Raw genomic sequence first — 230,686 nt, 5'->3', positions numbered from 1 at the left:
AGCAGGCAATACTGATGCAGCCCAAGTCACCCGCATCGGTTTTGATCATGGCCTCGATGCACGAGCTTGAAACCCTGCGGCGATTACTCGAATCCGCGCTGACGCAAATACAGCAAACAGCCAATCCTCAACCGATGCATTGATTCGCATACCGAGCGGAAAAACTGTGGAAGCCCGGCTTACCGGTGCATTAGCACAACCAGGGAAACTGAACAATGACAACCGAAGACACCCAATGCACAGTCGGTAAAACCATCTTCTTTCAAGGTGAAAACCAGACCCACCCACTGTTCCGCATCGAAGCCGGCATTCCTTGCCAGAACGCCCGCGAACAGGCCTCGGAACTGATGGGCTACGCACGGGACCTGACCATCGACGGGCTGATGGAAGACAAGCCCAAGCTGATCTGGGCGGCGCACTACCTCTGTGCTTTGGGCAAAGCGCTACTGGATGATGCCGAACTCGGCATGATGCGTTGAATCACGTACCTCGAGGCTTCAAGGGGTCAGCGTCAGCCGCTTGACCCCTGTTACTCCAATCGATCAACGCCGAGGGATGCGGTCTTCCTCCGCAACCGTCGCATTGATGCGCCGCAACATTGCCATCAACCCACTATGCAACCCGGTGCGCATCGGCTTACGTCCCGCCAGTTGCTGCTCGATGAGCGCTCCCGGTCCGTTGTAGATCTCTTCGAATGTACCGTCACGGTTCATGCGAATGCCCAGGTAATAGTCAGGCACATGGTGTACCGGGAAAGTCAGGCTCGTGCCAAACGTGGTCTTGATCTGGACATTACGCCCCTCGTTGCAGACCGCATCGTGGTGCTTCGTCAGCCCGTCGTTCAGCGTCAGCTTGTAAGCCAAGCTTGCAAACACTTCCCCGATATTCACCGACTAAACGGCCGTCCAAGGTGAATGGTTTGCCAGAGTAGGCAGACTGTAGCTGGGAGACGGCTGCGAACAGCCCATCCCAAGCGCTCTGGATTTTCGACTCAATCTTTGGGTCCATGTAATCCCTTGATGCTTACCGAACCTTTGCTCCATGCCGAACAGATCGGCGCAGGCTCTCGGTTTGAAATTCCAGCTACTCAAACGATAACAAATTGATGTCCAGAGGCCTATTTACGAAGCCGATGCCACTAATACTTCTGAAGAGATAGTCGCGGATAGGTTTGCGGATATTCCTCTCATGGCAAGCGTCGATGTGACCAGCAACAGCGCTGTAGATGATGGTGCCGCAGACCAGGGAATGGACTGCACCTGACTGACAGTCAGGCATGCCCCGGTCATAGCATTGCTGCTTGCTTGTGGCTCAGGATCTCGCGGCGCTGGTCTCGTCAGCCAGTGCAGCCTCCACCCGCCCACCGGTAACGGTGTTCAGGAGGCCAGTTCATGAGATGCCCTTGCTCCTGGTCGTAAGGAGCCGCCAGTCCCGCGTCAGTGGACACCCTCACAGGTCGCAGGGGCCTTGATCCCTGATAACACTCAGCATTCTTGGCGGGATGACGTGAGGGAGAGATCGGTAATTTATGGAGGAAGGCTATGCAACTGCGCGAAGTACAAGGGCCACCACGCCCCTTGTTGGAACAGCAGGTTACGCCCCTACCCTACCCGGTCGCGGCGCTGGGCGATCTATTGGCGCCTGCCGTGGAACGCATGGCCGATGTGATCGGCGTGCCCCGCGCCATGGCCGCGCAATCCGTTCTGGCCACGGCAGCTTTGGCGAGCCAGGCGCACGCCAATGTTCACCTCGACGGCCGAATTTATCCATTGTCGCTGTACTTGCTGACAGTGGCTTGCTCGGGTGATCGCAAAAGCGCGGTGGACCATATTGCGCTGCAGGCCGTACGCGACTGGGAAAGACAGCAGTGAATCGCCTATGGCGAACAGCTCAAGGCGCACCGAGCTGCAATGAGCCTCACCGCGAAGTCACCGACCTCGAAAAAGTCAGCACAGCTAGCCCTGGACGCCCAACCTGAACCCGTCCAACCGAGACTCCTCAGTGCTGAGCCGACCATTGAGGGCCTGGTCAAAAGCCTGTGCCACGGCTTGCCCAGCATGGGTCTGCTCAGCGATGAAGGCGGCCAGTTCTTGGGCGGCAGCACCATGAGCAAGGACAACATGATCAAGGCGATCACTCACTTGTCGACGCTGTGGGACGGCAGCCCGATTGATCGGTCCCGCGCGATGGCAGGGGAAAGTCTGCGTGCCTATGACCGCCGTCTCAGCATGCATTTGATGCTTCAACCCCGCCTGGCCGACCGCTTACTTCAGGACGCGGATATCAAAGACCAACGCATCCTGGGGCGCTGCCTGATCAGTTGGCCGGAGCGTCTGGTTGGACAACGGCTGTACAAAGCCATCGATCTGACCCGAGATCCAACGGTGCACCGGTACCAACAGCGCATTGCCGCGCTGATGCAGAAGCCTTGGTCACGGCATACTGATGGTGGCCTCACACCTGCGGTCATAGAGTTGAGCCCCCACGCCCGTGAAGCATGGATTGCCATTCACGACACCATTGAATGCGAGTCAGGGGAGTTCGGCGAGCTGGTCAACGTCCAAGCTGCAGCGAGCAAAGCCGCCGCGAACGTACTACGCATGGCTGGTGTGATGGCGGTGGTTGAGGAATCGACTGTATTGGAAGACATGCAAATTCAGCGCGCCTCCACGCTGATGGATTACTACCTGGCCGAGAACCAACGACTGACTGAACAGGAACCACTGAATAAGCTCCGCGCAGAGGCTGATTGCCTGCTGCGCTGGTTGATAAAGAAGAACTGGCCACCGTTTCGCCTCCGCGATCTAACGCGGAACGGCCCTCGCTTTGCCCGTAAAAGCACGCGGCACACCTTCGAGTTATTGCTGCAACTGGTTGCCCATAACTGGCTGGACAATGACGGGGACACATTCGAGGCGCGCCATGTTCCGACTCAATGACGCCGTGCGCCGCTATCGAGCGCAACATCGCTCGCCGACCGAGTTACAGTGTGTCGCCGCCACTGCCACCACTTTGTCGCCACGTACCAATCCAGATGCAGCGGGGGTTGTCGCCAGTGTCGCCGCTGTCGCCGCTCCAACCTCTGAGTCAACCGACCCCGCTCGGCTTATCGAGCAGTTGCAAGAAGAAGGGGCTTTGCTGCAACGCAGCGAAAATGCCCTCCTCATCCGCCCAGCGCACTGGGGACAGTTGGACACCATCGGCCCGCACTGGAAAGCCCTGTTGCTGCTCCTACAGACCAACGATCAAGGTGAAGACAATGGCGCTGGTCGGCCGGCGTGATGGTCGCAATTTTGGCTACGGTCGCCAACTGAGCTACGCCGGTCGGCAGGCCCTGGAAGATCTGTTTGCCGGCGGCCACTTCGCCACCGTCAAAGCACACAGCGATCGCTGGCAAGCCTTCGTGCGCTGGTGCCGATCGGAGGACGGCCCCGGTTACAACGATGCACGTCAGATTGATCGACAGACGCTGGAGGATTACGTCGCATACCTGCGCCAGCAGATCCAGCAAGGCGAACTGTGCATCGCCACCGCGCAAAACCGCCTGAGCAGCGTTAACCGCACCCTCGCCGCGTTGCGCGGTGATCAGGACGTGAGAGTTATCAGCCCGAGCCTGGCGTTGGGGCTGCAGCGCTCCAACGTACGCTTCCGAGCTCCAGATGGCCAAGAGCATGAACAGGTGCAGCGAGTAGTGCAGATATTGCTCGAACAACAGTACGAGCGAGTGGCCGCGATTGTCAGTTTGAGCCGAGCAACCGGTATGCGCCTGCGCGAAGCGATCCTGGCGGACCTGTCACGCTTGCACCGTGAGGCCAAAAAGCTGGGCCGTATCAACATCCAGGATGGCACCAAGGGCGGCCGATCAGGGGCATCAGCATCGCGTTGGATCATCGCCACTAAACAGGTTAACGCTGCGCTCCAGCTGGCGCGTGATGCGTCGCCCTCCCATAGCAGAAACCTGCTGGCCCGCGACGAAAGCTATGGTGAATTCCTGCAACAGACCGTACTTCCCGCCCGCGAAATGCTACATGAATACGGACTGAAGGGATTCCATGAGCTACGAGCAGCTTTCGCCTGCGAACGTTATGAGCATCTCACACACCATAAAGCACCAGTCAACGGTGGCCAATGCTATCGCGCTGACTGCAGCCTCGATCAACTGGCGCGCAGACAGATCAGCTATGAGCTGGGTCATAACCGAATCGATGTAGTTTCATCTTATATCGGAGGTTGGACATGACCAATCCATACGACATCGCGCTGTTGCTGAGTGGCGTACTGACTGGGTCACAAGCCACGCGCCAACGGCACTTACGACAAGCTCGAATCATGCAAGCGGCTATTCAACAGCGCTGGCATCGTGCTAATCCCTGGACATGGCAGATTAAACATGTCCGCTGGTTTCTCACACAACACTTGAAAGGCCACTCTGATGCAAGCAGATATTACTATCACCTAACGGCCTCATTGATCTGGAAGCGAGTGAGACCCAACGGTGTCTGTAAGCAAGCTCCAAGACTGATAAGCATGAGTACGAATAGGTAGAACAGATTCATCTCCATCCTGACGCCTTCCTGACCAGGAACGTGAAATCCGGCACTCTGCCGGTTGCGGGCGATCTCGAAATGCCAGTATCCTATATCGGTTTACGTGTTCAGTGCGGAGATCCGGTCCCTCGCTTGGCACAGCCACAATTCATGAGAAGTAAATCAGGCTTACCAGGAAGGTCTCGCCTATGCAGGCTAAAACAGTAGACAAGGAAAGAGCTTTTCTCTATAGCTCACTGCACAATGCTTTTCATTCAAAACCATTGATTATTTATATGATAATTCTTCACGCCAAAAATATTGGTATTTAGAGCCAATACCAAACAGCGGCAGACACAAAGAAGCTGAGATCCACTGCGATGCTTGACAACAAAGCCAAAACCAGCAATACATTTAGTTTTTATGAGTTTTTCGCTGGCGGCGGCATGGCGAGAGCTGGCCTCGGTACTCAGTGGCAATGCCTTTTCGCCAACGACATGGACAAAGTGAAGGCCTCAACCTATGTCAACAACTGGGGAGGCGATCACTTTGACAGTCGTGACATACGAGAGGTAAGGATAACAGACTTAAATGGAAATGGTGATTTGGCTTGGGCATCATTCCCATGCCAAGACCTATCTGTTGCTGGTAATGGCTTGGGAATTGGAAGCTCTAGCACCGAAGAGTTTACGAGATCTGGCGCGCTCTGGCCATTTTTAGATTTAATCGAGGACCTGCGTCAAGATTCACGTCAACCGCCCATTATAGTATTAGAAAACGTAATTGGACTGCTAACGCTTGAACAAGGGCGTGACTTTTCTGCAATTTGTCTCAAGCTTGGAGAATTAGGCTATCGCTACGGCGCGGTTATTATTGACACCAAGCATTTCCTACCCCAATCTAGACCACGTGTATTCATTATAGCCATTCAACGCGAAGTTGAAATTCCAAGCGAACTATTGCACGGCATGGCAACAGCGTCTTGGCACACGCCAACGCTACTTCGCGCATATAAGTCGATACCAAATCTAGCGCATGATGACTGGTTATGGTGGAACCTGGGCTCTGCCCCTATCTTAAGGGAGCATGCCCTAGAAAGCTTCATTGATCCCGAGGGTGGCGATTGGCACTCTCCCGAGGAGACCGCTCGCCTCATCAACATGATGGCACCCGCGCACCTTGCTCGTCTAGAACAAGCGAAATCTGAAAAAAATATAGCCGTTGGCAGCCTGTATTTGCGTATGCGTCGAGAGAAAGGAATCAACAGACAACGTGCGGAGATTACTTTTTCCCCTATATTAGGGTGCCTGAGAACACCAAAAGGAGGTGCGTCTCGCTCAAGAATTATTGTTGTAAAAGACGGTAATGTCAGAACTCGATTTCTATCCATTCGAGAGGCGGCGGCTCTGATGGGTTTGGAGGAAACTTACAAACTTCCTGAGATTTACCATCACGCATTCAAAGTGATAGGAGATGGAGTTGCAGTTCCGCCCGTACGTTTCCTCGCCGATCGCTTACTTGAGCCGCTAGCCATAGCGGCTAGGGAAAAGTTAGCCTTCAAAATCCAGAGGGTATGCATGAGATGACTTGGGAACCACCAAAAACAATTAACGCTTGGGAGAAACTTTTAGTACGATATTTTATCTGCATCGGCCCGGACGGAGATGCCAGTGACATTCAATCATTTGAAGTCACGCCAACCACCCTTGCCTTAGCATGCGGAGCAGAAAGTAACCAGGAAGCGACCGTAGAAGAAGCTTTTAGAAGCTTCATGTCTCAGATACCTGATCTATCGCAACGGCTGAGTGGAGGCATGCAGGCAGCGTCAACGCAAGAGTGGCCTAACTTTTTCGTATACTTGGCCATGACACTGCTCATAGACAGTCAACTAGATACGCATGACGAAAGCAATGAGTTTCGCAGCAAATTACGTAAATGGCTTGGCGTAACCAATGGATTCCAACAGCTCCCCGGCGTCAACCAAATGTGGGAAACGTTGGCGCAGTGGCTTGATCTGCGTATTAGAAACGGCCAACCCTTCAGGCGCCTTATTCTTCCAGCGATACCCAAAAGCTGGCGACATATAGGCTATACACTTCGACTAACTTTCCCGAACAAAACTGACCTACGCCTCATGGAGGACTTTCTCACTAAGCATCCGCAGGCTCACACAGATCCGAGATTGTTAATAAAAAAATTCCCAATCATCCTGCTCGATGAAAGAGCCTCCGACTCACTTAAGTTAGCCTTTACAGAGTTCCGCGAAGCCTACTTGCTAGGACGACGCGCTCTAGCAGATCTGCGCTTCTGGCGTTTACTCCATCGTGCTCTTACTCGCACTAGCCAATCCATGCGAAGCAGTGTGACAGTTGAAATGATATTCGACGCCGATGGAAGTCGCGGCTATCAGTCTCATTTTGAGCAGGTTCTGGAAGCAGAATTTCATTCTAGTTTGTTTATGGCATTAGCCTGCGTATCAGCACATACGAGTCTGAATTTGAGTGTGGGAATATCCTCAGGCCTTTTATTCTTTCGCCAGATCGGAATAGGCAGTTGGCGTGCAGAAACAAGCCCGACCAGTGCACCACAAGGCCTTCATGTTGCTCTCGCCAGACGAAATGAGCGATACGTTAGCAATCGATTGGGTAAGCTTATAGATGACGGTGAATGGCTTCTAACGAGTAATCCACTTAGTTATCAGGCAGTCTGCGATGCCCTTCTCCCTACGAAGCTGCTACCTCCCTTATTCAGCGAACAGATTGTGCGCCCACGGCTGTCCGGTGGGATACGCATGCCTCACGGGTGGCTGGCACGGCCTAGTTTCTTGCCCCATATCGAGTCTGATACAACGGACTATGTGATCCATCCAGTTGCCGCGAATCCTAGCAATGTACCTTTTGCAATTGAGTACGGACAGCTGACTGCACCGGACCAATTTGAAGGTTCCTTTCTGGTAGAACCAGCGCGAGAAATCGGCGAAAAAAAATCGCCCTGGAGGCTCCATGTTCAGTTTTTCCAAAATGCTTTGCCCCACCACGAGCTCGGTGGGAGCGCACGATACCGGTTGGAACCACTTAGTGACTGGTATCACTTGTCGCCCACCCGCGTGACCTTCGAAGGGCACGACACTCTGACCTGGGAGACGGACTCAGTCGATTGCGAGCACCTACTTGAAGCGCTGTACGCGAGCGGAGCTTACGGGTGGGAGGAAGCCGAGCTCGTAACGATTTTGCGGCGCACGAATGCTAGCCCGTGGACCTTGCTCCGATGTCTTCGAGACGCTGGCATCGTTGAGCCCCGCCTGCGGAGCGGCTGGAAAGGACGCTCATGGACACTGGTCGAACCAAGATTGATTCGCATCGCACATTCCGGACGGGATCTCGTAGTGCTCGAAGGCGCACTATGTAATCAGCTAGTGAAGGACTTTCGTAAAGCTGTTGAAGGGCTAGGCGGCCAATGTTTCAGGCGCCTGGGAGTAAGCCCTTGGTCTCCCCCATTGATTGGCGCAAAACTCGTAGCAGTCGATGCACTGGCCAAAATACTAGGCTGGCCGCTCATTACAGAACCACTCATGCCAGACGAATTACCTATGGCACTTGCCAGAACCGAGAGGATGGAAACTCTGCATGAAATTGTTTCAACTTGGGACTGGAGCTGTGGCGGGTTCAGGGATAGCCCAGCGAGGCATAATGCCATTACACTAACCCGTCGTGTTCATCCAGGAGGACGGGATCATGATCTGTACTGCCTCACCACCCGCCACAGCACGACTAACTGGCATTCACGCACTGCGGCCATTGTCGCTGCACATGCTCAAAATCGCACTCCGCTGTTTGAGCAACGCGAAAGCGGACAGCTAATGTGTCTTACTCGTGACGGGGGGCTCCCTGATGCGTTAGCCATCGGACTGAAACGCAGAATGCTGCGAAATGGGGGCCCTGTAGGAACCGAGTACGTTTATCCGGTAGATACACTATCCCTAAAATGGCTTAAATCGCTGCTACCTAAATATCTATTCGGACCGGTGCGAGCCAACAATCTCTCTCTTAACGGGATTATTTCTGAGGCGCGCCGCTCCGGAGGTCAACAACGATTGCAGTGGCGAAATGGACAATTGACGCTGATGCGTCATGACTAAGGAACAATTGTGTTATGGCTGCAATCACTCCATGGTACGCTGGTCGATGCGTTAGACGAAATGACAAAGTCGCCCATATCGAAGTACTGGCGAGTAAAACAGACGATGAGTGGTCGCCAGTAGAAAATCCGCGCAGACTATTCCCTAAAATGGGAGAAGTTGAAATGAGAGGCTTAGACAGCCTACCGCTTCGACTTGGCGAATGGATCGCATTTCAGGTAGTGCCAGGTGATCGCAAAGGTCACTGGAGAGCAACCCGCTCTAATCGACTATATAATTATTACGATCTACACGATACCGAATCAGTGGAGGAAATACGTAAAAAGCTAACCTTAGAAGGACTACCTGAACACTGCACGCAGGGCACCTGGATGATTCGCACAAACGAAGAGAACATCATTCAGGTAGAGCTGATAGAATCAAACGAAAACACGCTGGTCATTTCCAAAGTTGGTGCGATACCTGCTTACGAGTTTGAGCTAGATGGCATTGTATTTATGCCGACCGGCGTAGCTAATGAAGTATTTTATGAATTAAAGGCTGACAGCAAACCCTCGCACATCTATGACTGGACACCCGACAAGGGTTACATAGAGCGAGTTGCCCGCTGGATTTCCGGAAGTAACTCGGCAGAAATGACGCAGATCACGTCTTGGCTGCAACAACACGCTGATGAAAAAACTAGCAGCCTCACAATTAACCCTAATGATTTATTGGCAATCCAACATGCATTACGGTCCGGAGAACTCGCTAAGCGGCTACATGCTGACCAAACAACCCTTCGTAAACTCACAGAAGCCCTAGCGACCGACTCCAAAGTAGCCGGCCTTGTCGAGCAAGAGATGAAGTTTATCTTTGAGGAGGAGCGTAACTCCATCCGAAGGCAGTTAGAGTCTCAGCTAATTGAAGAAACAAAAAATGAAAAAAACATCCGCAAAGCAGAAATTGAGTCCGAGCTAAAAAATTATGCAGAATTAATGCGAGCTGAGCTAGCGCAAACAATTGAACAAAAAAAACAACAGAGCGAAGCAGCCCTAGCAGAACATGAGTCAAAACAAAAATCCGAAATCGAGCGGACACTTGCTGCACAACTGAAATGCTCGGAGGAGAAAAAAGCGGCTCACGAGCAAACTTTATCAAAGCTTTTACAGCATCGAAATTCACTAACTATCGAACTGGAGGAACTTGAGGAAAGCGCTGTAAACATCAAGGTATTTATCAAGGATCTAGAGGAGCAAAAGGCACAGAGAATAACTGAGCTCGAGGAACTAAAGGCTACCACTGCGTCCCAAAGGCGTGGAATCACATCAGCAGGCGTCGTGCCATTTGCTCGTCCAGAAAACGCCCTTGTATGGGTTTGCTCGGAAGCAGGACAGATCATTAAAGATTGTCCCCTGCTGACAGGTGAAGGCAAGAAATTGATGGAGCAATTTTTAGCGCTAACCCTAGCAGGTGAAACCCCATTGCTCATCGGCCCCGACGTTTCAGACTTTTTATTGATCGCAGAATCACTCATAGCGTCAGGAAGATCCGCACGTTTAGAAGCCGACCCTACGGTTCTCACATTCGAAGATCTTTGGGTACGAGCAGGGACAGGATTGCCCACTTCACTTTCACAAGGGCTGGAGCTGGCCAGCGGCCCTAGCCCCTGCTCTATCCTCGCAGTGATTGAGAGAGTAGAGCGTTCTGGGGCTCGGTACTGGCTGCCTGCGCTGAATGATCGTGCTCGCCGAGGCGATTTGCCCCGACGCTTTTTCCTTTGCGCGACGGTTGAGGATGCTGACTGTGAGGAAGCGGAAGCGCTGAGGGCACGCCAAATCTGGCTACCGGTCAAAGATGCCATCGCCAAAGATACGGCAGCAGTTGCCCCCCTGTGGTTGTCTTCTCGGCACCTCCGCGAACTTGACCCAGGTGATTATCCTACCGAAAACATCGAGAGTGGACTGCATGTCGCCCAACAACTGGCTAATCGCCTCGGCCTCGTCAATACGCTACGGACAGTGCGCGCAGCGACGGAAGTCGCTGCATTCCACACGGGCAAGAGTGCTACGGAAGCCATGGCTCGCCTGGTAACTCTGTTTCTTGATACTGCCGTAAGAAAAGAATCCACAGGTTCATCTCACTAAGGAAGGCAAATGATGCTGGACCCTATCGGTGGTTTCCGCCGCATCCAAGATTTTTTCATCTCTTACGTCGAAACTAGCTTTCGCATTTCTAATCCCTCCGCAGCAGATGCTCGGCGCAGGCTACTGAACACTAGTGGCGTGCTGGCCACGGAACCCTATATTGAGCCAGTACTTCGCTACGAGTCCTCTGAAAAATTACTAGAGGATATGGTCGGTGACGATGACGGGCCGCTTGCCCCCCTGTCTTTGAAAGGTCAGGAAGCGTTCGTGGAATTATCCCTGTCTGGCCTGTTTGATGGTAAACCCAGCGACGGCCCCCTGGCTCGAAAATCTGCGTATGCCCCATATCGCCACCAAGTTTCAATGCTAGAGCGGGGCATACGTTCAGGCCAACCAGGTATCGTCACATCCGGCACCGGTTCTGGCAAAACTGAAAGTTTCATGCTGCCAGTACTAGCAGCACTTGCGAACGAGGCCGTTACCTGGCCATCACCAAGCTTAAACTACCTGAAAGAGCATTGGTGGACAGTCCCAAGATCCAAGTGGTCCCCCCGGCGTGCGGGCGAATTAAGGCCCAGCGCGGTAAGAGCCTTAGTGCTCTACCCTATGAACGCATTGGTAGAGGACCAAATGGTGCGTCTGCGAAAAACTCTGGACTCCGATGACGCGCACTCAGTAATGGATAAGCGGTTCGCAGGGAACCGCTTATTTTTCGGACAGTATACAAGTGCGACGCCGGTAACTGGATACGAACAGCACCCACGCCTTGCAGGTGAAAAGCAGGAAGCGAAACGCCGCGCTAGACGCATTGCCGAGTTACGTAAAGCAATGCGTGACATTCAAAGCGATCAAGATGCAGCACGTGAGTTTGATTCAAACTCCAAGCTCGTAGATGGGGCCTCTCCCGATAGAACTCGCTACATATTCCCTTCTATAGACGGAGGCGAAATGGTGTCGCGCTGGGACATGCATGCAAACCCGCCAGACATCTTAGTTACCAACGCCTCCATGCTGGGAGCAATGTTGTCGCGTGAAGTCGAAGATACAATTTTCGAGACCACTCGAAAGTGGCTCATGGAAAACGATGATGGATATTTCTATCTTATATTTGACGAGCTTCATCTGATTCGCGGTTCGGCGGGCACCGAAGTTGCTTTTCTTATAAAATCCCTTATAAATCGCCTCGGGCTGGACCAGCCAGAGCATCGCTATAAATTGCGATTATTAGCCTCATCTGCCTCCCTGCCAATGGAAGGAGACGGTGGCATACAATCCCGGACATATTTACGCGACCTCTTTTCCCCCTTTGGAACTAGTTCTGGACCAGATGACCAAGGCTCCATCTGCCCGGAATTCTGGAAAAACTGTGTCGTTCAAGGCACCGCATATATCCCCCAGAAACAGCAAAACCTAATTTCGCCCGAGCCATTTATCCAATTGATGCAAGTTGCGCTTGAGGGGAAAGACGGTTTTGTCGGGAAGCTGGCTATATCACCAGCGCTAGACACCGCTATTCTCGAAGCGGCTAAGGCACTAGCCATAAAAGAGAAACAACACGACAAGCTCGTAATCCAACTCGCCGAAGCTGCCGCCAGCCTACTAACACATGCATGTGCTGATGGCGCAAATGTCCGAGCGGCAACACCAAAGTCGATTTCAGCGCAGATCTTTGCGCGTGGATCAGGCAACATAGAGTTAGCACTTCGCGGACTAATGTTGTTGCGAGCATTGCCAGAGTTCATCAATTCACCTTTAAAAATCGGTGCAACTACACCCGCCTTTAGAATACATACCTTCATCCGTAATATTGAAGGCCTATTCGCCAGCGCTACTCGAAGTGATCACGGGGTGATATTCGACGACTTTTCTGTGGAGCGCGGCACCTCCCACGCATCTCCCGCACTCGGGGAGAAACGTGGGCGCCGACTTTTTGAACTTCTTTATTGCGAGGCTTGTGGTGACCTTTTGATAGGTGGGCAGCGGGGTCAAAGTAGTGGTTCAATGAGCGCAACTGAGTTACTGCCATCCGCTTCAAATCTGGAAAATCTGCCGGAGCGCCCCGGTGCCGAATACTACGATGATATGACGTTGGATGAATTCGCAGTTTTCTGGCCACAGCGCGGCGACTGGACCGGATCAGAAAAAGGATATGATAAATGGCAAGCGGCACACCTAAACCCTGATACCGGTGTCGTGGAGATTGGCCATGAGACACCTAAATCCAACATCGCCGGATATCTTTACTATCAAGATCAGAGTGCAATTAAAACAGAGAAAGGTAAGCCGCCTCAAAAGCCCTCTGCCCAGCCTTTCTGCTGCCCAAAGTGCGGTACTGACTACTCCAACAGACCGAGTACGAACCGATCGCGCTCTCCGATTCGTGCTTTCCGCACTGGCGTAACCAAATCCTCACAACTGGTTGCAACAGAGCTATTTGAGTTGTTGCATGCTATCGGTGCCGAACCCAAGGGTATTGTTTTCTCGGACAGTAGGCAGGATGCCGCCTCCCTTGCCATGGAAATCGAGCGACTCCATCTGCGTGACCTACGCCGAGAAGTGCTCGTTACAGCAGCACGCGCTTATGTAAGTAATTCTTCCCGAGCGGCCATGACACCCGCCGAGATAATTACCGAATTAACTAAAGCCCAGTCAGCTGGAGAGCATGAGGAAGTCAAAAGGTTATCGGCGCTCCTAGTAAAAGTGGCCCATGACGATACAGAAAATGGAAGAGTTCAGCTTGACAAACTGCTGCAGCTCGGCAAAGACGAATCCATTGGCAGAATTACTTCTGAACTTGTACGCCTCGGAATTTCTCCTTACAAAAATCCCGACCCTAGCATCAATAAAGACCGCCACTGGCATCAAGAATTCACAAAAAACGAAAACATAATCACCTATGACCACACCCTCTCATATGCTCAAATAAACGAGCTAAACAAAGACATCATTGAAGACCAATACGAACTTATTGACGACGTCATTTTCTCCAACACTTTTTTTGCCATGGAGGAGACTGGACTCGCATATACTTGCATTTCGAAAGCCGACACCGATCAAGCGTTAGACTCTTGGCTACGCGTTTTTGCTAGCGCCTATCGGGTAAAGGACAACAAATATTTCGACAAGAACAAGGTCAGACTTTGGCAAAAAGGGTCCGACATTACAAACGAGCGCATCAAGAAAATCGCACGCGCACTTCATGGTGAAGCTCGGTCTACCGAAGAACTTACAAAAGTTTTGTTAAGGTTTGAGGAGCTAGGACACCCAGGCGGTCTATTTAACATTGGTAAGCTTTCCCTGAAGGTAGCCGAACCAGCGGATAATTTCTGGCGCTGTCACAACTGCGAGCGTGTACACCTACATAAAGGCCTTGGAATTTGCACCCGCTGTGCAGCAGTCTTGGGTGATCCAAGCGGAAAAGTCGAAGAACTCTGGGAGAGTAACTTCCTCGGACGACGCATTGTACGAAGCGAGCGAGATGGTGTCGGACGCTTCCGCTTGCGCGTGGAGGAATTGACAGGCCAGACTGACGATTTCTCTGATCGCCTGCGCAAATTCAAAGGTATTTTTGTAAATAAAACAAGTGATCTGGAGAAACTCGCGTCCGAAATTGATATGCTGGCCGTTACAACAACAATGGAAGTCGGTATCGACATTGGCGCCCTACAAACTGTATACCAGGCAAACATGCCTCCACAGCGATTCAATTATCAGCAGCGTGTGGGCCGTGCGGGTCGTCGGGGACAAGCATTTTCTTTTGTAGTTACTTTCTGCCGCGGTCGCAGTCACGATGCGTACTACTTCGCACATCCGCAATCCATCACTGGTGACGCCCCTCCCCCACCGTTCTTGGCGATAAGTCATGACGCAATACCCTTGCGCCTTCTACGTAAAACTTGGCTGCGCGCCGCATTCAAGCAGCTACGTGACCAGTGTTCGAATGAAGGAATTTTATTCCCCGGAGACCTACTCATGCCCCCAGATGTGCACGGGGAGTATGTCACGACGGAAGACTATTACTTTGATCAAAAAAATAATTGGCCTTCCCGCCTTCGCACAGCTCTAAAACAGACTGAACAGGTGCGCGACCAATTCATTGAGACAGCAGCCTTTGATCCAGATCAGCGCCAGCGTCTGCGAGATCAGGCGGACATTAATAAGCTATTGAAAGAGATAGAAGATCAACGCGAGCATGCCCCTCGCGATGAGTTTGGTCTCGCTCGATTCCTAGCTGAACGAGGCCTACTGCCCATGTACGGGATGCCTACACGCGTTCGTAATCTCTATCTGGGCCTTCGTGAGACCAAAGTAAACGAAAATCAGACAGAGTATGAATGGTCCACGATGGATCGTGATCTCGACCTAGCAGTATTTGAGTATGCGCCGGGCGCAGTTTTGGTCAAAGACAAAAAGAAGCACCGAATTGTTGGATTCACTGGAAACTTAACTGATCCACAGAAGCAGGGGCACAAAATTACAGGACTGCGGACAGTCACTGACTGGTGCGAGTCAAAAAAATATGTGGCAATTTGCCCTAATTGTGGATCGGCACAGCAGAGTAAAGAGGCAACTGAAGTTCCTTTGGACTGTGATGATTGCCACGTCCCGATTCCACCGGAGGCCTTTTTGTTCTACGTTACCCCTGCAGCGTTCCGGACAGATTTCATACCGAAAGATGAGCTCGATGAGTTTGAGCGAATGTCCCTACGTACGATGGCAACCGTGCTGCACGAGGGCGATCGAGTCACGTGTGACGCACTAACTGTTCGTCGTGGAGCAGGCGTGACCATTTTGCAACTGAATGATGGACCAATCGATGGCGATAACGACGGTCAGCGCTTCACTGTGGACCTAGTGCAGGATCAAAAAGTACCACTTCCACTTTCATCCCAGAAAGCGGTGATTGAGGGCATTCAAGCTGTCGAAGCAGCCTGGCGGCGATCACATATTGCTCTACACGGAAGCCAACCGCTTGGTCAACAACAATTTGGTCTAATATCCACAAAGGAGACTGACTCAGTTCACCTGGAGCTAACGAACTTTGATCAACGCCTTAATTTAGACATGGTGGCTCGAAAAGGGGAGTTCATGCATTTGCCAACGCGTGCAGCCGCCATCAGCGCGACGCAAATTTTGGTGCAGAAGGCCGCGCTCGCACTCGACGTCGCCCCCGATGAATTTGAGGCACTGGAGCCTCGACTCCGCGCTGGCCAACCAATGCTGCAAATAGCAGACGCGCTGATCAACGGTTCAGGTCTCTGCCGACGCTTAGGTGAGCCGGCTGCTGGGGGCCCTAAACCACTAATAGTCGACCTCTTGCATGAAATTCTAGAAGAAACTGATAAATGGCCTCTCCAAGACTTTCTCAGGAACAGTGTGGAAGGTCCTCATGCAGCTCAATGTCAGACATCTTGCTACCGCTGTATTCAACGCTATGGCAATCGGAGATATCACGGTTTATTGGACTGGCGACTCGGGCTAGCCTACCTTCGCGCAATGACCACCTCAAATTATGCCTGTGGTCTGAACTCCAGCGATGAAAAATATCCGGAGATGCAGGGATGGCGAGACAGGGCGTATCAGCTGGCAGAGGATGTCGAAGCTATGCGTCCGAGTACAATTAGTAGAGGACATTTCTCCTATTCCGGACTCCCTTATCTATTTGAGCGGAGAGATGGCGTCGAATTGTGGCGCGCCGTTGTCATTCACCCGTTATGGAGACACTCTGACTCCAGTGTAATGCGCGATCTGCTGGGGCCAGACTGGCTACCTTCGCTACGAACCTTGGATACGTTCGAATTGGAACGGCGCCCATTGCGTGCTTTGACTGATCTCAGACAAAAGCTTTCATAGCGTTGCATCTCCCCCCGGGCAAAGCCCCGGGGGGCACCTTGCTACACCACTCATAATTGCTCCGCAGAAATCACTCACGTATTCCATATAGCATTCCACAAGAAAAATTAGTTAGCCAATTTATATATAATTCAGATGGTTATCCGCCGCTTTCAACTTCCCCCGGCACCTGCAGTCCGAACACGCCGACCTGCTAGGCATCAAAGACTCTTCCAACGTAACCGCTGCGCTTAGCGTTTTCTTGCACGGCCGCCATTAGCAAAGTGTGTAACTATCCCTCCCGCACCCCAAACGCATCGTACGCTGCTACCGGCAAGCTGATCCCCTCACGAACCGCACGAGCATAAGCTTGCTCTTTACCCTTCCCCGGCAAGTAAACGCCCAAGCCTTCAAGCCGAGCCATCTGCTCGCCCAACCTTAAAGCAAAGCACTCATCCAGCAACCTGGGCGCAATACCAATCACCAGCATCCCAGCCCCAGGGGATTCGCTACCAGCACGGAAATCCGCTGCATCCAACGACCAATTGGCCCCCGTCACCCCCGCCGCAAGCACCTCAACCATCAACGCAATATTAGCCCCACGACCGCCCCCAAACGCCAGCAACGTCCCATGCAGTGCCTCCCGCGCGCTGCGCGTTTCATTGCCTTGTGCATCAACCGCCCAGCCTGCCGGTATCGCCTCCCCCGCTTCAGCGGCCCGCAGCAGGTTTACGTAAGCAGTGGCGCTGCTGGCTTGGTCAATCGCCAGTAACCGCCCAGTGTCACTGGCGGCGGCAAATGCGATGGGATTGGTGGAGTACAGCGGTCGGCTTTGGCCGGCCACGGTGAGCAGCGGTGAGCCATTGGTGAACGCCAACGCAACCAGGCCCTCGCGCGCCAGGCGACGGGTGTAATAGCCCAACTCGCCGCAGGTGAAGGCGTTGAACTGCGCAAACAGGGCGATACCCAGTTGATGCGCATTGCTGCACAGCGCTGGGAAGGCGCGATCGAACCCCAGTTGCGCGATGCCTCGGGCCGCGTCGCAGCGAATCATGGCCGGCGCGACCTGGGTCACGATGGGCTCGGCCGCCTTGGCAATTCGGCCGCTGGCAAAACCGCTGAGGTAGTCAGGCAAATGGCCGAAACCGAGTTCGTGTTGGCCATGGGCCTGGGCTGATACCGTGGCGGCGGCAAGCGCCGAGGCCACGGCGTGGCTGGCGCCGTGGGCCAGGCAGAGCTGTCGGGCGAAGGTGGTGGCATCGGTCAGGGACAGGCGCTTTTCGGGGTTTTCGTCGTCCATGGTTTCAGTGTTCCCGGATAGTAGGTGTGCCGCAGGCTGAAAACCTGCAGGGGCGGGCTTGCCTGCGAACACCGGCACAGCCGGTGCCAACCACCGCGTTGGATTCTTCGCGGGCACGCCCGCTCCCACAGGGTATGCGGCGCGCTCACGGGCCTTGTTCTCTGCGCGACAGCGCTGCCCGGAGGGCTGGGTAATCTCCCACAGGATTTGGGTCGTTCAGTTAGTCATCTTTACTGAATCATCCTCGGCTCACCCACTTTTGCAGCCTCGCGGTCCAGGCCAAACGAGGCGAGGATTTCTGCGATTTCGCCTGAGGCATGCAAGGCCTGGATGTTCTTGCCCAGCGCCTCGCCCAGGGCGGCGTTGGCCTTGGTGTACGGGAAGGCGCTCTGCCCGGGCTCAAGCGTGGCCTTGACCCGTTGATCAGGCTCGGACACCTTGATGCTCTTGCCGGGGTAGCCGCCCTTCTGCTGCGAAGACACGGCCACCGCGAAGCTGTCCGCGCCAACCTGGATGCGCCTGGACGCCAGGTCCTGGGCCATGGCCACGGGGTTCGGGTAGAGCACCAGGTTATCGCCAAAGGCTTTCTTCAAATCGTCCACCCACAGGTAGCCTTGCACGGTGCCGATACGCTTGCCATCCAGTTCAGAAATCTTCGTGTAACCCTCATCCGAAATGATGCCCATCACGTCCAGGTACAAGGGTGCCGACAAGCCCAACGCCTTGCTGCGCTCTGCCGTGCGATACCAATCGCCGATGCCGACATCGGCGCGCTTTGCCACCACTGCCTGGACGACGGCTGCCGTGTCCACCACCATGGTTTTGACTTTGAGGCATTCGCGCTCGGCGATGCGCTTGATGATCTCGCCGTCCACGCCGCTCAACTGGTTGTTCGGCCCCGGTATCGAGTAAGGCGGGAACACATACGCCGCCACGGTCAGCACACCCGGGGTGATGGTTTCAAACTGGTTCGCGGGGGTGCATTCGGCCAAGGCGTACGGGGCGCCGGCCAAGGTCGAGCACAAGAACATCCAACGGGTAAAACGCTTGAATGAGCGAGTCATGACGTCACCTTTGCAATAAGAGAGCAGCAGCCGAAATCGGCGCGAGTGGATTTGTTGTTATGGCTGGCTGGGGGCCAGTCTTTTTTCCAGCGCTGCCACACCCAGGGTCGCCGGGGCGCAGACAGCGGCATACATCAAACCGGCCAGTATCAGCACCGGCATGTACTCGAACGTGGAAGAGCCAATGGAGGACGCCCGGCTGACAATTTCTGGCAGGGCGATGGTGAAACACAGCGACGAGGCCTGGAACATCATGATCGAGAACCCCAACAGCGATGGCAGCGCCACCCGCAAGGCCTGAGGCAGGATCACAAAGCGCAGCGCGTCGAACCGGTTGAGGCCGATCACTTCGGCGGCCTCGGTTTGCCCTGCGGCCACCGACTCGATGCCACCGCGAATGATTTCACTGGTGTAGGCCGCCGTGCAGTAAGCCATGGCCAGCGCAGCAGCCCAGAACGAGGTCAGGGTGAGGTTGACGCTGGGCAGGCCAAAGTAGAAATACTGCAGCAGGATCAACGCCGGTGCGCCACGCCCCAGTTCCACCACCACCAGGGAGGGGTAACGCAACCAGCGGCTCGGCGACGAAACGCCCAGTGCCAGCAACAGCCCCAGCACAACGCCCAGGCCCAGGCTCACGGCCGTGACCTGCATGGACAACACAAAGCCCTTCCACAACTCCGGCAACCATTGCATCCACATCGTCAGCAGTTCGCTCATCGGGCAATCCTCTGTTTCAACGTGGCCGACAGCCAACGAGAGAACAAGGCCACTGGCACGCTGAGCACCAGGTACACCACCGCCGCCGCGCTGTAGACGCTCAGGCCCTGAAAGGTTTGCTGTGAAACCTGGTAAGCCTGAAAGCTGATTTCACCAACGCCAATCGTCGAGGCCACGGCCGAATCCTTGAGCAGGCCAATGGCGTAGGTGGCTGAGGTGGGAATGGCGATACGCACCAACTGCGGCAATACCACATCGAAAAACCGTTGCGGCGCCGACAGGTTAAGCACATAGGCGGCTTCGAACTGGCCGGCGGGAATGGCCGCGAACGCACCGCGGTACACCTCGGACATATGCGCCGCCGTGATCAACCCCAGGCCAACCACCGCTGCGGTAAACGGCGACAGGCTGATATAGCCGCCACCGATGCCGAAGAAGATGAAAAACAGCCAGACAATCGGGGGGATTGAGCGCAGGGTCAGCACCAGCATGGCAGCCAGAATGCTCAGCACCTTGAACCTGGACATGCGCAGGGCACAGATGGGAAACCCCAGCACTACGCCGACGCAGAATGCGAGCACGGTAACGGCAATGGTCCAGGGTATGCCGTTCAACAGCATCATCAGGATGTCTTTCATCAGCGATTCCTCACTGCCTGGAGGAACTGGATCACCCGTTCATGCTCGGGCTCGCGCATCACTCGCTGGCTCGGCCCGTGCTCGATGATGCGCCCGTCGGCCATAACCACCACCCGGTCGGACACGGTTTCGGCGAAGTGCATCTCGTGAGTCACGACAATCATCGACATGCCTTCGCCGGCCAGCTCTTTCATCACCGCCAGCACCTCCAGGCCCAACTCGGGGTCCAGCGCCGAGGTCGGCTCATCGAACAGCATCAGCTCAGGGTCCAGTGCCAGGGCGCGGGCGATGGCGATCCGTTGCTGCTGACCACCAGAGCAGCGGGCCGGATAATGCTGGGCCTTGTCAGCCAGCCCAACGCGTTCAAGCAGTTGCAAGGAGCGTGCGTCGGCTTCTTTGGCGCTGCGGCCCAAGGTGCGGATTTGCGCCAGGCTGACGTTGCGCAGCACCGTCAGGTGCGGGAACAGGTTGAACGACTGGAACACCATACCAATGCGCCGGCGCAACTTCAGCAGCTCTGTACGGGGCAACGCCTTGCCAGCTTCGATGTGCACGCCATCCATGCTGACCCGCCCCTTGGTCGGCGGCTCCAGTTGGTTGATGCAGCGCAGCAAGGTACTTTTGCCCGACCCACTGGGGCCGATAATGGCCACAACCTCGCCCTTGTTCATTTCAAAACACACGTCGTGCAAGACGGGGTAAGGGCCAAACTGTTTATGAATGCCTTCCAGGCGCAAGAACGGTTCGGCGCTGGCCACCGGGCGCGGCGCCAAGGTGGGTGCGGTTTCGATCACAGTCATGCTGCTCATGGTTTTGCTCCAGCTATCGATCGCCGTCGACCAAGGGTGTGCGCGAGAGTTTGATCGGCCCGTTGGCGCTGATCAGCACCTGCTCTTCGAGCTTCACCCCTTCCCCACCCCCTTGCTCACCGATGTAACTTTCCACCGACACCACCATGTTTTCCTCGAACAGGCCGTCGTACCCCCACTCGGCGAAATCCACCGCGTAGGCGACGCTGGGGTACTCGTCCACCAGCCCGACGCCGTGCAGCATCATCATGTAGCGGTTGTGCTCAAAGCGCTGGGGCACCGGCCAGCAGCGCTCGGCGAACTCGCGAAAGGACAGGCCCGGGCGCAGCAATTCGACGTTGTGGTTGATCTGCTGCGAGGCGATGTCCAGCAAGTCGCGTTGGGCCATGGTCGGTGCCTTGCCGGGGCAGATGAAGCTGCGCGAGATGTCTGAAAGGTAACCGCCGGGCCCGACCATGTCGGTGTCGAAACAGACCATCTCACCGGCCTTGATGACCTTGTCGGTGGCGTCCTGAAACCACGGATTGGTGCGCGGCCCGGAGCTGAGCAGGCGGCTTTCGGCCCACTCTCCGCCGTGCGCGACGTTGGTGCCGTGCATGATGCTCCACAGCTGGTTTTCAGTAACCCCCGGCACCAGGCTTGTGCGCATCCGGGCAATGGCCAGGTCGCAAACGCCCATGGACACCCGGTGGCTGGCCACTTCTTCAGCCGATTTGATCAAGCGTGCCTGCTCCATCAATGGCTGCGCATCGAACAGCTCAATGCCTTGGTGTGTCAGGCGCTGCGCGCCCCAAGGGTCGCAGCGGTCGACCGCCAAGCGGCGATTGCCGCCACCGTGACGGGCCATCAGGTCCGCCACCTCCTGTGCCCAGCGCTCGGCTTTTTCCTGCACGCGGGGGCCGGCGAGGAAATACAGCCAGGGAATCGCCGGGCGAATTTCATCGATGGTTTCAACGTGCTCGCTGTTGTGCCGGCTGCTGGTGAACTCGAACAGCACCACCGGGCCGTCGGTGGCCACGAACACATAGCGGCTGGGCGAGTGCATCACCCACAAACCAAGGTTATTGGTGTCGGTGGCATAGCGAATATTGATCGGATCGGCCAACAGAATGCCGGCGTAATCCTGGGCGCGCAGTTGCTCGCGAATGCGCTCCAGGCGGTAATGGCGCAAGGCTTTGCGATCGATGGCGGCATACGCATCGAGTAACGCCGTGTCGACCGGCGCGATGGCATGTTCAGTGACCTTGGCATCGCTGCGAAAGCGCAGGTCGCGTTCGGTTAACGCCGTGAGCAGCTCAATGGAATCAGAACCCGTTTGCATGTAACAACCTCCGCTGAGTCAGACCAAACTTCGGGGCAGTAACTAAAAGGTTTCTAAATCTGGTGACGGCTGTCTTTATTGTTGTGGGCGACGCAGGGCGGCTAGAGGTCCTTGACCAGCCGCAGGGCATCGTAGATGGCCGCATGGGTATTGCGCGACGCCACTGCATCACCAATGCGGAACAGCTGGAAGCGCCCTTCGGGGTTGCTGACAACGGTTTGCGGCTTGCCGACAATCAGGTCCATGTACTCCAAAGCACCTTCGTTGCTGGCCAGGGGTTTGAGGTCGAAATACAGCTCGTCCAGCGGCCGGGTGCCGTGGTTGACCACCACCTGATCCACCAGGCGCGTTTTGGTCAGGTCGCTGTAATCGGTGCCGATCGTGGCCAGCAATTGGTCGCCTTGTTTCTCCACGGCCTTGAGCCGGTAGGTGACGGTAAAGGTGGTGTCCAGGTGCTGTAACGCGCGCATGTAGGGCACCAGGTTCATGCCCATGACTTCTGGCGCGAACGAGCGGTCGGGGGTCATGATTTCCGTCTTGGCGCCACTGCGGGCTATGAATTCGGCGGCTTGCAGGCCGGCGTGGTCGCCCGCATCGTCGTACACCAGCACATTGCGCCCAGGCTTCACGTCGCCAGAAATGATGTCCCAGCTTGAAACCAGAAACTGATTGCCGTGCTCCAGCACTTCGGTGTGCGGCATGCCCCCAGTCGCCACGATCACCACGTCGGCATTTTCATCGAGCACAATCGCGGTGTCTGCCCAGGTGTTGAAGTGGAACCTCACGCCAAGGCGCTCGCATTGCGCCATGCGCCAGTCGATGATGCTGATCATTTCCTTGCGCCGCTCGGACTGTGCGGTCAGGCGAATCTGCCCGCCGGGTTTGTCCGCCAGCTCGTACACCACCACCTCGTGGCCGCGCTCGCCTGCCACACGTGCCGCCTCCAGGCCACCAGGGCCGGCGCCGATAATCACCACTTTGCGCTTTTGCACAGCCTTGGGTATTTCATGAGGCATGGTGGTTTCACGCCCGGTCGCGGCATTGTGGATGCAGTAGGCCGCGCCTGCGTTGTAAATGCGGTCCAGGCAATAGTTGGCGCCTACGCAAGGGCGGATATCGTCTTCACGGCCTTCAATGATCTTGCGCACGATGTGCGGGTCGGTCATGTGCGCGCGGGTCATGCCGACCATGTCCACCAACCCCGATGCAATGGCATGACGCGCCGTGGCCACGTCGGGAATTTTTGCTGCATGGAAGGTCGGGAAGCCGGTCAGCGTCTTGATTTCACCGGCAAAGTCCAGGTGCGGGGCATTGCGCATGCCCTGGATCGGGATGATGTCGGTCAGCCCGGCGTCGGTGGCGATGTTGCCGCGAATCACATTGAGGAAGTCGATCATGCCACTGTCTTTCAACAGTTGAGAGATCTGCAAGCCCTCCTCTTTTTGCAGGCCACCGGCGAGCACTTCGTCCCCGGTGTAGCGAATGCCGACAATAAACTCCGGGCCCACGCGCTTGCGAATGGCCGTGAGCACATCGAAGGTGAAGCGCAGACGGTTTTGCAGCGAGCCGCCGTACGGCCCTTCCAGTTCGTTGGTCAATGGCGACCAGAACTGGTCCATCAAGTGGCCGTAGGCTTGCAGCTCGATGCCATCCAGGCCGGCGGCCTTCATGCGTTCGGCGGCATCGGCATAGTCGCGAATGATGCGGTCGATGTCCCACTGTTCAAGCTGCTTGGGGAAGGCGCGGTGTGCGGGTTCTTGATTGTGGGAGGGCGACACCACCGGTAGCCAGTCGCCTTTGTCCCAGCGGGTACGCCGGCCCAGGTGAGTGAGCTGGATCATCACCGCTGCACCATGTTCGTGGCACTCGTCGGTCAGCTCTTTCATCCAGCCGACCACTTCGTCCTTGTAGGCCAGAATGTTGTTGAACACGGGTGGGCTGTCACGGGAGATCGCGGCGGAGCCTGCGGTCATGGTCATGGCTACGCCGGCTTTGGCACGTTCAACGTGGTAGGCACGGTAGAGCTTTTTCGGCATCCCGTCTTCCGGGTAGGCCGGTTCGTGGGACGTGGTGATGATGCGGTTGCGCAGGGTCAAATGCTTGAGGCGATAAGGCTGAAGTAGCGGATCGTTTTTCATATCGGTCTCGCAAACAGGTCATCAGGCACGCCGACAATATGCCCCTGTGTACACAGGTGTCAATACTCTTGACGATGGTGTACAGTTGCCACGAAGCGCACATTGAAAAGGGAAGAAATGCCCATGAAAGAAACCACCTCAAAGGCGGAAGCAGCAGGCCGAGGCTCACTGGAAGGCTGGCTTAATGCGGCCTATGAAAGCCTGACCGAGTCAGGTGTTGATGCCGTGCGAGTGATGCCGCTGGCCAAAAAGCTGAATTTGTCGCGCACCAGCTTCTACTGGTTTTTCGAAGACCGCGATGCCTTGCTCGTGGCCTTGATCGAGCAATGGAAAAACAAGAACACCTTCAACCTGGTGACCAAATCCCAGGCCTATGCCGAGTCCATCACCGAGGCAATTCTCAACGTCTTCGACTGCTGGCTGAACAGCGAATTGTTCGACTCGCAATTCGAGTTCGCCATGCGCAGTTGGGCGCTGCAGTCGCCGGAGGTGGCGCAGGAAATCGGCCAGGCAGACGCGCAACGCGTCGAGGCATTGCGGCAGATGTTCGACCGTTTCGGCTTTGAACACGATGCTGCGATTACCCGCGCCCGCTCCATCTACCTGACGCAAATCGGCTACATCAGCATGAAAACCCGGGAGCCCCTGGCCCAGCGCATGCGCTACATCCCCGAGTACCTGAAGATATTCACCGGCAGGGAACCGGAAGCCCGTGAGCTGGAGCGCTTTTATCAGCGCAACGGTTTTAGCGGCGCCGATTTGAAGGTCTAAAAACACCGGCTCAAAAGTGAGTCTCTTTGAAGATACGGGGGTTCATTGCAAGCTTCAGGATCTTGCGCACCTGTGGGCACGGGTTTACCCGCGAACAGGGGCGCAACCCGTGCCATCCCCTGGCCGCCTTACCAGCTATAACTCACCTTCGCCGTCACCTCCCGCCCCGGGTTGTAGTAATTCGCCGTCCCCGACCCCACCACATGCTGCTCGTCAAACAGGTTGCTCACATTCAGCGCCAGGTCGGTCCCTTTGGCGATCTTGTAGTTCAGCGCCGCATCAAACAACGTGGTCCCATCGCTCTTCTTGGTATTGGCAGCATCCATGTAGTACGCCCCCACATACCGCGCGCCCAGGCCGACGCTCACGTCAGTGCCCGGTATGTCGTAGTAGCTCCACAGCGATGCGGTGTGTTTGGGCGCCGTGGTGAACTCATTGCCCTTCAAGGAAGAGCCGTCATACAGCGACCCGCGCAGCACCTCGGACTCCATGTAGGAGTAAGCACCAATCACGCTGATGTCTTGCGTGACTTGTGCCTTGGCTTCCAGGTCAAGGCCACGCACGCGTGACTCGCCCACCGTCTGCTGCTCGATGATGCCGCTTGGCAACACCACGGCAATGGTGACGTTCTCCTGGGTCAGGTCATAAACAGCGGCGGAGAAGAGTGCGTCCATGCCCATGGGCGAATACTTGATGCCCACTTCGTATTGCTTGCCGGTCTGCGGGGTAACGCCCACTTGCGGGGGCGAGACGGACTCCACCATGCTCACGTAGGTCGACACTTCATCGTTGACGATATAGGTCAGTGCCGCGCGGTAGGAGGTTTCGGAGAAGTTGTCCTTTTCCGTCTGCTCGCCACCGATGTATTCCTTGCTCGACAGGTCCATCGAGTCGTTACGCACGCCTGCGGTCGCGATGACGCGGTCAAAGAACGACAGGTTCTGCTGCAGGAAAACCGCCTTGGTGGTGGCGTCATTCTTTTTGCGGGTATAGGGCGTGATGCCGCCAGGCACGCCGGTGAATACCGGGTTGGCGATGTCGATGGAGGGCGCCAGGCCGTAGACCGAGCTCTGTTTAGTCGTCGAGTCGAGGTACTCGACGCCCACCAGCGTGCTGCTGTCGATGTGCTCGAACTGGGCATCGTACTGCAGCATCAAGTTGCCATTGAGCTGGTCGGCATCGCTGTCGGTGCCGAAGACGTAGCGTGGAATGGTGGTGCCAACACGCGAGGCGTTGTCGCTCAGGTAGACATAGCCGAAGTCATCGGTCAGCTCGCTGTAGCGCAGGTTGCTGCGCAGGGTGAAGCCGTTGTCGAAGTCGTGGGTAATGTTGCCGCTCAGGCTGGTGCGCTCGACATCGTGGAAGTTGTAGCCGGGCTCGCCGTAGAAGTCGCTGCGGTCGTACTCCTTGTCCAGCGGGTAGCCACCGCTGTTCGGCGAGCTGTTGGTCTTCAGGTAATCCAGCACCACCGTGGCCGAGGTGAAGTCGGTCGGCGCCCAGGTCAGGCCGCCCATGACGAAGCGGTTATCGTCCTGCGAATGGTCGTACTCGCGGTCGCTGTTCTGCATCTTGGCCGTGAAGCGGCCGGCCAGGGTTTGTTCGTCGTTCAGCGCATCGCCTACATCGATCCCGGTTTCGGCATGGTCGTAGGAGCCGTAGGTCACGTAGCCTTGGCCAAACTTCTCGAAGCGTGGTTGCTTGGTCACGAAGTTGACCGAGCCACCCGGGTCTGCCGGGCCGAACAGGGTGGAGTTGGCACCCCGCAGAATTTCGATACGCTCGTAGGCGTAAGGGTCTTCGCGCACACCGCGCATCGAGCTGAGGGTCAGGCCGTCTCGGTAGGTGGTGGCCTGGAAGCCGCGGATCAGGAAGTAGTCGTTGCGGTCGTCCGAACCGTAGTAGTCGCTGACCACGCCAGGGGTGTACTGCAGCGCCTCTTCGGTGGTGCTGACGCTGCGCTGCTGCATTTCCTTGTTGGTCACCACCGACACGGACGCGGGCGTGTTGAGGATGCTGGTCGCCACCTTGCCGCCAACCCACAGCTCCTTGGCAACCACCGAGTTGGCGTCATCGTCGGCGCTGGCCTTGACCTTGGCATTGATGATGACTGGCGCCAGGCGGTAGTCCTCGGTCGCGCCCAGTTCCAGCGGGCCGGCAGGCTTAAGCTGCGGTATTACCAGGTACGCATTGGGGCCCTGCGGCTCAAACTGCAACTCGGTTCCGCGCAGCAGCGACGACAGTGCCGACCGCGTATCCAGCGCGCCCTGCACCCCGTTGGTATTGCGGTTGGCCACGTTCTGCGCATCGAACGAAAGGCTGATGCCCGCCTCGCGCGCAAAGCGGTCCAGTGCCGGCGCCAGCGGGCCCGAAGGAATGCTCCACTGCTTGAGCGGGTTGTTGTGATCAGCGCTCAAAGGCTGTGCAAGCGACGGCAGTGCGTAGGTGCTGACTGCCAGGCCCAACAGTGCAGCATGCAGGGCACGACTCAAGGGGTGGCGCTGTGGAACCGGGGTAAAACTCATTCTCTCGCTCCGTGTCGGGGGTCGGCGGGCTGGCCTGTAATCCGGCCTTCTCTACATGCCGAACGAGAATGAGAAAACACCTCATTTATTTTTACACTGGGCATCTTGCGCGAACCACCCGCCTACCCCGATACGAAACCGCGTGGTGGATGGCCTTGCGTTGACCCAATCGTTGCAGGGAATGGACGGCACACGGGCTGCGAAGCGAGCTTACCCCGATCGACCCGCTTGACCTCAGGGCGCATGGCGTTCTTGGCCATTTCGCCAAGTCGTCCCGCAACGCCCAGCGCTACGAGAGGCAGCAATACCCCGCCCAGGTGTGCGCGGCCTGGGTCTGTATGCCTGTCGAGGCCCTGGCTGCTGGCGCCACGAGTCCCCCAACTGCCTCCGACAGCCCCGCCAGCGGAACAGCCAGCACCCTGGCCCCTGAGGGCTGATCAATTACATCTGGCGCAATCCCTGTAGCGGCCTTGTGTCGCGCATGTCATTCATGGCGCCGGGGCAGATTCGTCACCATCCTGTTCGGGAGCAGCCGACTGCAGCATGTCCATGATGAACCGCTGCGTTTCCGGCAGCTGCTTGCCGAACACCTCATCCAGTTCAGGGGCGACCTGGATTTCGCCTGCACGCAAATCCCTTGCAACCTGGTCCTGGTAACGCTTCACAAAGCGTTGCCGGATGTCCCGCGCTTCGGGGTTATCGCCGCGAACCAGTTCTTCCAGTAGCCCTTGCACCGCCCGCATGAAGACCAGGCTGCGCTTGTATTGCAGCTGCCTCAGCCTGGACTGCTCGAGCGCAGCTGCATAATGCATGTCCATCACCTCGAGCCTTGCCTGCAGCAACTCATTACTGCTCTGCAAGGCTGCAAATGCTTCGGACTCGCTAGCCGTCGGTTTAGCCTCAGCGCGCTTGGCCGCGCCGGCGACCTGGGACAATTGCTGGTACATCAGGTCGATGATGGTTTTCTGGCGCTGCACAACAGCCCGAAGCTGCACCGCCTCCTCGAAGTACTGCCTCACGTACCCCCTGAGCGGCTCCAGTTTCTGGTTAGCACATGCCACCCCTGCGTCCCAGCCTTGCGCATAGCCTTGAGAGCGCCCCTCGTCGAAGCCCTCTTTACGACCTTGCTGGCGCCCCTGACTGCGCCCGACATGCAGGTTGGAGATTGCATGATCGAGCGACCCGGTATATCCACCATCCAGGCCGCCGCCCGCTCTACCCGTACCCCAGTTATTGTCCATTTCGCCATCTCCCTGGTTCGACGCGTCCCTAAAAAATGCGCCGCTAGATTCTGGTCAATGCCAAACCCGATACTGTCGACCGGGTTCAACGCATGATCTTTACCTCGCTCCCAACTGCTTGCTGGGCCTCGGCCTGAGGCAAGGCAAAATTGCCCAGCCGAGTGCCACGCAGTAACGCCACGCAAACCTGTATGCGCTGAAAGGCGTCACGCCATGAGCTTCAGGACACTGGCTGCAAGTTTCTGAAAACGGTCAAGGACGCCCTGGGTATCCCTGCCCGTTTACGCCAGGTCATCGCCGCCGCCCCCAAGCTACGCATGCAGGTGCATAACACCGCCCGTCATCGCCTCATCACCCATGGTGCGCTGGCAGGTGTGGTCGCAGCGTATCGGTTTCGACCAGGGCAGCGAGCGCAACGGTGAGGTCAGGGACGGGCGTGGTAGTGACGGACACTACGAGGGTGAACATCGGCAGATCATCAGCCCTGATTCAACTTCAGAATATGCGTCTTTATGGCCTGCCCGGCGGCATCGACAAGGCTCATATAGAACGCCTTGCCCAGGCCGAGCAACGGTGATCCCTTCAATGATTCAGCCGTTGCCTTCAGCGTGATGACGCCGAATTGCTCTGCGATGGTCTCAATACTGCGCTGGCGCTTCCCAGGCTGGTCGTACGGCTTTTGATACCACGTGGCAATCTGGTACTGGGCGTCCTCTCTTTCGAATGCCGCGTACAAGTGCTGGGCCAGCGCAGTAACCGTTTCACGAATCAGCCCAGGGTCGGTATCGTGATTATTCAGCAATGCCTCGAAAGGGGCATTGGCTACCGCCAGAAGATCTCCGATGGTGTAGCCCACCATCGGTGGAAACACACCAGGCGGCAACTCGACGGCTGCGCCATTCGCTATAGTTGAACTGCCTTCGTCGTGCATAAAAAGCTCCTTTCTCTTAGCGCGAAGCGCTCTTGTATCCGTGCAAAGCATCCCTGCACGAGAGTGACGAAACGGTGAAGCGAACCACATACTGCATAAAGTCACCAGGCGCAATATTGGCCGGGCGCGCGCCTCTGTCGACAGCCGAACCGTGGGTAAGTACGGCATCACAACTCTCCACGGCGGCCAGCACGGGCAGGATGAGTTTACACGTGGTCATGCCAGTTTCCTTACTTGAAAAGTCTGCTGGAGCACACCAGGAGAACCGCCCCATGTCTTGCTGCTGAACCTTCGTCTGGCCCAAAAAAACAAAGGGCACCCATCCTCGGGTGCCCTTTGCCTTACAGCCAGGTGAACTGAATCACCCCATCGATCGCGCTGCCACCGGTTGCGCATGGCCCCTCGACGTCACGATCCCCAGGAAGGAAATCACGATCGCCAGGCCCAATGTCGAGCTCACTTCCGCCCGATGCTCAGGCGTGTACATCATCACCGCCAGCGCCCCGGCAATGAAAATGATCACCGCCCAGGTCAGGTACGGGAACAGCCACATGCGGAACTTCAGTTCGGTGTTCTCGCGCTCCAGTCGGCGGCGCATGCGCAGCTGCGAGATGGCGATAACCATGTACACCAACAGGGCGATGGCGCCGGAGCTGGCCAGCAGGAACTCGAAAACGCCCTTCGGCGCGAAGTAGTTGAGGACTGCGATGGCCGCACCGATCAGGGTGCTGCCGAACACCGCAGCACGCGGTACACCGACCTTGGAGGTCTTGTTGAGGAAGGCCGGGGCGTCACCGCGCTTGGCCAGCGAAAACATCATCCGCGAAGCGATGTAGATGGACGAGTTCATGCAGCTGGTAACGGCTACCAGCACCACCAGGTCGACCATGAACGCGGCGTTGGGGATGTTCATGATTTCCAGCGCACGCTGGTACGAACCCACCACCGCCAGCTGCGGGTCGTTCCACGGCACCACCGAAATGATCACGAAGATCGACAGGATGTAGAAGGTGCTGATACGCCAGATCACCGAGCGGGTGGCCTTGGCGATGTTGCGCGACGGGTCGCTGGACTCGGACGCGGCAATGGTCACTGCCTCTGTACCGATGAAGCTGAACATCACAGTGATGAACGCGCCGACCACCGCCGACCAGCCCTTCGGTGCAAAGCCGCCGTATTCGGCCATCAGCCCGCTCAGCCCACTGACCTCGCGGTTGGGCAGCCAGCCCATCAGCGCGGCGAAGCCCAGGCCGATGAAGCCCAGGATGGCGGTGACCTTGAGGATGGCAAACCAGAACTCGAACTCGCCGTACTTGGCCACGCTGAACAGGTTGGTACCGGCCAGCAGCAACACCGAAGCCAGGGCGAAGATCCAGCTGTCCACCTGCGGGAACCAGGCGTTCAGCACATGCCCGGCGGCCAATGCTTCGATAGGAATCACCAACACCCAGAACCACCAGTACAACCAGCCGATGGTATAGCCGGCCCAGCGGCCAATGGCCTGGTCGGCATAGGTGGAAAACGATCCGGTGTCGGGGTGTGCCACGGCCATTTCGCCGAGCATGCGCATGACCAGTACCACCAAGGTCCCGGCCACGAAATAGGAAATTATGGTTGCTGGGCCAGCTGCCGCGATGGCATGGCCAGAGCCGACGAAAAGTCCGGCGCCGATGATGCCGGCGATGGACAGCATCGTTACGTGACGTGGCTTGAAACCTTGTGCAAGGTTGCCATCAGATCCCACGGTGTTCATTGATGTTGTTCTCTTTTTGCTGACACAAGGAAGGACGGGCAGGCGTAGGCGAAAAATATCTCCTTTGAAATCAATAAGTCGACACGTTGTTCGCGCGCTGTTGTTGATATTTGGCACGCGTCACAGAGCAAGGTGTCAGTGCGGTTCGGGGTTCATTTAATCCCCGCATGGCTGTGGGGAATTACACGAGAACGCCACGGAACTGTTCGATCACGACAGGGCATTTCCATCAACGCCAGATGTCGCGAATGGCATATCCGATCGCGCCACAGGCCCAAATGGAGCTTTTGTTTTTCATTTGAATGTGTGTTGCCTGTGCCGGCCCTTTCGCGGGTGAACCCGCTCCTACGATGGTGCGTGGCGACGTTACCGATTGGTGGATGCGGTGGCGGGTGCGGCGGTGAATGACTGGGGGGATTGGGCGGCAGGTCCGGCCTATTCGCGGGTGAACCCGCTCCTACAACGGTACGGGGTGACGGTACCGATTGGTGGATGCGGTGGCGGGTGCGATGGTGAATGACTGGGGGTATTGGGCGGCAGGTCCGGCCTATTCGCGGGTGAACCCGCTCCTACAACGGTACGCGGCGATGGTACCGATTGAGGAATGCGGTGGCGGGTGCGGCGGTGAATGACTGGGGTTATTGGTCGGCAGGTCGGGCCTATTCGCGGGTGAACCCGCTCCTACGATGGTGCGTGGCGACATCGCCGATTGATGAATGCGGTGGCGGGTGCGGCGGTGAATGACTGGGGTATTGGGCGGCAGGGTCGGCCTATTCGCGGGTGAACCCGCCCTACGACGGTGCGGGGCGACACCACCGGTTGATGTAGGAGCGGGCTTGCCCGCGAAGAGGCCAGCAGCCTCAACGCACCAGGCAGGGCCGTTTGTTATCGAAGCTCCAACCCGGAATCAGGAACTGCATCGCCACGCTGTCATCCCGCGCACCCAGCCCCATGTTGCGGTAGCACTCATGGGCCTTCGCCAGCTGGTCTTCATCCAGTTCCACGCCCAGGCCCGGTCGCGCCGGCACTCGCACATGCCCGTCGACAATGCGCAGCGGCTCACGGGTCAGGCGCTGGCCATCCTGCCAGATCCAGTGGGTGTCGATCGCCGTGATTTCACCCGGCGCCGCAGCCGCCACCTGGGTGAACATCGCCAGCGAAATATCGAAGTGGTTATTGGAATGAGACCCCCAGGTCAGCCCCCAGTCGTTGCACATCTGCGCCACCCGTACCGAACCCTGCAAGGTCCAGAAGTGAGGGTCGGCCAGCGGAATGTCCACCGACTGTAACTGAATGGCATGGCCCATCTGTCGCCAGTCGGTAGCGATCATGTTGGTCGCAGTGGGCAGCCCGGTGGCCCGGCGAAACTCGGCCATCACCTCACGGCCCGAGTAACCGTTCTCGGCACCGCAGGGGTCTTCGGCGTAGGCCAGTACATCGTGCTTGTCACGGCACAGGGCGATGGCTTCCTTGAGTGACCACGCGCCATTGGGGTCGAGCGTGATGCGCGCTTCGGGGAAGCGTTCGGCCAGGGCGGTTACCGCTTCCATTTCTTCCTCACCCCGCAGTACGCCGCCCTTGAGCTTGAAGTCGCTGAAGCCATAGCGCTGCTTCGCCGCTTCGGCCAGGCGCACGACCGCCTCAGGGGTCAGGGCCTTTTCGTGGCGCAGGCGAAACCAATCGTCATCGCTATCGGCTTCGTGACGGTAAGCCAGGTCGGTCTGCTGGCGGTCGCCGATGTAGAACAGATAACCGAGCATCTTCACCGCATCGCGTTGCTGGCCCTCGCCCAGCAGCGCCGCCATCGGCACATTCAGGTGCTGGCCGAGCAGGTCGAGCAATGCCGACTCGATGGCCGTCACCGCATGCACGGTAATGCGCAGGTCGAAGGTCTGCAGGCCGCGGCCCGCCGAGTCGCGGTTGGCGAAGGTATGGCGCATGGCGTTGAGCACACGCTGGTAATGGCCGATCGGCTGGCCGACCACCAGGCTGCGGGCGTCCTCTAGGGTCTGGCGAATCTTCTCGCCACCGGGCACTTCACCCAGGCCAGTATTGCCGGCGCTGTCGCGCAGCACCACCACGTTGCGGGTGAAGTACGGGCCATGGGCGCCACTGAGGTTGAGCAGCATGCTGTCATGGCCGGCCACGGGGACCACGCGCAGGTCGGTGACCACCGGGGTGCTGGCATGTACGGCGGGATTGGTCTGCATATTCATGGTTGTTGTCTCGCAGTCATCAGTGGGTCTGGCCCAGGGCCGAAGGGGCCTTGAGGTCATCGGAAGGGACGCCCTTGGGGCGAGTGCGTACGAAGAAGATGGCAATCGCCGCCAACACCGAGGTCACCGCCAGGCCGTACAGCCCGCCCTGGATCGAGCCAGTCTGCTGCTCCAGCAAGCCGAAGGTGGTGGGGGCAACGAAGCCGCCGAGGTTGCCGACCGAGTTGATCAGGGCAATCACCGCCGCAGCGATGCGGGCGTCCAGGTAGCCTTGGGGGATTGGCCAGAACAGTGACGACGCTGACTTGAAGCCGATCGCGGCGAAGCACACGGCGACGAAGGCGAACACCGGCCCACCCGTGGTGGACATGAACATGCCCGTGGCAGCGACCAGCAGGGCGCCTGCCACCCAGGCCTGCTGGAACTTCCAGCGAGCGGAACCGGCAGCGAAGGCGTACATGGCCAGGATCGAGATCAGCCAAGGGATCGAGTTGAAGAAACCGACCTGCATGTCACTGAGGTCGCCCATGCGCTTGATGATGCTGGGCAGCCAGAAGGTGGCGGCATAGATGGTCAGCTGGATACAGAAGTAGATCAGGCAGAACAGCACGATCTGGCGGTCCTTGAGCAGGCTCCAGGCCGACGGCCTGACCGCGCCGATGGCCTCACGCGCTTGCTGCTCGCGGTCGATGGTGGCGACCAGCGCGTCCTGCTCGGCCTTGCTCAGCCACTTGGCGTCCTGCGGCTTCGAGTCGAGCCAGAAGAACACAAAGAAGCACAGCGCCACCGAGGCCATGCCCTCAATGAACAGCATCCACTGCCAACCATGCAGGCCCAGGCCCTGGATCTGCATCAACGCCCCGGCCAGCGGCCCGGAAATCAACGAAGCCAGCGCCGAGCCACTGAGGAAGATGGCAATGGCCTTGCCGCGCTCTGCCGCCGGCAGCCAGCGGGTGAAGTAGTAGATCACGCCAGGAAAGAAGCCTGCTTCGGCCACCCCGAGCAGAAAACGCAACACGTAGAACTGGGTTTCGTTCTGCACGAAGGCCATGGCCGTGGCCACCAGCCCCCAGGTGAACATGATACGGGTCAGCCACAGCCGGGCACCGACCTTTTGCAGCAGCATGTTCGAAGGGACTTCGAACAGCGCGTAACCGATGAAGAACAGCCCGGCACCAAAGCCAAAGGCCGCAGCGCTGATGCCCAGGTCGCTTTCCAGGTGCGGACGGACGAAGCCGATGTTGACGCGGTCGAGGTAGTTAACGATGAACATGATGACGAACAGCGGCAGGACGTGGCGCTTGACCTTGGCCACGGCGCTGGCCAACGCGTCGCCTTCATGCCGGGCAGACGGAGCGAGGGTGTCGTTCACTTGCGGATCTCCCACTAATTGTTTTTGTGCGGGTCGGGTTGTCTGACATGGCAGTGGGGAGGAGCTTATGCGCAGCGAGGTTGTACGACAAGATCACAAACGTCGGCAAAACAGCAAAATACAAGCTGTCACAATGCAAATTTGATCAGAACATGCAAAAACACATCAACTACATGCTGAATTGGATGCGCGAAAAATCGGCAAAAAATATTTCTATCGATTAACTTGTCGTACAAGCTAATCAAGAAGCGGATCACACATGGAACCGGAACACGCTCGCAAACGCGGCCATAGCCGCGCCCATGACCTGGTTTCCAGCCTGACCCAGCAGATTCTGCTGGGCACCTTCAAACCAGGCGACAAACTGCCTTCGGAAAACACCTTGGTGCGCGAGCACGGGGTCAGCCGCACGGTGGTTCGCGAAGCCTTGTCGAAGCTGCAGGCCTCTGGGCTGGTGGAGCCGCGCCACGGGATCGGTACGTTCGTAATGGAGCGCCAGGCCCAGGCCGGCCTGCGCGTTGCAGCGGAGAGCGCGGCGAATGTGCGCGATCTGCTGGAGCTGCGTATTGGCCTTGAGGGCCAGGCTGCCGCGCTGGCCGCACTGCGTCGTGACGAGGGGCATCTGGCGCGCATGCGCCAAGCGCTGGATGACTATCAGGACCTGGCCGCTGCCGGCGACAGCTGCATCGAAGCCGACCGGCGCTTTCACCTGCTGATTGCCGAGGCCACCGGCAATCTGTATTTCACCGAGATGCTGCTGCAACTGGGTAACGGCCTGATACCGCGCAACCGCATGGCCCTGGCCGAGCGCGCGGGGGCCAAGCTGGCGCGGCAAGCGTACCTGGCCAACCTGGAGCATGAGGCGATCCTCAATGCCATCCGCCGACAAGACCCGGATGCCGCACGGGCGGCAGTGTGCCTGCACCTGTCCAACAGCCGCGACCGGCTATTGCCGGACTGACTGTGAGGCAGTGCAAGGCCTCGGGCTTGATGCTACGAACAGCATGCAGGGTGGCCGTTACAGCCAGCTACCCTGCCCTCACTTCACCAGGTCAGGCAGATCTTGCCGAAATGCCGGTTGCTCTCCTGGTACCGGAACGCCTCGACGATCTGTTCCAGCTCGAAATGCTTGTCCACCACCGGCCGCAGGCCGTTGGCGTCGATCGCCCGCACCATCGCCTGCTGCTGCGCTCGGCTGCCAACCAGCACCCCTTGCAGCCGAATCTGCCGCACCAGCGCCTGCACCAACGGCAACTGCCCGGCCACCCCGGTAAGGATGCCGATCAGCGAAACATGCCCGCCAATGCGCGCAGCTATCATCGACTGCTCCAGCGTCGCCGGGCCGCCCACTTCAATCACATGATCGACACCACGGTTGCCAGTCAGCTCGCGCACCTTCTCACCCCAGGCCGGGGTGCTCTTGTAGTTGATCAGGTGGTCGGCACCCAGGGCCTTCAGGCGCTCCAGCTTGGCATCGCTGGACGAGGTGGCGATCACGGTCGCGCCCGCCAGCTTGGCGAACTGCAGGGCGAAAATCGACACACCGCCGGTACCCTGCACCAGCACCGTGTCGCCGGGCTTGAGGTGATCATCGCTCATCAACGCGCGCCAGGCGGTAAGGCCGGCGGTGGTCAGGGTGGCAGCCTCGGCATGGCTGAAACCCTGGGGCGCCAGGGTGAAGGCGGTGGCGCGGGCAGTCACCTGCTCACGGGCGTAGCCATCGATGCCGTCGCCGGGCACCCGGGCAAAGCCCTCGACATTGGCCTGGCCATCGAGCCAGTCGGGGAAGAAGGTGCTGACCACATTGTCGCCGACCTGGAACTCAGTGACGCCAGCCCCTACCGCAACCACCTCGCCGGCGCCATCGGCCATGGGGATGCGTCGCTCGCTTGGGCCCCACATGCCGCTGACCACGGCGAAATCGTGGTAGTTGAGGGAACTGGCGTGCAGGCGCACGGTAATCTCGCCGGCCTGGGGGGCCTGGGCCTCGCAGGTGCCGACCTGGACCTTGTCGTAACCGCCGCCGGGTTGTACGTAGATGGCCTTGCTGCTCATGGGTGGGTCTCCGTATCAGAGCAAAGAATGGGGTTCAGCATAGACAGATCCGGCCCTTTCGCGGGCACGCCCACCCCCACAGAGGCACCACAGGCCCCGAGACGTGCGCAATACCTGTGGGAGCGGGCATGCCCGCGAAGAGGCCCGCATTGCCAACAAAAGCGTCAGCCCAGCATCACCTTCAACGCTCGGCAATCCGCCGCATGCCAATCCACCAGTTCCGGCCAGGGATTGTCCGGCAGGTTCACCAGCACCGTGCGCGCCCCCGCCGCCCGCCCACAGTCCAGGTCAAAGCGGTAATCCCCCACCATCACCAGTTCGCTCGGCGTCACGCCCCAGGCGCTGGCAATCTTCAGCAGCCCATCCGGGCTCGGCTTCGGCGCAGCCTCGTCACGCCCGAGAATGTGTTCCACCGGGAAGCAGTCCGCCAGGCCGATGGCCTCCAGCGTTACATGCGCCAGCTCACGCGCATTGCGGGTCAGAATACCCAGCCGGCACCCGCGCCCGGCCAACTCGCGCACCAGTTCCACCGCCCCGGTGGCCGCCGTGGAGGCCGTTGCCAGGTCCCTTTCGTGCTCCAGCAACCAGGCATGCTTGGCCGCCGCTTCCGCCGCCGGCAAGGCCGCCAGGTGGGTGAGGATGTCGTGTTCGGCCGGGATGTCCAGCGCCACCCGAATGGCGGCGAAGTCGTGCACGGCCACGGTCAGGGTGCCGTCCATGTCGAACACCCAGTTGCGCACCTCGCCCAGGCTCATGCCCAGTCCTTGCGATGGCGAATCAGGCCTTCCTGGCTCGACGATGCCACCAGTTGCCCGGCCTGGTTGAAAATGCTGCCGCGGCAGAAGCCACGGGAATTGCCGGCCCAGGGGCTATCGGTGGCGTACAGGAGCCACTCGTCGGCGCGCAGGTTGCCGTGAAACCACAGCGAATGGTCGAGGCTGGCGATCTGCATGTCGCGCTGCCACACCGATTTGCCATGGGGCAGCAACGCCGTGGTCAGCAGGCCGAAGTCCGAGGCGTAGGCCAGCATGTACTTGTGCAGGGCAGGCACGTCCGGCAGGTTGCCGTCGGCGCGGAACCAGGCGTATTTCACCGGGTCGCCCGGCTTGGGGTTGAACGGGTCGCGCTCGGTGACCGGGCGGATCTCGATCGGCTTGGCACACAGCACCTTGTCGCGAATGCGCTCGGGCAACTGGTCGGCCATGGCACGGGCCAGTTCGACTTCGGTAGGCAGGTTTTCCGGGCCGACCACGTCAGGCATCTGCGCCTGGTGCTCGAAGCCTTCCTCGTCGTACTGGAACGACGCGCTGCAGGTGAAGATGGTCTGGCCCTTCTGGATCGCCGTCACCCGCCGTGTACTGAAGCTGCCGCCATCGCGTACGCGGTCTACCGAGTACACCACTGGAAGGCTGGCATCGCCCGGGCGCAGGAAGTAGCCGTGCAACGAATGCACATGGCGCGCGTCCTCGACTGTCTGGCTGGCAGCCGACAACGACTGGCCCAGCACTTGGCCACCGTAAAGCTGGCGGAAGCCCAGGTCCTGGCTACGTCCACGGAACAGGTTCTCCTCGATGGATTCGAGGCTCAACAGGTCGACCAGGTCGTCCAACACATGACTCATCGGCGGTTCTCCGTAGGAGCGAGCCTAGCTCGCGATGCGCCGCCCGAGCGGCGCTCGATTTCACAGGCGCTGAACGTGTTACGGGCAAGCGCCTTCCAAGTAGGCAAATGATACAGCGTTTGTCATTCGCGCCGGGCATGGCAGTGCATTCAGGCGCGCAGGGTGCGCTCCCAGTGCGCGCGATCGATCCGGTACAGCACATGCGGGCGCAGCGGGTGGCCGATGGGCAGGCGGGGGTGTTCGAAGCTGCCGTGCAGGTCCTGCTGCATGCCGATGGCTTGCATCACCTTTTGCGACGGCAGGTTGCATTCGCTGGTGAACGACACGACCTCCTCCAGGCGCAACTGGGCGAAAGCACAACGCAGGCAGGTCCACGCCGCTTCGCTGGCAAAGCCCAGGCCCCAGTGACGGCGTGCCAGACGCCAGCCGATCTCCACCGCCGGGGCAAAAGGCGCGTCGAAGTTGACATTGAGCAACCCGGTCATGCCGATGAACGCGCCACTGTCCTTGCGCTCCAGGGCCCACAAACCAAAACCGTATTCATTGAAATGCCCACGCACGCGGCCGATCAACGCAGCCGCCTCAACGCGCGTCAGCGGCGCCGGAAAGTAGCGCATTACCTGTGGGTCGGCGCACAGTGCGGCGAACTCGCGCAAGTCATCGTCATGCCATTGGCGCAGCACCAGCCGTGCGCTTTCCAGTTCGAGGATGGGGGTCATCGGGCCTGCTCCGGTTTACCGCCTTGCAGTTTACAGCGTAGGCGCGGGCGCGGGTTTCACCCAGCCGGCAGCCGCCAAATGCAATTTTCACACGCCCTTCACCGGCCCCCGACAGGCCGCTTGGCAGGATGCCGCCATCCACCACCGCGCCAGCCGCGGCACTGCCAACGGAGCAACGCATGCTATCGAGCAACACCCTGGGGCACCCCGCCATTCATGCCCGGCGCAAGCGACGCCTGACTCGCAAAGCCGTCGGAGCCGCCCTGGGCCTGTGCATGGTCGTGGCGGCGTTGACCACCTGGCTGGCGACGAGGACGCATATCGTGGACCTTGGCAACGAGCAACAACTGACTGACAGTGGCCTGCTGCAGGACTGGGCCGACGGTGCGGTGATCGTGATGATCCGCCACGCCGAACGCTGCGACAGCGCCCCCGGCCCCTGCCTGGATGACCCCACGGGGATCACCCTGAGCGGCAGCCAGGCCGCTGCCCGCGTTGGCCAAGGGCTGCACCAGCTGGGCCTGAACAAAGCCGACCTGCTCAGCAGCCCGAAACTGCGCACCCGGCAAACCGCACACTTCATACTGGGTCAGGCGGTGGCCAGCGAGGACTGGCTCGAAAGCTGCGACAGCCAGTTCGCCAACGAAGCGCTTGCACACAAACGCGCGGGCCACAACCTGGTGCTGGTGACTCACAACGGCTGCATCGACCACTTTGCCCGCCAGCAGCACGTTGCTGGCGGCGAACGTCAAAGCAACTATGCCAGCGCCCTGTTCGTATCGGTGGATGGCAATGGCAAAGCACGTATCCTGGGGCGCTTGAACGAACCGGACTGGCAACGCGTATTGGCCAGCACAGGAAAATAGCCTCTGTGGGAGCAACTGTCTTGCTCAATTTCTGAAAGCTGGCGCGATCCGTGTGGGAGCGGCCTTGCGTCGCGAAAGGGCTGCACAGCAGCCCCGGGGTTTCAGCGTCGATGCAAATAATGCCGGGGCCGCTTCGCGGCCCTTTCGCGACGCAAGGCCGCTCCCACAGGCCGGTGTTCAGCCTCAGCCCAGCGCAGTGTAGAGAAACATCATCACCGCAAACCCGCCCATCAACCCTGGGTAATGGAGCTGGGTGCAGCGCTGGGCATCAAGGTCGAGCCGGCGCTGGAAGCCCTGAAAGTCGCCGTACACATCTAAAGCCCGGCGCAGTCCTTGTGTGGCCTTGTGTCGCGATTGGGCTGCGCAGCAGCCCCAAAATTTCAGCGCAGATGCACACATTGCTGGGGCTGCTGCGCAGCCCAATCGCGACACAAGGCCGCTCCCACAAAGGGCCGGTACCGGCGCAAGAAATAGGTACTCCCATTGCAGTCACCCGTCATGGCAAGATCAGCACTGGCCCAGATTGCGACCCCATCCATGCCGTTGCCGTTGATCTACCACGAAGATTACAGCCCGGAGTTCCCCGCTGAACACCGCTTCCCGATGGACAAGTTCCGCCTGCTGCACGACCACCTGGTCGGCAGCGGGCTGACCACCGACCAAGCCCTGCTGCGCCCGGACATCTGCCCCAACGACATCCTCGCCCTGGCCCATGACCGCAGCTACATCGCGCGCTACATGAACGGCGAGTTGTCGCGCGAGGACCAGCGCCGCCTCGGCCTGCCCTGGAGCGAGGCCCTGGCCCGGCGGACCGTGCGCGCTGTCGGGGGCTCACTGCTGACTGCCGAGATGGCGCTGCAGCACGGCATCGCCTGCCACCTCGCCGGTGGCACCCACCACGCCCATTACGACCACCCCGCCGGCTTCTGCATTTTCAACGACCTGGCGGTCATCAGCCGCTACCTGCTGGAAGCAGGCCGGGTACACCGGGTGCTGATCTTCGACTGCGACGTGCACCAGGGTGACGGCACCGCGCGCATCCTGCACGACACGCCCGAGGCCATCACCGTGTCGCTGCACTGCGAGCAGAACTTCCCCGCCCGCAAGGCACAAAGCGACTGGGACATCCCCCTGCCCCGAGGCATGGGCGACGCGGCCTACCTGAAGGTGGTGGACGACGCCCTCAACTACCTGTTGCCGCTTTATCAACCCGACCTGGTGCTGTATGACGCCGGTGTCGATGTGCACAAGGACGATGCCCTGGGCTACCTGCAGCTGACCGACGCAGGCGTTGCCGCCCGTGACGAAGCCGTGCTGCGCCACTGCCTGGGCCGCGACATCCCGGTGATGGGCGTGATCGGCGGAGGCTACAGCAAGGACCGCACAGCCTTGGCCAGACGCCACGGCATCCTTCACCACAGCGCGGCACGTGTCATAGGTTGTTCACAATGACTGTGGAACCGCTTGTGGATAACCTGCGCGAAAGGCGCTGTAGCCCTTTACTGGCAAGGCCTGCATAACACTGGCTATTTTTTGATCAGTGCTTCCATGGGCAGCGCTGCGGTAGAATGCGCCTCTTTTCCACAGCCTGCTGCCCACCATGCCCGATCTGACCCCCGCATCCCCTCCCCCCGCTGTCGTCATCGGTGGCGGCCCCGCCGGCCTGATGGCTGCCGAAGCACTGGCCAATGCAGGCCTGACGGTCGAGGTGTTCGATGCCATGCCTTCAGTGGGCCGCAAGTTCCTGCTGGCAGGTGTCGGCGGCATGAACATCACCCATTCCGAGCCCTACCCGGCGTTCGTAGCACGCTATGCCGAACGCCAAGGCGAAATCGAGGCCCTGCTACGAGACTTCGATGCTGACGCGTTGCGCCAGTGGATTCATGGTTTGGGCATCGAAACCTTCGTCGGCACCTCGGGCCGGGTGTTCCCCACCGACATGAAAGCCGCACCGTTGCTGCGTGCCTGGCTCAAGCGCCTGCGCGACAACGGGGTAGTTATCCACACCCGCCATCGCTGGTTGGGCTGGAACACCGATGGCAGCTTGCGAATTGCTTATCCACAGGGCGAACGTCAGGTGAAAGCCTCGGTCGTGGTGCTGGCGCTGGGTGGCGCCAGCTGGGCGCGCCTGGGTTCTGACGGCAGCTGGCAACCGCTGCTGGCAGAACGGGCTGTGGATATCTCGCCTTTGCAGCCGAGCAACTGCGGTTTTGAAGTAGAGGGCTGGAGCGCGCTGCTCAAGGACAAGTTCGCGGGCGCACCGCTGAAGAACATCGCCCTCAGCGTTCCGGGCAGCGCACCGCGCAAGGGCGAGTTCATCCTCACCGCTCAAGGCGTGGAAGGCAGCCTGGTGTACGCCTGGTCGGCACCGGTACGCGAGGCCATCCACCGTGAAGGCCGCGGGGTATTGTTGCTCGACCTGCTGCCGGACAAGCCTGTGGACAAGATTGCCCAGGCATTGGCCAAACCACGCGGTTCACGCTCCATGGCCAAGCACCTGCACAGCCAGCTGGGGATTGATGGGGTCAAGGCCGCACTGCTGCGCGAACTGACCGATCAGGCGACCTTTGCCGACGTTGATGCTTTGGCCCGGGCCATCAAGGCATTGCCTATCACCCTGGTACGCACGCGGCCGCTGGATGAAGCGATCAGCAGTGCCGGCGGGGTCCGCTTCGAGGGGCTGGATGAGGGGTTGATGGTCAAGGCCGTGCCGGGGGTGTTCTGTGCCGGCGAGATGCTGGACTGGGAGGCGCCGACCGGGGGTTATCTGCTCACGGCGTGCTTTGCCAGCGGCTTGCGCGCCGGGCGGGCAGCGGCGGACTGGGTGCGGGCTTCCTGACAGCTTGCCGGGGCGGCTTCCACAAGTACTGCGTCAATCCAGATTGCGCAGCCCATGTGGGAGCAACTGTCTTGCTCAATTTCTGAAAGCTGGCGCGATCCGTGTGGGAGCGGCCTTGCGTCGCGAATGGGCTGCACAGCAGCCCCGGGGTTTCAGCGTCGATGCAAATAATGCCGGGGCCGCTTCGCGGCCCTTTCGCGACACAAGGCCCCTCCCACAGGCCGGTGTTCAGCCTCAGCCCAGCGCAGTGTCGAGAAACATCATCACCGCAAACCCGCCCATCAACCCTGGGTAATGGAGCTGGGTGCAGCGCTGGGCATCAAGGTCGAGCCGGCGCTGGAAGCCCTGAAAGTCGCCGTACACATCTAAAGCCTGGCGCAGTCCTTGTGGGAGCGGCCTTGCGTCGCGAATGGGCCGCAAAGCGGCCCCAAAGCCTCAAGGCTTGCGCTTGCGCGGCCCACCATTGAAGCTCGGCACCTTGCGTACAGCCTTCACCGCCGGTTCCGCACTGCCAGCTTCACTACTGTCCATCCAGCGCCCCAGCCCGCGCTTGGCGCTGTTTTCTTTCGGCTTCTTGGGTTTCTTCGGTTTCTTGATAACCTGCCCACTGGCATCGGTCATCGGCACCCGGTGCTCGGGGATGAAATCCGGCTCTTCATGACGCGGCAGGGTTTGCCGGGTCAGCACCTCGATAGCCGCCAGCAGTTGCACTTCATCCGCACACACCAGCGAAATCGCCTCGCCCTTATTGCCCGCCCGCCCGGTACGCCCGATGCGGTGCACGTAGTCTTCGGCAACGATCGGCAGGTCAAGGTTGACGACCAGCGGCAAGTCATCGATATCCAGGCCACGGGCCGCCACATCGGTCGCCACCAGCACTTGCACCTCACGGGCCTTGAAGCTGTCCAGCGCACGCTGGCGGGTCGCCTGTGGGCGATCACCGTGGATGCCGTCGGCATTCACGCCTTCGGCCAGCAAGCGCTCCACCAGCTGATCGACGCCATTGCGGGTCTTGGCGAACACCAGCACCTGCTTCCAGCGCTGCTTGCGTAGCAGGTGGCAGAACAGGTCGGCCTTGCGCTTCTTGTCCACAGGCACCAGCCACTGCTTGACGCTGGCGGCCGTGGCGTTGCGCGGGCTCACTTCGATACTGAGCGGGTCATTCAGCGCCAGCCCCGCCAGCATGCGAATCTGATCGGAAAAGGTGGCGGAAAACAGCAGCGTCTGGCGCTTGCGCGGCAGTGCCGCATACACCGACTGCAGCTCTTCGGCAAAGCCCAGGTCAAGCATGCGGTCGGCTTCATCCAGCACCAGGGTCTGCACCTGGTTGAACTTCACGGCGTTCTGCCGGAACAGGTCGAGCAAGCGGCCAGGGGTAGCCACCAGCAGGTCGACACCCCGGCGCAGGCGCATCATCTGTGGGTTGATACTGACCCCGCCATACACCGCGTAAGTACTCAGCGGCAGGTTCTCGGCGTATTCGCGCACGTTGTTGTGCACCTGCTCGGCCAGCTCGCGAGTGGGTACCAGCACCAAGGCGCGGATCGAGTTGCTGGCCACCTTCTCGCCCTCCAGCGCCAGGCGCTGCAGCACAGGCAGGGCAAAGCCTGCGGTCTTGCCGGTACCGGTCTGGGCTGCGGCCATCAGGTCGCGGCCGGCCAGCACGGCGGGGATGGCTTTGGCCTGCACCGGGGTCGGGGTGGTGTAGTCCAGTTTCTGCAGCGTGCGCAGCAGCGGTTCGATCAGGCCGAGTTTGGCGAAATTCATGGCAATACCGTCAGGGGGTTCAGCGAAGGCGGCAAGTTTACCGCATCGCCCCTGCCTACTTGCAGATTTCACCTTTCAACGGTTGCACAGGTTCAGGCGCCTTGCGCCACTGCGGCAGGCCGATCAGCACCACCGCACCGATGATCACTGCCATCGCCACACACTCTTCAGCGCCAATCTGCTCACCGGCAAAGACGATCCCCAGCAGCACCGCCACCGCCGGGTTGACGTAGGCGTAGCTGGTGGCCGCTGCCGGACGCACGTGCTTGAGCAGGTACATGTAGGCACTGAACGCCAGGATCGAACCGAAGAACACCAGGTAGGCCAGCGCCCCCCAGCCAGCGGCGGTCGGCAGCTGTGTCATGCGTTCGCCCGATAGCACACTGCCCAGCAACAGCACCGCACCCCCGACCAGCATTTCCGCTGCGCTGGCCATCGGCCCCTGGGGCAGCGGCAAGGTCTTGCTCCACACCGAGCCGAACGCCCAGGACGCCGCCGCGAAGATGATCAGCGCCGCACCTATCGGGCTTGCCTGCAGGTTGGAGCCCAGGTTCAGCAGGCCGATGCCCACCAGCCCAAGGGCTATCCCCGCCCATTCCAGCTTCGAATTGCGGTGCCCGAACAACAGGCCGAACAGCAAGGTGAACAGCGGCACCGTCGCCACCGCCAAAGCCGCCACGCCCGAAGCCACGCCGGCATGCTCGGCCACGGTCACCCCGCCGTTGCCACAGCTGAGCAACAAGAAACCGATCGCCCCTGCCGCCCGCCATTGTGGCCAGGTAGGGGCCGGCACGCCGCGCCATCGCAGGAAGCCGTACAGCAGGCCACCGGCGATCAGGAAGCGCACACCGGCCATGAGCATCGGAGGCCAGCTCTCGACGCCGATGCGAATGAACAGGTAAGTGGAACCCCAGACCAGATAAAGGGCCAGGAAGGCGCCAATCAGCAGCAGCGGGAAACGACGGGAGGCAGGCATGGGGAAAACTCGAAATCCGTTTACGGGTGCCTCAGTTTAACGGCCTGCCTGGGTGAAGGGACGTTACAGAACGGGTTCAAATGAGCGGCACAATTCTGGTGCATTCGACGTAGGCGACACTCCCCCAGACGTTCACTGGCTAATCCCTGCAGTACTTGGCCAGCGCTTCGTGCAGCTTCGCAGCCGGGGTTTTCTGCAGCCGGCAAAGCAGCTCGTGCGACAGTTGCTGAACCCCGTGGTCCTGGCGCAACACACCCGCCAGATGCTGCAGCAGGTTGGCGGCCATTTCGGCATCGGCCATGGCCCGGTGCGCAGTCCCCGTGTCCGGCAACCCAGCCCAGCGTGTCAAAGTGCCCAGCTTGTGGTTCGGCGCGGCGGGCAGCAGGCGCCGTGACAGCAACAGGGAACACGCGAAGGGCTGGCTGCGGCTGCGGCCAATACGGCTTAGCTCGTAGTCCCAGAACTTCTGGTCGAAAGCAGCGTTGTGCGCCAACAATGGGGTGCCACCGACGAACTCGGCCACCTCGTTCATCACTTTCTCCACCGGCGGCGCACTGCGCAGCATGGCGGTGGTGATGCCGGTCAGCCCTGCGACGAAGGCCGGCACCGGCACACCAGCGTTCATCAGGCTCTGGTAGCGCTCGACAATGCGCCCACCCTCGAGCATTACCACCGCCACCTCGGTGGCACGGCAGCCGGTACCGGGGGAAATGCCGGTGGTTTCAAAGTCGATGACAGCGATACGTTCCATGAAAAGACCTTAGTGTTTGAGCAACAGCGCGCCTTCGATGGGCACGTAGCGGGTGGCAGCACGGATCAGTGACAACGCCGTCAGCCCCGGCACGCCATACACCACCGCTTCGGTGCCATGGCGCTGGATTACCCGCTCCAGCAGCAGGTCGAAGTCACCGTCACCGGAGGCCAGCACCACCTGGTCGACCCGGCTGGCCGCGTCGATCACATCCAGGGTAATGCCCACATCCCAGTCACCTTTGGCCGAGCCATCGCTGCGCTGGATGAACGGTTTGAGGCGCACCTCGAAACCGAGGTTGCGCAAGATCTGCTGGAACTGCTGTTGTTTGCTGTCGCCACGGTCGATGGCATAGGCCACCGCCTCGACGATCTGGCCTTCGCGGCTGACATCGGCCCACAGGGCGGTGTAGTTGAAATGGCAGCCGTGGGCCTGGCGCACGGTGTAGTAGAGGTTCTGCACATCGGCGAACAGCGCGATCTTTTTCACCTGGGAACCTCATTTTTGGCCTGGAGTGCTAGGGGGGCTGCTGCGCAGACCTTCGCGGACACGCCCGCTCCCACAGGTATCGCGCGTACGCCTGTGGGAGCGGGCGTGCCCGCGAAGGGGCGCAAAGCGCCCCCGGAAATGCCAGCAGTATGCCAGACCTGTCAGACGTAAGAATCGTCGTCCGAGAAGAACCCACCGTCATCGCTGCCAAAACCACCGTCGGCGTATCCGCCCTGGTCACTGCCCCAGCCACCGTTGTCAGCCACTTGCTGCTGCCCGCCCTGGTCGTTCCAGCCGCCACTGTCGCTGGCTGGCGCCGGCTCTTCCTTGATGACCTCGACCACTTCTTCCGGTTGCGAGTTGTGGTTGAACAGGCTGCTGATACCCTGCGCCAGCAGCACACCACCGGCCACACCGGCGGCGGTCTGCATAGCCCCGCCAAGGAAGCTGCTGGCCCCGCTGCGCGCAGGCGCGGCGCCATAGCCAGGCTGCGGCGCCTGAGGTTGGCCAAAACCAGGGGCCGACGGCTCGCGCCAGCCACCACCGGACGCTACAGGGGGCGCCGAAGGGCGCTGTGGCTGCACCGCCGGCGCTGCGTTGCGCCCACCCGAACCAAAGATGCTGGACAAGAAACCACCCCCGCCATTGCTCGGCGCACTGCTGGTGGCTTGTGCCGCCTGAGCCTGGGCACGGGCCTGCTGCAGCTCGGCTTCCAGTTGCTTGTTCTGTTCGTCGAGGCGCTTGATTGCGGCCTCCTGCACCAAAATCGCCTGGGCCATGTAGTAAGGCGCCGCCGGTTGCTGACGCACGTGCTGCTCGATGCACGCCTGGGCTTGCGCGTCACGCGGCTGGCTCGGGTCTTCGGCTTGCTTGAGGCGGCCGAACAGGCCGTCAATCAGGGTTTGTTCTTCAGTGTTCATGGGGCGACCTCGTGGGGTAGCGGGACATCGGACAGCGTCAAAGATGGGGCGTACAGGCGCGGGATTCAATCACTGCTGCGGTGAAACTTTTTTCAGCAAGTGACAGCCCCAGGCCTGCTTTGGGCTAAAGTTAGGCCCCTGTTTTTACTGCCATGCGATGTTGACTGATGAATCCGCTGAGCGTTTTGCGCGACTCCTTGTACTTCTTCCGCCGTCACCTGCCAAACATCCTGCAGCTGTGCCTGCCGCTGGTGGTGGTGGAAGCCCTGGTTACCCAATTGCTGTACCGGCAGCTGGGCGACCAGGCATCACCGGCCTACGGCATGCTGGTCAGCCTGTTGTTCTACCCGCTGTACAGCGCAGCCCTGATCCTGTACCTGGACACGCGCAGCAACGGCCAGGAAATCGCCAAGCGCGACCTGTTCGCCCGCGCCCTGCAGCTGTGGCCGCAACTGGCCCTGCTGATCCTGATCAGCTCGCTACTGATCATGGCCGGCCTTGCGCTGTTCATCTTCCCGGGGGTGTGGATCATGATCAACCTGGTGTTCGCCGAGTACCTGCTGGTGCTGCGCGGCCGGCCGGTGGTACAGGCGATGCGCGACAGCGCAAGCATGACCACCGGGCATTTCATGCGCATCATGGTCTGCGTGGTAGGCGTGCTAGCACCGATCTGGCTGATCGACGGGCTGCTGCTGATGGCCTTCCCCGAGCCATCACCCGGGATGGAACTGGCCATGGACAGCCTCAGCGGCTTCCTGCAACTGTTCAGCACCGTGGTGCTGTATCGCCTGTTCATGTTGCTGGAAGGCGAAGCCAGCACCTGAGGCCACCGGGGAATGTTTTCGGCCTGCCGGGCTGCCCAGCCTTGGCGCCAGAGTGCACATCCTCAATGCTGTTCTAGGAGTGCACCATGAACGAAACCATTCAGGCCAGGTACGCCAGGTCTTTTCGCGGCAAGCTGTACATGCGCGCCGTCGACCGGGACATCCCACTACGCCTCAGCCGCAGTTCAGACAAGTTCAGCTGGGGCATTACCCCAGAGGATGACTGGTTGCAGGCGGGGGGAAGGCAGGACTCGCCGGTGATGGACTTTCATTACCACTCGCGGACCAACGATCGCCTGCACTACCGCATCAGCATGCCTGGGCGCCCGGAGACCAAGAAACTAGGGGTCAGCCGCAATGGTTATCTGGGCTTTTACTGGCATGCAGACGTTAGCGAATACTGGAAAATCGAGCCGCTGGCGCTGACAGATGAAGGCCTTGTCTGCCATCTGCGCGACCAGCGGGGCTACAGGGTCGGCGCCCTCACGGATACGCCGCACAGGAGTGGGGAGTGGGTAGCCTTGCTCAACGTCGAGGAAGGCGAAGTGATCACTTTCCTATTGAGGCAAGCAGATCAAGCTTCTCTGGCGGGTGCAATACGATGAATGGCACGACCACTGACACGTCGTGCCCAGCACATGATTTTTTCGGCCTGCCGCACTCGGTGCTGTGCATCAGCGCCCTCTCGGCTTGGCCCGCGCCGTAGCCTCGGCCACCAGAGGGTCGTCCGGCCAGTAATGCTTCGGATAGCGCCCTTTCAGGTCTTTCTTCACCTCGGCATAGGTCGTGCGCCAGAAGCTGGCCAGGTCCTGGGTCACCTGCACCGGCCGACGTGCCGGTGACAGCAGGTGCAGCTTGACCTGCTGCCGGCCGTTGGCGATGCGCGGGGTATCGGCAAGGCCGAACAGTTCTTGCAGACGCACGGCGAGAATCGGCGGGGTTTCGCTGTAATCCAGGCGGATGTTCGAGCCGGACGGCACGGCCAGATGCGCCGGGGCCTGTTCTTCCAGGCGTTGCGGCAGCGGCCAGGGCAGCAGGTTGCGCAGCATCGACGGCAAGTCCAGCGCGGCAAAGTGGCTGAGGCGCGATACTTTGCTCAGGTAAGGCTGCAACCAGTCTTCCAGGCTGGCCAGCAGGGCTTCGTCCCCCAGGTCAGGCCATTCGCTGTGGCCATCCTTCTGCAGGTCGAGCTGACGCAACAGCGCCACACGTGCCTGCCATTGCCGCAGTTCCGGCGTCCAGGTCAGCAGGTTCAAACCTTTGCGCCGGACCAGGCCAAGCAGCGCTCGGGCCCTGGCTTCATCATCCAGCCCGGGCAGCGGCTCGCGGCTGAGGACCAGTTCGCCAACCTTCACCTGGCGCTCGGCGCGCAACACCTGCTCGCGCTCGTCCCAATCAAGGATATCGACCCGCTCGACCTGTTCGGCCAGCACACCCTCGAGCAACGCCGGATCGAATTCGGCGGCCAGATAGATCCGCTCCTCACGCTGCCCCTGGCGGCTACCCAGGTCGGCGATCACCAGCCATGGGCACTTCATCAATGCATCGACTTCGCCAAACAGGGCCGCACGGCCGTTGGCGAGCCGATACTCCGCCCCGCCCGCCCGGCGCTGCTGGGCGACCCGGTCAGGGTAGGCCAGCGCCAACAGGGCGCCCAGCCAGCGTGGGTGGTCCGGGTCGGCAACCGGTGCACCGACCTTGCCACGCAACAGGCCACGGTATTGCCGGGCCAGCTGACGAGCACGCTGCACACCCCCCTGGCCGCCACGCGCAGCCTTGCTCTCACCGCTGACCAGCGCAAGCCGGCTGTGCAAGTCGGCACCACCGCCACGCTGGATGTCCCGCTCCCCCAGCAGTGCAGCCACATCGCAGGCCATCTGTGCCAGGCCCAGGTCCTGACCCCGCAGCAACAAGTGCGCGATGCGTGGGTGAGCCGGCAGTTCGGCCATGGCCTGGCCATGTTCGCTGAGGGTGTCGCGGCTGCCCGGCCGGAAGGCGCTGAGTCGCGCCAACAGGTCCTGTGCCTGGGCGAACGCTGCAGCTGGCGGCTGGTCGAGCCAGCGCAACTGCTCGGGGGTTACACCCCAGCGCGCCAGCTGCAGGGCCAGCCCGGCCAGGTCGGCCTGGAGAATCTCGGCACTGCCATGGGCGGCCAGCTGGTCATGCTGGGCCTCGGACCAAAGGCGGTAGCACACGCCGGGCTCCAGGCGGCCGGCACGCCCAGCGCGCTGGGTGGCACTGGCGCGGGAAATGCGCTGGGTGTCCAGGCGGGTCATGCCGCTGCCGGGGTCGAAGCGCGGCACCCGGGCCAGGCCTGCGTCGATCACCACGCGCACGCCATCGATGGTCAGGCTGGTCTCAGCGATGTTGGTGGCCAGCACCACCTTGCGCAACCCCTTGGCCGGCGGATCGATAGCGGCACGCTGGGCATTGAGGTCGAGTTCGCCATGCAGCGGGCACAGCAGAATCTCGGGTCGCGCCCCCAGGGCGTCCTGAAGGCTTTGGTGAACCCGGCGGATCTCGGCTTGCCCAGGCAGGAACACCAGCACGCTGCCGGTCTGGTCAGCCAGCGCATGCAACACGCTGTCCACCACCCGTGGCTCGATGAACTCGCCTGGCTGGAACGGCCGCCCCCAGCGGATATCCACCGGATGCATGCGCCCTTCGCTGCTGACCACCGGGGCGTCGTCCAACAGCCGCGACAGGCGCTCACCTTCCAGCGTCGCCGACATCAGCAGAATCTTCAGGGGCGGGTCGTCACGCAGCAACTCGCGGCCGTTAAGGCTCAGCGCAAGCGCGAGATCGGCATCCAGGCTGCGTTCGTGATATTCGTCGAAAATCAGCAGGCCCACCCCTTCCAGCGCCGGGTCGGCTTGCAGGCGGCGTGTGAGGATGCCTTCGGTCACCACTTCAATACGGGTTTTCGGGCCGACCTTGCTGTCCAGACGGATGCGGTAACCCACCGTTTCCCCAACCTGCTCGCCCAGCTCACTGGCCAGCCGTTCGGCCGCTGCCCGCGCAGCCAGGCGCCGTGGCTCGAGCATGAGGATGCTCTGCCCGGCCAGCCACGGTTCGTGCAGCAGCGCCAGTGGCACGCGGGTGGTCTTGCCAGCGCCAGGCGGCGCTTCAAGCACCACTTCGTCACGGTTTTCCAGAGCCTGGCGCAGGGCGGGCAAGGCAGCATCAATGGGTAATGAAATCATGGTGGTCCTCGAACAGTCTCGCGAGTATAACGGCGAACCCAGCCTGCTCTATCATGGTCTTAGCATCAGGCGCAGGCGCTTCGCTTGCCCTGCTGAATACTTTTCGGAGATTTACATGCGTATCTCGACCCGCGTCATCGGTGGCGCCCTCATCGCCACCCTGCTGACCCAACTGACGGCCTGCGGCACCATTTTCTACCCGGACCGGCGCGGCCAGATCGGCGGCAAGATCGACCCTGTGGTTGCCGCCATGGATGCCATTGGCATCCTGTTCTATGTAATCCCGGGGCTGATTGCCTTCGGTATCGACTTTGCCACCGGCGCCATCTACTACCCAGGTGGCCGCACTGCCCAGGTTGACCCGGCCAAACTGCAAGAAGCCGTCAGCCCGGATGGCAAGGTCGACAACCTGAAGCTGCAAGCCATTCTGGAAAGCGAACTGGGCCAGCGCCTGCCGCTGAACGACCCACGGCTGATCCAGCACCGCGGCAGCATCGAACAACTGGCCAGTATGGGCCTGGTTCCGGCAGCCTGAGCCACACGGACACTGACCACGGATGATCACTACTCCGGCTGAACACCAGCGCCTGCTCCGCCTGGCCACGCGCGCGTCATTGGCGGTGGCCAGCATCTTGGTGCTGAGCAAGGCGCTGGCCTGGTGGCTGAGCGGTTCGGTGAGCCTGCTGGCCGGGCTGACTGACTCGGCACTGGACGCAGTGGCCTCGTTCCTCAACCTGCTGGCGGTGCACTACGCCCTGCGCCCGGCAGACGACGATCACCGGTTCGGCCATGGCAAGGCCGAGGCCTTGGCCGGTATGGCTCAGGCGCTGTTCATCGGTGGCAGTGCGGTGCTGATCGGGGTGCAGGCGGTCGAGCGCCTGTCCACCCCGCAACCGCTGGGTGATACCTCAATCGGAATCGCGGTGATGCTGCTGTCGCTGGTGCTGACGGTCGCCCTGCTGGCACTGCAGTACAAGGTCATCCGGCTCACCGGCTCTACTGCGGTACGGGCAGATTCCCTGCACTACCGTTCTGACTTGTTGCTCAACGGCAGCATTCTGCTGGCCCTGTTGCTGGCGCGTTTTGGCTGGCCGCAGCTGGATGCGCTGTTCGGCCTTGGCATCGCCTTTTACATCCTTTGGAGCGCGCTGCAAATTGCCCGCGAAAGTACGGCGATCCTGATGGACAAAGCGTTACCCGGCGACGTTGGCGAGGACATGGCCGCGCTGGTGCTGGCCGTTGCAGGCGTGAAAGGCGTGCATGACCTGCGCACGCGCGTGTCGGGCAACCAGTGGTTTGTGCAACTGCACCTGGAACTGCCGGGGCAACTGCCGCTGCATGAGGCGCACAGCTTGTGCGTGGAGGCCTCGCGGGTGATCCGCCAGCGTTACCCACAGGCAGACGTGATGGTGCACGCCGACCCGGTATGAGGTAATTAATCCCTACCCCTGCAGGGTTCAGTTGATGCTGTAACCCCGACCACTGAAACAGGCCCCCAGCGCCCGCTGGTAGTGGCTGAGCACAGTGGCCGCCGGTGCGTACGTCGCCGTCGCCGGGTCGAAGCCTGACTGGCTCACCGCCCAGCGATGGCACTGGTAGCGGTCCTGCTCCTGCTGCTCCTGACCCTGGCCATACATCGGATAGGCCACCACGTCATACCCACCATTTGCCGGGGCCACCGGCACGGGCGACGGCACGCCGACCGGCGGATTGACCACCACATATTCCTGGCTGTCTGCCAGGTACTGGTAATAGGTATCGGCCACCAGAAAGAACAGCGCACCACCCAACCACACTTCCCGCGCATAAGGCGGCAGGTAATTGACCCGCACGCCGTACGGCGGGGTCACCACGATGTAACTGCCCCCGTGCGGGCGGTACCAGTAACCCCCCGAGTAGAAATAATCAGCCCCCCGGTAGGGTACTTTCCAGTAGCGGTCAGAAAAATGGTCCACCGTGTGCCCGGGGCGATACTGCGGCCCAGGCCCCCAGCCATTGCCGTGGCCATCCGGGCGCCCGTGCCAGTCGCCACCGGGCCGTTGCCCCGGGCCACCGGCTTGCCAGTGGTGATCATCACCGTGGCGGCGGGGAATGTCCTGGTAATACCCCTGGCGCGGCGGTTGGGTCTGGCGCACTTCGTCGCGCGAGTTGAGCGAGCGTCCCGGCCCACCCTCACCTTGCACCTGCTGACCACGTTCACCGGGCCCTTCGCCGGGCCCTTCAGCCAAGGCCCCAAGGCTGATGCTCAAACCCAGCAAACCAACACCTGCCAACTGCCAGATGCGCGACGTCATGGTGTTCCTCTCGGTAGAAAAAACTGCAACCAACGCCAGTCTACCGCGCCCACCACACAGGCCAATTAAAATTCCCGACATGAAAAAAGGGAGGCCACAGGGCCTCCCTTCAGGAATTGTCGTCCGTGCTCGGCACTTGTGGCGCCGGCTCACCTCACACCGTCTTCTGGAAGGTGTGTAGCCCGGGGGCCTGCAGATCCTGTTGGATGGCTGGCCGCAACCGCCCGCCTAGGGCGCGTCGCCGTGGACTGATGTCCGGGCAGTGATTCTGGTGATAAAGATACCGGACGGGTTGCGACAGAGGATTGCGAAGATTGCTCAGATAAATAGCACTTGCGCAATTTTTCACCCTGGATTGATAATTCGCAGCAATCCGAACAGAAAAGGCAAATGCCATGAGCAAACTTGACCGCTACGACCTGAGCATCCTCGCCGAATTGCAGCGCGATGCGCGCATTTCCAACCAGGAATTGGCCGAACGCATCGGCCTGTCGCCATCGCCATGCTCGCGTCGGGTCAAGCAACTGGAGGACGACGGCTACATTTCGCGCCAGGTGGCCCTGCTCGACCGCAAGAAGCTGGGCCTGAGCCTGACCGCCTATGTATTGATAGGCATGGACCGCCACACCCCGGAACGCTTTGAAACATTCGAGGCCGCCATCCGCAACCTGCCACAGGTGCTCGAATGCAGCCTGGTCACCGGCATGGATGCGGACTATCAGTTGAAAGTGGTGGTGCCGGACATGGACCACTACCAGAAACTGCTTCTAGGCAGCCTGACGCGTATCGAAGGCGTCACCAGCGTGCGTTCGAGCTTCGTGCTCAACCAGGTGTTGGCCAGCACCGAGCTGCCATTGACCCACCTGCGTTAAATGCTCACGCCAGCCGGCGTATAATCGGACGTTCAACCCGCCTGGAGAACATCGATGGATCCCGCCGTATTCGAAGAATGGATGATGATCATCCTGGTCACCGTGTTGATCGGGTTCATGGGCTTCATCGTCTGGGACCTGGCAAAAAAGTCCAAGGCGGGTAAGTTCGGGACGCTGATCCTGTTCTTCGTGCTGGGCCTGGGAGTGCTGGCCTTCATCATCAAAAGCGTGGTGGTGGGGTTTCTGGAAGGCGTATAAAACATTTCAGGGCCATTCGCGGGCGTGCCCGCGAACAGGCCCCTGACCTGAACTAAAGCTTGGCAGGGACCTCCCGCCAGCAACCCTGCTCCAGCCCATCCAGCGCCCAGTCACCAATGCGCACGCGCACCAGGCGCAAGGTCGGCAGCCCCACCGCCGCCGTCATGCGCCGCACCTGGCGGTTACGCCCTTCGCGAATCACCAGCTCCAGCCAGCTGGTTGGCACGCTCTTGCGAAAGCGTACCGGCGGGTTGCGCGGCCACAGCTCGGGTTCTTCCAGGTGCCGCGCCTCAGCCGGCAAGGTCGGCCCATCATTCAGCGCCACACCATCGCGCAAACGCTGCAACTGCTCGTCACTCGGTTCGCCTTCTACCTGGACCCAGTAGGTCTTGGCCAGCTTGTGCTTCGGGTCGGCAATCCGCGCCTGCAACCCGCCATCGTTGGTCAGCAACAGCAAGCCTTCACTGTCACGGTCCAGCCGCCCGGCCGGGTATACGCCCGGGATGTCGATGAAGTCCTTGAGCGTCGCGCGCCCTTCACCGTCGCTGAACTGGGTCAGCACGTCGAACGGTTTGTTGAACAGGATCAGGCGAGGCTCGGCAGGTGGCGCCTTGGCCTGGCGACGCGGGCCGGCGGCAGGCCGCGCCTGGGGGCGGCGCGGCTTGTTACGGGGTGGCAGTGACATGGATCCTCAGCGGAACGGCGGCTCATCGAAGCTGCGCAGTTTACGCGAGTGCAGCGAGTTCAGCTCGGTGCGCAGCAGGTCGAGGGCAGCAATGCCGATCTTCAGGTGCTGGCTGACCGCTCGGTTGTAGAAGGCGTTGGCCGAACCTGGCAGTTTGATCTCGCTGTGCAGCGGCTTGTCGGACACACACAGCAAGGTGCCGTAAGGCACGCGCAAACGGTAGCCCTGGGCAGCAATGGTGCCGCTTTCCATGTCCACCGCCACGGCACGCGACAGGTTGATCAGCGGGCGTTCCTGGGCCCAGCGCAACTCCCAGTTGCGGTCGTCGTAGGTCAGCACGGTGCCGGTGCGCAGGCGCTTTTTCAACTGCTCGCCACGCTCGCCAGTGACCTGTGCGGCAGCCTCCTGCAAGGCCATCTGCACTTCGGCCAGGGCCGGGATCGGGATATTCGGCGGCACGACCCGGTCGAGAATGCCGTCACGGCGCATGTAGGCGTGTGCCAGCACGTAGTCGCCGATGGTCTGCGACTGCCGCAGGCCGCCGCAGTGGCCGATCATCAGCCAGCAATGCGGGCGCAGCACGGCCAGGTGATCGGTGATGTTCTTGGCGTTGGACGGGCCGACACCAATGTTGACCAAGGTAACGCCATTGCCGTCGGCGGCGATCAGGTGGTAGGCCGGCATCTGGAAGCGGTGCCAGACCACGCTGGCCACCAGAGCCTGGGTTTCGCCATGGTCCATGCCCTTTTCGATCACGACGTTGCCCGGCAGCACCATACGCACGAAGCGCGAGTCGTCACGCAGCTGTTCCAGGCCATGGCTGATGAACTGGTCGACATAGCGGTGGTAGTTGGTCAGCAGGATCCACGGCTGTACATGGCGCCAGTCGCTGCCGGTGTAGTGCACCAGGCGGCGCAGCGAGAAGTCGACCCGCGCGGCATCGAACAATGCCAGTGGCATGATTTCAGCATGGTCCCAGTCGTACAGGCCATCAGCGATGTTGTCGGTGGCCGCCGACAGGTCGGTGCTGGGGAACACCCGCGCCAACTGCGCAGCAGTAATGCCGCTGCCAGCCAATTCGTCGCCCTGGTCGACCACATAGGGGTAAGGGATGTTCTGCTCGCTGACGCCGACTTCTACCGTAACGGTGTAGTCATGCATCAGCGGGCGCAGTTGCTCCAGCAGGTAGCCACGGAACGCAGCGGGCTGAGTGACGGTGACGCTGTAGGTGCCGGCAACCTGGACCTTGGCATAAGCGCGGGTGGTGGCGGCGACTTCGCCATGGCTGTAGTAGGTCAGGCGCAGTGCCGGGTAGCGGAACAGGTCGCGCTCATCGGTATCGGGCTCGGTACGGTCCTTCAGGTAACGCTTCAGGGCCTGACTCAGGGCACCTGTGGCCTGTTCATGCAAGGCCGCCAGACGGTCGACGGCCTGTTCGGGGGTATCAACGACTACAAAAGCGTGGCTCACACTGTGCTTCCTGTCTGGACATGCATGTGATCCATCTTGCCTGCCTTCTTGGTTAAATACACCCCCATTGATCGGTGTTGGGTGCATTCGCGGGCAAGCCCGCTGCTACAGCGGCCAGACAGGCGTAGCCCTGGTTACCAATGCCATCACATCCACACCTCGCGGCAGCGCCCCGTACACCCGGCCACCACCGGCCAAGCGGCTGCCGATAAACGCATCACTGACCTCCGTATTCCCCGCCTCCAGCAGCAGCTTGGCCTGCAACGCCAGGGCAATATCCTCGGTCAGTTGCCGCGCGCGGTACTGCATGTCACCGGTGTCGGCAAATGCCCCCTTGAGGTTGCCGATATGCGCTGCCAGGCGCGGGTCGCCATGCCCGTCACCCAGCTCGACAAACAGTGCATCGAGTACGCCCGGCTCCTTGGACAAGGCCCGCAGCACATCCAGGCACTGCACGTTGCCCGAGCCCTCCCAGGTCGAGTTGACCGGTGCCTCGCGGTACAGCCGTGGCAGAATGCTGTCTTCCACATAACCCGCGCCACCCAGGCATTCGGCGGCCTCGTTGATCATGGCCGGCGCACGTTTGCAGATCCAGTACTTGCCCACCGCCGTGACCAGCCGGGCGAAATGCGCCTGCTGCGGGTCGTCCAGTTGCTCCAGCGCCTGGCCCATGCGCAAGCTCAGGGCAAGCGCAGCCTCGCTTTCCAGGGCCAGGTCGGCCAGCACGTTCTGCATCAGAGGTTGCTCATTGAGCACCCGCCCGCCGACCTTGCGATGCGCGCAATGGTGGGCCGCCTGCGTCAACGCCTGGCGCATCAGTGCGCTGGAGCCGACCATGCAGTCGAACCGGGTCATGGCGACCATCTCGATGATGGTCGGCACGCCGCGTCCCTCTTCGCCAATCATCCATGCCAGCGCACCGCGGAACTCCACCTCGCTGGAGGCGTTGGAGCTGTTGCCCAGCTTGTTCTTCAGGCGCTGGATATAGAACTGGTTGCGGTTGTCATCGGGGCGGTGGCGCGGCAGTAGGAAGCAGCTCAGGCCTTTTTCGGTTTGCGCCAAGGTCAGAAAAGCGTCGCACATCGGCGCCGAGCAGAACCACTTGTGGCCAACCAGCTCATAAGCCTGCCCCGGGCCTGGCGCACCGACCGGATAGGCCCGGGTAGTGTTGGCGCGCACATCGGTGCCGCCCTGCTTTTCGGTCATGGCCATGCCCAGGGTGACCCCGGCCTTGTGCCGGTCGCCAATGTTGCGCGGGTCATATTCGCAGGCAAGGATTTTCGGCAGCCAGTATTCAGCCAGCTCAGGCTGCAGGCGCAATGCCGGCACGGCGGCAAACGTCATGGTCAGCGGGCAGCCGGTGCCGGCCTCGGCCTGGCTGTGCAGGTAGGTCATCGAAGCCCGTGCAACATGGGCGCCAGCACGGGGTTCGGCCCATGGCAAAGAAGGCAGGCCATGTTCGACGGCGGTACGCATCAGCTCATGGTAGGCCGGGTGGAACTCGACCAGGTCGATGCGATGGCCATAGCGGTCGTGGCTGCTGAACTCGGGTTTGTGCGCGTTGGCCAGGAAGCCTGCTTGCATCAGCGGGCCGCCGGCCAGGGCACCATAGGCGTCGATCCGCGACTCGGCCCAGCCCGCGCCAAAACGCCTTGACCATTCTTGCAATGGCAGGTCGAGGCGGTACAGGTTGGCACCGTCGAGCGGCGGCGGCTGGTTGGTGACTTCGTGGGTTTCAGCGTACTGGTGCAGGCTCATCGGGGGGCTCCTGGATCCGGGTAGGCTTGAGAGACCCAGTGAAGCACTGCTTGCGGGGTAGTCAAAGGGGTATTAATGACTAAACGTGTGGTTGCAGGCGTGCGCGCGCGCGTAGGAGCGGGTTTACCCGCGAATACGGTGGCGGCGGCAACGGTGAACGGCGGCTGGATATCGGCCAGCAGACCCGGCCCTTTCGCGGGTGAACCCGCTCCTACAGCGAGCGCCTCACCTGCAGCAGGTTCGGGCTCATCTGCACCTGCGAAATCGCTACATTCAAACTCAACTCGAAGCGGCTGCCCAACCCGCGCGTCGACTCATGCGCCAATCTGGCCCCCAGCAACTCTCCCATCTGCCGGCAAATCGACAACCCAATCCCCAAACCGCCATACCGCCGGGTCATCGAACCGTCGACCTGGAAGAACCGCTGGTACAGGGTCGACTGCTCCAGATCATCGAAACCGATACCGCTGTCGCTGACGGTAAAGGTCAACGCCAGATCATCCGGCCCCACCCGGCGGCCGCGCACTTGGATCATCACACCGCCCTGATGGGTGAACTTCAAACCGTTGTCCACCAGGCAACCCAGGCAGTGCGCCAGCTTCTGCCCGTCACCGAGCAACCCGTCCGGCAGGTCGGCCGGAATATCCAGGCTCAGGTACAAGCCTTTGCCCAGCGCCTGCCCGGCATAACCGGCGCGCAAGCCCTGCAACAGGGCGCGCAGGCTGAACGGTGCCGGCTGCGCCCGCAGGCGGCCGGCCTGCAGTTCGGACAGGGTAAGAATGGCATTGACCATATCCATCATGCCTTGGGCAGACCCCACTGCCGTGTGATGGTACTGAGCCATTTCGGTATCCATCGGCAGGGTGTGCATCAGCTCGAGCGAGCCAATCACTCCGTTCATCGGGGTACGCAGCTCATGAGTCACGCTGGCGAGGAACTCGTCCTTCAGGCGATTGCTCCTGGCCAGTTGCAGGTTCAGTTGCTCCAGCGTACGCCCAGTGTCGCGCAAGGTCTGCGCCTGCTGCTCGCGCAGGCTGTTGATGCGGTCGGCCAACGCCAGCGACAGCAAAGCCACTTCCAAGGCCGAACCCAGCTGGCTGGCATACATGGTGATGAACACGTTCGGCAGGTAGCCCAGCACCATCAAGGTGTTGACCAGGCCGCCAAGCAGGAACGCCGTCCAGGCGATGATGAACCAGCGCGCCACTCGCAAGCCGCGCCACCAGGCATACAGGCCGGCGCTGAAGACGCTTATGGTGAACAGCAGCGCCAGCAGCGTGGCCATGCGCAGCGCAATGCCGTAGGGCATGCTCACCGCCAGTACCATGACCAGCGCGCCACCCAGCATCAGCAGTTGCAACAGGCGATCGAAACCACGGTTGATGCTGCCCAATTGCAGGAAGTGGCGGGCGAACTGGCAACCGAACAGGCCGGCAGCACCGATGAACAATGGCGTGGAGGCATTCGCCCACCAAGGGCTGTCTGGCCAGAAATAAGCTACACCGGCGCCGTTCACCGAGACCTGGTAAAGGCCGAACGAAGCGATGTAAAGGATGTAATAGAGGTAGCTGACGTCACGCACGCTGAGGTAGATGAACAGGTTGTACACCAGCATCACCAGTAAAACGCCGTAGATCATCCCCAGCACATACAGGCGCGTGGGCTGCTCTTCCAGATAGGCTTCAGGGGACCACAGCGCCAGCGGCGCTTGCACCGAACCCTGGCTTTGCAGCCGCAGGTACGCAGTGGTCACCTTGCCAGGTGGCAGTTGCAGTTCGAACAAGTAGTTGTTCTGCCGGATCTGCCGGCTGTCGTAGGGCAAGGCATCGCCCGTGCGCTGCGCCAGGCGGTACAAGCCGCTGCTGTCAGGCAAATACAGTTCGAGGTGATCCAGTGGCGGATAGGCCAGCTCCAGCAGCCATTGCCGCGGGGCAGCGCTGGGCGCGGCAACGGGGCGCAGCTCGACCTTGAGCCAGAACACCGAGGTGGAGTAACCGGCGTTCAGCACATCCTCATGGTGGGGCTGAAAGTATTTGGCAAACCCGGGGGCACTGACCTGAGCGATGCTGGCATTGCCATCGGGGTCTTCATAAACCTGCATGGCCTTGCCCAGTGGGAGATGCCGGGTAGCGTCGTCGAAATCGACCGCTCCGGCCAGCACGGGCAGCAAACCCATAAGCACAATCAGCAAATAGCGCATACAGCCCCAGCATGGCCTGCCCGGTCGCGTCGCGGTAGCCTCCCATCCGTTTGAGACGACGTGATCCTGCAGCACCCGTTTGTCGAGTTATCCGAGCACTCTAGCATAGCCTCACAACCTGGCAATCGGCCACATAAAAACACAAAGAAAAGGCTCTAAATCAATGCTTTCAATAGAAAAACAAACGACAACCTGACCGATCGATCAGTAAAACTCGTTTGTCGGACGATCCGCCCAAACAGGTTTGGTGGTAAGCTCGCCGACCATGAATACCTACAGCTCCCGCCCCGTTGTCCTCTGTCTCTCCGGCCACGACCCCAGTGGCGGCGCCGGCTTGCAGGCAGATATCGAAGCCCTGATCGCCCAAGGCTGCCACGCTGCACCTGCAGTGACCGCCCTGACCGTGCAGGATACCGTCAACGTTTCCGACTTCCGCGTGCTCGACCGCGAGTGGGTGCTGGCCCAGGCCAACGCCGTGCTGGCCGACTCCACGGTGGCCGCCGTCAAGTTGGGCATGCTCGGCTCGATCGAGATGGTCGACACCGTCGCCGAACTGCTGGCCGCCCACCCCCACCTGCCGCTGGTCTGCGACCCGGTGCTGCGTGCCGGTGGCGGTGGCCGCCTGGGCAAGGACGAAGTGGGCTATGCCCTGCGCGAACGCCTGCTGCCGCTGGCGACCATCGCCACGCCGAACCTGCCCGAAGCACGCATCCTCGCCGAACTGCCCGAAGGCACCGCGGACGAATGTGCCGAGAAACTGTTGCCGTTCTGTAGACACCTGCTGATTACCGGCGGTCACGGCGACGAAGACGAAATCCACAACCGCCTGTACACCCAGGACGGCCAGCACTTCACCTGGACTTGCCAGCGCCTGCCAGGCAGCTACCACGGCTCGGGCTGCACCCTGGCCAGCGCCCTGGCCGGCCGCCTGGCGCTCGGCGAGCAGCTGGAAAGCGCCGTGCGCACCGCCCTGGACTACACCTGGCGCACCCTGCGTGACGCCGAGCAACTGGGCAAGGGCCAATACGTGCCGCGCCGCCTGCCCCTGGACTTCTGCTCCTGATACGAGGCCTTCAATGAAGCTACGCGGTCTGTACGCCATCACCGACAGCCAGCTGCTCGCCGGCCGTTTCCTGTCCCATGTCGAGGCGGCCCTGGAAGGCGGCGTGTGCCTGCTGCAGTACCGCGACAAGAGCGACGATGCAGCGCGCCGCCTGCGTGAAGCCGAAGGGCTGATGAAGCTCTGCGAGCGTTACGGCACCCAGTTGCTGATCAACGATGACGCCGAACTGGCCGCCCGCCTGGGTGTCGGCGTGCACCTGGGCCAGACCGACGGCCCGCTGACCCCGGCCCGCGCACTGCTCGGCCGTCAGGCAATCATCGGCTCCACCTGCCACGCCAGCCTCGAACTGGCCGCCCAGGCTGCCAGCGAAGGCGCCAGCTACGTGGCCTTTGGCCGCTTCTTCAATTCTGTCACCAAGCCGGGCGCGCCCGCTGCCAACGTCGGCCTGCTTGAGCAGGCCCGCGCCCAGGTGAAACTGCCGATCGCCGTGATCGGCGGCATCACCCTCGACAACGCCGCCCCGTTGGTCGCCCACGGCGCCGACCTGCTGGCGGTGATCCACGGCTTGTTCGGTGCCGACAGCGCGCAGGAAGTCACCCGCCGCGCCCGCGCCTTCAACGCCTTGTTCGCATCCTGATTCGAGAGATACTTCCATGTCCCGTTCCGAAGCCCTGTTCGCCCAAGCCCAGAAGCACATCCCTGGCGGCGTCAACTCGCCAGTCCGCGCTTTCAAGAGCGTTGGCGGCACGCCGCTGTTCTTCAAGCATGCCGAAGGCGCCTATGTCGTTGACGAGGACGACAAACGCTACGTCGACTACGTCGGCTCCTGGGGCCCGATGATCCTCGGCCACGGCCACCCGGACGTGCTGGACTCGGTACGCAAGCAGCTGGAGCACGGCCTGTCCTACGGCGCGCCGACCGCCATGGAAACCGAGATGGCCGACCTGGTCTGCTCGATCGTACCGTCGATGGAAATGGTGCGCATGGTCAGCTCGGGCACTGAAGCCACCATGAGTGCCATCCGTCTGGCCCGTGGCTACACTGGCCGTGACGCCATCATCAAGTTCGAGGGCTGCTACCATGGCCACTCCGACAGCCTGCTGGTAAAAGCCGGCTCGGGCTTGCTGACCCAAGGCGTGCCAAGCTCGGCAGGCGTGCCAGCGGACTTCGCCAAGCACACCCTGACCCTGCCGTTCAACGACATCGCCGCCGTCGAGAAGACCCTGGCCGAAGTTGGCCAGACCGTGGCCTGCATCATCGTGGAGCCGGTGGCCGGCAACATGAACTGCGTACCACCGGCACCGGGCTTCCTCGAGGGCCTGCGCGAGCAATGCGACAAGCATGGCGTGGTGCTGATCTTCGACGAAGTGATGACCGGTTTCCGCGTCTCGCTCGGCGGCGCCCAGGGCCATTACGGCATTAAGCCGGACCTGTCGACCTTCGGCAAGATCGTCGGTGGCGGCATGCCGGTAGGCTGTTTCGGCGGCAAGCGTGAAATCATGGGCTGCATCGCCCCGCTCGGCCCGGTCTACCAGGCCGGCACCCTGTCAGGCAATCCGCTGGCCATGGCCGCCGGCCTGACCACCCTCAAGCTGATCAGCCGCCCAGGCTTCCACGCCGAGCTGACCGACTACACCAGCCGCATGCTTGACGGCCTGCAGCAACGCGCCGATGCCGCTGGCGTGCCATTCGTCACCACCCAGGCCGGTGCCATGTTCGGCCTGTACTTCAGCGGCGCCGACGATATCGTCACCTTCGAAGACGTGATGGCCAGCGATGCCGAGCGCTTCAAGCGCTTCTTCCACCTGATGCTCGACGGTGGTGTATACCTGGCACCGAGCGCATTCGAGGCGGGCTTCACCTCCATCGCCCATGGCGACAAAGAGCTGCAGATCACCCTGGATGCGGCTGAGAAAGCCTTTGCTGCCCTGAAGTGATGGCCAGCCTGTACCGGCCTCTTCGTGAGCAACCCCACGCCTACACTCATGAAAGCGACCCCCCCTTGTAGGCGCGGGTTCACCCGCGAAGAGGCCGGCACAGGCAATAAATACGCACGCACAATCAGCTGACTTCCCCAACCAAGCAGAAATTCGAGTAAAACTTTGTAAGGTTGGCGCTGCTTATCCCATAATGTGCCACCAGAGACATTGGCCGCAGCTTTGCAGAGGTAAGTCGATCCCCATGAACCGCACCGGCCGCGCCCTGACCCTGGGCTGCCTGTTGCTTCTTCAGCCCCTGCTGGCCCTGGCGGAGGGCGGTAACTCGTTGCTGATTCCGGCGACGGGCCGCTGCACCTTGAACGTTCAGCCTGAAGACCTGGCAAACGCCCTCAAGGCCTGCGAGCAGACGGCGACTGCGGGGGATGCCCAGGCGCAATTCGAACTGGGCGAGTATTACTACACGCAAACGCCAAAAAACCTGGGCAAAGCCCTGGACTGGTTCCAGAAGGCATCGCTGCAAGGCCAAGCCGACGCCCAATACCGTCTGGGTGCCATGTTCTTCCATGGCGAAGGGGTCAAGGCCAACAACGTGCAGGCCTACATCCTGCTGAAAATGGCTGCGGTCAATGGCGCCGAAGATGCGCTGGACATGGCCGACGAAGTGACCGAGCAAATGCCCCGTGACGAACTGGAGCATGCCACCCAGGTGCTCGGCCAGATTTTCCGCAAGTACCTGCTCGAACTGCAGAACGCCGAAGGGCGCACGCCGTTCTCGCCGCTTCCCTGAAGGTCACTTTTCCGGCATTGGCATCGGGAACGGCATCACATTGCCGCCGCCCTTGGCCTCGCTGATCTTCGCCGTGCCCAGGCGCTCCACCTCATCGATGCGCACAATCGAGTGCATCGGCACGAAACTGCGGACCACTCCGTCGAACTGGCTCTTGAGCTTCTCCTCACTCGGGTCCACGACCAGTTGCGAGCGCTCTCCGAACACGAACTCCTCGATTTCCAGAAAACCCCACAGGTCACTCTGGTAGATCTGCTTGGCGTACATCTCGAAGACCTGACCCTGGTTCAGGAAGATCACTTTATAGATGGCGGGTTCGCGTTTGCTCATGTTCGGCCAGATAACACATGCGTAAGAAAAGGTGGGCATGATACCTGTTCTGGCCTGTTCACGGGTGAACCCGCGCCCACAGGATCCCCACCGGCCTTGCAGGAGCGGGTTGGCCAGGGGGAAGCCAGAACAGCCCGTACATACCGTTGAACGTTTCAGTGCTTTCGCCACTGCCATTCAAGGGTTATTCTTGAGTTCAACTCCATCGCCGTCGAGCGGCTAAAAACGACCTTGAACGCACCCATAGAACCCCATCGTTTCATCCTCGAACCCTTCGAGGCCCACCGTTTCGCCAACTTGTGCGGCCAGTTCGACGAGCACCTGCGCCTGATCGAACAGCGCCTGGCCATCGAGATCCGCAACCGCGGCAATCAGTTCGAACTGATCGGCGAACCCAGGACCACCTCCGCTGCCGAACAGCTGCTGCGCCGTCTCTATCGCGAGACCAAGGCCACCGACCTGTCACCGGAAACCGTGCACCTGTACCTGCAGGAGTCGGCTGTCGAAAACATCGACAACCCGGCCGTCAACGAGGTCAGCGTGTCGCTGCGCACGCGCAAGGGCAACATCCGCCCGCGCGGGCTCAACCAGCAGCGCTACGTCAAGGAAATCCTGGCCAACGACATCAATTTCGGCATCGGCCCGGCCGGTACCGGCAAGACCTACCTGGCCGTAGCCTGCGCCGTGGACGCGCTGGAACGCGAACAGGTGCGCCGCATCCTGCTGGTGCGCCCGGCGGTCGAGGCGGGTGAAAAGCTCGGTTTCCTGCCTGGCGACCTGGCACAGAAAATCGACCCGTACCTGCGCCCGCTGTACGACGCCCTGTACGAAATGCTCGGCTTCGAACACGTGGCCAAGCTGATCGAACGCCAGGTGATCGAAATCGCCCCTCTGGCCTACATGCGTGGCCGCACCCTGAACAACAGCTTCATCATCCTCGACGAAAGCCAGAACACCACGCTCGAGCAGATGAAGATGTTCCTGACCCGCATCGGTTTCGGCTCTACCGCGGTGATCACCGGTGACATCACCCAGGTCGACCTGCCCCGTGGCACCAAGTCGGGCCTGGCGCACGTCATCGAGGTGCTGAAGGACGTTCCGGGGATCAGCTTTACCCATTTCCAACCCAAGGATGTGGTTCGTCACCCACTGGTTCAGCGTATCGTCGAAGCCTACGACCGCTTCGAAGCCCGCCAGCCCAAGCCCGAGGCGCCCGGCAAAGATGCTTGAACTTGATATCCAACGAGCCACGGATGCTGCCACTCCAGAAGACGCCGCCTTGCGCCGCTGGTGCGAATTGGCGTTGCGCCAGCGCAGCGCCGACTCGGAAATGACCATTCGCCTGGTCGACGAAGCCGAAGGGCGGGAGCTGAACCACACCTACCGGCACAAGGACTACGCGACCAATGTGTTGTCGTTCCCGGCCGATGTGCCCGATGAGCTGCTCGATATCCCGCTGCTGGGCGACCTGGTGATCTGTGTAGCGGTGGTCGAGCGCGAAGCGGCCGAACAAGGCAAATCGCTGGAAGCGCACTGGGCGCACCTGGTCATCCACGGTTGCCTGCACTTGCTCGGCTATGACCACATCGAAGATGAGGAGGCCGAGGAAATGGAAAGCCTGGAACGGGAATTGCTGGCAGAACTGGGTCACCCTGACCCGTATGCCGATGATGAAACCGACTCAATCACACACTGATACACGAAGGATCACGAGAACCGCCATGAGCGAAGATCGATCGAGCAACGGGCAGAAGTCCTGGCTGGGTAAACTGACCCAGGCTTTTGCCCATGAGCCGAAAAACCGCCAGGAGCTGCTTGAGCTGCTGCGCGAAGCCCATCAGAACAAATTGCTGGACAGCGAAGCGCTGACCATCGTCGAAGGCGCCATTCAGGTCGCCGACCTGCAGGTTCGCGACATCATGGTGCCGCGCTCGCAGATGAACAGCATCAAGGCCGGCCAGTCGCCTCGCGAGTTCCTGCCGGCGGTGATCGATGCCGCGCACTCGCGCTACCCGGTAATCGGCGAAAGCCATGACGATGTGCTCGGGATCCTGCTCGCCAAAGACTTGCTGCCGTTGATCCTCAAGGAGAACGGCGACAGCTTCAACATCAAGGACCTGCTGCGCCCGGCCACCTTCGTACCCGAGTCCAAGCGCCTGAACGTGTTGCTGCGTGAATTCCGCGCCAACCACAACCACATGGCCATCGTCATCGACGAATATGGCGGCGTGGCGGGCCTGGTCACCATCGAGGACGTGCTGGAACAGATCGTCGGCGATATCGAAGACGAGCACGACGTCGAGGAAGACAGCTACATCAAACCACTGCCCAGCGGTGATTTCCTGGTCAAAGCGCTTACCCCGATCGAGAACTTCAACGAGTTCTTCGACAGCGAGTTCTCCGATGACGAGTTCGACACGGTCGGCGGCCTGGTGATGAGCGCCTTTGGCCACCTGCCCAAGCGCAACGAAACCACTGAGATCGGGTCTTACAAGTTCCGTATTCTCAACGCCGACAGCCGGCGGATACACTTGCTGCGCCTGACCCCGATCACCCGTTAAGGATAAACATGCGTTGGATCACCCGCCCCGGCTGGCCCGGTAACCTGCTGGCCCTGGCGGCCGGTGCTTCCACCCTCCTGGCCCTGGCGCCGTTCGACATCTGGCCGTTGGCGGTGTTGTCCATCGCGGTGCTCTACCTTGGCCTGCGCGAGCTCAGCCCGCGTCAGGCCATGTGGCGTGGCTGGTGGTTTGGGTTTGGCCTGTATGGCGCCGGCACCTGGTGGATCTATGTCAGCATGAACACCTACGGCGGCGCCTCGCCGCTGCTGGCAATCGTGTTGCTGCTGGCGTTCTTCGCCGCACTGGCCTGGTTCTTCGCCCTGCCCACCTGGCTATGGGCGCGCTGGCTACGCCGCAACGAAGCACCACTGGCCGACGCCTTGTGCTTCGCCGCCCTCTGGTTACTGCAAGAGGCCTTCCGCGGCTGGTTCCTGACCGGCTTCCCCTGGCTCTACGCCGGCTATAGCCAACTGGACGGCCCGTTGACCGGCCTTGCGCCGCTGGGCGGCGTCTGGCTGATTTCCTTCACCCTCGCCCTCACCGCCGCCCTGCTGTGCAACCTGCACCGCCTGCGCACCCGCCCCTCGTTCCTGGCCGTGGCCAGTGTGCTGTTGCTGGCCCCCTGGGGGCTGGGCCTGGCGCTCAAGGGCCATGCCTGGACCATTCCGGCAGGCGAGCCGCTGAAAGTGGCAGCGATCCAGGGCAACGTCGAGCAGGACCTGAAATGGGACCCCGCGCACATCGACGCGCAACTGGCGCTATACCGCGACCTGAGCTTCAGTTCCAGGCCGGTGGACCTGCTGGTGTGGCCGGAAACCGCCGTTCCGGTGCTCAAGGACCAGGCCCAGGGCTACATCGACGTGATGGGCCGCTTCGCTGCCGAGCGCCATTCGGCACTGATCACGGGCGTACCGGTGCGTGAAGAAGTGCACCACCAGCGCCGCTACTACAACGGCATCACCGTCACTGGTGAAGGCGATGGCACCTACCTCAAGCAGAAGCTGGTGCCATTTGGCGAGTATGTGCCGCTGCAAGACGTGCTGCGTGGGGCCATCGAGTTCTTCAACCTGCCCATGTCGGACTTCGCCCGCGGCCCCGAAGATCAGCCGCTGCTGCAGGCCAAGGGCTACCAGATTGCGCCTTACATCTGCTACGAGGTGGTCTACCCCGAGTTCGCCGCCGGCCTGGCTGCGCGTAGCGACCTGCTGCTGACCATCAGCAATGACACCTGGTTCGGCAAATCGATCGGCCCCTTGCAGCACCTGCAGATGGCGCAGATGCGCGCGCTGGAAGCCGGCCGCTGGATGATCCGCGCCACCAACAACGGCGTGACCGCGCTGATCGACCCGTTTGGCCGCATTACCACGCAGGTTCCGCAGTTCCAGCAGGCCGTGCTGTATGGCGAGGTGGTGCCGATGCAGCAGCTGACGCCTTACCTGCAATGGCGCTCATGGCCGCTGGCAATTGTCTGTGCGTTGCTGCTGGGCTGGGCGTTGCTGGCAGGGCGTATTGCAAAAACCGTCTGATTGGCGATACGCGGCCACTGTAGGAGCGGGTTTACCCGCGAATACGGTAGTCGCGGCAACGGTGAACGGCGGGTGGAGATTGGCCGGCAGGGCAGGCCCTTTCGCGGGCAAGCCCGCTCCTACAGGGGATTATGTAAGCCGGTGAATCAGTAGAACACCCGATACCCCACCAACCCCACCACTTCATTGAACAACTGCCCGCTCTGCCACATCGCCCGGCTCTCTGGCAGCAGACCGCCAAACGGCCGCGCATGATCGCGCCCAAGGAACCCCACCGGCGCCGGCACCACCTCAAAACCCGCCTTTTCAAAACTCCAGCGGGAACGCTGCATATGCCAGGCCTGGGTCACCAGCACCACCCGGCGAAATCCCAGAGGCTGCAGCACTTTGGCCGTGAGCTGAGCATTTTCCCAGGTCGTGCGGCTGGCCTCTTCGCGCCATTTCACCTCGACCGCGAAATCTTCATGCAAGCGTTCCGCCATCAGCCTCGCCTCGCTGGGCGGCGTGCCGTAATGCAACCCACCACTGGTCAACACTGGCAGGCCCGAGGCCTTGGCCAGCCGCGCGGCAAAGCGCATACGTTCCAGTGCCGTGGCCGTGGGCTGGTCACTGCCACCCCAGGCCGGGTCCCCGCGCTCGCGCCCGGCGCCCAGCACCACAATGGCATCCGCCCGGCTCGCCAGGCCGGCCCAGTCGCTCACGGCCAGCGGCGGCTCACTTTCCAGCACACGGGCGGTTTCCTGCACCACCAGCGGCAGGCTCATCAACCACAGGCCACCCAGCCCTACGCTAAAGCAAAGCGCCGCCAACCGTGGCCGCCGCGTACGCAGCCACCATGCCGCAAGCAGCAGCAAGAACAGCACGCCCGGCGGCATCAGCCATTGTTTGATGAAGAATCGGATCGGCATCGGCCACACCTCCTTGGCAGGCGTGCAGCCTAGAAGGATCGACGCCGGTCAACAAGTGTGTACCGGCGTCGATCTTGAGTTGTGTGATAGTGAAGAACCGGCGCGCGATAGCCTGCGCCTGGCGTCCTGAACGGCTAGCGATGTGGCAGCGTCCTGGATCTCGCCGTACTGGCGGGGCGTTTCTTGTCCTTGAGCCAGATGATCTTGGCCGATGTCGGCTCCGCTTGTGGGTAACTGCCGACAGCGGCATTGTGGCGCTCCGGGAGGGAATCCAGGTAGGCCTTGATCACTTCGAACTCTGCGTGGCTCAAGCCACGCAACTCAAGCTCAGCTGGCATCTCGTCGCGCAATCGCACCGAGGTCCTGGCCGTTTCCAGTGCCAGGCCAAGCCGGTCGATCAGGCGCTCGTAAAGCTCCGGTCTGATTGCGGGTAGCTGCGTCTCTCCCATCCGTTCACCTCATTGAAGGTAAGAATATCTCCCCCCACACCTGAGCTTAGCGTCGCTGCAAAAAGCAGCCGTGCGCCGCGACCAGCGGCCATTCGCAACGAAGGTTTCCCACGATGCGCGGCGCTGCTGTATGCTACGGCGTTCACTCTAAACGACACCGGAGTGCCGGACGCAGCGAGGTTCCGCTGCCTGGAACAAGGTCTCTTCTCTCTCAGCCAAAAGTAGCCATGCACGAACAATACACGCCCCGTGATATCGAAGCCGCCGCCCAGAAGTTCTGGGACGAGCAACAATCGTTCGCTGTTACCGAACAGCCAGGCAAAGACACCTACTATTGCCTATCGATGTTCCCGTACCCGAGCGGCAAGCTACACATGGGCCACGTGCGCAACTACACCATCGGTGACGTGATTGCCCGCTACCAGCGCATGCTGGGCAAGAACGTCCTGCAACCGATGGGCTGGGACGCTTTCGGCATGCCCGCGGAAAACGCGGCGATGAAAAACAACGTCGCCCCGGCCAAGTGGACGTACGAAAACATCGACTACATGAAGACCCAGCTCAAGAGCCTGGGCCTGGCCATCGACTGGGCACGTGAAGTCACCACCTGCAAACCCGACTACTACCGTTGGGAGCAGTGGCTGTTCACCCGCCTGTTCGAAAAAGGCATCATCTACCGCAAGAACGGTACCGTGAACTGGGACCCGGCGGACCAGACCGTACTGGCCAACGAACAAGTCATCGACGGCCGTGGCTGGCGTTCGGGCGCGCTGATCGAAAAGCGCGAAATCCCGATGTACTACTTCCGCATCACCGATTACGCCGACGAGCTGCTGGAGAGCCTCGACGAGCTGCCGGGCTGGCCTGAGCAGGTCAAGACCATGCAGCGCAACTGGATTGGCAAATCGCGCGGCATGGAAGTCCAGTTCCCGTACGACCAGGCCAGCATCGGCCACGAAGGCACCCTCAAGGTCTTCACTACCCGTCCGGACACGCTGATGGGCGCCACCTACGTCGCCGTCGCCGCCGAGCACCCGCTGGCCACCCAGGCTGCGCAGGGCAACCCGGCGCTGCAGGCGTTCATCGATGAGTGCAAGAGCGGCAGCGTTGCCGAAGCCGACATGGCCACCCAGGAGAAGAAAGGCATGGCCACTTCCCTGCTGGTCGAGCACCCGCTGACTGGCGAGAAGCTGCCAGTATGGGTCGCCAACTACGTGCTGATGCACTACGGTGATGGCGCGGTCATGGCCGTGCCGGCCCACGACGAGCGCGACTTCGAGTTCGCCCACAAGTACAACCTGCCGGTCAAGGCCGTGGTGCGCACCAGCGCTGGCGATGAAGTCGGCAGCGAGTGGCAGGCCGCCTATGGCGAGCACGGCCAGCTGATCAACTCCGCCGAGTTCGACGGCCTGGACTTTGCTGGCGCCTTCGACGCCATCGAAGCGGCCCTGATCCGCAAGGAACTGGGCAAATCGCGTACCCAGTTCCGCTTGCGCGACTGGGGTATCAGCCGCCAGCGCTACTGGGGCTGCCCGATCCCGATCATCCACTGCCCGTCCTGCGGCGACGTCCCGGTGCCGGAAGACCAGCTGCCGGTCACCCTGCCGGAGAACGTGGTGCCGGACGGCGCCGGTTCGCCACTGGCGCGCATGCCTGAATTCTACGAATGCAGCTGCCCGAAATGCGGTGCTGCGGCCAAGCGCGAAACCGACACCATGGACACCTTCGTCGAGTCGTCCTGGTACTTCGCCCGCTACGCCTCGCCAAACTACGACAAAGGCCTGGTCGACCCCAAAGCCGCCAACCACTGGCTGCCGGTAGATCAGTACATCGGTGGTATCGAACACGCGATCCTGCACCTGCTGTACGCGCGCTTCTTCCACAAGCTGATGCGTGACGAAGGCCTGGTCACCTCGAACGAGCCATTCAAGAACCTGCTGACCCAGGGCATGGTGGTCGCCGAGACCTACTACCGCGTTGCCAGCAACGGCGGCAAGGACTGGTTCAACCCGGCCGATGTCGAAATCGAGCGTGATGCCAAAGCCAAGATCATTGGCGCCCGCCTGAAGACCGACGGCCTGCCGGTGGAAATCGGTGGCACCGAGAAGATGTCGAAGTCGAAAAACAACGGCGTCGACCCACAGTCCATGATCGAAGCCTACGGTGCCGACACCTGCCGCCTGTTCATGATGTTCGCCTCGCCGCCCGACATGAGCCTGGAATGGTCCGACTCCGGCGTCGAAGGTGCCAGCCGCTTCCTGCGCCGTGTCTGGCGTCTGGCTCAGGCTCACGTCAGCCAGGGCCTGCCAGGCAAGCTGGATGTTGCCGCCCTGGACGACGCGCAAAAGGTCATCCGCCGCGCCATTCACGCGGCCATCAAGCAAGCCAGCACCGACGTGGGCCAGTTCCACAAGTTCAATACCGCCATCGCCCAGGTGATGACCGTGATGAACGTGCTGGAAAAGGCCCCGCAAGCCACCGAACAGGATCGCGCCCTGCTGCAGGAAGGCCTGGAAGCCGTCACCCTGCTGCTGGCGCCGATCACTCCGCACATCTCTCACGCGCTGTGGCAGCACCTGGGCCACGCAGGCTCGGTGATCGATGCCGCCTGGCCAAGCGTCGACGAACAGGCGCTGGTGCAGGACTCCATTACCTTGGTGGTTCAGGTCAACGGTAAGCTGCGCGGCCAGGTCGAGATGCCTGCCGCTGCCAGCCGCGAAGAAGTCGAAGCCGCTGCCCGCAGCAACGAGAATGTCCTGCGCTTCATCGATGGCCTGACCATCCGCAAGGTCATCGTGGTACCGGGCAAGCTGGTCAACATCGTCGCCAACTGATGAAAACGCCCACCCGCATTGGCTGCGGGTGGGCGGAACAGGCCCAAAAGGGAGCAACAACATGATCAAACGCAATTTGCTGGTAATCGGCCTGGCGGTCATGCTCAGCGCCTGCGGTTTCCAGCTGCGCGGCACCGGCTCCACCGAGCTGAGCGTAAAGGAAATGGACGTCAGCGCGCGCAATGCCTATGGCCCGACCGTGGTCCAGCTGCGTGAAGTGCTGGAACGTAGCGGCGTCAACGTGCACGCCGGCGCACCGTATCGCCTGGTGCTGACCAACGAACAGGAGCGCGAGCGCTCGGCTACCTACAACAGCGGCAACCGTACCGCCGAGTACGAGCTGACCACCAAGCTGGATTACAGCATCCTGGGCCTGAACAACCTGGAGCTGATGAGCGACAAGCTGGAGGTGCGCAAGGTCTACGTGCGTGACGGCTCGAACATCACCGGCTCCGAGCAGGAAGCCAAACGCGCCCGCGAAGAAATGCGCCGCGACCTGATCAACGCCATGGTCGTACGTTTGCAAATGCTGTCCCCATCCCAGCTGGATGAGCTGCAGCGTAAAGCCGACGAGCGCGCCAAAGCCGAAGCTGCCGCGCTGGAGGCTGCCCGCCGCCAGCAAGCCGAGACGCCTCAGCAATCGCCACTGGAAGTACCGGGCAACTAAGCCCGCGAGGGGCGCCCTCGGGCGCCCCACCTGTTCCCCATGAAACTTGCCCCCGCCCAACTCAACAAGCACCTGCAAGGCGCCTTGGCACCGGTCTACGTGGTCAGCGGCGACGACCCGCTGCTGTGCCAGGAAGCCGCCGACGCCATCCGCAATGCCGCGCGTCAGCAAGGTTTCGATGAACGCCAGGTATTCAGTGCCGACGCCAACTTCGACTGGGGCACCCTGCTCCAGGCCGGTGCCAGCCTGTCACTGTTCGCCCAGCGTCGCCTACTGGAACTGCGCCTGCCCTCGGGCAAGCCCGGTGACAAGGGTGCCGCCGCCCTGATGGAATACTGCGCCAACCCCGCCGAAGACACGCTGCTGCTGATCAGCCTGCCCAAGCTCGACAGCAGTGCGCAGAAGACCAAGTGGGGCAAGGCATTGATAGAAGGCGCCCATTGCCAGTTCATCCAGATCTGGCCGGTGGATGTGCACCAGCTCCCGCAGTGGATCAACCAGCGCCTGCAACAGGCCGGCCTGTCGGCCCAGCGTGATGCCGTCGACCTGATTGCCGCGCGCGTGGAAGGCAACCTGCTGGCAGCCGCGCAGGAAATCGAAAAACTCAAGCTACTGGCCGAAGGCAGCCAGATCACCGTGGAAACCGTGCAGGCTGCCGTCGCCGACAGCGCTCGCTTCGATGTCTTCGGCCTGGTCGATGCCATTCTCAACGGCGAGGCTGCGCATGCCCTGCGCATGCTCGAAGGCTTGCGCGGTGAAGGTGTGGAGCCGCCAGTCATCCTCTGGGCCTTGGCCCGTGAGCTGCGCCAACTGGCGGGGCTAGCCCAGCAGTTCAGCCAAGGCGTGCCATTGGACAAGGCGTTCAGCCAGGCCCGCCCGCCCATCTGGGACAAACGCCGACCGCTGGTCAGCAAAGCCCTGCAGCGCCTCTCGGCGCAACGCTGGGCGCAATTGCTGCAGGATGCCCAGCGAATCGATGCGCAGATCAAAGGGCAGGCTGAAGGTTCGCCGTGGATTGGCCTGGCGCGGCTGTCGCTGTTGATGGCTGGCCAGCGCCTGGCCCTCCCTCCCGAGTAACTGCGGCCGTCGTAGGAGCGGGTTTACCCGCGAAAGGGCCGGGCCTGCTGGCCAATCTCCACCCGCCGTTCACCGTCGCCGCCACCACTGTATTCGCGGGTAAACCCGCTCCTACACACGCATCGGTGGTTGGACGCAGGTCGTCGTAGGAGCGGGTTTACCCGCGAAAGGGCCGGGCCTGCTGGCCAATCTCCACCCGCCGTTCACCGTTGCAGCCGCCACCGTATTCGCGGGTAAACCCGCTCCTACACACGCATCGAAGGTTGGGCGCAGGCCGTCGTAGGAGCGGGTTTACCCGCGAAGAGGCCGGACCTGCTAACCAATCTCCACCCGCCGTTCACCGTTGCAGCCGCCACCGTATTCGCGGGTAAACCCGCTCCTACACATAGGCACCAGCGCCTCGACCATATACACAATCAATTGGCCCCCACCCTTCGGGGAGCCTACAGTGCGCCCGAAACTCACCCAACCCGGGAAGCCCACCATGAGCAAAAAGCCGAAAAAGCACGGCCCCAACAAGGCCAAGTCCATCGTTGCCCAGCCACTGTTCCGCTGCCGCCAGGAACAACCGAACAAGGGCAAAGGCAGCTACCGCCGCGAAGCCTTCCAATCGAGAGATTGGGAGGCTTCCTACTTTTTGGCTGCATGAAAGCATCGCAAGCGCAGGCATGATATGGTCGTCACCTGACCTGCAACTCTGGATCTGTGCATGCTCTTCCGTCTTATCCCCCGCTGGGAAACCCGCCAGCTGATCGCGGCCTCCAGCTTCATTCTGCTCGTGGCCTGTGCGGAAAAGCCCACCGCCGCCGACGCGCTGCCGCTGGCCCCTGCCCAACCCAATCCCGTGGTGACCGTGCCCGGCGCAACGCCCGACGTCAGCACTGACATCCAGCCCCTGCAAACCTTCGCCCAATGGCAAGCGGGCTTCCGCGAGCAGGCCCTGCAAGCCGGCATTTCGCCGAGCACCTTCGACCGTGCCTTCCTCGGTGTCACCCCCGACCTGGACGTGATCAAGGCAGACCGCAGCCAGCCGGAGTTCACCCGCCCGGTGTGGGAATACCTCGAAGGCGCCCTGTCGCCCCTGCGTGTGCGCAACGGCAAGAAGCTGCTGGAGCAGAACGCCGAGCTGCTGACTCGCCTTGAGCAGCGCTATGGCGTGGACCGCCAGGTGCTGGTCGCGGTGTGGGGCATGGAAAGCAACTTCGGCCAGTTCCAGGGCAACAAGTCGGTGATCCGCTCGCTGGCCACTTTGGCCTATGAGGGCCGCCGCCCACAGTTCGCCCAGGATCAGCTGATTGCCGCGCTACAGATCATCCAGCACGGAGACATCCAGCCTGAAGCCATGCGTGGCTCGTGGGCCGGCGCCATGGGCCAGACCCAGTTCATCCCGACCACCTACAACACCCATGCCGTGGACTTCGACGGCGATGGCCGCCGCGACATCTGGAACAGCACACCAGACGCCCTGGCCTCAACAGCGCACTACCTGCAGAGTTCGGGCTGGAAACGCGGCCAACCGTGGGGCTTCGAGGTACAGGTGCCGGCTGGTTTCGACTTCTGGCAGGCCGATGGTGCACTGCGCAAACCGGTGAGTGAATGGCTGGCGATGGGCGTGAAACTGCCAGCGGGTACCCAGCTGCCGGCAGGTAGCAACCAGCTGTCTGCCGCCCTGCTGCTGCCGGCCGGTGCACGCGGCCCGGCGTTCCTGGTGCTGGACAACTTCCGCGCCATCCTCAAATACAACAACTCGTCGTCCTATGCCCTGGCGGTGAGCCTGCTCGGGGATCGCTTCAGCGGCTGGGGCTTCATTGCCGGCAGCTGGCCGAAAGAGGACCTGCCGCTCAGCCGCAGCGAGCGCATGGAGTTGCAGAACTTGCTGAACAGCCGCGGGCATGATGCGGGTAATGCCGATGGCATTATCGGGGCCAATACCCGCAAGGCGATCCGCAATGCCCAGCAAGGGCTGGGATGGCCGGCGGATGGCTACCCGACCCATAAGCTGCTTGAGAGCCTGCGGCAGCAGTAGGCATTTCGGGGCCGCTGCGCGGCCCCGGTAATCTCACGCCCTGAACAGATCCTGCTCCAGCACCAGTGTTTGCTGAACACTGTCCAGCCTCACCCGAGCCCCCAGGGGCAAGCATACATTCGGGTCACAGTGCCCGCTGCGCCAACCCGCCAGCACCGGCACACCCAGCGGTGCAAACGTATCCTCCAGCAACGGCGTCAGCGCCGCTGTGGTAATCCCGGCAAAGTCGCCCACCAACACGCCTTTGATCCCCTCCAGCTTGCCTGCCAGGCGTAACTGGGTCAGCAGCCGATCCACCCGGTACAACGGCTCGTTGACGTCCTCGATGAACAGGATGCAGCCCTGGGTATCCAGCTCGGCAAGGGTCCCCATGGTCGCCCCCAGCATCGACAGGTTGCCACCCAGCAGCGGTCCGCTGGCCACCCCCGGCAGCACGCAGTCCAATGCGAAGCCCGCCGGGTGCGCGACCTGCTCGCCTGCCCTCACATGCCCACCCAGTTGCGCCAGCAACGACGACTCGGTCGGTGGCAACTTGGCCCCCAACAGGTCGGCATTGAGCATCCCCCCATGGAAGGTCAGCAGCCCGGCATGCCGGTAGATCGCCGTATGCAGCGCGGTGATGTCGCTGTAGCCGATCAGCGGCTTGGGGTTGCGCCGGATCAGTTCAAAGTCGAGCTGGTCAAGCAGGCGCATGCTGCCGTAGCCCCCACGCATGCACAGGATGGCGTCCATGGCCGGATCGGCAAACGCTGCATGCAAGTCCTGCAGGCGCTGCTGGTCCGGCCCCGCCAGGTAGCCCTGCGCTTGCAGGGCACCCGGGTAGATATGGCAACGGTAGCCGCGGTCAACGAACCACTGGCTAACCTTGTGCGCATCAAGCCGCGCCGCGCCCGCCGGGGCGACAATGGCAAAACATGCATTGGCCGGCAGCGCGGCTGGCAGGGTGGGTTGGAAGGTTTTGGCGCAGTACATCGCGGCTCCTTGCAGCGCATGGGACACAAACAAAAATGCCGATGCCGCCCTTGGGCGCGCATCGGCATCTGTGGCTCCGCTCTAGGCTAGAGCATAGCTCAGAGCTTGATCTTGGCTTCGTGGGCCTGCTGGTCGGCGTGGTACGAAGAACGCACCAGCGGGCCAGAAGCAACGTTCTTGAAGCCCATCTTGTAACCTTCCTCGGCGAACCAGGCAAAGGTGTCCGGGTGAACGAAACGCTGCACCGGCAAGTGGCTGCGCGACGGCTGCAGGTACTGGCCGAGGGTGAGCATGTCGATGTCATGCTCGCGCATGCGGTGCATCACTTCGATCACTTCCTCGTCGGTTTCGCCCAGGCCGAGCATCAGGCCCGACTTGGTCGGTACGTGCGGCACCAACTGCTTGAACTTCTGCAGCAAGTCCAGCGACCAGTCATAGTCCGAACCCGGGCGCGCGGCCTTGTACAGGCGCGGTACGGTCTCGAGGTTGTGGTTGAACACATCTGGTGGCTCTTGCGCGGTGATTTCCAGGGCAACGTCCATACGGCCACGGTAGTCCGGCACCAAGGTCTCCAACTGCACCCCCGGTGACAGCGCACGGATTTCCCGGATGCAGTCAGCAAAGTGCTGGGCACCGCCGTCACGCAGGTCGTCGCGGTCCACCGAGGTGATCACCACATACTTCAGGCGCAGGTCGGCAATGGCAACCGCCAGGTTTTTCGGCTCGTCCAGATCCAGCGGCTTCGGTCGGCCGTGGCCAACGTCGCAGAACGGGCAACGACGGGTGCAGATGTCACCCATGATCATGAAGGTGGCGGTACCACCCGAGAAGCACTCGCCCAGGTTCGGGCAGGAGGCCTCTTCGCATACGCTGTGCAGTTTGTGCTTGCGCAGCAGTTGTTTGATGCGGTCTACCTCGGGCGACACCGGGATACGCACGCGAATCCAGTCGGGCTTCTTTGGCAGCTCATCGGTAGGGATGATCTTCACCGGGATGCGCGCGACTTTGTCGGCACCACGCAGCTTGACCCCAGCTTCCACCTTCTTCGGCGCTGGGCGCGGGGTGGCATCCTGGGTAGGTATCAGGTTCGGCACGGCTTCTTGCACAGTTGTCATATTCAGTCGATTCCGCCCGTGAGGGTCGTCTGCTCAGCGTAGTCGAGGTGCTTGACCAGCTGTCCGCGCAGCCTTGTCCTGACCTCGTCGAGTTCGATCGGACCTGCCAGATCGCGCAGCTGGGTCATCGCCAGCCCCGCATAGCCGCAGGGGTTGATTCGGCGGAATGGCGCAAGGTCCATGTCCACGTTCAGGGCAAGGCCGTGAAACGAACGGCCGTTGCGAATTCGCAGGCCGAGGGAGGCGATTTTCGCTCCGTCGACATAGACACCCGGGGCATCGGGCTTGGCAGACGCCTGAACAGCATAGCTGGCGAGCAGGTCGATGAGGGCCAGCTCGATACGGCTGACCAGCTCACGCACGCCAAAGCCCAGCCGGCGCACATCCAGCAGCAGGTAGGCCACCAGCTGCCCGGGGCCATGGTAGGTGACCTGGCCGCCGCGGTCGGTCTGCACCACCGGGATGTCGCCCGGCACCAGCAGGTGCTCGGCCTTGCCGGCCTGCCCCTGGGTGAAGACCGCAGGGTGCTCGACCAGCCAGATTTCATCCTGGCTGTCCGGGCTGCGCTGCTCGGTAAAACGACGCATGGCCTCCAGCACCGGTTCATAGGGCTGCAGGCCAAGCTCGCGAAAACCGAGGCAGGCGGACATCAAAGCACCATTTTCACGATGCCGGTAGCGCGCAGGGCGCTGTTGATATCGTGCAACTGGTTCTCGCTTTCGGCAACGATGTGCAATTGCACGGTGGTGTACTTGCCTTCCTTGCTCTGGCGTTCGGCCAGGGTGGAAAGGTCGACTTTGGCGTGCTTGCTGAGAATCTCGATGACCGTGTCCTTGAAACCGACAACGGTGTCACCGATGACCTTGATCGGGTAATCGTCGCAAGGGAATTCGATCTTGTGCGACTTGACGTCTGGTTCGCTCATGGCGGAAACGGCCTCGTAAGCCGTGGCAACAACAACACCCCCGCGGTAGGCGCGGGGGCATGCAGGTCACGTATCAGTTGAACAACCCGTAGAAGAATAGACGGATGCTATCCCACATACGGCGGAAGAAACCACCTTCCTCGACGCCATCAAGGGCAATCAGGTCGGCGCTGTGAACCACTTTCTCGTCCAGTTTGACTTCCACTTTGCCGATCACGTCACCTTTGGCGATCGGTGCGGTGAGCTGCGGGTTCATGGTCATCGAAGCCTGCAGGCGCTTCAATTGGCCTTTAGGCATAGTCATGGTCAGGTCGTCAGCCAGGCCAGCCTTGATCTGGCTGGTAGCGCCCTTCCAGACCGGGGCCTGGGTCAGCTCGGTGCCCTTCTGGTAGAAGGTCTGGGTTTCGAAGAAGCGGAAACCGTAGGTCAGCAGCTTCTGGGTTTCGGCAGCACGCGATTGTTCGCTGTTGGTACCGAACACCACGGCGATCAGGCGCTGGCCGTCACGAACGGCCGACGCCACCATGCAGTAGCCGGCTTCGTCGGTGTGACCGGTTTTCAGGCCATCGACGGTCTTGTCGCGCCACAGCAGCAGGTTGCGGTTAGGCTGCTTGATGTTGTTCCAGAAAAACTCTTTCTGCGAGTAGATGGCGTAGTGGGCCGGGTCGACATTGATGATCGCACGGGCCAGGGTTGCCATGTCGTGCGCCGACGAGTAGTGCTCGGGGTTCGGCAGGCCGGTCGGGTTCATGAAGTGGCTGTTGGTCATGCCCAGGTCGGCAGCCGTCTTGTTCATCATGTCGGCAAAGGCGTCTTCGCTGCCGGCGATGTGCTCGGCCAAGGCGACCGAGGCGTCGTTACCGGACTGGATGATGATGCCGTGCAGCAGGTCGCTGACCGTGACCTGGCTGCCAACCTTGATGAACATGCGCGAACCGCCGGTACGCCATGCGTTTTCGCTGACAGTAACCGGGTCGCTTTCACCGATCTGGCCGCGGCGGATGTCCAGGGTGGCGATGTAGGCGGTCATCAGCTTGGTCAGGCTGGCTGGCGGCAGGCGCTCGTCACCGTTGTTCTCGACCAGCACGTTGCCGCTGGACGCGTCCATGAGTACGTAGGACTTGGCTGCCAGTTGGGGTGGCGCAGGCGTCATCTGCTCCGCCGCGAAGGCGGCAGGCGTGATCAGCAGCAGTACAGGCAGGCAAAGTCGTTTGGCAAGGTTGGTGATGTTCATCCGTCTCTCGAAAATCGCTAATGGTCTGAGATGTTCCCTGGGCAAGATCATGTGCCCAGCGCCAGTCAGTCTAGTTTTATGGCCGTTGGCCTGGCCCGCGAACGTGCGGCTTTATGTCGCTGCGGGCAAAAGCGGTCATTGTACATGGCCGCGACCGGCAATTCATGACAAAACCGACAGTTTGGTGTTGCCGTCTTCGCAGGCGCGCCCGCCCCCACAGTCAGTCTGCTGTGACCAGCTTTGCCTGCCCCAAGTTCGCCAGGCGAATGCTGTCCTGTGCTTGCTGGATCTCGCCCTGGCTGCCGATCGGCCCCAGGCGCACGCGGTGCAGGGTCTGCTGGTTACGCACGATCGAGCTGATGAACACGGGTGCATTGACCATGGTGCTGAGCTTGGCGCGCAGCAACTCGGCAGCGTCCGGGTTGGCGAACGCGCCTACCTGCAAGAAACTGCCACCGCTACCGCCGGGCACGTTATTGCCACCCACCTGCACCGGTACCACGGGCGCGGCGTGCTGCTGTGGCGGCGGGGTCCATTGCTCGACACGCCCGGTACTGGCCGGTATTGCCTGGGTCTGCGCCACTTGCGGCTCTTTCAGCACCATAGGTGGGGTCTGGCCACGCTGGGCCCACCACTGCTGCGGGTCGATGCCCTCGACGCGCACGTGCGCGGTACCGATCTCGGCATAACCGAGCTTTTTTGCCGCAGCATAGGACAAATCGATGATGCGGTCGGAATAGAACGGGCCACGGTCGTTGACCCGCAGGATCACGCTGCGGTTATTGGCGAGGTTGGTCACCTTGACGTAGGCCGGCAGAGGCAGGGTCTTGTGAGCCGCGCTCATGCCATACAGGTCGTACAGTTCGCCATTGGCGGTGTTCTGCCCATGGAACTTGGTGCCGTACCACGACGCCGTACCCTCGGCGCGGTAGTTGCGCGAGTCCTGCATCGGGTAGTAGGTCTTGCCAAGCACCGTGTACGGGTTGGCCTTGTAGTTACCGGTGTGCACGGTCGGGGTGGCATCGGGGATCTTGTTCACATCCACGTCCCACCACGGTGCGCCGTCCTTGTGCGCCCGGTTGATGTCCAGGCCCGGCTGGCTGCGCACGACGTTACCACTGCTTTTCGGGGCCGGGCGGTTGGAAGAGCAGCTGGCCAGCGCCACACCGACGGCGAGGCAGGTGAGCAGCTTGAAAGCGTTGCCAGAGATGATTGCGCGCATTACTTGACGCCCCGTACTTGAACCAGCTGTTCCGCAAGCTGATGCACCGCCATGGCATACATCACGCTGCGGTTGTAGCGAGTGATCGCGTAGAAGTTCTTCAGGCCCATCCAGTACTCGGGGCCGCTCTCGCCCTCGAGACGGAAGGCGGTAACCGGCAGATCATCGCGCAGCGAATCATGAACCGACCAACCAAGCGTACGCAACTCCCCTACCGTTTTCACCGGCTCGATGCCGGTGGTCAGGCCTTCGTCGGCGCGCTCACCTTCCACCCAGGCGCGACTGACCACACCCTCGCCGGCCACCCAGCCGTGGCGCTTGAAGTAGCTGGCCACGCTGCCGATGGCATCGTCAGGGTTGTTCCAGATATTGATATGGCCGTCCCCGTCGAAGTCCACCGCGTAGTTGCGGAAGCTGCTTGGCATGAACTGCGGCAGCCCCATGGCGCCAGCGTACGAGCCCTTGAGCGTCAAGGGGTCGAGCTGCTCATCCCGGGCCAGCAGCAGGAACTCACGCAGCTCCTTGCGGAAGAACTCGGCCCGTGGCGGGTAGTCGAAGCCCAGCGTCGACAGGGCGTCGATCACCCGGTAGTTGCCGGTATTGCGGCCAAAAAAGGTTTCCACGCCGATGATTGCGACAATGTACTGCGCAGGTACGCCGTACTCCTGCTCGGCACGTGCCAACACAGCCTCGTGCTGACGCCAGAAATCCACACCGCGAGCGATACGTGCATCGGTGATGAACATCGGCCGATAGTCCTTCCACGGTTTGACCCGCTCGGCCGGGCGCGATATGGCGTCGAGGATCGACTGCTTGCGCTGTACCTCACGGAACACACCCATCAGTTGCTCAGGCGCAAAACCATAGTCGCGGCTCATTTCGCCAACGAACGCGGCTACCTGGGGCGAGCCGTCGTATTCGCCGGCATGGGCCAGCTGTACAGCGCCGAACAGGCCCACCGCACCGATCCAAGGCGCACAACGGGCAGCCCAGTTACGCACTGCTTGCATGAAATTGTTCACCTTATTCAAACCTGCGCGATCCATTTGCGGTGCGTATGGATCGACATCAAAACGCCAAACGCTGACAGCAGCGTCACCAACGATGTTCCGCCATAGCTGATGAAAGGTAGCGGCACGCCCACCACGGGCAGAAGGCCACTTACCATTCCGATATTGACGAACACGTATACAAAAAAAGTCATGGTCAGGCTGCCCGCAAGCAGCTTACCGAACAGGGTCTGCGCCTGGGCGGTGATCACCAGACCACGGCCGATCAGCAGCAGGTAGACAATCAGCAGCAGGCAGATGCCAACCAGGCCGAACTCCTCGCCGAGCACGGCGATGATGAAGTCGGTGTGGCTTTCCGGCAAAAAGTCCAGGTGCGACTGCGTGCCAAGCAGCCAGCCTTTGCCAAACACCCCGCCCGAGCCGATCGCCGCCTTGGACTGGATGATGTTCCAACCGGTGCCCAACGGGTCGCTTTCAGGGTCGAGGAAGGTCAATACCCGCTGCTTCTGGTAGTCGTGCATGACGAAGAACCACATGGCCACCGCGACGGGCACGGCTGCCGCCAGCACGCTGAGGATCCAGCGCCAGCGCAAGCCGCCCATGAACAGCACGAAGGCACCGGAGGCCAGGATCAGCAGCGCAGTTCCCAGGTCGGGCTGACGTACGATCAGCATGAACGGCACGCCGATCAGCACCAGGCTGATCGCCACGTGCTTCAAATGGGGCGGCAAGGTGCGCTTGGACAGGTACCAGGCGATGGTCGCCGGCATGATGATCTTCATGAATTCCGAGGGCTGGAAACGGATCACCCCCGGAATGTTGATCCAGCGCGTGGCACCCATGGCGTTGTGGCCCATCACATCCACCACTACCAGCAACAGCACCCCGGCCAGGTAGGCCAGCGGCACCCAACGCGCCATGAAGCGCGGCTCCAGCTGGGCGATGACGAACATCGACACCAGACCGATGCCAAACGAGGTGGCTTGCTTGAGCAGCAGGTCCCAGTTCTTGCCACTGGCCGAATACAGTACGAACAGGCTGCCGGCCGCAAGGGTCAGCAGAATAATCAGCAAGGGGCCGTCGATATGAATGCGTTGCAGAAAGCTCGCACGCCGACGCATCACATCCTCGCTGGAGAGCATGCGATCGAAATTGTTCATCACAGGGCCGATTCCTGGGTAACGGTGGCGGGCGCGAACTCGGGTTTGAGCCGGCCGTTTTCGTCGAGCAGCCAGGCGTCCATGATCTGGCGAACCACCGGAGCGGCGACACCCGAGCCGGACTCACCGTTCTCGACCATCACCGAAACCACGATTTTCGGGGCTTCGGCTGGGGCAAACGCGACGAACAAGGCATGGTCGCGGTGGCGCTCCTGGAGTTTGTTGCGGTCATACTTCTCGCCCTGCTTGATCGCCACCACCTGGGCGGTGCCGCTCTTGCCGGCAATGCGGTACTGGGCACCGGCTGCTGCCTTGCGCGCGGTACCGCGGGCGTTGTGCATCACCTGTTCCATGCCATGGGTGACCTTGGCCCAGTCGGACTTGTCACGCAGCACGATGTCTTCCATGGGGTTGTCGTCCACCGGCGGCAGGCCTTCGATGGTCTTGGCCAGGTGTGGGCGATTCCACACACCTTTGTTGGCGATCAGTGCAGTGGCCTGGGCCAGTTGCAGCGGCGTAGCCTGCATATAGCCCTGGCCGATGCCGAGAATCAGGGTTTCGCCAGGGAACCAGGCCTGGCGACGGGTGGCACGCTTCCATTCGCGCGACGGCATCAACCCGGCAGATTCCTCGAACATATCGAGGGAAACCCGCTGGCCGATACCGAACTTGTTCATGTAGCTGGACAACCGATCGATGCCCATCTTGTGCGCAAGGTCATAGAAGTAGGTGTCGTTCGAGCGCATGATGGCGGTGTCCAGGTCGACCCAGCCATCACCGGAACGGTTCCAGTTACGGTATTTATGGTCGTAGTTGGGCAACTGGTAGTAGCCAGGGTCGAACACCCTGCTGCTGGCATTCACGACGCCACTGTCCAGACCGGCAATAGCCACCGCCGGCTTGATGGTCGACCCCGGCGGGTACAGGCCACGCAGCACGCGGTTGAACAGCGGCCGATCGATCGAATCGCGCAATTCGGCATAGGCCTTGAAGCTGATGCCGGTGACGAACAGGTTGGGGTCGAAGCTAGGCTGACTCACCATCGCCAGTACCTCGCCGGTGCGCGGGTCGAGCGCAACCACTGCACCACGCCGGCCTCCCAGGGCGGCTTCAGCGGCCTCCTGCAGCTTGATGTCCAGGCTCAGCACAATGTCCTTGCCCGGCTTCGGGTCGGTGCGCTTGAGCACCCGCAGCACACGGCCACGGGCGTTGGTCTCGACTTCCTCGTAACCCACCTGACCGTGCAGGGCGGCCTCGTAGAAGCGCTCGATGCCGGTCTTGCCGATATGGTGGGTACCGCTGTAGTTCACCGGGTCGAGCGTTTTCAGCTCTTTCTCGTTGATCCGCCCTACATAACCCACCGAATGGGCAAAATGCGCACCCTGCGGGTAATGCCGCACCAGCTGGGCCACCACCTCGACACCCGGCAGGCGGAACTGGTTTACCGCCACGCGGGCAATCTGCTCTTCGTTGAGCTCGAACAGAATCGGCACCGGCTCGAATGGCCGGCGGCCTTGGCGCATGCGCTTCTCGAACAGGGCACGGTCGTCAGCGGTGAGCTCAAGCACTTCGACGATGGTATCCAGCACTTCCTGCCAGTTACCCGCACGTTCGCGGGTCATCGACAGGCTGAAGCTGGGCCGGTTGTCGGCAACGATCACCCCGTTGCGGTCGAAGATCAACCCGCGGGTCGGCGGGATCGGCTGCACATGCACCCGGTTGTTCTCCGACAGCGTGGAGTGGTAGTCGTACTGGATGATCTGCAGGTAGTACAGCCGTGCGATCAACACGCACACAAGCAGCATGATCGCGACTGCGCCGACCACGACGCGGTTGCGCACCAGGCGGGCGTCTTTCTCGTGGTCCTTGAGACGGATCGGCTGCGACATCGGACTGCTTACAGGCTCATTTGTGGTAAGGGTGCCCGGACAACACGGTCCAGGCGCGGTAGATCTGCTCGCCGATGAGTATCCTTACCAACGGGTGCGGCAAAGTCAGCGGCGACAGCGACCAACGTTGCTCGGCGCGTGCGCAAACCTCAGGCGCCAGGCCCTCCGGGCCACCCACCATCAAATTCACCGTGCGCGCATCCAGGCGCCAGCGGTCCAGCTCGGTGGCCAGCTGTTCGGTACTCCAGGGCTTGCCATGGACCTCGAGGGTGACAATGCGTTCCCCAGGCTGCACCTTGCTCAGCATGGCTTCGCCCTCCTGACGGATCAGGCGGGCGACGTCGGCATTCTTGCCACGGGTATTCAGCGGGATTTCCACCAGCTCCAGCGACAGCTCGGCGGGCAGGCGCTTGGCATATTCATGCCAGCCTTCCTCGACCCACTTCGGCATGCGCGAGCCGACCGCAATCAGGCGCAGACGCACAGCGCTTTCCTTATTCGCGGTCTTTGAGCTTGTCGGAGTACTCGTGGGCATGGTCCGGGCTGTGGTGCTTGCCATCGGCGGCACGGCTTTGCTCGGCACCCTGCCACAGGCGCTCAAGGTCGTAGAACTGGCGGGCAGCGGCGGTCATCATGTGCACGATGACGTCGTTCAGGTCCAGCAGCACCCAGTCGCTGTCGCCCTTGCCTTCTTCACCCAGTGGCTGGGCGCCTTTGGCCTTGACGGCTTCACGGACCTTTTCGGCCATCGCGTTGATCTGGCGGTTGGAGGTACCGGTGGCAATGATCATGTAGTCGGTCAGGCTGTGCTTCTCGCGCACGTCGATGACCTGGATGTCCTGGGCCTTGACGTCTTCCAGCGCTGCCTTGGTCACTGCGACCAGTTCTTCGCCGTAAATTTTCTGCTTGGTCATATAAAACTCGTTCAACTCGTTGGATGAGGCGCCAGAGGCACCGTCAGTTGGGCGCACGATACAGTTCGTGCGCCTCGATATAGGCCAGTACGGCGTCCGGCACCAGGAACCTCACCGATTTGCCGCTGGCCAGCAGCTGTCGGATCTGTGTAGCCGACACCGCAAGCGGCGTCTGCCAGACGAACGAAATATTTCCCGCCGGGCCGGACATGGCGGTGGGATCGCTCTCCGAGCGCGCAGCCAACAGGTTGCGCAACTCGTCAGGGGGTTCTACGTCGGCATCCGGACGTTGCAGTACCAGGATGTGACAGTGTTGCAGCAATTCTTCCCAGCGATGCCAGGCGGGCAGACCACAGAAGGCATCCCAACCCAGCACCAGGAACAGCTGGTCGTGGCCGGACAGCTCGGCGCGGATCGATTCCAGCGTATCGATGGTGTACGACGGCTTGTCACGTTCCAGCTCGCGGGCATCGACGCTCAGGCAAGCGACGCCCTGCACCGCTTCACGGACCATGGCCAGGCGATCCTGCGCGGCCACCTGTGGCGTGTCGCGGTGCGGCGGCCGGGCATTGGGCAACAGGCGTAGCTCATCCAGCCCCATGAACTCGGCCACTTCCAGCGCGCTGCGCAAGTGGCCGATATGCACGGGGTCGAAGGTACCACCTAGAATGCCGATACGCCGGACTGCCTGGGCCTTGCTCAACTCAGCAGGACCCCTGGCCGCGCAACTGGCCATCGCCGATCACCACGTACTTCTCGCAGGTCAGGCCTTCCAGGCCGACAGGGCCGCGGGCATGCAGCTTGTCGGTGGAAATACCGATTTCCGCACCCAGGCCGTACTCGAAGCCATCGGCAAAGCAGGTCGGGGTGTTGAGCATGACCGACGCCGAATCGACCTCAGCCATGAACTGACGGGCTTCACCCTGGTGTTCGCTGATGATCGAGTCGGTGTGGTGCGAGCCATAGTGGTTGATGTGGTCGATGGCCTGGTTCAGGCCGTCGACCACGCGAATCGACAGGATCGCATCGAGGTATTCCGTGTGCCAATCGGCTTCGGTGGCCGGTTTGGCGCTGATGATAGCCTGGGTACGCTCGCAACCGCGCAGCTCCACGCCCTTCTCCACGAAGCGGCGGGCCATTTCTGGCAGGAAGCGCTCAGCCACTTGCTGGTCGACCAGCAGCGTTTCCATGGCACCGCAGATGCCGTAGCGGTAGGTCTTGGCGTTGAAAGCCACATTCCAGGCCTTGTCCAGGTCGGCATGCTGGCTGACATAGATGTGGCAGATGCCGTCCAGGTGCTTGATCACCGGCACGCGGGCATCGCGGCTGATGCGCTCGATCAGGCCACGGCCTCCGCGCGGTACGATGACATCGACGAATTCCGGCATGCTGATCAGCGCGCCCACCGCTTCGCGGTCGGTGGTTTCGACCACCTGCACCACCGCCGCCGGCAGGCCGGCTTCGGCCAGGCCACGCTGAATGCAGGTGGCAATGGCGCGGTTGGAGTGGATGGCTTCGGAACCGCCCCGAAGGATGGTTGCATTGCCCGACTTGAGGCACAGGCTGGCGGCATCAATGGTCACGTTCGGGCGCGATTCATAGATGATCCCGATCACCCCCAGCGGGGTACGCATCTTGCCTACCTGAATGCCCGATGGGCGGTAGCTCATGTCGCGAATGGCACCGACCGGGTCCGGCAGGCTGGCCACCTGGCGCAAGCCGGTGATCATGCCGTCGATACGCGCCGGGGTCAGCGCCAGACGGTCGAGCAGTGCGGGCTCCAGGCCACTGGCGCGGCCAGCGGCAAGGTCCAGCTCGTTGGCAGCGGTGAGTTCGGCACGGGCAGCGTCCAGCGCGTCGGCGGCGGCTTGCAGGGCGCGGTTCTTCTGCGCGGTGCTGGCACGGCCAATCACCCGGGAAGCCTCACGGGCAGCGCGACCCAGGCGGGTCATATAGTCAAGAACGGACTCAGTCATGGGTTCGGTGTCTTGGCGAAGGGGAAATCGGCTGATTATAACTGCCGCGCAGGTGTACGCCCAGCGGCGGGTGGCGGATGGTCGAAAATGGATGGGGCAATGTGTAGGAAAGATGTAACCGGGGTTATCGAGATTTCCATCGCCTGTTGCGGCCCTTTCGCGGGCGCGCCCGCTCCCACAGGGATTTCACAAGGCCTGGACCTATGCACCACCAGTGGGAGCGGGCATGCCCGCGAAAGGGCCGGCACTGCCAACATCACCCTCCGATTCAGCCTCGATTAAGCCATTCATTGCTATCATCCCCGCCTCTCCAGCCACGAACTGCTCCGCATGCCAGCCCTGCCCGACAGCTTTTTCGACCGCGACGCCCAGACCCTGGCCAAGGCCCTGCTGGGCAAAGTCATCCGTCACCGCCACGGCGACCTTTGGCTGGCCGCGCGGATCATCGAGACCGAGGCCTACTACCTTTCCGACAAAGGTAGCCACGCTTCGCTCGGCTATACCGAAAAACGCAAGGCGCTGTTCCTGGATGGGGGGCATATCTACATGTACTACGCCCGCGGCGGCGACTCGCTGAACTTCAGCGCCCACGGGCCGGGCAACGCGGTGCTGATCAAGTCTGCCTATCCTTGGCAGGACACCCTCTCGGGGCCCGACAGCCTGGCGCAGATGCAACTGAACAACCCCGATGCAAGCGGCAGTATCCGCCCGCAAGAGCGTCTGTGCGCCGGCCAGACCCTGCTATGCCGGGCCCTGGGCCTGAAAGTGCCGCATTGGGACGCCCAGCGTTTCGACGCCGAACGCCTGTACGTCGAGGACTGCGGCAACGCCGTGCCCCGGGTGATCCAGGCCGCTCGCCTGGGCATCCCGCACGGGCGCGACGAGCACCTGCCGTACCGCTTCGTCGATGCCGGGTACGCCCGTTTCTGCACACGGAACCCGTTACGCCGCGGCCAAGTCGAAGGCCGTGATTTCTTCATTCTCGAACAAGGAAGCTGAACATGGGCCAATGGCTCGACAGCCTGACCGGCTGGCTCAGCGCCAACCCACAGTGGCTTGGCCTGGCGATTTTCCTGGTGGCCTGCATCGAATGCCTGGCCATCGCCGGCATTATCGTGCCGGGCACCGTACTGCTGTTCGCCGTGGCGGTACTGGCCGGCAGCGGCACGTTCAGCCTGGGCGAAACGCTGCTCCTCGGCTTTCTCGGCGGCCTGCTGGGCGACGCCTTGTCTTACACAGTGGGCAAGTACTTCCACCAGAACATTCGCCGGCTGCCGCTGCTACGCCACCATCCGGAATGGATCGGCAGCGCCGAAAGCTACTTCCAGCGTTATGGCATCGCCAGCCTGCTGGTAGGCCGCTTCATCGGCCCGCTGCGGCCGATGCTGCCAATGGTCGCCGGCATGTTCGACATGCCCCTGCCGCGCTTCATCGCCGTCAGCCTGTTGGCGGGCGCCGGCTGGTCGGTCGCCTACCTGCTACCCGGCTGGGCCACCGGCGCCGCCATGCGCCTGCCCCTGCCGGAAGGCTTCTGGCTGGACGCCGGGATCATCGCCGGCGCCCTCGCGGTGCTGATCGGCCTGAGCCTGAATACCAGCCTGCGTGACCAGCGCCACGGCACCCGGCTGGTTGCCGCGCTCAGCTTCATCGCCCTGGCCGGTGTATTCCTCGGCTGGCCCTACTTCCATGAGTTCGACCAAGGCGTGATGACACTGGTCCAGGAGCATCGCAGCCAGGCCATCGACAGCACCGTGGTACTGGTGACACGGCTAGGCGATTTCCGCACCCAGTTGTTCCTCGGCGCTCTGCTGACCGGCCTGCTGCTGCTTGCCCGTCAGTGGCGACACGCATTTTTCGCGGCGGGCGCGTTGATGGGCACGGCGATCGCCAACGGCACACTGAAATGGCTATTTGCCCGGGCCAGGCCGGAAGTACTGACCGACCCACTGACCAGCTACAGCATGCCCAGCGGGCACAGCTCGGCATCGTTCGCGTTCTTCCTGGTCATGGCCGTGCTGGCAGGGCGTGGCCAGCCACCACGGATGCGCCTGACCTGGGTGATGCTGGGGTGCATTCCGGCGCTGGCGATTGCCCTGTCGCGGGTGTACCTGGGGGCGCACTGGCCAACCGATATCCTGGCTGGGGCCCTGCTGGCCTGTTGCGTATGCGCACTCAGCCTGACATTGGTACAACGCCAGCAGACCCTGCCAGCCCTGCCGCTGCGGGTGTGGTGGCTGGTGTTGCCGGCATGCGTGGCGCTGCTGGCGTTCTTCGCCATGCATGCGTTGCCGCAGGCGTTGGTCAGGTATCAATATTGATGTTGCCTGTGCCGGCCTATTCGCGGGTGAACCCGCTCCTACGCAGGGGATCGCGCTTGTCGTAGGAGCGGGTTTACCCGCGAATAGGCCGGCACCGGCAATACAGAACCATCAGGCGAACAACTCACCCTGAATCCGCTCCAGCAGCTTCTGGATTTCCCCCAGCCGCTGCTGCGGCGAATCGAGGGTCAGCAGGTCCAGCTTGTCTTCTTCCATGAACGGCAACAGGTACGCCAGCTGATTGGCCAGCGCCTGACGCCCGTCCACCGGGCGCGGCATACCCAGCGCTTCGACCATGGGGTGCTCACCCAGGGCCACCAACAGCGCCAGCAGGTCGTCATCGGCCTCCAGCAACGGGCTGTCGGCCTGCTCCGGCAGCCATTGCACCTGGCCCACCAGCAACTGGTCCTTCTGCACCTCGGAGCTTTCCAGATTGAAGCGCCGCACGCCCTCGACGCGGATACCCAGCAAGCCGTTATCCTGCTGCACGAAGTCGCGGATCACCGCTTCACAGCCGATCGAGGCGACCACCGGCGGCGCCTTGCCGACTTGTTCGCCCTCAAGGATGCACACCACACCAAACCCTTCGCCCTGCTTCATGCAGCGCCCGATCATGTCCAGGTAGCGCGCCTCGAAAATCTGCAAATCGAGGAAGCAGCCAGGAAACAGCACGGTATTGAGCGGAAACAGCGGTAGCGTCATCACAATTCCTCAAGCCACCAGGCTGACTGCCAGCGGCAGGAACACCGCTGTAGCCACCCCCATCAGGCTCATCGCCAGCGCGGCAAAGGCGCCGCATTCGTCACTTTCCTGCAGGGCCACCGAAGTGCCCACTGCGTGTGCGGTCACGCCCAGCGACATGCCGCGCGCCTCAGGGCTGTGCACGCCGAAGCGGCTCAGCAACGCCGGGCCGAAGATCGCCCCGATCACCCCGGTAATCAACACGAACACTGCCGCCAGGGCCGCCACGCCGCCAATCTGCTCAGCCACCAGCATGGCGATCGGCGAGGTGACAGACTTCGGCGCCATGGTCATCAGGATCATGTGCTCGGCACCGAACCACCAACCCAGCACCAGGCAGCAGAGCGTGGCAAACAGGCCTCCGACTACCAGCGTAGTAAATGTCGGCCAGAACAGCTGGCGGATACGCCGCAGGTTGAGGTAGAGCGGCACAGCCAGGGCCACCGTAGCGGGCCCCAGCAGGATGTTCATGATTTCGGTGCTTTTGCGGTATTCGCTGTAATCGATACCGCACAGCAGCAACACACCGATCACCAGCAGCATCGACACCAGTACAGGTTGCAGGAAGATCCAGCGGGTTTTCTCGTAGGCTGCCAGCACTACCTGATAGGCCCCCAGCGTGATGCCAATACCGAACAATGGGTGGTGAATGACCGCATCGAGTGCGCCCTGCCAGTCGAGCATCATGGCTGCTCCTCACGCTTGCCCTGGCGCTGGATGAGCTTTTGCATCAGCACACCGACGAACACCAGGGTCAACAGACAGGAGATCAGCAAGGCCCCGGCAATCGCCCAGAAGTCGGCGGCAATGTCCTTGGCATATACCATCACCCCGACTGCCGGCGGTACCAGCAGCAGCGGGAGATAGCGCAGCAAGCTGCTGGCGGCCTCGTTCAGCGGCTTGCCGACCTCACCGCGAGCCATGAGAAAGAGCAGCAGCAACAACAGGCCGATGATCGGCCCGGGCAAAAACGGCACAAACAGGTGATTGATCGCCGTCCCCAGCAGCTGGAACAGTACCAGCCAGGTCAAACCACGCAACAGCATAAGCATCTCCCTCGGGCATGGCCGCCATTATAAGCACGCTCAGCTATAGACCGATATTCGCCGAAAAGCGGGCAACTTGACTGAAACGGTTCGCCGTGCTGATCTTGTACTTTCGTACCAACTGACAACCCGGAGAGTCCGCGATGCCCCATGTACCGGTTACAGAGCTTTCGCAGTACGTTGGCAAGGAGCTGGGCCACTCGGAGTGGGTGAAGATCGACCAGCAGCGCATCAACCTGTTCGCCGAGGCGACCGGCGACTTCCAGTTCATCCATGTCGACCCCGAGAAGGCAGCAAAAACCCCGTTTGGCGGCACGATTGCCCATGGTTTCCTGACCTTGTCGCTGATCCCCAAGCTGATCGAGGACATCCTCGTTCTGCCGCAAGGGCTGAAGATGGTGGTGAACTACGGGCTGGACAGCGTGCGCTTCATTCAGCCGGTCAAGGTCGACAGCCGGGTTCGGCTGAAGGTAAAGCTGGGCGAGGTGACCGAGAAAAAACCGGGGCAGTGGCTACTCAAGGCGATTGCCACGCTGGAGATCGAGGGTGAAGAGAAGCCTGCTTATATAGCCGAGTCGCTGTCGCTCTGTTTTGTCTGATACATGCCCGGGGGCTGCAGTGCAGCCCCCGATCCACAAATCCCCCGCACTCGCGTAAACTGCCAGCCTTCGCGCAGCCTAGGGCTGCCCCTGTCGATTTATCAAAGGTGCCCGCCATGCCCTGGCTGCAAGTACGCCTGGCCATCAGCCCGGAACAAGCCGAAACCTATGAAGATGCGCTGCTTGAAGTAGGCGCCGTCTCGGTCACGTTCATGGATGCCGAAGATCAACCGATCTTCGAACCAGACCTCAACACCACCCCGCTGTGGTCGCACACTCACCTGCTGGCACTGTTCGAGGCCGATGCCGACCCTGAACAGGTGTTCGCCCACTTGCGCCTGCTGACCGGCGCCGAGCTGCCCGAACACCAGGCCGAGGTGATCGAGGACCAGGACTGGGAGCGCAGCTGGATGGACAACTTCCAGCCGATGCGCTTCGGCCGCCGCCTGTGGATCGTGCCCAGCTGGCACGATGCCCCGGAAAAGGACGCCGTGAACCTGCTGCTCGACCCGGGCCTGGCCTTTGGCACCGGCACCCACCCCACCACGGCCCTGTGCCTGGAATGGCTCGACGGCCAGCAGCTTGAAGGCACCCAGGTGCTGGACTTTGGCTGCGGTTCGGGCATCCTGGCCATCGCTGCGCTGCTGCTGGGCGCCCGCGAAGCGGTAGGTACCGACATCGACGTGCAGGCCATCGAGGCTTCGCGCGACAACGCCCAACGCAACGGCATTGCCGACGAGAAACTGGCGCTGTACCTGCCCGAACACATGCCGGCGATGCAGGCCGACGTGCTGGTTGCCAACATCCTCGCCGGCCCGCTGGTGTCGCTGGCGCCACAGTTGTCCGGCCTGGTTCGCCCAGGTGGCCTGCTGGCGCTGTCGGGCATCCTCGCCGAGCAAGGTGAAGACGTGGCCGCCGCTTATGCCGCCGACTTTGAACTGGACCCGATCGTCGTGCGCGACGGCTGGGTGCGCATCAGTGGTCGGCGTCGCTAAGCGGGCCTAGAATACTTTTCTGCACAGCTCCCGGATCGCCGCATGACCGACAGTTTCGTCACCCAGTGCCCGCATTGCCAGACCAGCTTTCGCGTCACCCACCACCAGTTGGGCGTGGCGCGTGGCGTGGTGCGCTGCGGTCACTGCCTGCAGGTATTCAATGCCGCCAAGCAGCTGCTGGAGCAAAACCGCGCCGCTACCACAAGCGCCCCCGTGGTGCCGGCACCGGTACCTGCAGTGCCTGCCGAGCCGCTGGCCGAGCTGGCGCCAGAGCCTGCCATCAGTGTACGCGGCACCCCTCCTGACCAGGACTGGGCGCTGACTGCCCAGGCGCTGGACGAGCTCGACCTCGACAAGGAACTGGAGCGCCTGGAGCGTCGCGGCCAACCGGCCCCGACCCACCCGGCCAGCCAGGATGACAAGCTGCAGGCACGGCGCGATGAACTTCACCCGGACGAGCACGCAGAAGACCTTTTCGGTACGGCTACCGATGAGCCCTACGCGCCGCAGGAACCGGCAGAGCCTACCCCGGTGCTACTGGAACCGGAACCTTTGGAGCTGGACCTGGAGCCTGCCCCCGGCGAGCGTACCGAGCCTACCCTGGGCAGCAACCTTGACCTGGACATCGATGGCGAGCCGCCTGTGCACCGTGCGGCCGAACGCGATGACCAGCCCGCATTCAGCGAACCGCTGCGCATCAGCGATGACGAAACCCCGGAAACGGGCCTGAGCGCCCGCGACGACGAGCCACTGGCGCTGCGCCTGTCGGCGCATGACGACGAGCCCGTCGAGCCGCTGCCCGGAGAGCGCCTGGAACCAGGCCTTGCCGGCAAACCCGAGCGCCCCTCGCGCAAGGAGCCGCTGGTCGATGTGGTCGATGACCCGCTGCAGCTAGGCTGGGAAAAACCCGCACCCAACTGGGGCAAGCGCCTGCTGTGGGGCTTTCTGACCCTGCTGGCTGCCGGCCTGCTGGCGTTCCAGTACGTGTGGTTTCACTTCGACGAAATGGCCCGCCAGGACCAGTATCGGCCGATTTTCCAGCAAATCTGCCCGATGCTCGGCTGCCAGGTCCCTACCCGCGTCGATATTGCACGCATCAAGAGCAGCAATCTGGTGGTGCGCAGCCATCCGGACTTCAAGGGCGCACTCATTGTCGACGCGATCATCTACAACCGCGCACCGTTCGCCCAGCCATTCCCATTGCTGGAGCTGCGCTTCGCCGATCTCAATGGCCAACTGATCGCCAGCCGTCGCTTCAAGCCCAGCGAGTACCTGTCGGGGGAACTGGCAGGGCGTGGCGAAATGCCCAGCCAGACGCCAATCCACATTGCCCTGGACATCCTCGACCCTGGGCCGAAGGCCGTGAATTACAGCCTGAGCTTCCGTTCGCCGGAGTAGGCGACAAGCGGCCAGCAGCAAGCGACAAGACAAGAAGCCCCAACCGCGACCGCTTTTTGTCCTGTCGCTTGCTGCTTGAAGCACAAAGGCATAAGCCGACAACTGTTCAGATTTTATCCAAATCCATCTTTATCCAGTCATCGAGAGCGGGTATCATGCCAACCCTTTTTCGAACTCCAAGATTCGGCCCCACAACAGGGATCACCTATGTCGGCGGTACGCATCGGCCAATACACACTACGTAACAACCTGATCCTCGCGCCCATGGCCGGGGTCACGGACCAGCCTTTCCGTACACTTTGCCAGCGCCTGGGCGCCGGCATGGTGGTGTCGGAAATGGTAAGCAGCGACATGAGCCTGTGGAACAGCCGCAAGTCGAGCCTGCGCCGCATCCATGAAGGTGATCCCGAGCCACGCTCGGTGCAGATCGCCGGCGGTGATGCGCAGATGATGGCAGCGGCGGCAAAGGCCAATGTCGAAGCGGGTGCCCAGATCATCGACATCAACATGGGTTGTCCGGCAAAAAAAGTCTGCAACAAAGCCGCAGGCTCTGCTTTATTGAGAGATGAAGCCTTGGTCAGCGAGATCCTCCACGCCGTAGTCAGCGCTGTGGACGTACCGGTGACCCTGAAAATCCGCACCGGCTGGGACCGGGCGAACAAGAACGGCCTGAACGTGGCGAAGATCGCCGAACAGGCTGGCATCCAGGCGCTGGCGGTGCATGGCCGCACACGTGCCGACCTGTACACCGGCGAAGCCGAATACGACACCATCGCGGCCATCAAGCAGGCGGTGTCAATCCCGGTTTTTGCCAACGGCGATATCACCTCGCCAGAAAAGGCCCGGGCGGTGCTGGAAACCACCGGGGTCGATGGCCTGTTGATTGGCCGGGCTGCCCAAGGGCGGCCATGGATCTTTCGCGAGATCGAGCATTACCTGCGCACTGGCGAACATCTGCCAGCGCCGCAACTGGACGAAGTGGAACGCATCCTGCTGGAGCATCTGGCCGCGCTGCATGCCTTCTATGGCGATGTGATGGGCGTACGTATCGCCCGCAAGCACGTTGGCTGGTACCTGGCAACACGACCCGGCGGCAAGGAGTTTCGCTCCCGGTTCAACGCTTTGGAAGACACACAAGCGCAGTGCGCCAACGTTCGCGCGTTTTTCAGCGAACGTCGACAGAGCCTTGAGACAGAGGACGGACAAGGGGTGGCCGCATGACGATGATGACCGAGAATTTTGTGAGTGGAACAACGCCCGTGAGCGACAACGCCAACCTGAAACAGCACCTCAACACGCCGAGCGAAGAGGGCCAGACCCTTCGCGACAGCGTCGAGAAGGCGCTGCACAACTACTTCGCCCACCTGGAAGGCGCGACCGTGACGGACGTGTACAACCTGGTGCTCTCCGAAGTCGAGGCGCCCCTGCTCGAAAGCGTGATGAACTACGTGAAGGGCAACCAGACCAAGGCCAGCGAGATGCTCGGGCTGAACCGAGGCACCCTGCGCAAGAAGCTCAAGCAGTACGACTTGTTGTAAGCCAGAATCCCATCCAGAAAAGGCGACTCCCTGAACAGAGGCGCCTTTTTTGCTGACTCCACCGCGTTATTGGAACCCGAAATGACCGACCAGACTACCCGCCTGCCAGTCCGCCGCGCCCTGATCAGCGTCTCCGACAAGACCGGTATCCTCGAATTCGCCCGTGAGCTGCAGCAGCTCGGTGTCGAGATCCTGTCCACCGGCGGCACCTACAAGCTGCTCAAGGACAACGGCGTAAACGCGGTGGAAGTGGCCGACTACACCGGCTTCGCCGAAATGATGGATGGCCGGGTCAAAACCCTGCACCCGAAGATCCACGGCGGTATCCTCGGCCGTCGTGGCACCGACGACGCCATCATGAACGAGCACGGCATCAAGCCGATCGACCTGGTTGCGGTCAACCTGTACCCGTTCGAAGCCACCATTTCCAAGCCTGGCTGTGACCTGCCGACCGCCATCGAGAACATCGACATCGGCGGCCCGACCATGGTCCGTTCGGCAGCCAAGAACCACAAGGACGTGGCCATCGTGGTCAACGCCAGCGACTACGCCGGCATCGTCGAAGGCCTCAAGGCCGGTGGCCTGACCTATGCCCAGCGCTTCGATCTGATGCTCAAGGCGTTCGAGCACACTGCTGCCTACGACGGCATGATCGCCAACTACATGGGCACCATCGACCAGGCCAAGGACACCCTGAGCACCGAGGCGCGCAGCGAATTCCCGCGCACCTTCAACAGCCAGTTCGTCAAGGCACAGGAAATGCGTTATGGCGAGAACCCGCACCAGAGCGCGGCGTTCTATGTAGAAGCCAAGAAAGGCGAAGCCAGCATTTCCACCGCTGTCCAGCTGCAAGGCAAGGAACTGTCATTCAACAACGTGGCCGACACTGACGCCGCGCTGGAATGCGTAAAGAGCTTCGTCAAGCCGGCCTGCGTCATCGTCAAGCACGCCAACCCGTGCGGCGTGGCGGTAGTACCGGAAGACGAAGGCGGCATCCGCAAAGCCTACGACCTGGCTTACGCGACCGACACCGAATCGGCGTTCGGCGGCATCATCGCATTCAACCGTGAACTGGACGGCGAAACCGCCAAGGCCATTGTCGACCGCCAGTTCGTCGAAGTGATCATCGCCCCGAAAATCTCCCAGGCCGCCCGCGACGTAGTGGCTGCCAAACAGAACGTACGTCTGCTGGAGTGCGGCGAGTGGCCAGCCGAGCGCGCTGCCGGTTGGGACTTCAAGCGCGTCAACGGTGGCCTGCTGGTGCAAAGCCGCGATATCGGCATGATCACCGCCGATGACCTGAAGATCGTCACCAAGCGTGCCCCGACCGAGCAAGAGATCCACGACCTGGTATTCGCCTGGAAAGTGGCCAAGTTCGTCAAGTCCAACGCCATTGTCTACGCCAAGCAGCGCCAGACCATCGGCGTCGGCGCCGGCCAGATGAGCCGCGTCAACTCCGCCCGCATCGCTGCAATCAAGGCCGAGCACGCTGGCCTGCAGGTGCAGGGCGCGGTCATGGCGTCGGATGCATTCTTCCCGTTCCGTGACGGTATCGACAATGCAGCTAAAGTGGGTATCAGCGCCGTGATCCAGCCGGGTGGTTCGATGCGTGATGCTGAAGTCATCGCTGCTGCCGACGAGGCCGGCATCGCGATGGTCTTCACTGGCATGCGCCACTTCCGCCACTAATTACGCGGGTCCCGAGGCGAGTCGAGATCCTGTGGGAGCGGGCTTGCCCGCGAATACGATGGTGGATTCACCGCCGCATTCGCGGGCAAGCCCGCTCCCACAGTGTTCGGCGCAAGCCACGGGATCACTTGAATCGAGGTTTTGACATGAAAGTTTTGATCATCGGCAGCGGCGGCCGTGAGCACGCCCTGGCCTGGAAAGTCGCCCAGGACCCACGCGTCGAGAAAGTCTTCGTTGCCCCGGGCAACGCCGGTACCGCCATTGAAGCCAAGTGCGAGAACGTCGCCATCGACGTGTGTGCCCTGGAGCAATTGGCCGACTTCGCCGAGAAAAACGTCGACCTGACCATCGTCGGCCCGGAAGCACCGCTGGTTATCGGCGTGGTCGACCTGTTCCGCAGCCGCGGCCTGGACTGCTTCGGCCCAACCAAGGGCGCGGCCCAGCTGGAAGGCTCCAAGGCCTTCACCAAGGACTTCCTGGCGCGTCACAAGATCCCGACCGCCGACTACCAAAATTTCACCGAGATCGAGCCAGCCCTGGCCTACCTGCAGGAAAAGGGCGCGCCGATTGTGATCAAGGCCGACGGCCTGGCTGCGGGCAAGGGCGTAATCGTCGCCATGACCCTGGAAGAAGCCGAAGCCGCCGTGCGTGACATGCTGGCCGGTAACGCCTTCGGTGAAGCCGGTTCGCGTGTTGTGATCGAAGAGTTCCTTGACGGCGAGGAAGCCAGCTTCATCGTCATGGTCGACGGCCACAACGTGCTGCCCATGGCCACCAGCCAGGACCACAAGCGCGTCGGCGACCAGGATACCGGCCCGAACACGGGCGGCATGGGCGCCTACTCCCCTGCCCCGGTGGTTACCGCCGACGTGCACCAGCGCGTGATGGACCAGGTGATCTGGCCAACCGTGCGCGGCATGGCCGAGGAAGGTAACGTCTACACCGGCTTCCTCTACGCCGGCCTGATGATCGACAAGGCGGGCAACCCCAAGGTCATCGAGTTCAACTGCCGCTTCGGCGACCCGGAAACCCAGCCGGTCATGCTGCGCCTGGAGTCGAGCCTGGTACTGCTGGTGGAAGCTGCGTTCGCCAAGGCACTGGACAAGGTCGAAGCACAGTGGGACCCGCGCCCGAGCCTGGGCGTGGTCCTGGCAGCGGGCGGTTACCCGGGCGACTACGCCAAGGGCGACGTGATCAACGGCCTGGACGCTGCCGCCAAGATCGAAGGCAAGGTATTCCATGCCGGTACTGCGCTCAAGGATGGCAAGGTAACCACCAACGGCGGGCGCGTGCTGTGTGCCACCGCCATGGGCAGCACCGTTGCCGACGCGCAGCAGCAGGCTTATCGCCTGGCCAAGGAAGTCAGCTGGAACGGCAGTTTCTACCGTTCCGACATCGGCTATCGGGCCATCGCCCGCGAGCGCGGTGAGCACCAGCAGTAAGTACTACCGGTATGCCGTAGCGGTTTCAGCCTGCGGCATCCGGCTCGTCGACAGGGCCCGGAATGGGCCTTGCCTTCGACTTCGCGCGCCGCGCATAGTGAGTACCCGGCACATCGGCCAAGAAGGGATTTCGTAGTGCGTCGGCTTCGGATTGCCTCAGCTCTGATCGTCAGCTTGCTGACCCTGCTCTGCATGTTTCCGGCTGCGGCCGAACATGACGGAGGCTGGACCGTTCTGCTCGACGAACAGGCCAACCTGCAACTGAGCGATGTACGCTCCGAGCGCTATCGCAACCAGTTCAGCCCACTGCCTCTCGCCGACCTTGATGCTGCCCCGGCTGGACAGGCCTTGTGGCTGCACTATCGTCTGGCACCAGGTGACCAGGAGCAGCTGCTGCGGGTATTTGCCCCAGACCTTTCTGGCCTGGACCTCTACGCCCTCGAAGGCGAACAACTTCTGCGTCAGCTGCACCACGGGCGCCAGACCGGCAATGCCAGCCCGACCCTGCGTGGCAGCGACCATGTATTGCCCCTGCCCAACAGCAGGCAACCGCTGGACATCTACTTGCGCCTGGCCTCAGAGCACCAGCTGCGTCCGGCCATCAGCCTTGAACCTGCGGCCGAGGCAGCCTCGGATCAACGCCAGCCGCTGTGGTTCGGCATGCTGTTCGGCGGCCTGATCATGCTGATCATGCACAACCTGATCCGCTTCCTCTACACCCGCTCCAGCACCACCCTGATCCTGGCGCTGTACCACGGCCTGATGCTGCTCAGCGGCCTGATCCTGCTGAACCTCAGCGGCCCTTGGTGGCATGTGTGGCACAGTGCGCAAACGCCTGCCGCCTATCTGACGCTGGTCCTGGCCGGCCTGTCCGGGTTGTATTTCACCCAACATTTCTTTTCGCCGTGCAATTCGCCACGGCTTAACCGCCTGCTGCAGGGTGAGATGCTGATTGTCGGGCTCAGTGGCCTGGTGCTGCTGTTCGTCGATACCCTGCCACTGAACCTGATGACCTACGCCCTGATGGCGCTGGGCAGCGTAAGCATGCTGCTGGTCAGCAGCTACCACTGGTACAAGGGCTATGCACCCGGACGCCTGTTCAGCCTGGCCATGGTGGTGTTCAACCTCGGAGGCCTGGTCCTGCTGCCAGCCCTGCTGGGCCTGACACGCACCTCGACACCCTGGCTGCTGTGCATCCTGCTGGGCCTGACCGTGGTCAGTGGCCTGCTGCTCAACCTGGCAGTCAGTGAACGGCTGCGGCGCATAAGCGAGGAGCGTTTCAGCGCCAGCCGTGCACTGGCCGCCAGCGATGCAGAAATCAACGCCAAAGCCGAGTTCCTGGCCAAGATCAGCCACGAAATCCGCACCCCGATGAACGGCGTGCTCGGCATGACTGAACTGCTGCTGGGCACACCGCTGTCGGTGAAGCAACGTGACTATGTGCAGACCATCCACAGCGCGGGCAACGAGCTGCTGACGCTGATCAACGAAATTCTGGACATTTCCAAGCTGGAATCCCGGCAAATCGAGCTGGATGATGTGCAGTTCGACCTTAACGCGCTGATCGAGGATTGCCTGAACATCTTCCGCGCCAAGGCCGAGCAACAGAACATCGAGCTGATCAGCTTCACCCAGCCACAAGTACCGCGGGTTATCAGCGGAGACCCGACGCGCCTGCGCCAGGCCTTGTCGAGCCTGCTGGAAAACGCCCTGAAAAACACCGACCAGGGCGAGATCCTGCTGGTGGTGGCGCTGGATCAACGCGGCGAGGTGCCACGCCTGCGTATCGCCGTGCAGGACAGCGGCGAGCCGTTGCCCGCTGCCGACCGTGAAGCCTTGCTGCAGGCCGAGTTGCACAGCCACCACTTCCTTTCCAGCAACAAGCTGGGTGGCCACCTGGGGCTGGTCATCGCCAAACAGTTGATCGGTCTGATGCAGGGCGAGTTCGGCATCAAGAGCAACACCGGCATGGGCAACACCCTGTGGCTGACCTTGCCGCTGGACCCTTCACGCCTGGAACAGCCACCGGCGGACCTCGACAGCCCGCTGCGCGATGCCCGCGTGCTGGTAGTGGACGACAACGACACGTGCCGCAAGGTGCTTGTACAGCAGTGCAGCGCCTGGGGCATGAACGTCAGCGCAGTGCCGTCGGGCAAGGAAGCTCTGGCCCTTTTGCGCACCAAGGCGCACCTGCGCGACTACTTCGACGCGGTGCTGCTGGACCAGAACATGCCCGGCATGACCGGCATGCAGCTGGCCGCCAAGATCAAGGAAGACCCGAGCCTGAACCACGACATTCTGGTGGTGATGCTCACCGGCATCAGCAATGCGCCGAGCAAAGTCATCGCGCGCAACGCCGGGGTCAAGCGAATACTGGCCAAGCCGGTGGCCGGTTATACGTTGAAGACCACCCTGGCCGAGGAGCTGGCCCAGCGCGGCCGCGAACAGGCGATACCTGCCAGCCTGCCTGGCATCCCGCAGGCGCTGGACCTGCCAGGCGACTTCCGCGTGCTGGTCGCCGAAGACAACAGCATCTCGACCAAGGTGATCCGCAGCATGCTCGGCAAGCTCAACCTCAAGCCCGATACCGCCTGCAATGGCGAAGAGGCCTTGCAAGCAATGAAAGCGCAGCATTATGACCTGGTGTTGATGGACTGCGAGATGCCGATACTGGACGGTTTCTCGGCCACCCAGCAGTTGCGGGCCTGGGAAGCTGACAACCAGCGCCAGCGCACGCCGGTGGTGGCACTGACAGCGCACATACTGGCCGAACACAAGGAGCGCGCGCGGCTGGCAGGCATGGACGGACACATGGCCAAGCCGGTGGAGTTGTCGCAGTTGCGCGAGCTGATTCAATACTGGGCCAATCACCGGGAAGCCAAGGTGGACCCGGCACATACGTCCTGACCGATATCCAATGCTCTTGCAGGAGCGGCCTCGCGACACAAGGCCGCGCCGGCATAAACCCAAGGAACACTGCTCATGCTCCATGAGTTGTTCAGCGTCTACCTGAAAATGCTCGTGCTCTACAGCCCGTTCTTCGTGCTGTCGTGTTTCATCAGCCTGACCCGCGGCCACTCCAGCAAGGAGCGCAAGCAACTGGCCTGGAAGGTCGCGTTCGCAGCCTTGGTCGCCAGCGTGATGCTCTACCTGTTCGGGCGCGCGATCTTCGGAATTTTCGGCATCACCGCCGATGCCTTCCGCATCGGTGCCGGCAGCGTGCTATTCATTTCGGCCCTGGGCATGGCCCAGGGCAAGCCGGCGGTACAGGCCGACAACGTGCAGCAGGATGTGACCATCGTACCGCTGACCATTCCGCTGACGGTTGGCCCCGGCACCATCGGTGCGCTGTTGGTGATGGGGGTAAGCCAGCCGCACTGGGATGAAAAACTGCTGGCCATCGTCAGCATTGCCCTGGCCAGTTTCACTGTCGGCCTAGTGCTTTACCTGTCCCACGGTATCGAGCGAATCCTGGGCGACCAGGGCCTGCAGATCGTCAGCCGTTTGATGGGGCTGTTCGTCTGTGCCCTGGCGGCGCAGATCATTTTTACAGGGATCAAAGGGTACCTGGTGCCTTAGATGGCATAGTCATGAATGCGCGCCAGGGATACCTTGACGACGCTTTCCTGCACTTTTGGCATTACGCTGTTCTCGAAGGCCAGAATATTGAACCGGACCAGCTCCGCACGCACATTCTTGTAACTGCGCTTGCGGCTGATGAACCCTGCACTGAAAACAGACTGCTTGTCCGTTTCGTGGTAAATCACCATGTCGACACGGTTATTACCGGCCGGCGCACAGGCCAACACTTGAAAGTGCTGCATCTCGAATGCCTTTTTCTCAAGTTCCTTCAGCACCGACGGCTTGGTCAGCAACGCTTGAATGGACACTTTGACCGACGATGCAAAGCTGTCCCCGGCAGTTTTGGACAGGGTCTGCAGCACCTGATCCGTCTGTTGCGTACGCGTCTTGTCCGGCCAATGGATCTGCTCAGCCGTTACCGCATCCCACCCCATGAATTTGAGTTGGTTACGGTAATAAGCGAACCAGTCTTTAATCAGCCCCTCTTTGAAAGCGGCCTCGGTGGCTCTTTCGGCCATTGCCAAGGCCAGCTTCACCTTGTTTTTCTGCGCGGCGTCGACGCCCGGCAAGAACGAAACAATCCCAGCGCCGATCACGGCAGACGTGGCTTCACTCATGATGCTGCTCCTGTAGGTTGTGCGTAAGGGTCGAACCGGTAAACGGCCTGTGCATCCTTGGTTTTCATCAAGGCCTGCAATTCATCACGCTGGCGTTGGAAGCGTCCTTCATCCAATGCCAGGGAAACGCCGTTGAACTCGGCCTCGCCCTCAAGTACTTGTTCGCCCAGAAATGTCTCCAGCGAAACTAGCGAGAGTGGCTTGTCGATTTGCAGCGAGATGCTGCACAAGTCCAGCGCCGGGCCCGGCTTGAGTACGCCAAGTTCGATGACCAGGGTGGAGCACTGCGCCTGATCATGCGCGCAGAAACTCAGCAAGTGCCGGAAGCCTTCAGCAGACTGGCCAAGGCCCGTCTTTATCGCCGCCAGCACGGCCTCATGGCGAAGCGAACGCATCTTCAGCCACGCTTCAAGTGGCTGTATATGCGCGTTGCGCACAGGTCGCCCCAACGGTTTCAGGTCATGAGTACTGGCCAGCTTGATCCAGCCCAGTTGGCGGTAGGCCTCCCGATACGCGGCATACCAGTTTTCATAATTGTCCACGCGTGAACCGGCGTGCTTGTTGGCTACCAACTGCGCGTACAGGACTGAATCGAAAGCGGCCTGGCGTTGTGCCTCGACTGCACCTGGCGAATACAGCAATGCTGTTCCGCCAATCAACATCAGTTGCTCATCTGCTCTATCCATCGTGTTACCTCGTCACAAAGAACCGAACAAGGCGGCGTTGCGACTACGCCGCCGAGCAATCAGATGTCGTACTCGAGCACGTTCTCGACACTGCGCACGCCGAGTTTGTTTTCTACGGTTTCGCGGACTTTGTCGTAGACAAAGTTATTGAGGGTGAGCACTGCCGTGCCGGCGTAGTAAGCGGACCTGTCCAGCTTCCACTGGATGCCGAGCACATCGTCGTCCAGTGCTGGGGCAGATGCCTGGATGCAGCTCACCACCATGACCACATCGTTTTTTGAGGTTTCAATGCAGGAGGCCAGGCCGACCAGGCCCCTGGCTTTGTTCTTGCGCTTGTGGTGGAGCACCTTGGCGTCGTTTTCGACTGTGGTCATTTTGTCAAACGCCCGCTTTGCCACTTCACCCAGCTTGGTGCCGCCCAGCATCGCATTGCCGACCACACCTATCGCGCGGATGGCCACGGCGCCTACGGTGACGGACAGTTCCACCGAGGTTTCAAGTTCGAAGGTACGGCGTGGGATGGTAAAGCCAAGGTCTCGCATGACATCGATGAATTTGTCGTACCACTCCCGGCTCTGCTTTTCGGCGTCAAAAGCTTTGTCGGCGACCAACGTGGCGAAGTGGAAGGCATTCTTCACATCATGACGGCTTTGCGCAGACATGCCCGCGCCGAAGGCAAGCAGGTTGCCGTCTACCAGGATGGCGGCATCGGTGGTGGTGATTTGGGTTGCATCGGACATTGGAAACTCCTTGATGGTTGCCCCTTGAGTCAAGGGCAATCACCTTAGCCAGCGCGCTGGCCACAAAGCGCGCTGAAGAGTTTCCGACGCAACTAGTTGGCGGTGGGGTACCAACGCGGCGTGTAGGCCCACACCCCACCCGACAGGCGAGGGAATACACAGGTTGTAGAGGAGCCAACCAGAACCATGGTGCGCATGTCGACCATTTCTGGCAGCAGTTCGGCCAAGGTGACTACCTTCAGTGTCTGCCCCGGCCTACCGATGTCACGGCCAAGGACTACAGGCGTGTTCCCGTCACGGTGGCGGCGCACAACCTCCAGGGCCACACCGAGCTGGTGCGGCCTGGCCTTGGAGATCGGGTTGTAGAAGGCCAGCACCAGGTCGGCCTGGGCAGCCAGGTCCAGGCGCTTTTCAATGATCGACCAGGGCTTGAGGTTGTCCGACAGCGACATCACGCAGAAGTCATGCCCCAGCGGTGCACCTGCCTGGGCGGCGGTTGCCAGCGAGGCTGAAACCCCTGGCAAGATCTGCAGGTCGACGCGATGCCAGGCAGGGTCACTGGATTCGTGCAAAGCTTCGAGCACCGCAGCGGCCATGGCGAAAACGCCCGGGTCGCCTGACGACACCACCACCACCGAACGGCCTTGGGCCGCCAGCTCGAAGGCATGTCGGGCGCGCTGCATCTCTTCGCGGTTGTCGGTGCAGTGCAGCACCTGGTCGCTGCGGAACGGGCCAGCCATGCGCACGTAGGTTTCGTAACCGAGCACCTCTTCGGCCTGCGCAAGTTCGGCCTTGACCGCCGGCACCATCAGGTCCGCCGCACCTGGGCCAAGGCCGATGACCGCCAGGCGACCGCGACGGCGGCCGACCTGCGCTACGTCGATCGGGGCAGGCGCCACCGCGACCACGACCTCTTCAAGCGCTATCAACTCGGCATCGGGCACCGCCGCAGCGACCATGCTGGCCACATCGCCAAGGCCGGTGGCGAAGCGCAAGGGGACCCCCAAGGCCTGCGCAGCTTCGTGCAAGGCGCTGTCGGCCATGGTTCGCTCGTCGGCCAGCACGCAGGCTACCGAGGGCTCGGCGATGCCGGCCTGCTGCAGTGCTGCGCGAATACTGTGCAGATTGCCACCTGCAACGCCCACGACCACCAGGCGCGGGTGGATCAGCAGCTCGTCGCGGTTGGCCGGGCGCGCCTGATGCCCCACATGAATGGTGCGCTGCGCCGCTTCGCTGGCGGGCAACTGCGCCAGCTGCAGCCACGGGGCGTTACCTTCGATGCGCACAGACTCACCCGCCAACAGGTCGGATACAAAGCGCTTGCCTTGCTCGATGTCCGCCAATGCATAGCCCTGCGGCGGGTTCAGCAGGCAAGTCCCGAAGCGCAACTCGCCACTGGTGGTGATGGCGGCGGAAACGCCCAGCGCGTCAGCGATTTCGCGCGCCATCACGTTCACCCCGCCGAGGCCGCCGAGCAACGGCACTACCGCGCTACCATCCTCGGCCACGGCCAGTACCGGCGGCTCGCTGCCCTTCTCGCTGAGCAGGCTGGCCAGGCTGCGGATGACGATACCCGCGGCGCACAACGCGATGATCGGCGTGTCTTGCTGGTACAACCCCCGCAGGGTATCGCCAAACGACGCGTACGACTGGTCCGCACCCTCGACACGCCCCTCGAGGCCATGGATCGTGGCCTGTGGATAACAGGCCTGGATACGCTGCGCCGTCGCCAGGCTGCCCGGGCCGAGAATGACGATGGCTGGTGCCTTGTGCATGTTCAGCCCTGCCATTTTTCCCCCGGCACGATGATCAGCGAGAAGTAGGGCGACGACTGCGGGTCGACCTGGTCCAGCGGCACGATCTTCTGGTTGGCCATGGTCGCCCGTTCCACATACAGCGCACGCCCGTCCAGGCCCAGTTCGGCCAGCACTTCGCGCACCTTGGGGAAGTTGCGCCCAAGTTTCATGATCACCGCTGCATCGGCGTCGGCCAGACGGCGCTTGAGCTCTTCAGCGGGCAACACGCCGGACAACACCGACAGGCTCTGGTTACGGTACACCAGCGGTGCCCCTAGCACCGAAGCGCCACCGAGCATGGAGCAGACACCGGGAATCACTTCTGCCTCGTAGCGCTGCGCCAGGCGGTCATGCAAGTACATGTAGGAGCCATAGAAGAACGGGTCGCCTTCGCAAATCACCGCCACGTCGCGGCCGGCATCCAGGTGCTCGGCCACCTGTACGCTGGCTTCGTCGTAGAAGTCGCTGATCACTTGCTCATAGGACAGCGGCGCCGGCAGCACTTCGGTGGTGACCGGGTAGACCAGCGGCAGCAAGGTCTGCTCGGGCTGCAGGTGCGCCTCGATAATGCCGAAGGCATTGCCACGCTTGCCCTTGGCCACGAAGTAGCCGACCACCGGCGCCTCACGCAACAGGCGCAGGGCCTTGAGGGTAATCAGTTCAGGATCGCCAGGGCCCACGCCCAGGCCAAGCAGTCGTCCGCGCGGGGCCATCATTCCACCTCCGTGGCCAGGGCGTTGACCGCCGCGGCGGCCATCGCGCTGCCGCCCAGGCGGCCTTGCATGATCACGAACGGCACGCCACGGCTGTCGGCGGCGAGCATGGCCTTGGACTCGGCAGCGCCGACGAAACCGACCGGGAAACCGAGGATCAGCGCCGGCTTGGGCGCACCGGCGTCGAGCATTTCCAACAGGTAGAACAACGCGGTAGGGGCATTGCCGATGACCACCACGCTGCCCTCCAGGTAAGGGCGCCACAGCTCCAGGGCTACGGCGGAGCGTGTGTTGCCAGCGTCTTTGGCCAGGCCCGGCACGCTGGGGTCACGCAGGGTGCAGATGACTTTGTTGTCAGCTGGCAAGCGGGCCCGGGTGATCCCTTCGGCCACCATGTGCGCATCGCACAGGATCGGCGCGCCGTTGAGCAGCGCCTCGCGCCCGGCCCGGCCGGCACCGTCGGAGAACTGCAGGCCATCGATGGCGTCGACCATGCCACAGGCGTGGATCACGCGCACGGCGAGCTTTTCAAGGTCTGCGGGGATCCGCTCGAGTCGGGCTTCCTCACGGATGATCCGGAAGGAATTGCGATAGATCTCCTGACCATCGCGGATGTAGTCAATCATCAAGGTGCTCCGTCGGCAGGTCGAGCATGGCGCCTGCTTCATTCAAGGTAAGGTCGGTGGCGCGCAGGGCACCGAAACCCGGCTGGCGCGCATCACGCAGGTACAAGTCGTAACGGCCCGGCGAGCGGGCCAGCAAGGTGGCCGGGGCAACATGGGCCACAGCACAGGAACGGGGGCAGCCAGACAGGTGCACGCTGGCCGGCACGCCAGGGCCCAGCAGCGCGGCCAGGACAACGGCGTCAGCCTTGGTCTCGGCAAGGGCCTTGGCGCAGCCGCTGGCACCGGTGCAGGCGCTGATACGCGCCAGGGGTTCACGGTCGTGGCACAGCAACCCCAGCGCAGACAGTTCGGCCAGGGCCTGATCGATGTGCTGCGCTTGCAGGTTGGTCAGCACCAGGCTTTGCCAGGGGCTAAGGCGCATGCTGGCATCGCCCAGTTCACGGGCAATACGTGCGGCGCCACGCAGCATCGCGGGGGTCAGGCGGCCTTGCGGCGGGGCAACGCCAAGGGCAACGCCCTGCGCCTGGGGCAACCTGCCCAACCACGAGGCGCGGTGCTGTTCACGCCGCCACGTGAGCACGGCGGCATCGCGGCGGATGTCCAGGCCGAGCCCAGCGACAAAATCAGCTGGCGGGTACACCTCAAGCAGCTGGCGCATGCGCGTCTGCGTCGGGGATGCCAGATAGAGGAAGCGCTCCAGCACGGCGCGCACCAGCATCAGGCCCTGCGCCAGCGGCACCGCACCGAGCGCCTGGCCCTCTGCCGGGCAACCTGCCAGGCCAAACGCCAGCCAGGTCTGCTGATCCAGGTGCAGGGGCGACAGCCACAGGTCATGGGGGTGTTCGAGCATCGCCAGGCGCTCGCCGGCATCCAGCTGCACAGCGAACTTGGCCGACAGCTGGTGAAAGCGCGGGGTGCCTTCCAACAGGTCGAGGATCTGCCCGGCCAGCGGCCGGGCGTCCAGCAGCATGAGCGGGTCATGCCCGGCCAGCGGGCTGAGCATCACGTTGCGCACATCGTCACCCGCGGCATCGCGTGGTCCCAGGCCGGCTGCGAGCAGTGCCTCGACCAAAGCGCGATGCTCGCTGCCAATGCCGCGAATCTGCAGGTTGCCACGGTTGGTGGCCTCGATCACGCCGCCAGCAAAACGCTCCGCCGCCGCCGCCACGGCTTCAGCCTGCTCGGCCAGCAGCAGGCCACCCGGCAGCTTGATGCGGCAGATACCGCCATCACGGGCACTGACAATGCGCCACAACCCCGGGCAGGCCGAGGGGCGGGGCGATACGTGGGGGGCATGGGCCTGCGTCAAAGGGGCATCCGGCAGTCTGTGAAAATGCGCTTGAGTGTAGAAGGCGCGGTATTATGCCTGCTTTGTCCGGCGGCATGAAAAGCCGGTGGTCGAGCATCCTCGGCGATTAAGTAGAATTTCAGGACCGCGTCGCCTTCTTCGCGGGCTCGCCCGCTTCCACAGGATCACTGCAGGCTGCACAGGCTGCCCTGTATCTGTAGGAGCGGGCTTGCCCGCGAAGGGGCGCGAAGCGGCCCCAAAAATGGCGGATCGAAATACATGACACCCTGGCTGACAGTAGTAGGCATCGGCGAAGACGGCTTCAGCGGCCTGGGCAAACAGGCCCGGCGCGCCCTGCTGGGCGCTGGCCGGGTCTTCGGCAGCCCGCGCCAGCTGGCCTTGCTGCCACGTTGCGTGACCGCTGAACAGTTGGCCTGGCCCAGCCCGTTCTCGCTGGCCCCGGTGCTGGCCCTTCGCGGCGAGCCGGTGTGCGTGCTGGCCAGCGGTGACCCTATGTTCTACGGCGTCGGTGCCAGCCTGGCGCGCCAGGTGCCTGCTGCAGAAATGCGCGTGCTGTCGATGCCCTCTTCCTGCGCCCTGGCCGCTGCCCGCCTGGGCTGGCCGCTGCAGGACCTGCAGGTGGTGTCGCTGGTGGCCCGCCCCCTGGCAGCGCTCAATGCCCACTTGTACAGCGGCATGCGCCTGCTGGTGCTGAGCAACGATGGCGACAGCCCGGCGGCAATTGCCGCGCAGCTGCGCGAGCAAGGCTTCGGCCCAAGCCGCCTGCAGGTGTTCGAGCACCTGGGGGGTGTGGACGAACGTGCACTGGCCGGCACCGCCCAGGACTGGCCGCACACCGGTATCGCGGCGCTCAACCTGGTCGCCATCGAATGCCTGGCTACGCCCGATGCGCCCCGCCTGCACCGGCTGGCCGGGCTGCCAGACGCCGCATACCGGCACGATGGCCAGTTGACCAAGCGCGATGTCCGCGCCATCACCCTGGCGCGCCTGGCACCGCAACCCGGCGAACTTTTGTGGGATGTCGGTGCGGGCTGCGGCTCGATCGGCATCGAATGGATGCGCGCCCACCCGGCATGCCGCGCCCTGGCCATCGAGGCCGACGAAGGCCGCCAGGGTTTGATCGAGCATAACCGCGATGCACTGGGTGTACCCGGCCTGCAACTGATTCGCGGCAAGGCGCCAGCGGCGCTGCAAGGCCTGGAACAACCGGATGCAATCTTCATCGGAGGCGGCGTTACCCGCGCAGGTGTACTGGACCTGTGCTGGGCAAGCCTGCGCCCCGGCGGCCGTTTGGTGGCCAACGCCGTCACCCTGCAAAGCGAACTGGCCCTGGCACATTTTCGCGAACAGCACGGTGGTGAGCTGACCCGCATCCATGTCGCTCATGCCCAGCCCTTGGGTGCGTTCGACACCTGGCGCCAGGCGCTGCCGATCACCCTTCTGGAAGTACTGAAACCCGCCGATGCGTGAAGAAACCCGCGAACAGCCCGCGCCTCTGCGCAGCGGCCTTACCACTGGCAGTTGCGCCACCGCCACCAGCCTGGCAGCGGCCAAGCTGCTGCTCACCGGGCAGCGTGATGATGCGGTGGACATCACCTTGCCCAAAGGCAAGGTCGTGCAGATGCGCCTGGAATTCTGCCGCCTGATCGGCGAGTGCGCCGAAGCCGGCACCCTCAAGGATGCGGGTGACGACCCGGACGTGACCCACGGTGCCCTGCTCTATAGCCAGGTGCGCCTGCTGGCGGAACCTGGCATTGGTTTTGTCGCTGGCAGCGGCGTGGGCACGGTGACACGCCCGGGGCTGGTGCTGGCGGTGGGTGAACCGGCCATCAACCCGGTGCCTCGGCGCATGATCAGTGAACACCTGCAACGCCTGGCCGACGCGTGCGGCTACCTTGGCGGCTTCGAGGTCACGGTCAATGTGCAAGGTGGTGAGCAACTGGCCCTGAAAACCATGAACCCGCGCCTGGGCATCCTCGGCGGGCTGTCGATCCTCGGCACCAGCGGCATCGTCCGGCCGTTCTCTTGCGCGGCCTACATTGCCTCGATCCACCAAGGCATCGACGTGGCCCACACCAACGGCTACACGCACATAGCCGCGTGCACCGGCAATGCCAGCGAAGACACCATGCGCCGCGTCTACGGCCTGCCGGAAATCGCCCTGATCGAAATGGGCGATTTCGTCGGCGCGGTGCTCAAGCACCTGCGCAAGGTACCGGTGCCGCGCCTGACCCTGTGCGGCGGCTTCGGCAAGATCAGCAAACTGGCCGCCGGGCACATGGACCTGCACAGTCGTCACTCCAGCATCGACTTGCCGCAACTGGCAGGTTGGGCCGCAGACATTGGCGCTGACGAGGCGTTGCAGGCTGCCATCAGCGGCGCCAACACCAGCCAGCAAGCGCTCGCCCTGGCTCATGCGGCCGGCATTGCCCTGGGTGACGCGGTGTGTGCCCACGCCCTGGCCTTCGCCCGTAGCGTCGTGCCGGCGCAGGTGCACGTGGAGGTGTTCGCCATCGACCGCCAAGGCGGCATCGTCGGCCAGGCGGGTGTGCAATGACTGCGCGCATCCTGTTGCTGGGGGGGGTCACTGAAGCCCTGGCGATGGCCCGCCAACTCGGGCCTCGACATGTCTACAGCCTGGCCGGTATCGGCCGCGTGCCGCAGGGCTTGCAATGCCAGGTGCGGGTCGGGGGCTATGGCGGTGTCGAGGGCTTGACCCGTTACCTGCGCGAAGCGGGCATCACCCTGCTGATCGACGCCACCCATCCCTATGCCGCGCAAATCAGCCGCAATGCCGCCAACGCCGCACGCAACGCCGGCATCCCGTGCTGGGCCTTGCGTCGCCCCGCCTGGCAGGCGCAAGCAGGGGACGACTGGCGAGAAGTCGAGGATTGGGCAGGGTTGATCGAAGCACTGAAGCCGTTCCGCAGGCCACTGTTCACGCTAGGACGCGAGCCGCTGCAGCACCTGGACGAGATTCCGCCAGAGCAGTTCTGGACCTTGCGTGCGCTGGAGGCGTGCCCTGGCAACGAGCGCTGTGAAGTGATTGGCGCACGTGGGCCGTTCCATATCGAAGATGAGCGGGCGTTGTTCCAGCGCCGCCACATCGATGTGCTGATCAGCAAGAACAGCGGCAGTGTGGCGACCGAGCCGAAGCTGGAGGTAGCGCGGGAGCTTGGCGTGCCGGTGCTTGTCCTGAAACGTCCGGCACTGCCGGAGGTGGACCGGGCATTCGACTCACTGGCGGACCTGGCAACAGCACTCGCCCTCTAGGCGCTGCCCTTTCGCGACACACAGGCACTCCTACAACGATTTCAGACTTTTCTTCCAACTAACCCAGTGGCCCGTTGCCGCTCTGCTGCCTTAAACTCGACGCCCCTCCCCCGGAAGGTTTCACCCATATGGAAATGCAATGGTGGATCTGGCTGGTCTTCGGCATCGCGCTGATCCTGCTTGAACTGGTCCTCCCAACGTTCTTCATACTCTGGTTCGGCATCGGCGCCGTGCTGGTCTCGCTTATCTCGCTCGCCGCACCCAGCCTGCAACTGGACATGCAGGTCCTGCTGTGGGTACTGCTGTCGTCGGCCACCACTGTGCTGTGGTTCAAAGTGTTCCGGCGCAAGCAGCCGGATGTGCGCTGGACCGCCGACAGCGTGATCGGCGAAGTGGGCCTGCTGACCGCTCCCGTGTCGGAGTTCCAGAAAGGCCGCGTACGCTTCCAGAAGCCGATCCTCGGCAACGAAGAATGGACCTGCATCGCCGATAGCCAGATCGCCGCCGGCGAGCGGGTACGCCTGACCGCCATCGAGGGGAACACCGCCCGCGTTATCCGGGCCTGAATCCGCATTAAAAGGAATTTTGCAGCATGACCAGCCTCATCGTCGTCGGCGCCATTGCCCTGTTCGTCCTGATCACCGTGTTCAAGGGGGTGCGCATCGTGCCCCAGGGCGAGGAGTGGATCGTCGAGCGCCTGGGCCGCTACCACAGCACCCTCAAGCCGGGCCTGAACATTGTCATCCCCTACATGGACGTGGTCGCCTACCGCCTGCCGACCAAGGACATCATCCTCGATGTGCAGCAGCAGGAAATCATCACCAAGGACAACGCGGTAATCGTCGCCAACGCCCTGTGTTTCGCCAAGGTAGTCGACCCGCAGAAAGCCTCGTATGGCGTGCAGGACTTCTCGTTCGCCGTCACCAGCCTGACCATGACCTCGCTGCGCGCCATCGTCGGTGCAATGGACCTCGACGAGGCGCTGTCCAGCCGCGAGCAGATCAAGGCCCGTCTGCGCGATGCAATGTCCGAGCAGACCGAAGACTGGGGCGTGACCGTGCGCTCGGTGGAAATTCAAGACATCAAACCTTCGGAAAACATGCAGTTGGCCATGGAACGCCAGGCCGCAGCCGAGCGTGAGCGCAAGGCCGACGTCACCCGCGCCGAAGGGGCCAAACAGGCGGCGATCCTTGAAGCAGAGGCGCGCCTGCAGGCGGCCAGGCTGGATGCCGAGGCGCAGATCAGCCTGGCCGAGGCCTCGGCGCGCTCGATTTCGCTGGTGAAGGAAGCGGTGGGCAACGAGACCGTACCGGCGATGTACCTATTGGGCGAACGCTATGTGGGCGCGATGGAGAACCTGGCGGGCAGCAGCAATGCCAAGGTGGTGGTGTTGCCGGCTGACCTGCAAGAGACCGTGCGCGGGTTGATGGGCCGCAACAAGGTTTGAGAGTGTCGGGGGCGCTTTGCGCCCCTATCGCGACACAAGGCCGCTCCCACAGGACAGCGCAGTATTCGAGGCTGCCGCAATTCTGCGGGAGCGGCCTTGTGTCGCGATGGGCTGCACAGCAGCCCCCATTACCAGGCCACCTGCGTCACTTCACCGCACCCTGCCATTTTTACCTATACTCCGCCTTACAATAGCCACCACGATTCCTGACCGGATCTCTCCATGCCCCCACGTCGGCACATTGCCTGGATAGCCTGCCTTGCAGTGCTATTCAACTTGCTGGCCATGCCGCTGTCTTCTGCTGCGCCCAAGGGCCCGGCCGAGCAGCTGCTGTGGGGGGCTTTCTGTTCCAGCATGGCCAACAAGGCCAACGTCGACGTTCAGGCCCTGGCCAAGATCGACCTCGGCCCGCAAAGTGACGACAGCGCCGGCATGATGAACTGCTGGTGCTGCTCTGGTGCCGTGCCGTTGCTGGCCCTGCCCGGCTACCCGCCACAGTTGCACAACCCGCCGACACTGCTCAGCGGGCTGCTGCCGCCACCTGCCAAGTACACACCCACGCCCCGCCAGCTCTGGCCTGGGCTGAATCCTCGTGCCTCTCCGCTAGCCTGAGTTCATCACGCTGTCTGCCTGAACCAGAACGGAAACGGAGATTCACCATGCTCAAGCACGCCCTCGTCATGGCCGCCCTGCTGCTGCCTGGCGCCTTTGCCAATGCCCACGAATACAGCGTGGGTGACCTGCACATTGCCCACCCGTGGTCGCTGCAATTGCCACCCAACGCGCCTAACGTCGCCGCGTACTTCGTGGTGCACAACAATGGCCAGGCTGATGACCGCCTGCTCAGCGTCGACAGCCCCATCAGCGATGACGCGCAACTGCACGAGCATGCCATGAGCGCCACTGGCGCCATGAAGATGCAACAGGTGCCCAGTGTGGTAGTGCCTGCCGGCAAGGACCTGACCTTTGCCCCTGGTGCCTACCACGTGATGCTGATGCAGCCCAAGGACCGTAGCCTGCTCAGCGACGGCAAACGCTTCCCGTTGACCCTGCACTTCGAAAAGGCCGGCGACATCACCGTTGAAGTGGCCGTGCAGAAGCAGGCGCCAGCGGACCAGCCGCAAGCCCACGAACACGCGCACTGATACCTGCTGACAGGCACGCGCCATGAGCCTGCCGCGCCACAGCATCGGCCGTACCACCCGCCCTGACCTCAGGCGCGCCGGTGGCGGATGGCTGAGCCTGTTCGCCATGTGGATGATCTTCATCGGCCCGCTGATTTCCCAGTCGATGCCGATGGACCACCACGCGGGCATGAACATGCCGATGGACATGCCGATGGCGGCTGCCCATCAGCATGGCGGCGACGCCCATCACGGCCACGGCGGCGATGGCCAGTTGCATGTGATGTGGGAAAAGTGCGGTTACTGCAGCCTGTTGTTCAACTGCCCGGCCCTGCCCCAGGCCCTCAGCCCGCTCAGCGCCGGCAGCATCGTCCCCACCACCCACCTGCTTGCGCCAACGCACCAGGGCCATGCCCGGCAGGCTGTATTCCCTGGTGCGCGCAGCCGCGCCCCGCCTTCTTCGATCAACGTCTGAAACCACATTTTGCGCACGAAGCCAGGAGGCTTCGCGCTAACTCATGACTGATCGACTGGAATCATTATGTCCGGCTGCACCCCTGTTTTTGCCTTGTCCCTGCGTGGGACCATCGCCGCCCTCTGCGGTTCGCTGCTCGCACCCATGGCCCTGGCCGCCGACCCTGGCCATGAAGGCCATGTGCACGACGCACCCGAGCTGAGCCCGACGGTGATCACCGCCGTGGCCCCGAGTTCACCGCTGACCGTGGTCACCAACCCGAAAGACCCGCGCCAGCCAGTGCCGGCCAGCGACGGCGCCGACTACCTGAAGACCATCCCCGGCTTCTCGGCAATCCGTGCTGGCGGTACCAACGGCGACCCGGTATTGCGCGGCATGTTCGGCTCGCGCCTGAACATCCTCACCAACGGCGGCTTGATGCTTGGAGCCTGCCCCAATCGCATGGACGCGCCCACGTCCTATATCTCGCCAGAAACCTACGACCGCCTGACCGTGATCAAAGGCCCGCAGAGCGTCATCTGGGGGCCCGGCGGCTCGGCCGGCACCATCCTCTTCGAACGCGAACCAGAGAAGTTCGGCACCCTCGGCAGCCGCATCAACGCAAGCCTGCTGGCCGGCTCCAACGGCCGCTTCGACAAGGTGCTGGATGCTGCGGCCGGCAACAGTCAGGCCTATGCCCGCTTCGTCGGCAACCAGTCACGCTCGGACGACTACCACGACGGCAACAACGACACCGTGCCGTCGCGCTGGGAAAAGTGGAATGGCGATGTCGCCCTCGGCTGGACACCCGACCAGGACACCTTGCTGGAGCTGACTGCCGGCAAGGGTGACGGCGAAGCCCGCTATGCCGGGCGCGGCATGGACGGTTCGCAGTTCAAGCGCGAAAGCCTGGGCCTGCGCTTTGAAAAGTCCAACCTCGGCGAGGTGCTCGACAAGGTCGAGGCGCAGGTCTACTACAACTACGCCGACCATGTGATGGACAACTACAGCCTGCGCACGCCGTCGGGTAGCGGCATGATGGGCATGCCGATGGTCAGCAACGTCGACCGCCGCACCATGGGTGCACGCATCAAAGCCACCTGGCGCTGGGCCGACGTGCAGCTGATCAGCGGGATTGACGCGCAAACCAACGAACATCGCCAGCGTGGCGGTATGGGTGTGGACGCACACAAGGGCCAGGCCTGGACCAAGGACGCCGACTTCCACAACTACGGCGCCTTCAGCGAACTGACCTGGTACGTCAGCGGTGAGGACCGCTTGATTACCGGCGCCCGCCTGGACCGCGCCTCGGCGCGTGACTTCCGCAAAACCAGCGCCACCGAAGGCGACACCCGTGCCGACACCTTGCCGAGCGGTTTCATCCGCTACGAGCACGACCTGGCAGCCATTCCGGCCACCACCTACATCGGCCTCGGCCACGCCCAGCGCTTCCCCGACTACTGGGAGCTGTTCTCACCCAAGCTGGCACCCGCCGGGGCAGCCAACGCCTTCGACGGCATCAAGCCAGAGAAAACTACCCAGCTCGACTTCGGCATCCAGTACCGCACCGAGCGCCTGGAGGCCTGGGCTTCGGGCTATGTCGGGCAGATTCGCGACTACATCCTGTTCGACTACCGCACCGGCATGATGGGCATGAGCACCTCCCAGGCGCAGAACATCGACGCCCGCATCATGGGTGGCGAACTGGGCGCCGCCTACCAGCTGACTGAAAACTGGAAGGCCGACGCCACGCTTGCCTACGCTTGGGGCAAGAACAGCAGTGACGGCAAAGCGCTACCTCAAATGCCTCCCCTGGAAAGCCGCATGGGCCTGACCTACAGCCGCGACGTGTGGAGCGTCGGCGCACTGTGGCGGCTGGTGGCGGCGCAAAACCGCATTGCCGAAAACCAAGGGAACGTCGTCGGCAAGGACTACGACAAGAGCGCCGGCTTCGGCGTGTTCTCCCTGAACGGCGCCTACAAGGTGAACAACAACCTCAAGCTCAGCGCAGGGGTCGACAACCTGTTCGACAAAACCTACGCCGAGCACTTGAACCTGGCCGGGAACGCCGGGTTCGGCTACCCGGCTACAGATCCACAGCCGGTCAACGAGCCAGGCAGGACCTTCTGGACCAAGGTCGACTTCAGCTTCTGACAACAACGGGCGCAGCTTCGGTTGCGCCTTTCAGCTGGTCAAAAAAGGAGGTTCCCATGAGAGGAACACGCGTCTCTTTCTATAACCTGGCCTGGCGTTGGCATTTTTATGCGGGGCTGTTCGTGGCCCCGTTCATGATCCTGTTGGCAATCACCGGGATCATCTACTTGTTCAAGCCCCAGCTCGACCCGCTGCTGTACCGCGAGCTGATGGTGGTCGAGGCCGGCCAGCACCGGCAGGGCGCAGACACGATGCTGGCTGAAGTGCGCCAAGCCTACCCAAAGGGCCACATCGCCCAGTACTTGCCGCCACTGAACGCCGCGCGCAGTGCGCAGTTCGTGGTGCATGACGGCGGGCGCGAACTGAACGTGTTCGTCGACCCATACAGCGGCAAGGTCCTCGGCGAACAGGACGGCAAGCAGAACCTGCAGGCCATCGCCCGCGCCCTGCATGGCGAGCTGATGGTCGGCACGGTCGGTGACCGGCTGGTGGAACTGGCGGCGGGCTGGGGCATCGTGCTGGTGGTATCGGGCCTGTACCTGTGGTGGCCGCGCGGGCGCAGTGGCGCAGGCGTGCTTTGGCCGCGGCTGTCGGCGCGCGGCCGGCTGTTCTGGCGTGACCTGCACGCGGTAACCGGTTTCTGGGGTTCGGCCTTGCTGTTGTTGATGCTGATCAGCGGCATGACCTGGACCGGCTTGTGGGGCAAGCAGTACGCTGATTTGTGGAACCGCTTCCCGGCAGCCATGTGGAACGACGTGCCCAAGTCGGACCAGCAGGCGCGTGAGCTGAACAGCGCACACCGCCAGACCGTACCCTGGGCCATGGAAAACACGCCGATGCCACAGTCCGGTGCACACGCCGAGCACGGCGGGCACCACATGATGTCGGACCTGCCCGCAGCGCCCCAGGTGAGCGTGCAGCAAATCGAAGACATTGCCACTTCGCGTCAGGTCGAGCCGGGCTACAGCATTACCCTGCCCACCACTGCCGACGGGGTGTTCACCATTGCCGTGTTCGCCGACGACCCGCGCAACGACGCCACCCTGCATGTCGACCAATACACCGGCAAGGTTCTGGCCGATGTGCGCTGGCACGACTACAGCCCAGTCGCCCGCGCCACCGAGCTGGGCGTGATGCTGCACGAAGGCAAGATGTTCGGGGCGCTGAACCAGATCATCATCCTGCTGGTGTGCCTGATGATTCTGCTGGGTTCGGTGAGCGGGCTGGTGATGTGGTGGAAGCGCCGGCCTGAAGGCGGCCTGGGCGTACCGCCTTTGCGTCATGACCTGCCACGCTGGAAGGCGGCAGTGGCAGTGATGCTGGTGCTGGGGGTGATGTTCCCGCTGGTGGGGGTGTCGATGGTGGTGATGTGGGGGGTGGATAGTTTGGTGGTGAGGCGCCGCCGGGTCTTGGCCAGCGCTTGAGCCTTGTGTTGCCTGTGCTGGCCTCTTCGCGGGTAAACCCGCTCCTACAGGGGACCGCGTTGCCTTTGTAGGAGCGGGTTTACCCGCGAAGAGGCCGGTACAGGCCAAATGCTGAGCTGCAAATGGAGAGTCGATCTGTCGCGCCCCGATCTGGAACGCGCGTGTTAGCCTAGCCGGCTACCTCTGACAAGAAGACTGGCCTTTACAAGGGAATGCAGCCTATGACGCAAACCTCACCCATAGCGACAGATGAACCGCACCTGCAACGCAACCTGACCAACCGCCACATCCAGCTGATCGCCATCGGCGGCGCGATCGGTACCGGCCTGTTCATGGGCTCAGGCAAGACCATCAGCCTGGCCGGGCCATCGATCATCTTCGTCTACATGATTATCGGCTTCATGCTGTTCTTTGTCATGCGCGCCATGGGCGAACTGCTGCTGTCGAACCTGAACTACAAATCGTTCATCGACTTTTCCGCCGACCTGCTCGGCCCCTGGGCCGGCTACTTTACTGGCTGGACCTACTGGTTCTGCTGGGTGGTCACCGGCATTGCCGATGTGGTCGCCATCGCCGCCTACACGCAGTTCTGGTTCCCTAACTTGCCGCAGTGGATACCGGCGCTGACCTGCGTAGGGCTGCTGCTGTCGCTGAACCTGGTCACCGTAAAAATGTTCGGCGAAATGGAGTTCTGGTTCGCCCTGGTCAAGATCGTTGCCATCCTCGGTCTGGTCGCGACCGGCCTATACATGGTCATCACCGGCTTCACCTCGCCCAGCGGGCGCACCGCCCAGCTGGCCAACCTGTGGAATGACGGCGGCATGTTCCCCCATGGCCTGATGGGCTTCTTCGCCGGTTTCCAGATCGCCGTGTTCGCCTTCGTCGGCATCGAGCTGGTGGGTACCACCGCCGCCGAAGCGAAGAACCCGGAACGCACCCTGCCGCGGGCGATCAATTCGATCCCGATCCGCATCATCGTGTTCTATGTGCTGGCGCTGATCGCGATCATGGCCGTGACCCCGTGGCGCGACGTGGTGCCAGGCAAGAGCCCGTTCGTTGAGTTGTTCGTGCTGGCAGGCCTGCCGGCGGCAGCGAGCATCATCAACTTCGTGGTGCTGACCTCGGCAGCCTCCTCGGCCAACAGCGGCGTATTCTCCACCAGCCGCATGCTCTACGGCCTGTCGCAGGAAGGTGACGCGCCCAAGGCCTTTGAAAAACTGTCGAGCCGTTCGGTGCCGGCCAACGGCCTGTACTTCTCGTGCACCTGCCTGTTGCTCGGTGCGGTGCTGATCTACCTGGTGCCGAACGTGGTCGAGGCATTCACCCTGGTCACCACCGTGTCGGCGGTACTGTTCATGTTCGTGTGGACGCTGATTCTGCTGTCATACCTGAAGTACCGCAAAGACCGCGCGGCGCTACACCAGGCATCGAACTACAAGATGCCGGGCGGGCGCTTCATGTGCTACGTGTGCCTGTCGTTCTTCGCTTTCATCCTGGTGTTGCTGAGCCTGGAAGCGGATACCCGTTCAGCGCTGGTGGTGACGCCGATCTGGTTTGTGGTGCTGGCGGTGACCTACCAGCTCGTACGCAGCAGGCGCCATCCCCGCACGGCCGTGCGTAACGGCTGATGGCCTCGGGGGCTGTTCCCACGAAGGCACGGTGTACGCCGTCCGATGTGGGAGCAACTGTCTTGCTCAATTTCTAAAAGCTGGCGCCTTACCTGTGGGAGCGGCCTTGTGTCGCGATGGGCCGCACCGCGGCCCCAATCCTGTGCACACAATTCCATCAAGCACCAACCTGGATCCAACCAACGCCCCAACACCTCGCACAGCCCCTCTAAACCGTACCTTTTGCCACTAGGCACACCCCTTGCAACGCCCTCCCCGCTTGCCCAACACCATAAAAAACTCAGCGGAGAGAGCACATGAAGCGTCGCAGTCTGATCAAGGCCCTTACCCTCAGCGCATCGATTGCGGCGATGGGCCTGAGCTGGAGTATCCAGGCCGCCGAGACCATCAAGGTCGGTATCCTGCATTCGCTTTCCGGGACCATGGCCATTTCCGAGACATCGCTCAAGGACATGGCGCTGATGACCATCGAGCAGATCAACGCCAAGGGTGGCGTGAACGGCAAGATGCTGGAACCGGTGGTGGTCGACCCGGCGTCCAACTGGCCGCTGTTCGCTGAAAAGAGCCGCCAACTGCTGACCCAGGACAAAGTGGCCGTGGTGTTCGGCTGCTGGACCTCCGTGTCGCGCAAGTCCGTTCTACCGGTGTTCGAAGAACTCAACGGCCTGCTGTTCTACCCGGTGCAGTATGAGGGCGAAGAGATGTCGCCGAACGTGTTCTACACGGGCGCCGCCCCGAACCAGCAGGCCATCCCGGCCGTGGAATACCTGATGAGCGAGGACGGCGGCAGCGCCAAGCGCTTCTTCCTGTTGGGCACCGATTACGTCTACCCGCGCACCACCAACAAGATCCTGCGCGCATTCCTGCACAGCAAAGGCGTGGCCGACAAGGACATCGAAGAGGTGTACACGCCGTTTGGCCACGCTGATTACCAGACCATTGTCGCCAGCATCAAAAAGTTCTCCGCCGGCGGCAAGACCGCTGTCATATCCACAGTCAACGGTGACTCCAACGTGCCGTTCTACAAGGAACTGGCCAACCAGGGCCTGAAGGCCACCGACGTGCCGGTGGTGGCCTTCTCGGTGGGCGAGGAGGAACTGCGCGGCATCGATACCAAACCGCTGGTGGGCCACCTGGCGGCATGGAACTACTTCGAATCGGTGGATAACCCGGTCAACCAGAAATTCGTCGCCGACTGGAAGGCCTACGCCAAGGCCAAGGGCCTGCCGGGTGCCGATAAGGCCGTGACCAACGACCCCATGGAAGCCACCTACGTGGGCATCCACATGTGGGCCCAGGCTGTCGAGAAAGCCAAGTCCACTGACGTTGACAAGGTCCGCGAAGCACTGGCCGGGCAGAGCTTCGAGGCGCCGTCGGGCTTCACCCTGACCATGGACAAGACCAACCACCACCTGCACAAGCCGGTGATGATCGGCGAGATTCAGGATGACGGCCAGTTCAGCGTGGTGTGGGAAACCGAGCAGCCGCTAAGGGCGCAGCCTTGGAGCCCGTTCATTCCAGGCAATGACAAGCGGCCAGATTACGCCGTGAAAGGTAACTGAGTGCATGGGGCTGCTTTGCAGCCCATTCGCGGGTGAACCCGCTCCTACAAGGACCGCGCAGGTTTCAAACCTTGCACCGTTTCTGTGTAGGCGCGGGTTCACCCGCGAAGAATCCAACACCGATTTCCAGGATTGCCCGCATGCTCAGACTCCTGCTCACACTTCTCCTGCTAATCCCCCTGGCAACCCACGCCAGCGAGGGCGAATTCTTTCTCACCGCCAAGCCCGCCGAGCAGGCCGGCCTGCTCGAAGGCTGGGCAGCACAACCCGATGCCGCGCGCCTGCCGCTGCTGGAAAACCTGCGCCAAGGCCGCATCGCCACCGATGACACGCGCAAGGTGCGCCTGAACAACCGCCTGCGCGGCCTGATCGACAACGCCCTGGCCAGCCACCAGTTGCTCAGCGACAACAGCGACACCCGCCTGGCCGCAGCCCAGCAATTACAGAAAAGCGCACAGCCCGCGCAAATGGCCTTCCTCGACCGGCGCTTCGCCGCCGAGCCGGACGCCGCTGTAAAGGCCGCCCTCGGCCTGGCCCTGGCCAACCTGCAACTGGGCGCCAGCGAGCCCGCAGTGCGCCTGGCCGCCGTGCGCCTGCTGGGTGAAACCGGCGACCCGCTGGCCCGCACCCGCCTCGAAGCCCTGCTGCAGCCCGATGCAGAACTAGACCCGGGCGTGCGCACAGCCGCCGAAACGAGCCTGGCCCAGGTCAAGCGCAAACTGCTGGTAGGCGAACTGCTCGGCCAGGCCTTCAGCGGCCTGTCGCTGGGTTCGGTCCTGCTGCTGGCAGCGCTGGGCCTTGCGATCACCTTCGGCCTGCTTGGGGTGATCAACATGGCCCATGGCGAGATGTTGATGCTCGGCGCCTACAGCACCTACATGGTCCAGGTACTGCTGCAGCGCTTCGCCCCAGGCGCCATCGAGTTCTACCCGCTGATTGCCCTGCCGGTGGCGTTCGCCGTCAGTGCCGGGGTAGGCATGGCGCTGGAGCGCACGGTGATCCGCCACCTGTACGGCCGGCCACTGGAAACCCTGCTGGCCACCTGGGGCATCAGCCTGATCCTGATCCAGGCCATCCGCCTGCTGTTCGGCGCGCAGAACGTCGAGGTGAGCAACCCAGCCTGGCTGTCTGGCGGCATCCAGCTGCTGCCCAACCTGGTGCTGCCATACAACCGCCTGGTCATCATCGGCTTCGCCCTGGCCGTGGTGCTGCTCACCTGGCTGCTGCTCAACCGTACCCGGTTGGGCCTGAACGTGCGCGCAGTCACCCAGAACCGCAACATGGCCGCCTGCTGCGGCGTGTCCACCGGGCGCGTCGACATGCTCGCCTTTGGCCTTGGCTCGGGCATCGCAGGGCTCGGTGGCGTGGCCTTGAGCCAGGTGGGCAATGTCGGCCCGGACCTGGGCCAAAGCTACATCATCGATTCATTCCTGGTGGTGGTGCTCGGCGGCGTCGGGCAACTGGCCGGTAGCCTCTGGGCCGCGTTCGGCCTGGGCATCGCCAACAAGCTGCTGGAGCCGCAGATCGGTGCCGTACTCGGCAAGATCCTCATCCTTGCGTTGATCATTCTGTTCATCCAGAAACGCCCGCAAGGCCTGTTCGCCCTCAAGGGACGGGTAATCGACTGATGAACCAGCCACTGCTTGTCACTGCTACGCAAAAGGCCGGCCCACGCCTGACCCTTACCCTCGGTGCCGTCGTCGTCCTGCTGCTGGTGGCTTTGCCACTGTGCTCACTACTGCCGGCAGACCATACCCTGCACGTGTCGGCCTACACCCTGACCCTGGTCGGCAAGATTCTTTGTTACGCCATCGTCGCCTTGGCCCTGGACCTGGTTTGGGGCTATGCCGGGCTGCTGTCACTGGGCCATGGCCTGTTCTTCGCCCTGGGCGGCTATGCCATGGGCATGTACCTGATGCGGCAGGCCGCCGGCGACGGCCTGCCCGGGTTCATGACCTTCCTGTCGTGGACCGAGCTGCCCTGGTACTGGGCCGGTACCCAGCATTTCGCCTGGGCCCTGTGCCTGGTGGTGCTGGCGCCCGGGCTGCTGGCGCTGGTGTTCGGCTGGTTCGCTTTCCGCTCGCGGATCAAAGGCGTGTACTTCTCGATCATGACCCAGGCCCTGACCTTTGCCGGCATGCTGCTGTTCTTCCGCAACGAAACCGGCTTCGGTGGCAACAACGGCTTCACCAGCTTCCGCACCATCCTCGGCTTCGACATTGCAGCCCAGGGCACCCGCGCGGTGTTGTTCCTGCTGACCGTGGCCCTGCTGCTTGCCAGCCTGTACCTGTGCTGGCGCCTGACCCGCAGCAAGTTCGGCCGCCTGCTCACCGCGGTGCGTGACGCTGAAAACCGCATGATGTTCTGTGGCTATGACCCGCGCGGCTTCAAGTTGCTGGTGTGGGTACTGAGCGCCGTGCTGTGTGGCCTGGCCGGTGCGCTGTACGTGCCGCAGGTGGGCATCATCAACCCCAGCGAGATGTCGCCGACCAACTCGATCGAAGCCGCCGTCTGGGTAGCCTTGGGCGGGCGCGGCACGCTGATCGGCCCGCTGCTCGGTGCCGGCCTGGTCAACGGTATGAAAAGCTGGTTCACCGTGGCCTTCCCCGAGTTCTGGCTGTTCTTCCTCGGCGCGTTGTTCATCCTCGTTACCCTGTACCTGCCCAAGGGCGTGGTCGGCCTGTTGAAGAAAAGGAGCCAGCCATGAGAGGCGTGCCCCCAGTCCACCCGGAGTTCATGCTGGAACCGGTATTCGACAACCTCGGCGCCGGGCGCGATGCCATCGGCCTGGGCCACAGCCGCAAGGCCGGCCTGGATATCCGCCACGGTACGGTGCTGAGCCTGGAAGACATCAGCGTCAGCTTCGATGGTTTCAAGGCGCTCAACGCGCTGAACCTGTACATCGGGGTGGGCGAGCTGCGCTGCATCATCGGCCCCAACGGTGCCGGCAAGACCACGATGATGGACGTAATCACCGGCAAGACCCGCCCCGACAGCGGCACGGCTTACTTCGGCGATACCCTCGACCTGACCCGCATGAGCGAATACCAGATCGCCCAGGCCGGCATTGGCCGCAAGTTCCAGAAGCCCACAGTGTTCGAAGCGCTGACCGTGTTCGAGAACCTGGAACTGGCGCTGAAGACCGACAAGTCGGTGTGGGCCAGCCTGGCCGCGCGCCTGAGCGGTGACCAGCGCCAGCGCATCGAGGACGTGCTGACCACCTTGCGCCTGCTGCCGCTGGCCCAGCGCCAGGCCGGCTTGCTGTCGCATGGGCAGAAGCAGTTTCTGGAGATCGGCATGCTGTTGGTGCAGGAGCCGCAACTGCTGCTGCTCGATGAACCGGTGGCCGGCATGACCGATGCCGAGACCGAATTTACCGCCGAGCTGTTCAAGGGCCTGGCTGGCAAGCATTCGCTGATGGTCGTGGAGCATGACATGGGCTTCGTCGGCAGCATTGCCGACCATGTGACCGTGCTGCACCAGGGGAGCGTGCTGGCGGAAGGCTCGCTGGAGCAGGTGCAGGCAGATGAGCGGGTGGTCGAGGTGTATCTGGGCCGGTGACCGGATTTGAAATTTTTGGCGCCTGTGCCGGCCTCTTCGCGGGTAAACCCGCTCCTACAGGGGGCGTAATGCCATGGGGCGGTTCCCGTCGTAGGAGCGGGCTTGCCCGCGAAAAGGCCGGCTTAGGCACAGCATCCCTTTCAGGAACTCTCACATGCTCAAGATCGACACCCTGCACCAGTACTACGGCGGCAGCCACATCCTGCGCGGCCTGTCCTTCGAAGCCAAGGTCGGCGAAGTGACCTGCCTGCTGGGCCGCAACGGCGTGGGCAAGACCACCTTGCTGCGCTGCCTGATGGGCCTGGTGCCCGCCCGCGACGGCAGCATCGAATGGGAAGGCAAGCCGATCACCGCGTTCAAACCACAGCAACGGGTGCAGGCCGGCATCGCCTACGTGCCCCAGGGCCGCGAAATCTTCCCGCGCCTGACCGTCGAGGAAAACCTGCTGATGGGCCTGTCGCGCTTCCCCGCCCGCGAAGCCCGCGAGGTACCAGCCTTCATCTACGAGCTGTTCCCTGTGCTGGAGCAGATGAAACAACGCCGCGGTGGCGACCTGTCTGGCGGCCAGCAGCAACAGCTGGCCATCGGCCGCGCCCTGGCCAGCCGCCCGCGCCTGCTGATTCTCGACGAGCCGACCGAAGGCATCCAGCCGTCGGTGATCAAGGAGATCGGCGCGGTCATCCGCCGCTTGGCCGAGCGTGGCGACATGGCAATTTTGCTGGTGGAGCAGTTCTACGACTTTGCCGAAGCGCTGGCTGACCAGTACCTGGTCATGGCCCGCGGCGAAATCATCCAGCGCGGCCGCGGCGAAAACATGCAAGCCGAAGGTGTACGCGGGCTGGTAACCATTTAATCTGCGAGCAACGACCTTGCGAGACGCTGTCATGAGCTACGAAATCCGCGATGCCCGGCCCACCGATGTGCCGGGCATACTGGACATCTACAACGACGCGGTGCTCAACACCACGGCGATCTGGAACGAAACCCCGGTGGACCTCGGCAACCGCCAGGCCTGGTTTGAAGCGCGGGCGCAGCAGGGCTACCCGATTTTGGTAGCTACAGATGAGACGGGCGTGCTGGGGTATGCCTCGTTTGGCGACTGGCGGCCGTTCGAGGGCTTTCGCCTGACCGTGGAGCACTCGGTGTATGTCCGTGGCGACCAACGGGGCAAGGGATTGGGGCCGGTGTTGATGGCCGCGCTGATCGAGCGTGCGAAGGGGTGCGGCAAGCATGTGATGGTGGCGGCCATCGAGAGTGGCAATGCGGCGTCGGTTCGCCTGCATGAGCGGCTGGGCTTCGTGGTGACCGGCCAGATGCCGCAGGTGGGGGTAAAGTTTGGCCGCTGGCTTGATCTGACCTTCATGCAACTGGTGCTGAACCCGGGCGCCGAACCGACCTGAAATACGGTCCATTGTGGGAGCGGCCTTGGGTCGCGAACGGGCTGCAAAGCAGCCCTGGCAATGTTGCGGTGAAGCACAGATCTGGGGCTGCTGCGCAGCCCATCGCGACACAAGGCCGCTCCCACAGGGAAGGCGCCAGCTTTTAGAAATTGAGCAAGACAGTTGCTCCCACAGATACCGGCAAGGCCTGATCGTCAAACAGCCAGTACTCCGGCGTTCGCCCGGAAGGTTGAACCCGGGCGCCGGACCGACCTGAAATGCGGTCCATTGTGGGAGCGGCCTTGTGTCGCGAACGGGCTGCAAAGCAGCCCTGGCAATGTTGCGGTGAAGCACAGATCTGGGGCTGCTGCACAGCCCATCGCGACACAAGGCCGCTCCCACAGCCGGCAAGGGAACCTACATCTGAATAAACCGGCCCAGCCGCTGCTTCAGCATGTTGTTCTCACTGCGCAACTGCTGCACTTCCTGCAGTAGCTCCAGCGCCAGCGCCACCCCTTCCCACTCCAGTTCCAGCTCCTGGTGCAGCTTCACCGCTCGTTTGGTCACCAGCGGCGCCTGATCGTCAAACAGCCAGTCCTCCGGCGTTCGCCCGGAAGGTTCGACAATGCCATGTTCGACGATTTCGATCACGCATTCAGCCGTGACATCGGCTTCCTGACACAGGGTACGCATGTCCAGTTGAACGATCAGGGTGCTGCTCATGATCACTTACTCCATTGTGTCCTCGGGTTGAACGCAGCTTTCTCGGAAAGCTTGGTCCAGAGTTCGCGGGCAGATTCGTCCGACGCAGGCGGCATCACCACCTTGAGCTGCGCATAAAGGTTGCCGCGCTCTCCCTGCTTGTTGACCAGGCCCTTGCCCGGTACACGCAGGCGCTGGCCGCTCTGGCTGTCAGGACGGATGGTCAGGTTGATCTTGCCATCCAGGGTCGGAACCGCCACCTTGGCGCCCAGGGCCGCCTCCCACGGTGCCAACGGCACAGTGATGATCAGGTCATGACCTTCGACATCGAACAGCGGGTGCGGTGCCATGCGGATGGTCAGGAACAGGTCACCGTTTGCCCCGCCACCGCTGCCCGGCGCACCCTGGCCCTTGAGGCGGATGCGCTCGCCGTCGGTCACCCCAGCCGGAATCCTCACGTTCAAGGTCTTGGTGGTGAAGCCGGTGCGCTGGCCCATGGCATTGGTTTGCGGCACCTGGAAGCTGATCTGCTTGGACTCCTTGCTCAGGGTCTCCTCAAGGAACACTGCCAGTTCAAGCTCCACGTCCTGCCCCCGCCTGCCGGCACTGCGTTGCTGCTGCCGGGCGCCACCGAAGGGGTTGCCACCCGCACTGCGCCCACCGAAGATCGAGCTGAAGAAGTCGGAGAAGTCGCCGCCTTCGAAGCCGCCGCCACCGCCACGGTTTTCCCAACCCGGTGGGGCCTGGAACGGCCGGCCATGCTGGCCGCCGTATTTGCGGATTTCATCGAACTCGGCACGTTTCTGCGCGTCGCCCAGCACCTCATAGGCCTCGTTGGCCTCCTTGAATTTCTCCTCGGCGTCGCGCTCCTTACTGACATCGGGGTGATACTTGCGCGCCAGTTTGCGGTACGCGGCCTTGATCGCCTTTTCGTCCGCAGTGGGCTCTACGCCGAGTATCTTGTAATAGTCTTTGAAGTCCATTTGTGGATCACCAATGTGAATGTGCGTGTTGCAACTGAAGATAGGGGTCAAGCATAGCCTTTCAAGACCGACTTGGGTTTGCCTCAAGGCAGACGACTGGTCTTGATTCTGTAGCCAACTGGCATACACTGCGCGGCCGTTTTGCCTCCGGAAGCCCATTTCCCATGTCTGACGTATCCCCGGCCCGCGCCCTGGGCATCGACTTTGGCACCTCCAACTCCACGGTCGGTTGGCACCGGCCTGGCGTCGAGTCGCTGATTGCCCTGGAAGACGGCAAGATCACCTTGCCCTCGGTGGTGTTCTTCAATATCGAAGAGCGGCGCCCGGTGTATGGCCGCCTGGCGCTGCACGAGTACCTGGAAGGCTACGAAGGCCGCCTGATGCGCTCGCTGAAAAGCCTGCTGGGCTCGAAGCTGATCAAGCACGACACCAGCGTGCTGGGCAGCGCCCTGCCGTTCAAGGACCTGCTGGGCATGTTCATCGGCGAGCTCAAGAAGCGCGCTGAAGCGGCCGCTGGCCGTGAATTCGACCAGGTGGTGCTGGGCCGCCCGGTGTTCTTCGTCGACGAAGACCCGGCTGCCGACCAGGAGGCCGAGGACACCTTGGCCGAAGTGGCGCGCAAAATCGGCTTCAAGGACGTGTCGTTCCAGTACGAACCGATTGCCGCAGCCTTCGACTATGAATCGAGCATCAGCCGCGAAGAGCTGGTGCTGATCGTCGACATCGGCGGTGGTACCTCGGACTTCACCCTGATCCGCCTGTCGCCCGAGCGCCACCTGGTCGCCGAGCGCCAAAGCGACATCCTCGCCACGGGCGGTGTGCACATTGGCGGTACCGACTTCGACAAGCAACTGAGCCTTCAGGGCGTGATGCCGTTGTTTGGCTACGGCAGCCGCATGAAGAGCGGTGCGCTGATGCCGACCAGCTACCACCTCAACCTGGCCACCTGGCACACCATCAACGCCTTGTATTCGCAGAAATCACAGTTGGCGCTGGGTAGCATGCGCTATGACATCGAGGACAGCTTCGGCATCGATCGCCTGTTCAAACTGATCGAGCAGCGCGCTGGGCACTGGCTGGCGATGGAAGTAGAAGCCAGCAAGATCGAGCTGACCGAGCATGACAGCCGCCACATCGACCTGCGGCGCGTCGAGCCCGAGCTGACTGCGGAACTGACCCGCGCGCTGTTCGAAGAGGCGATCGAAGGCCTGCTGGAGCGCGTGCGCGGTAGCGTGACCGAGCTGCTGGCCAAGGCTGGGGTAAGCGAAGACCAGGTCGATACGGTGTTCTTCACCGGTGGTTCAAGCGGCATTCCGGCGCTGCGCAACAGTGTTTCGGCGATGCTGCCGAATGCGCGGCATGTGGAAGGCAACATCTTTGGCAGCATTGGTAGCGGGCTGGCCATCGAGGCGCGCAAGCGTTACGGCGCGGCCTGATTTGTCGTTTAGCCTGTAGCCGCGAACGGGCCGGCCCTGCTGGCCAATCTCCACCCGCCGTTCACCGTTGCCGCCGCTACCGTATTCGCGGGTAAACCCGCTCCTACGCACCGATCGGGGGTGGACACACATCGGTGATTGGCCACAGGCCCCTGTGTAGGAGCGGGTTTACCCGCGAAGAGGCCGGGCCTGCTGGCCAATTACCACCCGCCGTTCACCGTTGCCGCCGCTACTGCATTCGCGGGTAAACCCGCTCCTACGCACCGATCGGGGGTGGACACACATCTGTGATTGGCCGCAGGCCGCTGTAGGAGCGGGTTTACCCGCGAAAGGGCCAGTACAGGCCACTACATGATCAGACCAGCTCCGCCCGCTTCAGCTCACTCTTCAGATAGGCATAGTAGATGGGCCCCGCCACGACACCGGGCAGCCCGAACGCCGCCTCGAATACCAGCATCGCCAGCAGCAATTCCCACGCCTTGGCACTGATCTGCCCACCCACGATCCGCGCGTTGAGGAAGTACTCGACCTTGTGGATGACGATCAGGTAACCCAGCGCCGCCGCCGCCACCCAGATCGACAGCGACAGGCCGACGATGGTGATCAAGGTGTTGGACATCAAGTTGCCGATCACCGGCAGCAAGCCCAGCAGGAAGGTCAGCACGATCAGCGTCTTGGTCAGCGGCAGGTGCACGTCGAACAGTGGCATCACCACGGCCAGGAAAATGCCGGTGAAGATCGTGTTGAGCAGCGAGATCTTGATTTGCGCGAACACGATGTTGCGAAACGCCTTCACCAGCAGGCTAAGACGTTCGAACAGCGCCGCCGCCAGGGGCTTGCGCCGGGAGATATCGGGAATACGCTGCAAAGCGATGATGGCGCCGAGGATCATGCCGATCAGCATCGTCACGAACATGTGCGCCATACCCTTGCCCACCAGCTGCAAATCGCTCAGGTGGCTCTTGATCCAGTCACCGATGGCCACCTTGAACTCTGCGGCACTGGCAGGCAGGTAGCCCTCGATGAAGGGTGGCAGCTGACCGCGAGCACGCTCGACCAAGGCCATGAACTTGTCCAGCGAGGCGCCGGGGTTTTCCGCCTCGTGCAGCAGGAAGCTGAAGGCACCGGCAATCAGCAGTGTCAGGGTGCTGACCACCAGCGTGCCGAGCAGCGCCACGGCCAGCCAGCGCGCGCGTTGGCCAGCAAGCAGCGGTTGCAGGCGCGGGGTCAGCATGTTGACCAGTTCGAACACCAGCAGACCGGCCAGCAGGCTGGGCAGCAACTTCAGGGGCAAAGCCAGCAGCAGCCCAGCCATGACGATGATCAGGCTGGCCAGGGTGATCTGACGGGGGGTAAAGGTCATACAGCCTCGACGGCAGACAGCGGGAATGCCGCAGTCTGCCAGCCTTGGCGGCGCAGGCATAGGCGCAGGTCATTTCTTCTTCAGGCAATCGCTCATGAAGGCCTTGCGCTCATCCCCCTTCAGGGCTTTGGTGGTGGCGTCAGCATTGCAGGTCTTCATTTTGTCTTGCTGGGTTTGGGGCACATCCTTTTTCAGGCAGGTGCTCATGAACGCTTTGCGTTCATCGCCCTTGAGGGCCTTGGCAGTGGCGTCGGCGTTGCAGGTTTTCATCTTTTCCTGCTGCGCGGTATTGGCAGCGAAACCTTGGGCACTGAACAACACCGCCAGCGCCAGTAACGGGATTTGCAGCACTTTCATGGAGTGGTCTCCTTGGCTCCGCGCCCGATGCACGGGGATCGAGCTGAGTGTAGCCAAGAATGTTCAGTGCCCCGCCCGCGCCTGCCGGCGGTACTGCTCGGGCGTACACCGGGCCTGACGCTGGAACATGGCGATGAACGCCGAAGCGCTGCTGTAGCCAAGGTCGAAGGCGATGGCCTGAATCGGCAGGCCGGCTTCCAGCGCTTCGATGGCACGCAGAAAACGCAGGCGCAGGCGCCATTCGCCAAAGCTGATGCCCAGCTCGCGCAGAAACTGGCGGGCCAGGGTGCGTTCGCTGACGTGCACGCGGGCGGCCCAGTCGGCCAGCGGGCGGTTGTCCCCCGGCTCGGCGCTGAGCGCGTCGAGCACCTGGCGCAAGCCATCGCTGTGGGCAAACGGCAAGTAGCAGGCCAGAGTGGGCGCCAGCAGCAACTGGTCAAGCAGTACCTGTACCAGGCGCTGGTCACGCTCGTCCTCGGCCACCTTGAGATTGCGCCGGGCGAAGTCACCGAGGATAGCCTTGAGGATGTCACTGATCATCAGGCTGCACGGGTGCGATGGCAGCGCTGCGCACAGGCTGCGGTCGAGGTAGATGGAACGGTAGACGATGGCCTGGGGGTTGTAGCAGCCATGCTCGGTGTCGGGCGGCACCCAAACGGCGTAGTGCGGCGGCGACAGGAAGCGCTGGCCGGCCACATCCAGATGCATTACGCCGTGGGCGGTGTAGTTCAGTTGGCCCCAGCCGTGTTGGTGCACGGCGCTGTGGGTGTCGGCAACGAACTCGTCGTGGCGGAAGTACACCGAGGCCGGCAGTTGGGTGAACTGGGGGATATCAAGGTATTTGCGCGGCATGCTGTCTGCTTTGCAGGGTCGATTGTCTGGATAGAAGTATAGGCTTGTTAACAGACATTCGATAATACAGGCCTATCGAGGGCCTGCCTTGCAGGCCTTCGCGGGCTCGCCCGCTCCCACAGGATCTGCGCCAGCCTCCAGGCCTGTGTATCCCCATGGGAACGGGCAAGCCCGCGAGGGCGGCAAGGCAGCCCCAATCCAGGCCCCAATGAGTGACCCGCTACATGAATTACCTGTTCCCCCTCACCGCCATCCTCATCTGGGCCGGCAACACCGTGGTCACCAAGATGTCCGCCGGCGCCATCCACCCTGCGGAGATCGGTTTCTACCGCTGGTTGCTGGCCGCCTTGCTGTTCACGCCGTTCATGCTGCCCGCCGTGTGGCGCAACCGCGCAGCCATCCGCCCGCACCTGACCCAGGTGTTCGTGCTCGGCGTGCTGGGCATGGCGATGTACCAGAGCCTGGCCTACTTCGCCGCCGGCATCACCAGTGCCACCAATATGGGCATCATCCTCTCGCTGATGCCGCTGATGTCACTGGCGCTGTCCATCGCCTGGCTGGGCCAGCGCCTGAGCTACGGTGCCCTGCTGGGCGCGGTGGTGTCATTCTTTGGCGTGCTTGAAGTGGTCAGTGCCGGCCACCCCGCCAGCCTGCTGCAGCAAGGGCTGAACAGCGGCGACCTGTTGATGCTGGTGGCTACATTGGCCTATGCGCTGTACAGCTTCCTGCTGAAGAAATGGCAGCTGCGCCTGCCGCCGATGCAGCTGCTGTACCTGCAGGTTCTGGTGGCCATCGTCGTGTTGCTACCGCTGTTCTTGCTGTCGGACAAGACCGGCCTGAACAGCCACAACATCGGCCTGGTCCTGTACGCCTGCGTACTGGCCTCGATGATCGCGCCACTGGTGTGGATGCAGGCCGTGCACCGCCTGGGGCCCAGCCGCACCACACTGTTCTTCAACTTGCTGCCGCTGGTCACCGCGCTGATCGCCGCCGTGGTGCTCGATGAGCAACTGGCCAGTTACCACCTGGTCGGCGGCCTGCTGACCCTGGCCGGGGTAGTGCTGGCCGAACGCTGGACCACGCCGATCCGCCGCCAAGGCACTTGAGCTAAAGCCCCGCCGCCTTGAGCCGGGCGGCATGTTCGGTGAACAGCCGCACCGGCTCCGCGCCTTTGCCCACGGCACCGAGCGACTGGTTGACGATGTCCAGGTGATCGAGCGGGTAATCGTCGCCGATCACCTGCCCCAGGTGCGAACTGAAACGCCCGACCATGCCGTCGCAATGGCCCTTTTCCTTGATGAAACTGCGTGCGAACAGGCGGCAGAAGCGGCTGCTGCCGTCAAAGCGGTTGCGCCCCTGGTCTGTCAGGCCGGGTTGCAAGGTGCCGGACCAGGAGTAATAGCGGACGCCATTGACCTCATAGGCCCCTTCCCCACCCCAGGTTTGCGGAAGGCCCTGTGGATAAGCCTGGTTGAACAGCGCCACCCCGGCGCTGGTCAGCGACTGGTGCGAGGCGTGCACATCTACCGGCAGCGGGTCACGACGCCAGCCGGTTTCCAGCCACACCAGCAGCACGGCAAACCCATGCAGCACGGCCTTGAGGACGCGCCCCTGGGGTGAATGGCCCGGTGCCGTGCGTTCCAGGTGGTCGGCCAGCTCAGAACCATGGTTGGGCCCCGCCACCGAGGTGACCGACGCCACCCGCTCCGGCCGTTTGGCCGCTGCGTAACGCGCGCTCAGGGCGCCCTGGCTGTGGCCGATGAGGTTGACCTTGTCGACGCCGGTACGTTGGCAGATATCGTCGATGATCGCCAGCAACTGCTCGCCGCGCACCTCGCTGGAATGCAGCGGCGAAACCTGCACCGGAAACACCTGCGCCCCGCCCTTGCGCAAGGCCGGCACAATGCCGAACCAGTAGGGGTAGAGCACCATCCGGACAAACCCGAGCATGCCTGGCACCAGCACCAGCGGGTATCGCGTTGCCAAATCCTGCTGCATTGCCGCAGCTCCTTTGCGTGTACGACGGGCCAACACTACAGCGGCCATCATGACCATCGCAATCGAACTCCTGGCGCGCGCTGTGGTTCAAAACCACACAGACCCTTTGCAAGGAGCGGGACCATGTACAAGCAGACCCTGGCAATCCTTCTGGCAAGCGCCACCCTGGCCGCCTGCGGCAGCCGCCCGGAAAACCCGGTGGATTACGTCACCTACCGCGATGAGCCGCTGGTCAAGCAGGTGGAGAACGGTATGACCATGCAGAAGGTCATCGCCATTGGCGGCAGCCCGTCGAACGTGATCGACCTGCCGCATGGGGGTACCTGCAACGACTACATCCTTAACCGCGACGGCAAGCAGCAGCCCTATTACGTGCGCTTCGACGCCACCGGCCATGTCGATGCCAAAGGCTTCAAGACCTGCAAGCAACGCCAAGAGGACAGTGACGCCCTGCATGGCGCGTAAGCCTGCGCCCCAACCTGACCCTGACCCCTGCTGGAGATAACCCATGAGCAATGTTGAACTGACCGATGTGAAGACCCTGCGCGAGCGTGCACGCCAGCATGTGGAGCAGGGCGCGGTGACCGAGGGTTACCACGCTGACCGTGAGCAGATCCTGCGCCTGCTTAATGAATCGCTGGCCACCGAGCTGGTCTGTGTTCTTCGCTACAAGCGCCATTACTTCATGGCCAGCGGCATCAAAGCCAGTGTGGCTGCCGAGGAGTTTCTGGAACATGCCAACCAGGAAGCCGAACATGCCGACAAGCTGGCCGAACGCATCGTGCAACTGGGCGGGGAGCCGGACTTCAACCCCGACAACCTGACCAAGCACTCGCATGCCCAGTACGTGGCCGGCAATTCGTTGAAAGAGATGGTGCTGGAAGACCTGGTGGCAGAGCGGATAGCCATCGACAGCTACCGCGAGATCATTCAGTACATCGGGGATAAAGACCCGACTACCCGTCGTATCTTCGAAGACATCCTGGCGCAGGAAGAAGAGCACGCGGACGATATGTCCGACCTGTTGCAAGGCCTTTGATTTCTGACACCCTCATGGGGCCGCTTTGCGGCCCCTTGCTATTTCCGCGCTTTCACCGCTGCCGGCGCCTTGCCTGCCTTCATCTGCTGCAACAACGGTGTGCACTGGTTCGGGTCATCCCCGCTGCTGGGCGCAATCAGCGCCAGCAACCCCGCCGCCGGCCCAGCCACCACACCCAGCGCAACCATGCCTGCGCCACGCAACGCCAGCGGCAATGCCTGCACACCGGCGTTCGGTTTGGCAAACGGTCCGCGCACATACAGGGGTGAACGCAGCGAGAACAACCGCAGCCCTTTCGATTCCGGGGTGATGTTCAAATCCAGTTGCTCGGAAGCGAAATTCGCCGTGCCGTCGATGTAGATGATCGCGTTCTCGGTATCGAAGATGAACAGCCGCGTAGTCGCCAGGCCATCCTTGATGCCCACATCGGCCGCCGCACAGTTGATCTTCACGTCCTCATCACCAAACAGCTTGCCGACCACATAGTTGCCCACGTTCAAGCCGGCAATTTCCATCAGGCTGCGGCTGATGGCGCCATCGTTGATCAGCATGCGCAAGTCGCCATTGGCTGTACCCAGCAAGGCGGCTACCGAGTTGCCACGGCCGCTGATGTCGGCGTCGCCATTGAGCTCACCAAAGCTGGTCTGCATTGGCGCGAAGGTAGGGAACAGTTGCTTGAGCTTGAAGCCACGCGCAGTCAACTTCGCGCGCCCCTGCAAGGGCACGCTGCGCCCGTCCAGGCGGATGTTGGAGGCCAGGCTGCCGCCGGCCACGCCAAAGCGCAGGGGCTCCAGGCGTAACAGGCCGTCTTCGAGCACCACATGGGCCGACAGGTCAGTGAACGGCAGTTGCGCGCTGTGCACGATGCGCTTGCCAGCAAAGGTGACATCAGCGTCCATTGCCCGCCAACGCTCGGTGCGAAACGCCTCCACTGGCAGCACCTTGCCTGCAGGCTGCTTGCTGGCACCGCCGCGGGCCTTCTGTTCGGCATTGGAGTCGGCACCGATCAGCGGCGCCAGGTCCTTGAACAGCAACTGGTTCGATACCAGGTTGCCGGACAGTCTGGGCCGTGGCTGGCTGGCAACGAAGGCCAGGTCCCCATGGATATCGCTGTCGCCGATCTTGCCGTTGAAGCCCTGGTAATTGAACGACGCCCCTTGCGCCGCCTGCAGGTTGGCGCTTAGGCGGCCGTCGGTGGAATAGGCCGGGGTGTCAGGCAAGGTGACGCCGGTCAATGGGTAGAGGTTGCCCAGGCTGGCACCCGACAAACGCAGGCGCAGGTCGAGGGCACCAAGGTTGCGCGGGTCGGTGAGGGTGCCGGCGAGCACCACATGGGTGTCGGCGATGCGCACGTCGGCCTGCAGCGGGAACGGCTGGCTGGCGTCCTGCAGGGCCAGCAGGCCGCCGATCTTGCCGGTGCCGGACACTGGCTGGCCTTTGTAGCGGCCCTGGGCCTTGAGGCCGAAGGCATAGTCCTGCGCACCACCGGCCTTCTCGGCGCTGGCCTTGCCGACAATCTCACTGAACGGGATTGGCTTGCCAAGCGGGTCAATCTGCACCTTCATGCTGGTTTTGAGGGTCTGGTCGTCGAAGCTGACGTTGCCTTGGTCAAAGCCGATGGCGCCGATGTCCAGCTGCCATTTGGAAGGTTCAGCGTTTTCATCCTTGGGGCCGAAGTCGAAGACCCAGTTGGCGCGGCCATCGGCCAGGCGAGTGAGGCTGGCAGTGGGCTTGGTGAGGTTGATGCGGGGTATGCTGATCTGCTGGAACACCAGCGGTAGCGGCGCCAGGCGAAACTCCACGCGCTCAAGGCCGACCATCTTCGGCTCCTTGAGCCACTCGGGGTTGCCCAGCGTCAGGTCTTCGGCAATAAAGTGCGGCCAAGGCACCCAGGCACGCCAACCGCCCTCTTCGGGCTCGGTACGCCAGTGCACGGCGAGGTTGCCGTTGATCGCGAAGGGCCGATGCAAGGCTTCGGAGACCTTCTCGTTGAGCAGTGGCTTGACGCGGTTCCAGTCGAAGGTGGCAATCACTACCACCAGGATCGCCAGCACGGTAAGCAGGCTGGCGAGGGTCCAGACGAGGATTCTGGCGGGACGCGTCATTGCGTATTTCTCCTTGCGGCATGACAGAAAACAGGCGCAGCGATAGCCTCAATAACTCCGACTGATGAAAACCCGTGAGGTTTTATCGGTGGCGCCATGATAGCGAAGTTTTTCCTGGCCTCTTGCTCAGAAATTTGTCTTACCAGACTGCACATGTTACCCACCGCCAACCGGGCAAGGGGATTGCCTGCATGGCTGCAATGGCCGGAATAGACGCCCTGAAAACCTCTATCAATATGGTCGATTGTTACCATTACCCGTATGAACTTCTCTCTGGCGTTACGCGGCGTAGCATTGGCTTCGTACCCACTTTCCAGCCCCCGAGAGGAGCACCGAAATCATGAAACGCCATCTGCTGACCCTGACCCTGTCCCTTCTGGCCGCCAACGCTTTCGCCCTGCCGGCGTCCGAGCAACACCTGACGTCCGAAGCGCGCTCCAGCGCTGCCGAAATCGCCCAGCCGCTGAAAACCGTCGCTGAAGGCGGCTCCGATCGCCTGATCGAACGTTCTGGCCGTGTTGCCGAAGGTGGCGCTGATCGCCTGATCGAACGTTCCGGCCGTGTTGCCGAAGGTGGCGCTGATCGCCTGATCGAACGTTCTGGCCGCGTTGCCGAAGGTGGCTCGGATCGCCTGGTTGAACTCAGCCGTGTGAGCTGATCGCCATGGCCGAAAAGAACAACTTCTGTCACAACACTTGCTCCCCTCCAGGCCCGGTCCATTGACCGGGCTTTGTTTTTTTATCTAGAGTGCCCAGCCTGACCGTTACAGAAGCCCGCATCATGCTGCCGCGCGCCGAACAGAAGCTACAGACCCGCCAGGCCCTGCTCGATGCCGCCTGCCTGCTCATGGAGAGTGGCCGTGGTTTCGGCAGTATCAGCCTGCGCGAAGTGGCGAAGACAGCTGGCATCGTGCCGACCGGCTTCTATCGGCATTTCTCCGACATGGACGCTCTGGGCCTGGCCCTTGTCGCCGAAATCGACACCACCTTCCGCCAGACCATCCGCCTGGTGCGCCAGAACGAATTCGAACTGGGCGGCATCACCGACGCCTCGGTGCGCATCTTCCTCGACGTGGTCGCCGCCCACCGCGCGCAGTTCCTGTTCCTGGCCCGCGAGCAATACGGCGGTGCGCAGGCCGTGCGCCAGGCCATTGCCCGCCTGCGCCAGGATATCAGCGACGACCTTGCCACCGACCTTGCTCGGATGAAGCGCTGGCAACACTTGGACAGCGCCGCACTTGCGGTGATGGCCGACCTGGTGGTGAAAACCGTGTTCGCCACCCTGCCCGAGCTTATCGACAACCCGGAAGCGGGTTATCCACAGGCCCTGACGCCCCAGGAAAAGATCACCCAGCAGTTGCGCTTCATCTTTGTCGGGGCGCGGCATTGGCAGGGGCTCGGCAACCCAGGCTACTGAAAACCCCACTTCTGCTACCATGGCGCCCTGCCCGACAGCGACGAGCGCCGAAATGTCCGACCCCCGCCCCACCCTGCCCGAACTGGCCCGCTTCAACCAGCACTTCGCCGAACGCATCGTGCCGCTGTGGCAAGGCCCGGGCTGGAACGCCGACATGGCTCTGCCCTACGAAGCGCTGGACGCCCAGCACCATCCGTTGCCGGTGCAGCGCTACCGGGCCATGGCCTGTGCACGCCAGCTGTATGTGTTCAGCAGCCGTATCGGGCAACCGGGCGCTGCGGAGCGTGCCGCAGCCCTGTTTCGCTCGCTGCAAAAGCACTTCCACGATGCCGAGCACGGTGGCTGGTTCTACAGCATCGACGCCCAAGGCAAGCCGCTGGACCGGCGCAAGGACCTGTATACCCACGCCTTCATCGTGTTCGCCTGCGCGCACTACTGGGGCAAAGTGCGCGAAAGCCTGGTGGAGTCCACGTTGAATGCCGCGCTGGACATCATCGACCAGCAGTTCGCCCGTGACGATGGCCTGTACGAAGCCTGCCTGGGCGAAGACTGGGCCGACCTCGGCAGTGGCCCGCTGCAGAACCCGCAGATGCACCTGGCCGAAGCGTTCCTGCAAGTAATGGCTGTGCGTGGCGACGAACATGTCCGCCAGTCACTGCTGCAATTGTGTCAGGCGCTCGAGGCACATTTCATTGAACCGGCCCATGGCCTGATGCTGGAAAAGCCACGCGGGGCTGTGGATAACTGGTTCGAGCCGGGCCACCAGTTCGAGTGGTTCTATCTGCTGCATACCTCCCCGCTGCTGCGTGACACGCCGCTGCATGCGTCGATAGACCGTGCCTTCGGTTTTGCCGAGCAATTCGGGGTGAAAAATACGGCAGTGCTGGCAATGCTGAACGTGGATGGCCGGGTGCTTGATGCCTCCCAGCGTATCTGGGCGCAGGCCGAGTACCTGCGGGCGCTTACATTGCGTGAAGGCAGTGAAGCAAAGCTCGCGGGGCAGTTGGGCGCCCTTTCAGCGCGGTTCCTGCGTGACGCCGGCTGGTATGAGTGCCGAGGGGGTGACGGCGCGGTGAGCAGAGATGACATGCCATCGACCACGCCTTATCACTTGGCTACCTGCCTGGAAGGGCTGAATCAGGCGAACTCCTGACTGTCCATACAACGAACCTGTCAGGGGTGAGCGTTTCCCTCTGCCGGAAGCATCTCCCCACGCCTATGTTGGTGCTCCTTTCTCGAACATTCAGGAGTAACCAACATGGAAGCAGAAGCCTTCAAGGCATTTGTCGAAGAGCAGATCAACCGAGCGGCACAGAAGATAATCGATCACGGCCACCGCTATGACGAGCACTCCCATGGCAAACTCAGCTACCTGCTAAGCCTGCGCCGTGTCATCAATTGCAAAGCAACGGCCGAGGACATGGGCCGGCATGACGCCATCAACGATGTCCTTCAAGCGTTAGGCATCATTCCTAAAGAAAGAACCAGCTTTTACTATATCAACTGAGCGATGCGTTGCTTCGCGAACCGGATCTTTCCGGTTCGCGCCTCTTGCTTAGCCTTTTGATCGGTCGATCGAGAACCCTGCCCAGTCCTGGCTCACCGGCATCAGTTCCAGGCTGTTGATATTGATGTGCGCCGGCTGGTTGAGGATCCAGAAGATGGTCTCGGCAATATCCTGTGGCTGGATCGGCTCCGCACCCGCGTAGGTAGCATCGTACTTGGCCTGGTCACCCCCGAAGCGCACCAGCGAGAACTCGCTCTCGCACAGACCCGGCTCGATGTTGCTCACACGCACGCCGGTACCGCGCAGGTCGCAACGCAGGCTCAGCGAGAACTGGCCGACGAAGGCCTTGGTGCCGCCATACACGTTGCTGCCCGGGTACGGGTAGTTGCCCGCCACCGACCCGACGTTCAGGATCGACGCGCCGCGGCCATGGGCGATGAGCCGTGGCAGCAGCAGGCGAGTGGTGTACATCAGGCCCTTGATGTTGGTGTCGACCATGGTTTCCCAGTCGTCCAGGCTGCAGTTCTGCGCAGCATCCACACCCAGCGCCAAGCCGGCGTTGTTGACCAGACCGCGAATTTTTTCAAAGCCGGCCGGCAGATTGGCAATAGCCTGCTCCATGGCTTTGCGGTCACGCACGTCCAGCACCAGGCCATGCACTTCGGTCTTGGCCGACAGTTCAGCGCACAGGGCGTCCAGGCGCTCTTTGCGGCGCCCAGTGAGTACCAGCTTCCAGCCGGCTTCTGCGAAGCGGCGGGCAGTGGCCTCGCCAAAACCGGAAGTCGCGCCAGTGATGAATACGGTGGACGTCATGCTGTGTTCCTCACGGTAGGTTGTCATGGCAGCTTTGCAGCATGCCCGCGCCTGGCCTTGGCAGCAAGTCGTTCAGGGGCTGTTCATTTTTTGTTCATATTCTGCAAACCCTTGCGGCAGAGGGCTCGCCGCCAGGTATACGCATGTTATCCACAAGGCTTTCCCCACGGATTGGGGGCAACTTGTCCACCGCACGGAACCCTTTCAGCGGGTTGTGGTCGGTGGATATCTTGGCGGTGATGGCGCAAGGCTTTCAAACATGCCGCCTGCAGCGGTCTGTCCAAGGTTTTTACACAGAGTTATCCACAGGATTATCGCAACACTTCAAGTGCATGCAGAGATCTTGAAAGCTTGGGGAAATCATCCACAACGGGGATATGAACAAAAAATGATCAAATCGCTACAGGGCTTGATACTCAAGGGCTTGAGCGATATGCCACCATGTTTTCCACAGGCGGCTCCACACTATCCGTGGAAAAGAGTTGGCCTGTGGAAACAATGGCTTGCGAAGGAATATGGGTGTGTTCGGGAGAAGGGAACGACAAGTTTTCCACATTGAGAAGGGGGCTGCATTGCAGCCCCTGCATACAACTCAGTGCCCGCCCAGATAAGCGTTACGCACTTCCTCATTGACCAACAGTTCCTGCCCGGTCCCGGTCATGCGAATCTGCCCGTTGACCATCACATAGGCCCGGTCCGACAGTTTCAGCGCATGGTTGGCGTTCTGTTCCACGAGGAAGATGGTCATCCCGGTCTTGGCCAGTTCTCGCAGGGTCGAGAAAATCTGCTTGACCACGATCGGCGCCAGCCCCAGCGAGGGCTCGTCCAGCAACAGCAACTTCGGCCGGCTCATCAGCGCCCGGGCAATCGCCAGCATTTGCTGCTCGCCACCCGACATGGTCATGGCCCGCTGGTTACGCCGCTCCTTCAACCGCGGGAACAGCTCGTACATACGCTGCATGTCTTCGTCGGCATGCTTGTCGCCGATGGGGATGGTACCCATCATCAGGTTTTCCTCGACGGTCATGTCGGGAAACACCCGGCGCCCCTCCGGCGACTGGGCAATGCCGTTGGAGGCGATGTAGTGCGAGGATTTGCGGGTAATGTCGGTGCCGCGGTACACGATATGCCCGGATGCCGCCCGCGGCTGGCCGAAAATCGACATCAGCAGGGTCGACTTGCCGGCACCGTTGGCGCCGATCAGGCTTACCGTCTCGCCCTCGTTGATGTGCATCGAAACTTTCTTCAGTGCCTGGATCGGCCCATAGAACACGTCCAGGTCTTTCAGCTCGAGAATGGGTGCACTCATACCAGTTCCTCTTCGTCTGCACCCAGGTAGGCGGCAATCACCGTCGGGTTGTGGCGGATGTCCTGCGGCGCACCTTCGGCAATCACATTGCCGTGGTCCAGCACCACGATATGGTCGGAGATGCTCATGACCATGCCCATGTCGTGCTCGATCAGCACCACAGTGATGTCGTGCTCGTCACGCAGCACACGGATCATGCGGCTGAGTGCTTCGGTTTCCTGCGGGTTCAGGCCCGCCGCCGGTTCGTCCAGGCAGATGATCTTCGGCCGCGTGCACATGGCCCGGGCAATTTCCAGGCGGCGCTGCTGGCCGTACGACAGTTCGCCGGCCAAGCGGTTGGCACAATCGACCAGGTCGACCACTTCCAGCCAGTAGAAGGCGTGGTCCAGCGCATCGCTCTCCGCCTTGCGATAGGCCTTGGTGTTGAACACACCTGCCAGCAGGTTTCGGTTGACCCACATGTGCTGCGCCACCAGCAGGTTCTCCACCACCGACATTTCCTTGAACAGCCGGATGTTCTGGAAGGTGCGTGCCAGGCCGGCGCGGTTGACCAAATGGGTACCGCCGAACATCTTGTAGTACATGCGGTTGGCAAAGCGCGCAGGCGAAACGAAGTCGGCCGGCTGGAAGCGCTCACCGAGCAGCTGGATCACGTTGGTATGGCTGCCGCGCACGTTCAGCTCGATGCGCCCGCCACTGGCCTTGTAAAAGCCGGTCAGGCAGTTGAACACCGTAGTCTTGCCGGCGCCATTGGGGCCGATCAGGGCGAAGATCTGGTTGCGCCGGACCTTCAGGCTGACATCGCTGAGCGCCTTGATGCCACCGAACTGCATCATCAGGTTGTCGACCGAGAGAATGATATCGTCGCTCATGGCGCCACTCCTTTACGCGGGGTCACACCGGTACGGCTGATGCGGATCAGCCCACGCGGTCGCCAGATCATCATCAGCACCATCAGCACGCCGAACAGCAGCACCCGGTATTCGGAGAAGCTGCGTAGCAGCTCTGGCGCCACGGTCAGCACGAACGCCGCAATGACCACGCCCACGGTCGAGCCCATACCCCCCAGTACGACAATGGCGAGGATCAACGCCGACTCGAAGAAGGTGAATGAAGACGGGTTGACGAAACCCTGGTAGGTGGCAAAGAACACCCCGGCCAGGCCGGCGGTAGAGGCGCCAAGGGTAAACGCCGAGAGCTTGACCAATACGTGGTTCAGGCCCATCGAACGGCAAGCGATCTCGTCTTCGCGCAGCGCTTCCCAGGCCCGGCCGACCGGCATGCGGGTCAGGCGGTGCTTGATGTACAGCACCGCCAGCACGACCATGAACAGCACCGCATAGATGAACACGAACTTGAGGTTGGCGTTGTATTCGAAGCCGAAGAACTCATGGATCGGCACCCCACCGTCCTTGGCGCGGCGGCCGAACTCCAGGCCGAAGAAGGTTGGCGATGGCGCCGGCATGCCGTTGGGGCCACCGGTGAACGACAGCCAGTTGTTCAGCACCAGGCGAATGATTTCGCCAAAGCCCAGGGTCACGATCGCCAGGTAGTCACCGTGCATCCGGAGCACCGGGAAGCCCAGGATGCACCCCGCCAACGCCGCCGCGATGGCCGCCAGCGGCAGCACGCTCCAGAAGCCCAGGCCAAGGTATTGGTACCCCAGCGCCAGGCCGTAGGCACCGATGGCGTAGAACGCTACATAACCCAGGTCGAGCAGGCCGGCCAGGCCCACCACGATGTTCAGGCCCAGGCCCAGCAGTACGTAGATCAGGCCAAGAATGACCACAGTCAGCAGGTACTTATTGGCGAAAATCGGGAAGACGATGGCAATCACCACCAGCGCCGGGATGATGTAGCGTAGCCGCGACACATAGTTCGGCGCGCGCACATGCACGCCCGAGCCGCCACTGTCGAAGCCCTCGAGCATGCGCCGCCCGGCAGCGGTCTGCACGTACAGGCTGAGCAGGAAACGCCCGAGCATCACCCCGCCGACCAGCCAGGCAACCCGACGAGGTTCGGCGTTGAAGGTATAACCGTCGAGCACCACGCCGACGATCGGGCCGAAGACAATCAGCGCCAGCAAGCCGGCAACGATGGTCTCGAGCAGGCTGCGCTTGATATCGAAACCTTTGGTTTCAGAGGCAGAGGCAATTTTGGCAATCGACATGTTCACACCTTAGCCACGAGCGGGCGACCCAGCAGGCCTTGTGGGCGGAAGATAAGGATCATCACCAGCAGCGAGAAGCTGAACACGTCCTTGTAGTCGGAGTTGATCAGGCCGGAGAACAGCGACTCGGAAATACCCAGGATGATACCGCCGAGCATCGCGCCAGGCAGCGAGCCGATGCCACCGAGCACAGCAGCAGTGAACGCCTTGATACCGATGATGAAGCCGGCGTAGAAGTCGAAGGTGCCGTAGTTCATGGTGATGAGCACGCCGGCCAGGGCGGCCATCACTGCACCGATGACGAACACGTAGGAGATTACCCGGTCGGTGTTGATACCCAGGATCGAGGCCATCTTGCGGTCTTGCTGGGTAGCACGGCACATGCGGCCGAGCTTGGTGTACTTGATCACGTAGGTCAGCAGGCCCATGCCGACAAAGGCCGCCACCAGGATGAAGATCTTGGTATAAGTCAGTTGCACGAAGCCGGACCCGACTTCGACACGCATAGCACCTTCCAGCAGGGTTGGCACGCCTTGCTGGCGGGCGCCCTGGCTGATCTGTGCGTAGTTCTGCAGGATCAGCGAAATGCCGATGGCACTGATCAGCGGTGCCAGGCGGGTGGAGTTACGTAGCGGTTTGTAGGCGATGCGCTCGATGGTGAAACCATAAACGCCGGTGACGACGATGGTGAACAACAAGGTGCCCAGCATCAGCAGGGGGAACGATTCGACACCGAAGTAAGCCAGCAATGCCAGGCTGATCGCCGCGAGGTAAGCGGAGATCATGTACACCTCGCCGTGCGCGAAGTTGATCATGCCGATAATGCCATAGACCATTGTGTAGCCGATGGCGATCAGGCCATAGACCGACCCGAGGGTCAGGCCGTTGACCAGTTGCTGCAGGAAAATACCATCCATAACGCAATCTCACCTGATTGAGATTGCACGAGCGCCGACCACGGCGGGGGCCACCTGTGCGGGGCCCTCGCAGCGCAGAACTGTGCAGATCTACGAATAAAGACAGGTACCGCGGGGCTTGGGCCCGAGCAACCGCCCGGGCCGCGGGCCGTTGTTATTTTTGTTTTTCCAGCTGGTGGTATTTACCGGTCTTGTCCCACTGGTAGACCACGTAGTCGGACACGGTCAGGTCGCCCTTGCTGTCCCACTTCTTCTCACCCATGACGGTCTGCACCGGGTTGGCCTTGAGCCACTTGGCAGCGTCTTCGCCCTTGTTCGACTTCGCGCCATTGAACGCGGCAGCCAGAGCCTGCAGCGAAGCGTAGGCGTACAGGGTGTAGCCCTCAGGTTCGGTGCCAGCCTTGCGGAACTCCTCCACCACCGCCTTGCTGTCTGGCAGCAGGCGCGGGTCGGCACCGAAAGTCATGTACACGCCGTCAACGTATTGCGCGCCGCCGGCGGTAGACACCAGTTCGTCGGTGACGATGCCATCATCGGACATGAACTTGACGTCCTTCAGGCCCTGCTCGCGCAGCTGGCGTACCAGCGGGCCGGCTTCCGGGTGCAGGCCGCCGAAATAGACCACGTCGGCACCGGTAGAGCGGATCTTGGTGACCACAGCGCTGAAGTCTTTCTCGCCCCGGGTGAGGCCTTCGTACAGCACAGGCTCCACGCCGCGTTTCTTCAGCTGAGCCTTGGTCGCGTCAGCCAGGCCTTGGCCGTAGGTGTCCTTGTCGTGCAACACCGCGACCTTCTTGCCCTTGAGCACGTCGACGATGTAGTCGCCAGCGACGATACCCTGCTGGTCGTCACGGCCGCACATGCGGAACATGGCGCTCAGGCCGCGCTCCGTGACCGCTGGGTTGGTGGAGCCTGGGGTGATGGCGATCACGCCCGCCTCGTCATATACCTCGGACGCCGGGATCGTGTTGGAGGAACAGAAGTGGCCCACTACGCCGATCACCTTGTCCTGGTCGACCAGTCGGTTGGCCACGGCCACGGCTTGCTTAGGCTCACAGGCGTCATCGCCTTTGACCAGGACGATTTTCTCGCCATTCACGCCACCGGCGGCGTTGATCTTGTCGGCCGCTGCCTGCGCACCTTTCATGTACTGCTCGCCAAACGCTGCGTTGGCACCGGTCATTGGGCCCGCTACACCGATCTTGACGTCGGCCTGAACATACGAAGAAACACCCAGCGCCGTAGCTACGGCCAGAGCCAGGAAACCTTTCTTGTAAAACGTCTGCGACATGAGGTGGTGCTCCTAGAGTTTTTTTGGTTGGCACTACAACTACTCAGCCCTGTGCTCAGAGCAAGGGCCGTGCCATCGGTTTTGTCTTCCGGGAAAACACACTGTGCAGGGTGCCTGTAGGCGACGGGCGGCCTTTTCTTTATTGAGCGTGCAACCGTCTGCCACGCGGCAGGCGCCACCACACGTACAGACAAGGAGCAACCGTCGAGTGCCATCATTGCAACCCTGGCAAGTGTTTACGTGCAACCGCCCTGTAACAGCGGACGTCACCGAACTGCACACCGCTGGTGCGCGACTGCTACAGGCGGCACCGTTTCAAGGCTAGCTGGTGCACGGAAAAACACCTCTGTTTTGGCTGTTTCGGCCTCTTCGCGGGCACGCCCGCGCCTAAAATAGGAACAAGTCCCCGCACCGTGTAGGGGCGGGCTTGCCATGAAGAGGCCGGAACAGCCACACAAGGGGTAAAAGGCTGGCACAATGGCCGCCAATCGCCGCTTCCGGAGCCCCCTTGATGAGCGAAAGCGCATTCGCCGAGCGCATCGTGCACAACTTGCTCGACACCGACTTCTACAAACTCACCATGATGCAGGGAGTGCTGCACAACTACCCGGACGCCGACGTCGAATGGGAATTCCGCTGCCGCAACGGTGAGGATCTGCGCCCCTACCTCGGCGAAATTCGCAATGAGCTCGAGCGGCTTGGCGACCTCACCCTGGACGATGGCCAGCTGGCCTTCCTCGAACGCATCAGCTTCCTCAAGCCCGACTTTTTACGCTTTCTGCGACTGTTCCGCTTCAACCTGCGCTACGTGCACGTCGGCATCGAAAACGACCAGCTGTTCCTGCGCCTGAAAGGTCCGTGGCTGCATGTGATCCTGTTCGAAGTGCCGCTGCTGGCCATCATCAGCGAAGTACGCAACCGCAATCTGCACCCGCACATGCGCCTGGCCGAGGCGCGGGATCAGTTGTACCGCAAGTTTGACTGGCTGCGTGCACATGCCAGCGACGACGAGCTGGCCGAACTGCAGGTGGCCGACTTCGGCACCCGCCGGCGCTTTTCCAGCCGCGTGCAGGAGGAAGTGGTAAGGGTGCTGCGCGACGACTTCCCCGGCCGTTTTGTCGGCACCAGCAACGTCGACCTGGCATGGAAACTGGATATCAAACCGCTGGGCACCATGGCCCACGAGTGGATCATGGCCCACCAGCAGCTCGGCCCCCGGCTGATCGACAGCCAGATCGCCGCGCTGGACTGCTGGGTACGCGAGTACCGCGGCTTGCTCGGCATCGCCCTGACCGACTGCATCACCATGGATGCCTTCCTCGGCGATTTCGACCTGTACTTCGCCAAGCTGTTCGACGGCCTGCGCCATGATTCGGGCGAGCCGGTAGCCTGGGCGGAAAAGGCCATTGCCCATTACCAGAAACTGGGTATCGACCCGATGACCAAGACCCTGGTGTTTTCCGACGGCCTCAACCTGACCCGCTCGCTGGAAATTTTCCGCGCCCTGCGCGGCCGCATCAACGTCAGCTTTGGCATCGGCACCAACCTGACCTGCGACATCCCTGGTGTGGCACCCATGAGCATCGTGCTTAAAATGACCGACTGCAACGGCGCGCCGGTGGCCAAGATCTCTGACGAAGCCGCCAAGACCCAGTGCCGCGACGAGAACTTCGTCGCCTACATGCGTCACGTATTCAATGTCCCCAGCAAGGAGTAACCCATGCAAGCGGTTCAGCAAGAGATTGCCCAGGCGCTGAAGGTACAGCCGCCGTTCGCCGACGCGGCAGCGCTCGAGGCCGAAGTCGCCCGACGGGTGGCGTTCATCAAGGACTGTCTGGCCAATGCTCGACTCAAGACCTTGGTGCTGGGCATCAGCGGTGGCGTCGACTCACTGACTGCCGCCCTGCTCGCCCAGCGCGCCATCAACGAGCTGCGCGCCGAGACCGGCGACAAGGCCTACACCTTCATTGCCGTGCGCCTGCCGTACCAGGTACAGCATGACGAGCATGACGCCCAGGCATGCCTGGATGTGATCAAGGCAGATGAAGTTCACACGGTGGATATCGCCCCGGCAGTGCGTGCATTGGCAGCTGAAGTGGCGGCGTTGAAGAATGGCTCGCCGACGTTGGTGGACTTCGTGGTTGGCAACGTCAAGGCACGTACCCGAATGGTCGCCCAGTACACCATCGCTGGCGCCCGCGCAGGTCTGGTGATCGGAACCGACCACGCCGCCGAGGCGGTGATGGGCTTCTTTACCAAGTTTGGTGATGGTGCCTGCGACCTGGCGCCGTTGAGTGGGCTGGTGAAGAATCAGGTGCGGGCGATTGCGCGCAGCTTCGGTGCGCCGGAGTCACTGGTGGAAAAGGTGCCAACGGCCGACCTGGAAGACCTGGAGCCGGGCAAGCCGGACGAGGCGTCACATGGCGTGACCTACGCGCAGATCGATGCCTTCCTGCATGGGCAGCCGGTTGACCAGGCAGCGTTCGACATCATCGTCGCCACCTACCGCAAGACCCAGCACAAGCGCGAACTGCCGTTCGCTCCTTGATAAGTGGCCTGCAGGAGCGGGTTCACCCGCGAATACGAGGGTGAACCCACCGACGCATTCGCGGGTGAACCCGCTCCTACAGGGTTCGCCGTCAGCCTTTGATTACTTGACGATGACCTTGCCTTTCATCATCGAGATGTGGCCCGGGAAGGTGCAGAAGAAGCTGTAGTCACCACCGGCTTCCAGCTTGGAAGTGTCGAACTTCACTTCGGTTTCTTTCTCAGGCGCGCCGATCATCTTGGTGTGGGCGATGATCGCGGCGTTGTCAGCCTTCAGGTAGTCCTTATCCAGACCCTGGCTCATGCCTTCGGTGGCAATGGCCTGCATGTCGGCAGTCTTGCTGATCACCAGGTTGTGGCCCATGACGTTCTTCGGCAGGTTGCCAGAGTGGGTCAGTTTGACGGTGAATTCCTTGCAGCTCTTGTCGACAGTGAATTCCTTGCTGGTGTAGGACATCTGGTCAGTCGAGTCGACAGTGACCGAGCACTCGGCGGCGAAGACAGAAGCGCTGGCGAGGGTCAGCAGGGATACCGCTACAGCTTTCGCAAACATCATGAATCTCCTTGGCAGGGTTTTATCAATTGCGAGACTGCCTGAAACCGTTCAGCCCCTTGCTGATATGGGTCAAGGGGGTGTCAAGCGGTCAGCCAGTAGAATTGTTCAATGGATTGTATACAACCAATCTAAGGGCACATCATGCCCTTTTATTAGACGATGGGACAACCTCTCATTTAGGAGCAATACCAAATGCCCATCTCCAACTTCCTCAATAGCCTGCTCGCTGCCTACGCCCACGGCGCCACAGGAGCCATCTGCGAATTCTCCCGACCAGAATGAACCCGGCCTTGGAAGCGACGGGCATGCGCCGTACCCTGTGCGCCTGAGTGACAGGAGATGAGCAATGCCCGTACGTTCCGTTTGTGTGTTCTGCGGCGCCAGCATGGGCGCCAACCCTGCCTACCGTGAAGCAGCCGTCGCGCTAGGCCAGGCCATTGCCCGCCGTGGATTGACACTGGTGTATGGCGGTGGCGCGGTCGGCTTGATGGGCGTGGTGGCCGACGCGGCCATGGCGGCCGGCGGCGAAGTGGTCGGGATCATTCCGCAGAGCCTGCTGGACGCTGAAGTCGGCCACAAAGGCCTGACCCGCCTGGAAGTGGTGGATGGCATGCATGCGCGCAAGGCCCGCATGGCCGAGCTGAGCGATGCCTTCATTGCCTTGCCGGGAGGGCTGGGTACGCTGGAGGAACTGTTCGAAGTGTGGACCTGGGGGCAACTGGGCTATCACGCCAAGCCACTCGGGCTACTGGATGTGAACGGTTTTTACGACAAGCTGGGCGGGTTCCTCGACCATATCGTCGAAGAAGGCTTCGTGCGCCCGCAACACCGGGCGATGTTACTGCTGGGGCAGCAGCCGGACGAGCTGCTGGACGGGATGGACAGCTTTGTGGCGCCGGTCGCGCCTAAGTGGGTCGACAAGCAGCCTGATTGAAGCTGAGACTTTTGGGACCGCTTCGCGGTCCTTTCGCGACACAAGGCCGCTCCCACAAAAGCACTGCGTACAGCCGATCAATATGGGAGCGGCCTTGTGTCGCGATGGGCTGCAAAGCAGCCCCAATAGTCGATCAGTTAACGCGGAATGACAGGCTGACGCGGCTTCTTGTTGCCCTTGCCGCCCTTGCTCGCCTCTTTGCGCTCCTTGGCCGCCTGCTGGTTACGCGCAAACGCTTCGGCCTTGGCCTTCTCGCGCTTGTCCCACGGCTTGCTGCCATCGCTGCCACGCGGCGGCAGGCCGGTGTGCTGGGTCAGGATCTTCTGGTCCTTGCCCACCTTGTGGCTCCCCGCCGGGGTCGAGTTCTTGCGGCGCGCGCTCTGGTAGCTGTCGGTCTGCGGCTGGTGCGCCGGAATCAGCTGGTGCTTGCCCGGCCCGATCAGGTCGGCGCGACCCATACGCTGCAGCGCTTCACGCAGCATCGGCCAGCCCTTCGGGTCGTGATAGCGCAAGAACGCCTTGTGCAGACGGCGTTGCTCGTCGCTCTTGACGATCTCCACCCCTTCGCTCTTGTAGGTCACCTTGCGCAGCGGGTTCTTGCCTGAGTGGTACATGGCCGTAGCCGAGGCCATTGGCGACGGGTAGAACGCCTGTACCTGGTCGGCACGGAAGCCATTGCCCTTCAGCCACAGGGCCAGGTTCATCATGTCTTCGTCAGTGGTACCGGGGTGCGCGGCAATGAAGTACGGGATCAGGTACTGCTCCTTGCCCGCTTCTTTCGAGAACTTCTCGAACATGCGCTTGAAGCGGTCGTAGGTGCCGATACCCGGCTTCATCATCTTGTCCAGCGGGCCACGCTCGGTGTGCTCCGGGGCAATCTTCAGGTAGCCACCAACGTGGTGGGTGACCAGTTCCTTGACGTACTCCGGCGATTCCACCGCCAGGTCGTAGCGCAGGCCGGAAGCAATCAGGATCTTTTTCACCCCCGGCAAGGCACGGGCCTTGCGGTACAGCTCGATCAACGAGCTGTGGTCGGTATTGAGGTTTTCGCAGATACCCGGGAACACGCACGACGGCTTGCGGCAGTGCTTCTCGATTTCGGGGCTTTTGCAGGCGATGCGGTACATGTTGGCAGTCGGCCCGCCAAGGTCCGAGACCACGCCAGTGAAGCCCGGCACCTTGTCACGCATCTCTTCGATTTCGTGCAGGATCGACTCATGCGAGCGGTTCTGGATGATGCGGCCTTCGTGTTCGGTGATCGAGCAGAAGGTACAGCCACCGAAGCAACCACGCATGATGTTCACCGAGAAACGGATCATCTCGTAGGCCGGGATGCGCTCCTTGCCATAGGCCGGGTGCGGCACACGGGCGTAAGGCATGCCGAACACGTAGTCCATTTCCTCGGTGCTCATGGGGATGGGTGGCGGGTTGAACCACACATCCACTTCGCCGTGCTTCTGCACCAGCGCGCGAGCGTTGCCTGGGTTGGTCTCCAGGTGCAGCACGCGGTTGGCATGGGCATAGAGCACCGGGTCGTTACGCACCTTTTCGAACGATGGCAGGCGGATCACCGACTTTTCCCGGGTCACGGCCGGGCTGTCGAGAATCTGCACCACCTTGGCTTCGTTCGGGTCTTCCTGGTCGCCCTTGGCCTGCTCGATGGCGCAGGCCTGGGTGTCCTGGGTGTTCACGTACGGGTTGATGATCTTGTCGACGCGCCCCGGGCGGTCGATACGGGTGGAGTCGATCTCGTACCAGCCCTGCGGGGTATCGCGGCGCACGAAGGCGGTGCCGCGCACGTCGGTGATGGTCTCGATCTTCTCCCCGTTGGACAGGCGCTGGGCCACCTCGACCACCGCACGCTCGGCGTTGCCGAACAGCAGGATGTCGGCGCTGGCGTCGATCAGGATCGAGTGACGAACCTTGTCCTGCCAGTAGTCGTAGTGGGCGATGCGACGCAGCGAAGCCTCGATGCCGCCGAGCACGATCGGCACATGCTTGTAGGCCTCCTTGCAGCGCTGGCTGTACACCAGGCTGGCACGGTCCGGACGGCTGCCGGCCAGACCACCCGGGGTGTAGGCATCGTCGGAACGGATCTTCTTGTCCGCGGTGTAGCGGTTGATCATCGAGTCCATGTTACCGGCGGCCACGCCGAAGAACAGGTTCGGTTCGCCGAGCTTCATGAAGTCGTCTTTTGACTGCCAGTTCGGCTGGGCGATGATGCCCACGCGGAAGCCCTGGGCCTCCAGCAGACGGCCAATGATGGCCATGCCGAACGACGGATGGTCGACGTAGGCATCACCGGTCACGATGATGATGTCGCAGGAATCCCAGCCGAGCAGATCCATCTCCTCCCTGCTCATTGGCAGGAAAGGTGCTGGCCCGAAGCATTCGGCCCAGTACTTGGGATAGTCGTAGAGTGGTTTGGCTGCTTGCATGTCAGTGACCGGTTCTGGTGTGCAGGGAAATCGCGGGCGCGGAATATAGCACAAATTTTGACCAAATCCGACTGGATTCGTGGGGATTGGTGGGCGGGGCGACGGTTGGGGGATGGACGTGGCAGGTGGTTGGCTTGAGGGGTGTAGTGGGGTTGCCAGGTGTTCGACAGAATCCTTGCAGCGCCTGTGAGATCAAGCACCGCGCGGGCGGCGCTCGATCTCACAGGCGCTGAAACTGTTGCGGCGAACTCCTGGCGGCCTTCATGCAACCTGAAGCCAACCCCTCACTGCCTCATCCACAGCTCAGCATCATCCATCAGCGCCTTGGCCATCGCACTCAGGTAATGGGCAGCCCAGATCATCATCGGCTTCTCATCCATCAACCCAGTGATGGTCAGTTCGCGCACATAGCCCATCAACTCCGAAGACTGCTCGCGGGCGTCTCTACACTGGATCCCGGGCTCGATGCGGAACAACGGGTGGGGTAAACCCGCTCCCACAGGTACGGTGCAACTCTTGAAGCCTATGGTGAACCTGTAGGAGCGGGTTCACCCGCGAAAGGGCCAGCCCAGGCAACACATCAACGAATCTTTACAGCAGGCCCCTGCCCCTGCATCGGGTTGTCTTCAAGAAAAGGGGATCGTGGGGTGGATCGGGGCAAGGCGATTACTCACAGGAATACCTGAGCCTGCTTACACCAATGGCGATCGCGCCCCCTGCTGAGCGATCGCAATTCCTTCAGATTTTTACTGAATGTTTAGCCTATCCAACCCTGAGAAAGTGCTAACCAGCTAATTATTGGTGCTTTTTTCTTTATCTCTTAAGAATTGTAGGAATCGACCTTCTAGTCTTAGTAAAAAATCCTACATTAACTTTCCTCAACAAATCCCGAGAAGTTCTTGAACCCCAAAAAAAACAAGTGCTACAACAATGACGCGCTGAAAGGCGCACTCAAACCAACTCTATAGGAGCACTAGCCATGGGACGTCGTCGTTCTGAAATCCACACTCTGCAGATCCCACGCGTGATGAGCTACACATTCACCGAGTCCGAGGTTGAATTTCTCAATCTTCTGTAAGTGACAAACCAGAAGGGGCTTAGCCCCTTCTGGCTCTACCAAGGAGCAGAACATGATTACCGAACGCGAGCTGAACATAGAAGAGGCCTACAACCGGCTGACAAGGCTGCATCATCACTTAGGGCTTCAATCGAAAACAGCACTATCAAAAAAGAGTAGCCTGGTCGCCACATGCCACTTATACGACAGCGCCTACAAAGAAGTTTCTTGCGGGGCAGGAAAAGGGGAACATTGCGAACTAGGAGCCCTTGCTGAGAGCCTAGAGCACTACTTCGTCGACAAGAGCACTCCACCACTCATCGAAAGCGACCAAATTTTGCAATCGATAGCCCCATTTGACGATTGGCTCCTAAAATCCATTCCCCCGGATTGCCGAATACCTTATTTCAGTCTTCAGGCATTGAACAGCTACGACGAAATAGCCATTCCCGCGATATTGATAGCATCTTCCTCCAGAAACATTGATGAAATCGAAAAAACTGCAGCGGGCTTTCTTTCCAAATATTCGACCAACTCTGGTACAGCACTTGGCTGCACGGAGAACGAGGCTCTGCTCCACGCCATCAATGAAGCTATCGAACGTCACGCACTTTCTATGTACTACCTATCACTTTGTGGCCTGACTTCCCCACCCAAACTTTACCAACCTTCGAGTTCTTTTCTGGAAGAAACATTTGCCCATGATACCGAGCTTCTCCGCCGGGCCAAAAAACTAGAAATATACTTGACGCACGACTTTTACGAAGTTTCATTTTGCATTGCTGTTTCTCGTAGTAAAAAAGAAGGTGCACTCAGCAGCATTGGCTCCGGCAGCTCCATCAACCCCTTCATTGCAATGTACCGCGCCGTAACGGAGCAGGTTCAGTGCGAGCAGCTTTCTGGGGCCACAGAAAAACAAGAAGATCTCTCTGCTGAAAAAATGCTTACTCATTCAACCCGCCTTTCAGCACTTATACACCCATGCCCCACATATGCTGTACCCGCCTTTCACCCTCCGCATACCGATCTCAGCGTGCGCGGGCAAGTCAAGCGAACACTGATCAACTTGGAAAAACATAATAAGGTCGCATTCTATCGCACACTTTATGAGCACCCGAATCTCGCTACGGTTGTTCAGGTGTTCATACCCGGACTTGAACGCTTCCACCTGATCAGATCAGGTATTCCAGTCGCGCCACAGCGTGCACTCAAAGGCATAAGGCAATGACATGCAAATTTATAGAGGAATTCTCGCCGCCCTCGGCGCGACACTGCTCCTGAAAATCGCGACCGTCGTACCTGCTCTAGTCTTGGCCGACATCATTGACAACCTGGCCACCTCAGCCGCGTCTTCCCAGCTTCTGCTCGGAGCTTTCATATGCCTCGTCGCATTACAAGCCTCAATGACCCCTCTACAAGCCTGGTGCCTGGCGCGGCTTTGCCAGGAACGCGTGAAGCAACTTTCCATCCGCTGGTGCCGCGAATTGCTGGACAAGCGCTTCGAGGCCTATGGACAACTCCATGGCGGAACACTGGTAAAAGTACTGGATAGGGGCATTACTGCACAGGAGCGGTGGTTAGGCTTTTTGATTGGCTCGGCATGGCCGGTGCTAGCCGAAGCTGCAGTGCTGATAACGCTCTTCGCTTACCTGGGGGCTACTTCGGTATTGATCGGCCTCATCCCTTTGAGCCTGGCCTACCTGTGGGCCAACGATCGCCTGGTGCGCTGGCGCCGGCCACATATCGAGGCAGTGAACGCGCGCGAGGATGAACTGGCGGAACAATGGGTGGATACCTTCGCCAGCGCGGCAACGGTCAAACTGGAAAAGGCCGAGGATGCCGCAATGCTCCCGGTCAACCAGACACTTTCGCACTATGCCGACTCAGCAGTGCAGGTAGCTCACAGTGGGGGTTGGATTCAGAGCCTGCGTACCCTGTTCATAGGCCTGGGCAGTGGCGGTTTGCTCATGTGGGGTATCCATGATCAGGCTCTGGCAACACCGCAATTGAGCCTGGGCGAGCTGGTTGCTCTCTTCACCTTGGTGAGCGGATTGCTGGCAGGGGTTGCGCAACTTGCTGAGGCCTGGCGATTGCTAGACCAGTTTCGGCTAGACAAACGCAAACTCGAACACTGGCTCCAGCTCCCCTCGTTCGGCCCAGCATGCACTACTGAGGCGAAGTCCCAAGACAAGGACGCTGGCCTAAGCATCGCCCCGTGCCAGTTGAGCGCTCGAGATACTGTACAACTTCACATCGAAGAACCCTTGGTACTGCACAAAGGAGAACGGGTCGCACTGATCGGGCCCAGCGGATGTGGTAAATCGACACTTCTGCATACGCTGGCGGGAACGATATTCCCGTTGCGCAAGGATGTGCACCTGCACGGCAGGTGCCTGGCGTCGCTCGACGCTAGTGAACAATTCAGTCGATTACGACTCTGCCCTCAGGATGCGCATTTCATACCCGGCCCCCTGCCCCGCGCGGTGCTGTTCGAGCAAGCTCATGATCGCGCTCAAATCGAACGATGGCTTGAACGGTTGGGCCTGAGCAAAGACTGGTACGAACTTGATCTGGATGCACGCGCAGAATCGATATCGGGCGGCGAAGCACGCAGGCTGACGCTGCTACGCCTTCTTAATCAGCCTGGGGAATTCAATTTCTTTGACGAACCCACAGCTGGGCTCGATGCCGCGTCGGCAGAGCGTACCTGGGACCTGTTGTTCGAAGCATTTAAAGGGCGAGGGCTGATTTGCGTGACGCATGATCAGAGCGCACTGTCGCGGTTTGACCGGGTGATCACCCTGAGCGAGGGGCGGATCATCAGCCAAGGGCAAACGAACATCGCTCAGATTTCAGAGCTAGTAGGCGCACCGCAAACCTTGTAGGAGCGGCCTTGCTAGCTCAATGGGTTATTCATCATCATCGAAGTTGTACATCCCCGGCGCCAAGTTCTCGAACCGGGTGTACTTGCCGATAAACGCCAAACGCACGAAGCCGATGGGGCCGTTACGCTGTTTGCCGATGATGATTTCCGCCACGCCCTTGTGCTCGGTCTCGGGGTGGTACACCTCGTCGCGGTACACGAACATGATCACGTCGGCGTCCTGCTCGATTGCACCAGATTCACGCAAGTCGGAGTTCACCGGGCGTTTGTTCGGGCGCTGTTCCAGCGAGCGGTTCAGCTGCGAAAGGGCAATGACCGGGCAGTTGAATTCCTTGGCCAGAGCCTTGAGCGAGCGGGAAATCTCGGAAATTTCGTTGGTACGGTTGTCACCGGCCGACCCCGGAATCTGCATCAGCTGCAGGTAGTCGACCATGATCATGGCGATTTCACCATGCTCACGGGCCAGGCGGCGGGTACGTGCGCGCATTTCCGAGGGGCTGATACCCGCTGTATCGTCGATGAACAATTTTCGGTCGTTGAGCAGGTTCACTGCCGAGGTCAGGCGCGGCCAGTCGTCGTCATCCAGCTGGCCGGAACGGACCTTGGTCTGGTCGATACGCCCCAGAGACGAGAGCATACGCATGATCAGCGACTCACCTGGCATCTCGAGGGAGAACACCAGCACCGCCTTGTCGGTCCGCAGTACGGCGTTTTCTACCAGGTTCATGGCGAAGGTGGTCTTACCCATCGACGGACGGCCGGCGACGATGATCAGGTCGGCTGCCTGCAGGCCGCTGGTCTTCTCGTCCAGGTCGGTGTAACCGGTGGAGATACCGGTGATGTCACTGTCGGAGTTGAACAGCGTATCGATGCGGTCGATGGCCATGGTCAACAGTTCGTTGACGCCCACCGGGCCGCCGGTTTTTGGCCGCGCCTCGGCAATCTGGAAGATCTGCCGCTCGGCATCGTCGAGAATCTCGGCAGCGTTGCGCCCCTGCGGATTGAACGCGTTGTCGGCGATGTCGGTACTGATGCTGATCAGCTGGCGCAACGTGGCACGCTCGCGAATGATCGCGGCGTAGGCCTTGATGTTGGCCACCGAAGGGGTGTTCTTGGCCAGCTCGGCCAGGTAAGCCAAGCCGCCGATCTGCGAGGACAGGCCTTCCTTGTCCAACTGCTCGTGCAGGGTCACCACGTCGAATGGCTGGTTGGCGTCGGCCAACTTGTGCACAGCGCGGAAGATCAGCCGGTGGTCATGCCGGTAGAAATCGCCGTCCGACACCTGGTCCAGCACCCGCTCCCAGGCATTGTTGTCCAGCATCAGGCCACCGAGCACGGCCTGTTCGGCCTCGATGGAATGCGGCGGTACCTTCAGGGCTGCGGTTTGCAGGTCAAGCTGTTCGGAGGTGGTGATCTCGTTCATGGCCACGAAAGAATTCTGGAGGATGAAAAAGACAAAGGGCACGGCCTGTCAAAAACAGGACCGTGCCCGATGTTAACCGCCTGACTCGCAAGGAGCCAGCCAGTTAGCGCAGCTTAGGCAGCTACGACGACCACGCGTACGGTGGCTTCAACGTCGCTGTGCAGGTGCACGGCTACGTCGTATTCGCCAACCTGACGGATGGTGCCGTTCGGCAGACGAACTTCAGCCTTGGCCACTTCAACGCCGGAGGCGGTCAGGGCGTCAGCGATGTCGTGGGTGCCGATCGAACCGAACAGCTTGCCTTCGTCGCCAGCGGTGGCAGTGATGGTCACTTCCAGCTCGGCCAGTTGGGCAGCGCGGCTTTCAGCCGAAGCTTTCTTGTCAGCGGCTGCTTTTTCCAGCTCGGCACGACGCTCTTCGAACGCAGCCAGGTTGGCGGCGTTGGCAACGGTGGCCTTGCCGAATGGCAGCAGGAAGTTACGGCCGTAACCAGCCTTAACTTTTACTTTGTCGCCCAGGTTGCCCAGGTTAGCGACTTTTTCCAGCAGGATCAGTTCCATTTGGTAAAACCTCTTAACTTTTAACCTTCACCGTTCGCGGAGTCTTTCCCCGGAGGGGACTTGCGACCGCGAAAATCAATCAGGCTGTCGACAATGGCCAAAACCATCAGCAACGGATAAATCAGCTGCATGATCAGCGGTAGCGTCACGTACATCCCCACCAGCCAGAAACCGGCCAGTCGGCCCTGTGCCACCAGCCCGTGCATCAAGGCGATGCCGGCCAGCACCAGTACCAGGCTGGAAGCCGATGCCAGGATGATGAACTGCGGGCCGATAAACGGCGCCACCACCATCACTGCCACCAAGACCGCCATGGTCTGTTTCGGCAACTTCAGTTCGCGAAACTCGCGACCGAAGCCTCCAGGGTTGTACAACGCTGCCTGCCAATAGCGCGCCAGCATCAACGCCAGCACACTGAACAATTGCACCGTCACTGCTGTGGAAGCGACCAGCACAGGGCGGATCAGCTCACCGGAGAGCACCGGTTGCCCTTCGATTTGCGGCATGGCTTCGGCAAACGCCTTGGCCAGCACATCGAAGGTTTGCGCCAGCGCCAGATCAAGCACGAGGCTGAAAGCCACGGCGAACACGGCACTGGCGAGCAACACCCGGCTCCAGGGATGCTCGGCACGCAACATGGCGGCCAGGGCCAAGGCACCCGCAATCACCAGAAAGGTGATGGGATCGCCCATGACCCACACGGCCAGCCCGGCCAGCAAGCCGCCGGCGATGACCGATGTAGCATCCTTGAACCCACGCCGCAGCAGCACAAGGCTGCCGGCAGCGGCACTCAACCAGAACAGCAGCGGCAGTACCGCGCTGATGACCACCACCAGGGTGGCCTGCACACGACCGCGCATGATGAAACTTGCTAACGCTCGCATGCTAATCCCTTACTGCTTGTCGACGACCCGGTCTCAGCGGCCGTGGCTGTCGGTGTAGGGCAGCAGGGCCAGGAAGCGGGCGCGCTTGATAGCGGTAGCCAGCTGACGCTGATAACGAGCTTTGGTACCGGTGATACGGCTTGGAACGATCTTGCCGGTTTCGGATACGTAAGCTTTCAGGGTGTTGAGATCTTTGAAGTCGATCTCTTTCACGTCTTCAGCAGTGAAGCGGCAGAATTTACGACGACGGAAGAAACGTGCCATTTAATAGGCTCCTCTAAAGGTCCGTGGATTACTCGTCAGCGTTATCGCTGGAGTCGCTGTCATTGCTGTCGTCGCCTTCGGCGGAGTCAGCATGCTCAGGACGCTCGCGACGCTCACGGCGCTCGCTGCGGTTCTCTTCAGCCTTCAGCATCTCGGACTGGCCGGTAACGGCTTCGTCGCGACGGATGACCAGGTTACGGATAACGGCATCGTTGTAGCGGAAGTTGTCTTCCAGCTCGGCCAGGGCCTTGCCGGTGCATTCAACGTTCAGCATCACGTAGTGAGCCTTGTGAACATTGTTGATTGCGTAGGCCAGTTGACGACGGCCCCAGTCTTCCAGGCGGTGGATTTTGCCACCATCTTCTTCGATCAGCTTGGTGTAACGCTCAACCATGCCGCCGACTTGTTCGCTCTGGTCCGGGTGAACCAGGAAGATGATTTCGTAATGACGCATGAATGCTCCTTACGGGTTAGTAGTCTGCCAGTGAATCTGGTCAGACAAGGAGTGAATGACACTGTATGTCTTGCACGGAGGGGAGGCACATGAGCGCCTGCCAGCTCGGCAAGGGGCGCAATTGTAGAGAAGCCGGGGCGCACAAGCAAGGTGATTGGTGAATATTTGAACAGCCTGAAACATATTTACAGGCTGCGGGCCCTTTCGCGGGTGAACCCGCTCCTACAGGGGAACGCAATCACCCTGTAGGAGCGGGTTCACCCGCGAAGAGGCCGGAACAGGCCTGAGAATCAGCGCTTGGCCTGACGCTGACGCACGGCTTCGAACAGGCAAACCCCGGTCGCCACCGACACGTTAAGGCTGCTGACGCTACCTGCCATCGGCAACTTCACCAGGAAGTCGCAATGCTCACGGGTGAGCCGACGCATGCCCTTGCCTTCCGCCCCCATGATCATCACCAGTGGCCCGGTCAGGTCTTGCTGGTAGATCTCCTGCTCGGCCTCGCCAGCGGTACCCACTACCCACAGGCCACGCTGCTGCAACTTCTCAAGCGTACGCGCCAGGTTGGTCACAGCCACCAGCGGAATGACTTCTGCTGCACCACAAGCCACCTTTCGCACAACCGGCGTCAACGTTGCGGACTTGTCCTTGGGCACGATCACTGCCGTGGCACCAGCCGCATCCGCGGTACGCAGACAAGCGCCGAGGTTGTGCGGGTCGGTCACGCCGTCCAGCACCAGGATCAGCGGCGGCGTTTCTGTGCGCTCAAGCAGCTCTTCGAGCATCAACTCGCCCCACACCTGGCTCGGACTGACCTCGGCTACAACGCCTTGGTGCACACCTTCGACCCAGGCATCCATCTCACGGCGCTCGGCCTGGCCGACCGGCACGCGGTTTTCCGCGGCCAGCGCCAGCAAGGTTTCGAGGCGTGGCTCGCTGCGCCCTTCCGACAGCCAGATCTGCTTGACCCGCTTTGGATGGTGCTGCAGCAATGCCTGCACGGCGTGTACGCCGTAGATCTTTTCCAGCTGACTCATGAATTGCTCTTGTTTTTGCGTGGTGCGCCGGACTTCGGCGGGCCTTTACGGTGCTTGGTCGGTTTGCCGGACGGCTTGCCACCTTTCTCCGATTTGCTGCCAGCACTGCTGCGCGCGTCGGTCATCAGCGCTTTTTTCATCTCGCGGCTTTTACGCACTTCAGCGTTTCGCTGCACAGCATCCTTGGGGAAGTACGCTTCGGACGCTTCGCTCTTGCGGCTGCGCGGCTTGGGCGTGGCTTTCGCTTCGGTTGCTGGCTGCTGCTCGGCTTTTTCGGTAACTGGCGCGGCGCCACGCTGCTTGCGGCCGATCGGTGCGGCGAGGGTCTTTTCCGACACTTCGAAGTCGATCTTGCGCTCATCCAGATCAACACGCATGACCTTGACTTCGATGGTGTCGCCCAAGCGGAAGCTGCGACCGGTGCGCTCGCCAGCCAGGCGATGGTGTACCGGGTCGAAGTGGTAGTAGTCACCCGGCAACGCACTGACGTGCACCAGGCCCTCTACATAGATATCGGTCAGTTCGACGAACAGGCCGAAACCGGTCACCGCCGTGATCACACCCGGGAAGGTCTCGCCCACGCGGTCTTTCATGAACTCGCACTTGAGCCAGTTGACCACGTCACGGGTGGCTTCGTCGGCCCGGCGCTCGGTCATCGAGCACTGCTCGCCGAGTTGCTCCAGGGTGTTTTCGTCGTACGGGTAGATACGCGCCTTGGGAATGCTCATGGCGCCTGCACGCTTGACGTGCGGGGTATCGACCTTGGAGCGGATGATGCTGCGAATGGCGCGATGCACCAGCAGGTCCGGGTAACGACGGATCGGCGAGGTGAAGTGGGTGTACGCCTCGTAATTCAGGCCGAAGTGGCCGTTGTTCTCGGTGCTGTACACGGCCTGGCTCAGCGAGCGCAGCATCACCGTCTGGATCAGGTGGAAGTCCGGGCGACCGGCAATGCTCGCCAGCAGGGCCTGGTAATCCTTCGGCGACGGGTCCTTGCCCTTGTGCAGGCTCAGGCCCAGCTCGCCTAGGAAGGCGCGCAGTTTTTCCAGGCGCTCCGGCGGCGGGCCGTCGTGCACGCGGTACAGGGCCGGTACGCCGTGCTTCTGCAGGAACTCGGCGGTGGCCACGTTGGCCGCCAGCATGCATTCCTCGATCAGCTTGTGAGCATCGTTGCGCACGGTCGGGCGGATTTCGGCGATCTTGCGCTCGTCGCCGAAGATGATGCGGGTTTCCTGGGTCTCGAAGTCGATTGCACCCCGGGTGTGACGCGCCTCCACCAGCACCTTGTACAGGTTGTACAGGTTCTTCAGATCCGGCACGACCTCCTTGTACTCTTCGCGCAGCGCCTTGCCCTCACGGGTACGCGAGTGCTCGAGCATGCTGCTGACCTTGTTGTAGGTCAGGCGGGCATGGGAGTGGATCACGCCTTCGTAGAACTGATAGTCGACCATCTGGCCGGCTTTGTTCATGGTCATTTCACAGACCATGGCCAACCGGTCGACATGCGGGTTCAGCGAGCACAGGCCGTTGGACAGCTCTTCGGGGAGCATGGGCACCACGCGCTCGGGGAAGTACACCGAGTTACCGCGCTGCTGGGCTTCGACATCCAGGGCAGAGCCCAGACGCACGTAGCTGGAGACGTCAGCGATGGCCACGTACAGGCGCCAGCCACCGGAGAACAGACGCAGCTTGCCCAGCGGTTCGCAATAAACGGCATCGTCGAAGTCGCGGGCGTCTTCACCGTCGATGGTGACGAACGGCAGATGGCGCAGGTCGACACGCTTCTCTTTGTCCTTCTCCTCGACTTCGGAGCGGAACTTGCGTGCCTCCTTGACCACATCATTGGGCCAGACGTGCGGAATGTCGTAGCTGCGCAGGGCAACGTCGATTTCCATGCCCGGCGCCATGTAGTTGCCGATGACCTCGACCACATCGCCTTGAGGCTGGAAGCGCGGCGTTGGCCAGTGGGTGATCTTGATCTCGACGAACTGGCCGATCTTGGCACCGCCGTTACGCCCGGCGGTCACCAGCACTTCCTGCTGGATCTTCGGGTTGTCCGGGGTTACGTAACCGATGCCGCCTTCTTCGAAATAGCGGCCGACCACGCTTTCATGGGCACGGGAGATGACTTCGACCAGCACGCCTTCACGGCGACCACGGCGGTCCACACCGGAGACGCGGGCCAGGCCACGGTCGCCGTCGAACACCAGTCGCATCTGCGACGGGCTGAGGAACAGGTCTTCGCTGCCGTCATCGGGAATAAGGAAGCCGAAGCCGTCGCGGTGGCCGGAGACGCGACCACAGATCAGGTCCAGCTTGTCTACCGGGGCATAAGTGCCGCGCCGGGTATAGATAAGCTGGCCATCGCGCTCCATGGCACGCAGGCGGCGGCGCAGGGCTTCGATCTGGTCTTCTTCATACAGACCGAACTCTTTTGCCAGCTCCTCGCGGGCAGCAGGTTCGCCTCGGTCGGCGAGACGCTGCAGGATCAGCTCACGGCTGGGAATGGGGTTGTCGTATTTTTCCGCTTCGCGAGCGGCCTCGGGATCGAGGGATTGCCAATCGGCCATCAGAAGGGGTTCACCTTGGGGTATATAGATATGAATTCTGGCATAGGCGTATTGAAACCGGAAATGTCTGCCTTGGACAGCCCCCGCTGCAGTGCATAAACAGCAGAAATAGGCTTGTGGAATCAACAAGTTGAATTTTTTGAATTTTTTTTCGATTGGGGGCTTTACAGCCTTGGGGAGCGTCCGTATAGTGCGCACCACAACGACGGACAACCCCGAAGTTGTAGTAGAGATGAACGACGCTGTAAAGCATCAAGTAACCTCGAATGTGTGCCCAGGTGGCGGAATTGGTAGACGCGCTGGTTTCAGGTATCAGTGACCGCAAGGTCGTGGAAGTTCGAGTCTTCTCCTGGGCACCAAGTATTTTCAAGTAGCAGATGACCAAGGATCTGTTACTACTGTGTGAAAGCGAACGATAGTCGCCTTCTGCAGATGATGTAAAGCTTTGCCCAGGTGGCGGAATTGGTAGACGCGCTGGTTTCAGGTATCAGTGACCGCAAGGTCGTGGAAGTTCGAGTCTTCTCCTGGGCACCATACAAAAACCCACTAGCTTGCTAGTGGGTTTTTTCTTGCCTGCGTTTTTTGTGCCCCCTCCCCCCGATACGCGCACGTCGTAGGAGCGGGTTCACCCGCGAAGAGGCCCGTACAGGCAACACACGCCCAGCCCCCCCTCCTTGCACCATGGTCTGACCATGAATTTCTCGTCACCCGGCCACTTGAGAAACAATTTCGTTTACCATTGTTTCCAAATATGTAGCCGTAAGCGAGGAAGTACCCGCATGACGATCCGCCCGCAACCGCTGATGCGTACCCTGGCCGCCGCAGTGCTGAGCCTGGTCATCGGCGCTCCGGCCGCCATGGCAGACGCACCGGTCACGCTGACCATGTACAACGGTCAGCACAAGGAAATCGGCGAAGCCATTGCCAAGGCCTATGAGGCCAAGACCGGCATTCACATCGACATCCGCAAAGGCAGCAGCAACCAGCTGGCCAGCCAGATCATCGAGGAAGGCGACCGTTCGCCAGCCGACATCATCTATACCGAAGAGTCCCCGCCCCTGAACAACCTGGGCGAGCTGGGCCTGCTGGCCAAGATTGACGACGCCACGTTGAACATGATGCCCAAGGAGTACGTTGGCGCCAACGGCACCTGGATGGGTATCACCGCCCGTACGCGCATCGTCGTGTACAACCCGAAGAAAGTCGACGAGAAAGACCTGCCGACCACGGTGATGGACTTCGCCAACCCTGAGTGGGAAGGCCGCGTCGGCTACGTACCTACCAGCGGTGCGTTCCAGGAGCAGGCCGTGGCCATTCTGAAGATGCACGGGCGTGAAGCCACCGAAGAATGGTTGACCGGCCTGAAAGCCTTCGGCAAGACCTACACCAACAACATGGTCGCCCTGAAAGCCGTGGAAAAAGGTGAAGTGGCTGCGGTACTGGTGAACAACTACTACTGGTACGCGCTTGAACGCGAACGCGGCAAGCTGGACACCAAGCTCTATTACCTGGCCGACGGCGATGCTGGCAACCTGGTCACTATCTCCGGCGCAGGCGTGGTCAAGGCCAGCAAACACCCGAAAGAAGCCCAGGCCCTGCTCAACTGGATGGCCAGCGAGGAAGGCCAGCGCGTGATCACCCAGACCACCGCCGAGTACCCGCTGCACAAGGGTATGGTTTCTGACCGCGGCCTGAAGCCGTTCGACGAACTGCGCCCGCCGAAGATCTCGCCAGCTGACCTGGGCAATGCCGAGGAAGCCATCGAACTTGAGCGTGAGGTCGGCCTGCTCTGATGACTGCCGCCCTGTCCGAACCGGTGCCGGTACGCTTCGTACCGCGCCGCAAGCGCCCTTCCATCTGGGTAGTGCTGCCTGTGCTGTTCCTTGTGGCAATGAGCTTGCTGCCACTGGCTTATGTCGCCATCAAAGCCTGGGAGGCCGGCTGGCGCGAAGCTTTGCACCTGCTGTGGCGGCCCTTTGTCTGGGGGCTGATGCGCAACACCCTGATGCTGATGGTCGGGGTGACGCTGACCTGCATGGTGGTCGGCCTGGCACTGGCCTGGCTGCTGGAGCGCAGCAACCTGGCCGGCCGCCGGTTGTGGGGCGTGGTGCTGTGCCTGCCATTCGCCGTGCCGTCGTTCGTCAGCAGCTTCACCTGGGTGTCGCTAAGTTCGGACTTTGAAGGCCTGGGCGGCGCGATCATGGTCATGGCCCTGTCCAAATACCCACTGGTGTTCCTGCCCGTTGCCGCGACCCTGCGCAACCTCGACACGTCGCTGGAGGAGTCGGCACGCACCCTGGGTTGCAGCCGCTGGGGGGTGTTCAGCAAAGTCACCCTGCCGCTGCTGTGGCCGTCGATGCTCGGCGGTGCGCTACTGATTGCCCTGCATATGCTGGTGGAGTTTGGCGCGCTGTCGATACTCGGCCTGCAAACCTTTACCACGGCGATCTACCAGCAGTTCGAACTGGAGTTCAGCAACGCCAACGCGGCCATGCTGTCTGCCGTGCTGCTGGCGATGTGCCTGGCAATGCTGTGGCTGGAACTGCGGGTGCGCGGCAAAGCCCGCCATGTACGCATCGGCCAGGGCGTAGCCCGGCGTGCGCAACCGGTGCGGCTGCGCGGCTGGGCGGTGCTGGCGCAACTGTTCTGCGTGGGCCTGGCGGTGCTGGGCAGCGGCATTCCGCTGGCGATGCTCGGTTACTGGCTGAGCGTGGGTTCGTCGGCGGCATTCCCGGTGGGGGCCATCTCGAAGGCGTTGTTCACCTCGCTGTCGGTATCGCTGGGCGGTGCCGGCTTCTGTGTGCTGCTGGCTCTGCCTATCAGCTTCCTGGTGGTGCGCTACAAAGGCCGCCTGGCGATTTGGGCCGAGCGTCTACCCTATCTGCTGCACGCCCTGCCCGGCCTGGTGATTGCCCTGACGTTGGTGTTCTTCGCCCTGCACTACGTGCCGGCGCTGTACCAGACCACGGCCTTGCTGCTGTTGGCCTATGCGCTGCTGTTCCTGCCGTTGGCGCAATCACCGGTGCGCACCGCGCTGAACAAGGCTTCGCCGACGCTGGAAGAAGCCGCGCGCACGCTTGGCGCGAGCAGCTTTGCCGCGTTCTGCCGGGTGACCTTACCGATCATCTTCCCGGCCATGGCGGCAGCCTTTGCGCTGGTGTTCCTGGATGCCATGAAAGAGCTGACGGCTACCCTGCTGCTCAGCCCGACCGGCATGACCACCTTGGCCACCGAGGTGTGGGCACACACAGCCAACGTCGAGTTCGCGGCAGCGGCGCCTTATGCTGCGTTGCTGATCGTGGTGTCGGGGTTGCCGGTTTACTTGCTGACTACGCGGATGTATCTGAACAAGGCATGAACTTCTTCGCGGGTTTGCCCTCAGGTACATCACCGGTCTCAGGGCCTGCGCTTTACCTGTGGGGGCTCGCCGGTGATCAGGCCATCAGATGTTACGCAGCATGCGCCGCACAATTGGCCCATGGGCCTTGCCGACCGGCAACATGTAAAGCCGGCCGAAGGTGTTGAAGCACTGCACCGAGGTGGTCACGCCCAAGCGCTGACACCCCTCCCCTTGATCATCTAGATCCACACTCACCATTACAGCCAGGTGCGTATCACGCGAGGTCAGGACCAGTTGCTGGTCGCTGATGGCCTCGACAGTGAAGAAGTCCAGGCGCTCACCGACGGCTGGCACATGCGTTGGATCGCCGCGAGTGAAGCCGTGGATATCGGCGACATTGAAACGGCGTGAGATAAAGTCGCGAATGCGGAAAGCCCGGGCCAGCCAGCCGGGGACGTCCGAGGTCATGGCGCAGTAGGCTTGCAGGGCGGTCATCGGGTCAGTGAGCTGTACGCTGTCACTGTGCAGGAAATTCAGGTCGGCCTGGGCAGCGATTAGTTGGGCGGACATGAGCAACTCCTTTTGTCATGTGTCGCCGACAGCATAGCAACGCCGCTCAGGTGTGGGAGCGGCCTTGTGTCGCGAAAGGGCCGCATAGCGGCCCCGGCAATTTCCGCGTTTATGCAACAAACTTGGGGCTGCTATGCAGCCCTTTCGCGACACAAGGCCGCTCCCACAAAGAACCGCCCAGGATTCAGGCCCGGAACTGGCCCAGGCTGGCGCGCAGCTGAGCCGCCAGATCATCCAGCACCTTGCTGCTGGCCGTGGTCTGCATCACCACCTCAGCCGAGCGTTCGGCCTGGGCATGGATGTTTTCCACCCGCCCCCGCACCGCCTGAGCGCCATGGGCCTGTTGTTCGGCAGCGCGAGTCGCCAAACCAATGGCCGCGTGCACCTGCTCCACCGCAGCCTGCACCGACTGCTGGCGACGCTCGTTGTCACGCAGCACCAACAACCCTTCACTCGCCTTGAGCCCAGCCTGACTGATGGTGGCCACTGCTTCCTTGGCACCTTTTTGCAGCGCGGTAATGTGCGCCTGAATGTCGCCGGTAGAGCTTTGCGTCTTGCTCGCCAGCGCCCGCACCTCATCGGCCACTACAGCGAATCCGCGGCCAGTTTCACCAGCGCGCGCGGCTTCGATTGCAGCGTTGAGGGCCAGCAGATTGGTCTGCTCGGCAATGCCATGGATGACAGTCAGCACCACTTCAATCTGTTCGCTCTGCTTGGCCAGGCGCTCGATCACCTGAGAGCCCGTTTCGACCTGCCCGGCAAGGTTCTCGATCAGGCTCGCCAGTTGCGTAGAGGAACGGCTGTTCTCATCGGTCGCCTGGCGAATGTCCACCACCTGCTGCAACGCCGCCTGCATGGCATGGCTTTCAGCCTGAGCCTCGTCAGCCATGCTCGACAGGTCGCGCAGGCTGGCGGCCACTTCGTCACGCTGCAACGCCGCCGCGGCATCGGCACCGGCATTGCGCTGGGCCATGGCGCCGATCTCGACGCCGGTACGTTGGGCCACCTCGCCGGCCTCGCGGACGATGGGCTGCAGCTTGTCGACAAAGCGATTGACCGCCGACGCCATGTCGCCGATCTCGTCGCGGCTGTCGAGGGTCACGCGCTTGGTCAGGTCGCCTTCGCCAGCGGCAAGGTCGTTGAGCGCTGCGATCAGCAGGCGCAGTTTGCTGAGCACCCGGCGGCCTAACACTAAAGCGACCACCAGCAGCACACCCAGGCCCACCAGCACCAGGCCCAGGCCAATCCGCCAGCGCAACTCGGCAGCCGCATCGCGCACGGTCTGTGCAGTGTTGGCCTGCATCGCGGTGGCGCTGGCCTGCGCAACTTCCAGGCGCTCGCGCAGGGCCTTGCCACTGTCGGCAGCCGCCGCGCCCAGGCTATCGCCAACCAGTTGCTCGCCACTGGCGATCAGGGCACTGAAGCGCTGGTCGAGCGCCTTGAGCTCCTGGTCAATGCCGGCTGTAGAAACCCCCATCAGGACTTTGCCGATCTCGGCGCCATTGGGGTTGATAGAGGCTTCGACGAAGTACACCGACGGATCACGACGCGCGGCATCGAGCACCTTGTCCAGCGCTCGTTCGCCCTGGCCCTTCTCGATGAGCGTCTGGTTGATCGGGTTCTGCCGGTTCAGGTAACGGGTCAGGTGCTGGCCCTGGGCATCGTCATAGATCACGAACAGCACGTTGGGGTTACGCTGAGCGCGTCGGGCGAAGTCTGAGAGCACTGGCACATCGTTGTCCCAGATCGCTCGCGGCGCAACCGAAGCCAGCAGCTCGGCCATGTCGTTGGCGGAGTCCTTGAGGTTCTTCTCCAGGGTGCTGCGCAGTTGCTGCTGTTCGCTTTGCAGGCGCTCCGACAACCCTGCGCTCAGGCGCTGGCGGGTACTGCTGGACAGGCCGTCGAGCCCAGAGCGCACATCTTGCCCGGCTTGCTCCAGATCGCTTGCGAGTTGGCGACTGTCATTACCCAGTCGCTCGCCAAGGTCAGCCTCCAGGGCGGTGACTGTGCTTCGGGTGAGCGCAACGGCAACCAGCACCTGCACCAAAAGAGCGATACCAAGGGCAACAAACACAGGCCGCAAGAGGCGGCTTCGTAACAGTGAGAGGATGGCAGACACGGTGTAACCCTCGTGTTTTCTGGCGCCACTATTTTGATGGCATCTACAGAAACTTCTTACAGCAAGGGTTGTGCCGTAGGCAGCGGGGAAATGCGCCAAGGTCTAGCAATGGGGTTTCGTGTGCCGGCCCTTTCGCGGGTGAACCCGCGCCTACAACGGCCTGCGCCCAACCGCCGTTGTGTGCCCACACCCAACCAGTGTAGGAGCGGGTTTACCCGCGAATACGGTAGCGGCGGCAACGGTGGATTGCCGGTGGATTGGCCAGCCCCGGCAACCCACAAATGAAAACGCCGCGGCCCTTCTCAGGGCCGCGGCGTCAGATCAGCCTGGAGGGCAGATCAGGCGAACGGATGACGCAGCACGATGGTCTCGTTGCGGTCCGGGCCGGTCGAAATGATGTCGATCGGCGCGCCAACCAGCTCTTCGATGCGCTTGATGTAGTCACGCGCAGCTTGCGGCAGCTCTTCCAGGGTTTTCACACCCAGAGTCGACTCGCTCCAGCCTGGCATCTCTTCGTACACAGGCTCCAGGCCAATGTAGCTGTCGGCATCGGAAGGCGCGTCGATGACGGCACCGTTCTCGTTCTTGTAGCCAACGCAGATGTTGATGGTTTCCAGGCCGTCCAGTACGTCCAGCTTGGTCAGGCAGATGCCCGAGATGCTGTTGACGTCGATGGCGCGACGCAGGATCACGGCATCGAACCAGCCGCAACGACGGGCACGGCCGGTGGTGGAACCGAACTCGTGGCCACGCTTGGCCAGGGTAGCACCAGTCTCATCGAACAGTTCGGTCGGGAACGGACCGGAACCTACGCGAGTGGTGTAGGCCTTGGTGATGCCGAGGATGTAGTCGAGGTACATCGGGCCGACGCCGGAACCGGTGGAAATACCGCCAGCCGTGGTGTTGGAGCTGGTGACGTACGGGTAGGTGCCGTGGTCGATGTCCAGCAGCGAGCCTTGGGCGCCTTCGAACATGATGTCCTTGCCGGCGCGACGCAGGTTGTGCAGCTCGGCGGTGACGTCGAGCATCATCGGCTTGAGCTGTTCGGCGTAAGCCATGCACTCGTCCAGCGTCTGCTGGAAGTCGATGGCTGGCTCTTTGTAGTAGTTCACCAGCTGGAAGTTGTGGTAATCCAGCAGCTCACCCAGCTTGGCGGCGAAACGCTCGCGGTGGAACAGATCACCCACGCGCAGGCCGCGACGTGCCACCTTGTCTTCGTAAGCTGGGCCGATACCACGGCCGGTGGTGCCGATCTTGGCTTCGCCACGGGCTTTTTCGCGGGCCTGATCCAGGGCCACATGGTACGACAGGATCAGCGGCGCAGCCGGGGAAATGCGCAGGCGCTCGCGCACCGGTACGCCTTTCTCTTCCAGCTTGGTGATTTCACGCATCAGTGCATCCGGGGCAACGACCACGCCGTTACCGATCAGGCACTGTACGCCTTCACGCAGGATGCCGGATGGAATCAGGTGCAGAACGGTCTTTTCACCGTTGATCACCAAGGTGTGACCCGCATTGTGGCCACCCTGGTAGCGCACTACGGCGGCAGCATGTTCGGTCAGCAGATCGACGATCTTGCCTTTGCCCTCATCACCCCATTGGGTGCCCAGGACGACGACATTCTTACCCATTACATTGGTCCTCATTCACGCAAACTTGGTTGCCGGCCTGTTGCCGACGCAGAAACTCACTGGGCCAGCGGCAGAACCTGCCAGCGCCCGTCTTGCTGAATCAATTGCCGATCACAATCCGCCTCGAGAGCAGCACTCAACGGCTGGCCAGGCAGAGCCTGAACCACACGCTGGCCCTCGTTGCGCAACTGGCAGACTTGCTGCCAGAGGGCCGCATCGCCACTGTCCGGCATCCAGATGCCGCCAGTTGGCAATACGACCTCCGCTCGCCCCAGTGTGACCAGGGTCTTCAAATCCGTGGAGAAACCAGTGGCCGGGCGCGCCCGGCCAAAGTCGGCGCCGATATCGTCGTAGCGCCCGCCCTGGGCGATCGATTGGCCTTCGCCTGGCACGAACACGGCGAACACCACGCCCGTGTGATAGTGGTAACCACGCAGCTCGCCGAGGTCGAAGTACAGCGGCAAGTCCGGGTAGCGCGACGCCAGGCGATCAGCGATCGCCAGCAGGTCGTCCAGCGCCACCAGCACGCTGGCCGGGGCGCGACCGAGGCGCACGCGGGCTTCAGCCAGTACTTCACGACCACCGCACAGCTCGACCAGGGCGCGCAGCATGTTGCCCAGGTCTTTCGGCAGGTCGGCGGTCAGCGCCTGCACTTCATCGACAGCCTTGCGTTGCATGGCGTCGAACAGCTGCTGTTCGACCGCGCCAGACAGGCCGGCGGCACGGGCCAGGCCGCGGTAAATACCGACGTGGCCCAGGTCCATGTGCACATCAGGCACATCGGCCAGTTGCAGCGTGGCGAGCATCAGGCTGATGACTTCGACGTCGCTGGTAGGGCTGGCATCGCCGTACAGCTCGGCACCCAGCTGGATCGGGCTGCGCGAGGTGGACAGGGCACGCGGCTGGGCGTGCAGCACGCTGCCGGCATAGCACAGGCGGCTCGGGCCCTCACGGCGCAGTGTGTGCGCATCGATACGCGCTACCTGCGGGGTGAAGTCGGCGCGGAAGCCCATCAGGCGGCCGGACTGCGGGTCCACTACCTTGAAGGTGCGCTGATCCAGGTCCTGGCCGGCGCCGGTAAGCAGCGACTCCAGGTACTCGATATGCGGGGTGACGACCAGTTCGTAGCCCCAACTCTGGAACAGGTCCAACACCTGGCGGCGCGCGATTTCGATGCGCGCAGCCTCAGGTGGCAGTACTTCCTCGATGCCATCTGGCAGCAGCCAGCGGTCTACCGTTGCCATTACGCCATTTCCCCTCTGGTCCGGGCGGCTTGCCAGCAGGCAAACCGTCAGAAAAGCCGGTATCGCGCACAGCAGCGGGCAGCACTGATCCCAGCGCAGCCACCGTACCCGACACCCTCAAATTGCCTTGCGAGCTGACCAAACTGTCGACCGGCGCTGTGCCAATCAACCTTGCAGACGCAAAAAAGCCGGGAAATTTCCCGGCTGCCTCATCATACACCCCTTTTCATTCAGGATGCACCCCGCCTGGTGCATTAGCTGCCAGGCGGGGTGCCGCTGCATGAAAATCAGGGCCTGAGCATCACGGTCTGCTCTTGTCCAGGTAACGGAAGAATTCGTTCTTCGGGTCCAGGACCATCACGTCGCTCTTGCTCGAGAAGCTCTCGCGGTATGCCTGCAGGCTACGGTGGAACGCATAGAAATCAGCGTCCTGGCTGTAAGCCTTGGCATAGATAGCGGCCGCTTGGGCATCGCCATCACCACGGGTTTCTTCTGCTTCGCGATAAGCCTCGGCCAGCAGCACACGGCGCTGACGGTCGGCATCGGCACGGATACCCTCAGCCAGCTCGTTACCCTTGGCACGGTGCTCGCGGGCTTCACGCTCACGCTCGGTGCTCATGCGGTCGAACACGCTGCGGTTGACTTCCTTCGGCAGGTCGATGGCCTTGACGCGCACGTCGACCACCTCGATGCCCAGTTCCTTGCTCGCCATGCGGTTCAGCGATGCAGTGATGTCAGCCATCAGTGCATCACGTTCACCGGAAACCACTTCGTGCAGGGTACGTTTACCGAACTGGTCGCGCAGGCCACTTTCCAGACGACGCGACAGACGCTCGTCGGCGATCTGCTTCATGCCGGACGTGGCGGTGTAGAAGCGTTCAGCGTCCTTGACGCGCCACTTGGCGTAGGCGTCGACCATCACCGCTTTCTTTTCCAGGGTCAGGAACCGCTGGGTAGGCGCGTCGAGTGTCATCAGCCGGGCGTCGAACCTGCGCACCTGGTTCACGTACGGAATCTTCACGTGCAGGCCTGGCTGAACATCCGCCTGGACCACCTTACCGAAACGCAGCAGTACCGCCCGCTCGGTCTGGGACACGATGTAGAAGCTGTTCCAGGCCACAATGGCCAGGACCACGGCGGCGATCAGGGCGATCAGCGATCTATTGCTCATCAGCGGCTCTCCCTAGTACGCAGCGGCTGCTGTTGCTGTTGCATGTCCTGCGCGGCACGAGCGGCCGCATCGTTAGCCGATGGCGACGCGCTGGTGGTTGGCACGGACGGCTTGCGGCTGCCTTCGACCATCTTGTCCAGCGGCAGGTAGAGCAGGTTGCTCTGCCCGTCCTTGGTTGCCACCATGACCTTGCTCGAGTTGCTGTAGACCTCTTGCATGGTCTCCAGATACAGACGCTCACGGGTTACGTCAGGTGCCTTGCGGTACTCGGCAAGCAGCTTGGTGAAGCGGTCTGCCTCACCCTTGGCGCGGGCAATGACTTCGTCGCGGTAACCATTGGCATCCTCGATGATGCGCTGGGCCTGACCACGGGCTTCCGGCACCACGCCATTGGCATAGGACTCGGCCTGGTTGCGGGCACGCTGCTCGTCTTCGCGGGCGCGGATCACGTCGTCGAAGGCTTCCTGCACTTCACGCGGGGCTGCCGCGCTCTGTACGTTGACCTGGGTAACGGTGATACCGGTGCGGTAGTTGTCGAGGAAGCGCTGCAGGCGTTCGCGGATATCCACGGCCATCTGCTCACGACCTTCGGTCAACACCTGGTCCATCGAAGTGGAACCCACCACGTGGCGCAGGGCGCTGTCGGTCGCGTGCTGCAAACTCACCTCAGGCTGGTCGACGTTGAGCACGAAGTCCTGCAGGTTGCTGATCTTGTACTGGACGGTCAGCGGCACCTCGACGATGTTCTCGTCTTCGGTCAGCATCTGGCCCTGCTTGGTGTAGGCACGCTCACGCGTGACGTTTTCCATGTACTTGCGATCAATCGGCGGGAAGTAGATGTTCAGGCCGGGACCGACCGTCTCATAGTACTTGCCGAAGCGCAGCACAACCGCCTGCTCCTGCTCGTCGACCACATACACGGCGCTGTACAGCCAGATTGCAGCCAGCACCGCCAGGCCGATGCCCAGCAGGCCCAGGCCACCGCCCTTGCCGACATTGCGATCACCGCCGCCACGTTTCTTGCTGCCGCCGAACATGCCATTCAGGCTGTCCTGCAGTTTGCGGAAGGCCTCGTCCAGATCCGGTGGACCTTTCTTGTCACCACCGCCGCCACCGCCACCGCGGCGGCCGCCCCAGGGATCCTGATTGTTCGAGTTGCCACCCGGCTCGTTCCAAGCCATAGCGCTCTCCATCTGATAAAGCAAAGACGCGCCCACGGCGCGCCGTCCAATGCTACAGAATGCCTGTCACTGCTGCCCGGCGACCTCGACGAGCATTTATTGCAAAGTGTGTTGCTGGACAAACACTTGCGGCTCCATGCCTTCGCGGCTGACCAGGCGATTCAGTTCGACCATGGGCAGTCGCACGCTCAGCAGGCTGCGCCCTTCTTCATCATGCTCTTCACTCTGCACGGCACCCAAGGCAAAGAATTGCGCGCGCAAGCGGGCAAAACGCTGCTCCAGGCACAGGGTACCGACAAACAGATCATCCCCCAGCAACTCGGCAACCGCCTGGCCAACCAGCTCCAGGCCACGCCCATCGCGTGCCGATACCCAGACCCGTTCCGGCTTGCCATCGGCATTGCGCTGGATCTGTGGCTCGACATCTTCGAGCAAGTCGAGTTTGTTGTACACCTCCAGGATCGGCAACCCCTCGGCACCAATCTCACCCAACACCGCCAGCACCTGCTCGATCTGCTCCATGCGCTCTGGCTCATGGGCGTCGATCACATGCAGCAGCAGGTCGGAGTTGCTCGACTCTTCGAGCGTAGCCCGAAATGCCTCGACCAGCTTGTGCGGCAGGTGGCGAATGAAGCCTACGGTGTCGGCCAGCACGATCGGCCCCAGGTCGTTGAGCTCGAGCCGGCGCAGGGTCGGGTCGAGGGTGGCGAACAACTGGTCCGCGGCATACACCTCGGATTCGGTCAGGGCGTTGAACAGCGTGGACTTGCCGGCGTTGGTATAACCCACCAGCGACACCGAGGGGATATCCGCGCGCTTGCGCCCGCGACGCGCCTGCTCACGCTGGCTGCGCACTTTCTCCAGGCGTGACTTGATCTGGCGTATACGCACCCGCAACAGGCGGCGGTCGGTTTCCAGCTGGGTTTCACCCGGGCCGCGCAGGCCGATACCACCTTTTTGTCGCTCAAGGTGAGTCCAGCCGCGCACCAGCCGCGTGCTCATGTGCTCCAGCTGGGCCAGTTCGACCTGCAGCTTGCCTTCATGGGTACGCGCCCGTTGGGCGAAGATATCGAGGATCAGCCCGGTACGGTCGAGCACACGACACTCGAACACACGTTCAAGGTTGCGCTCCTGACTGGGCGTGAGGGTGTGATTGAAAATCACCAGGTCTACCTGTTCGGCATGGACCAGGTCGTGCAACTCTTCGACCTTGCCACTGCCAATCAGGTATTTGGCGGAAGGCTGATGCCTTGTCACCGTGACCAGCGAGACGATGTCGGCACCGGCCGACAATGCCAACTCCTGAAACTCCTGCGGGTCTTCGCGCGCCTCAGGGTTCTGACCTTCCAAGTGAACGAGCAACGCCCGCTCACCACCACCGTGGCGCTCAAAGAACAATGCAGGCTCCTATCAGGCGTTGCCTGGCTCGCTGTCGCCGTGCTCGCTGTCGGTCGGGCTTGGCAGGCGGACCGGACGGGCCGGAACTACGGTCGAGATGGCGTGCTTGTAGACCATCTGGCTGACGGTGTTCTTCAGCAATACCACGAACTGGTCGAACGATTCGATCGAGCCCTGCAGTTTGATACCGTTGACCAGGTAAATGGATACCGGGACCTTTTCTTTTCTCAAGGTATTCAAGTAAGGGTCTTGTAGCGAATGCCCTTTTGACATATGCCGCACTCCTGTAAGGATAAATAATAGAAAATCAATAAAAACGATAAATTAGGCCGCCCCTTCGCAAGAATAGACGGCAATCAGCAGGGACTCAGCTCAATATGGAGATGGCCCCAAGGTATTTCAAGGTGCGGGACAGATTGTCGCAGGCCAGGCTGTCAAGCCAGTGCACGTCAGGCCAGCCACGCAACCAGGTGAACTGCCGCTTGGCCAGCTGCCGGGTAGCAATGATACCGCGTTCACGCATCTCATTCTCAGTCAGCTTGCCATCCAGGTAATCCCACACTTGCCGATAACCCACTGCCCGTATAGACGGCAGCCCGGCGTGCAAGTCACTTCTGGCTCGCAGCGATCGGACCTCGTCAACGAAGCCCTGTTCCAGCATCTGCGAAAATCGTAACGCAATTCGCTGATGCAAAATGTGACGATCTGTAGGAGCAATCGCCAAACTGGCGACAGTATAGGGCAAATGTCCGCCGGCGCCTGCGTCTGCGCCGCGACTTTCCGCGAATTGACGCCGACGATGAGCTGTCATGCTCTCGCCGCTCACCCGGTACACCTCCAAGGCCCGGATCAACCGCTGCGGGTCATTGGGGTGGATACGTGCCGCGGACTCCGGGTCGACTTCGGCCAACTGGCGGTGCAGCTCGGCCAGGCCCAGGGCTTCAGCCTGCGCTTCCAGCTCGGCGCGCACCGTCGCATCGGCGGCCGGCATATCGGCCAGGCCATCGATCAACGCCTTGTAATAGAGCATGGTGCCGCCGACCAGCAGCGGGATCTTGCCGCGCGCGGTGATCTCGGCCATGGCCTCCAGCGCGTCGGTACGGAACTGCGCGGCGGAATAGCTCTGGGCCGGGTCGCGAATGTCGATCAGCCGGTGCGGGTGGGCAGCGAGGACTTCTTTCGACGGCTTGGCCGAACCGATATCCATGCCACGGTACACAAGTGCCGAATCGACGCTGATCAGTTCACACGGCAGCACCGTGGTCAGTTCGATGGCAAGGTCGGTCTTGCCGGCCGCCGTCGGACCCATCAGGAATATTGCAGGGGGCTTGCCGCTCATTTCATCGACCGCGCAGGAAAAGTTTGTCCAGATCATCCAGGCCCATCTGAGTCCAGGTAGGACGGCCATGGTTGCACTGGCCGCTGCGCTCGGTGTTTTCCATGTCGCGCAGCAGGGCGTTCATCTCGGGAATTGCCAGGCGCCGGTTGGCGCGCACGGCACCGTGGCAGGCCATGGTACCGAGCAGTTCGTTGAGATGCGCCTGAATGCGATCACTGGTGCCGTACTCCATAAGGTCGGCAAGCACGTCCTGCACCAGGCGGTTGGCTTCAGCCTGCTTGAGCAAGGCCGGGATCTGGCGAATCGCCAGGGTCTCAGGGCCCAGGCGCTGCAATTCGAAGCCCAGCCGCTGAAACCACTGTGCATGCTCTTCGGCACAGTCGGCTTCACGCTGGCTAAGGGCCAGGGTCTCCGGCACCAGCAGCGGCTGGCCACTCAGGCCCTCGCTGGCCATGGCCACCTTGAGGCGCTCGTACATTATCCGCTCGTGGGCAGCGTGCATGTCCACCAACACCAGGCCAACAGCGTTCTCGGCCAGGATGTAGATACCCTTGAGCTGCGCCAGGGCATAGCCTAGCGGTGGAATGTCGCCTTGGCTTTCGTGCAGTGCCGTCGCAGGCGCAGCACCGGTTTCCAGCGGCTTATAGAACTCGCGGTACACCGCCTGTGCCTCTGCGGCCGGCAGCGGCTGTGAGGGACGTGGGGTGTATTGATACTGGTAACCGGCGCCACTGCCACCATTGGAAAACGACTGTTGCGGGGCTCGAGGCTGTTCAAGCACCGGCGAGGCCAGGCGCATTTCACCCTGAGGCCCGAACTCACCGGCCTGCTGGCCCGTGGGGCGAACCAGCTCAGGTACGGCAGCAGGTGCGGCCAGCTGGTCTTCCGGACGTACATCGGCCAAGGCACGGTGCAAGGTGCCATACAGGAAGTCATGCACCGAGCGCCCTTCACGGAACCGTACTTCATGCTTGGTAGGGTGCACGTTCACATCGACGCCGTTGGGCTCCAGCTCCAGGAACAGCACGAACGTGGGGTGGCGACCGTTGAACAGCACGTCCCGGTAGGCCTGACGCACGGCATGGGCGACCAGTTTGTCGCGCACTGCCCGGCCATTGACGAAGAAGTACTGCAGGTCTGCCTGGCTGCGCGAGAACGTCGGCAAGCCGACCCAGCCCCAAAGGCGCAGGCCGTTGCGCTCGACGTCGATCGGCAGTGCCTGCTCCATGAAGCCCGGGCCGCAGATGGCACCCACCCGCCGTGCACGGGCGGTTTCGTCGTGGGCCTCGTGCAGGCTGAGGATGCTCTTGCCATTGTGGCGCAGGTGGAAGCCGACATCGAAACGGGCCAGCGCCAGCCGCCGGATCACTTCCTGCAAGTGATCGAATTCGGTTTTCTCGGCTTTGAGGAACTTGCGCCTGGCCGGGGTATTGAAGAACAAATCGCGCACTTCCACCGAGGTACCGACCGGGTGCGCCGCCGGCTGCACGCGCGGCGTCATGTCACGGCCTTCGGTTTCGACTTGCCAGGCCTCACTGGCACTGGCGGTACGCGAGGTCAGGGTCAGGCGCGCCACCGAACTGATCGAGGCCAAGGCCTCGCCACGGAAGCCCAGGCTCAATACCCCTTCAAGGTCTTCCAGCTCGCGGATCTTGCTGGTGGCGTGTCGGGCCAGGGCCAGCGGCAGGTCGTCGGCAGAAATACCGCTGCCATCGTCCCGCACCTTCAGCAGTTTGACGCCGCCCTGCTCGACTTCGATATCGATGCGCCGGGCACCGGAGTCCAGGCTGTTTTCCAGCAGTTCCTTGGCTACAGACGCCGGCCGCTCGACAACCTCGCCGGCGGCAATCTGGTTGGCCAGCCGCGGGCTGAGCAGCTGAATTCGCGAACCGCCACTCATCATTGCGCGGCCAAGGTTGTGGCGGGTACATCGAGGCGCTGGCCAACCTTCAGCTCATCGGTCTTCAGGCTGTTGATGCTGCGCAGGCTGGCCACGCTGACCTGGTAACGCACGGCGAGCATCGCCAGGGTTTCGCCAGGGCGCACGGTGTGTTCACGCGGGCCGGCGGCGATCTTGCCGGTGTCACGCAACCAGGCGATGTAGGTGCCAGGTGGCGGGTTCTGCTGGAAGTACTGGTGCACCCCAGTGCGGATCGACCGGGCCAGCGCCTGCTGGTGGCTGGAGGAGGCCAGTTTGGCTGCTTCGTTGTTGTTCGAGATGAACCCGGTTTCAACGAGGATCGACGGAATATCCGGCGACTTCAGCACCATGAACCCGGCCTGTTCCACACGCTGCTTGTGCAACGAAGTGACACGCCCCATGTTGCCCAATACCTTTTGCCCCACGTTGAGGCTGGAGCTGAGCGTAGCGGTCATCGACAGATCAAGCAGCACGCCCGCGAGCATGCGGTCCTTGTCGTCGAGGCTGACATTACCCGCACCACCGATCAGGTCAGAACGGTTTTCCGTGTCGGCCAGCCAGCGCGCCGTCTCGGAGGTGGCGCCACGATCGGACAGGGCGAACACCGAGGCGCCAAAGGCTGCGCGCGACGGGGCCGCGTCGGCGTGAATCGAAATGAACAGGTCGGCGCCTTTCTTGCGGGCGATTTCCGTACGCTTGCGCAGCGGAATGAAGTAATCACCGGTGCGGGTCAGCTCTGCACGGAAACCTTTTTCGCTGTTGATCTGACGCTGCAGCTCCTTGGCGATCTGCAACACGATGTCTTTTTCGTGCTGGCCACGCGAGCCGGAAGCGCCAGGGTCTTCGCCACCGTGCCCGGCATCGATGGCAACCACAATGTCACGCTTGCCACTGGGTACCGGTGGCAGCTTGATCGCCGGCTGGGTCGGCGTCACTGGCACCGCGGGCGTTGTCGCAGGCGTTTGTACCGGGGCCGGCGCAGGTGGCGGCGTGCTGGCCGCGATAGCGTCAGCCTCCTGGTCATACAGGTCGACCACCAAGCGGTTGCCGTACTGTGCGTTGGGCGCCAGGGTGAAGCTTTTCGGGGTAACCGACTTTTTCAGGTCGACCACAACCCGAAGGTCGGTTGGCGTACGCTGAGCCGAACGCACACTGCTTATCGGCGTGTTGGAGGTGGCCACATTCAGTGGCGCGGCCAGTGTTGCGCCATTGATGTCGATGACCAGGCGATCGGGTGCGCTCAGGGTGAAGACACTATGCTGCACGGGGCCAGACAGGTCGAAGACCAGCCGCGTGTTGTCCGGTGCGCGCCACAGGCGCATGCTCTTGACTTGAGTGACGGCCAGAGCCTCAACGGTCACCGTTGTCAGCAGCAGCCCAACGATGGCGACCAGTGCGCGTATGCGCATACCTACCCCACTTACTGTTTATAGTGTTCGGCCAGTGCCACGCACCAGGCCTCGCCGCGAGCCCCCTGCGGCGAAAGGTTCAGCGAGCGTCCACTCGCTTGGGGGCTTATGGTAATGGTCAGGTCAGGCTTTGGCAAAACGCCCGCACCCTTTTGTGGCCATTCGAACAGGCACAGCGGGTCGCCCTCGAAATAGTCACGAATGCCCATGAACTCAAGCTCCTCCGGGTCGACCAGGCGATACAGGTCGAAGTGAAAGGCTCGGACCTCGCCGATTTCATAGGGTTCGACCACGGTGAACGTCGGGCTTTTCACAGCCCCAGTATGGCCCAGACCGCGGATCAGGCCACGCGACAGGGTTGTTTTACCCGCGCCCAGGTCGCCCTCAAGGAAAATCACGCCGCGACCGCCGGTCACCTCGGCCAGTGCTGCACCGAATTTGACCGTGGCCTCTTCATCGGCCAGAAACAGATTTAAGCCAGACACGCAGAATGCTCCTCCAACAACTCACGAATGACCGGCGCCAGATCACTGGCCGCCAGGCCTCTACCTTTTTTCCCAAGGCGCTCGCCGGCACAGGCGTGCAGCCACACCCCCAGGCAGGCTGCGCCCCAGGCATCCAGGCCTTGGGCCAACAGGGCTGCCAGCACGCCAGTCAGCACATCGCCCAGGCCGGCGCCGGCCATCGCCGGGTGCCCGCGCTCGCACAACGCCAGCTGCCCGCTCGGGGCTGCCACCAGTGTGCCAGCCCCTTTGAGTACACAGACGCTGTTATAACGCCGCGCCAGCTTGCGCGCAGCGCCAGGGCGGTCGGCCTGCACGGCCTCAGTGGCAATGCCCAGCAGCCGCGCCGCCTCCCCCGGGTGCGGAGTAAGGATGCTGCCACTGGGCAGGGCCAGCGGGGTTCGCGCCAGCAAATTCAAGGCATCGGCATCCCACACTTGCGGCCGCTCGGCGTTGGCCACCGCCGACAACAGGCTGCAGCCCCACGCCGCCTGCCCCAGGCCGGGCCCGACCACCAGGACCGAGGCGCGCTCCAGCACACCCATCAGTTGGTTGGCCGAACGGACACCCAGGCACATGACCTCGGGCAGGCGCGCCAGGCTGGCCGACACGTGCTCGGGCCGGGTTGCCACGCTGACCAGCCCGGCGCCGCAACGCAGGGCGGCTTCGGCACTGAGCAACACAGCGCCTCCGGTACCCAGGTCGCCACCGACCACCAGTACATGGCCGAAGTCGCCTTTGTGGGCATGCGCCTGCCGCGCCGACAGGCGGGCAACCGTCACGCTGCTGAGCAATTGTGGGGCATTACTGGGGTGTTTGGTCTGCGGCATGGGGTCAAAGGCTCCAATGTCTGGCAGAATTATACGCACCTGAGCCCGTATTGCCTTGCCCATCCATGTCCGCCTCTATACCTGACCTCGCCCAACTGGCCCAATCGATCAAGATTTGGGGCCAGGAACTCGGTTTTGCCCATGTTGGCATCGCCGGGGTCAACCTTGGCGAACACGAACACCACCTGCAGCGTTGGCTCGACGCCGGTTATCAGGGTGAAATGGAATACCTGGGCGCCCACGGCAGCAAAAGGTCACATCCCGACCAGCTGATCCCCGGCACGGTACGCGTGGTCTCGCTACGTATGGACTACCTACCCGGCGATACGCAGATGGCGCAGCGCCTTGCCCAGCCCGAGAAGGCCTACGTGTCACGCTACGCGCTTGGCCGGGACTACCACAAGCTGGTGCGCAAGCGCGTGCAGTTCCTCGCCGACCGCATCCAGGAAGCCATCGGCCCGTTCGGCTACCGCGCCTTTGTGGACAGCGCCCCGGTACTGGAAAAAGCCCTGGCCGAACAGGCTGGGCTGGGCTGGATCGGCAAGAACACGCTATTGCTCAACCGCAAGGCGGGTAGCTACTTCTTCCTTGCCGAACTGTTCGTCGACCTGCCGTTGCCGGTGGACGAAGCCACCACCAGCGAGCACTGCGGGCGTTGCCAGGCCTGCCTGGACATCTGCCCGACACAAGCGTTTGTCGGGCCCTATGTGCTGGATGCGCGACGCTGCATCTCGTACCTGACCATCGAGCTGAGGGGCGCGATCCCTGTCGAGTTACGCGCAAAGATGGGCAACCGCGTGTTCGGTTGCGACGACTGCCAGATCGTCTGCCCCTGGAACCGCTTTGCCAAGCACAGTCAGGAGCAGGATTTCCAGCCACGGCATGGGCTGGAAAATACCGACCTGGCGGCGATGTTCCTGTGGGATGAACGCACCTTCCTGCGCAAGACCGAGGGCGGGCCTTTGCGGCGTGCGGGGTACGAGCGGTTCTTGCGCAACCTGGCGGTGGGGTTGGGCAATGCGCCCTCCACGATTCCGGTGATCGAGGCGCTGAAGGCCAGGCGTGACGATGAATCGGAATTGGTGCGCGAGCATGTGGAGTGGGCGCTGGCCCGACACGGAGCTCAATAGCGACCAGCCTCAGAGCATGCGCCATCCTTGTGGGAGCGGGCGCGCCCGCGAAGCAGGCAACACAGGGAATGGCACCGGCTTCGCCGGTGTTCGCGGGCACGCCCGCTCCCACATGGGCCATGTTGCGCTTGTAAATTGCGTCACTGCTGGTCGTTGTAGTGGAACTTGGGCATTTCCCAGTGGAAGCGTATCGCCAACAGGCGCACCAGGAAGCCGCCAAACAGAGTCAGCAACATCGCCTGCTCCGCCGGCACCTTGAAATACACGCATCCCAGATAGAACCAGGCCGCCGCAAATGACACACTGGCATACAGCTCGCGGCGGAACACCAGCGGGATGTCGTTGCAGAAGATATCCCGCAGGATCCCGCCAAACACCCCAGTGATCACCCCGCTGATCGACGCCACCAGCATGCCCTGCCCCATCTCCAGCGCCGTCATGCAACCTATCAGGGTAAACGCCACCAGCCCCAGGGCATCAAGCACCAGGAACAGCGAGCGAAGGCGGCGCATCATTGGCGCGATGAAAATGGTCAGCAGCGCCGCAAAACTGGTCAGCACCAGGTACTCAGGGTGCTTCACCCAGGTCAGCGGGTAGTGCCCGAGCAGCACATCACGCACCGAGCCACCCCCAAGCGCAGTGACGCAGGCGATCAGCACCACGCCAAACCAGTCCATGCCGCGACGCCCGGCAGACAGCGCGCCAGTCATGGCTTCGGCGGTAATGGCGATAAGGTAGAGCATCAACAACATGGTGCGGGTCCGTGCGGGAAAGGCGCGCAGTCTAACCAGTTGCCCAAGGCACCAAAAGGGGGCGCAGATACAATATCTGCGCCGTTTCGACTCACAGCTTGATGAAGTGCTCGCGATAGTGACGCAGTTCGGCGATCGATTCGCGGATATCGTCCAGCGCCAGGTGGGTATTGCCCTTCTTGAAGCTGTCACGCACGTCCGGCGCCCAGCGCGCGGCCAGCTCCTTGAGGGTGGAGACATCCAGGTTGCGGTAGTGGAAGTAGTTTTCCAGGTTGCGCATGTGGCGGTAGAGGAAACGACGATCCTGGCAGATGCTGTTGCCGCAGATCGGCGACTTGCCTTTAGGCACCCACTGCTCGAGGAAGGCGATGGTCTGTGCCTCGGCTTCGGCCATGCTGACCTTGCTCTCGCGCACGCGCTGGGTCAGCCCCGAAGCGCCATGGGTGCGGGTGTTCCACTCGTCCATGCGCGCCAGCACTTCGTCACTGTGGTGGATGGCGATCACCGGGCCTTCGGCCAAGGTATTGAGCTCGCTGTCGGTGACGATGGTGGCCATTTCGATGATGACGTCGCTGTCCGGATCCAGGCCGGTCATTTCCAGGTCGATCCAGATCAGGTTCTGTGGGTTTTGCATGCAGGGGCTCCTCATATAGGCGGTCATATTAGCCTAGTGGCCAAGGCACGCCCATTCACGGCACAAAGGTGAGCAGAATAGTCCAGCGGCTGGCGTGCTAAACTGCCTGCCGTTTTCAATGCCCCACGCCGGGCCTCTCTTACGGTACCTTCATGGCCAAACGCCAGCTCAATCGCCGCCAAAACTGGCGGATCGAAAAAATCCAGGGCGAGCGCGCCGCTCGCGCGGCCAAACGCGAGCAGCATGCACTGCAGGAACTGGAAGGTGGCGACCTGGGGCCGGAGCAACTGGGCCTGGTGATCGCGCACTTCGGCGTGCAGGTAGAAGTTGAAGCTCAGGATGGCGAAACCGCAGGCCAGGTGTTCCGCTGCCATTTGCGCGCAAACCTGCCAGCACTGGTCACCGGCGACCGTGTCGTGTGGCGTGCGGGTAACCAGGGCATCGGCGTAATCGTGGCGCAGATGCCGCGCAGCACCGAGCTGTGCCGGCCGAACAACCATGGTCAACTCAAGCCGGTGGCAGCCAACGTCGACCTGATCGTGATCGTGTTCGCCCCGGCGCCGGAGCCGCACCCGAACCTGATCGACCGCTATCTGGTAGCGGCCGAGCACGCCGGCCTGCGCCCGCTGCTGCTGCTGAACAAAGCCGACCTGATCAACGACGAGAACGGCCCCGGCCTGCATGCGCTGCTGGAGGTCTACCGCGAACTGGGCTACCCGCTGCTGGAAGTTTCGGCACACCACGGCGACGGCATGCAGCGCCTGCAGCAACAACTCGACGGCCATATCAGCGTGTTCGTCGGCCAGTCGGGGGTGGGCAAGTCGTCGCTGGTCAACAGCCTGCTGCCAGACGCTGGCACCCGCGTCGGCGACTTGTCGGAATGGTCAGGCCAGGGTACCCACACCACCACCACGGCGCGGCTTTACCACTTCCCCAACGGCGGGGACCTGATCGACTCGCCGGGTATTCGCGAGTTCGGCCTTGGCCATGTCAGCCGCGACGACGTGGAGGATGGCTTCATCGAGTTCCGCGACCTGTTCGGCACCTGCCGCTTCCGCGACTGCAAGCATGACCGCGAACCGGGCTGCGCCCTGCTCAAGGCACTGGAAGAGGGGCGCATCAAGCCGCAGCGCATGAACAGCTACCGCTCGATCATCGCCAGCCTGGCAGAAGACAGCTACTGAAACGCTCGAAATGAAAGTTGCCGCGCCCCCTTGTAGGAGCGGGTTTACCCGCGAATACGGTGGCGACTGCAACGGTGAACGGCGGGTGGAAATTGGCCAGCAGGTCCGGCCCTTTCGCGGGTGAACCCGCTCCTACGACGGCCTGCGCCCAATCACCGATGCGTATGTAGGAGCGGCCTTAGCCGCGAACACCGGCAACGCCGGTGCCATTCACCGCACTGGCGGCTTCGCGGGTAAACCCGCTCCTACAGTGATCGCGCCAGCGTTCAGGTGGTGGGTAGCACAGTTGCCCACCCCAAAAAGCCGCTTACTGATCCTTGGCTTCATCCATCTTCAGCGTGCCATCTTCAAAGATGTTCAGCTTCTGGCGCAGCTCGCGCGGTTGCATCGGTGCCTGTTCAGTTGCCCCTGGGTCAGCCGGTGCCGAAGCCCCTGGCGCAGCACCACTGGCTGGCGCTGCAGGTGCCGTTGGCGCAGCTGGCGGTGTTTCCGGCGCACCCTGCTCACCTTCGATATTGCGCTGGGCTTTCTTGGTCAGCACGATGATGTCGATACGGCGGTTGACCGGGTTGAACGGGTCCTTGCGGTCGAACAGTGACGACGAGGCGTACCCCACCACCCGTGCCACCTGGCCGTCCGGGTAGCCACCCGCCACCAGGGCACGCCGCGCGGCGTTGGCGCGGTTGGCCGACAGCTCCCAGTTACCGTATTCGCCAGTGCCAGCATACGGCTTGGCATCGGTATGGCCGCTGATGCTGATCTTGTTCGGCACCGCCTTGATGGTGTCGGCCATGGCCAGCAGGATATCTTCGAAGTAAGGCTGCAGGCGCGCGCTACCGATGTCGAACATCGGTCGGTTCTCAGCATCCATGATCTGGATGCGCAGGCCGTCCTGGGTGATCTCGAACAGGATCTGGTCCTTGAACTTCTGCAGCTGCGGGTTCTCTTCCACCTTGTTCTGCAGTTCCTGCAGCAACAGCTCCAGACGCTCGCGCTCGACCTGCTCGGCCATGGTCTCGACCTGGTCCTTGTTCAGCTGAGTGGGGGACTGCTGCGTCGGCTCGGTCTTCACTTCCGGATTGATGGTTTTGTCCGGCGCCATCTCCGGGGAACCCCCCAGGTCGATGACATAAGGCGTGCCACTCTCGGAGAAACCAATAGGGTCCTGGAAATAGCCGGCAATGGCGATCTTCTGCTCAGGCGTGGCCGTGGACAACAGCCACAGCACCAGGAAGAACGCCATCATCGCCGTGGCGAAGTCGGCAAAGGCGATTTTCCAGGCGCCACCATGGTGGCCGCCGCCAAAGCGCTTGACGCGCTTGACGATGATGGGCTGATTGTTCTCCATGACTCAGCGACCGCGAACCGCTTGTTCCAGTTCGGCGAAGCTTGGGCGGTGCTTGGGGTACAGCACCTTGCGCCCGAACTCGACCGCCAGCGAAGGTGGCATGCCCGACGCCGAGGCCACCAGCGAAGCCTTGATCGATTCGTAGAGGTTCAGTTCTTCCTTGGCATCGTGCTCCAGGCACTTGGCCAAAGGGCCGAAGAACCCGTAAGCCGCCAGAATACCGAAGAAGGTACCCACCAGTGCCGCACCTACGTGCATGCCGATGGCCGCCTGATCGCCATCGCCCAGCGAGGCCATGGTCACCACGATACCCAGTACCGCCGCAACGATACCGAACCCGGGCATACCGTCGGCGATGCCGGTCACCGCGTGGGACGGGTGCTCCAGCTCTTCCTTCATGCTCAGCAGTTCCATGTCGAACAGGCCCTCGAGCTCGTGCGGGGCCATGTTGCCGGTGGACATGATGCGCAGGTAATCGCAGACGAAGGCGGTCATGCGCTCATCGGCCAGTACCGTCGGGTACTTGGCGAAGATCGGGCTGGCTGCGGCGTCCTCGATGTCGGCCTCGATGGCCATCATGCCTTCGCGACGGCTTTTGTTGAGGATTTCGTAAACGAGGCCCAGCACCTCCAGGTAGAAGGCATGGCTGAAGCGCGAGCCGAACATCTTCATCGACTTCTTGATGACGTGCATGGTCATGTGGCCAGGGTTGGCCTGCAGGAATGCACCAAAGGCCGCACCGCCGATGATCAGTACTTCGAACGGCTGGATCAGCGCTGCGATCTTGCCGTGGGAGAGCACGTAGCCGCCGAGCACGCTCGCGAATACGACGATGATGCCGATAATTTTAGCCATAGGTTCAAAGCACTTGCTGTCGTGGTCAGGGGAAGAGACGGGAGCTTTAAAACTCTTCTTCTACTTATCGGCAGAACTGCGCCAGACTATAGCCACTCAATGCGAAAAGCCAGTTCGGACTGATGTCAAAATGCCAATTGAAACCAAGGTGCCCACTCAGGCCCCGCGTACGCTAGAGGCCTGGGTAAAGCTGCTCGAGAGTGTTCGCATCCCCGTGCCGAAGCACAGCTACGACCGGGTCATGGCTGCCATCCACGATAGCCGTCGCTCGCTGCGCGATATCGCCGAACTGATGCAGGATAGCCCGGCACTGGTGCTGTCAGTGATGCGCGAAGCCAATCACCCCACCAATGCCAGCCTTGCCGAACCCGCCGAAAGCCTGGAGGTCGCTCTCAACCGCCTGGGCCTGGAGCGCAGCGAGCAGCTTCTCAAACGCCTGCCGGCGCTGCCCGTGGAGGAAATTCCGCCGGTACTGTGCCAGTTCCAGATGATCAGCCAGCATGCGGCACAGCAGGCCAGCGGCCTGTTCGCCAGCCGCCTGGCACGGCTGTGGCAAGAGATTCACTGGGGCAGCCTGCTGTTCCTGTCGCCACTCTGGCCACTGGCACTGGCCTACCCCAAGCTGCTCGACACTTGGGAGCTGCGGGTTATCCACAAAGGTGAAGACGCCGCCCACGTCGAGGAAGAACTGTTTGGCGTGCGCATCATGGCGCTGTGCCAGACCATGGCCGAGTATTGGCGCCTGCCCCAATGGGTCACCCAGGGTTATCGCCTGCTACTGGAAGAGCGCGAACAACTGGCCCAGGTGCTGAATATCGCCCGCGACGAAGACCTGCTCAGCCAGCAACACCGCCTGGACGCCGAGCCCGGCCTGCGGCGCTGGTTCAACCAGCCGGCCAATACCGTACTGCTGGCCAACAACCTGGCCCTGGCGGCACAGGTCGGCTGGGACAACCCGCACCTGCTGCGCTGGCAACTGCTGACCGCGCTGTACCTGCAAACCTCGCTGGAAGACGTGCAGCAGCAGGTGCACCAGCAGGCTGCCGCCAGCGCCCGCCGCCACGCCCGGCATGCCCTGTTCCACCCGGCCGAGGCCTTGATCTGGCCGTGGCACCAACGCCGCCCTCACCCGGACATGCTCGCACCGCCACCGCCCAGCAGCGACGACCTGGCACGCTGGCGCACGCTGTGCCAGCACCTGCTGGCCCAACCCAGCCCGTTCACCAACACCGTGCACCTGGCCACGCAGGCCCGTGAGGCCCTGCTGGCCTGCGGCATGCAACGCATCATGCTGCTTAGCCTGGACAAGGCCAGTGACTACCTGCGCGTGCAGCAAATTGCCGGCCTGCCCAAGGAGGCCGGGGCTCTGGCTCTGCAGGTATCGCAGAACAAGCTGCTGCAAAAGCTGCTGAGTCAGGCCGGGCAGTTGCGCATCACACCTGAAAACCACAGCCAGTTCTCGGCGCTGTTGCCCGCCCCGCTGCGCACCTTGTTCCGCAGCGAACATGTACTGCTTCGCTCGCTGGCTGCGAACGACCAGGTGCTGATGCTGTTGGTGGCCGAGCAGGGCTGCCGGCCTTTGGCGGATATCAGCGTGCAAGCCTTCGGCAAGACCGCACAATGCATCGAGCGGGCCTTGTCGGTGTTTACCAACCGCAAGGGTTGAGCCTTGCGCTACAATCGCCCCTCTTTCCACACTGGAGACCGTGGATGACCGACTTTTCCGGCCTGCCCCTGGTGATCGAAGCTGCAGACCTGCTGCCACGCCTGGATTCGCCGCAGCTGATCCTGGTCGACCTGAGCAGCGCCAACCGCTATGTCAGCGGGCATATCCCCGGCGCGCGCTTTGTCGAAGGCAAGCGCACCCAGCTCGGCCAGCCCCCGGCGCCCGGCCTGCTGCCAGCCCTGGGCGAGCTCGAAAAACTGTTCAGCGAACTCGGCCACCGCGCCGATGCCGTGTATGTGGTGTACGACGATGAAGGCGGCGGCTGGGCCGGGCGCTTCATCTGGCTGCTCGATGTCATCGGCCACGAGCGCTACCACTACCTCAATGGCGGTATCCAGGCCTGGCCGGCAGACAAGCTGTCCACCGCAGTGCCTGCCATTGGCAGCGCCCCGGTGCACCTGCACGTAGACAGCGCACCCACTGCCACCCGCGAGTACCTGCAAAGCCGCCTGGGCGCCGATGACCTGGTCATCTGGGACGCACGCGGCCCGCAGGAATTCAGCGGCGAAAAAGTGCTGGCAGCCAAAGGCGGCCACATCCCCGGCGCGATCAACTTCGAGTGGACCGCCGGCATGGATTTCAACGACCACCTGCGCATCCGCCAGGACATCGCTGAAGTCCTCAAGCAACTGGGCATCACCCCTGACAAGGAGGTGATCACCCACTGCCAGACCCACCGCCGCTCCGGTTTCACTTACCTGGTGGCCAAGTCCCTCGGTTACCCACGCGTCAAGGCCTACGCCGGCTCGTGGGGCGAATGGGGCAACCACCCGGACACGCCTGTAGAAGTCTAAGGAACCTGCATGAAATCCCGTCTGTTCATCATCAGCCAGTACCTGCTGCCGCACCACCTGCTGTCGCGGCTGGCCGGCTGCATCGCCGAGTGCCGCGTGCGCTGGTTCAAGAACGCCTTCACCGCATGGTTCGCCAAGCGCTACCAGGTGAACATGAGCGAGGCGCTGGTCGAAGACCTGAGCGCTTACGAGCACTTCAATGCGTTCTTCACCCGCGCCTTGAAACCTGGTGCCCGTCCGCTGGACGAATCCCCGGGCGCCATCCTGTGCCCGGCCGACGGTGCGGTCAGCCAGCTTGGCCCGATCGAGCACGGTCGTATCTTCCAGGCCAAAGGCCACGGTTTCAGCGCGCAAGAGCTGCTGGGCGGTGATCCGGCCATGGCCGCGCCGTTCATGGGCGGCGAGTTTGCCACCATCTACCTGTCGCCCAAGGACTACCACCGCGTGCACATGCCGCTGGCCGGCACCCTGCGCGAAATGGTCTATGTGCCGGGCCGCCTGTTCTCGGTCAACCAGACCACCGCAGAGAATGTCCCCGAGCTGTTCGCTCGCAACGAGCGCGTGGTCTGCCTGTTCGATACAGAGCGTGGGCCAATGGCTGTGGTACTGGTCGGCGCGATGATCGTCGCCTCGATCGAAACGGTATGGGCCGGGCTGGTCACGCCGCCCAAACGTGAGCTGAAGACCTTCCGCTACGACGAAGCCAGCCGCACGCCGATCCACCTGGAGAAAGGTGCCGAACTAGGCCGCTTCAAGCTGGGTTCGACCGCCATCGTGCTGTTCGGGCCGGAGCAGGTGAAGTGGGCTGAGAGCCTGGGTGCGGGTTCTGCAGTGCGCATGGGGCAGCAGCTGGCGGCGCCTGTGCAGGCTTGATTCGAGCCATATGAAAAAGGCCCTGCATATGCAGGGCCTTTTTCGTTGGGCCGCCATGCGGCCCCGGATTCACGGATCAGCCGCGGGCGTCGCGATCACGCAGGCCCAGCAGATACAGCACCCCGTCCAGCCCCAAGGTGGAAATCGCCTGCTTGGCCGACTGGCGCACCAGCGGCTTGGCACGAAACGCCACGCCCAAACCGGCCAGCGACAGCATCGGCAGGTCATTGGCACCATCGCCCACGGCGATGGTCTGCTCCAGTTGCAAGCCTTCGTCACTGGTCAGCTTCTTCAACAAATCGGCCTTGCGCTGGGCATCGACAATCGGCTCAACAGCCACGCCCGTCACCTTGCCATCGACCACTTCAAGTTCGTTGGCGAACACATAGTCGATACCCAGGCGCGCCTGCACCTGACGAGCGAAATAGGTAAAGCCACCGGACAGAATCGCGGTCTTGTATCCCAGGCGCTTGAGCTCGGCAAACAGGTTCTCGGCACCCTCGGTCAGGCGCAGCGATGCCCCGATCTCGTCCAGTACCCCCACATCCAGGCCCTTGAGCAGCGCCATGCGCTCTTTGAAGCTGGCGCGGAAGTCCAGTTCACCGCGCATGGCGCGCTCGGTGATCGCCGCCACCTGCTCACCCACACCCGCCGCCTTGGCCAGTTCGTCGATGACTTCGGCCTCGATCAGCGTGGAGTCCATGTCGAACACCGCCAGGCGGCGGTTACGGCGGAACAGATCGTCCTTCTGGAAGGCGATGTCGACGCTCAGCTCTTCAGCCAGGGCAAAGAAGTCGGCACGCAGGGCCTGGGCATCGCTCGGCACACCGCGCACGGAGATCTCGACGGCTGCCTTACCCTTGTCGGTTTCGGCATCCAGTGCCACCCGGGCCGACAGGCGCTCGATACGCTCGATGGTCAGGCCGTACTGGCTGATCACCGCACTCACCCGCTGCAGTTGCTCGGGAGTAATCTTACGGCTGAGCAGGGTAACGATGTGGCGCGCTTCGCCATGCCCATCAGCCCAATGCTGGTAGTCCGCCTCGGAAATCGGCGTGTAACGGGCCTGCAGGTTCAGTTCGTGGGCTTTAGCCTGCACGCTTTGCAACAGCGCGGTAGCCACTTCGTTGTCCGGGATGTCGACCAGGATGCCAAACGACAAGGTGCCGTGCATGACCGCCAGGCCGATGTCGAGGATACTCACACCGCCCTGTAGCAGGACGCCGGTGATAGCCGCAGTGAGACCGGGACGGTCCTCACCGGTGATGTTGATCAGGACGATTTCGCGCACAACCTGGCTCCGACTTCGATGAAAAATGCGCATTCTACCGATTTTCCATGACCATCGGGCGCCAACGATACTTTGCCGACAAAACCCGGCTCGCTATACTCCCCCCACTTTCATGCCATTAAGAGCCGAGCTCTGTGAACCGGCCCACGCCAGTCAAACCAGACAATTTCTTCCTGATGATCTATCGCGCCCTGAGTCAACGTCGCGTGCCGCTGGCACTGCGCATCGCCTGCACCAACATTTTCCTGGTGGCGCTGGCGCTGGTGATCTACGCCTGCGTGATGGGCCTGCAGTTCAAGCAGGCCATGCATGAGCAGGCCGATGCCTTGGGCCAGAGCCTGACCACCCAGACGGCCACATCGGCCACCGAGCTGCTGGTGTCCAATGACATCCTCAGCCTCAACGTGCTATTGGGCAACCTGGTTAAAAACCCGCTGGTGGCCCATGCCGCAATCTACAGCGTGGATAACCGCATCCTCGCCGAAGCGGGCCAGCGCCCGCGCAACAGCCTGCTGGGCGAGGCCGAAGGCCTGTACCAGACCAAAATCACGTTCCAGGACGTGACGGCCGGGCAGCTGCGCATCAGCCTGGACATGAGCCAGTTCCAGCAACCGATGCTGATCAGCCTGCAGAGCATGGGCATTCTGGCCGCTATCCTGCTGGCCCTGGCCTTGGCCCTCAGCTTGCGTCAGGGCCGCTTCATCACCCTGCCACTGCTGCAACTGCGGGTATGGCTGCGCGACCCGCAGCCCTATACCCCGGCCACCGACCGCCAGGACGAAATTGGCGACATCGCCCGCCAGCTGCATGCACGCCTGGCCCCGCCTCCGCCCCCGGAGCCGGAGCCTGAGGAAGAAGACGACGAGCAGTTCGACGACCTGCCCGCCGCTGCCCCGGCACCCAAGGCCGTACCGCGCGCCAAGGCTGCCCTGGAAGACGAGGATGACGACGAGGCCTTCGCCGGCCTGCTGGACGACGACACTGCACCCAAGGCCGCCGCAGAGGTCGAGTCCGACGAGCCGCAGTACAGCGCCGTACTTGCCGTGCAGCTGGGCTCGCAGGAGCAACTGCGTCGCCTGCCACGCACACGCCTGGCCGAGCTGACCGAGCGCTACCGCGATTGCCTGGAGCACGCAGCCTCGCTCTACGACGGTGAAACCCACACGCTGAACGACGGCAGCACCTTGGTGCTGTTCCACAGCCGCGAGTGTGGCGAGGACTACCTGACCAACGCCATTTGCTGTGGCGAACTGTTGCGCGCCCTGGGCCACGCCCTGCAGATCGAGGTAGCCGACAGCGGCATTACCCTGCAACTGCAGCTAGGCCTGGTCTTGGGCAACGACCTGCATGGGCTGGAACTGGTTGACCTGTTGATGGCCGAGAAGGTCCAGGATGCCCTGGCACTGTCGCAGCACAGCCGTAACCTGTTGCTGGTAGAGCGGCAGATCAACGATGACGCCCTCATTCGCCAGCGTGCGCGTATTCGCCCGATCGCCAGCCCCGAAGGCGCCTGCTGTGTGGAGCGACTGATGGAGCCCTACCCGTCAATGCTGGAACGGCAACTGGCACGCATGCATGAGCACCGCGCCTGACAGGCATACGCTGCATCTACAGCGCATGTCTTGAGCCAGGCTCGTTTCCTTGCGATCACGTGCCTGGCGCAAGATCCAGCCAATAGCGCCCCCGGTAGGAGCGGGTTTACCCGCGAATACGGTGGCGGCGGCAACGGTGAACGGCGGGTGGAAATTGGTCAGCAGGGCCGGCCTCTTCGCGGGTAAACCCGCTCCTACAGCGGCCAGTATCAACCCCCGATGTGTGTCCACCCCAATCAGATGTAGGAGCGGGTTTACCCGCGAATACGGTAGCGGCGGCAACGGTGAACGGCGGATGAAAATTGGCCAGCAGGGCCTGCCTCTTCGCGGGTAAACCCGCTCCTACGAAGACCGGCAGATACAAAAAAGCCCGCAGCGAATGCGGGCTTTGTCGTATCTGGCCGTTTGATCAGAACCGATAAACTTCCATATCGGTGCGAATCGGCGAGGCCATCGGGATTTTGGGTTTCTCCGGCCCCTTCTTCACCTGCGTCGGTGCAGCGGGCTTTTTCGGTGCTTCTTCGGCAATCGCCGGCTGGTTGGCCAGCGGCTTCACCGCCGTGCTCAGCTGTTCCGCCAGCTTCTGCAGCAGTTGGCCCTGAGCCTGCACCTGCGACGACTCACTGCCCTCGTGCTGCTGCTCGAGGTGAATGATACGGTTGTCACGCACACGGCCACGGCGGTCAAGCAGACGCCACTGGGCATCCAGGATGGCCGGCTGGTTCTTGCCCGAGTCCAGGCGTGTAATCGACAACAGCACTTGCACGTCCGGGCTGAAGCCTGCGGTCGCCGGGGCCAGTACTACGCGTTGGCTGTCCAGGCGCCAGGCCAGTTGACGCACCAGCAGCTGGTCGATATCCGATGAAAGGCTGCCAGCCCAACGACCGTCGGTCGCCGCGCTCAGGCTGCCATCAGGTTGACGCTGCAGAAACGTCTCACGCTGAAGGTAATCGGCCACCGATACCGGGCCGAGTACCACGGCCATGCCCGCACTCTGCGACGGCTGGCCAGGATCACCACTGTCGAGCTGATACAGGGCAACCGGCTGATGCATGGTGCACCCGCCAAGGCCCAGCAGGCCAGTCATCAACAGCGCAAATGGAAGGCGCAGAAATTTCATCATCCCATCCAGGCGGCTGCCACAAGGCACACCGCAGTGATACATGTAGATTCAAACGGGCACACGGCCACGCCGGCACCGCAAGGGGCATATCATCCGCGAAATAACCGTCCGACTCCAGCATTTCTGCCCGAAACGGCGTTGAAATTGCCGTTCCAGACATTACAACCGGTTATGTCGGCACTTCCACCTGCAACCCATCGACGCGCTGGAACCCGCGTGGCAGCTTGCTGCCGCGCCGACCGCGCTCGCCCTTGTAGTGCTCCAGGTCGTCCGCCTTCAAAGACAGGGTACGCTTGCCGGCTTGCAATACAAGGGTCGCGCCTTCGGGAATCACCGCCAGATCGGTAACAAATTCTTCACGGCTGGCCACCCGGTCACCCGGCACGCCAATGATCTTGTTGCCCTTGCCTTTACCCAGCTGCGGCAAGTCGCTGACCTTGAACACCAGCAAGCGGCCTTCGGTGGTCACCGCCGCCAACCAGTCCTGCTCGCGATCAGCCACTGGACGCGGGGTCATGACCTTGGCCCCGTTGGGCAAGCTGAGCAAGCCTTTGCCGGCCTTGTTCTTGGCCTGCAGGTCTTCACCCTTGACCACGAAGCCGTAACCGGCATCCGAAGCCACCACGTACAGCGCATCGTCGTCAGGCAACAACACACATTCGAAAGTCGCCCCCGGTGGCGGCGTCAGACGGCCAGTCAGCGGCTCGCCCTGGCCACGTGCCGATGGCAGGCTGTGGGCCGCCAGCGAGTAGCTGCGGCCGGTGGAATCGATGAGCACGGCAAACTGGTTAGAGCGCCCGGCCGCGGCGGCCTTGAATCCGTCGCCGGCCTTGTAGGAAAGGCCAGTGGCGTCGATATCGTGGCCCTTGGCGCAGCGCACCCAGCCCTTCTCCGACAGCACCACGGTGACGGGCTCGGTCGGCATCAGCTCGTTTTCCGACAGGGCCTTGGCTTCGGCACGCGCTACGATCGGCGAGCGACGATCATCGCCATAGGTTTCGGCATCCTTGATCAGCTCGCTGCGCACCAGCTTGCGCAGTTTGGCCTCGCTCCCCAGCAAGGCCTGCAGCTTGGCTTGCTCCTTCAGCAACTCATCCTGCTCACCGCGGATCTTCATCTCTTCCAGGCGCGCCAACTGCCGCAGGCGGGTCTCGAGGATGTAGTCAGCCTGGATCTCGGTCAGCTCGAAACGTTCGATCAGGGCCTGCTTGGGGTATTCCTCAGTACGGATGATGTGGATCACTTCATCCAGGTTGAGGAATGCGGTGAGCAAACCGTCCAACAGGTGCAGGCGCCTCTCGACCTTATCCAGACGGTGCTGCAGGCGGCGACGAACGGTATTGGTGCGGAACTCCAGCCACTCCACCAAGATGGTTCGCAGGTTTTTCAACTGCGGCCGGCCGTCCAGGCCGATGATATTCACGTTGACCCGATAGGTGCTTTCCAGGTCGGTGGTAGCGAACAGGTGCTGCATCAGCTCGTCGACATCGACGCGGTTGGATCGCGGGATGATGACAATACGGCACGGGTTCTCGTGGTCCGACTCGTCGCGCAGGTCGGCGACCATCGGCAGCTTCTTGGCCTGCATCTGCGCGGCAATCTGCTCCAGCACTTTGGCCCCGGAGACCTGGTGCGGCAGCGCAGTGACGACGATGTCGCCATCCTCGACGCGGTACACGGCACGCATGCGGATCGAGCCGCGGCCGCTTTCGTACATCTTGAGAATTTCAGCCCGCGGCGTGACGATCTCTGCCTCGGTCGGGTAATCCGGCCCCTGGATGTGCTCGCACAACTGCTCGATGGTTGCCTTGGGCTCATCGAGCAGTCGCACACAGGCACTGGCGACCTCTCGCAGGTTGTGCGGCGGCACGTCGGTGGCCATGCCCACGGCGATACCGGTGGTACCGTTGAGCAGGATGTTGGGCAGGCGCGCAGGCAGCACGGCCGGCTCCTGCAATGTGCCGTCGAAGTTCGGCACCCAGTCGACGGTGCCCTGGCCGACTTCGCTGAGCAGCACTTCAGCGTAGCGTGACAGCCGCGCCTCGGTGTAGCGCATGGCGGCGAACGACTTCGGATCATCCGGCGCACCCCAGTTGCCCTGGCCATCGACCAGGGTGTAGCGGTAGCTGAACGGCTGCGCCATCAGCACCATGGCCTCGTAGCAGGCCGAATCGCCATGGGGATGGAACTTGCCGAGCACGTCACCGACGGTACGTGCCGACTTCTTGTGCTTGGCATCGGCATCGAGCCCCAACTCGCTCATGGCGTAGACGATGCGGCGCTGCACCGGCTTCAGGCCGTCGCCGATATGCGGCAAGGCACGGTCCATGATCACGTACATGGAGTAGTTGAGGTAGGCCTGTTCGGTGAAGTCAGCCAGCGAGCGGCGTTCTACGCCGTCCAGGCTGAGTTCCAGTGAGTCGCTCATGCGGGCCTCGTCATTTCAGGTTCTGGCGCAGCAGCATGGTGCCACCGCGCTGGGTAAATTCAAGTTGTTGCAGGGCACTCATGCCCAGCAGTACGGTGGCCCCATCCAGGCCCGGCACCACGATGGCGCGTACGTTCTGCAGGCGGATATCGCCCAGTTGCAGGCTGGTCAGGCGCGTGCGGTAACCTTCAGTACGGCCATTGGCGGTGCTCAGTAGCACCGGGCTACCGCGCTCCAGGCTCAGTTCATGAGCCAATGCCTCCGGGATCGCCACATCGGTGGCGCCGGTGTCGAGCATGAAATGCACCACCTGGCCGTTGATAGCACCATCCACCACGAAGTGGCCCTGGCCATTACTCAGCAGGCGCACTTCGATAAAGCCTTGACCATGTTCGGATTGCACCTGGCTGTTGGGATTACGCTGGCTGTCTTCCCACTGGCCGAAAAAACGCGTGGCAAGAAACAGCGCCGCCGCCCAAGCGACGATCATCAGCAACTTGCCCGCGCGCTTGCCCGGCGCCTGGCTCATGGTTTGGCGCTCCAGCCACCTTCCGGTGCGTCGAAGCGCCAGACGACTGGGCGGGTTTCACCGTCGGCACGGGCGCCGTTGTTGTTGTCCAGGCCAATCCAGGCGCCCTTGGCATCGATCACCAGTGCTTCGGCCAGGCCAAACGGCTGCGCGTAGCGCCGTGACTCGACCAGCGCATCAGCAGCGAACGACCAGCAACGCTCGACCTTGCCACTGTCGACATCACGTCGGCACACCCGGTAGGCGTTGCGTTCGAGGGTAAACAGTTTGCCCTCGAACCAGGCCAGGTCAGCGAAGTCGCGCGACAGGGCCCTGGCATTGGGCATCTGCGCGGGTTGCATTTCGACCCCCGCCTCGCTCAGCAGCACGCAACCACGCCCGCAGGTCCAGACCGACTGCTGGCGCTCGATGGCCAGCAGGCCACGGCGCTCACGCTCGGCAGCCAGCCACAGGCGGTCACCCGCCGGGTTGATCGCCAGGCCTTCGAACAGGGCATTGAAGTTCAGCAGCATGCCGCTTGCCCGGGCCTGGCGCACCATGGCCGAGTCGATCCTCAACCAGTCCGGCTCGCCTTCCAGCGGCAATTGCAGCACCGCGGCATGCGCCTCGCTGACCAGATAGAGGTTACCCGCCTGATCACAGGTGATACCTTCGAAATCCAGCTCGCCACCGCGAATGTACGATGCCGCCCAATTGCGCGACTTCAACCCCCATGGCAGGCCGCTTTCCGGGACAGCCGGCGGGGTGAAGGTAAGCGGCTGCGCGCGCCAGGTGGGGTTCTGCTGATCGAAGCGGTAGATACGGTCGTCGTCACGGTCGGACACGCCCCACAACCCGCCCCGGCATTCCACCAGCCCCGACAGGTTGCCACCGCGCATACCGTCGATCGGGTGCTCGGCTGTCATCTTCAGCTCTGGCCAGTTGCCCGCCAGGCAAGGCAGGGCGACCAGCGCCAGGCAAACGGCAAGTACTTGCCGAATCAAACCATGACCTCGGCCAGGTTGCCCTTGGTTTCCAGCCAACTCTTGCGGTCACCGGCGCGCTTCTTGGCCAGCAGCTTGTCCATCAGCTCGCAGGTGGCTTCTACGTCGTCCAGGGTCAGCTGCACCAGGCGCCGGGTGTTCGGGTCCATGGTGGTTTCGCGCAACTGCGGCGGGTTCATCTCGCCCAGGCCCTTGAAGCGTGTTACCTGCGGCTTGCCGCGCTTCTTCTCGGCCACCAGGCGGTCGAGGATGCCGTCACGCTCGGCTTCGTCGAGGGCGTAGTAGATTTCCTTGCCCAGGTCGATGCGGTACAGGGGCGGCATGGCCACGTAAACGTGCCCAGCTTCGACCAGTGCCCGGAAGTGCTGAACAAACAGCGCACACAGCAATGTGGCGATGTGCAGACCATCGGAGTCAGCGTCGGCGAGGATGCAAATCTTGCCATAGCGCAGCTGCGCAAGGTCGGTTGCCCCCGGATCGACGCCAATGGCCACGGCAATGTTGTGCACTTCCTGGCTGGCCAGGACTTCGCCACCATCTACTTCCCAGGTGTTGAGGATCTTGCCGCGCAGCGGCAGGATGGCCTGGAATTCCTTGTCCCGCGCCTGCTTGGCCGAACCACCGGCCGAGTCACCCTCGACCAGGAACAACTCGGCACGCATCGGGTCCTGGCCCGCACAATCGGCCAGCTTGCCGGGCAATGCCGGGCCCTGTGTGATGCGCTTGCGCTCGACCTTCTTGCTGGCCTTGAGGCGGCGACCGGCGTTGCTGATGGCCAGTTCTGCCAGTTGCATGCCCAGCTCGGGGTGGGCGTTGAGCCACAGGCTGAAAGCGTCCTTGACCACACCGGAGACGAACGCGGCGGCCTCGCGCGATGACAGGCGCTCTTTGGTCTGCCCGGAGAACTGCGGGTCCTGCATCTTCATCGACAGTACGAAGGTGATGCGCTCCCAAACGTCTTCCGGCGCCAGCTTCACCCCGCGCGGCAGCAAGTTGCGGAACTCGCAGAACTCACGCATGGCATCCAGCAGGCCCTGGCGCAGGCCGTTGACGTGGGTGCCGCCCTGGGCGGTGGGGATCAGGTTGACGTAGCTTTCCTGAATGCTGTCGCCGCCTTCGGGCAGCCACAGCAAAGCCCAGTCAACCGCTTCCTTGTTACCCGCCAGGCTGCCACAGAACGGCTCGTCGGGCAGGCGCTGGAATTCGTTGACCGAGTCGACCAGGTAGGAGCGCAGGCCATCCTCGTAGTGCCATTCCACCTTTTCGCCGCTGGCCTTGTCCTCGAAGCTGACCAGCAGCCCCGGGCACAATACCGCCTTGGCCTTGAGCACGTGCTTGAGACGGCTGATGGAAAACTTGGGCGAGTCGAAGTACTTCGGGTCTGGGCTGAAGTACACGCTGGTGCCGGTGTTGCGCTTGCCGACCGAGCCGACCACTTCCAGCTCGCTGGCCTTGAAGCCATCGGCAAAGGTCATCTGGTATTCATTGCCGTCACGCTTGACGCGCACACGCACCTGCGTCGACAGGGCGTTGACCACCGAGATACCCACCCCGTGCAGGCCACCGGAAAACTGATAGTTCTTGTTGGAGAACTTGCCGCCGGCGTGCAGCTTGGTGAGGATCAGCTCGACCCCGGACACGCCCTCTTCCGGATGGATGTCCACCGGCATGCCGCGGCCGTCGTCGCTGACTTCCAGCGAGTGGTCGGCATGCAGGATGACCTGCACCGAACGCGCGTGGCCGGCCAGTGCTTCGTCGACACTGTTGTCGATGACTTCCTGGGCCAGGTGGTTGGGGCGGCTGGTATCGGTGTACATGCCCGGCCGCTTGCGGACCGGATCAAGGCCCGAGAGGACTTCGATGGCGTCTGCGTTATAGGCGCTAGCGCTGGGATTGGCCATAGGGTCTCGTCGTCAGTCTGGTGAATGCAAAAAAGTCAAAATACAGAAAAATCGAGCGCCGCATACTGCCCACGGGCAATGCCGGCGAAGGCCAGCAGTGCCGGCAGGCGCTCGGCGAAGCCCTGGAAGCTGTGGTCGCCACCGGCCTGGATACGCAGGGCACAAGCACGGTAATAGCGCTCGGCGTGGCGATAGTCCAGGGTTTCATCGGCGGTCTGCAGCCACACTTGATAGCGGTCGGCATCGGCCGGGGCCGCGACTTCCAGTTCGGCCAGGGCCTGAACGTGATCGTGGGTCAGTTCCCAGGTTTCACCGCTGTAATGGTTGCGCTGGGTGCCCAGGTAACCGTCGAAATGCTTGTGCGGGGTTACCGCCGGGTTGACCAGCAGGGCCTTGAGGCCATGGCGCTCGGCCAGATGGGTGGCATAGTAGCCGCCGAGCGAACTGCCCACCAGCAGTGGCGCACCCAGTTCGGCGATGGCCGCTTCGAGCTGGACCATGGCTTGCCGTGGGTGGTGGTGCAGGGCCGGCACTCGCAGCTGGTCGGCCAGGCCGAGCTGCTGCATGACTGCCTCCAGCTGACGCGCCTTGGTCGAAAGCGGCGAGCTGTTGAAGCCATGGATATAGAGGATGGAACCCGACATGCTGCCCCCGGAATCTGTGGCTTCGCGCCTGATAATGCGGGCGCAGGGACGCGCAGTGTAGCGCGTTCGCCGGGTTTTGGCGCCGCACAGGGGTTTTAGCAACACATTCTTCAACAGCTTTGAGAGTGCCGGGGGCGCTTTGCGCCCCTATCGCGACGCAAGGCCGCTCCCACAGGGGTACGCGATCTCCTGTGGGAGCGGCCTTGTGTCGCGATAGGGCTGCGCAGCAGCCCCAAAATCATCAATAGCCAGGGCTATCGAAGTCAAGCTGCACCTCGAAATCCAGCGCCCGCTCCACCCCGGTCTCCAGCCGCCCGTCGGCATGCAGGCGCAACCAGCGGTACCCCGGATGCTCTTCGCTCACCTGGAAGTCTTCGCTGCGCGCCGCGAACTGAATGCAGGTCGACGGCGTGGCCAACAGGCGCCGCCCCTCTCGGACCTCATCCCATTCCTGATGCACATGCCCCCATAGCAAAGCCCGTACCTGTGGATATCCTTCAACGATATCGAAAAGCGCCTGGGCATTGCGCAAGCCGATCGGCGCGATCCAGGCGCAGCCGATGTCCACTGGCTGATGGTGGAAGCACACCAGGCAATGCCGCTCGCCGGCCTCTTTCAAGGCGGCTTCCAGTACGGCCAGCTGGTCATCTTGCAAAAACCCGTGGGTAGCACCCTGCACGGCGGTGTTGAGCATGACCACCCGCCACGCGCCGATATCGGTCACCGCCTGCACCAGTTCCGGCGCCACCTGCGCCATCACCTGAGCCTCGTCATGGTTGCCCGGCAGCCAGCGAGTGGGTACGGCAAACGGTGCGGTCAGCTCCCGAAACGCTTCATAGGATGCCACGCTGGAATCCTGGGACAGGTCGCCCGTGCACAGCAGCAAGTCGACAAGCGGCTGCTCGCGCCGCACCTGGGCTACCACGTGGCGCAGGCTGTCTCGGGTCTTGAGGCCCAGCATGCTGCCAGCCGGGTCGGCGAACAGGTGGGCATCGGTCAGTTGCACCACATGCACGGGGCGGGATTGGTCTGGCGGCGACAACGGCCATCTCCTCGAATGGATTCAGCGGGAATTATGGCTGTGCGACGGTGACGAGCAAACACCCGCAACCGACTCACGTCACAATTCAGCGAACACTTGCCAGTTCGTGGCCGCAGGCCAGGCAGTGGCTGAGCCATTCACCCAGGAACAGGTTGAGCTGGGCCTTTTCGTCCGGCTGGTGCATGGCGTCGTTCGGATACGGGTAGATGCTGCGCAGGCGCCGAGTGTGTTCGGCACTGACCACTTCGGCCATGCGCGCATCGTGATACACCTGCACTTCCAGGTGTGGCACTGGCAACCAAGGCAGGCTGTGTTCCTGGCGCACATGCAGGGTGGTGGTGTACGGGCAGGCCAGCACCACGTCGAGCACCAGCACGCCAAGCATCTGGTCACCCTGGGTCATGCCGATGCGGCGCGAGCTCTGGGTGGTGCGCATGTCGGGCAACAAGCGCATCAGCCGGGCGTAGTTGGCCTCGCAGGCCGCCTGCAGCCCGACCAGGTCGACTCGATAGCGCTCGCGCAGCAGGTTCACTTCCACATACCTCTTACTTCGTCACGGTTCAGCGCCAGCCATTGCAGGCCAATGATGGTGGCCGCATTGCAGATGCGCCCGTCGCGCACCGCCTGCAGGGCATCCTCGAACGCCCACACGCGTACGCGAATGTCTTCGCCCTCTTCCTCCAGGCCATGCAGCCCTCCCGCGCCCTCGCTGCTGCAACGGCCGAGAAACAGGTGAACGTATTCGTCACTGCCGCCAGGCGACGGGAAGTAGCGGGTCATCGGCCAAAGGGCGCTGAAGGTCAGGCCTGCTTCTTCTTCAGCCTCGCGATGGGCGACTTCCTCGGGCTGCTCGTCTTTGTCGATCAGCCCGGCAACCATCTCGATCAGCCAAGGGTTGGCGACCTTGTCCAGTGCGCCCACGCGGAACTGCTCGATCAGCACCACTTCGTCGCGCGCAGGGTCGTACGGCAGCACGCATACCGCATCGTGGCGCACAAACAGTTCGCGACTGATCTCGCGCCCCATGCCCCCGGCAAATAGCTCGTGGCGCAGGCGTAACTTGTCGAGCTTGTAAAAGCCCTGGAAGCAATTGGCCCGCTCGATGATTTCGAAGCCCTTGGGCACAGCGTTCAACGCGTCTGACATGGAAATCCTCATTACCTCGAATACTGCTTCGCGCCATCCTACTCCGCACGCCTGTTGGTTTCACCCCTTTCCAGCAACCGCTGGCGCACTCGGGACAGCAGCCCTTCACTCTGTTAGCTTAGTGGCGAACTGAAGGCCGCGCAGACGGTCAAAGGCCGACTTTTCCCTGTTCTGCAAGGATCATCATGACACTTGTCAAACTGACTTCCGTGGCCGTGCTGGCACTCGCTCTGGGCGCCTGCCAGAGCCTGTTCACGCCCAACTACCGGGCCCCGCTCGAGGTCAAGCGCGACGCCTGGGAGCATGTCAAACCCGGCTGCAGCGAGAGCGACTGCCCGCTGGTGAACATCGATATGATCCACTTCCCGGCCCTGCCCAAGCTCGACGGCATCGTCGAAAAACGCCTGCTGCAACTGACCGAAGACAATCAGCATGGCACCGCACCAGCCACCCTGCAGGCCTACGAACAGCAATATCTGGCCAGTGCCGACAAACGTAACAGCAGCTACTTGCAAGCCAAGGTACGCGAGCAGCATGACGGGCTGGTGATCATCGAGTTGTCCAGCTACCTGGACAGCGGTGGCGCCCACGGCATGCCCGGGCGCGGCTTCATCAACTATTCACGCAAGCTGGACAAGGTGCTGACCCTGCAGGACATGCTGGTGCCCGGCCAGGAAGACACCTTCTGGAAAACCGTCGAAGAATCGCACCGTGCCTGGCTGATGAGCGTGGGAATGGACAAGGATGCCGAGTTCGTCAAGACCTGGCCGTTCAAGAAATCGCCGCACGTCGCCCTGACGTACGGCGCGGTAGTGGTCAAGTACGAGGTCTATGCCATCGCGCCCTATTCCATGGGCCACGTGGAACTGAAGATCCCCTACCCGCGCCTGAATGGCGTACTCAAGCCTGAACTGTTTCCCGGCCGCGGCTGAGGCTTAGCAGCCCATGCAGCACACCTGCCAGCAGCAATGCGGGCAGGGTAGCGCCCAGTTCCGGCGCCTTGGCGGCAATCAGGTGATAGGCCACCGCCCCGGCAAACCAGGCCACCAACGCCTGCCAGTGCAAGCCATTGACCTGCGCTGGCAGACGGCGTCGACGGACCACGTAGTGGTCCATCAGCACCACGCCGAACAGCGGTGCGAACACCGAGCCGATCAGCAACAGGAAGTTTTCGTACTGTGCCAGTGGCGCCAACAGGGCGATCAGGGTGCACAACACGCCGATGGCCAGCGCCAGGTGCTCGACCTTCAGCGGTAGCAGCACACCGGTGGAAACCGCCGCCGAGTGAATGTCGGCGAAGGCCTTTTCCGACTCGTCCAGCAGAATAAGCAGCAGCGGAATCCCCATGCCGGCGCCTGCCAGGGCCAGCAGCAGGGCATTGACTTCGCCACTGGCGGCGAACGCCAGCGTGTACGCCACGCCCAGGCTCATCAGCCAGGTGTTGCCGATGAAGTAGCCAACGACCGTGCCGCCGAACACATGCTTGCCATTGCGGGCAAAGCGCGAGTAGTCCGCGATCAGCGGCAGCCAGGACAGCGGCATGGCGATGACGATATCGAAGCCAACCGCCAGCGACATCGAACCATCCCCGGCACGGTTCCACAGTTCGGCCAGGTCGGCCTTGGCGAACAGGTTCCAGGTCAGCCACAGGCAAGCGCCCAGCAACAACCAGATCCCCCAGGCGCGCAGCACCTTGCGCACGAAGGCCAGTGGCCCGCTGACAGCCAGCAGGGTGGCCAGGGCACCGAAGCACAGCGTCCAGAGCATGGGGCTGTTCCAGGCACTGTCCTCACCGAACGCTCGCGCCCCCAGCAAGCTGGCAGCATCGCGCATGACGATAATCTCGAAAGCACCCCAACCCACCAGTTGCAGCAAGTTGAGCAGCGCCGGCAAGCGCGCGCCATGGCTGCCCAGGCTGAGTTTCAGGGTGCCCATGGCGGACAGGCCGGTGTCGCTGCCGATAACCCCCGCCGCACCCAGCAACAGCACACCGACACCGGTGCCCAGGGCGATGGCCAGCACGGCGCCAGCAAGGCCCAGGCCTGGCGCCAGCATGGCGCCGACCTGCAGCACCATCAGGCCGATGCCGAGGGAAAACCACAGTGAAAACAGGTCGCGAGCACCGAAGATGCGCTGCTGGATGGGGATTGGATGGTCGGGAGAGAACTGGCTGGGTGATGTCATGGTTGGCGCTCGCCGGCAATATTGTTGGTGTTCCTGGCGAGGACTTCGTCCTCGTATCGCGACGCAAGGCCGCTCCCACAAAAACCACGCAGGCTTCGAGGCTTGCGCGGTCCTTGTGGGAGCGGCCTTGCGTCGCGAAAGGGCCGCAAAGCGGCCCCAGCGTGCTTAGACTTTGTGGTACAGCTGGCTGCCTTCCTGGCGGAACCGCTCGGCCTGCTCACGCATGCCTTGCTCGACCGTCACATCCACGGCCTCGATCTTGGCAGCGTACTCACGCACTTCCTGGGTGATCTTCATCGAGCAGAACTTCGGCCCGCACATCGAGCAGAAGTGCGCGACCTTGGCCGATTCCTTCGGCAGGGTCTCGTCGTGGAAAGCGCGGGCGGTGTCCGGGTCGAGGCCCAGGTTGAACTGGTCTTCCCAACGGAACTCGAAACGCGCCTTGGACAAGGCGTTGTCGCGAATCTGTGCACCCGGGTGGCCCTTGGCAAGGTCGGCGGCATGCGCGGCGATCTTATAGGTGATGATGCCGGTCTTGACGTCGTCCTTGTTCGGCAGGCCCAGGTGCTCCTTCGGCGTGACGTAGCAGAGCATGGCGCAACCGAACCAGCCGATCATCGCCGCACCAATGCCCGAGGTGATGTGGTCGTAACCCGGCGCGATGTCGGTGGTCAGTGGGCCGAGGGTGTAGAACGGCGCCTCGTCGCAGCACTCCAGCTGCTTGTCCATGTTCTCTTTGATCAATTGCATCGGCACGTGGCCGGGGCCTTCGATCATGCATTGCACGTCGTGCTTCCAGGCAATCTTGGTCAGCTCGCCGAGGGTTTCCAGCTCACCGAATTGCGCGGCGTCGTTGGCATCGGCAATCGAGCCAGGGCGCAGGCCGTCGCCCAGCGAGAAGCTGACGTCGTAGGCCTTCATGATTTCGCAGATTTCGTCGAAGTGGGTGTACAGGAAGTTTTCCTTGTGGTGCGCCAGGCACCACTTGGCCATGATCGAGCCACCGCGGCTGACGATGCCGGTGACGCGCTTGGCGGTCAGGGGCACATAGCGCAGCAACACACCGGCGTGAATGGTGAAGTAGTCCACGCCCTGTTCGGCCTGCTCGATCAGGGTGTCGCGGAACAGTTCCCAGGTCAGGTCCTCTGCCACGCCGTTGACCTTTTCCAGGGCCTGGTAGATCGGCACGGTACCGATCGGCACCGGCGAGTTGCGAATGATCCACTCGCGGGTTTCGTGGATGTGCTTGCCGGTGGACAGGTCCATGACCGTGTCCGATCCCCAGCGGATGCCCCAGGTCAGCTTGGCCACCTCTTCCTCGATCGAGGAACCCAGGGCGCTGTTGCCGATGTTGCCGTTGATCTTCACCAGGAAGTTGCGACCGATGATCATCGGCTCTACTTCCGGGTGGTTGATGTTGGCCGGAATGATCGCGCGGCCACGGGCGATTTCCTGGCGAACGAATTCAGGGGTGATTTCTTTCGGGATGTTGGCACCGAAGCTGTGGCCGGCATGTTGCTCATTCAGCAGGCCGGCGGCGCGGGCCTCCTGCAGCTTCATGTTTTCGCGGATGGCCACGTATTCCATTTCGGCGGTGATGATGCCCTGACGGGCATAGTGCATCTGCGAGACGTTGGCGCCGGCCTTGGCACGACGCGGGTTGCGCACATGGGCGAAACGCAGCTTGGCCAGCTCTGCATCGTTCAGGCGCTGCTGACCGAAGTCGGAGCTCAGGCCTTCCAGGCGCTCGGTGTCACCGCGGGCTTCGATCCACGCCGAACGCACATCGGCCAGGCCTTTGCGCACGTCGATGATCACGTCGGGGTCGGTGTACGGGCCAGACGTGTCATACACCAGCACCGGGGCGTTGGACTCGCCGCCGAAATCGGTCGGGGTGTCATCCAGGCTGATTTCACGCATGGGGACGCGGATGTCCGGGCGCGAGCCTTCGACATACACCTTGCGCGAACGCGGGAAGGGTTGCACGGACTGCTGATCGACTTGTGCCGATTCGCTGAGGTTGATCGCTTTTTCTTGTTTGGTCATCACAGGCTCTCCTGACGGCTTCCTAGCAGTGGAATGTCGGGGTGAACCTGAAACGCGCGGACGCACCCTCTTTGGGTGCAGTGCCGGACATGGGGGGTGCCTGAAGCTGTATGCAGCTGTGACAATCCCGGACCTGGCACAAGAGGCTCCCCGGGAAGGCGAGCAATCTTGTTCCCTACGCAGGCGCTAACCTGATCAGGTTCAACGGGATCCGCACCTCTGCGATCTCAGCCTTTGCTTCAAGGCACCCCGACAAGAACATGCGCAGTCTAGACTGGAGTGGTCAGCAAAGCCAAGCAGGTAAATGCGCGGATGATGAAAGGCACACCGAGCGATTGTTGCCGGGTGCGCATGGCACTACACTGGCCCATCGCTCGATACTCAACAGTTCAGTAATTAAATTTCGTACAAGGATTGCCTCTATGCTGCGCAAACTCTCACTGGCGATAGCCGTGTCTTGTGCGTCCAACGGAGTGGTCTGGGCAGCGGACGTGCCTTCGACAGTCAAAACCGATCTGGTCAGCGTCTACCAGGAAGCAGTGGACAACAACGCCGACCTGGCTGCAGCACGCGCCGATTACGGGGCACGCCGCGAAGTGGTGCCGCAGGCCCGCGCCGGGTTGCTGCCAAACCTGTCGGCCGGTGCCGAGATGATGAACACCCGCACCAAGCTGGACGAGCCGTCCATGACGTCCAATCGCAGCGGCAACGCCTGGAGCGCGACCCTGGCTCAGCCGATCTTCCGCGCTGATCGCTGGTTCCAGTTGCAAGCCGCCGAAGCAGTCAACGAACAGGCAGCACTGGAGCTGTCGGCGACCGAGCAAAACCTGATCCTGCAAACCGCGCAAAACTACTTCGCCGTCCTCCGCGCCCAGGACAACCTGGCCGCCACCAAGGCAGAAGAAGCCGCCTTCAAGCGCCAGCTGGATCAGTCCAACGAGCGTTTCGACGTGGGCCTTTCGGACAAGACCGACGTGCTGCAATCCCAAGCCAGTTATGACACTGCACGGGCCAACCGGATCATCGCCGAACGCCAGGTGCAGGATGCCTTCGAGGCCCTGGTAACCCTGACCAACCGTGAGTACACCTCTATCCAGGGCGTGGTGCATAGCCTGCCGGTACAAGTGCCAACGCCCAACGATGCCAAAGCCTGGGTCGAAACCGCCGGGCGCCAGAACCTCAACCTGCTGGCCACCAACTACGCGGTTTCTGCCGCAGAAGAGACCCTGCGTCAGCGCAAGGCCGGGCATGCACCGACCCTGGACGCCGTGGCCAAGTACCAGAAGGGTGACAACGACAGCCTTGGCTTCACCAACCCATCGCAACTGGGGGTGCGCTACAGCGGCGATGTCGAGCAGACCAGCGTTGGCCTGCAACTGAACATACCGATCTACAGCGGCGGCCTGACCAGCTCGCAGGTACGCGAGGCTTACCAGCGCCTGAGCCAGAGCGAGCAACAGCGTGAAAGCCTGCGCCGCCAGGTCGTGGAAAACACCCGCAACCTGCACCGCGCAGTGAACACCGATGTGGAACAGGTACAGGCGCGCAAGCAGTCGATCATTTCCAACCAGAGCGCGCTGGAAGCCACCGAAATCGGCTACCAGGTCGGTACCCGCAACATCGTCGACGTGCTTGATGCCCAGCGCCAGCTGTACACCTCGGTGCGCGACTACAACAATAGCCGTTACGACTACATCCTCGACAACCTGAGCCTGAAGCAGGCAGCCGGCACCCTGAGCCCGCAAGACCTGCAGGACCTGAAGCGCTACCTGAAACCTGACTACAACCCGGACAAGGACTTCCTGCCGCCGGACCTGGCGGCAGCAGCGGCCAAGAACTTCGAGCGCAGGCCTTGAGGTAGGGGCTGGACCATTCGCGGGCAAGCCCACTCCCACACGTACCGTGCCAGGCCTGAAGGCATGATGCACCTGTGAGAGCTGGCTTGCTGGCGATAGGCCTCCAATATCACTCCAGCCCTGAACGACAACGCCTAGGCGGCTACGGCAATCGTCGAGTCGATGCGTTGAGCCGACATATCGCCGATTAGCACAGGTCCCGCAGGTTCAGGGGCGAACGCAGCCATTGCATCAACAAGATTCCCCAGGCTCGGTAGCGAGTGCTCGACAGCAAACAGCGATGACCCTGCTGAAAGGGCGGAAATCTCTGGCACGGCAACCGCTTCAGATGTGACCATTGCCGGCTGCGCGAAGATAAAGTCCTCCGCTGTCACCTGCGCAACTTCGAGCGCATCCAGGTACAGCATCTTCACAATACCTTCGTGCCCCGGCACTGCCTGGGTATCAACGGCTACACCGTGAATCTGCGCAAAGTCATTGAGTTTGAAGCGCTGGACTTTGCTGACGTGCAGATCCTCGAAGCGACTGATGCCTACCTGGGTCAGGTCAATCTTGTCGATACCGTGTCGGAACCCCCGAAGGGTGTTCTTGTAATCGCTCACACCTTCTTGTTTTGTCACCAGAAACACGCTGGGCGCAACCGTCGGCGGGGAATATACCGTGCCTGCCAACGAAGCCACCAACTGCCCGGATGCGTCACTGGCAAGCGACACGCCACCTGCACCACCGGTAAGCAGAACATTCGCGCTGACAGGCGGGGTCGTCTGCCCTTCAGGGCTGCCCTCGAAATAACCTGGCGCAGCGGTGAAAGCGTCAAGGAAACGGAAGTTCGCTGACCGCAGTTCGGCAATCGTAGTGTCCGCAAGCGTCAGCTTCTGCCCACTGCCAAGGTCGAGCACAGTCGAATTGCCGTCCTGTTGCATCTGCAAGTCAGCAAACCCTGAACCACCAAAGCCGACCAGGTCGATCACCTCACGCGAAGTCTCGAACTGCTTGACTACATCGTTACCACCTGCACGTCTGTGGATGACAAAGCGGTCGGTACCCTCACCCCCCTTGAGGAGATTGTACCCACGGCCACCATCCAGTAATGCCCCGGCGGGCCCGGCGATCAAGGTATCGTCGCCATCACCACTGATAAGGTTTTGCACCGAACCAGGGGCTATGGTGAGCGCCGCACCGGCAATACTGGCGCTGCCGCTGGCCAGATCCACCGAGATACTGCGACTTACTGCAGCCGCATTCAACGTATTGCGCCCGCCAGCGGTGCCGCTGATGGCATCGTCAAGCTTCGCGCGCCCTGGGTTTTCTGCCACCAGGTTCGCGTAGTCGTCGGTAAAGTAATAGACATCATCGGTGGTGCCGGGGCTGCCGACGAGGCGCAGCGTCCAGCGATCAAGCGTTAGCGGTAAGCCAGCAACAGCATTACGCACCTCAAGCTTCCACTCCCCAGCCGAGCGCTCTGCGCGATGATGGGTCGACATGAACCCATATTTGAACGCCCCTGAACGCGAATCGCCCAGATCGTCATCACCCGAGCCCGGCGCCTTGCCTGTGCGATCGAGCAGTACGCTGCGCGTGCCGCCAGGCGACACCAGCGTGAGCGTCATGTCGCCAAGGCGGCCGACCATCGAGTGGACATCGACCTCCACATGCTCCACCAGCAAATCAGCCGGCAGGGTCAAAGACAAAGTCGCAACCTGCCCCGCCGCAACCTGTTGAGCCACTGGTGCACTGCTGGCTGTCAGCAGCCGTTCATTGGCCTTGGTCGCCCGGCTCCCCCAGGACTCGGCAAGGCGCACCGCGGCGCGGGCGTCGATCATGCCAAAGCCGTAGTCGTGGCTGGCGTGCATGCCACCGCCATTCCAATTGCGCCCTGCGTTGTAAGCCCATTGGGTTGATGCGTCATCCACTTTGCGCGCAGACAGTGCGAGGATCTGCTGAACATCCCGATAACCCAACCCCGGGTTGGCCTGCAACATCAACGCCACCACGCCTGAGACGATCGGCGCGGCGAAGCTGGTGCCCTGAGTCGTGCTGTAGGCGCTGCCGACCGACGCACCGCGCTCCGCTTCAAGGCTGACGCCACTGGATAGAACATGGCTCCCCGGTGCAGCGACCAGCAAGCTGGAGCCTGGATTGGAAAAGGGTGCCGTGGCAGCTTGCAGTACCGAGAGGTCTGCCTTTGCGTTGATGGCCGCCACTTCAATGGCGTGGCGGTTGTTGTTGGTCAGCGAGCCCTGTGCATTACCGCCTTTATGGCGCTGGTTGCCACCAGAGGCGACGACGATGGTGCCTAGCCCACCACGGCCGTTGGTGGCGGCAAGCGTAGTGCTGAACGCCAGCGCCAGAGCAGTATCGACTTTTCCTTCTGGAACATTTGTAAGTCCGAAGTCCGTTTTGAAACCCCAACTGTTGTTGGCTATGTCGTAGTTGACCATTTGCCCCAGATTGGTCAGGTCATCGCCTTTGTTGGCCAGGTAGTGCCCGCCGATCTTCGCCTCATATGCGATGCCGATCCCTCCTTGATCATTGCGCGCGCCAACCATGACCCCAGCCACTTGAGTGGCATGATTGGACGCCAGAGCGGGCAGCGTGCCATTGGTGCGTTGGGTTTGCAGCCAGATGGGATCGATATTCGGCTTGAGATCGGGGTGCCCGATGTCGAAGATTTCCGGCGCCACGGCAAACTCCCCACCCGGCTCGAACTGCCCTATCCTCACCCCCTTGCCCGTGAAGTCACGCCATACCGGCGCGACATTGATCTCGTCCAGATACCACTGCCGCCCCGACAGCGGGTCAGCGGGGGATTGTTCATGGCGCAACGTTACCGTTGCCCGCAAGGGTGCTGATGCAGCACTGCCCACCTCGGTCACACTCATGGAGGCGTTGCCGGCAGCATCGACCAAGTCGTAGCGGAAACTGACATCACCGTCATGGCCTGGCAACGGCGTGACCTCCACATCACCCTGCTCATTCAGCCGCACTGTTGCACCCTTGCCAGCGCTGACTGAGGCGATGCGCAATGGCCCGCTGCTGCCAAGTGGCTGGTCATTGCCCAGCAGCGCCGTTGCAGGGACTATCAGCGCCGTGTCAGTGGTGGCGAATGTAGCCAGTTGCTCAGGCGAGAGCCTGTCGCCGATTGGCATGGCGCCCCGGCCGAGAAGATCGATGGCAGCAATGTCGGCGAAGCTGAGTTTCTGGATGTTGCTCAGGCTCAGGCGGCCATCTCGTCCCGCCACGGTGTCGGTGATCAGGTGGCCCGATTCGGTACGTGTGATCAGGTACTCGTCGTGAGCACCATGCAAACTGACCAGGTTGGTGCCCGCGCCTCCGTCGATCGTGGCATCGCCGCGTCCGGCCTCGATCACGTCATCGGCAGCACCGCCCGTAATCCGATCAGCGCCACCACCGGCGTAAATGATACTTCCGCCCGCCGAGGCCCGGATGCGATCCCCCTTGGGGCCCGCATAGATCACCGACTTGCCGGTACCACCGATGATGTCGTTACGGCCTGTACCGCCAACCAGCACATCGTTGCCGCCACCGCCAATCAGCAAGCTGTCGCCCGAGCCGCCCTTGATGAAAACTCCGCGTTGACCGCCGCTGGCGATGATGTCCTTACCCCGCCCGCCTTGCGCAATGGTCAGCCCGGCCTTGGCCATGTTCAGCCCAACGCCATGCTCCCCCACGATCAGTGCCGTGTCGCGCCCACCATTGCCCTGCATGTTCGCCCAATCGTCGCTGGCACTGATCACGAATACATCGTCGCCCGCCCCGCCGTGATAGGTGTTGCTGCCACCGCCACCAACCAGCCAACTGCCCTCTGGGGCCGCGGTCAAGACATCATCGCCCGCGCTGCCGTAAAGCGTCTGTACGCCGAGCGCTGCGGCGTCCAGCGTGCTGCCTTGAGCACTCTGGCTGATGTAGGCCCTTCGGGAAGTGGGCCCGCTTGACGAAGTCAGTAGAGTGCCACCCTCCTGGGCCTCGATCCGATTACCGACGGTATCGGCGAGAAACCTCACCGCCAGTACTTCCCGGTCCTCACCATTAACAGTGAAAGCGCCTCGGGAAATGACCTCGTTACCCTGACGCACCTCTCCTACCGGCTCGACCTGGCCGAGCTTGATCTGGCTAATGCCATGCTCCTGCAATGCCCTCAGCTCACCGGCATCGGCACGCCCGTCGTGGTTGCCATCGACCCACACTTTCAATTGCGCCCAGACGGCGTCTTCAACGTTGATGACGCCATCGGCGTTGGCGTCAACACTTGCCAGGGCGGCGAAGCCATCCTTGAACGGTGTTTCACCAGAGCTGCCGTCGCTGCCTGCCTTGCCGCCGTAGTATTCGGAGAACAGCTGGCTGACGTTGCTCACCTGGCCGGTACCGTTGTCATGCACCAGCATGCCGCTCAGCCGGTCTGCCCAGCCGGTGCGGCGCAGTGAACCACTGTTATCGATATCGAACAGTACGCCTTCCTCGATACCCGTCAGGCCAACGCCCTTGCCGCTCAGGTCGAGCAAGAGCGGGTCGACAAACGTGTTCAGCGTAGTCATTGCTGCCAACCCGTTGAGTACCACGGCATTGCGCAGGCTGAAATCCGGTTGTTCATTGCCATCACGATAGAACTGAGCCAGATGCTGATTGGGTCGCACGTTGGGGTCGATCTGGAGCTCGCCGGGGCGAACACCACCGCTGGCCAAACTGCCCAACTGAGCGGAGGTGAAGTCGGTGTTGTCGAGGGTGCTGTCGGTGAATGCGATACTGTGGGTCAGGCGACGATCGACGTAGCCGTTGGAGACGTCATTGCGGATATCGTCCTGGCCTTGGAGGTCGCGGCGGGATTCGGTTGTGGGGGTGATTTCGATGTTCAAGGATGGATCTATAGCCCCTGGGTTCTCAGAATCTACGAGTTCGGAGATCACACTGGCCGAGCCATTTCCCGCAACTTCTCCTATTGAATAAAGAAAAGATGCAATGGCGGTCGGCGAATCAATACGAGATTTCCAATACTTGGCCATGCCACGCATATCATCCGGAGCCACTACAGTGCTATTAGCCATTCTACTATCAGTCTGAATGGACAACCAAAACTCACTACCCGGGCTTCCCGCCGCATCCAGTACCTTTTTCCAATATGACTCGCGATACTCCGGATCGGTTAACTCAAACACAGAATTCAAAGTCCAGGCATCTTTCGACCTACCCAAGCTTTTAAATACGTCACTATGGAAATCCCAAACCTCCATATGATTTGGATCACCATCTAACGTACCATCCATCACCCTGCGCTCTTGAAGCTCCAAATAAGCTTTCCCCATTTCCAATCTTACTTCTTCAACATCTGCCTCGCTCATGGGGCGCCCGGCATCTGCCTCAGTTCGTTTCATGAAATTTATAGCAGCCAACCCTGCTATGGAGTTGCCTTTAGCAACGCCATTGGCAAGCACGGCATATCGATCCCCCTTCATAGCCATGTAGTCATACATATCACCAACACCTTTGGACTCAAAAATGCTACGTGCAGCCGCTATATCCTCTTTGGTCAACCCCGACATTTGCCACCTCATCTTCTGCTATTAATTAAAAAATCGACCACTGAGCGCCTCACTTCCAACCACCGCATTAACTTATCAGGGCGCATTATCACCTTGACGAGTACGTCTCCAAACACTACAAATGTCATTCTGCACGAATAGTAATTCGGAACTTTCGGACGCCAGCTGCAATACCCTACAGCAGCCAAGTCATCGAGCTCACCCTGCCAATAGATAAGCTTCTTGTGATTTTCAAAAACCGTGTCACGCGCCTCTACACGATAGAGGCTGCTTGACTCATCGTACTCAGCAAGCGTTATTGTTTCTGCTGGGCTTTTCCGCAAAAGAAACTCGAGTTGACGCCGTAAATCCCCCTCTCTTGCAGTTATCGGGGCCACTGCGACCAACAGCCCCTCATGCTCCAAGCCCTGCCGGAACACTAAACTGTCATCCGCCGGGTCGAGCTCTGGCCAGGTCATTGACAAAAATACAGATACTAGGTTTGCGTCACAGCCTTTTTTGTTATAAATAAAGCCAGGATCAAAAGAGCTTTTTCCCTCATATTCTGGCCAAAATGGAAAGTACAACCTCGAGAACCTATACACTTCCCCTGAAATTCTGCCGCACACGAAAGGATCAAACGTTACCTTCTCCCCTGGCTTCCAAGGTTCGCTCTTCCAGGCCACAACTATCATCATCAGCACGGGAATCAACAAGAGTACAGCGGAGCAAAGCCTCAAAAAACTCCAAGCCCATAGGAAAAACAAACATGGTATTTTTCTCATAATGACTTAGCGCTCCTTCAAGCTTTCTCGGACATACAACCAAAAGGGGCAGAATCTAACTTTGATCATTTTCCTTCTCCTTGCCTTACACCTCGCCTTGCAACTCTTCAACTCCACTAACCACACACCTCAACTCACCTCGCAAAAAATCAACACTCACGAGAGCCATCCCTCTTATCACGCTAAGCCTGACGCGCCTCCTCCACATCGGACATTTCCATCCTGATCATTTATCGACCCGATACCTAGCAGCATTCATGAAAAACTCACCCACTGCCAAAGCAATGTTATGGCACTCCCCAAGCCTCTCCCATAAAAACTCCACATTAACAATTGCATCCCCTCCGGGTATCAAAAACTTCAAATAGCAACGCGAGTAATTGACCTTGGGTTCCACCCAGTTGCAATAACCGATGTATTGCATACGTCCCTTGGCCTCCAGCCAGAAAAAGCCCTTGCGCCGATTAGGGAATTCACTATCAACACCCTCGAGAAAATTTAGGCCGAGATCTTCGTTCAGCTTGCTAGCCTTAACTAGAGCCGCGGGTGTTTCACGAAGATAATGCTGGAGCTGTTTTCTCAACCCTGCTTCCCCATGCAGCCAAGGCCCAATTGCGACCGATATCCCATCAAAGCGAAAAGACGTCGCCTCACCGTAAGAGACGGGCTGCATCTCCGGCCAACTCATTGCCATATAGAGTGACGCCAAGTTTGCACCACAGCCTTTTTTGATATTTATAAATACCGGCTCCCAAGAACTCTTGCCCTCATCCTCAGGCCAATAGATCACATACCTCCTAGGGAGCTCATAAACAACACCCGAGACCTTTCCACACACCATTGGATTAGGGGTCGTCAGCTTCTTCGGCGCCCAAGTCGGGGCAATAACAATGGAGACCAACAACCACACCACACTTAGCAACAACAACAATTTGCTAGAACCCCACAGCACCAAACCAAATCTTCTACACAGCGCAATTAGCTTTCCGAACAGCACCTTCACAAAGAGAAAGATATACCTGAAACTAATCATCACCCCTCCCTAGAGCCAGACTGCCCATATCAGGCACTAAGCAAACTGCGCTTCAGACAACGCATAAACTTTTCCAAAATTTCTCTCGCACAACACGGAAATGCTGCTCCCAGCCCCAAACGCATCTGAACCACTGTGCCGCTGCAGGGGGTTCAAGAAGAAACTGATAACTCTGCGCCCATCCACAATCACTTCTGCACGCACAGCCATACATATTGTCAGCGGTGCGTCTTTATCCCCTACGCGTAAAATATCCTTGGCCAGTTCTATTTGAGCGCTATACATCAGCGCCGCGCCGCTCATCTTCAATATCGTCATCAGAAATACTCTCCCCCTTGGACATCCCCGTACTTGGCAAACGTTAACACCTCAACTTTAATTTCCACTTACTGCCCCTAATCAGAAGAGGTTAACTTCATCATTAAAAAATCACCCTTACACCCCATTAGATGCCAAGAATTTCTTGACACGCGACACCATCTCACCCCACTCGCTTAATTTGTCCCATCCAAAATCAATCTTTACAATAGTTTTACTGCCCTCCAGCAAATATCTAAAATGACACCGATGGTATTTAGACCTATACTTACTCCAACTACACCTTCCAATTTGCTCCATATGCCCATTTCTTTCAGACCAGAAAATCATCCGTGGTGAATTGGGGAAAACGCTATCAACACCTTCCACTCGATTCAAACCTAATTGTCTATCAAACACCTTGGCCTCTCGCTGCTTATAAGTTGCCTCGGAAATGAAAAAATCAAAGGTTTCGCGCAGTCCCCTCTCACCAGCGGGCCATGGTTCAAGCGTCACTACGATTCCACTAAACGTCTCTGAGAAATAGTTTCCCGGCGTTAACTCAGGCCAGTTCATGGCCAGACTTAAAGAATATAAATTTGATTCACACCCTCTATCAACGCCGCCAGAACCTCTCTTATAATTTCCTTCATCCTCATATTCCGGCCAGAAAGGAACATATTCGCTTGAAAACTCATACATAACACCGGACACCACACCACATACTTTTGGCGCAGGGGGTGCGACCGGCTTCGATTTCTCGCTTAAAGCAACAGTCGCCACTGCTAAAGCAACACAGCTTGCGGGAAGACACAACGCGACCGCTGCGCTAACCCTCAGTGCATTCCATATAATTTCGTACAGCATTCTCCAGCCGCTTTTTTCTCGTAGCCGATTCGCGTCCATCTGTTATCACCCTCACCAGTAATCACTTAGCGCTCCGTTAAACTTTCCTGCACATGTCGCCGCAAAGGCCTTAGAAAATAACTTATAACCTTGCGCTTATCCGTAATAACCTCCGCACGCACTGACATACCCGCCGTCAACGGAACATCCTGTTTTCCTACACGCATTATTTCCTTACCCAGGCGGACTCGAGCGCTATAAACCAACCCTCGCTTCTCATCTTCAATGGCATCGTCAGAAATACTCTCCACCACCCCCGGGACAACCCCGTACTGGGTAAACGTGAACGTCTCAACTTTCACTTCCACTGGCTGCCCCGGATATACAAAGCCGATATCTTTGTTCTCGACTTTCACTTCCACTTCCACCGGCTCGCCCGTCGGCACAATGACCATCAGTGTCTGCGCGGGTGTAACCACCCCGCCCTGTGTATGGATCGCCAACTGCTGGACGGTGCCGTCAACGGGGGATGTCAGTACCTTGAGGCGATGCCGCTGCTCGGCCTTGTTCAACTCCTGCTCAAGGGTTGCAATGCGCCGTTGCGCCTCACCGTGAAGGTCGAGCATGGCTCTGCGCAATTGGGCAATGGCACCGCTACGGCGGTGCTGAGCAGCAAGCCGTGCAGCGTTCAGTTCGTCTATGCGCGAGCGCTGGAGTGCCAGTTCGCGTTCCTGCTCCAGGCGGGCCTGCTCCTTTTCCAGGTAGGTGTGCTTGGCCACGGCCGATTCGCTGAACAACAGCTTGTAATCCGCCGTCAGTTGGCGGGTGATCACCAACAGTTGCCGGAGCGCGTCAGCCCGGCCCTGGGCGGAACGGATTTCGGCAGCGCGTTGACCGATTTCGGCATCGGCCTGTTCCAGCGTGGCCTGTAACTCCAGGTATTGCCCCTCCAGCCAGCGCTGCGCGCCTGCCTGCTGCGCGGCCGTGGCCTGCGGTATCAGTGGTGCCAGGGAGGCAGGTGCCACATCGCCGTCCAGCGCACTCAGCAGTGTGCTGGCGCGGGCCTGGTCGATCTGCGCAGCCAGCAGTTCGCTGCCTAGGCGCTTGATATCAGCCTCGGTCAACTGCCCTTCCAGCTCGACCAGCACATCGCCTTTGCGCACCGGCTGGCCATCGACGACGTGGATCGACTGCACCACCGCGACCTCGCTGGCCTGTATCAACTTGCTCCTGCCACTGGGCACGATCTTGCCTTCGGCACTGGCGATGACATCGATCTCACCGATGCAAGCCCAGGCAAGCGCCAGCCCGATGAACATCAGCAGGCTCCACTGCAGGTAGCGCGGCAAGGGATGCACTGGCGTTTCCTGCAAGGACAGTGCCGCAGGTAAAAAGGCCAGTTCGTCGGGCTCATGTACGGGGCCGTCCATGCTCCGGCGCTTTCGCCATGCCGTCCTCCACGCATCCCGGTAGCGCTCGGCAAGGTCTTTGAACGCCACACTCATACGGCGGCCCCGAGCTGCAGTTGATGCAGGTAGGCATAGGTGCCCTGTGGATAACCAAGCAGCTCATCATGAGTCCCTTGCTCGATGATCTGCCCACGCTCCATGACCACGATGCGGTCGGCATGGCGTACTGCCGAAAGCCGATGGGCAATGATGATGACCGTGCGCTGCGCGCAAATCCGCGCCATGTTCTGCTGGATGATCCGTTCGGACTCATAGTCCAGCGCACTGGTGGCTTCGTCGAAAATGAGGATGCGTGGGTTGCCGAACAGCGCTCGGGCGATGGCTATGCGCTGTCGCTGCCCACCCGACAGGCTGGCGCCGTGCTCACCAATCAGGGTTTCGTAGCCATCCGGTAATTCGAGGATGAACTCGTGAGCACCCGCCAGCGTCGCTGCGGCGATCACTTCTTCAAGCGGTGCTGCTGGGTTGCCGAGGGCAATGTTCTCGCGCACGGTGCGCCGAAAAAGCACGTTGTCCTGCAACACCACGCCGATCTGCCGACGCAGTGACGCCACATCGGCTACCGCCAGGTCAGCACCGTCGAGCAATACCCGCCCCCGCTCAGGTGAGTACAGCCGCTGAATCAAGCGTGTCAGCGTGCTCTTGCCTGACCCCGAGCGACCTACAACGCCTATCACTTCTCCGGCGGCGATCTTCAGGCTGACATCGCGCACCACTTCGCCCCCGTCCGGCCGATAGCGAAAACACACACGATCGAGTTCGATCTGCCCGACAAGTGTGGGCAGCACCGTGCCCTTGCCTTGGTTGACCTCGGTACGGGTGTTGAGAATGTCACCCAGGCGTTGAATCGATACCCCTGTCTGCTGGAAGCTGGTCCAGAGTTGGGCCAGGCGGATGATGGGCTGCGACACGCGCCCTGCGAGCATGTTGAAGGCGATCAGCTCGCCCACCGTGAGTGCGCCTTCGATGACCAGCCGGGCCCCCAGCCACAAGGTGGCTACCGTGACCAGCTTGCCGATCAGGCCGACGCTTTCATTGGCCAGACTGGAAAGGTTCTGGGTCTTGAAACTGGCAGATACATAAGCGGCCAACTGATCATTCCAGCGCCGGGTCACCTGAGGTTCCACGGCCATCGACTTCAGTGTGTCGATGCCGTTGACCGCCTCGACCAAAAAAGCCTGGTTCTCGGCGCCGCGTTGGAAGCTTTGATCAATCAACGCCCGCAGTAGCGGAGTAACGACCAGGGATACGAGAAAGTAGAAAGGCAGCGAGCCAACGACGACCAGCGTCAACCATCCGCTATAGAGGAACATGACAGCGATGAAGACCACCGAGAACAGCACATCCAGCACTAGCGTGATGCTGTTGTTGGTCAAGAAACTTCTGATGTTCTCCAGTTCTCGCACTCGGGCAACCGAGTCACCGACTCGCCTGGCGTGAAAGTAGGCGGTTGGAAGATCGATCAAATGCCTGAACAGTTTTGCACCCAGTTCGACATCGATTCTTGACGCTGTATGAGCTGCCACATAGGTACGCAACCCACTCAGCAATGTTTCAAATAGAACGACGACCAATAAACCCAAGGCGATAACATCCAGCGTGGTCAAACCGCGATGCACCAGGACTTTGTCCATTACCACCTGAAAGAACAAAGGCGTCAGCAAAGCCAGTATCTGAATGACCAGGGAAACCACGAGCACTTCGCCAAATAGCCGCCTGTACTTCACCAGGGCAGGTATGAACCAGGTAAAGTCGAAGCGTGACAGCCCAAGGGGCAACTGGGCATCGGAGCGAACCAGAATGAGTTCTCCCGACCAGCGCACCACCAGTTCCGCGAGGGTCAGCGCTTGCGGTGCGCGGGAATGGGGGTCCTGCACCAGAACCTGCTCGCCCTCCACGCGCGCGATGATGAAGTATTCACCACGCGTATCCACTGCAATAGCGGGCAAGGGCGTATGCTGCAGCCGGGCCGGATCGATGCTACGGTGTTTGGCCTTGAGGCCCAGTTGCTGAAATGCCCGAAGTAGTGTGCAGGTGGAGAAACGCTCACCCGCTGCTGCATGATCGTGCTGCAACTGCTCGGCAGAGACGGCAACACCATGGTAACGCGCCAGCGTGATAAGACACACCAGCCCACTTTCAATAGTGTTGGCATTGCCATCAGATAAATCAGCCATCACGCCACCTCTTATGAAAACCGGACATGAGGCGATACTAGCCCGAAGCAATAGGACAAACGTCCTACAAGCTTCCGACGCAAGCGTGTGACACTTCTGACTTTTAAAGTCTATTCGTAGGAAGTTTCCTAACGGCGAGAAATCCAGTGTAGGAAGTTATAACTTACGCCGTAGGAATAAATAACCAGAATCAGACATATCCACTCTAGACCGGGTCTTTGAGTGGATATGTCGGTTATCAGCGGATCAAGGCCCCCAGACCCTCGAGCAATCGCTGCAAAGCCCCCTGATTGGCCCGCATCACCGCCCTGCCCGCCTCGCCGATGCGCTGGGCGTCCTGCGGCAGTTCCACCAGACGGCGCACCGCACCGGCCAGCCCGTCAGCATCATCCACCTGCTGCAACGCCCCCGCCTCGCGCAGCATCGCGCTGATTTCGAGGAAGTTGAACACATGCGGCCCCATGAGCACCGGCAAGGCCAGCGCCGCAGGCTCCAACGGATTGTGCCCACCGGTCGGCACCAGGCTGCCACCGACGAAGGCAATGTCGGCCAGGGCATACAGGAACAGCAGTTCGCCCATGGTGTCGCCCAGCAATACCCGCGTTTGCGCATCGACCAGCGTGCCGGCAGAGCGGCGCACGGTGGTGAACTGCTCGCTGCACAACGCATGCACTGCATTGAAGCGCTCGGGATGGCGCGGCACCAGAATCAGCAAGGCATCGCCATGCACCTGCAACAACTGCCGATGCGCCTGCAGGATCAAGTCATCTTCACCGTCGTGGGTGCTGGCGGCGATCCACACAGGGCGCTGGCCGCCCCCCCACTGTTCACGCAATGCCCTGGCGCGCGGCAGCAGCTGTTCGTCGATCGTCAGGTCGAACTTGATCGAACCGGTGACTTGCACGCGCTCAGGGCGTGCACCCAGGTCACGGAAGCGCTGGGCCTCGGTTTCGGTCTGCACGGCAATCAGGCTCATCTCGGCCAGCATCGGCCGGGTCAGCCTGGCAAAGCGCCCATAGCCACGGGCCGAGCGCTCGGACAAGCGCGCATTGGCCAGCGCCACCGGAATGCCGCGCCTGGCACACTGGTGAATGTGGTTGGGCCAAAGCTCGGTTTCCATGATGATGCCCAGCTTAGGCTGCACATGATCGAGAAAACGCCCCGCCGCCCAAGGCAGGTCGTAGGGCAGGTAGCAATGCTGCACGCGTGGTTCGTTGGCGAACAGGGCGCGAATGCGTTCAGAGCCGGTAGGGGTCATGCAGGTCAGTGTGATCGGCAGCTCCGGGTAAGCCTTGAGCAAGGCACGCACCATGGGTGCGGCAGCAATGCTCTCGCCCACCGATACCGCGTGTACCCAGATACCACCCTGGCGCATGGCCGGCAGCTTGAAAGCAAAGCGCTCGCCGATACGCTGGCCGTAGGCCGGTGCCTTGCGCGCGCGCAGGTACAGGCGCAGCGCAACCAGCGGCAGGCCCAGGTGAAACAGCAAGGTATAGAGAGTTCTGTTCATGGCGGCTAAGTCTACCCGATCGCGCGAAGGTGCACTGCAAAGCGCTCGGCCAGCCACTGCGCGGCCGGGCCCAGAGGTTCATCGCGGCGCCAGGCCAGCTCTGCCACCAAGGCCGGGGGCCGCCAGTCGCTGTCCAGTTCGACCATGTGCGCCTGGTAGGTCGGGTACTGCACCACATGCCGGGGTAACCAGGCCCAGCCCAGGCCGCGCATCAGCAGTTCGGCCATGGCGTAGAAGCTGTCGGCACGCCATACCTGCGGGCTAATCGCCTCGCCGCCGGGGTAACCGCTTTGTTGTGGCGTGATCAGCAACTGCCGGTGGCGGGCCAATTGTTGGCGAGTGACCCGGCCTTCGCCCGCCAGCGGGTGGCCGACCGCGCACACCGTGACCATCTCCACGCTGCCCAAGGCACGGCGTTCCAAGGAAGCCGGGATGCTTTCGTGGAGGAAGAACAGGCCCAGATCGGCGCGCCGCTCCACCAGCTTGCGCGCCACATCGCCCTGGGCTCCGCTGGCCAGTTGCACCTCCAGGAACGGGTAGCGGCTCGCCAGTTCGTCGAGGCTGTCGATCACCGGCTGATACGGCATGGCTTCGTCCTGCGCGACCCGCAGCAAGGCCTCCTGCCCGCGCATCAGGGCCAGGGCGCGGCCATCCAGGCGTTCGCACTGGCGTAACAATTCGCGGGCGTCTTCCAGCAAGGCGCTGCCGTTTTCAGTCAATTTCGGTTGCCGGCCGCTGCTGCGCTCGAACAGGGTGACCCCTAGGTCGGTTTCGAGCAGCGCGATGGCACTGCTGATCGCCGACTGGGCTTTGTGCTGCTCACGTGCCACCGCGGAGAACGAGCGCAGTTCTGCAACGCGCAAAAAGGTACGCAATTGTTCAAGGTTCCACTGCTCGGCCATCAACCTATCTCCCACATTGATAGGTAATGACTTTACCCCATCCAGGCAACGTCTAGAATGCCCGCTCAGTAACGGAGGATCCCGCCATGAATGCCTACACCTACCTCGCCATTGCCATCTGCGCCGAAGTCATCGCCACCGCCTCGATGAAAGCGGTGAAAGGCCTGAGCACGCCCTTGCCACTGCTGCTGATGGTGGTTGGCTATGGCATTGCGTTCTGGATGCTGACGCTGGTAGTCCGCAGCATTCCGGTGGGGATTGCCTACGCCATCTGGTCGGGCCTGGGGATTGTGCTGATCAGTGTGGCGGCGCTGGTGATCTATGGGCAGAAGCTGGATATGCCGGCGATGCTTGGCATGGCCATGATCGTGGGTGGCGTGGTGGTGATTCAGCTGTTCTCGAAGACCGCTGGGCATTGAGAGCCCGTGTGCGGGGCTCGCCGACGATAGGGCCATCTCAGGTATAGCCTGTATACTTGCCAGCTGTCCCAGTCTTCGAGGTACCGCCATGCCATCTGCCATTTCCACTGACGTGCTGATCGTCGGCGCCGGGGTCGCAGGCCTCTGGCTCAATGCCCGCCTGCGCCGCCTGGGCTACTCGACAGTGCTGGTGGAGCGCGCCAGCCTTGGCGGCGAGCAGACCATCAAGTCGCAGGGCATCATCCACGGCGGCACCAAATACGCCCTGCACGGCGCCCTGACCGGTGCCTCGGAAGCCATCGCCGACATGCCGCGCCGCTGGCGCGAAGCCTTGGCCGGCAACGGCGAACTCGACCTCGGGCGTACCCGCCTGCTCTCCGATGCCCACTACCTGTGGTCGCCGGGCACCTTGGCCGGCAACCTCACAAGCTTCTTCGCCAGCAAGGCCGTGCGCGGCCGGGTCGACCAGGTCAAGGGTGACCAGCTGCCACCGGCACTGCAGGACCGCGCGTTCAAGGGCAAGGTGTATCGCCTGGCGGAACTGGTGATCGATGTCCCGAGCTTGCTGGCCAACCTGGCCGAGCTGGCCGGCGAGTCCTTGCTGGCAGGTGAACGCATCGAACCCTTGCGTGAAGGTAATGCGTTGGTCGGCCTACGCGTGGACGACCGGGAAATCCGTGCCCAGCGCATCGTATTGAGTGCCGGAGCCGGCACCGAAGG

The 230,686-nt window shown here is 61.6% G+C and carries 205 protein-coding genes, 2 tRNA genes, 2 pseudogenes and 1 riboswitch (2 of these 210 running past the window's edge); of the genes and pseudogenes, 90 read left to right on the top strand and 119 right to left on the bottom strand.

The window, feature by feature from the left end:
- Together V6093_RS21290 and V6093_RS21285 are read left to right on the top strand one after the other, a co-directional pair.
- Positions 1–143 carry the 3' portion of a hypothetical protein gene (locus V6093_RS21290; RefSeq protein ID WP_003249899.1) on the top strand. The gene continues 100 nt to the left of window position 1, outside the view, so the window shows 143 of its 243 coding nt (coding positions 101–243); its start codon lies beyond the left edge, outside the window; the stop codon is at positions 141–143.
- A 72-nt stretch (positions 144–215) separates the two neighbouring features.
- Entirely contained in the window at positions 216–479 is a 264-nt protein-coding gene (locus V6093_RS21285; protein ID WP_003249898.1) for a DUF3077 domain-containing protein, read from the top strand.
- Between the two features lie 63 nt (positions 480–542).
- Here V6093_RS21285 and V6093_RS21280 read toward each other — a convergent pair whose 3' ends face one another.
- Entirely contained in the window at positions 543–863 is a 321-nt protein-coding gene (locus V6093_RS21280; RefSeq protein ID WP_406669611.1) for a DUF6998 domain-containing protein, read from the bottom strand.
- Between the two features lie 678 nt (positions 864–1,541).
- Here V6093_RS21280 and V6093_RS21275 point away from each other — a divergent pair.
- From V6093_RS21275 to V6093_RS21240, 8 genes and pseudogenes are all read left to right on the top strand, one after another.
- Positions 1,542–2,939: pseudogene (locus tag V6093_RS21275) on the top strand (YfjI family protein).
- Positions 2,923–3,282 (top strand): hypothetical protein, encoded by a 360-nt coding sequence (locus tag V6093_RS21270; RefSeq protein ID WP_406669610.1) that lies wholly within the window; start codon positions 2,923–2,925, stop codon positions 3,280–3,282. The pseudogene V6093_RS21275 and the gene V6093_RS21270 overlap by 17 nt, the downstream one beginning before the upstream one ends.
- Positions 3,260–4,240, top strand: coding sequence for an integrase domain-containing protein (locus V6093_RS21265; RefSeq protein WP_406669609.1), 981 nt, complete (start codon positions 3,260–3,262; stop codon positions 4,238–4,240). Before V6093_RS21270 ends, V6093_RS21265 begins: the two co-directional genes overlap by 23 nt.
- Complete coding sequence (locus V6093_RS21260; protein WP_232888552.1) at positions 4,237–4,545, top strand: hypothetical protein; 309 nt, start codon at positions 4,237–4,239, stop codon at positions 4,543–4,545. Before V6093_RS21265 ends, V6093_RS21260 begins: the two co-directional genes overlap by 4 nt.
- 361 nt (positions 4,546–4,906) lie before the next feature.
- Complete coding sequence (locus tag V6093_RS21255) at positions 4,907–6,112, top strand: DNA cytosine methyltransferase (RefSeq protein WP_406669608.1); 1,206 nt, start codon at positions 4,907–4,909, stop codon at positions 6,110–6,112.
- Positions 6,109–8,664, top strand: a complete 2,556-nt coding sequence (locus V6093_RS21250; RefSeq protein WP_406669607.1) for a hypothetical protein — start codon at positions 6,109–6,111, stop codon at positions 8,662–8,664. Before V6093_RS21255 ends, V6093_RS21250 begins: the two co-directional genes overlap by 4 nt.
- 14 nt (positions 8,665–8,678) lie before the next feature.
- Positions 8,679–10,790 (top strand): hypothetical protein, encoded by a 2,112-nt coding sequence (locus V6093_RS21245; protein ID WP_406669606.1) that lies wholly within the window; start codon positions 8,679–8,681, stop codon positions 10,788–10,790.
- A 9-nt stretch (positions 10,791–10,799) separates the two neighbouring features.
- Positions 10,800–16,643, top strand: a complete 5,844-nt coding sequence (locus tag V6093_RS21240) for a DEAD/DEAH box helicase (RefSeq protein WP_406669605.1) — start codon at positions 10,800–10,802, stop codon at positions 16,641–16,643.
- Positions 16,644–16,914: 271 nt separating this feature from the next.
- On the opposite strand, the gene V6093_RS21235 is transcribed toward V6093_RS21240, so the two are convergent.
- The 7 genes from V6093_RS21235 to V6093_RS21205 form a co-directional block, all read right to left on the bottom strand.
- A complete protein-coding gene (locus V6093_RS21235; protein WP_406669604.1) occupies positions 16,915–17,922 on the bottom strand; it encodes an Ldh family oxidoreductase in 1,008 nt (335 codons plus the stop codon).
- A 230-nt stretch (positions 17,923–18,152) separates the two neighbouring features.
- Positions 18,153–18,986: an ABC transporter substrate-binding protein gene (locus V6093_RS21230; RefSeq protein WP_004576158.1), complete on the bottom strand. Its 834-nt coding sequence runs from the start codon at positions 18,984–18,986 to the stop codon at positions 18,153–18,155.
- A gap of 57 nt (positions 18,987–19,043) precedes the next feature.
- A complete protein-coding gene (locus V6093_RS21225) occupies positions 19,044–19,703 on the bottom strand; it encodes an amino acid ABC transporter permease (protein ID WP_004576157.1) in 660 nt (219 codons plus the stop codon).
- Positions 19,700–20,341: an amino acid ABC transporter permease gene (locus V6093_RS21220; RefSeq protein ID WP_004576156.1), complete on the bottom strand. Its 642-nt coding sequence runs from the start codon at positions 20,339–20,341 to the stop codon at positions 19,700–19,702. The genes V6093_RS21225 and V6093_RS21220 overlap by 4 nt, the downstream gene beginning before the upstream one ends.
- A complete protein-coding gene (locus tag V6093_RS21215; protein ID WP_004576155.1) occupies positions 20,341–21,150 on the bottom strand; it encodes an amino acid ABC transporter ATP-binding protein in 810 nt (269 codons plus the stop codon). Before V6093_RS21215 ends, V6093_RS21220 begins: the two co-directional genes overlap by 1 nt.
- Positions 21,151–21,163: 13 nt before the next feature.
- Complete coding sequence (locus V6093_RS21210; RefSeq protein ID WP_014592431.1) at positions 21,164–22,471, bottom strand: Xaa-Pro peptidase family protein; 1,308 nt, start codon at positions 22,469–22,471, stop codon at positions 21,164–21,166.
- Between the two features lie 101 nt (positions 22,472–22,572).
- Complete coding sequence (locus V6093_RS21205) at positions 22,573–24,609, bottom strand: NADH:flavin oxidoreductase (protein WP_047603377.1); 2,037 nt, start codon at positions 24,607–24,609, stop codon at positions 22,573–22,575.
- Positions 24,610–24,732: 123 nt separating this feature from the next.
- On the opposite strand from V6093_RS21205, the gene V6093_RS21200 reads away from it, so the two are divergent.
- On the top strand, positions 24,733–25,380 hold the full coding sequence (locus V6093_RS21200) for a TetR/AcrR family transcriptional regulator (RefSeq protein ID WP_004576152.1): 648 nt from the start codon (positions 24,733–24,735) through the stop codon (positions 25,378–25,380).
- A gap of 128 nt (positions 25,381–25,508) precedes the next feature.
- Here V6093_RS21200 and V6093_RS21195 read toward each other — a convergent pair whose 3' ends face one another.
- The 6 genes from V6093_RS21195 to V6093_RS21170 form a co-directional block, all read right to left on the bottom strand.
- Positions 25,509–27,902 carry a TonB-dependent siderophore receptor gene (locus tag V6093_RS21195; RefSeq protein ID WP_192907647.1) on the bottom strand — a complete coding sequence of 798 codons (2,394 nt, stop codon included), beginning with the start codon at positions 27,900–27,902 and terminating at the stop codon, positions 25,509–25,511.
- A gap of 488 nt (positions 27,903–28,390) precedes the next feature.
- Positions 28,391–29,143, bottom strand: a complete 753-nt coding sequence (locus tag V6093_RS21190) for a hypothetical protein (protein WP_047603375.1) — start codon at positions 29,141–29,143, stop codon at positions 28,391–28,393.
- A gap of 478 nt (positions 29,144–29,621) precedes the next feature.
- Positions 29,622–30,074: a hypothetical protein gene (locus V6093_RS21185; protein WP_108078793.1), complete on the bottom strand. Its 453-nt coding sequence runs from the start codon at positions 30,072–30,074 to the stop codon at positions 29,622–29,624.
- Positions 30,075–30,435: 361 nt separating this feature from the next.
- Entirely contained in the window at positions 30,436–31,827 is a 1,392-nt protein-coding gene (locus V6093_RS21180; RefSeq protein ID WP_003249863.1) for an amino acid permease, read from the bottom strand.
- Positions 31,828–32,687: 860 nt separating this feature from the next.
- Positions 32,688–34,043, bottom strand: coding sequence for a glucarate dehydratase (gudD, locus tag V6093_RS21175; RefSeq protein WP_406669603.1), 1,356 nt, complete (start codon positions 34,041–34,043; stop codon positions 32,688–32,690).
- A gap of 19 nt (positions 34,044–34,062) precedes the next feature.
- Positions 34,063–35,415, bottom strand: coding sequence for an MFS transporter (locus V6093_RS21170; RefSeq protein ID WP_019752566.1), 1,353 nt, complete (start codon positions 35,413–35,415; stop codon positions 34,063–34,065).
- A 259-nt stretch (positions 35,416–35,674) separates the two neighbouring features.
- Between V6093_RS21170 and V6093_RS21165 the strand changes: the two genes are divergently transcribed.
- Positions 35,675–36,376: a FadR/GntR family transcriptional regulator gene (locus V6093_RS21165; RefSeq protein WP_047603370.1), complete on the top strand. Its 702-nt coding sequence runs from the start codon at positions 35,675–35,677 to the stop codon at positions 36,374–36,376.
- An 83-nt stretch (positions 36,377–36,459) separates the two neighbouring features.
- Here V6093_RS21165 and V6093_RS21160 read toward each other — a convergent pair whose 3' ends face one another.
- From V6093_RS21160 to V6093_RS21145, 4 genes are all read right to left on the bottom strand, one after another.
- A complete protein-coding gene (locus tag V6093_RS21160) occupies positions 36,460–37,470 on the bottom strand; it encodes an NAD(P)-dependent alcohol dehydrogenase (protein ID WP_108192134.1) in 1,011 nt (336 codons plus the stop codon).
- Between the two features lie 164 nt (positions 37,471–37,634).
- Positions 37,635–38,225 carry an HAD family hydrolase gene (locus tag V6093_RS21155; RefSeq protein ID WP_060537889.1) on the bottom strand — a complete coding sequence of 197 codons (591 nt, stop codon included), beginning with the start codon at positions 38,223–38,225 and terminating at the stop codon, positions 37,635–37,637.
- Positions 38,222–39,091: an acyl-CoA thioesterase II gene (gene tesB, locus V6093_RS21150; protein ID WP_003249851.1), complete on the bottom strand. Its 870-nt coding sequence runs from the start codon at positions 39,089–39,091 to the stop codon at positions 38,222–38,224. The genes V6093_RS21155 and tesB overlap by 4 nt, the downstream gene beginning before the upstream one ends.
- A gap of 149 nt (positions 39,092–39,240) precedes the next feature.
- Complete coding sequence (locus V6093_RS21145; RefSeq protein WP_003249850.1) at positions 39,241–39,810, bottom strand: GNAT family N-acetyltransferase; 570 nt, start codon at positions 39,808–39,810, stop codon at positions 39,241–39,243.
- A 179-nt stretch (positions 39,811–39,989) separates the two neighbouring features.
- On the opposite strand from V6093_RS21145, the gene V6093_RS21140 reads away from it, so the two are divergent.
- A complete protein-coding gene (locus V6093_RS21140; RefSeq protein WP_014859385.1) occupies positions 39,990–40,676 on the top strand; it encodes a histidine phosphatase family protein in 687 nt (228 codons plus the stop codon).
- A 183-nt stretch (positions 40,677–40,859) separates the two neighbouring features.
- Here the strand turns inward: V6093_RS21140 and V6093_RS21135 are convergent, their stop codons facing one another.
- Entirely contained in the window at positions 40,860–40,988 is a 129-nt protein-coding gene (locus tag V6093_RS21135) for a hypothetical protein (RefSeq protein ID WP_256873205.1), read from the bottom strand.
- A gap of 225 nt (positions 40,989–41,213) precedes the next feature.
- Here V6093_RS21135 and V6093_RS21130 point away from each other — a divergent pair, with 225 nt between their 5' ends.
- On the top strand, positions 41,214–42,128 hold the full coding sequence (locus V6093_RS21130; RefSeq protein ID WP_026031969.1) for a histone deacetylase: 915 nt from the start codon (positions 41,214–41,216) through the stop codon (positions 42,126–42,128).
- Positions 42,129–42,276: 148 nt separating this feature from the next.
- Complete coding sequence (locus tag V6093_RS21125) at positions 42,277–43,515, top strand: TIGR03862 family flavoprotein (protein ID WP_108079093.1); 1,239 nt, start codon at positions 42,277–42,279, stop codon at positions 43,513–43,515.
- 234 nt (positions 43,516–43,749) lie between these two features.
- On the opposite strand, the gene V6093_RS21120 is transcribed toward V6093_RS21125, so the two are convergent.
- The 6 genes from V6093_RS21120 to V6093_RS21095 all read right to left on the bottom strand — a co-directional run bounded on the left by V6093_RS21120 (position 43,750) and on the right by V6093_RS21095 (position 48,418).
- Entirely contained in the window at positions 43,750–43,878 is a 129-nt protein-coding gene (locus tag V6093_RS21120) for a hypothetical protein (RefSeq protein ID WP_014754328.1), read from the bottom strand.
- Between the two features lie 72 nt (positions 43,879–43,950).
- Complete coding sequence (locus V6093_RS21115) at positions 43,951–45,282, bottom strand: DEAD/DEAH box helicase (protein WP_108078950.1); 1,332 nt, start codon at positions 45,280–45,282, stop codon at positions 43,951–43,953.
- Between the two features lie 55 nt (positions 45,283–45,337).
- Entirely contained in the window at positions 45,338–46,258 is a 921-nt protein-coding gene (gene yedA / locus V6093_RS21110) for a drug/metabolite exporter YedA (RefSeq protein WP_004576856.1), read from the bottom strand.
- A 139-nt stretch (positions 46,259–46,397) separates the two neighbouring features.
- Entirely contained in the window at positions 46,398–47,009 is a 612-nt protein-coding gene (locus V6093_RS21105) for a PolC-type DNA polymerase III (protein ID WP_265979313.1), read from the bottom strand.
- Between the two features lie 9 nt (positions 47,010–47,018).
- Positions 47,019–47,498, bottom strand: a complete 480-nt coding sequence (locus V6093_RS21100; RefSeq protein WP_010955394.1) for an NYN domain-containing protein — start codon at positions 47,496–47,498, stop codon at positions 47,019–47,021.
- Between the two features lie 161 nt (positions 47,499–47,659).
- Entirely contained in the window at positions 47,660–48,418 is a 759-nt protein-coding gene (locus tag V6093_RS21095) for a DUF2076 domain-containing protein (protein ID WP_003249808.1), read from the bottom strand.
- A gap of 167 nt (positions 48,419–48,585) precedes the next feature.
- Here V6093_RS21095 and V6093_RS21090 point away from each other — a divergent pair, with 167 nt between their 5' ends.
- Complete coding sequence (locus V6093_RS21090; RefSeq protein WP_003249806.1) at positions 48,586–49,242, top strand: YciC family protein; 657 nt, start codon at positions 48,586–48,588, stop codon at positions 49,240–49,242.
- An 86-nt stretch (positions 49,243–49,328) separates the two neighbouring features.
- Positions 49,329–49,847 carry a hypothetical protein gene (locus tag V6093_RS21085; protein WP_003249804.1) on the top strand — a complete coding sequence of 173 codons (519 nt, stop codon included), beginning with the start codon at positions 49,329–49,331 and terminating at the stop codon, positions 49,845–49,847.
- Positions 49,848–49,916: 69 nt separating this feature from the next.
- Here V6093_RS21085 and hrpB read toward each other — a convergent pair whose 3' ends face one another.
- Entirely contained in the window at positions 49,917–52,445 is a 2,529-nt protein-coding gene (gene hrpB, locus V6093_RS21080; protein ID WP_003249803.1) for an ATP-dependent helicase HrpB, read from the bottom strand.
- A gap of 115 nt (positions 52,446–52,560) precedes the next feature.
- On the opposite strand from hrpB, the gene V6093_RS21075 reads away from it, so the two are divergent.
- Together V6093_RS21075 and V6093_RS21070 are read left to right on the top strand one after the other, a co-directional pair.
- Positions 52,561–52,980: a hypothetical protein gene (locus tag V6093_RS21075; protein WP_003249801.1), complete on the top strand. Its 420-nt coding sequence runs from the start codon at positions 52,561–52,563 to the stop codon at positions 52,978–52,980.
- A 22-nt stretch (positions 52,981–53,002) separates the two neighbouring features.
- Positions 53,003–53,875 carry a cation diffusion facilitator family transporter gene (locus V6093_RS21070; protein ID WP_003249799.1) on the top strand — a complete coding sequence of 291 codons (873 nt, stop codon included), beginning with the start codon at positions 53,003–53,005 and terminating at the stop codon, positions 53,873–53,875.
- 27 nt (positions 53,876–53,902) lie between these two features.
- On the opposite strand, the gene V6093_RS21065 is transcribed toward V6093_RS21070, so the two are convergent.
- Positions 53,903–54,739, bottom strand: coding sequence for a DUF6515 family protein (locus tag V6093_RS21065; RefSeq protein ID WP_004576861.1), 837 nt, complete (start codon positions 54,737–54,739; stop codon positions 53,903–53,905).
- A 395-nt stretch (positions 54,740–55,134) separates the two neighbouring features.
- On the opposite strand from V6093_RS21065, the gene V6093_RS21060 reads away from it, so the two are divergent.
- Both V6093_RS21060 and V6093_RS21055 read left to right on the top strand, forming a co-directional pair.
- A complete protein-coding gene (locus V6093_RS21060; protein ID WP_003249795.1) occupies positions 55,135–55,611 on the top strand; it encodes an Lrp/AsnC family transcriptional regulator in 477 nt (158 codons plus the stop codon).
- A 54-nt stretch (positions 55,612–55,665) separates the two neighbouring features.
- Positions 55,666–55,869, top strand: coding sequence for a DUF2788 domain-containing protein (locus V6093_RS21055; RefSeq protein WP_003249787.1), 204 nt, complete (start codon positions 55,666–55,668; stop codon positions 55,867–55,869).
- Positions 55,870–55,921: 52 nt separating this feature from the next.
- Here V6093_RS21055 and V6093_RS21050 read toward each other — a convergent pair whose 3' ends face one another.
- The 4 genes from V6093_RS21050 to V6093_RS21035 form a co-directional block, all read right to left on the bottom strand.
- A complete protein-coding gene (locus tag V6093_RS21050; protein ID WP_108079323.1) occupies positions 55,922–56,554 on the bottom strand; it encodes a pseudouridine synthase in 633 nt (210 codons plus the stop codon).
- Positions 56,555–56,560: 6 nt separating this feature from the next.
- Positions 56,561–58,024 carry an AMP nucleosidase gene (gene amn, locus V6093_RS21045; protein WP_003249782.1) on the bottom strand — a complete coding sequence of 488 codons (1,464 nt, stop codon included), beginning with the start codon at positions 58,022–58,024 and terminating at the stop codon, positions 56,561–56,563.
- Positions 58,025–58,129: 105 nt separating this feature from the next.
- Positions 58,130–59,782, bottom strand: coding sequence for an acyl-CoA dehydrogenase family protein (locus tag V6093_RS21040; RefSeq protein ID WP_012053796.1), 1,653 nt, complete (start codon positions 59,780–59,782; stop codon positions 58,130–58,132).
- Positions 59,783–59,993: 211 nt separating this feature from the next.
- Positions 59,994–61,982: a hybrid sensor histidine kinase/response regulator gene (locus V6093_RS21035; RefSeq protein WP_274082883.1), complete on the bottom strand. Its 1,989-nt coding sequence runs from the start codon at positions 61,980–61,982 to the stop codon at positions 59,994–59,996.
- 265 nt (positions 61,983–62,247) lie between these two features.
- Here V6093_RS21035 and V6093_RS21030 point away from each other — a divergent pair, with 265 nt between their 5' ends.
- The 4 genes from V6093_RS21030 to V6093_RS21015 all read left to right on the top strand — a co-directional run bounded on the left by V6093_RS21030 (position 62,248) and on the right by V6093_RS21015 (position 65,772).
- Positions 62,248–63,045 carry a hydroxymethylpyrimidine/phosphomethylpyrimidine kinase gene (locus V6093_RS21030; protein ID WP_010955404.1) on the top strand — a complete coding sequence of 266 codons (798 nt, stop codon included), beginning with the start codon at positions 62,248–62,250 and terminating at the stop codon, positions 63,043–63,045.
- 13 nt (positions 63,046–63,058) lie between these two features.
- On the top strand, positions 63,059–63,682 hold the full coding sequence (gene thiE, locus V6093_RS21025) for a thiamine phosphate synthase (protein WP_004576913.1): 624 nt from the start codon (positions 63,059–63,061) through the stop codon (positions 63,680–63,682).
- Positions 63,683–63,698: 16 nt separating this feature from the next.
- Positions 63,699–64,982 (top strand): glutamate-1-semialdehyde 2,1-aminomutase, encoded by a 1,284-nt coding sequence (hemL, locus tag V6093_RS21020; RefSeq protein WP_003249773.1) that lies wholly within the window; start codon positions 63,699–63,701, stop codon positions 64,980–64,982.
- 244 nt (positions 64,983–65,226) lie between these two features.
- Positions 65,227–65,772: a tetratricopeptide repeat protein gene (locus V6093_RS21015; RefSeq protein WP_004576914.1), complete on the top strand. Its 546-nt coding sequence runs from the start codon at positions 65,227–65,229 to the stop codon at positions 65,770–65,772.
- A gap of 3 nt (positions 65,773–65,775) precedes the next feature.
- On the opposite strand, the gene V6093_RS21010 is transcribed toward V6093_RS21015, so the two are convergent.
- Complete coding sequence (locus V6093_RS21010; RefSeq protein WP_003249769.1) at positions 65,776–66,102, bottom strand: DUF1820 family protein; 327 nt, start codon at positions 66,100–66,102, stop codon at positions 65,776–65,778.
- A 231-nt stretch (positions 66,103–66,333) separates the two neighbouring features.
- Here V6093_RS21010 and V6093_RS21005 point away from each other — a divergent pair, with 231 nt between their 5' ends.
- From V6093_RS21005 to lnt, 4 genes are read left to right on the top strand one after another with little or no spacing between them, the layout of a single operon-like run.
- The gene (locus V6093_RS21005; protein ID WP_014592526.1) at positions 66,334–67,332 is read left to right on the top strand and encodes a PhoH family protein; all 999 of its coding nucleotides are present in this window, start codon (positions 66,334–66,336) and stop codon (positions 67,330–67,332) included.
- Entirely contained in the window at positions 67,325–67,798 is a 474-nt protein-coding gene (ybeY, locus tag V6093_RS21000) for an rRNA maturation RNase YbeY (RefSeq protein ID WP_003249763.1), read from the top strand. Before V6093_RS21005 ends, ybeY begins: the two co-directional genes overlap by 8 nt.
- 25 nt (positions 67,799–67,823) lie before the next feature.
- Positions 67,824–68,663: an HlyC/CorC family transporter gene (locus tag V6093_RS20995; protein WP_003249762.1), complete on the top strand. Its 840-nt coding sequence runs from the start codon at positions 67,824–67,826 to the stop codon at positions 68,661–68,663.
- Positions 68,664–68,671: 8 nt separating this feature from the next.
- Positions 68,672–70,189, top strand: coding sequence for an apolipoprotein N-acyltransferase (gene lnt, locus V6093_RS20990; protein ID WP_406669602.1), 1,518 nt, complete (start codon positions 68,672–68,674; stop codon positions 70,187–70,189).
- 146 nt (positions 70,190–70,335) lie between these two features.
- Here the strand turns inward: lnt and V6093_RS20985 are convergent, their stop codons facing one another.
- Together V6093_RS20985 and V6093_RS20980 are read right to left on the bottom strand one after the other, a co-directional pair.
- The gene (locus V6093_RS20985; RefSeq protein WP_004576917.1) at positions 70,336–71,097 is read right to left on the bottom strand and encodes a YdcF family protein; all 762 of its coding nucleotides are present in this window, start codon (positions 71,095–71,097) and stop codon (positions 70,336–70,338) included.
- A 134-nt stretch (positions 71,098–71,231) separates the two neighbouring features.
- Complete coding sequence (locus V6093_RS20980) at positions 71,232–71,546, bottom strand: hypothetical protein (RefSeq protein WP_003249755.1); 315 nt, start codon at positions 71,544–71,546, stop codon at positions 71,232–71,234.
- A 227-nt stretch (positions 71,547–71,773) separates the two neighbouring features.
- On the opposite strand from V6093_RS20980, the gene leuS reads away from it, so the two are divergent.
- The 5 genes from leuS to V6093_RS20955 all read left to right on the top strand — a co-directional run bounded on the left by leuS (position 71,774) and on the right by V6093_RS20955 (position 78,150).
- A complete protein-coding gene (gene leuS / locus V6093_RS20975; protein WP_004576918.1) occupies positions 71,774–74,380 on the top strand; it encodes a leucine--tRNA ligase in 2,607 nt (868 codons plus the stop codon).
- 61 nt (positions 74,381–74,441) lie between these two features.
- Positions 74,442–75,047, top strand: a complete 606-nt coding sequence (gene lptE, locus V6093_RS20970; protein WP_003249751.1) for an LPS assembly lipoprotein LptE — start codon at positions 74,442–74,444, stop codon at positions 75,045–75,047.
- A 39-nt stretch (positions 75,048–75,086) separates the two neighbouring features.
- Positions 75,087–76,124, top strand: coding sequence for a DNA polymerase III subunit delta (gene holA, locus V6093_RS20965; RefSeq protein WP_003249749.1), 1,038 nt, complete (start codon positions 75,087–75,089; stop codon positions 76,122–76,124).
- Between the two features lie 484 nt (positions 76,125–76,608).
- The gene (gene arfA, locus V6093_RS20960) at positions 76,609–76,773 is read left to right on the top strand and encodes an alternative ribosome rescue factor ArfA (RefSeq protein WP_003249747.1); all 165 of its coding nucleotides are present in this window, start codon (positions 76,609–76,611) and stop codon (positions 76,771–76,773) included.
- Between the two features lie 60 nt (positions 76,774–76,833).
- Positions 76,834–78,150 carry a lytic murein transglycosylase gene (locus V6093_RS20955; protein WP_144000450.1) on the top strand — a complete coding sequence of 439 codons (1,317 nt, stop codon included), beginning with the start codon at positions 76,834–76,836 and terminating at the stop codon, positions 78,148–78,150.
- 33 nt (positions 78,151–78,183) lie between these two features.
- Here V6093_RS20955 and V6093_RS20950 read toward each other — a convergent pair whose 3' ends face one another.
- The 13 genes from V6093_RS20950 to V6093_RS20890 form a co-directional block, all read right to left on the bottom strand.
- The gene (locus V6093_RS20950; RefSeq protein ID WP_047604688.1) at positions 78,184–79,122 is read right to left on the bottom strand and encodes an LD-carboxypeptidase; all 939 of its coding nucleotides are present in this window, start codon (positions 79,120–79,122) and stop codon (positions 78,184–78,186) included.
- Between the two features lie 98 nt (positions 79,123–79,220).
- Positions 79,221–80,237 (bottom strand): lipoyl synthase, encoded by a 1,017-nt coding sequence (gene lipA, locus V6093_RS20945; protein ID WP_003249742.1) that lies wholly within the window; start codon positions 80,235–80,237, stop codon positions 79,221–79,223.
- Between the two features lie 2 nt (positions 80,238–80,239).
- Complete coding sequence (gene lipB / locus V6093_RS20940) at positions 80,240–80,887, bottom strand: lipoyl(octanoyl) transferase LipB (RefSeq protein ID WP_003249738.1); 648 nt, start codon at positions 80,885–80,887, stop codon at positions 80,240–80,242.
- The gene (locus V6093_RS20935; protein ID WP_003249736.1) at positions 80,887–81,162 is read right to left on the bottom strand and encodes a DUF493 domain-containing protein; all 276 of its coding nucleotides are present in this window, start codon (positions 81,160–81,162) and stop codon (positions 80,887–80,889) included. The genes lipB and V6093_RS20935 overlap by 1 nt, the downstream gene beginning before the upstream one ends.
- Before the next feature lie 73 nt (positions 81,163–81,235).
- Positions 81,236–82,396, bottom strand: a complete 1,161-nt coding sequence (locus V6093_RS20930) for a D-alanyl-D-alanine carboxypeptidase family protein (protein ID WP_003249733.1) — start codon at positions 82,394–82,396, stop codon at positions 81,236–81,238.
- Between the two features lie 220 nt (positions 82,397–82,616).
- Positions 82,617–83,618: a septal ring lytic transglycosylase RlpA family protein gene (locus V6093_RS20925; protein ID WP_003249731.1), complete on the bottom strand. Its 1,002-nt coding sequence runs from the start codon at positions 83,616–83,618 to the stop codon at positions 82,617–82,619.
- Positions 83,618–84,628 (bottom strand): lytic murein transglycosylase B, encoded by a 1,011-nt coding sequence (mltB, locus tag V6093_RS20920; protein ID WP_265979316.1) that lies wholly within the window; start codon positions 84,626–84,628, stop codon positions 83,618–83,620. Before mltB ends, V6093_RS20925 begins: the two co-directional genes overlap by 1 nt.
- A 17-nt stretch (positions 84,629–84,645) precedes the next feature.
- The gene (gene rodA / locus V6093_RS20915) at positions 84,646–85,749 is read right to left on the bottom strand and encodes a rod shape-determining protein RodA (protein ID WP_003249727.1); all 1,104 of its coding nucleotides are present in this window, start codon (positions 85,747–85,749) and stop codon (positions 84,646–84,648) included.
- A gap of 38 nt (positions 85,750–85,787) precedes the next feature.
- Complete coding sequence (gene mrdA, locus V6093_RS20910) at positions 85,788–87,677, bottom strand: penicillin-binding protein 2 (RefSeq protein WP_003249725.1); 1,890 nt, start codon at positions 87,675–87,677, stop codon at positions 85,788–85,790.
- 16 nt (positions 87,678–87,693) lie between these two features.
- A complete protein-coding gene (rlmH, locus tag V6093_RS20905; RefSeq protein ID WP_003249722.1) occupies positions 87,694–88,161 on the bottom strand; it encodes a 23S rRNA (pseudouridine(1915)-N(3))-methyltransferase RlmH in 468 nt (155 codons plus the stop codon).
- Between the two features lie 10 nt (positions 88,162–88,171).
- Positions 88,172–88,591 (bottom strand): ribosome silencing factor, encoded by a 420-nt coding sequence (gene rsfS, locus V6093_RS20900; RefSeq protein ID WP_009685825.1) that lies wholly within the window; start codon positions 88,589–88,591, stop codon positions 88,172–88,174.
- A gap of 43 nt (positions 88,592–88,634) precedes the next feature.
- Positions 88,635–89,327 carry a nicotinate-nucleotide adenylyltransferase gene (gene nadD, locus V6093_RS20895; RefSeq protein ID WP_010955423.1) on the bottom strand — a complete coding sequence of 231 codons (693 nt, stop codon included), beginning with the start codon at positions 89,325–89,327 and terminating at the stop codon, positions 88,635–88,637.
- Positions 89,296–90,567, bottom strand: coding sequence for a glutamate-5-semialdehyde dehydrogenase (locus V6093_RS20890; RefSeq protein ID WP_047604687.1), 1,272 nt, complete (start codon positions 90,565–90,567; stop codon positions 89,296–89,298). The genes nadD and V6093_RS20890 overlap by 32 nt, the downstream gene beginning before the upstream one ends.
- Positions 90,568–90,897: 330 nt before the next feature.
- Here V6093_RS20890 and V6093_RS20885 point away from each other — a divergent pair, with 330 nt between their 5' ends.
- Entirely contained in the window at positions 90,898–91,566 is a 669-nt protein-coding gene (locus V6093_RS20885) for a DNA-3-methyladenine glycosylase (protein WP_047604685.1), read from the top strand.
- Between the two features lie 2 nt (positions 91,567–91,568).
- Entirely contained in the window at positions 91,569–92,885 is a 1,317-nt protein-coding gene (locus V6093_RS20880; protein WP_047604684.1) for a bifunctional DedA family/phosphatase PAP2 family protein, read from the top strand.
- A gap of 111 nt (positions 92,886–92,996) precedes the next feature.
- On the opposite strand, the gene V6093_RS20875 is transcribed toward V6093_RS20880, so the two are convergent.
- The 3 genes from V6093_RS20875 to V6093_RS20865 are packed head-to-tail and all read right to left on the bottom strand — an operon-like array spanning position 92,997 to position 94,672.
- Positions 92,997–93,587, bottom strand: coding sequence for an LON peptidase substrate-binding domain-containing protein (locus tag V6093_RS20875; protein WP_003249708.1), 591 nt, complete (start codon positions 93,585–93,587; stop codon positions 92,997–92,999).
- 9 nt (positions 93,588–93,596) lie between these two features.
- Positions 93,597–94,313, bottom strand: a complete 717-nt coding sequence (locus tag V6093_RS20870; protein ID WP_004576852.1) for an LrgB family protein — start codon at positions 94,311–94,313, stop codon at positions 93,597–93,599.
- Positions 94,310–94,672: a CidA/LrgA family protein gene (locus V6093_RS20865; protein WP_047604683.1), complete on the bottom strand. Its 363-nt coding sequence runs from the start codon at positions 94,670–94,672 to the stop codon at positions 94,310–94,312. The genes V6093_RS20870 and V6093_RS20865 overlap by 4 nt, the downstream gene beginning before the upstream one ends.
- 143 nt (positions 94,673–94,815) lie before the next feature.
- Between V6093_RS20865 and V6093_RS20860 the strand changes: the two genes are divergently transcribed.
- The 9 genes from V6093_RS20860 (at position 94,816) to V6093_RS20820 (ending at position 105,912) form a co-directional block, all read left to right on the top strand.
- On the top strand, positions 94,816–95,271 hold the full coding sequence (locus V6093_RS20860; protein WP_003249703.1) for a MaoC family dehydratase: 456 nt from the start codon (positions 94,816–94,818) through the stop codon (positions 95,269–95,271).
- 116 nt (positions 95,272–95,387) lie between these two features.
- Positions 95,388–96,266, top strand: coding sequence for a 50S ribosomal protein L11 methyltransferase (gene prmA / locus V6093_RS20855; protein WP_003249700.1), 879 nt, complete (start codon positions 95,388–95,390; stop codon positions 96,264–96,266).
- Between the two features lie 42 nt (positions 96,267–96,308).
- Positions 96,309–97,664 carry a DUF3426 domain-containing protein gene (locus tag V6093_RS20850; protein WP_108079326.1) on the top strand — a complete coding sequence of 452 codons (1,356 nt, stop codon included), beginning with the start codon at positions 96,309–96,311 and terminating at the stop codon, positions 97,662–97,664.
- Between the two features lie 207 nt (positions 97,665–97,871).
- A complete protein-coding gene (dusB, locus tag V6093_RS20845) occupies positions 97,872–98,885 on the top strand; it encodes a tRNA dihydrouridine synthase DusB (protein WP_047604682.1) in 1,014 nt (337 codons plus the stop codon).
- Complete coding sequence (gene fis, locus V6093_RS20840; RefSeq protein WP_003249693.1) at positions 98,882–99,202, top strand: DNA-binding transcriptional regulator Fis; 321 nt, start codon at positions 98,882–98,884, stop codon at positions 99,200–99,202. Before dusB ends, fis begins: the two co-directional genes overlap by 4 nt.
- Before the next feature lie 81 nt (positions 99,203–99,283).
- A complete protein-coding gene (purH, locus tag V6093_RS20835; RefSeq protein WP_003249687.1) occupies positions 99,284–100,891 on the top strand; it encodes a bifunctional phosphoribosylaminoimidazolecarboxamide formyltransferase/IMP cyclohydrolase in 1,608 nt (535 codons plus the stop codon).
- Positions 100,892–101,037: 146 nt separating this feature from the next.
- The gene (gene purD / locus V6093_RS20830; protein WP_003249685.1) at positions 101,038–102,333 is read left to right on the top strand and encodes a phosphoribosylamine--glycine ligase; all 1,296 of its coding nucleotides are present in this window, start codon (positions 101,038–101,040) and stop codon (positions 102,331–102,333) included.
- Between the two features lie 135 nt (positions 102,334–102,468).
- The gene (locus V6093_RS20825) at positions 102,469–105,240 is read left to right on the top strand and encodes a response regulator (protein WP_406669601.1); all 2,772 of its coding nucleotides are present in this window, start codon (positions 102,469–102,471) and stop codon (positions 105,238–105,240) included.
- A 75-nt stretch (positions 105,241–105,315) separates the two neighbouring features.
- Entirely contained in the window at positions 105,316–105,912 is a 597-nt protein-coding gene (locus tag V6093_RS20820) for a MarC family protein (RefSeq protein WP_012053820.1), read from the top strand.
- Here the strand turns inward: V6093_RS20820 and V6093_RS20815 are convergent.
- The 7 genes from V6093_RS20815 to cobG form a co-directional block, all read right to left on the bottom strand.
- Positions 105,909–106,532, bottom strand: a complete 624-nt coding sequence (locus tag V6093_RS20815; RefSeq protein WP_012053821.1) for a hypothetical protein — start codon at positions 106,530–106,532, stop codon at positions 105,909–105,911. The genes V6093_RS20820 and V6093_RS20815 overlap by 4 nt on opposite strands.
- On the bottom strand, positions 106,529–107,218 hold the full coding sequence (locus V6093_RS20810) for a hypothetical protein (RefSeq protein ID WP_012053822.1): 690 nt from the start codon (positions 107,216–107,218) through the stop codon (positions 106,529–106,531). Before V6093_RS20810 ends, V6093_RS20815 begins: the two co-directional genes overlap by 4 nt.
- Positions 107,219–107,277: 59 nt before the next feature.
- Positions 107,278–107,958 carry a hypothetical protein gene (locus V6093_RS20805; RefSeq protein ID WP_012053823.1) on the bottom strand — a complete coding sequence of 227 codons (681 nt, stop codon included), beginning with the start codon at positions 107,956–107,958 and terminating at the stop codon, positions 107,278–107,280.
- 92 nt (positions 107,959–108,050) lie between these two features.
- A complete protein-coding gene (gene cobJ, locus V6093_RS20800) occupies positions 108,051–109,748 on the bottom strand; it encodes a precorrin-3B C(17)-methyltransferase (RefSeq protein WP_267825617.1) in 1,698 nt (565 codons plus the stop codon).
- The gene (locus tag V6093_RS20795) at positions 109,736–110,467 is read right to left on the bottom strand and encodes a precorrin-2 C(20)-methyltransferase (RefSeq protein ID WP_047604704.1); all 732 of its coding nucleotides are present in this window, start codon (positions 110,465–110,467) and stop codon (positions 109,736–109,738) included. The genes cobJ and V6093_RS20795 overlap by 13 nt, the downstream gene beginning before the upstream one ends.
- On the bottom strand, positions 110,467–111,093 hold the full coding sequence (locus V6093_RS20790; RefSeq protein ID WP_003249670.1) for a precorrin-8X methylmutase: 627 nt from the start codon (positions 111,091–111,093) through the stop codon (positions 110,467–110,469). The genes V6093_RS20795 and V6093_RS20790 overlap by 1 nt, the downstream gene beginning before the upstream one ends.
- Positions 111,086–112,417 (bottom strand): precorrin-3B synthase, encoded by a 1,332-nt coding sequence (cobG, locus tag V6093_RS20785; protein ID WP_108079328.1) that lies wholly within the window; start codon positions 112,415–112,417, stop codon positions 111,086–111,088. Before cobG ends, V6093_RS20790 begins: the two co-directional genes overlap by 8 nt.
- Positions 112,418–112,660: 243 nt before the next feature.
- On the opposite strand from cobG, the gene V6093_RS20780 reads away from it, so the two are divergent.
- The 17 genes from V6093_RS20780 (at position 112,661) to V6093_RS20700 (ending at position 130,429) form a co-directional block, all read left to right on the top strand.
- Positions 112,661–113,872: a bifunctional cobalt-precorrin-7 (C(5))-methyltransferase/cobalt-precorrin-6B (C(15))-methyltransferase gene (locus V6093_RS20780; protein ID WP_047604678.1), complete on the top strand. Its 1,212-nt coding sequence runs from the start codon at positions 112,661–112,663 to the stop codon at positions 113,870–113,872.
- A complete protein-coding gene (locus V6093_RS20775) occupies positions 113,865–114,959 on the top strand; it encodes a cobalt-precorrin-5B (C(1))-methyltransferase (protein WP_004577047.1) in 1,095 nt (364 codons plus the stop codon). Before V6093_RS20780 ends, V6093_RS20775 begins: the two co-directional genes overlap by 8 nt.
- Entirely contained in the window at positions 114,956–115,675 is a 720-nt protein-coding gene (locus V6093_RS20770) for a cobalt-precorrin-6A reductase (protein WP_047604677.1), read from the top strand. Before V6093_RS20775 ends, V6093_RS20770 begins: the two co-directional genes overlap by 4 nt.
- Positions 115,676–115,803: 128 nt before the next feature.
- Positions 115,804–116,241 carry an NfeD family protein gene (locus tag V6093_RS20765; protein ID WP_003249659.1) on the top strand — a complete coding sequence of 146 codons (438 nt, stop codon included), beginning with the start codon at positions 115,804–115,806 and terminating at the stop codon, positions 116,239–116,241.
- A gap of 26 nt (positions 116,242–116,267) precedes the next feature.
- Complete coding sequence (locus tag V6093_RS20760) at positions 116,268–117,122, top strand: SPFH domain-containing protein (protein ID WP_012053830.1); 855 nt, start codon at positions 116,268–116,270, stop codon at positions 117,120–117,122.
- A 222-nt stretch (positions 117,123–117,344) separates the two neighbouring features.
- Complete coding sequence (locus V6093_RS20755; RefSeq protein WP_017147985.1) at positions 117,345–117,734, top strand: DUF2946 domain-containing protein; 390 nt, start codon at positions 117,345–117,347, stop codon at positions 117,732–117,734.
- A 47-nt stretch (positions 117,735–117,781) separates the two neighbouring features.
- Positions 117,782–118,267 carry a copper chaperone PCu(A)C gene (locus V6093_RS20750; protein ID WP_003249653.1) on the top strand — a complete coding sequence of 162 codons (486 nt, stop codon included), beginning with the start codon at positions 117,782–117,784 and terminating at the stop codon, positions 118,265–118,267.
- A gap of 22 nt (positions 118,268–118,289) precedes the next feature.
- Positions 118,290–118,721, top strand: a complete 432-nt coding sequence (locus V6093_RS20745; RefSeq protein ID WP_014754592.1) for a DUF2946 domain-containing protein — start codon at positions 118,290–118,292, stop codon at positions 118,719–118,721.
- Between the two features lie 66 nt (positions 118,722–118,787).
- On the top strand, positions 118,788–120,854 hold the full coding sequence (locus V6093_RS20740; protein WP_406669600.1) for a TonB-dependent copper receptor: 2,067 nt from the start codon (positions 118,788–118,790) through the stop codon (positions 120,852–120,854).
- A 56-nt stretch (positions 120,855–120,910) separates the two neighbouring features.
- Complete coding sequence (locus V6093_RS20735; RefSeq protein WP_179053258.1) at positions 120,911–122,278, top strand: PepSY domain-containing protein; 1,368 nt, start codon at positions 120,911–120,913, stop codon at positions 122,276–122,278.
- Between the two features lie 221 nt (positions 122,279–122,499).
- Positions 122,500–123,906, top strand: coding sequence for a D-serine/D-alanine/glycine transporter (gene cycA, locus V6093_RS20730; RefSeq protein WP_406669599.1), 1,407 nt, complete (start codon positions 122,500–122,502; stop codon positions 123,904–123,906).
- Positions 123,907–124,202: 296 nt separating this feature from the next.
- On the top strand, positions 124,203–125,468 hold the full coding sequence (urtA, locus tag V6093_RS20725; RefSeq protein ID WP_003249642.1) for an urea ABC transporter substrate-binding protein: 1,266 nt from the start codon (positions 124,203–124,205) through the stop codon (positions 125,466–125,468).
- Between the two features lie 140 nt (positions 125,469–125,608).
- Positions 125,609–127,096 (top strand): urea ABC transporter permease subunit UrtB, encoded by a 1,488-nt coding sequence (urtB, locus tag V6093_RS20720; protein ID WP_047604672.1) that lies wholly within the window; start codon positions 125,609–125,611, stop codon positions 127,094–127,096.
- Positions 127,096–128,175 (top strand): urea ABC transporter permease subunit UrtC, encoded by a 1,080-nt coding sequence (urtC, locus tag V6093_RS20715; RefSeq protein ID WP_004576470.1) that lies wholly within the window; start codon positions 127,096–127,098, stop codon positions 128,173–128,175. Before urtB ends, urtC begins: the two co-directional genes overlap by 1 nt.
- On the top strand, positions 128,172–129,029 hold the full coding sequence (gene urtD / locus V6093_RS20710; RefSeq protein ID WP_012053837.1) for an urea ABC transporter ATP-binding protein UrtD: 858 nt from the start codon (positions 128,172–128,174) through the stop codon (positions 129,027–129,029). Before urtC ends, urtD begins: the two co-directional genes overlap by 4 nt.
- Positions 129,030–129,183: 154 nt before the next feature.
- Positions 129,184–129,882: an urea ABC transporter ATP-binding subunit UrtE gene (gene urtE, locus V6093_RS20705; RefSeq protein ID WP_003249634.1), complete on the top strand. Its 699-nt coding sequence runs from the start codon at positions 129,184–129,186 to the stop codon at positions 129,880–129,882.
- A 31-nt stretch (positions 129,883–129,913) separates the two neighbouring features.
- Complete coding sequence (locus V6093_RS20700) at positions 129,914–130,429, top strand: GNAT family N-acetyltransferase (RefSeq protein ID WP_003249631.1); 516 nt, start codon at positions 129,914–129,916, stop codon at positions 130,427–130,429.
- A 396-nt stretch (positions 130,430–130,825) separates the two neighbouring features.
- Here V6093_RS20700 and V6093_RS20695 read toward each other — a convergent pair whose 3' ends face one another.
- Together V6093_RS20695 and cbpA are read right to left on the bottom strand one after the other, a co-directional pair.
- On the bottom strand, positions 130,826–131,131 hold the full coding sequence (locus tag V6093_RS20695; RefSeq protein ID WP_003249630.1) for a chaperone modulator CbpM: 306 nt from the start codon (positions 131,129–131,131) through the stop codon (positions 130,826–130,828).
- A gap of 2 nt (positions 131,132–131,133) precedes the next feature.
- Complete coding sequence (cbpA, locus tag V6093_RS20690; protein ID WP_003249627.1) at positions 131,134–132,093, bottom strand: curved DNA-binding protein; 960 nt, start codon at positions 132,091–132,093, stop codon at positions 131,134–131,136.
- A 164-nt stretch (positions 132,094–132,257) separates the two neighbouring features.
- On the opposite strand from cbpA, the gene V6093_RS20685 reads away from it, so the two are divergent.
- Complete coding sequence (locus V6093_RS20685; protein ID WP_012053839.1) at positions 132,258–133,529, top strand: Hsp70 family protein; 1,272 nt, start codon at positions 132,258–132,260, stop codon at positions 133,527–133,529.
- 355 nt (positions 133,530–133,884) lie between these two features.
- Here the strand turns inward: V6093_RS20685 and V6093_RS20680 are convergent, their stop codons facing one another.
- The 3 genes from V6093_RS20680 to V6093_RS20670 form a co-directional block, all read right to left on the bottom strand.
- A complete protein-coding gene (locus V6093_RS20680) occupies positions 133,885–134,892 on the bottom strand; it encodes an AI-2E family transporter (RefSeq protein ID WP_003249623.1) in 1,008 nt (335 codons plus the stop codon).
- Positions 134,893–134,961: 69 nt separating this feature from the next.
- Positions 134,962–135,249, bottom strand: coding sequence for a PsiF family protein (locus tag V6093_RS20675; protein WP_003249621.1), 288 nt, complete (start codon positions 135,247–135,249; stop codon positions 134,962–134,964).
- Between the two features lie 63 nt (positions 135,250–135,312).
- Positions 135,313–136,101 (bottom strand): helix-turn-helix transcriptional regulator, encoded by a 789-nt coding sequence (locus tag V6093_RS20670; RefSeq protein ID WP_003249619.1) that lies wholly within the window; start codon positions 136,099–136,101, stop codon positions 135,313–135,315.
- Between the two features lie 224 nt (positions 136,102–136,325).
- Here V6093_RS20670 and V6093_RS20665 point away from each other — a divergent pair, with 224 nt between their 5' ends.
- Positions 136,326–137,207, top strand: coding sequence for a DMT family transporter (locus V6093_RS20665; protein WP_003249617.1), 882 nt, complete (start codon positions 136,326–136,328; stop codon positions 137,205–137,207).
- A gap of 1 nt (position 137,208) precedes the next feature.
- On the opposite strand, the gene V6093_RS20660 is transcribed toward V6093_RS20665, so the two are convergent.
- The gene (locus V6093_RS20660; protein ID WP_003249615.1) at positions 137,209–138,099 is read right to left on the bottom strand and encodes a triacylglycerol lipase; all 891 of its coding nucleotides are present in this window, start codon (positions 138,097–138,099) and stop codon (positions 137,209–137,211) included.
- A 123-nt stretch (positions 138,100–138,222) separates the two neighbouring features.
- Here V6093_RS20660 and osmE point away from each other — a divergent pair, with 123 nt between their 5' ends.
- Together osmE and V6093_RS20650 are read left to right on the top strand one after the other, a co-directional pair.
- Positions 138,223–138,564: an osmotically-inducible lipoprotein OsmE gene (osmE, locus tag V6093_RS20655; RefSeq protein WP_004576961.1), complete on the top strand. Its 342-nt coding sequence runs from the start codon at positions 138,223–138,225 to the stop codon at positions 138,562–138,564.
- Positions 138,565–138,607: 43 nt separating this feature from the next.
- Positions 138,608–139,138, top strand: coding sequence for a bacterioferritin (locus V6093_RS20650; protein WP_004576962.1), 531 nt, complete (start codon positions 138,608–138,610; stop codon positions 139,136–139,138).
- A 38-nt stretch (positions 139,139–139,176) separates the two neighbouring features.
- On the opposite strand, the gene V6093_RS20645 is transcribed toward V6093_RS20650, so the two are convergent.
- Positions 139,177–141,243: an AsmA family protein gene (locus V6093_RS20645; protein ID WP_060545173.1), complete on the bottom strand. Its 2,067-nt coding sequence runs from the start codon at positions 141,241–141,243 to the stop codon at positions 139,177–139,179.
- 340 nt (positions 141,244–141,583) lie between these two features.
- On the opposite strand from V6093_RS20645, the gene V6093_RS20640 reads away from it, so the two are divergent.
- From V6093_RS20640 to V6093_RS20625, 4 genes are all read left to right on the top strand, one after another.
- A complete protein-coding gene (locus tag V6093_RS20640) occupies positions 141,584–141,901 on the top strand; it encodes a hypothetical protein (protein ID WP_406669598.1) in 318 nt (105 codons plus the stop codon).
- Between the two features lie 122 nt (positions 141,902–142,023).
- Positions 142,024–142,659, top strand: a complete 636-nt coding sequence (locus V6093_RS20635; RefSeq protein ID WP_003249603.1) for a TetR family transcriptional regulator — start codon at positions 142,024–142,026, stop codon at positions 142,657–142,659.
- Between the two features lie 52 nt (positions 142,660–142,711).
- Entirely contained in the window at positions 142,712–143,812 is a 1,101-nt protein-coding gene (locus tag V6093_RS20630; protein ID WP_144000465.1) for an AGE family epimerase/isomerase, read from the top strand.
- Between the two features lie 105 nt (positions 143,813–143,917).
- On the top strand, positions 143,918–144,166 hold the full coding sequence (locus V6093_RS20625; RefSeq protein ID WP_012053847.1) for a hypothetical protein: 249 nt from the start codon (positions 143,918–143,920) through the stop codon (positions 144,164–144,166).
- A 48-nt stretch (positions 144,167–144,214) separates the two neighbouring features.
- Here the strand turns inward: V6093_RS20625 and V6093_RS20620 are convergent, their stop codons facing one another.
- On the bottom strand, positions 144,215–144,979 hold the full coding sequence (locus V6093_RS20620; RefSeq protein ID WP_003249597.1) for an SDR family oxidoreductase: 765 nt from the start codon (positions 144,977–144,979) through the stop codon (positions 144,215–144,217).
- 25 nt (positions 144,980–145,004) lie between these two features.
- Here V6093_RS20620 and V6093_RS20615 point away from each other — a divergent pair, with 25 nt between their 5' ends.
- Entirely contained in the window at positions 145,005–145,538 is a 534-nt protein-coding gene (locus V6093_RS20615) for a hypothetical protein (protein ID WP_274082889.1), read from the top strand.
- A 33-nt stretch (positions 145,539–145,571) separates the two neighbouring features.
- Here V6093_RS20615 and V6093_RS20610 read toward each other — a convergent pair whose 3' ends face one another.
- The 5 genes from V6093_RS20610 to V6093_RS20590 form a co-directional block, all read right to left on the bottom strand.
- Positions 145,572–146,288, bottom strand: coding sequence for an ABC transporter ATP-binding protein (locus V6093_RS20610; RefSeq protein WP_004576969.1), 717 nt, complete (start codon positions 146,286–146,288; stop codon positions 145,572–145,574).
- Positions 146,285–147,160 carry an ATP-binding cassette domain-containing protein gene (locus V6093_RS20605; RefSeq protein ID WP_003249594.1) on the bottom strand — a complete coding sequence of 292 codons (876 nt, stop codon included), beginning with the start codon at positions 147,158–147,160 and terminating at the stop codon, positions 146,285–146,287. Before V6093_RS20605 ends, V6093_RS20610 begins: the two co-directional genes overlap by 4 nt.
- Positions 147,157–148,458, bottom strand: a complete 1,302-nt coding sequence (gene livM, locus V6093_RS20600) for a high-affinity branched-chain amino acid ABC transporter permease LivM (protein WP_003249592.1) — start codon at positions 148,456–148,458, stop codon at positions 147,157–147,159. The genes V6093_RS20605 and livM overlap by 4 nt, the downstream gene beginning before the upstream one ends.
- 2 nt (positions 148,459–148,460) lie before the next feature.
- Positions 148,461–149,375 (bottom strand): ABC transporter permease subunit, encoded by a 915-nt coding sequence (locus tag V6093_RS20595; protein ID WP_003249590.1) that lies wholly within the window; start codon positions 149,373–149,375, stop codon positions 148,461–148,463.
- 154 nt (positions 149,376–149,529) lie between these two features.
- Complete coding sequence (locus tag V6093_RS20590) at positions 149,530–150,666, bottom strand: branched-chain amino acid ABC transporter substrate-binding protein (protein ID WP_014860425.1); 1,137 nt, start codon at positions 150,664–150,666, stop codon at positions 149,530–149,532.
- Positions 150,667–151,177: 511 nt separating this feature from the next.
- Between V6093_RS20590 and pncB the strand changes: the two genes are divergently transcribed.
- Entirely contained in the window at positions 151,178–152,383 is a 1,206-nt protein-coding gene (gene pncB / locus V6093_RS20585; protein ID WP_047604668.1) for a nicotinate phosphoribosyltransferase, read from the top strand.
- Positions 152,384–152,386: 3 nt separating this feature from the next.
- Positions 152,387–153,214: an ammonia-dependent NAD(+) synthetase gene (gene nadE, locus V6093_RS20580; protein ID WP_003249583.1), complete on the top strand. Its 828-nt coding sequence runs from the start codon at positions 152,387–152,389 to the stop codon at positions 153,212–153,214.
- 102 nt (positions 153,215–153,316) lie between these two features.
- On the opposite strand, the gene azu is transcribed toward nadE, so the two are convergent.
- Entirely contained in the window at positions 153,317–153,766 is a 450-nt protein-coding gene (gene azu, locus V6093_RS20575; RefSeq protein WP_003249580.1) for an azurin, read from the bottom strand.
- Positions 153,767–154,115: 349 nt separating this feature from the next.
- On the opposite strand from azu, the gene V6093_RS20570 reads away from it, so the two are divergent.
- Positions 154,116–154,703, top strand: a complete 588-nt coding sequence (locus tag V6093_RS20570; protein ID WP_003249578.1) for a TIGR00730 family Rossman fold protein — start codon at positions 154,116–154,118, stop codon at positions 154,701–154,703.
- 137 nt (positions 154,704–154,840) lie between these two features.
- Here the strand turns inward: V6093_RS20570 and V6093_RS20565 are convergent, their stop codons facing one another.
- Both V6093_RS20565 and V6093_RS20560 read right to left on the bottom strand, forming a co-directional pair.
- Positions 154,841–157,141, bottom strand: a complete 2,301-nt coding sequence (locus tag V6093_RS20565) for a YgiQ family radical SAM protein (protein ID WP_003249577.1) — start codon at positions 157,139–157,141, stop codon at positions 154,841–154,843.
- A 284-nt stretch (positions 157,142–157,425) separates the two neighbouring features.
- Positions 157,426–157,641 (bottom strand): DUF3077 domain-containing protein, encoded by a 216-nt coding sequence (locus tag V6093_RS20560; RefSeq protein ID WP_019438726.1) that lies wholly within the window; start codon positions 157,639–157,641, stop codon positions 157,426–157,428.
- Between the two features lie 630 nt (positions 157,642–158,271).
- Between V6093_RS20560 and V6093_RS20555 the strand changes: the two genes are divergently transcribed.
- On the top strand, positions 158,272–159,426 hold the full coding sequence (locus V6093_RS20555) for a YcaO-like family protein (RefSeq protein ID WP_267825584.1): 1,155 nt from the start codon (positions 158,272–158,274) through the stop codon (positions 159,424–159,426).
- Between the two features lies 1 nt (position 159,427).
- Entirely contained in the window at positions 159,428–161,083 is a 1,656-nt protein-coding gene (locus tag V6093_RS20550) for an ATP-binding cassette domain-containing protein (RefSeq protein WP_406669597.1), read from the top strand.
- Between the two features lie 24 nt (positions 161,084–161,107).
- Here the strand turns inward: V6093_RS20550 and dnaB are convergent, their stop codons facing one another.
- From dnaB to rnr, 7 genes are all read right to left on the bottom strand, one after another.
- On the bottom strand, positions 161,108–162,505 hold the full coding sequence (gene dnaB / locus V6093_RS20545) for a replicative DNA helicase (protein ID WP_003249571.1): 1,398 nt from the start codon (positions 162,503–162,505) through the stop codon (positions 161,108–161,110).
- Positions 162,506–162,618: 113 nt separating this feature from the next.
- Positions 162,619–163,065 (bottom strand): 50S ribosomal protein L9, encoded by a 447-nt coding sequence (gene rplI, locus V6093_RS20540; RefSeq protein ID WP_003249568.1) that lies wholly within the window; start codon positions 163,063–163,065, stop codon positions 162,619–162,621.
- Positions 163,066–163,085: 20 nt separating this feature from the next.
- A complete protein-coding gene (locus tag V6093_RS20535; protein WP_012053856.1) occupies positions 163,086–163,949 on the bottom strand; it encodes a hypothetical protein in 864 nt (287 codons plus the stop codon).
- 33 nt (positions 163,950–163,982) lie between these two features.
- A complete protein-coding gene (rpsR, locus tag V6093_RS20530) occupies positions 163,983–164,213 on the bottom strand; it encodes a 30S ribosomal protein S18 (RefSeq protein WP_003249563.1) in 231 nt (76 codons plus the stop codon).
- 28 nt (positions 164,214–164,241) lie between these two features.
- Positions 164,242–164,667 (bottom strand): 30S ribosomal protein S6, encoded by a 426-nt coding sequence (gene rpsF, locus V6093_RS20525; protein ID WP_003249557.1) that lies wholly within the window; start codon positions 164,665–164,667, stop codon positions 164,242–164,244.
- 290 nt (positions 164,668–164,957) lie between these two features.
- Positions 164,958–165,704, bottom strand: a complete 747-nt coding sequence (gene rlmB / locus V6093_RS20520; RefSeq protein WP_003249554.1) for a 23S rRNA (guanosine(2251)-2'-O)-methyltransferase RlmB — start codon at positions 165,702–165,704, stop codon at positions 164,958–164,960.
- The gene (rnr, locus tag V6093_RS20515; protein WP_019752621.1) at positions 165,701–168,274 is read right to left on the bottom strand and encodes a ribonuclease R; all 2,574 of its coding nucleotides are present in this window, start codon (positions 168,272–168,274) and stop codon (positions 165,701–165,703) included. The genes rlmB and rnr overlap by 4 nt, the downstream gene beginning before the upstream one ends.
- Positions 168,275–168,546: 272 nt before the next feature.
- On the opposite strand from rnr, the gene V6093_RS20510 reads away from it, so the two are divergent.
- The 4 genes from V6093_RS20510 (at position 168,547) to V6093_RS20495 (ending at position 171,632) form a co-directional block, all read left to right on the top strand.
- A tRNA-Leu gene (locus tag V6093_RS20510) sits at positions 168,547–168,633 on the top strand.
- A gap of 88 nt (positions 168,634–168,721) precedes the next feature.
- Positions 168,722–168,808, top strand: a tRNA-Leu gene (locus tag V6093_RS20505).
- Between the two features lie 245 nt (positions 168,809–169,053).
- Positions 169,054–170,067 carry an extracellular solute-binding protein gene (locus V6093_RS20500; protein WP_003249550.1) on the top strand — a complete coding sequence of 338 codons (1,014 nt, stop codon included), beginning with the start codon at positions 169,054–169,056 and terminating at the stop codon, positions 170,065–170,067.
- Complete coding sequence (locus V6093_RS20495; protein WP_047604664.1) at positions 170,067–171,632, top strand: iron ABC transporter permease; 1,566 nt, start codon at positions 170,067–170,069, stop codon at positions 171,630–171,632. Before V6093_RS20500 ends, V6093_RS20495 begins: the two co-directional genes overlap by 1 nt.
- 84 nt (positions 171,633–171,716) lie before the next feature.
- Here V6093_RS20495 and V6093_RS20490 read toward each other — a convergent pair whose 3' ends face one another.
- From V6093_RS20490 to V6093_RS20425, 14 genes and pseudogenes are all read right to left on the bottom strand, one after another.
- Entirely contained in the window at positions 171,717–172,184 is a 468-nt protein-coding gene (locus V6093_RS20490; RefSeq protein ID WP_004577528.1) for a DUF2867 domain-containing protein, read from the bottom strand.
- A gap of 184 nt (positions 172,185–172,368) precedes the next feature.
- Positions 172,369–173,073: a methyl-accepting chemotaxis protein gene (locus V6093_RS20485; protein ID WP_370626951.1), complete on the bottom strand. Its 705-nt coding sequence runs from the start codon at positions 173,071–173,073 to the stop codon at positions 172,369–172,371.
- Positions 173,074–173,274: 201 nt separating this feature from the next.
- Positions 173,275–173,487 (bottom strand): annotated as a pseudogene (locus V6093_RS20480) (methyl-accepting chemotaxis protein); the annotation flags it as partial.
- A 1,154-nt stretch (positions 173,488–174,641) separates the two neighbouring features.
- Positions 174,642–175,934 (bottom strand): adenylosuccinate synthase, encoded by a 1,293-nt coding sequence (locus tag V6093_RS20475; protein WP_003249542.1) that lies wholly within the window; start codon positions 175,932–175,934, stop codon positions 174,642–174,644.
- A 56-nt stretch (positions 175,935–175,990) separates the two neighbouring features.
- Positions 175,991–177,178 (bottom strand): ATP phosphoribosyltransferase regulatory subunit, encoded by a 1,188-nt coding sequence (locus V6093_RS20470; RefSeq protein ID WP_108078932.1) that lies wholly within the window; start codon positions 177,176–177,178, stop codon positions 175,991–175,993.
- 301 nt (positions 177,179–177,479) lie between these two features.
- Complete coding sequence (gene hflC / locus V6093_RS20465) at positions 177,480–178,349, bottom strand: protease modulator HflC (RefSeq protein ID WP_003249538.1); 870 nt, start codon at positions 178,347–178,349, stop codon at positions 177,480–177,482.
- Positions 178,349–179,530 (bottom strand): FtsH protease activity modulator HflK, encoded by a 1,182-nt coding sequence (hflK, locus tag V6093_RS20460; protein ID WP_003249536.1) that lies wholly within the window; start codon positions 179,528–179,530, stop codon positions 178,349–178,351. Before hflK ends, hflC begins: the two co-directional genes overlap by 1 nt.
- 96 nt (positions 179,531–179,626) lie before the next feature.
- Positions 179,627–180,928 (bottom strand): ribosome rescue GTPase HflX, encoded by a 1,302-nt coding sequence (gene hflX, locus V6093_RS20455; protein ID WP_003249534.1) that lies wholly within the window; start codon positions 180,926–180,928, stop codon positions 179,627–179,629.
- A 12-nt stretch (positions 180,929–180,940) separates the two neighbouring features.
- Complete coding sequence (gene hfq, locus V6093_RS20450) at positions 180,941–181,201, bottom strand: RNA chaperone Hfq (protein ID WP_003249532.1); 261 nt, start codon at positions 181,199–181,201, stop codon at positions 180,941–180,943.
- A gap of 94 nt (positions 181,202–181,295) precedes the next feature.
- Positions 181,296–182,267, bottom strand: a complete 972-nt coding sequence (gene miaA / locus V6093_RS20445; RefSeq protein ID WP_003249530.1) for a tRNA (adenosine(37)-N6)-dimethylallyltransferase MiaA — start codon at positions 182,265–182,267, stop codon at positions 181,296–181,298.
- A gap of 1 nt (position 182,268) precedes the next feature.
- On the bottom strand, positions 182,269–184,167 hold the full coding sequence (mutL, locus tag V6093_RS20440; protein WP_406669596.1) for a DNA mismatch repair endonuclease MutL: 1,899 nt from the start codon (positions 184,165–184,167) through the stop codon (positions 182,269–182,271).
- Positions 184,167–185,597 carry an N-acetylmuramoyl-L-alanine amidase gene (locus tag V6093_RS20435; RefSeq protein WP_003249525.1) on the bottom strand — a complete coding sequence of 477 codons (1,431 nt, stop codon included), beginning with the start codon at positions 185,595–185,597 and terminating at the stop codon, positions 184,167–184,169. Before V6093_RS20435 ends, mutL begins: the two co-directional genes overlap by 1 nt.
- Before the next feature lie 11 nt (positions 185,598–185,608).
- The gene (gene tsaE / locus V6093_RS20430; protein WP_003249523.1) at positions 185,609–186,082 is read right to left on the bottom strand and encodes a tRNA (adenosine(37)-N6)-threonylcarbamoyltransferase complex ATPase subunit type 1 TsaE; all 474 of its coding nucleotides are present in this window, start codon (positions 186,080–186,082) and stop codon (positions 185,609–185,611) included.
- Positions 186,070–186,930, bottom strand: coding sequence for an NAD(P)H-hydrate dehydratase (locus V6093_RS20425; RefSeq protein WP_004577533.1), 861 nt, complete (start codon positions 186,928–186,930; stop codon positions 186,070–186,072). The genes tsaE and V6093_RS20425 overlap by 13 nt, the downstream gene beginning before the upstream one ends.
- Before the next feature lie 65 nt (positions 186,931–186,995).
- On the opposite strand from V6093_RS20425, the gene queG reads away from it, so the two are divergent.
- Positions 186,996–188,060: a tRNA epoxyqueuosine(34) reductase QueG gene (gene queG / locus V6093_RS20420; protein ID WP_047604661.1), complete on the top strand. Its 1,065-nt coding sequence runs from the start codon at positions 186,996–186,998 to the stop codon at positions 188,058–188,060.
- Positions 188,061–188,200: 140 nt separating this feature from the next.
- Here queG and V6093_RS20415 read toward each other — a convergent pair whose 3' ends face one another.
- A complete protein-coding gene (locus V6093_RS20415) occupies positions 188,201–188,812 on the bottom strand; it encodes a trimeric intracellular cation channel family protein (protein WP_003249516.1) in 612 nt (203 codons plus the stop codon).
- 91 nt (positions 188,813–188,903) lie between these two features.
- Complete coding sequence (gene orn / locus V6093_RS20410) at positions 188,904–189,446, bottom strand: oligoribonuclease (protein WP_003249514.1); 543 nt, start codon at positions 189,444–189,446, stop codon at positions 188,904–188,906.
- A 152-nt stretch (positions 189,447–189,598) separates the two neighbouring features.
- Here orn and rsgA point away from each other — a divergent pair, with 152 nt between their 5' ends.
- Positions 189,599–190,630, top strand: coding sequence for a small ribosomal subunit biogenesis GTPase RsgA (rsgA, locus tag V6093_RS20405; protein WP_003249512.1), 1,032 nt, complete (start codon positions 189,599–189,601; stop codon positions 190,628–190,630).
- Positions 190,631–190,937: 307 nt separating this feature from the next.
- On the opposite strand, the gene motB is transcribed toward rsgA, so the two are convergent.
- Both motB and motA read right to left on the bottom strand, forming a co-directional pair.
- Entirely contained in the window at positions 190,938–191,978 is a 1,041-nt protein-coding gene (motB, locus tag V6093_RS20400) for a flagellar motor protein MotB (protein ID WP_003249509.1), read from the bottom strand.
- A gap of 3 nt (positions 191,979–191,981) precedes the next feature.
- Positions 191,982–192,833 (bottom strand): flagellar motor stator protein MotA, encoded by an 852-nt coding sequence (motA, locus tag V6093_RS20395; protein ID WP_003249507.1) that lies wholly within the window; start codon positions 192,831–192,833, stop codon positions 191,982–191,984.
- A 130-nt stretch (positions 192,834–192,963) separates the two neighbouring features.
- On the opposite strand from motA, the gene V6093_RS20390 reads away from it, so the two are divergent.
- Genes V6093_RS20390 through asd form a run of 3 tightly spaced genes read left to right on the top strand, consistent with a single transcriptional unit; the run spans position 192,964 to position 196,226 of the window.
- Positions 192,964–194,499, top strand: a complete 1,536-nt coding sequence (locus V6093_RS20390) for an HDOD domain-containing protein (protein ID WP_406669595.1) — start codon at positions 192,964–192,966, stop codon at positions 194,497–194,499.
- A 44-nt stretch (positions 194,500–194,543) separates the two neighbouring features.
- Positions 194,544–195,353, top strand: a complete 810-nt coding sequence (locus V6093_RS20385) for a rhodanese-like domain-containing protein (RefSeq protein WP_258230047.1) — start codon at positions 194,544–194,546, stop codon at positions 195,351–195,353.
- A gap of 9 nt (positions 195,354–195,362) precedes the next feature.
- Positions 195,363–196,226, top strand: a complete 864-nt coding sequence (asd, locus tag V6093_RS20380) for an archaetidylserine decarboxylase (protein ID WP_265979333.1) — start codon at positions 195,363–195,365, stop codon at positions 196,224–196,226.
- A gap of 76 nt (positions 196,227–196,302) precedes the next feature.
- On the opposite strand, the gene serB is transcribed toward asd, so the two are convergent.
- Entirely contained in the window at positions 196,303–197,517 is a 1,215-nt protein-coding gene (serB, locus tag V6093_RS20375) for a phosphoserine phosphatase SerB (RefSeq protein WP_047604702.1), read from the bottom strand.
- Between the two features lie 134 nt (positions 197,518–197,651).
- On the opposite strand from serB, the gene V6093_RS20370 reads away from it, so the two are divergent.
- Positions 197,652–199,109: an AhpA/YtjB family protein gene (locus tag V6093_RS20370; RefSeq protein ID WP_004576414.1), complete on the top strand. Its 1,458-nt coding sequence runs from the start codon at positions 197,652–197,654 to the stop codon at positions 199,107–199,109.
- Positions 199,110–199,518: 409 nt separating this feature from the next.
- On the opposite strand, the gene V6093_RS20365 is transcribed toward V6093_RS20370, so the two are convergent.
- The 9 genes from V6093_RS20365 to V6093_RS20325 all read right to left on the bottom strand — a co-directional run bounded on the left by V6093_RS20365 (position 199,519) and on the right by V6093_RS20325 (position 208,905).
- Positions 199,519–200,229: a membrane integrity-associated transporter subunit PqiC gene (locus tag V6093_RS20365; protein WP_003249494.1), complete on the bottom strand. Its 711-nt coding sequence runs from the start codon at positions 200,227–200,229 to the stop codon at positions 199,519–199,521.
- A gap of 172 nt (positions 200,230–200,401) precedes the next feature.
- Positions 200,402–202,660, bottom strand: coding sequence for a DNA topoisomerase IV subunit A (gene parC, locus V6093_RS20360; RefSeq protein WP_003249492.1), 2,259 nt, complete (start codon positions 202,658–202,660; stop codon positions 200,402–200,404).
- 10 nt (positions 202,661–202,670) lie between these two features.
- On the bottom strand, positions 202,671–203,189 hold the full coding sequence (locus V6093_RS20355) for a TIGR02281 family clan AA aspartic protease (RefSeq protein ID WP_003249490.1): 519 nt from the start codon (positions 203,187–203,189) through the stop codon (positions 202,671–202,673).
- Positions 203,186–204,172, bottom strand: coding sequence for an esterase-like activity of phytase family protein (locus V6093_RS20350; RefSeq protein WP_047604659.1), 987 nt, complete (start codon positions 204,170–204,172; stop codon positions 203,186–203,188). The genes V6093_RS20355 and V6093_RS20350 overlap by 4 nt, the downstream gene beginning before the upstream one ends.
- Positions 204,169–206,073, bottom strand: coding sequence for a DNA topoisomerase IV subunit B (gene parE, locus V6093_RS20345; RefSeq protein WP_003249486.1), 1,905 nt, complete (start codon positions 206,071–206,073; stop codon positions 204,169–204,171). The genes V6093_RS20350 and parE overlap by 4 nt, the downstream gene beginning before the upstream one ends.
- A gap of 35 nt (positions 206,074–206,108) precedes the next feature.
- Positions 206,109–206,717 carry a YqiA/YcfP family alpha/beta fold hydrolase gene (locus V6093_RS20340; RefSeq protein WP_003249484.1) on the bottom strand — a complete coding sequence of 203 codons (609 nt, stop codon included), beginning with the start codon at positions 206,715–206,717 and terminating at the stop codon, positions 206,109–206,111.
- A 241-nt stretch (positions 206,718–206,958) separates the two neighbouring features.
- Positions 206,959–207,759 carry a 3',5'-cyclic-AMP phosphodiesterase gene (gene cpdA / locus V6093_RS20335; RefSeq protein WP_265979334.1) on the bottom strand — a complete coding sequence of 267 codons (801 nt, stop codon included), beginning with the start codon at positions 207,757–207,759 and terminating at the stop codon, positions 206,959–206,961.
- A gap of 85 nt (positions 207,760–207,844) precedes the next feature.
- Positions 207,845–208,297 carry a DUF1249 domain-containing protein gene (locus V6093_RS20330; protein WP_003249480.1) on the bottom strand — a complete coding sequence of 151 codons (453 nt, stop codon included), beginning with the start codon at positions 208,295–208,297 and terminating at the stop codon, positions 207,845–207,847.
- Positions 208,288–208,905, bottom strand: coding sequence for an NUDIX domain-containing protein (locus V6093_RS20325; RefSeq protein WP_003249478.1), 618 nt, complete (start codon positions 208,903–208,905; stop codon positions 208,288–208,290). Before V6093_RS20325 ends, V6093_RS20330 begins: the two co-directional genes overlap by 10 nt.
- Before the next feature lie 185 nt (positions 208,906–209,090).
- Between V6093_RS20325 and V6093_RS20320 the strand changes: the two genes are divergently transcribed.
- A complete protein-coding gene (locus V6093_RS20320; RefSeq protein WP_003249476.1) occupies positions 209,091–209,837 on the top strand; it encodes an RsiV family protein in 747 nt (248 codons plus the stop codon).
- Here V6093_RS20320 and cytX read toward each other — a convergent pair.
- Positions 209,806–211,089, bottom strand: coding sequence for a putative hydroxymethylpyrimidine transporter CytX (gene cytX / locus V6093_RS20315; protein ID WP_003249474.1), 1,284 nt, complete (start codon positions 211,087–211,089; stop codon positions 209,806–209,808). The two genes, V6093_RS20320 and cytX, sit on opposite strands and share 32 nt — an antisense overlap.
- A gap of 165 nt (positions 211,090–211,254) precedes the next feature.
- Positions 211,255–213,135, bottom strand: coding sequence for a phosphomethylpyrimidine synthase ThiC (gene thiC, locus V6093_RS20310; RefSeq protein WP_003249473.1), 1,881 nt, complete (start codon positions 213,133–213,135; stop codon positions 211,255–211,257).
- Between the two features lie 155 nt (positions 213,136–213,290).
- A riboswitch (TPP riboswitch) is annotated at positions 213,291–213,397 on the bottom strand.
- Between the two features lie 160 nt (positions 213,398–213,557).
- Between thiC and V6093_RS20305 the strand changes: the two genes are divergently transcribed.
- A complete protein-coding gene (locus V6093_RS20305; protein ID WP_003249472.1) occupies positions 213,558–214,991 on the top strand; it encodes a TolC family outer membrane protein in 1,434 nt (477 codons plus the stop codon).
- 134 nt (positions 214,992–215,125) lie between these two features.
- Here V6093_RS20305 and V6093_RS20300 read toward each other — a convergent pair whose 3' ends face one another.
- From V6093_RS20300 to V6093_RS20260, 9 genes are all read right to left on the bottom strand, one after another.
- On the bottom strand, positions 215,126–220,549 hold the full coding sequence (locus V6093_RS20300; RefSeq protein WP_406669594.1) for a S8 family serine peptidase: 5,424 nt from the start codon (positions 220,547–220,549) through the stop codon (positions 215,126–215,128).
- A gap of 8 nt (positions 220,550–220,557) precedes the next feature.
- On the bottom strand, positions 220,558–221,313 hold the full coding sequence (locus V6093_RS20295; RefSeq protein ID WP_047604656.1) for a hypothetical protein: 756 nt from the start codon (positions 221,311–221,313) through the stop codon (positions 220,558–220,560).
- A 226-nt stretch (positions 221,314–221,539) separates the two neighbouring features.
- Positions 221,540–222,346, bottom strand: a complete 807-nt coding sequence (locus V6093_RS20290) for a hypothetical protein (protein WP_047604655.1) — start codon at positions 222,344–222,346, stop codon at positions 221,540–221,542.
- Between the two features lie 36 nt (positions 222,347–222,382).
- Complete coding sequence (locus V6093_RS20285; protein WP_047604654.1) at positions 222,383–222,664, bottom strand: hypothetical protein; 282 nt, start codon at positions 222,662–222,664, stop codon at positions 222,383–222,385.
- Between the two features lie 117 nt (positions 222,665–222,781).
- Complete coding sequence (locus tag V6093_RS20280; RefSeq protein ID WP_155293967.1) at positions 222,782–223,510, bottom strand: hypothetical protein; 729 nt, start codon at positions 223,508–223,510, stop codon at positions 222,782–222,784.
- Between the two features lie 65 nt (positions 223,511–223,575).
- Positions 223,576–224,994: an HlyD family type I secretion periplasmic adaptor subunit gene (locus V6093_RS20275; RefSeq protein ID WP_047604653.1), complete on the bottom strand. Its 1,419-nt coding sequence runs from the start codon at positions 224,992–224,994 to the stop codon at positions 223,576–223,578.
- Entirely contained in the window at positions 224,991–227,135 is a 2,145-nt protein-coding gene (locus tag V6093_RS20270; protein WP_265979338.1) for a type I secretion system permease/ATPase, read from the bottom strand. The genes V6093_RS20275 and V6093_RS20270 overlap by 4 nt, the downstream gene beginning before the upstream one ends.
- A 238-nt stretch (positions 227,136–227,373) precedes the next feature.
- The gene (gene waaA / locus V6093_RS20265) at positions 227,374–228,645 is read right to left on the bottom strand and encodes a lipid IV(A) 3-deoxy-D-manno-octulosonic acid transferase (protein WP_265979340.1); all 1,272 of its coding nucleotides are present in this window, start codon (positions 228,643–228,645) and stop codon (positions 227,374–227,376) included.
- 11 nt (positions 228,646–228,656) lie between these two features.
- Positions 228,657–229,547 carry a LysR family transcriptional regulator gene (locus V6093_RS20260; protein ID WP_003249460.1) on the bottom strand — a complete coding sequence of 297 codons (891 nt, stop codon included), beginning with the start codon at positions 229,545–229,547 and terminating at the stop codon, positions 228,657–228,659.
- 86 nt (positions 229,548–229,633) lie between these two features.
- Here V6093_RS20260 and V6093_RS20255 point away from each other — a divergent pair, with 86 nt between their 5' ends.
- Both V6093_RS20255 and V6093_RS20250 read left to right on the top strand, forming a co-directional pair.
- The gene (locus V6093_RS20255; RefSeq protein ID WP_004577390.1) at positions 229,634–229,966 is read left to right on the top strand and encodes a multidrug efflux SMR transporter; all 333 of its coding nucleotides are present in this window, start codon (positions 229,634–229,636) and stop codon (positions 229,964–229,966) included.
- Between the two features lie 88 nt (positions 229,967–230,054).
- Positions 230,055–230,686 carry the 5' portion of an FAD-binding oxidoreductase gene (locus tag V6093_RS20250; RefSeq protein ID WP_003249456.1) on the top strand. 544 nt of this gene lie beyond the right edge of the window, so 632 of the gene's 1,176 nt are visible here — the first part of the coding sequence; its start codon is at positions 230,055–230,057; the stop codon falls past the right edge of the window.

It is taken from the genome of Pseudomonas putida group bacterium ESBL64, assembly GCF_045277175.1.
Taxonomy (GTDB): Bacteria; Pseudomonadota; Gammaproteobacteria; order Pseudomonadales; family Pseudomonadaceae; genus Aquipseudomonas; species Aquipseudomonas alloputida.
Note: the sequence above shows the minus strand (reverse complement) of the source record. Positions and strands in the feature narration are given on the sequence as shown.

Coding starts and splice junctions, on each gene's coding strand:
- V6093_RS20365 (WP_003249494.1), bottom strand. CDS start 200,229: ATGAAATTTCTGCGCCTTCCATTTGCGCTGTTGATGACTGGCCTGCTG.
- V6093_RS21085 (WP_003249804.1), top strand. CDS start 49,329: ATGAACGAAACCATTCAGGCCAGGTACGCCAGGTCTTTTCGCGGCAAG.
- V6093_RS21185 (WP_108078793.1), bottom strand. CDS start 30,074: ATGCACGACGAAGGCAGTTCAACTATAGCGAATGGCGCAGCCGTCGAG.
- V6093_RS20570 (WP_003249578.1), top strand. CDS start 154,116: ATGCCCGTACGTTCCGTTTGTGTGTTCTGCGGCGCCAGCATGGGCGCC.
- V6093_RS21195 (WP_192907647.1), bottom strand. CDS start 27,902: ATGAGTTTTACCCCGGTTCCACAGCGCCACCCCTTGAGTCGTGCCCTG.
- V6093_RS21235 (WP_406669604.1), bottom strand. CDS start 17,922: ATGGACGACGAAAACCCCGAAAAGCGCCTGTCCCTGACCGATGCCACC.
- V6093_RS21220 (WP_004576156.1), bottom strand. CDS start 20,341: ATGAAAGACATCCTGATGATGCTGTTGAACGGCATACCCTGGACCATT.
- urtB (WP_047604672.1), top strand. CDS start 125,609: ATGCTCAGACTCCTGCTCACACTTCTCCTGCTAATCCCCCTGGCAACC.
- V6093_RS20790 (WP_003249670.1), bottom strand. CDS start 111,093: ATGATTGACTACATCCGCGATGGTCAGGAGATCTATCGCAATTCCTTC.
- motB (WP_003249509.1), bottom strand. CDS start 191,978: ATGGAGAACAATCAGCCCATCATCGTCAAGCGCGTCAAGCGCTTTGGC.
- V6093_RS21215 (WP_004576155.1), bottom strand. CDS start 21,150: ATGAGCAGCATGACTGTGATCGAAACCGCACCCACCTTGGCGCCGCGC.
- V6093_RS20760 (WP_012053830.1), top strand. CDS start 116,268: ATGACCAGCCTCATCGTCGTCGGCGCCATTGCCCTGTTCGTCCTGATC.
- V6093_RS20985 (WP_004576917.1), bottom strand. CDS start 71,097: ATGCCGATCCGATTCTTCATCAAACAATGGCTGATGCCGCCGGGCGTG.
- nadD (WP_010955423.1), bottom strand. CDS start 89,327: ATGGCCAGTTGCGCGGCCAGGGGTCCTGCTGAGTTGAGCAAGGCCCAG.
- lptE (WP_003249751.1), top strand. CDS start 74,442: ATGATCAAACGCAATTTGCTGGTAATCGGCCTGGCGGTCATGCTCAGC.
- tesB (WP_003249851.1), bottom strand. CDS start 39,091: ATGAGTCATGTGTTGGACGACCTGGTCGACCTGTTGAGCCTCGAATCC.
- rpsR (WP_003249563.1), bottom strand. CDS start 164,213: ATGGCACGTTTCTTCCGTCGTCGTAAATTCTGCCGCTTCACTGCTGAA.
- V6093_RS20615 (WP_274082889.1), top strand. CDS start 145,005: ATGGCAGCTTTGCAGCATGCCCGCGCCTGGCCTTGGCAGCAAGTCGTT.
- rpsF (WP_003249557.1), bottom strand. CDS start 164,667: ATGCGTCATTACGAAATCATCTTCCTGGTTCACCCGGACCAGAGCGAA.
- nadE (WP_003249583.1), top strand. CDS start 152,387: ATGCAAGCGGTTCAGCAAGAGATTGCCCAGGCGCTGAAGGTACAGCCG.
- hfq (WP_003249532.1), bottom strand. CDS start 181,201: ATGTCAAAAGGGCATTCGCTACAAGACCCTTACTTGAATACCTTGAGA.
- V6093_RS20300 (WP_406669594.1), bottom strand. CDS start 220,549: ATGTCGGGGTTGACCAAAGAGGATATAGCGGCTGCACGTAGCATTTTT.
- cytX (WP_003249474.1), bottom strand. CDS start 211,089: ATGACATCACCCAGCCAGTTCTCTCCCGACCATCCAATCCCCATCCAG.
- V6093_RS21075 (WP_003249801.1), top strand. CDS start 52,561: ATGCGTATCTCGACCCGCGTCATCGGTGGCGCCCTCATCGCCACCCTG.
- V6093_RS20775 (WP_004577047.1), top strand. CDS start 113,865: ATGCGTGAAGAAACCCGCGAACAGCCCGCGCCTCTGCGCAGCGGCCTT.
- V6093_RS20955 (WP_144000450.1), top strand. CDS start 76,834: ATGCTCTTCCGTCTTATCCCCCGCTGGGAAACCCGCCAGCTGATCGCG.
- urtE (WP_003249634.1), top strand. CDS start 129,184: ATGCTCAAGATCGACACCCTGCACCAGTACTACGGCGGCAGCCACATC.
- V6093_RS20385 (WP_258230047.1), top strand. CDS start 194,544: ATGACCGACTTTTCCGGCCTGCCCCTGGTGATCGAAGCTGCAGACCTG.
- V6093_RS21055 (WP_003249787.1), top strand. CDS start 55,666: ATGGATCCCGCCGTATTCGAAGAATGGATGATGATCATCCTGGTCACC.
- asd (WP_265979333.1), top strand. CDS start 195,363: ATGAAATCCCGTCTGTTCATCATCAGCCAGTACCTGCTGCCGCACCAC.
- V6093_RS20435 (WP_003249525.1), bottom strand. CDS start 185,597: ATGCGCATACGCGCACTGGTCGCCATCGTTGGGCTGCTGCTGACAACG.
- V6093_RS21210 (WP_014592431.1), bottom strand. CDS start 22,471: ATGCAAACGGGTTCTGATTCCATTGAGCTGCTCACGGCGTTAACCGAA.
- fis (WP_003249693.1), top strand. CDS start 98,882: ATGACGATGATGACCGAGAATTTTGTGAGTGGAACAACGCCCGTGAGC.
- hemL (WP_003249773.1), top strand. CDS start 63,699: ATGTCCCGTTCCGAAGCCCTGTTCGCCCAAGCCCAGAAGCACATCCCT.
- V6093_RS20770 (WP_047604677.1), top strand. CDS start 114,956: ATGACTGCGCGCATCCTGTTGCTGGGGGGGGTCACTGAAGCCCTGGCG.
- V6093_RS21240 (WP_406669605.1), top strand. CDS start 10,800: ATGATGCTGGACCCTATCGGTGGTTTCCGCCGCATCCAAGATTTTTTC.
- lipA (WP_003249742.1), bottom strand. CDS start 80,237: ATGACAACTGTGCAAGAAGCCGTGCCGAACCTGATACCTACCCAGGAT.
- V6093_RS20850 (WP_108079326.1), top strand. CDS start 96,309: ATGACCGACAGTTTCGTCACCCAGTGCCCGCATTGCCAGACCAGCTTT.
- V6093_RS20870 (WP_004576852.1), bottom strand. CDS start 94,313: ATGATGCTCGACTGGCAGGGCGCACTCGATGCGGTCATTCACCACCCA.
- V6093_RS20555 (WP_267825584.1), top strand. CDS start 158,272: ATGATTACCGAACGCGAGCTGAACATAGAAGAGGCCTACAACCGGCTG.
- thiE (WP_004576913.1), top strand. CDS start 63,059: ATGAAGCTACGCGGTCTGTACGCCATCACCGACAGCCAGCTGCTCGCC.
- V6093_RS21245 (WP_406669606.1), top strand. CDS start 8,679: ATGGCTGCAATCACTCCATGGTACGCTGGTCGATGCGTTAGACGAAAT.
- V6093_RS20475 (WP_003249542.1), bottom strand. CDS start 175,934: ATGGGTAAGAATGTCGTCGTCCTGGGCACCCAATGGGGTGATGAGGGC.
- cycA (WP_406669599.1), top strand. CDS start 122,500: ATGACGCAAACCTCACCCATAGCGACAGATGAACCGCACCTGCAACGC.
- V6093_RS21095 (WP_003249808.1), bottom strand. CDS start 48,418: ATGAACACTGAAGAACAAACCCTGATTGACGGCCTGTTCGGCCGCCTC.
- V6093_RS20640 (WP_406669598.1), top strand. CDS start 141,584: ATGAAACGCCATCTGCTGACCCTGACCCTGTCCCTTCTGGCCGCCAAC.
- V6093_RS21190 (WP_047603375.1), bottom strand. CDS start 29,143: ATGGACAATAACTGGGGTACGGGTAGAGCGGGCGGCGGCCTGGATGGT.
- cobJ (WP_267825617.1), bottom strand. CDS start 109,748: ATGGCAGGGCTGAACATGCACAAGGCACCAGCCATCGTCATTCTCGGC.
- V6093_RS20255 (WP_004577390.1), top strand. CDS start 229,634: ATGAATGCCTACACCTACCTCGCCATTGCCATCTGCGCCGAAGTCATC.
- V6093_RS20860 (WP_003249703.1), top strand. CDS start 94,816: ATGCCCCATGTACCGGTTACAGAGCTTTCGCAGTACGTTGGCAAGGAG.
- V6093_RS20645 (WP_060545173.1), bottom strand. CDS start 141,243: ATGACGCGTCCCGCCAGAATCCTCGTCTGGACCCTCGCCAGCCTGCTT.
- V6093_RS20355 (WP_003249490.1), bottom strand. CDS start 203,189: ATGAGCCAGGCGCCGGGCAAGCGCGCGGGCAAGTTGCTGATGATCGTC.
- rodA (WP_003249727.1), bottom strand. CDS start 85,749: ATGCGTCGGCGTGCGAGCTTTCTGCAACGCATTCATATCGACGGCCCC.
- V6093_RS20670 (WP_003249619.1), bottom strand. CDS start 136,101: ATGCCGCGCAAATACCTTGATATCCCCCAGTTCACCCAACTGCCGGCC.
- dusB (WP_047604682.1), top strand. CDS start 97,872: ATGTCGGCGGTACGCATCGGCCAATACACACTACGTAACAACCTGATC.
- V6093_RS20565 (WP_003249577.1), bottom strand. CDS start 157,141: ATGCAAGCAGCCAAACCACTCTACGACTATCCCAAGTACTGGGCCGAA.
- V6093_RS20765 (WP_003249659.1), top strand. CDS start 115,804: ATGGAAATGCAATGGTGGATCTGGCTGGTCTTCGGCATCGCGCTGATC.
- V6093_RS20610 (WP_004576969.1), bottom strand. CDS start 146,288: ATGAGTGCACCCATTCTCGAGCTGAAAGACCTGGACGTGTTCTATGGG.
- orn (WP_003249514.1), bottom strand. CDS start 189,446: ATGCAAAACCCACAGAACCTGATCTGGATCGACCTGGAAATGACCGGC.
- V6093_RS21250 (WP_406669607.1), top strand. CDS start 6,109: ATGACTTGGGAACCACCAAAAACAATTAACGCTTGGGAGAAACTTTTA.
- parE (WP_003249486.1), bottom strand. CDS start 206,073: ATGGCCAATCCCAGCGCTAGCGCCTATAACGCAGACGCCATCGAAGTC.
- V6093_RS20880 (WP_047604684.1), top strand. CDS start 91,569: ATGGGCCAATGGCTCGACAGCCTGACCGGCTGGCTCAGCGCCAACCCA.
- pncB (WP_047604668.1), top strand. CDS start 151,178: ATGAGCGAAAGCGCATTCGCCGAGCGCATCGTGCACAACTTGCTCGAC.
- V6093_RS20275 (WP_047604653.1), bottom strand. CDS start 224,994: ATGAGTGTGGCGTTCAAAGACCTTGCCGAGCGCTACCGGGATGCGTGG.
- V6093_RS20735 (WP_179053258.1), top strand. CDS start 120,911: ATGAGAGGAACACGCGTCTCTTTCTATAACCTGGCCTGGCGTTGGCAT.
- V6093_RS20270 (WP_265979338.1), bottom strand. CDS start 227,135: ATGGCTGATTTATCTGATGGCAATGCCAACACTATTGAAAGTGGGCTG.
- yedA (WP_004576856.1), bottom strand. CDS start 46,258: ATGCCTGCCTCCCGTCGTTTCCCGCTGCTGCTGATTGGCGCCTTCCTG.
- rnr (WP_019752621.1), bottom strand. CDS start 168,274: ATGGCCGATTGGCAATCCCTCGATCCCGAGGCCGCTCGCGAAGCGGAA.
- purD (WP_003249685.1), top strand. CDS start 101,038: ATGAAAGTTTTGATCATCGGCAGCGGCGGCCGTGAGCACGCCCTGGCC.
- V6093_RS20950 (WP_047604688.1), bottom strand. CDS start 79,122: ATGTACTGCGCCAAAACCTTCCAACCCACCCTGCCAGCCGCGCTGCCG.
- V6093_RS20930 (WP_003249733.1), bottom strand. CDS start 82,396: ATGAACATCACCAACCTTGCCAAACGACTTTGCCTGCCTGTACTGCTG.
- V6093_RS21125 (WP_108079093.1), top strand. CDS start 42,277: ATGCCCGATCTGACCCCCGCATCCCCTCCCCCCGCTGTCGTCATCGGT.
- waaA (WP_265979340.1), bottom strand. CDS start 228,645: ATGAACAGAACTCTCTATACCTTGCTGTTTCACCTGGGCCTGCCGCTG.
- V6093_RS20980 (WP_003249755.1), bottom strand. CDS start 71,546: ATGGGAGAGACGCAGCTACCCGCAATCAGACCGGAGCTTTACGAGCGC.
- V6093_RS21030 (WP_010955404.1), top strand. CDS start 62,248: ATGAATACCTACAGCTCCCGCCCCGTTGTCCTCTGTCTCTCCGGCCAC.
- hflK (WP_003249536.1), bottom strand. CDS start 179,530: ATGGCTTGGAACGAGCCGGGTGGCAACTCGAACAATCAGGATCCCTGG.
- V6093_RS20685 (WP_012053839.1), top strand. CDS start 132,258: ATGTCTGACGTATCCCCGGCCCGCGCCCTGGGCATCGACTTTGGCACC.
- parC (WP_003249492.1), bottom strand. CDS start 202,660: ATGAGCGACTCACTGGAACTCAGCCTGGACGGCGTAGAACGCCGCTCG.
- V6093_RS20820 (WP_012053820.1), top strand. CDS start 105,316: ATGCTCCATGAGTTGTTCAGCGTCTACCTGAAAATGCTCGTGCTCTAC.
- queG (WP_047604661.1), top strand. CDS start 186,996: ATGTCCGCCTCTATACCTGACCTCGCCCAACTGGCCCAATCGATCAAG.
- ybeY (WP_003249763.1), top strand. CDS start 67,325: ATGCTTGAACTTGATATCCAACGAGCCACGGATGCTGCCACTCCAGAA.
- V6093_RS20755 (WP_017147985.1), top strand. CDS start 117,345: ATGCCCCCACGTCGGCACATTGCCTGGATAGCCTGCCTTGCAGTGCTA.
- V6093_RS21145 (WP_003249850.1), bottom strand. CDS start 39,810: ATGACCCCCATCCTCGAACTGGAAAGCGCACGGCTGGTGCTGCGCCAA.
- V6093_RS21225 (WP_004576157.1), bottom strand. CDS start 19,703: ATGAGCGAACTGCTGACGATGTGGATGCAATGGTTGCCGGAGTTGTGG.
- V6093_RS20925 (WP_003249731.1), bottom strand. CDS start 83,618: ATGCGCGCAATCATCTCTGGCAACGCTTTCAAGCTGCTCACCTGCCTC.
- rsfS (WP_009685825.1), bottom strand. CDS start 88,591: ATGACCAAGCAGAAAATTTACGGCGAAGAACTGGTCGCAGTGACCAAG.
- V6093_RS21180 (WP_003249863.1), bottom strand. CDS start 31,827: ATGAACACCGTGGGATCTGATGGCAACCTTGCACAAGGTTTCAAGCCA.
- urtA (WP_003249642.1), top strand. CDS start 124,203: ATGAAGCGTCGCAGTCTGATCAAGGCCCTTACCCTCAGCGCATCGATT.
- prmA (WP_003249700.1), top strand. CDS start 95,388: ATGCCCTGGCTGCAAGTACGCCTGGCCATCAGCCCGGAACAAGCCGAA.
- V6093_RS20295 (WP_047604656.1), bottom strand. CDS start 221,313: ATGAGAAAAATACCATGTTTGTTTTTCCTATGGGCTTGGAGTTTTTTG.
- V6093_RS21040 (WP_012053796.1), bottom strand. CDS start 59,782: ATGAGCCTGCACCAGTACGCTGAAACCCACGAAGTCACCAACCAGCCG.
- rlmB (WP_003249554.1), bottom strand. CDS start 165,704: ATGAGTCAGCTGGAAAAGATCTACGGCGTACACGCCGTGCAGGCATTG.
- hflC (WP_003249538.1), bottom strand. CDS start 178,349: ATGAGCAATAGATCGCTGATCGCCCTGATCGCCGCCGTGGTCCTGGCC.
- V6093_RS20805 (WP_012053823.1), bottom strand. CDS start 107,958: ATGTCCGATGCAACCCAAATCACCACCACCGATGCCGCCATCCTGGTA.
- urtD (WP_012053837.1), top strand. CDS start 128,172: ATGAGAGGCGTGCCCCCAGTCCACCCGGAGTTCATGCTGGAACCGGTA.
- V6093_RS20935 (WP_003249736.1), bottom strand. CDS start 81,162: ATGAGCGAACCAGACGTCAAGTCGCACAAGATCGAATTCCCTTGCGAC.
- V6093_RS20390 (WP_406669595.1), top strand. CDS start 192,964: ATGCCAATTGAAACCAAGGTGCCCACTCAGGCCCCGCGTACGCTAGAG.
- leuS (WP_004576918.1), top strand. CDS start 71,774: ATGCACGAACAATACACGCCCCGTGATATCGAAGCCGCCGCCCAGAAG.
- urtC (WP_004576470.1), top strand. CDS start 127,096: ATGAACCAGCCACTGCTTGTCACTGCTACGCAAAAGGCCGGCCCACGC.
- V6093_RS20320 (WP_003249476.1), top strand. CDS start 209,091: ATGACACTTGTCAAACTGACTTCCGTGGCCGTGCTGGCACTCGCTCTG.
- holA (WP_003249749.1), top strand. CDS start 75,087: ATGAAACTTGCCCCCGCCCAACTCAACAAGCACCTGCAAGGCGCCTTG.
- mrdA (WP_003249725.1), bottom strand. CDS start 87,677: ATGTCGCAGCCGATCCGTCTCAAGGACCACGAGAAAGACGCCCGCCTG.
- V6093_RS20620 (WP_003249597.1), bottom strand. CDS start 144,979: ATGACGTCCACCGTATTCATCACTGGCGCGACTTCCGGTTTTGGCGAG.
- V6093_RS21230 (WP_004576158.1), bottom strand. CDS start 18,986: ATGACTCGCTCATTCAAGCGTTTTACCCGTTGGATGTTCTTGTGCTCG.
- V6093_RS21265 (WP_406669609.1), top strand. CDS start 3,260: ATGGCGCTGGTCGGCCGGCGTGATGGTCGCAATTTTGGCTACGGTCGC.
- livM (WP_003249592.1), bottom strand. CDS start 148,458: ATGTCGATTGCCAAAATTGCCTCTGCCTCTGAAACCAAAGGTTTCGAT.
- dnaB (WP_003249571.1), bottom strand. CDS start 162,505: ATGAACGAGATCACCACCTCCGAACAGCTTGACCTGCAAACCGCAGCC.
- V6093_RS20425 (WP_004577533.1), bottom strand. CDS start 186,930: ATGCCGCAGACCAAACACCCCAGTAATGCCCCACAATTGCTCAGCAGC.
- mutL (WP_406669596.1), bottom strand. CDS start 184,167: ATGAGTGGCGGTTCGCGAATTCAGCTGCTCAGCCCGCGGCTGGCCAAC.
- V6093_RS21285 (WP_003249898.1), top strand. CDS start 216: ATGACAACCGAAGACACCCAATGCACAGTCGGTAAAACCATCTTCTTT.
- lnt (WP_406669602.1), top strand. CDS start 68,672: ATGCGTTGGATCACCCGCCCCGGCTGGCCCGGTAACCTGCTGGCCCTG.
- V6093_RS20305 (WP_003249472.1), top strand. CDS start 213,558: ATGCTGCGCAAACTCTCACTGGCGATAGCCGTGTCTTGTGCGTCCAAC.
- gudD (WP_406669603.1), bottom strand. CDS start 34,043: ATGAATATGCAGACCAATCCCGCCGTACATGCCAGCACCCCGGTGGTC.
- V6093_RS20495 (WP_047604664.1), top strand. CDS start 170,067: ATGACTGCCGCCCTGTCCGAACCGGTGCCGGTACGCTTCGTACCGCGC.
- V6093_RS21105 (WP_265979313.1), bottom strand. CDS start 47,009: ATGGAACGTATCGCTGTCATCGACTTTGAAACCACCGGCATTTCCCCC.
- V6093_RS20665 (WP_003249617.1), top strand. CDS start 136,326: ATGAATTACCTGTTCCCCCTCACCGCCATCCTCATCTGGGCCGGCAAC.
- V6093_RS20675 (WP_003249621.1), bottom strand. CDS start 135,249: ATGAAAGTGCTGCAAATCCCGTTACTGGCGCTGGCGGTGTTGTTCAGT.
- V6093_RS21115 (WP_108078950.1), bottom strand. CDS start 45,282: ATGAATTTCGCCAAACTCGGCCTGATCGAACCGCTGCTGCGCACGCTG.
- V6093_RS21065 (WP_004576861.1), bottom strand. CDS start 54,739: ATGACGTCGCGCATCTGGCAGTTGGCAGGTGTTGGTTTGCTGGGTTTG.
- V6093_RS20290 (WP_047604655.1), bottom strand. CDS start 222,346: ATGATTAGTTTCAGGTATATCTTTCTCTTTGTGAAGGTGCTGTTCGGA.
- V6093_RS21015 (WP_004576914.1), top strand. CDS start 65,227: ATGAACCGCACCGGCCGCGCCCTGACCCTGGGCTGCCTGTTGCTTCTT.
- V6093_RS20885 (WP_047604685.1), top strand. CDS start 90,898: ATGCCAGCCCTGCCCGACAGCTTTTTCGACCGCGACGCCCAGACCCTG.
- mltB (WP_265979316.1), bottom strand. CDS start 84,628: ATGCAAGCAGTGCGTAACTGGGCTGCCCGTTGTGCGCCTTGGATCGGT.
- V6093_RS21255 (WP_406669608.1), top strand. CDS start 4,907: ATGCTTGACAACAAAGCCAAAACCAGCAATACATTTAGTTTTTATGAG.
- V6093_RS21050 (WP_108079323.1), bottom strand. CDS start 56,554: ATGTCACTGCCACCCCGTAACAAGCCGCGCCGCCCCCAGGCGCGGCCT.
- rplI (WP_003249568.1), bottom strand. CDS start 163,065: ATGGAACTGATCCTGCTGGAAAAAGTCGCTAACCTGGGCAACCTGGGC.
- V6093_RS21200 (WP_004576152.1), top strand. CDS start 24,733: ATGAAAGAAACCACCTCAAAGGCGGAAGCAGCAGGCCGAGGCTCACTG.
- purH (WP_003249687.1), top strand. CDS start 99,284: ATGACCGACCAGACTACCCGCCTGCCAGTCCGCCGCGCCCTGATCAGC.
- V6093_RS21270 (WP_406669610.1), top strand. CDS start 2,923: ATGTTCCGACTCAATGACGCCGTGCGCCGCTATCGAGCGCAACATCGC.
- V6093_RS20485 (WP_370626951.1), bottom strand. CDS start 173,073: ATGGCTGACGAGGCTCAGGCTGAAAGCCATGCCATGCAGGCGGCGTTG.
- V6093_RS20890 (WP_047604687.1), bottom strand. CDS start 90,567: ATGACTGAGTCCGTTCTTGACTATATGACCCGCCTGGGTCGCGCTGCC.
- V6093_RS20745 (WP_014754592.1), top strand. CDS start 118,290: ATGAGCCTGCCGCGCCACAGCATCGGCCGTACCACCCGCCCTGACCTC.
- V6093_RS20795 (WP_047604704.1), bottom strand. CDS start 110,467: ATGGCCCCGCGCGGACGACTGCTTGGCCTGGGCGTGGGCCCTGGCGAT.
- V6093_RS20595 (WP_003249590.1), bottom strand. CDS start 149,375: ATGGATGGTATTTTCCTGCAGCAACTGGTCAACGGCCTGACCCTCGGG.
- cbpA (WP_003249627.1), bottom strand. CDS start 132,093: ATGGACTTCAAAGACTATTACAAGATACTCGGCGTAGAGCCCACTGCG.
- motA (WP_003249507.1), bottom strand. CDS start 192,833: ATGGCTAAAATTATCGGCATCATCGTCGTATTCGCGAGCGTGCTCGGC.
- V6093_RS20415 (WP_003249516.1), bottom strand. CDS start 188,812: ATGTTGTTGATGCTCTACCTTATCGCCATTACCGCCGAAGCCATGACT.
- V6093_RS20780 (WP_047604678.1), top strand. CDS start 112,661: ATGACACCCTGGCTGACAGTAGTAGGCATCGGCGAAGACGGCTTCAGC.
- V6093_RS20470 (WP_108078932.1), bottom strand. CDS start 177,178: ATGGCAACGGTAGACCGCTGGCTGCTGCCAGATGGCATCGAGGAAGTA.
- V6093_RS20605 (WP_003249594.1), bottom strand. CDS start 147,160: ATGAGCGACGATATCATTCTCTCGGTCGACAACCTGATGATGCAGTTC.
- V6093_RS20625 (WP_012053847.1), top strand. CDS start 143,918: ATGGAAGCAGAAGCCTTCAAGGCATTTGTCGAAGAGCAGATCAACCGA.
- V6093_RS21205 (WP_047603377.1), bottom strand. CDS start 24,609: ATGAAAAACGATCCGCTACTTCAGCCTTATCGCCTCAAGCATTTGACC.
- V6093_RS20680 (WP_003249623.1), bottom strand. CDS start 134,892: ATGACCTTTACCCCCCGTCAGATCACCCTGGCCAGCCTGATCATCGTC.
- V6093_RS20650 (WP_004576962.1), top strand. CDS start 138,608: ATGAGCAATGTTGAACTGACCGATGTGAAGACCCTGCGCGAGCGTGCA.
- V6093_RS20810 (WP_012053822.1), bottom strand. CDS start 107,218: ATGGATAGAGCAGATGAGCAACTGATGTTGATTGGCGGAACAGCATTG.
- V6093_RS20700 (WP_003249631.1), top strand. CDS start 129,914: ATGAGCTACGAAATCCGCGATGCCCGGCCCACCGATGTGCCGGGCATA.
- V6093_RS21130 (WP_026031969.1), top strand. CDS start 41,214: ATGCCGTTGCCGTTGATCTACCACGAAGATTACAGCCCGGAGTTCCCC.
- V6093_RS20740 (WP_406669600.1), top strand. CDS start 118,788: ATGTCCGGCTGCACCCCTGTTTTTGCCTTGTCCCTGCGTGGGACCATC.
- V6093_RS21010 (WP_003249769.1), bottom strand. CDS start 66,102: ATGAGCAAACGCGAACCCGCCATCTATAAAGTGATCTTCCTGAACCAG.
- thiC (WP_003249473.1), bottom strand. CDS start 213,135: ATGACCAAACAAGAAAAAGCGATCAACCTCAGCGAATCGGCACAAGTC.
- V6093_RS20590 (WP_014860425.1), bottom strand. CDS start 150,666: ATGTCGCAGACGTTTTACAAGAAAGGTTTCCTGGCTCTGGCCGTAGCT.
- hrpB (WP_003249803.1), bottom strand. CDS start 52,445: ATGATTTCATTACCCATTGATGCTGCCTTGCCCGCCCTGCGCCAGGCT.
- azu (WP_003249580.1), bottom strand. CDS start 153,766: ATGTTTGCGAAAGCTGTAGCGGTATCCCTGCTGACCCTCGCCAGCGCT.
- V6093_RS20260 (WP_003249460.1), bottom strand. CDS start 229,547: ATGGCCGAGCAGTGGAACCTTGAACAATTGCGTACCTTTTTGCGCGTT.
- V6093_RS21060 (WP_003249795.1), top strand. CDS start 55,135: ATGAGCAAACTTGACCGCTACGACCTGAGCATCCTCGCCGAATTGCAG.
- V6093_RS21260 (WP_232888552.1), top strand. CDS start 4,237: ATGACCAATCCATACGACATCGCGCTGTTGCTGAGTGGCGTACTGACT.
- V6093_RS21090 (WP_003249806.1), top strand. CDS start 48,586: ATGAATCCGCTGAGCGTTTTGCGCGACTCCTTGTACTTCTTCCGCCGT.
- V6093_RS21070 (WP_003249799.1), top strand. CDS start 53,003: ATGATCACTACTCCGGCTGAACACCAGCGCCTGCTCCGCCTGGCCACG.
- arfA (WP_003249747.1), top strand. CDS start 76,609: ATGAGCAAAAAGCCGAAAAAGCACGGCCCCAACAAGGCCAAGTCCATC.
- V6093_RS20280 (WP_155293967.1), bottom strand. CDS start 223,510: ATGCTGTACGAAATTATATGGAATGCACTGAGGGTTAGCGCAGCGGTC.
- V6093_RS20635 (WP_003249603.1), top strand. CDS start 142,024: ATGCTGCCGCGCGCCGAACAGAAGCTACAGACCCGCCAGGCCCTGCTC.
- V6093_RS20875 (WP_003249708.1), bottom strand. CDS start 93,587: ATGACGCTACCGCTGTTTCCGCTCAATACCGTGCTGTTTCCTGGCTGC.
- V6093_RS21155 (WP_060537889.1), bottom strand. CDS start 38,225: ATGAGCCTGGGCGAGGTGCGCAACTGGGTGTTCGACATGGACGGCACC.
- V6093_RS20995 (WP_003249762.1), top strand. CDS start 67,824: ATGAGCGAAGATCGATCGAGCAACGGGCAGAAGTCCTGGCTGGGTAAA.
- V6093_RS20325 (WP_003249478.1), bottom strand. CDS start 208,905: ATGTCAGACGCGTTGAACGCTGTGCCCAAGGGCTTCGAAATCATCGAG.
- V6093_RS20695 (WP_003249630.1), bottom strand. CDS start 131,131: ATGAGCAGCACCCTGATCGTTCAACTGGACATGCGTACCCTGTGTCAG.
- lipB (WP_003249738.1), bottom strand. CDS start 80,887: ATGTCCGCCTGCCTCGGTTTTCGCGAGCTTGGCCTGCAGCCCTATGAA.
- rsgA (WP_003249512.1), top strand. CDS start 189,599: ATGGCCAAACGCCAGCTCAATCGCCGCCAAAACTGGCGGATCGAAAAA.
- V6093_RS20815 (WP_012053821.1), bottom strand. CDS start 106,532: ATGAGTGAAGCCACGTCTGCCGTGATCGGCGCTGGGATTGTTTCGTTC.
- V6093_RS21165 (WP_047603370.1), top strand. CDS start 35,675: ATGGAACCGGAACACGCTCGCAAACGCGGCCATAGCCGCGCCCATGAC.
- V6093_RS20285 (WP_047604654.1), bottom strand. CDS start 222,664: ATGACGATATTGAAGATGAGCGGCGCGGCGCTGATGTATAGCGCTCAA.
- V6093_RS20660 (WP_003249615.1), bottom strand. CDS start 138,099: ATGCAGCAGGATTTGGCAACGCGATACCCGCTGGTGCTGGTGCCAGGC.
- V6093_RS20865 (WP_047604683.1), bottom strand. CDS start 94,672: ATGCTGTTGCGTGGTTTGACCTGGCTGGTACTGTTCCAGCTGCTGGGG.
- V6093_RS20550 (WP_406669597.1), top strand. CDS start 159,428: ATGCAAATTTATAGAGGAATTCTCGCCGCCCTCGGCGCGACACTGCTC.
- V6093_RS20500 (WP_003249550.1), top strand. CDS start 169,054: ATGACGATCCGCCCGCAACCGCTGATGCGTACCCTGGCCGCCGCAGTG.
- V6093_RS20490 (WP_004577528.1), bottom strand. CDS start 172,184: ATGTCCGCCCAACTAATCGCTGCCCAGGCCGACCTGAATTTCCTGCAC.
- miaA (WP_003249530.1), bottom strand. CDS start 182,267: ATGAGCGGCAAGCCCCCTGCAATATTCCTGATGGGTCCGACGGCGGCC.
- V6093_RS21035 (WP_274082883.1), bottom strand. CDS start 61,982: ATGCGCTATTTGCTGATTGTGCTTATGGGTTTGCTGCCCGTGCTGGCC.
- V6093_RS21160 (WP_108192134.1), bottom strand. CDS start 37,470: ATGAGCAGCAAGGCCATCTACGTACAACCCGGCGGCGGTTACGACAAG.
- osmE (WP_004576961.1), top strand. CDS start 138,223: ATGTACAAGCAGACCCTGGCAATCCTTCTGGCAAGCGCCACCCTGGCC.
- V6093_RS20630 (WP_144000465.1), top strand. CDS start 142,712: ATGTCCGACCCCCGCCCCACCCTGCCCGAACTGGCCCGCTTCAACCAG.
- V6093_RS21140 (WP_014859385.1), top strand. CDS start 39,990: ATGCTATCGAGCAACACCCTGGGGCACCCCGCCATTCATGCCCGGCGC.
- V6093_RS20750 (WP_003249653.1), top strand. CDS start 117,782: ATGCTCAAGCACGCCCTCGTCATGGCCGCCCTGCTGCTGCCTGGCGCC.
- V6093_RS20535 (WP_012053856.1), bottom strand. CDS start 163,949: ATGCGAGCGTTAGCAAGTTTCATCATGCGCGGTCGTGTGCAGGCCACC.
- V6093_RS20340 (WP_003249484.1), bottom strand. CDS start 206,717: ATGTCGGGTTCCATCCTCTATATCCATGGCTTCAACAGCTCGCCGCTT.